Genomic DNA, 228,556 nt, shown 5'->3' with positions numbered 1-228,556 from the left:
GGACCTGCCGCCCGGCACCGTCGACGCGCTGCGCGAGTTCGTCGCCACCATGCGGAAGAACCTCGTCGAGTACGACAAGCTGTGCAGCGGCAGCCCGGTCTTCAAGGCCCGGTTGCAGGACATCGGCTACCTCGACCTCGCCGGCTGCCTGGCGCTGGGCGTCACCGGCCCGATCCTGCGCTCCGCCGGCCTGCCGCACGACCTGCGCAAGACCGATCCGTACTGCGGTTACGAGACCTACGACTTCGAGGTCCCGACCACCGACACCTGCGACTCCTACGGCCGCTTCCTGCTGCGCCTGGAGGAGATGCGGCAGTCGCTGCGGATCATCGAGCAGTGCGTCGAGCGGCTGGAGCCCGGCCCGGTGATGGTCGCGGACAAGAAGATCGCCTGGCCCGCGCAGTTGGCCGTGGGCCCCGACGGTCTGGGCAACTCCCTGGACCACATCCGCACCATCATGGGCACCTCCATGGAGGCCCTGATCCACCACTTCAAGCTGGTCACCGAGGGCTTCCGGGTTCCCGCCGGCCAGGTGTACACGGCCGTGGAGTCCCCCAAGGGCGAGCTGGGCGTGCACATGGTCAGCGACGGCGGCACCCGCCCCTACCGGGTCCACTTCCGGGACCCCTCCTTCACCAACCTCGAGGCAGTGGCGGCGATGTGCGAAGGCGGCCAGGTCGCCGACGTCATCGTCGCGGTGGCCTCCATCGACCCCGTGATGGGAGGCGTCGACCGATGACCGATGCGACACGGGCCGCGGAGTCCGGCGGGACCCCGGTGGCACTGGGCATGCCCCAACTGCCCGCCCCCGACTTCCCCGCGGAGGTCCGCGAACGCCTGGCGACCGACGCCCGGGAGATCATCTCCCGCTACCCCGACAGCCGCTCCGCGCTGCTGCCGATGCTGCACCTGGTGCAGGCCGAGGAGGGCTGGGTCTCCGCCACCGGTATGCGCTTCTGCGCCGAGATGCTGGACCTCACCCCCGCCGAGGTCACCGCGGTGGCCACCTTCTACACCATGTACCGGCGCAAGCCCTCAGGTGAGCACCAGGTGGGGGTCTGCACCAACACCCTGTGCGCGGTGCTCGGCGGCGACGCCATCTTCGCCGCGCTCCGCGAGCACCTCGGGGTGGACAACGCCGGCACCACCGAGGACGGCAAGGTCACGCTGGAGCACATCGAGTGCAACGCGGCCTGCGACTACGCCCCCGTGGTGATGGTCAACTGGGAGTTCTTCGACAACCAGACCATCGAGTCCGCGAAGCAGCTGGTGGACGACCTGCGGGCCGGCCGCGAGGTGATCCCCACCCGGGGCGCCCCGCTGACCGACTTCCGGGGCACCGCCCGCATCCTGGCCGGCTTCCCCGACGAGCGTCCCGACGCCGTCGCCGCCTCCGGCGCGGCCGGCCCCGCCACCCTGGCCGGGCTCGAACTCGCCCGCGAGGTCGGAGCCGGCGCCCCCGAGTCCCCCGCCGGGGACGACAGCCGGGAGGAGAAGCGCCGATGACCCCCGCGACCACCCCCGCGCCGCGCGACGGCAGCGGAAACGGCAACAACGGCAACAACGGCAACAACAACGCCGCCGGCGGGACCCCCGAGGGCACCCGCAAGCTCGCCGAGCAGATCCTCGCCCCCGTCCTCTCCGACGTCTGGGACCGCGAGGCCCCCTGGACCCTGGAGTCCTACCGCCGCGCCGGCGGTTACCAGGGCCTGCGCGCCGCCCTGGACATGGCGCCGGACGACGTCATCGCCCTGGTCAAGGACGCCGGCCTGCGCGGCCGTGGTGGCGCGGGCTTCCCCACCGGGATGAAGTGGCAGTTCATCCCGCAGGGCGACGACAAGCCGCACTACCTCGTCGTCAACGCCGACGAGTCCGAGCCGGGCACCTGCAAGGACATCCCGCTGCTGTTCGCCAACCCGCACTCCCTCATCGAGGGCATGGTGATCGCCTGCCACGCGATCCGCAGCGAGCACGCCTTCATCTACCTGCGCGGCGAGACCGTGCCGGTCCTGCGCCGGCTGCACCACGCCGTCGCCGAGGCGTACCGGGCCGGCTACCTCGGCAAGGACGCCCTGGGCCCGGGCAAAAACCTGGAACTCACCGTGCACGCCGGCGCCGGCGCGTACATCTGCGGCGAGGAGACCGCGCTGCTGGACTCCCTGGAGGGACGCCGCGGCCAGCCCCGACTGCGCCCGCCCTTCCCGGCGGTCGCCGGCCTCTACGCCTGCCCGACCGTCGTCAACAACGTGGAGTCCATCGCCTCGGTGCCGCCCATCCTGGCCCGCGGCAAGGAGTGGTTCCGCTCGATGGGCAGTGAGAAGTCGCCCGGCTTCACCCTCTACTCGCTGTCCGGGCACGTCGCCCGGCCCGGCCAGTACGAGGGCCCGCTCGGCATCACGCTGCGCCAACTGCTGGACCTCACCGGCGGGATGCGGCCCGGCCGCACCCTGAAGTTCTGGACCCCCGGTGGCTCCTCCACCCCGCTGCTGACCCCCGAGCACCTCGACGTGCCGCTGGACTACGAGGGTGTGGCCGGGGCCGGTTCGATGCTCGGCACCAAGGCCCTGCAGTGCTTCGACGACACCACCTGCGTGGTGCGCGCGGTCACCCGCTGGACCGAGTTCTACGCCCACGAGTCCTGCGGCAAGTGCACCCCCTGCCGGGAGGGCACCTTCTGGCTGGTGCAGCTGCTGCGCGACATCGAGGCAGGCAAGGGCTCGCTGGAGGACCTCGACAAGCTCAACGACATCGCCGACAACATCAACGGCAAGTCGTTCTGCGCCCTGGGCGACGGCGCCGCCAGCCCGATCTTCTCCTCCCTGAAGTACTTCCGCGAGGAGTACGAGCGGCACGTCACCGGCGGCGGCTGCCCCTTCGACCCGGCCCGCTCCACCGTCTGGGCCGACTCCACCGCCGATCCCGCCGGTCGGACCGACGGCTCCGCCCACCTGGAGGTGAACGCATGACTGTCACCACCGACGCCTCCGCCCGCGGCGGAGCCGGGATCCCGCCCGAGGACCTGGTGACCCTCACCATCGACGGCATCGAGATCTCCGTCCCCAAGGGGACCCTGGTGATCCGCGCCGCCGAACAACTCGGGGTCGAGATCCCCCGGTTCTGCGACCACCCCCTCCTCGACCCGGTCGGTGCCTGCCGGCAGTGCATCGTCGAGGTCGAGGGCCAGCGCAAGCCGATGGCCTCGTGCACCATCACCTGCACCGACGGCATGGTGGTGCGCACCCAGCTCACCTCGCCGGTCGCCGAGAAGGCCCAGAAGGGTGTGATGGAGCTGCTGCTCATCAACCACCCGCTGGACTGCCCCGTCTGCGACAAGGGCGGCGAGTGCCCGCTGCAGAACCAGGCGATGAGCCACGGCAACGCCGAGTCCCGCTTCGAGGGCGTCAAGCGCACCTTCCCCAAGCCGCTGCCGATCTCCGCCCAGGTGCTGCTGGACCGCGAGCGCTGCGTGCTGTGCGCGCGCTGCACCCGCTTCTCCAACCAGGTCGCCGGCGACCCGATGATCGAACTCCTGGAACGCGGTGCCCTCCAGCAGGTGGGCACCGGCGAGGACGAGCCGTTCGCCTCGTACTTCTCCGGCAACACCATCCAGATCTGCCCCGTCGGCGCGCTCACCTCGGCCGCCTACCGCTTCCGCTCCCGCCCCTTCGACCTGATCTCCTCGCCGAGCGTGTGCGAGCACTGCTCGAGCGGCTGCGCCACCCGCACCGACCACCGGCGCGGCAAGGTCATGCGCCGCCTGGCGGCCGAGGACCCCCGGGTCAACGAGGAGTGGATGTGCGACAAGGGCCGCTTCGGCTTCCGCTACGCGCAGCGACCCGACCGGCTCACCACCCCCCTGGTCCGCGACCCGGACACCGGTGAGCTGACCGCGGCGAGCTGGCCCGAGGCGCTGGACGCCGCCGCCCGCGGCCTGGCCGCCGCGGTGGCCGGCGCCGGGGTCGGCGCGCTGCCCGGCGGTCGGCTCACCGTCGAGGACGCCTACGCCTGGGCGAAGTTCACCCGACTCGCCCTGCGCAGCGCCGACATCGACTTCCGGGCCCGACCGCACGGTGCGGAGGAGGCCGCCTTCCTCGCCGCGCACGTCGCGGGCGGACGGCCGGGCGCCGACTCGGTCACCCACACCTCCCTGGAGCACGCCCCGGCGGTGCTGCTGGTCGGCTTCGAGTCCGAGGAGGAGGCCCCCGGCGTCTTCCTGCGGCTGCGCAAGGGGATGCGCAAGCACGGCCTGAAGGTGTACTCCCTCGCCACCCACGCCACCCGGGGCCTGACCAAGGCCGGCGGCACCCTGCTGCCCGCCGCCCCCGGCGCCGAGCCCGGATTGCTGGAGGCCATCGCCCGCGGGGAGGACGACCACGGCGTCGGCACGGCGCTGCGCGCCGACGGCGCGGTGATCGTGGTCGGCGAGCGGCTGGCGACCGTGCCCGGCGGGTACACCGCCGCCGTCGCGGCGGCCGGTGCCACCGGCGCCCACCTGGTGTGGATCCCCCGCCGGGCCGGCGAGCGCGGCGCGCTGGAGGTCGGCGCACTGCCCGGGCTGCTGCCCGGGGGCCGGCCCGAGGGCGACCCGCGCGCGCGCCTGGAGACGGCCGCCATCTGGGGCGTGGACCCCGCCGACCTGCCCTCCGGCCCCGGCCGCGACGTCTCCGGGATCCTGGAGGCCGCCGCCGCCGGACGCCTGGCGGCGCTGGTGGTCGGCGGTGTGGAGGTCGACGACCTGCCCGACCCGGCCCGCGCGCTCGCCGCCCTGGACCGGATGCGGGACGAGGGCTTCCTGATCAGTCTGGAACAGCGGCCCTCGGAGGTCACCGAGCGGGCCCACGTGGTGCTGCCGGTGGCGGCCGTGGTGGAGAAGGGCGGCTCCTTCCTCAACTGGGAGGGACGCCTGCGCCCCTTCGAGCCCGCCATCAAGCCCGACCAGATGACCCGCCGCCAGGTCCAGCCCGACCTGCGGGCCCTGCACATGCTGGCCGACGCGATGGACGTACCGCTGCGCCTGCCGGACGTCGCCGCCGCCCGCCGCGAGCTGGACCGGTTCGGCGAGTGGGACGGCGAGCTGCCGCTCGGGCCCACCGCCCGTGCCGCCGAGCCCGCCCGGCCGCGCGCCGGGGAGGCGGTCCTGGCCGGTCACCGGATGCTGCTGGACCGCGGCCGGCTCCAGGAGGGCGACGAGGCGCTGGCCGCCACCCGCCACGACGCGCCCGCCCGGGTCTCGCCCGCCACCGCCACCGACCGCGGACTGACCGACGGCGGCCGGATCGAGATCACCGGTCCGGCCGGCGCGACCCGGATGCCGCTGGCGGTCACGCCGGGGATGCCCGACGACGTGGTCTGGCTGCCGCTCAACTCCGTGGGGCGCGGGGTCCACCGCGACCTGGGGGCCGTGCCCGGCGACACCGTGCGCCTGGCTCCGGCCCCGGAGACGCCCGTCACCGCCTCCGTCGCCTCCGCCTCCACCACCGCTTCCGTCACCGAGAAGGGAGGGGACGCATGACGAGCGCCGACGCCGTGCTCGCGCAGGAGGCAGACCTGTCGATGTTCGGCACGGATCCGTTCTGGCTGATCCTGCTCAAGGCGGTCTGCGTCTTCGCGTTCCTGATGGGCACCGTGCTGATCTCCATCGTGATGGAGCGCAAGGTGGTCGCCTGGATGCAGCTGCGCATCGGCCCCAACCGTCACGGCCCCTGGGGGATGCTCCAGTCGCTGGCCGACGGCATCAAGCTGATGCTCAAAGAGGACATCATCGTCAAGGGGGCCGACAAGCCGGTCTACGTCCTGGCGCCGATCCTGGCCGTGGTCCCCGCCTTCATGGCCTTCGCGGTGATCCCCTTCGGGCCCGCCGACGACCCGGTGACGATCTTCGGCACCGAGACCGTCCTGCAGCTGACCGACCTGCCGGTGGCGCTGCTGTACGTGCTGGCCACCTCGGCGATCGCGGCCTACGGCACGGTGCTCGCCGGCTGGTCCTCCGGCTCGACCTACCCGCTGCTGGGCGGGGTGCGGGCCACCGCGCAGATCATCTCCTACGAGGTCGCGATGGGTCTGTCCTTCGCGGCCGTCTTCCTCTACTCCGGCACGATGTCCACCTCGGGCATCGTCGGGGCGCAGGCCGACCGTTGGTTCGTGGTCCTGCTGCCGGTCTCCTTCCTCATCTACCTGGTCTCGATGGTCGGCGAGGCGCACCGCGCGCCGTTCGACATGCCCGAGTCCGAGGGCGACCTGGTGGGCGGCTTCAACACCGAGTACTCCTCGATCAAGTTCGCGATGTTCATGCTCGCGGAGTACATCCACATGGTCACCGTCTCCGCCCTGATGGTGACGATCTTCCTGGGCGGCTGGCGGGCCCCGGCGCCGATCAGCACCGTGTGGGAGGGGGCCAACTCCGGTTGGTGGCCGATCCTGTGGTTCGTCGCCAAGCTGCTCGGCGTGCTCTTCGTCTTCGTCTGGCTGCGCGGCACCCTGCCCCGGGTGCGCTACGACCAGTTCATGGCGCTGGGCTGGAAGGTCCTCATCCCGATCGCGCTGGTCTGGCTGATGCTCGTCGCCACCGTGCGGGCGCTGCAGCTGGAGGGGCGCACCCTCGGCGACATCGTCTTCTGGGTGATCGGCGGCGTCCTGGTGCTGCTGATCCTCTCCTTCGTGGTGGACGTCTTCCGGGACCGCTCCGACCGCGCCCGGGAACGGGAGGAGGCCGGAAAGGGGAACGGCGACGAGGCCGGGTTCGACCCGATGGCCGGCGGCTACCCCGTTCCGCCGCTGCCCGGCCAGAGCCTGCCGCCGGTGCCGCGACGGCCCGCGCGCGGGCCGCACTCGGAGCGGGAGCGCGAGCCGGTCCCCGCCGGCAGCGCCGGTGCCGAGGGGGCCGGAGAGCGGACCGACCGTCCCACCGAGGGCCCCGCCGAGGACTCCACCGACAACAACGCCGAACGGAAGGAGGGGAACGATGCCTGAGTTCGAGAACCCGGTGGCCGGGTTCGGGGTGACCTTCAAGGCCATGTTCAAGCGGCGCCTCACCGAGCAGTACCCCGAGCAGAAGAAGCCCACCGCGCCCCGCTTCCACGGACGCCACCAGCTCAACCGGCACCCGGACGGGCTGGAGAAGTGCATCGGCTGCGAGCTGTGCGCCTGGGCCTGTCCGGCGGACGCCATCTACGTCGAGGGCGCGGACAACACCGAGGAGGAGCGCTACTCACCCGGTGAGCGGTACGGCCGCGTCTACCAGATCAACTACCTGCGCTGCATCCTGTGCGGGCTGTGCGTGGAGGCGTGCCCGACCCGCGCGCTGACCATGACCAACGAGTACGAACTGGCCGACCGCAGCCGCGAGTCGCTCATCTTCACCAAGGAGGAGCTGCTCGCCGGACTGACCGACGGGATGGTCGAGGCACCGCACGCCATGTACCCGGGCGCCGACGAGCAGTCGTACTACCGGGGCGAGGTCCGCGCGGCGGCCGAGGGCACCGAACGGCAGGTCGCCTTCTCCAAGGGGGAGACCGGTCCGGCCGACGCGCCCCCGGCGGGGACCGCGAGCGACGACTCCGGCACCGCGAACCCGATCGGCACGGCGGACGACGCGAGCGGCACGGAGGTGCGGTCGTGAGCACGCTGACCGCGCTCGCCGCGGAGACCACCACCTCCGGCGGCGAGGCAGCACAGTTCTGGATCCTGGCCCCGATCGCCGTCGCCGGCGGCCTGGGCACGGTGTTGATGCGCCGCGCGGTGCACTCGGCGCTGTGCCTGGCCGGGACGATGGTGATCCTGGCCCTGTTCTACCTGGCCAACGGCGCCTACTTCCTGGGCATCGTGCAGATCGTGGTCTACACCGGCGCGGTCATGATGCTCTTCCTGTTCGTGCTGATGCTGGTCGGCGTGAGCGCGGCGGACTCCCTGAAGGAGACGCTCAAGGGGCAACGGCTGCTGGCCGCCGGCTGCGGCCTGGGCCTGGGCATCCTGCTGATCGCGGGCATCGGCCAGGCGTCGGTCGGCTCCTTCACCGGACTGGCCGAGGCCAACGCGAACGGCAACGTGCAGGGCCTGGCGAGCCTGCTGTTCACCCGGTACGTGGTCGCCTTCGAGGTGACCGGCGTGCTGCTGACCATCGCGGCGGTGGGCGCCACCCTGCTGACCCACCGCGAGCGCATCGAGCGCAACAAGAGCCAGCGCGAGCAGTCCGAGGAGCGGGTGCGTTCCGGCGAGCAGTTGCCGCCGCTGCCCGTCCCCGGCGTCTACGCCCGGCACAACGCGGTGGACATCCCGGCGCTGCTGCCGGACGGTCGGCCCTCGGAACTGTCGGTCAGCGCCACGCTGCGGGAGCGCGGACAGGTCCGCGAGGTGCACGAGCAGGCCCTGGCCGACCTGGCGGCCATCGAGCGGCGGACCGCCGAGTACCAGGGGCGGGCCGTCACCATCACCCCGCCCCGGCGGGCCGTGGACGACGCCGGCGCCGGTGACGCCGGCGACAACGCGGACGACGCCGGTGACGGCAACGGCGACGCTCCCCGGGCCGGAAACGGCGAGGGGAACGGCGACGGCAGGGACAACGGTCCGGACGCGGCAGGCGAGGAGGCCCGTCGGTGAGCCCCGAGAACTATCTCCACCTGGCCGCGCTGCTGTTCACCATCGGCGCCTGCGGCGTCCTGGTGCGGCGCAACGCCATCGTGGTCTTCATGTGCGTGGAGCTGATGCTCAACGCCGGGAACCTGGCGCTGGTCGCCTTCTCCCGAATGCACGGCAACCTCGACGGCCAGATCATGGCGTTCTTCGTCATGGTCGTCGCCGCCGCCGAGGTCGTCGTCGGCCTGGCGATCATCGTCATGCTCTACCGCTCCCGGCACTCGGCCTCGGTCGACGACGCCAGTCTGATGAAGCTGTGAGGGGATTGGACCTGTGGAGTCACTGATCGGACTGCTCCTCGCGCCGCCCTTGCTCGGCGCCGCGGTGCTGTTGCTCGGCGGCCGACGCCTGGACCGCGTCGGCCACTGGGTCGGCACCGCACTGGCCGCGACCTCCTTCGCGGTCGCGGTCGTGCTCTTCGCCGACCTGCTGGGTCGGGACGCGGGCGATCGCACCCTCACCCAGCACCTGTACAGCTGGGTGCCGGTCGGCGGCTTCCAGGCGGACGTCGCCTTCCGGCTCGACCAGCTGTCGATGACCTTCGTGCTGCTGATCACGAGCGTCGGCACGCTCATCCACCTGTACTCGGTCGGGTACATGAAGGACGACGAGCGCCGCCGCCGCTTCTTCGGCTACCTGAACCTCTTCCTGGCGGCGATGCTGCTGCTGGTCCTCGCCGACAACTACCTCCTGCTGTACGTCGGCTGGGAGGGCGTGGGCCTGGCCTCGTTCCTGCTGATCGGCTTCTGGCAGCACAAGCCGAGCGCGGCCACGGCCGCGAAGAAGGCGTTCGTGGTCAACCGGGTCGGTGACATCGGCCTGGCCATCGCCATCATGGTCATGTTCACCACCTTCGGCACCTTCGCCTTCGGCGAGGTGCTGCCGGCCGCCGCCGAGGGCGGCGCGACCGAGACCACCATGACCCTCATCGGCCTGATGCTGCTGCTCGCCGCCTGCGGCAAGTCGGCCCAGGTGCCGCTGCAGTCCTGGCTGGGCGACGCGATGGAGGGCCCGACCCCGGTCTCCGCCCTCATCCACGCCGCCACCATGGTCACCGCCGGCGTCTACCTGATCGTCCGCTCCGGCGTGATCTTCGAGGCCGCCCCCGACGCGCAGACCGCCGTCATCGTGGTCGGCGCCGTCACCCTGCTCTTCGGGGCGATCGTCGGATGCGCCAAGGACGACATCAAGAAGGCGCTGGCCGGCTCGACCATGTCGCAGATCGGCTACATGATGCTGGCCGCCGGCCTCGGCCCGATCGGCTTCGTCTTCGCGATCATGCACCTGGTCACCCACGGCTTCTTCAAGGCCGGGCTGTTCCTCGGCGCCGGATCGGTCATGCACGGCATGAACGACGAGGTGGACATGCGCCGCTACGGCGGCCTGCGGCGGTACATGCCGGTCACCTTCGTCACCTTCGGCCTCGGGTACCTGGCCATCATCGGCTTCCCGTACCTGTCGGGCTTCTTCTCCAAGGACGAGATCATCTACGCCGCCTTCGGGCGCGGCGGCACCCAGGGCTGGATCCTGGGCGGGGTCACCCTGCTGGGCGCGGGCCTGACCGCGTACTACATGACCCGCATCATGATCCTCACCTTCTTCGGGGAGAAGCGCTGGCAGCCGGACGCCGCCGGCAACGAGCCGCACCCGCACGAGTCCCCGCGCACCATGACGATCCCGATGATCGTGCTGGCCATCGGCTCGGTCTGCGCCGGCTTCCTGTTCAACATCAACCACGCCTTCGTCGACTGGCTCTCGCCGGTCACCGGCATCGCGGAGGGCGACTCGCCCGTCGGTCACCTGACGGTCTCGATCGCCGCCACCACCGTGATGCTCATCGGCGTGGCCGCCGCCTGGCTGCAGTACGGCCGCCGGCCCGTCCCGGACAACGCCCCCACCGGCCGGTGGGTCACCCGGGCCGCCCGCCGCGACCTGCTGCAGGACGACTTCAACCACGCGGCGTTCGTCCTGCCGGGCAACTACCTCACCCGGGGCCTGGTCTACGTCGACCACAAACTGGTGGACGGCGTGGTCAACGGCACCGCCGCCGCGTTCGGCGGGCTGTCGGGTCGGCTGCGGCGGGTGCAGAACGGCTACGCCCGCTCCTACGCGGTCTCGATGTTCGGCGGTGCGGCGCTCCTGATCGCCGTGACCCTGCTGATGAGGGCGGTCTGAGATATGTCATTTCCCCTGTTGACGGCCACCGTCGTGCTGCCCGCGATCGGCGCGGTGGCCACCGCGGCGATGCCCGCGGCCCGCCGGGAGGCGGCCAAGTGGCTGGCGCTGCTGTTCTCCCTGGGCACCCTCGCCCTCGCGGCGGCGGTCCTGATCAACTTCCAGCCGGGTGGCGACCGCTACCAGCTGACCGAGTCCCACGCCTGGATCCCGGCCTTCGGGGTCCGCTACGAGCTGGGCGTGGACGGCATCGGCGTCGCGATGATCGCGCTCACCGCCGTCATCGTGCCCTTCCTGATCGGCGCCGGCTGGAACGACGCCGACCCGAAGGAGGGTGAGACGCCCGCCGACCGCCGGTGGCGCCCCACCCAGGGCTTCTTCGCCCTGATCCTCATGGTGCAGGCGATGGTCATGATGTCCTTCGCCGCCACCGACATCTTCCTCTTCTACATCTTCTTCGAGGCCATGCTCATCCCGATGTACTTCCTCATCGGGGGCTTCGGGGACCGTGCCGGCGAGCACGGCGAGGAACGACAGGCCACCCAGCGCACCTACGCCGCGGTGAAGTTCCTGCTCTACAACCTCGCCGGTGGCCTGGTCATGCTCGCCGCCGTGGTCGGCCTGTACGCCGCCACCGCCGGCCAGCTGGAGGGCGGCGGCACCTTCTCCCTCCAGGCGATCACCGAGGCCCGCGCCACCGGTGAGCTGACCTTCGCGCAGAACACCGAACGGCTGCTGTTCCTCGGTTTCTTCCTCGCCTTCGCGATCAAGGCGCCGCTGTGGCCGCTGCACACCTGGCTGCCCAACGCGATGGGGGAGTCCACCGCCCCGGTGGCCGTCCTGATCACCGCCGTGGTCGACAAGGTCGGCACCTTCGCGATGCTCCGCTTCTGCCTGGGACTCTTCCCCGAGGCGAGCGTCTGGGCCACCCCGGTGGTACTGGCGCTGGCCCTGGTGTCGATCATCTACGGCGCCCTGCTGGCCCTGGGCCAGCGGGACATGAAGCGCCTGATCGCCTACGCCTCGATAAGCCACTTCGGCTTCATCGTGCTCGGCATCTTCGCGATGACCGGACAGGGCCAGAGCGGCGCCACCCTCTACATGGTCAACCACGGCATCGCCACCGCCGCCCTGATGCTGGTCGCCGGCTTCCTCATCTCCCGGCGCGGCTCCCGACTCATCGCCGACTACGGCGGGGTGCAGAAGACCGCGCCGATCCTGGCCGGCACCTTCCTGGTGGGCGGTCTGGCGACGCTCTCCATGCCGGGCACCGGCCCGTTCGTCAGCGAGTTCCTCGTCCTGGTCGGCACCTACAGCCGCTACCCGGTCGCCGGGATCATCGCCTGCGCCGGCATCGTGCTGGCCGCGCTCTACGTACTGATCCTCTACCAGCGCACCATGACCGGCCCCACCCGCCCCGAACTGGAGCGGCTGCCCGACCTGCGGCCCCGTGAACTCGCCGTGGTCGGACCGCTGATCGCGCTGGTGCTCTTCCTGGGCGTCTTCCCCGGGCCCCTGACCGACATCGTCGATCCGGCGGTCGAGCACACCCTGTCGGACGTCGGGGTGGAGGACCCCGCCCCTGAAGTGGAGGCCCGCCCGTGATCCCGGTGATCCACCCCTACGCCGCCGCGCCCGGCCTGCTGACGCAGGCGCAGGAGCGGCTGGAGGCGCCGCAGATCGAGTGGGTGGCGCTCTCCCCGACCCTGATCCTCCTGGGCGCGGCCGTCCTCGGCATCCTGATCGAGGCGTTCGCCCCGCAGCGCGGCCGGTACGTCACGCAGTTGCTGCTCTCCGTCCTCGGCATCGCCGGAGCCTTCGCGGCCGTGGTGGGCCTGGCGGCGAGCGGGTACGCCACGACCCGGGCGGAGATCGCCGGGATGGGGTCGATCGCGGTCGACGGCCCCGCGCTGTTCCTGCAGGGCGTCCTGCTGCTGGTCGGTCTGGTCTCGCTGTTCCTGTTCGCCGAACGGCGCCTGGAACCCGCCGAACACGGCCGGGCGGTGGACTCCTTCACCGCGCAGGCCGCGGCCATCCCCGGCGGCCCGGCCGAGCGGGAGGCGGTGAAGGCCGGTCGCACCACCACCGAGATCTTCCCGCTGCTGCTCTTCGCCCTCGGCGGCATGCTGCTCTTCCCCGCCGCCAACGACCTGCTGCTGCTCTTCATCGCGCTCGAGGTCTTCTCGCTGCCGCTGTACCTGCTCTGCGCGCTGGCCCGTCGCCGGCGACTGCTGTCGCAGGAGGCCGCGGTGAAGTACTTCCTGCTGGGCGCCTTCGCCTCGGCGTTCCTGCTGTTCGGCATCGCCCTGCTGTACGGCTACGCCGGTACCCTCAACTACGCGGGCATCGCCGACGTCGTCGCCGGCGCGCCCGAGGCGGTGGACCCCGGTCTCGCCTCCACCATGGGCAACGACGTCTACCTGCTGATCGGTGGCGCGCTGCTGCTGATGGGCCTGCTCTTCAAGGTCGGCGCGGTGCCGTTCCACATGTGGACCCCGGACGTCTACCAGGGCGCCCCCACCCCGGTCACCGGCTTCATGGCCGCCGCCACCAAGGTCGCCGCCTTCGGAGCCCTGCTCCGCCTGCTGTACGTGGTGCTGCCGGGCATGAGGTGGGACTGGGAGCCGGTGCTGTGGGGTGTGGCCATCGCCTCGATGGTGGCCGGCGCGGTCATCGCGATCACGCAGACCGACGTCAAGCGCCTGCTGGCCTACTCCTCCATCGCCCACGCCGGGTTCATCCTCACCGGCGTGCTGGCGGTCAGCGAGGACGGCATCTCCTCGGTGCTGTTCTACCTGGCGGCCTACTCCTTCGTGACGTTGGGCGCCTTCGCCGTGGTCACGCTGGTGCGGGACGCGGGCGGGGAGGCCACCCACCTGTCGAAGTGGGCCGGTCTTGGGCGGCGCTCGCCGCTGCTGGCCGGGACGTTCGCGTTCTTCCTGCTGGCCTTCGCGGGCATCCCGCTGACCTCCGGGTTCACCGGCAAGTTCGCGGTCTTCCGGGCGGCGGCCGAGTCGGGGGCGATGGGGCTGGTCATCGTCGGTGTCCTGGCCTCGGCGGTGGCTGCGTTCTTCTACATCCGGGTGATCGTGCTGATGTTCTTCAGCGACCCGCGGGAGGACGGCCCCTCGGTGGTCATCCCGAGCCCGATGACCGGCTCGGTGGTCGGACTGGCGGCCGTGGTCACCCTGGTGCTGGGCATCGCGCCGCAGTACTTCCTGGACCTGGCGCAGCAGGCGGCGGTCTTCGCCTTCCGCTGAGTCGGTCCCCGTTCCCACCCACCGTCACGGCCCCCGGGGGCCGCCCCTCACGGGCGGCCCCCGGGGGCCGTTCCGGGTTCGGGGCCGGGGTCAGGAGAGGTCGGCGACGAAGGTCTCGGTGCCGCCGTCCTCCCATTCCAGCGCCAGTTCCCCGCCGTCGGGCCGGAGCAGGGCGGTGCGGTCGTGCGGCACGGGATCACCCTCGCCGGAGCCGTCCGCGCCCAGGCAGGAGAAGTCCACCGCCACGGCCCCGGCGGCGTCTCCCGGGCCCTCGTCCGGGCTGCGGGGCCGACCCCAGCAACTGAGGGGCGGGTCACCGGCGGAGTAGGTGACGGTGACGCCGCCCTCGGTGACGGTCAGGGTGCGGCCGTCCTCCCCGGGGGCGATCCACAGGCCGTCGGCGAGCGCCGGACCGGGAAGCGCCGGGGCCTGCCCGGTCTCCTCGTCATCGGCACCCCCCTCGGTGCCTTCCGTGCCGTCGCCGTCCCCGGCCGTCGGGGCCCCGGTTCCGTCCGGGGAGCCGCCCCCGGCCGAATCCCCGGCCCCGTCGTCCCCGGCCCCGCCGCAGGCGACGGACAGGGCCATCAGCAGGACGAGCACGGGTAGGGCCCGGGCGCCCCCGCCGATCCCTCCACTCCAGGCGCTCCTCCCGGCTTCGGTGGAACGGGTACCGCGTCGTGTGCCGGCCATCCGGGTCTCCTCGGGTCTCGTGTCCGTTCGCCGCCCCTTTGCCAACGCAACCGAACGGTAACGACCCCCGGCCGAACCGGCCAGGGGTCGTTCGAGGTCTCCCGCCGGTCCTCACCGGAGCCGGCCGGAACGTTCACGGGAACCCACGGGAACCCACGAGAGGGGGTGATCAGTTCCCGGACCCGAAGTCGAACTCCGCGCCGAGGTCACCGAGATCCAGGTCGCCGAGGTCGAGCTCCGGGTTCTCGAACATGCCCGGGTCCAGGGCCGTGCCGGAGAGGTCCAGGGTCTTGGCGTACCCCACGGTGTCGCCGTCCTCCCACCGCACGTCCAGGGCGTCGCCGTTCAGCGTGGCGAGGCCCCCGCGCTCGTCCTCCGGCACCCGGGTGTCCGGGTTCATGCACAGCAGCGCAAGCGCCACCCCGTCGCCCGCGGCACGCGCGGTGCCGGTGCAGAACAGCGCGCCGCCGTCACCGTCGAGCATGGCTTCGCCGTCCACGATGTAGAGGGTGTCCTCGCTGCCGTCGGAGGCCGTCCAGATCGCCTGGTACTCCGTGGGCACCTCTCCCTCGGAGCCCCCAACCGCGTCGTCCCCGGCCGGTTCGTCCGTCTCCCCGGCGTCCGCGGCGTCCGTGGCCTCCTCGGCGTCCGGCTGCGCGGTCTCCTCGCCGGAGCCGGTCTCCGCGGCGGCGTCACCGTTCCCGCCGTCGCCGCCACAGGCGCTCAGCAGGAGTGCGGCCACCGCCGCCGCGGCGGGTGCCGCGAGCCGTACCGACCTGTGCATGGGAGTCCTCTCGTCGATGTCACGGGATGTCGCGGGTGTCGCGGAAAGCTGTCCGGCGTCGCCGGACGCGCCCACGCTAGCGGCTCCCCGCTGCCCCGGTACCCCCGGTTACCGACTTCGCACACAACCGTGTGGATTCCATCGATTCGCGCGGGACCCCCGACCCGACCCTCCGGGGCGGATCCCCGGGCCGGGGCACGCCCCGGCCCGGGGGATGGCGTCAACGGGCCGGATCGATCCGGCCCACCACCTCGCCCAGTCCGATCCGGGTGCCGTCGGGGCCCGGCGCCCAGGCCGTCAGTGTCACCTCGTCGCCGTCCTCCAGGAAGGTCCGCTTCCCGAAGCCGCCCGCGATCGGCTCACGGCCGTTGCGGGTCAGCTCCAGCAGGCAGCCGAGCTGGTGCGGCTCCGGGCCGGAGACGGTCCCCGAGGCGTACAGGTCGCCGGTGCGCAGCGAGGCGCCGTTCACGGTCAGGTGGGCCAGCTGCTGGGCGGCGGTCCAGTACATGGCGGAGAACGGCGGCTCGGCGACGACCTCGCCGTTCAGCCGCACGGTGATCCGCAGGTCGTACCCGTCACCCGGGCCGTCCGCGTCCGCCGGGGCGGTGTCGTCGAGATAGGGGAGCAGGGGGTGCGTGCGCGCCGGCGGGGCCGTGCGGGCCTCCTCCAGTGCCTCCAGCGGGGTGATCCACGCCGAGACGGAGGTGGCGAAGGACTTGCCGAGGAAGGGACCCAGCGGCACGTACTCCCATGCCTGAACGTCCCGGGCCGACCAGTCGTTGAGCAGGCACAGGCCGAAGACGTGGTCCCGGAACCCGCCCATCGGCACCGGCTCGCCCAGTCGGGAGGGCGCGCCGACCACGAAGCCGACCTCCGCCTCGATGTCCAGGCGGGCGCTCGGCCCGAAGAGCGGCTCCTCCGCGCCCGGCGGGCGTCGCTGGCCGGTCGGGCGGACCACCGGGGTGCCGGAGACCACGACGGTGCCGGCGCGGCCGTGGTAGCCGATCGGCAGGTGCTTCCAGTTGGGGGTGAGCGGGTCGCCGTCGGGGCGGAAGAGCCGGCCGACATTGGTGGCGTGGTGTTCGCTGGAGTAGAAGTCCACATAGTCGGCGACGGTGAAGGGAAGGTGCATGGTCACCTCCTCCAGCGGGATCAGCAGACCGTCCTCCTCGATCCGGGCCCGGTGGGCGGGATCGGTCACCGCCGCGCGCAACGCGGCCCGCACCCGGCGCCACGCGGGGCGTCCGGCGGCGAGCAGCGGGTCGAGGGAGGAGGCGGCCAGCAGTCCGGCGTCCGGGGCCTCCAGCAGGTTCGGGAGGTCGGCGACGGCGCCCGCGTCCAGGACCCGATCGCCGAGGCGAACGCCGATTCGTGCTTTTTCGGGCGCATCCGGCGTGGTGTACACGCCGTAGGGAAGGTTGTCCGGACCGAAGAGATCGTCCGCGGTCGGCTCGGTCGTGCTCGCTTCAGACATGCAGGGCACAGTAGTCCCGGAGGGGCGCCCGTCGAAGAAGGGCGACAGGGGTACGCGCCGGTGGTGATCGTCTTCCGACCGGCTACGCTGCCGGGGACATTCGCAGCGCAGACAGGAGAGTGGCTCGTGACCGTCGTGGGGCCCTTCGGGGCGAGCGTGCGGGACAAGGCCCTTGAAGCCGATGTCCAGGCCGGCCTGGCAGCGGTCGAGGAGGGGTTGATCGAGGCCACCGAGAGCGATGTCCCGTTCATCACCAAGGCCGCCCAGCACCTCGTGCGGGCCGGCGGCAAGCGCTTCCGTCCGCTGCTGGTGGTACTCTCCGCACAATTCGCGAACGCGAACGCGCCGGGCGTGGTGCCCGCCGCCGTGGTGGTGGAGCTGACCCACCTGGCGACCCTCTACCACGACGATGTCATGGACGAGGCCGAGGTGCGGCGCGGCGTGCCCAGCGCCAACACCCGCTGGGACAACTCGGTGGCCGTCCTCACCGGTGACTTCCTCTTCTCCCGGGCCTCGGGGATCGTGGCCGGACTGGGCCCCGAAGCGGTCCGGATACAGGCCGAGGCATTCGAGCGCCTGGTCACCGGGCAGATCCAGGAGACCGCCGGCCCCCGGCCCGGCGAGGATCCGATCGACCACCACCTGCGGGTCATCGCGGGCAAGACCGGCTCGCTGATCGCCGTCTCCGGTCGCTTCGGCGCCCTGATGTCCGGGGCCGACCCCCGGATCGTCGCCGACCTCACCGAGTTCGGGGAGCGGGTCGGTGTCGCCTTCCAACTCGCCGACGACGTCCTGGACATCGCCGGGGAGGCCCGCGAGTCCGGCAAGACCCCCGGCACCGACCTGCGGGAGGGCATCCCCACGCTGCCGGTGCTGCGGCTGCGCGAGAGCGCCCTGGCCGGCGGCTCGGCGGAGGACCGCCGACTGCTCGAACTGGTCGAGGGCGACCTCACCGACGACGGCCGGCTCGCGGAGGCCCTGACCGGCCTGCGCGCCCACCCGGCGCTCGTCCGGGCCCGCGAGGACACCCGCCGGCAGGCGGAGCTGGCCCGCGAGAGCCTGGCGAACCTCCCGGACGTCCCGGCGCGGGGCGCCCTCGCCTCCCTCTGCGACGCCGTGGTCGACCGCACCTCCTGACGCCGGGGCGCCCGATCCCCCACCTCGCACCACCGCCGGTCCCGACGCCACCGCCGACACCCCGCCCGGGGGCCCGACCCCGGAGGCGCCGGGGTACGGCCCCTAGGGGCGGGTACGAGCCCCGGGGCTCGGGGTCATCCCGTCGGAGGACACCGGACGAGACCCGGGACCGATGCCCGCGACCCCTCTCCCGGGATGGAATGGGGTTATTCGGAGGACGACCGGGGGACGAGGTCGCCGAGAGAGGGAGTTGGGGAAATATGGCAGCGAAGACGGGTCTGCGTCGGGTGGGGATTCCGCTGGCGGTTGTCGTCGGGATCTCCGCGATCGGCGCGGGTGTGTACCCCGCGCTCGCGGGGGAGCGTGGGCCGGAGCTGCCGACGGTCGGCGTCGACGAGCTGATGGTGCGCATCCTCGAGTCCGAGACCGAGCAGCTCTCGGGCACGATCCGGGTGCGCAGCGGTTTCGACGTGCCGGGTGTCAGCGAGCTGGCCCGCTCCCTGGGTGGCCCGGCCGGTCACCTGGCGGGCCTCGCCACCGGCAACAACACCCTGCGGATCGCGGTGGACGGCCCCGAGCGGCAGCGCCTGGTCATCGCCGAGGGTGACGAGGAACTGAGCGTCTTCCACGTGGAGGGTGAGGTGTGGATGTACGACGGTTCGTCGAACACCGCCTACCACGCCGCCCTGCCCCGCGAGGAGTGGAACGAGACGCTGGAGGAGTACGAGCACCGGGAGCGGTCCGGTCCGCAGGAGGAACTGGGCGGCCTGACCCCGCAGGAGGCGGCCCAGCGGCTGCTGGAGGAGGCCGGCGAGCACGCCGAGATCACGGTGGACGGCACCGTCCGGGTGGCCGGTCGGGAGGCGTACGAGCTGCTGATCGTCCCGACCGGCGAGGAGGCGCGCGCCGCCGCCGGGGACACCCCGATGGGGACGGTGGAGTCGGTGCGGATCGCCGTCGACGCCGAGACCGGTGTGCCGCTGGCATTCACCCTCGAGGGCACCGACCGGCCGCTGCTGGACATCGCCTTCTCCCGGATCAGCTACGAGAAGCCGGCCGGTGGCAGCTTCGACTTCACGCCGCCGGAGAACGCCGAGATCGTGGAGCTGAACGAGCCGGGCGCCCTGGAGGGCTTCTCCCTTCCCGGCCTGCTCGGGGGCGGGATGTTCGCGGAGGACGACTTCGAGCACGAGTTCTCGGAGGGCTGACGCGCCCCACCGGAGAACCGGCCGGCCGGACGCGGGGCCTCCCCGCCGGCCCGGCCGGCGCACGGCTTTCGTACGGCGGGCCGGTCGGCGCCCCTCCGGGCCCCGGCGCGCTTCCGGCCGTCGGGACCCCGGGTCGCCTTCCGGCGCGGTGCCTCACAGCACGTCGTCGGGGAGCGGGCCGTGCGGCACGGTCAACACGCACTGTGGGCAGGCGTGGAGAACGAAGCCCGGACCGCTCACGGTCTGCACGTAGCGAACCGGGGTGGGTGCCGTGGTGCGGCGCTCGCAGTTGCAGCACACCACTCCGTCGGCCGGTGGTTCCGGGGTGAAGCCGTCGTCCCAGTCGTACCCGTCCTCGGGGTGGACGGCCCCGTCGGCTCCTTCCGCTCCCTCGGCTTCCGGATCTTCAGGACCTTCCGGCCACACGACACCCCCGGACCCGACGGCGGGCGTGAACGGATGGGGGACATCGGGCCCCCGGGGAGGGCGTGGAAGCACCGGGAACGGTCCATCGTCCGCCGGGCCCGCGCCGAACCCCGCCGCGCCGGGGGCGGGACGCGGTTCCACCTCGTCGCGCCCGAGCCGTTCCGGGACATCGGCTCCCCCGGCGGCGTCATCCGCCGAACCGGGACCACCGGCCGGGTGGTTCACGCCCCACCGTCGGCGAGCGGAAACGGACCGGGCGCCCGGCGGTCTCCCGTCGCCCCTGCCCGACCACTCGCCGGGGTCATCGCGAACTCCCGTTCCTCCAGGGGCGGGTGATGCGGCGATCGACGATGCGTTGGCGCAGGCAGCGGCGCCCCGCCGGGTCGGTGGACCGGATCCGACCGGCCGACCGACAACCCGGGCCGCGCCCGGTGTGCGCGGGGCGTGCGTAGCGGCAACGCGAGCAACCTCTCACAGGGCATCAGGATAGGACCCCGGACCCCGGCCGGTCTCCCCTTCGTCACGAGATCCCGCTCACCGGACAGGAGTCCGACCGTATTCGATGCGGGCCGGGCACGGCGGGCGCGGAAACCCGCGACACCCGCCCTCTCGAAGCGAGCGTCGTGGAGCGGAATCCCGCCGGCGGTGGTGGGCGGCGCGCGCCATTGCCCGGCTCATCCCTCGTGCGGCACCTTCGGGCGGGTGACCGGTACGACGGTGAGAAGGTCGTCCAGTCCTTTGAAGTCATCGGGGTTAGTGGTGAAGAGAGGAAGATCCTCCGCCACGGCGATGGCGGCGATCATCAGATCGGCTACCCGGCGGCGTGGCTGTCGGCCTGCTCCGATCACCGCGGCGCAGACGCGGCCGTAGACGCGGGCTGCTTCGGCGTCGAAGGGGATGGGGTCGAACTCGTGCTCGGCGCGCTGCAGGATGTCGAGTCTGCGGGCACGCTCGGCGTGCTCCTCGTAGTCGCCCTGTTCGTCGTTGCGACGAATCTGGTGTGGGCCGGCGGACAACTCGGCGAGGGTGACGGCGGTGATCGCCATGTCATCCGGTAGCTCCCCGGGATCCACCCATCGACGCAGGATCATGATGTTGGTGTCCAGGAGCCCCTGCCGGTACCCGGGGCGCTCAGCGGTCATAGGGGTCGTTCAAGTGGGTGTCGGCCATGGCGTCCTGATCGGAACGGAACGTGTCGGGGTCGAGGTCCGGTGCGGTTCGGGACATCGCGGCGAACTCCTGACGAGAGACGAATCGACGACGTCGCCGTAGCGGGACGAGTTGACCGATGGGGTGTCCGTCACGGGTGACGGTGAACGACTGGCCGCCCTGTATGGCGTCCATGATCTGGCGGGATCGGTTCCGTAGATCCCGCTGGGTGATTTCGGGCTGAACGCTCATATCGGCCACGGTAGCACCCGGTGCCACCTCGTGCCATGGGTGCGGAAGGCGGCGCTTCGGTGCCCCTTCGATCGTGGATGCGGCGAACCAGCGGGGTGGACCGGTGACATCCCGACCGTCGGATCGGCCTCGGGCGTGGTGTGTCGCAGGGCGCCCGGGCGGGCGGTCAGCCGGGGTGCCCACCGGTGCGCATCAGCAGTCGGCCCCGGCGGAACCGTTCGCCCTCGCACGGCTCCCGCAGCATCCGGCCGACCTCCACGAACCCGGCTTCCCCGGCCAGGCCCGCCAGGTCGTCGATCGGCCACCGGTGGGCCGTCGTCACCTTGTGGTCGAAGGCCGCGACCGGCCCGCCTCCCGACTCGAAGAAGGCGAGCAGGAGGTGGCCGCCGGGCGCGAGCACCCGCCGGAACCCGGCGAGGTACGAGGACACCTCCGGGGGCGGGAGGTGGATGAGCGAGTACCAGGACACGATGCCCCGCAACCGGCCGTCGGCGAGGCCCGGGGCGTGCATGGAACCCACCTCGAACCGCAGGTCGGGGTATGCCGCGCGGGCGAGATCGATCATCACCGGTGACAGATCGACACCGAAGGCTTCCAGCCCGAGGTCCCGCAGGTGAGCGGTCAGCCGGCCGGGTCCGCAGCCCATGTCGGCGACGAGCCCGCCACCGGCGGTCCGCACGAGTTCGGCGAACGCGGCGAGAACCGCGCGATCCAAGGGAAGAGCGTCGAGTGCGCCACGGGTGAGTTCGGCGTACCGGACGGCGACGGTGTCGTAGGCGTCCGCGATCGCGTCGAGGTGCGGGGAGGAGTCGGCCACGAACGAGCACGGTAGGACTTCCCTCGTCACGCCACCACCCGTTTTCCCGGACGGGGTCCCGGGCCGGCGGGCTTCCGGCCGGGGCACGATCGGGTCCCGCCACGTCTCCGACCGGAAGCGCGGCGGGGCCGTTGCCGTCGCGGCGGATCAGTGGTCAGACGTCGCCCGCTTTGACCTCCGTCACGAACGAGGTGAACGAGGCGGTGGGCAGTATGAGCGCCGGACCTTGGGGGTTCTTGGAGTCACGGATGGGGACCACGCCGAGGGAGCCGGCGAGGTTGCCCGCGACCTCGACGCAGGCGCCGCCGTTCTCGCTGTGGGAGGAAGTGAACCAACGCGGGGATTCGGTCGTCACGAGATGCCCTTTCGTAGCTGCTCGATCATGTCCACGGATGCCGCCTGCGAGAGAGCTTCGGCTTGTAGTTGATGGTAGGCAGTCAACAGCGCCACCACCGAAGCCGTTTCCCGTTCGAGCCGGCCACGTTGTGCGGATTCCGCATAGGAGAGAAGCGAACGATTCTCCATGGTCAGGATGTAGAGCGGCAGGCTGAGTGGTCGGCGATCACCCATGACGAACGGGGCGACCTGGAGGACGGTGTTCGGTAGCGCCGCGAAGTCGATCAGCCGCGCGAATTGGCCGTCCATGACGGTGGACCCTCCTACGGGTCTTCTGAGACAGCTCTCGTCCAACACGACGAAAAGCAGGGGTGGAGGGGTGCGTTGGAGGACCGCCTGGCGCTTGCCGATCAGAGCAAGACGTTCGTCGCCCTGATCGGGGGTGATCGCCCCTCGCTCGACCGCACGGGCGGTGAGCGCCGAGGCGTACTCGGGCGTCTGGAGGACCCCCGGAATGACACCCACCTCGTAAAGTCTGAGCTCCACGGCCCGCGCCTCGTGGGTGACGTACTCCGGGAACCCTTCCAGCAGGGCCGTCTGACGCAGGGCCATGCTCTGACGTTCCAGGCTGTCCCCTGTCCGGAACGCCCTGTCCGCACTTGCGGCGAAACGCTTGGTTGGAGGGCGACGACCGGTTTCCACGGCCGAGATGTGAGTGCCGGTGCACCCGATCCGCTCGGCCAGTTCCTCCTGTGTCCACCCCCGCTCGTCGCGCAGCCTGCGCAAACGCTCCCCGAAAGCGGCGCCGGGGGAGCTGTCCGGGTCGAGTTCCTTGCGGTTCACCATGGCGGATCCCATCTCTGCGAACGGAAAACGCAAGTTGAGGAAGCCTCCACGGTAGGCCACGCCGATCTCCCTTGGTAGTGCTTTCGCTACGGAGAGGAACTCTCGTGTGTGCCCACAACCCGCTCCCGGGGCTCCCCGAACCCCCACCCGCGTCGCCCGATGACGTGTCGGCGCGCGAGGAGAACGGCGCTTCGCCCGAACGGGGCGATGGGCCGGACGCTTCCGCGCCTCCGCTCGGTCCGACGCGGGTGGCGGAGGAGCTTCGCCTCGCCGATCCGTTGTCTCTCGCTGAACTCCGCAGGCAGCATGCCGTGTTGGCCGAGGCGATCGAGACCCACTTCCGTGAGTTGGGGGTGCGGTGAGCCGTTCCGTCCACCGCTTCCGGGAGTACACCATCGAGCCGGACACCGAACCGGACGCCGAGGTGATCACCTTCACCGTGCACTGCGCGGTGTGCGGGGAGGGCGGCCCGATCACGGAGACCACCGACGCGGCCGGCGAGTGGATCGTCACCCACCTCGGTGAACAACCCGAACACCTGTCGTACCGCGAGATCGTCACCCGCCCCTACCGGGTCGCTCCGGGGCGGTGGCTGTGAGGGGGAGTGGCGACCCCGTGTTCTCCCGGCCGCCTCCGACGCGGACCGACGGCGTCCACAACGGTGTGGACGGCCGATGACCGCGACCGTGCCTCTCTCCGGGACAAGGCGACGGGAGAGGGAGAGCGATTCACCGTGGAGCCCCGGCCGGGTGGGCCGGAGAGTCCGGGAACCGTCGCGGTGCCCGAGGTCGTCGAATAATCCCGTGCCGCGTCGGCGGTGGAGGTGAAGACTCGTCGCATGGCGGACATGAGGGCTTTCCGGGAGGCGGTCACCGTCCGCGTGGCGGGCGGCCCCGATGGGGCGGCGCGCGACCTGGCGGAAAGTTCGGGGGTGCGGGTCGCGGTGCTCGTGGAGGGAATGAGCGATCTCGCCGCCGTCGAGGCACTGGCCACGCGACATGGCCGGGACCTGGCGGCCGGGGGAGTGTGCGTCGTGCCGATGGGCGGGGCGATGAGCGTCGGCGGTTACGCCGCTCTTCTCGGGTCACCCGGCCTCGGTCTGCGCCTGGTGGGGCTGTGCGACGAGGCCGAGCAGGGCTTCTACGAACGCGGCCTCAGCCGGGCGGGGGCGCCCCTGCGGGACATCCACGTGTGCGGGGCGGATCTGGAGGACGAACTCATCCGCGCGCTCGGCATACCGGGAGTCGAGGAGATCTTCCGCACCGAGGGCGACTTCCGTTCCTGGCAGACCTTCCGGCGGCAACCCGCCCAGCACGAACGCTCCCCGCATCAGCAGGCGCGGCGCTTTCTCGGTACCAGGAAGGGCCGCAAGATCCGCTACGGCCGACTTCTGGTCGAGGCCCTCGTCCCGGACCGGACGCCCGCCCCGCTCGACGACCTTCTCGCGAGCCTGTGAGGTCGCGAACGGACCGCCCTTTCGACTCCGCGGACCCCGCTCCACCCCGGTCCCCGGGACGGTGGAAGACACAGCCGGGACGGATCTCGACTCGCACACTTCCTTCGCCACGAGCGTTCCACTTTTACCACCATGGGTAGCATGAGTGGTATGAGCGGTAGCAAGAAGTACTCGATCAGTCTTCCCGAGGAGCTCGCCGAAACCGTGCGTTCCCACGTGGGAGCGGGTGGTTTTTCCGCGTACGTGGCCGAGGCACTGGAGCAACGGGTGGCCATGGAGCGGCTTCGCGAGATCGTGGCCGACTTCGAAACGGACAACGATCCCTTGACCCGGGAAGAGGTGGAGGCGGCCCGTGCCCTGCTTCGCCACGATCGGAACGCTCCGGGGCAGGCCGCTGCCTGATGCCCGGAACGTTGATCCTCGATAGCGAGGGTCTCTCCAAGCTCTACCTCAAGGACCGCACCGTCGTGGCCTTCGTCCAGGCGGCGGAAAAGGAGGGGATTCGCGTCGCCACCACCGCGATGACCACCCTGGAGGCGGACTATGCGCGCGTCCACCCTGCCCGGATTCGATGGGTGCTTTCCCGGGTCGATGTCCTCGATGTCACCGGGAAGGTGGCGAAGGAGGCCGCTGTGTTGCTGCGTGAACAGTACCTTCACGGTCACAAGTACGCGATCGACGGGGCTCTCGCGGCCGTCGCACGGATGGCAGTCGGCCCCGTTACCGTCCTCACTTCCGACGTGGAGGACATCCGCCTGCTCTGCGGACCCCGCATCGAGGTCATCAAGGTGTGATCGCCCCCGGGGCCGCTCCATCGGGAGCGGTCCCGCCCTGGGCTGATCAACTCGCCCTCGGTGAGGGGCGTGTTCTCGTCCGACGAGGGGTGCCGTCCCTGGTCGGGATTCGGGCGACCGGTGTCAGCCGAGGTGGAGGAGCAGGGTCTCGCAGGCGTCCTCGCAGCGGCGGCAGGCCTCGGCGCAGTGCCGGCAGTGCTCGTGCGTCTCCGCGTGGCGTTCGCACTCGTCGGCGCAGGTGCGGCAGGCGGTCAGGCAGGCTTGGACGACGGCCCGGGTGAGGTGGGCGTCGTAGCCGGTGTGTCGGGAGAGCACGGAGGCCGTGGCGGTGCACACGTCGGCGCAGTCCATGTTGGTGCGGATGCACTTGGACAGTTCGGTGAGGTTCTCCTCGGACAGGCAGGCGTCCGCGCAGGCGGTGCACGCCTGGGCGCAGGCCACGCATTCCTCGATGCAGTGGGCCAGGGCCTCCCGGTCCACGTCGCCGAGGTCGGCGGGGTAGGTGTCGAGCATTTCTTTGACCACGGTGGTCATGGCGGTCCTCGCGATCCGGGCGGGACGGGCGCGACCGTGTGCCGCACCGGGTACGCCCCGCCGACACCGGGTCGGGTGACCGGCGGGAAGGAGGACAAACCACTCGAAGGGGAGGGAATCAGGTGTGTCTGTCGCCCGGGGGTCAGGTGGCGCAGAACTCGTTGCCCTCGGGGTCGGCCAACTGTCGTAGCCGCACCAAGTCCCGCCGCACTGCCCGGTTCGGCAGCGTCGCGGGGCGTACTGCGGACAAGGAGAAGCCCCACCATGCGCGGTGCACGATGGGGCAGCCTCTCATCCGGGTTCGCGGTCGGCTCGGCGGTCAGACGTTGCCCACCTCTCCGGCCTTGACGCCCGCCACGAACATGGAGAACGCAGCGGCGGGGACGTTCAGCACCGGACCAGCCGGGTTCTTGGAGTCACGGACGGGTACCACTCCGCCCGAGGGAACGAGGTTGGCGGCGGCCTCGATGCAGTTGCCGCCGTTGCCGCTGTAAGAGGACTTGAACCAGCGGGGGGATTCGGTCGTCACGGGGTGCCCTTTCGTAACTGGTTGATCGTGGCCACAGACGCCGCCTGGGACAGCGCCTCGCCCTGTAGTTGATGGTAGGCCGTCAGTATGGGCATGACTGTTGCGCTCTCCCTGTCAAGGTGCCCTTGCGTCTGCGACTCGGCGTAACAGATCACAGACCGGTCGGCAAGGGTGAGTAGGTTGACCGGGAGGTTGAACGCCCGCCGGGCGCCAAGGTCGGACGGCGCGACCTGGAGAATCCAGTTCGGACGGGCGGCAACTTCGACGAGGTGCTGTAGCTGCGCGCTCATGATGTCCGGGCCTCCAACGGTGTGACGGAGGCAGCTCTCATCCATGACGACGAACACCATTGGTGGTCTGGGCCGCACCAACGCCGCTTGGCGCTCCGCCAAGAACGAAACGCGCTCAGCGGCTTGTTCAGGCGTGATGGAGCCGCGCTCCACGTGACCGTCTTCCTGAGCCCGCGCGTACTCCGGCGTTTGCAACAGTCCGGGCATGATCCCGACCTCAAACAGCCGAATCTCAACCGCTCGTCCCTCATGCGCGACGTACTCCGGGAACCCCTGCAACAGAACGCCGTGTTCGATCTTTCCCCACTCGCGCTCGAAAGAGTCGGCCGTTCCTTCGATCCCCAACGCAACGTCAACGGCCGCCGAGAACCGACGGGTTGGCGGTTTACGTCCAGTTTCCACCCCCGAGACGTGCCGTCCGGAGTACCCGATTCGCGCGCCCAGATCATCTTGTAGCCATCCCCGAGACTCCCGCGCGCTGCGCAAACGTGCGCCGTACTCCGCTTCCGGGCCTGCCTCGGGGTTCAACTCCTTACGGTTTACCAATGTGTCCTCCGCCGTTGTTACGTTGAAGACTGCCCGACTCCAAGTCACTCTGTGGCTCCTTGGTAGTGGAAGCACTACGGAGAGGAGCGGCGATGCCCGGCGAGAGCGTACCCGTCAACCGGCACGAACCCCCACGCTTCCCGAGCCCTGGTGGACCGGCGACAGCCGGCACCAGGGAGCCGGGCATACGAGGTGACCGGGGCGCAGAGCGCACGGCAGCGCGCGAACTCATGCGGCTGGTCGAGCTTGGCAGCGTCCCCCCAACGGTTGTGCAGCTTGGTGCCGTAGTCCCCGAGGGGGGCACGGACCGGTGATGACCGATAACCCCCCACGTTCCGAGGACCCCCCGCCCTCCGAGAGCCCGTCGCCCGGGGACGCGTCGCCGACACCGGCACGACCGACCCTTGACGAACTCCGCAAACAAACCGAGGCGTTGGGCGACGTGATCACGGCGCACTTCAAGAAGTTGGAGGGCCGGTGACCCGTGAGACATACGGCTTCCGACGCTTCGCAGCGGTCCCGGACACCGAGCCGGACGCCGAAGCCCCGGCGTACCGCATTGAGTGCGTGGTGTGCGGGCACAACGGCCCACTTGCCGAAGCTGACAAGGAACAGTCCGCCGAAGCCCAGGACAAGGCATCGCGCAAGGCGCAGCAAGAGGCCACTTTGTGGGTTGCGCAGCACCGGAAGGACGAGCCCGAGCACTTCACCTACCGCATGTGGTCAAGCGCTCCGGTCCGCTTGGAACCCGGAGCCTGGCAATGACCAACGTAGACGGTTACTGGTGCGAAAACATCGTAAGAAGTCCCGACGCGGAAGCGGAATGGTCGGATTTATCGGCCGGTCAACTCAACGAGCCCCCGCCCCCTGCCGGGGAAGACCAGTTCACAGGCTCCCCAGCCAACCCCCCGGCAGGGGCGCGGGTGCCAACCGGTGACGCACCCGACCGGACCAGCCTTGCGAGAGGGGCAGTCGTGCCCCGCCCGGACTGACGGGTCCGGCTCCCGCCCCGGTCCGCCCCTTCGCCGGGGTGCCGGGTACCCCCGTGCAATGCGCGGTGAGTGCGTCATCAGCCCCACCCGTGCACCGGTTGAGGAGTGGCGGGCACGGGTGGGGCATTCCCGGATACGCCAACGGAAGAGCGAGCGCCCTTAAAAGGCGCTGAGCTGTCGGTTCGAATCCGACTCCGGGAACTCCTGCATAGCGCAGGATTGTGTCAGCACACCTTCTCTGGAGGTCAAGTGAACACACCAACCATCCCGTTCGCCGCGCGCTCTGCGGCACCGCCGTGCCTGGTCACCACGTCCGTTGCCGGCGTGGTGTGGGACGCGAACGACCAGCTCAACCGCCAGGCGGACGGTACGCCGTGGCACACGGCCGACCACGCCGCATCGACCACTGACACCAACCTTGATGGTCAGGGTGACGACGTGTCCGATCCCTACTTCGCTCCCGCTTCGTGACCGCCGCCGCCCGACCCGTGCTTGTTGTCGCGGAGCAGCTCGACGCGGCGGCGGACATGGTCGTTGACCAGCTCAATCAACGCGGGGTCCCGGTGGTGCGGTTCGACGCGGCCGACTTTCCACAGTCGGTCACGCTCACCGGGCAACTGGGCACGTCGGGAGATTGGGATGGGGCACTGACTGATGGGCATAGGTCGGTGCGGCTGTCGGACGTCCGGGCCGTCTACTACAGGCGGCCCGGGCGGCCCGTCATCGCTGACACCGTGCCGGAGTCCTACAAGCAGTGGGCACAGAACCAGGCGGATTGCGCGCTGTTGAACCTGCTTTCCGCACTGCCGGTGCGCTGGATCAACAATCCTCACTTCGACCGATTGGCTGCTCATAAGCCGCAACAGCTGGTTGCCGCCGTCAAGGCTGGTCTACGCGTACCGCGAAGCATCATCACGAACAACCCCGAAACGGCCCGTGCGTTCGCTGAGGAAATAGAGGGGCCGCTGATCTGTAAGCCCGTGCTCGGCGGACGGTTGGACATGGGCGACGAACGGCAACTCATGGTTGCCACGCATGCGGTAGACCCTGCCGAGTTCGACGACTCCATTCGGCTAACCGCGCACTACTTCCAAGAGCGCATTCCCAAGAAATACGAAGTGCGCTTGGTTGCTGTCTCCGAGAAGCTGTTCGCCGGAACCCTCCGGGGGCTCTCGGGGAAAGCCGTAACCGACTGGCGTACCGATTACGAAGCCATCGAGTACGGCACAACAACCGTGCCGGAACCGGTGGCTACGTCCGTTCGGCAGTTCCTCGACTCGTACGGAATCGTCTTCGGTTCGTTCGACTTCGCCGTTACGCCGGATGATGAATGGGTGTTCTTCGAGAACAACCCGGCCGGAACGTGGTCATGGGTGGAGAACCGTACGGGGCTTCCTATCGCCGCGGCACACGCAGAATACCTACAAGGAAAATGACCGTGACTGATTCAGAGAGCACCCGCATCCGGGAGTTCGCCGCACGTCTGACCGGTGCGGATTCCAGCGCATGGGCAGCGACGTTCGCCCAAGTGCCCCGCCATCACTTCGTACCGTCCTTCTACACCATGACCGGCGACGGATGGAAAGAGGTCAAGAACGGTGATCCCGAATACCTCGATGGCGTCTACGCGGATACCGCACTCACCACGCAGACCGATGACAAGGGAATCCCGAACTCGTCATCGAGTGAACCGTCGCTTATGCTCGCCATGCTCGACGCCTTGAACGTGCAGCCCGGGAACTCCGTCTTCGAACTCGGCACCGGCACCGGCTACAACGCGGCGCTTCTCTGCGCGCGTCTCGGTGACGAAAATGTGGTCAGTGTCGATGTGGACGATGAACTTGTCGGAGCTGCGCGTGACCGACTCGCCCGTCTCGGATACTCCCCGACTCTGGCAGCCGGGGACGGGGCAGCCGGTTACCCGGGCAAGGCGCCGTACGACCGTCTGATTGCCACAGCGAGACTCCGATTCATCCCCCGCGCGTTCCTCGAACAGTCGGCGGACGGCGCGGTCATGGTGGTGCCGCTCGGCTTCGGCGTCGCCCGACTCACTGTGACGGGCACCACGGAGGCACACGGCCACTTCATGCCGCTACCAGCGCACTTCATGCCACGTCGAGTAGAGAGCATGGCACCGCGCTTCGCTGAACTGGAGACGCAGGAAGCCCGCCCGACTACGGTCAACGTCGCTGACGTACTGGAACGGCTGAGCTTCCCCATGTCGCTCGCCATGCCGGACTACACATCGTGTACATGGGTGGACGACGACGGCACGCCGAGCGCGCTCGGACTATGGACCGGCGACGGGTCCACAGCCACAGCCACCATGACCGGGAAGGTTCGTCAGATCGGACCTCGCCGACTGTGGGACGAGTTGGAACAGCTCGCCATCACGTTCCAAGACGCCGACGGCGTGTCGCGTGAGGACTTCGGAGTCACTGTCACCCCGAACGGTCAGCGCGTCTGGTACGGCGCTGAGAACGGCCCTTCCTGGGCACTGCCCGCAGAGTGACACCAGGGACGTCCGTCCGCGCACTGCGCTACAGCGGCGGGCGGGCTTCCCGCATTGATTCCTACGGAGAGCGCGTCACGTACGCGCATGTACGGGGCGTGTGGGGCGTTGGGCTCGGGTGGGCTCCCGGGCATGGGCGAAGCGTGGACAGCCGACGAGAACTCGCGCGACTTGGACAAGCTGGACAGGTGGATGAGTCAGGCGAGTCAGGTCTACCGTTTCAGTGCACGGAAAACGCCCCGGTAGACCGCTTGGGACCGGTCCGCCGGTGCTCCACCGAACAGCTGTGTAGGAACTGAGCGATTTCCCGCCGCATCACCTCCACCCGTCGGGATGAATCCCGGGCGGTCACGCACCACCGGCGACGGGATGAGCAGTTGGGTGAGCCCCGGGGCCGCTCCATCGGGAGCGGTCCCGCCCTGGGCTGATCAACTCGCCCTCGGTGAGGGGCGTGTTCTCGTCCGACGAGGGGTGCCGTCCCTGGTCGGGATTCGGGCGACCGGTGTCAGCCGAGGTGGAGGAGCAGGGTCTCGCAGGCGTCCTCGCAGCGGCGGCAGGCCTCGGCGCAGTGCCGGCAGTGCTCGTGCGTCTCCGCGTGGCGTTCGCACTCGTCGGCGCAGGTGCGGCAGGCGGTCAGGCAGGCTTGGACGACGGCCCGGGTGAGGTGGGCGTCGTAGCCGGTGTGTCGGGAGAGCACGGAGGCCGTGGCGGTGCACACGTCGGCGCAGTCCATGTTGGTGCGGATGCACTTGGACAGTTCGGTGAGGTTCTCCTCCGAGAGGCAGGCGTCCGCGCAGGCGGTGCACGCCTGGGCGCAGGCCACGCATTCCTCGATGCAGTGGGCCAGGGCCTCCCGGTCCACGTCGCCGAGGTCGGCGGGGTAGGTGTCGAGCATTTCTTTGACCACGGTGGTCATGGCGGTCCTCGCGATCCGGGCGGGACGGGCGCGACCGTGTGCCGCACCGGGTACGCCCCGCCGACACCGGGTCGGGTGACCGGCGGGAAGGGGAACAAACACCGATGAAGAGGGTGTTTTTCGGTCACCCCCCGGGCTCAGGTGGCGCAGAACTCGTTGCCCTCGGGGTCGGCCATGATCACCCAGCGGCCGGCGGGCCCCTGATCGACGTCTCGCAGCGCCCGGGCGCCGAGCCCCTCCAGCCTGCTCACCAGGGCCGCGAGGCGTTCGGGGTCGCCGTGCGCCTCCTGGACGTCGATGTGCAGGCGGTTCTTGACCGTCTTGGGTTCCGGGACGTGCTGGAAGAGCAGGCGGCGGCCCAGGCCGATCCCGGTGCGGGGATCGACGGGGTCCTCGGGGTGGCGGATACCGGCGTAGTCGCGCCAGGTGCGGCGTCCGTCGTGTTCCACGAGTTCGTCACCGTTGATGTGGCCGGCGGTGAGCAGGTTCTCGATGAGCGGCGACACGTCCTCCACCTCGTATCCGAGCGCACCGGCCCAGAAGTCCGCGAGGCGGTTGGCGTCGTCGGCGTCGAAGACGACTTTCCACGTGATGTCCATGTAACCCTTTATAGTGGTTACATGATGGAGGTCGCAACGGGAATGTCGATGCGCACCGCGAGCGGCGCGCCCTACCGCTTCGATGCCGGGGCCCTGTGCCTGGAGTTGCTGACCACCGGCGGGCCAGGGCCCTACAGCCGGTACGAGAGCCTGCACGGCCCGGAGGACGTGCGGCAGTGGGTCGCCGAGTGCCGGCTCGACCCCCGCCCGGAGATCACCGTCGGACCGGAGGACCCGGCCGTCCTGCGGCGGTTGCGGGACGCCCTGTGGCGGCTCGCCTCGGCGCGGGCCGGGGCCGTCGATCCGCCCATCGGTCCGCCGACGGACGGCGACCGGGTAGTGCTCAACGAGGCCGCCGCCGGCCCGCCGTTGGTCACCCTCCTGGGACCGGGGAACGAGCGGGTCGCCGCGCCGGGCGCGGACGTTACCCGCTTGATGACCGAGATCGCCCGGGACGCCGTGGACCTGCTCGGCGGACCGCGCGGGGACCGACTGCGGGAGTGCGCGGGGGAACGGTGCCGGCTGCTGTACGCGGACCTGTCGCGGCCGGGCCGGCGCCGCTGGTGCTCGATGGGGAACTGCGGCAACCGGCACAAGGTGCGCGCCCACCGTGCCCGGGGCACGGCCGGGGGCGGGTGACGGTGTCGGGGCCGACCGTGCCCGTCACCCTCCGCGGCCCGCCGGCCGGGCTCTAGAACGTGGCGGTGCCCGCTCCCCGCCGCGATGTCGTGGACGGGAACGGGCACCGATGGGAGGGCCGGCCGTCGGGCCGGGGCCGGTCAGTCCTTGTTGCGCTGGGTGAAGCGGAGCATGTTGCCGGCCGGGTCGCGGAAGGCGCAGTCCCGGACCCCGTACGGCTGGTCCATCGGCTCCTGCATCACCTCACCACCGGCGGCCCTGACGCGCTCGAAGGTGGCGTCGCAATCCCCGGTCGAGAAGATCACCGCCCGCAGCATCCCCTTGGCCAGCAGCTCCGCCATGGTCCGCCGGTCCTCCTCCGAGGCGTTCGGGTCGGCGAGCGGCGGCTCCAGCACGATCTCCACGTCGGGCTGCGAGGGCGAGCCGAGGGTCACCCACCGCATCCCCTCGAACCCGACATCGTTGCGCACCTCCAGCCCGAGCGTGTCCCGGTAGAAGGTGAGCGCCTTGTCGTGGTCGTCGACGGCGATGAAGCACTGCGAAAGTTTGATGTCCATGCCGATCAGGCTACGGCCGGACGGATCCACCGGGCTTCTCCATTCCTGACCGGTCGGGTGAAGACCTTGGCCACGCAGGGCGGAACGGCCGCGCCCTCGGTGTGGTCGCGGGCCCGATAGGCGCTCGGGCTCTCGCCGACCAGCTCGGTGAACCGCGAGCTGAACGAACCGAGCGAGGTACACCCGACCGCCATGCAGACCTCCGTCACCGAGAGGTCCCCGCGACGCAGCAGGGCCTTGGCCCGCTCGATCCGGCGAGTCATGAGGTAGTTGTACGGGGTCTCGCCGTAGGCGGCGCGGAAGCTCCGGGAGAAGTGGCCGGGCGACATGTGGGCGACCCGCGCCAGCGCCGGAACATCGAGCGGCTCCGCGTAGTCGCGGTCCATCAGGTCGCGGGTTCGGCGCAGCCGCACCAGGTCCGACAAGAGCATGCGCACAGCATCCCACCCCCCACCGACACCGCTGCGGGACACGCGGAGGCGGAGCGGAACGCGTGGCGGCAGGCGATCGACCAGCGTTGCCACCCCTCTCAGCGGTGATGAGGACCGCCGGAACCGGGGCCCGCGCCGGGACCGGCCGGGCAGTTGCTACCCCTCTCAGGGGTGATGAGGACCCGACAACGCCGTGGTGGCTGGCGATGCCCGGGTGGCGTTGCTACCCCTCTCAGGGGTGATGAGGACGACCACCGGCCTCCCCAACATCTGGACCGTCACCTAGTTGCTACCCCTCTCAGGGGTGATGAGGACACGTCCCCGCCCGCGTCTACCGCGCCCCGCACTTCTCGTTGCTACCCCTCTCAGGGGTGATGAGGACGACCAGGACCAGGCGGTCGAGGCACTGACGGCTGCCGGGTTGCTACCCCTCTCAGGGGTGATGAGGACCCCATTGTGAAGGTCCAGGTGGGGTGGGGTCGAGAGGGCGGGTTCGGGGCCGGTTTTTCAGCGAACCTCCGGTCGTGCACGAAACCCCGGTGAGTCGCTGAAATCCGGACCGCTCCCGCGCCCCACCCCGCTGCACCTCAGCCGCGTCGGGTCGCCGAGCCGGCGTCGGTTCCGTTTCCGGCGCCCCCCGGACCGCCCGCATCGGCCCCCGCCGGGATGCCGCCGGTCATGGCCGTCGCCTCCGGTGGGCCGGTCGGGGCGCTCTCGGCCAGCCGCTGCCCCGCCGCCCTCCCGGCGGCCCGCAGCGCCGCCCGTGAGCGGCCGGCCTGCCGCAGTACGTCCCAGGTCAGGATGGTCAGCGCGGTCCACACCATCACGAAGCCGATCCACCGCTCCGGCGGCATCTCCTCGCCGAAGACCAGCACACCGAGCAGGAACATGGTGGAGGGCGCGATGTACTGCATCAGGCCCACCGTGGAGAGCGGGACGCGGACCGCCGCCGCGCCGAAGAAGATCAGCGGCAGCGCGGTGGCCAGGCCGCTGCCGATCAGCAGCAGGGTGTGCCCGGCGCCCTCGGCGACGAAGCTCGACTCCCCGCGCGCGGTCAGCAGGATCACGAAGCCCAGGGCGGGCAGGAACTGGAGGGCGGCGTCGGCGCTGAAGCCCTCCAGGCCGTCGAGGTCGGTGCGCTTCTTCACCAGTCCGTAGAGGGCGAAGGTCACGCTGAGCACCAGTGACAGCCACGGCACCCGGCCGTAGGCCACGCCCATCACCACGACCGCCAGCAGGCCGATGCCCACCGCCGCCCACTGCGCCGTCCGCAGTCGCTCGCGCAGCAGCAGGACGCCGAGCGCGATGGTGATCAGCGGGTTGATGAAGTAGCCGAGGGATGCCTCGATGACGCGGTCGTTGGCGACCGCCCAGATGAACAGGTACCAGTTGACGCTGATGAGCGCGGCGGAGACGGCGACCAGTCCCAGGCGCTTCGGCTGCCGGAGCAGCCCGGGTATCCACGCCCACCGGCCGACCACGGCGAGGATCAGCAGCGAGGTGGGCAGCGACCACAGCATCCGGTGCGCCATCACCTCGGCCGGACCGGTGCTCGCCAGCAGTGCCCAATAAAGGGGCAGGAGTCCCCACATGCCGAAGGCGGTCAGGCCGTAGGCCATCCCCGCGCGATGTGCCGCTGAGGCCGTCGAGGTGCCCACAGTTGTCCAACCTCCCGCAGAAGTCGCGGATCCGGGGGAACCCGGAAACCCGTCCAGAAGGAGAGCCCGGCGCCGCGCACGGCACCGTGCCACCCCTCGAAGGTAAGTCTGTTCGAGGGGGGTGTCATTCCCGTTCCACATTATGGTCCTGTACGCGGTGGCCGGGGCACCGGGGGCGGGGGAGGTCCGCGAACGCCGGTGAAACGTTCGCGGGGACGTCCCCCGGGGTTCACCGGCGACGGAGGGCGGCTCCGAGATCGACGTCCACGGGGAAGGGCACGTCCACCTTCAACCGTTCGTGGTGGACGCCGGTGGGCACGTACGAGCTGGTCGCGGGATCCAGCGCGTGGACGTACGCCACCACCCGGTCATCCTCCTGTTCGACCCGCCAGAAGTGACGGATGCCCGCCTCCGCGTACTTGCGCGGCTTGATGCCCCGATCCCGAGCCTGCGAGTCGGGCGAGACCACCTCGACGGCCAGAAGTACGTCCCCGGGAGTGAAGAACGTGATGTCGGAGCCTTCCGACACCTCTGTCCGAACCACCAGCACATCGGGCTCCGGCCGATCCCTCGGCCCGAGGCGAACCGTCATCTCCCGCAGAACATCCCACTCCGGGGGAGCAGCCTCCAGAAGGGAGTTCTCCAGCGCACGGATGGCCCGGGCGTGGAAGGTGGTCTGCGGACTCGTGAAAACGAGACTTCCGTCGATCAGCTCCGTGTGGGGAGGCAGATCCGACAGACGGTCCAGGTCCTCGGCCCGCCAACCACCGACCGGAGGGCGGGGCCAGGCGCGGCCGGGTTCGACACTCATCAGCACTCCCATGAGCCGTATCTTGGTGGCCGAAATCGGCCTAGACCTCTGATCGGGGAGTTTTCCGCCCGAACGTGCGAAAGAGGCCCTGCAAGGCTGACGCCCACCCCCACCCATCCCACCAACGCACCGGCCCCCGCCGCGCGGGGCGCGGCGGGGGCCGGGGTGGAACGGTGGTGCCGGTGCGGGCGTCAGCCGACGACGGTCCAGGTGTCGTTGCCCGCGAGCAGTGCGCCCAGGTCGCCCTTGCCACTGCGCTCCACGGCCGTGTCCAACTGGTCGGCCATCAGGTCCTCGTACACCGGTCGGCGCACGCTGCGCAGCACGCCGATCGGGGTGCGGTGCAGCGTGTCGGCGTCGGCGAGGCGGGAGAGCGCGAAGGCGGTCGCCGGGGAGGCGGCGTGCGCGTCGTGCGTCAGCACCCGGTCGGTGCCCTCGACGGTGACGTCCACGGCGTCCAGGTCGCCGGTGGCGGGGTCGCGGACCACGCCCAGGCGGCCCAGGCCGTCGCCGCCCTCGTCCTCGGCCCAGGGGGTGCCGAAGCGGATCTGCCGCCCGTGCTCGAGGCGGACGACCGCCTCCTGCGCGCGCTGCTTGTCCTTCAGGGCGTCGAAGGCGCCGTCGTTGAAGATGTTGCAGTTCTGGTAGATCTCCACCAGCGCCGTACCCGGGTGCTGCGCGGCTGCGCGCAGCACCTCGGTCAGGTGCCGCCGGTCGCTGTCGATGGTCCGGGCGACGAAGGTCGCCTCGGCGCCGAGTGCCAGCGAGACGGGGTTGAACGGCGCGTCCAGCGAGCCCATCGGGGTGGACTTGGTGATCTTCCCCGCCTCGGAGGTGGGGGAGTACTGGCCCTTGGTCAGGCCGTAGATCCGGTTGTTGAACAGCAGGATCTTGAGGTTGACGTTCCGCCGCAGCGCGTGGATGAGGTGGTTGCCGCCGATGGACAGCGCGTCGCCGTCACCGGTGACCACCCACACCGACAGGTCGCGGCGGGCGGCGGCCAGGCCGGTGGCGATGGCCGGGGCGCGCCCGTGGATGGAGTGCATCCCGTAGGTGTTCATGTAGTACGGGAAGCGGCTGGAGCACCCGATGCCGGAGACGAAGGTGATGTTCTCCCGGGCCAGGCCCAGCTCCGGCAGGAAGCCCTGCACGGCCGCCAGCACGGCGTAGTCACCGCAGCCGGGGCACCAGCGGACCTCCTGATCGGACTTGAAGTCCTTCATGGACTGCTTCGCCTCGGACTTCGGCACCAGGGAGAGGGCCTCAGTGGGCATCGACTGCCTCCTTGAGCGCGGACGCGAGCTGCTCGGCCTTGAACGGCAGGCCGGTGACCTGCGTGACGGACGCGATGTCGACGAGGTACTTGGCACGCAGCAGGGCGGAGAGCTGTCCCAGGTTCATCTCCGGGATCACCACCTTGTCGTACCGGCGCAGGACCTCACCGAGGTTGGCGGGGAAGGGGTTGAGGTGGCGCAGGTGGGCGCGGGCGATCCGGTCGCCGGCCCGGCGCAGCCGGCGGGTGGCCGCGGTGATCGGGCCGTGCGTGGAGCCCCAGCCGAGCACCAGCACCCGGGCCTCGCCACCCGGGTCGTCGACCTCCAGCTCCGGGACCTCGATGCCGTCGATCTTGGCCTGCCGGGTGCGGACCATGAAGTCGTGGTTGGCCGGGTCGTAGGAGATGTTGCCGGTGCCGTCCTGCTTCTCGATGCCGCCGATGCGGTGTTCGAGGCCGGGGGTGCCGGGGACGGCCCACGGGCGGGCCAGGGTCTCCGGGTCCCGCTTGAAGGGGTGGAAGACCTCGGTGCCGTCCTCCAGGGTGTGGTTCGGTCCGGTGGCGAACCGCACCCGCAGGTCGGGCAGTTCCTCGAGGTCGGGGATCCGCCAGGGCTCGGAACCGTTGGCCAGGTAGCCGTCGGAGAGCAGGAAGACCGGCGTGCGGTAGACCAGCGCGATCCGGGCGGCCTCGATCGCGGCGTCGAAGCAGTCGGCCGGGGTGGCCGGGGCCACGATCGGCACCGGCGCCTCGCCGTTGCGGCCGTACATGGCCTGCATCAGGTCGGCCTGCTCGGTCTTGGTGGGCAGACCCGTGGAGGGGCCGCCGCGCTGGATGTCCACGATCAGCAGCGGCAGTTCCAGGGAGACCGCCAGGCCGATGGCCTCGGACTTCAGCGCCACGCCGGGGCCGGAGGTGGTGGTCACGCCCAGGCTGCCGCCGAAGGAGGCGCCCAGTGCCGCGCCTATGCCGGCGATCTCGTCCTCGGCCTGGAAGGTCCGCACACCGAAGTTCTTGTGCTTGGACAACTCGTGCAGGATGTCCGAGGCCGGGGTGATCGGGTACGAGCCCAGGAACAGCGGTAGGTCCGCCTGGTGGGACGCGGCGATCAGTCCGTGGGACAGCGCCAGGTTCCCGGAGATGTTGCGGTAGGTGCCGGGCGGGAACGCCGAGGTCGCCGGGGCCACCTCGTAGGAGACGGCGAAGTCCTCGGTGGTCTCGCCGAAGTTCCAGCCGGCCCGGAAGGCGGCCAGGTTGGCCTCGGCGATGTGCGGCTTGTTCGCGAACTTGGTCCGCAGGAAGTTCTCGGTGCCCTCGGTCGGCCGGTGGTACATCCACGACAGCAGGCCGAGCGCGAACATGTTCTTGGACCGCCCCGCCTCCTTGCGGGTGAGGTCGAAGCCCTTGAGCGCCTCCACCGTCAGCGTGGTCAGCGGCACCGGGTGGATGCTGTAGCCCTCCAGCGAGCCGTCCTCCAGCGGGCTGGCGGCGTAGCCGACCTTGGCCATGGCGCGGGTGGTGAACTCATCGGTGTTGACGATGATCTCCGCACCGCGCGGCACGTCCGCGATGTTCGCCTTCAGTGCCGCCGGGTTCATCGCCACCAGCACGTTCGGCGCGTCGCCGGGCGTGAGGATGTCGTGGTCGGCGAAGTGCACCTGGAAGGAGGAGACACCGGGCAGGGTGCCGGCGGGGGCGCGGATCTCGGCAGGGAAGTTCGGCAGGGTCGAGAGGTCGTTGCCGAACGAGGCGGTCTCGGAGGTGAAGCGGTCGCCGGTGAGCTGCATGCCGTCGCCGGAGTCGCCCGCGAACCGGATGATCACCCGGTCCAGGCGCCTGACCTCTTTGCCCGTCGTACCCGCCTCGGTGGTGGTGGACGGCTGTGCGGCCCCGGCCGCGCCCGTCGCCGTGTCGGCGGCCGGGTCGGTGGGGGTGTCGGCGTCCCGGGTGTCCGGGCCGGCCTGGCTGGTCACTTCTCTGGCCCTCCTTCGAGGCGGCTCCTGACGGCCATCGTACGGGGGTAAGGATGCCCTTCCCGGGGGCTCTCACATCGTGGACCCGAAAATGAGACGGGAATTCGTCCCTTTTGGAGGGGATTCGCGACTCATCCCCCGGACCGACCCCCACCCCGACCTTCGACCCGGGACCCGCCACCCGTCGGGCCGCCGTCGGGTCCCGGAACACACCGTCGCGCCGGTCGGCACCCGGGCCGGCCGGGCGGCCATCACCCCTGCCCGGGGGCCGGGTTCGGGGTGCGTCCGGGCCTCCGGCGCCCTCGCGCGCACCTCCGTGCGGCGTCGCGCGCCCCACTCGCCCGGACCCCCGGCGGGCGCCCCGACCGGCCGGCCCGGAGGTCCGAGCGGCGGACCATCGGCGTCGGGTCAGGAATTGAGGTAGGTCAGCACCGCCAGCACCCGGCGGTGATCGGTATCACTCTGCGCCAGCCCCAGTTTCAGGAAGATGTTGCTCACGTGCTTCTCCACCGCGCCGTGGCTCACCACCAGCCGCGCCGCGACGGCGGCGTTGGTGCGGCCCTCGGCCATCAACCCCAGCACCTCCCGCTCGCGCGGTGTCAACGCCGCCAGCACGTCCTGCCGCCGGCTGCGCCCGAGCAACTGGGTGACCACCTCCGGGTCCAGCGCCGTGCCGCCCTCCGCGACCCGCCGCACCGCGTCGGTGAACTCCCGCACCTCCGCCACCCGGTCCTTCAACAGGTAGCCCACCCCCCGGCTGGAACCGGCCAGCAGCTCGGTGGCGTACTGCTCCTCCACGTACTGGGAGAGCACCAGCACCCCCAGGCCCGGATACCGCTGCCGCAGCCGCACCGCCGCCCGCAACCCCTCGTCGGTGTGGGTGGGCGGCATGCGCACGTCCACCACCGCCACGTCCGGCACCCCGTCGCCCGCCGCCAGCTCGTCCACCACGCGCACCAGCGCCTCGCCGTCCCCGACGCCCGCGACCACCTCCAGGCCCCGGTCGGTCAACAACCGGGTCAACCCCTCGCGCAGCAGCACCGAATCCTCGGCGATCACCGCCCGCACCGTCACCCGCAACCCCCTCGCGGTTCCCGCCCGCCGCCGTCGGCGGGGCCCGCCCAGCATCTCACCCGTCGATCCCCGTCGATCCCCGTCGTCCGGGCACCGGGACGCCGGTGCCGGGGGAGCGGACGTGCACGGGGGAGCCGGGGCGGGACCGGGATCAGGCGCGGCCCCGCCAGGGCAGCGCGGCGGTCACCGTGGTCGGCCCGCCCTCCGGCGAGGAGAGCATCAACCGCCCGTCCACCGCCTCCAGCCGGTCCGCCAACCCCGCCAGCCCCGTGCCGCCCTCCGCCCGGGCCCCGCCCCGACCGTCGTCGGCCACCTGCACCATCAGCCACTCCCCTGCCCGCCAGATGTCCACCATCGCCGAGCTCCCGCCGCTGTGCTTGCTCACGTTCTGCAACAGCTCCGAGACGGTGAAGTAGACGATGCCCTCGATCGCCTCCGCCGGCCGCTGAGGCAGATCCACGTCCACCCCCACCGGCACCGTGCAGCGCGACGCCACCGCCGACAGCGACGGCCCCAGACCCCGGTCGGTGAGGATCGCCGGCCGGATGCCCCGGGCCAGGTCCCGCAGCTCCTGGAGCGCCATCTTCACCTCGCCGTGCGCCTCGTCCACCATCCGCGCCGCCGTCTCCGGGTCCTCCTCCAGCTTCTCCTTGGCCATGCCGAGACTCATCGCCAACGCCACCAGCCGCGCCTGCGCCCCGTCGTGCAGATCCCGCTCGATCCGCTGGAGGTCGGCGGAGGAGGCGTCCACCACCACCGAACGGTTCGTCTCCAACTCCTCGATCCGCGACTGCTCGGCCGACGGTCCCAACAGACCCGCCACCAGCATCCGGTCCACGTGCGCCAGGCCCCGGATCATCCCGCCCGCGAGCAGCAGCAGCACACAGCCCACGATCACGGCCAGCGCGTACTCCGCCGGACCGTCCCAGACCCAGCCCCCGCCCTGCCCGTCCACGTTGAAACCGGGACGGTGGTGCTCCTCCAGCGTCCACACCCACAGCGGCAGCGACACCAGACCCAGCGCGGCCGACCACAGCGCCACCACCGTGCAGAAGGTGAAGACCGCCCACGGGAAGTGCACGAGCGCGTAGACCGTGGCCCGCCAGCACTCCCCGCTGCGCAACACCGCCCCGGCCCACGCCAGGGCTCCCCGGCGCCCGGCGCGCGGACGCAGCGGACGCGGCTGGGGCACGTCCAGCCGCAGCAGCGCCCGGGCCCGGGTCCGCTCCAGGAAGCCCGCCCCGCGCACCGCCACCAGCACCAGACACAACAGCGGCAGCCCCACGAACAGCACCAGGAGGCCGGCCCCCACCGACAGGCCGGTGACCGCGAAGACGAACAGCGCCGTCGAGATCGGGAAGTTCAGCAGCAGGTAGACGCCCTCCCGCAGGGTGCGGGGGCCGAGGGCCAGGCGTGCCACCGCGCGGAACCAGGAGCCGGCCCCGGCGTGTGCCGGATGGTCGGGAGGCCGGGCGGCGTCCTCCGTGGCCGGGGGCCCCTCGTCCCGGTCACGGTGCCCGCCGTGGCCCCGGGAAGCCCCGTGCCGCTCCCGGAAGGCGGTCGAGCGCTCCCCGTCGGTCGACGCGCCCGCGTCCCGCTTCCCTCCGCCGCCCGTCGCGGCCCCCTGACTGCTCATGGGCCCAGCCTGCCGCTCGGGGCCGACCCCGCGCCATGGGGTCCCCGGTCGATCCCGGGGTGGGGATATCCCCACCCCGGGATCGACCGGGGACGGCGACGCGCCGGTCACAACCGCCCGCCCACCCCCTAGACTCCCGTCCGTACGACGGACCGCCACCCGTGCGCGCCCCCGGGCACGCCGCCGCCGGCGAACCGCCGAACGCCGCGACCCCGCGCCCCGTACCGCGCCGTCGCGACCCCCGACCACGGCGGACGGCCGCCCCGCCCGCCGGAGTCGGACCCACAGCACGGGCCCGCGCCGCGGGTCCGCACATCCCGCGTCGCGCGTCACGGAGGGGCAAGCCGGGTGTCGGACTACTTCCACGGCTACACGGTCGTCGGACTGGTGGCCGTCGTCGGCGTGCTGTTCGTCGTCGTCGCCTTCACCGCCGGTCGACTGCTGAGGCCGGATCTGCCGACCCGCGAGAAGCTGCTGCCCTACGAGTGCGGCGTGGACCCGGTGGGCGAGGGCTGGGCGCACACGCAGGTCCGCTACTACCTGTACGCCTTCCTCTACGTCATCTTCGCGGTGGACGCGATCTTCCTCTTCCCCTGGGCCGCGATCTTCGCCGACCCGGGTTTCGGCGCGGTGACGCTGGTGGAGATGTTCCTCTTCCTCGGGCTGCTCGGCCTGGGACTGCTCTATGCCTGGCGGAAGGGCGTGCTCACATGGACCTGACGCCCATCGGAGGCGGTGAGGGCGCCGCACGCGGGAACCGCCCGCTGCTCGGCCCCCTCGCCCGGCTCGCCCCCGAGCCGATGAAGGTGATCCTCAACTGGGGCCGTCGCTACAGCCTGTGGGTCTTCAACTTCGGACTCGCCTGCTGCGCCATCGAGTTCATCGCCGCCTCGATGTCGCGACACGACTTCATCCGACTGGGCGTCATCCCCTTCGCGCCCGGCCCCCGCCAGGCCGACCTGATGGTCGTCTCCGGCACCGTCACCGACAAGATGGCGCCCGCCGTGCGCCGACTGTACGAGCAGATGCCGGAACCCAAGTACGTCATCTCCTTCGGCGCCTGCTCCAACTGCGGCGGCCCCTACTGGGACTCCTACGCGGTGACCAAGGGCGTGGACCAGATCATCCCCGTGGACGTGTACGTGCCCGGCTGCCCGCCCCGACCCGAGGCGCTGCTCCAGGGCATCCTCAAGCTCCAGGAACGGATCGCCGAGGAGTCCACCGCCGACCGGTACGCCCCGCGCCGGACCCCGCCCACCGCGCTGAACGCGCCCCCGGTGGCCGCGCCCGCCGGCCCGTCCGACGCCGCCCCCGCGTCCCCGGGCGCGCCCGCCGGTGAGCGGGAGGCGGAGCGGTGAGCGGCCCCGGATGGCTCCCCGAGCCCGTGGAGGAACTCTTCGGCGCCGGGTCCCGGGTCGTGGAGGCCTACGACACGCTGACCGTGGACGTACCCGCCGGGGAGTGGATCACCGCCCTTCGCACCGCCCGCGACCGACTCGGCTGCACCTTCTTCGACTGGCTCAGCGCCGTGGACGAGAGCGGCGGCCCCGCCGGGCCCGACCCGGACGGACGCCTGCTGGTCTGCGCCCACGTGGTGGCCCTCGGCCCTCCCGGCGGGGCACCGCGCCGGCTGCTGCTGCGCACCGCCCTGCCCCCGGAGGCCCTCGCCCTGCCCACCGCGACCGGCCTGTGGGCCGGCGCGGCCTGGCACGAGCGGGAGACCCGGGAGATGTTCGGCATCGAATTCACCGACCACCCGGCGCCGGCCCCGCTACTGCTGCCCGACGGCTTCGAGGGGCACCCGCTGCGCAAGGGCTTCGTCCTCGCCGCGCGGGTGGCCAAGGCGTGGCCCGGCGCGAAGGAGCCGGGCGAGCCGGGGCACGGCGGGCCGAAGCGGCGCCAGATGCTGCCGCCGGGCGTGCCGGACCCGAACGAGTGGGGTCCGCTGAAGGGGACCCTGCCCGCCGCCCCGACCCGGGGCCGGGCCGCCGCGCGACCGATCGCCGGCCGGCGCGCCGCCGGGGGCGCGGACGCCCCCGTGCCGCGCCGCGCGCGGTCCGCGAGCGCCGGGTCGGCGAGCCAACGCCCCGCCGACCCGGCGACGGAGACCGGCGACGCCACCGGCACCGGTACGCCCCCGCCATCCGCCCGTCGCGCCCGCTCGGCGGGCGAGGGCTCGGCGAGCCAACGCCCCTCCGCGCCCACGGGCGCGGAGGAGGCGGGCGGCACGACTCCGGCGGACGGACGCCCCCGTCGCGCCCGCTCGGCGGGCGAGGGCGGCGAGGGCTCGGCGGGCCAACGGGCGGCCGGCACCGACACGGGGGCGGGGACGCCCCCGCCGGCCGGCCGGCGCACCCGTTCCGCGAGCGGCGGCTCGGCGAGCCAACGCGCCGCCGGGGCGGCCGGGGGAGACACGTCCGCCACGGCACCCGGGGTCGCCGGCGAACGGACCCCGTCGCGCCCGCGTCGAAGCACCGGCCCGGCGCACGGAGACGCCGCGCGCAGCGCCGACGCGCCCTGGCACGACCCGCGCCCCGCCCGGCAGGACCCCCAGCCCCCGCGTGGCGACACCGCCCGACCCGGGGAGGTCCCGACCGGGGAGCGGGAGTCCGGCGAGGACGGGAAGGGCGGTGCCGCCGCGCCGGCGCCGGCCGGCCACCGCCGGGCCTCCGACGCGGCTTCCGACACCGGTCCGGCGACATCCTCCGCTCCCGGCGTCACCGACACCGGCACCCCTCGCGCGGCGGGGGACCGGACCTCCGCCGCGCCCGGTCCGTCGGATCCCGCGTCCGGCGCCGACCCCGCCGCCGGTGCCGATGACACCGCCGCTCGCACGGACGGCCCCCGCTCCGCCGGGGTCGGCGAGCCCCGCGACGAGCCCACCGGGACCGACCGGGCCGCCGGCGCGGAGCCCGTCGGTACCGGTTCGGCCGGCGACACCGAAACCGACACCACCGGTACCGGGGCGGGGAGCCCCGCCGGCCCCGACGCCGACCCGGCCGGCGACACCGGGGTGGACACCGAACCGACCACCGACGACCGGCCCGGGGAGGGGACGCGCTGATGGATGCCACCGCCCCCGCCGTCCTGCCGGTGCTGCTGGCCGAGGCCGCCGACGCCGCCGGTTCGACCGCCCTCGGCGCCGGCGATGTCGCGTTGCGCCTGGGCGCCGTCCTCCTCGCCTTCCTCACCCTGCCCCTGCTGGTGGGGCAGGCCGAACACAAGGTGATGGCCCACATGCAGGGCCGGGTCGGCCCGATGCACGCCGGCGGTTTCCATGGTTGGGCCCAACTGGTGGCCGACGGCGTGAAGTTCGCGCAGAAGGAGGACACCGTCCCGGCCGGCGCGGACCGGACCGTCTTCCGACTGGCGCCGGCCGTCGCGCTGTTGCCGTACCTCGTCGTCCTGGTCGCCATCCCGCTGGGGCCCGGCACCCTGGTCGGCCAGGTCATCGACGCCGGGGTGTTCTTCGTCCTCGCCGTCCTCGGCCTCGGGGTGCTGGGGCAGTTGATGGGGGGTTGGGCCTCCGCCAACAAGTACTCGCTGCTGGGCGGGATGCGCACCGCCGCCCAACTGATGGCCTACGAGTTGCCGTTGCTGCTGGCCGCCGCGTCCGTCGTGATGGCCGCCGGCACACTGAGCCTGACCGGCATCCTGGACGCCTTCCAGTGGTGGTGGGTGCCCTGGCAGATCATCGGCGGGATCGTCTTCTTCGTGGCGGGCATCGCCGAGTTGCACCGCCCGCCGTTCGACGCGCCGTTGGCGCCGGAGGAGATCATCTTCGGGGCCTTCACCGAATATTCCGGCCTGCGGTTCGCGTTGTTCCTGCTCGCCGAGTACGCCGGGATCGTGGTGGTCTCGGCGCTGACCGCGGTGCTCTTCCTCGGTGGCTGGCACGGCCCGTTCGCCGACCAACTCGGCTGGCTGTGGATGCTGTTGAAGACGGCCGCCCTGTGCTTCCTGGTGATCTGGGCCCGGGTGGCCTGGCCCCGGCTGCGGGTGGACCAGATCCAGCGGCTGGCCTGGACCGTGCTCGTCCCGCTGGCCCTGGCGCAGATCGCGCTGACCGGTGTCGTCAAGGTGGTGATTTCGTGAGTCCCGTATCGGGCCTGGCCAAGGGCCTGGCCGTGACCTTCCGGGCGATGACCCGCCGCGCGGTGACCCGGCAGTACCCGGAGACGCTGCCGGAGCTGGCACCGCGCAGCCGGGGGGTGATCGCGCTGTTCGAGGAGAACTGCACGGTCTGCATGTTGTGCGCGCGGGAGTGTCCCGACTGGTGCGTCTACATCGACTCCCACAAGGAGACGGTGCCGCCGGCCGCGCCCGGTGGACGGGAACGCAGCCGCAACGTCCTGGACCGCTTCGCGATCGACTTCGCGCTGTGCATGTACTGCGGGATCTGTATCGAGGTCTGCCCGTTCGACGCCCTCTTCTGGTCACCGGAGTTCGAGTACGCCGAGACCGACATCCGGGAGCTGACCCACGAGCGGGACCGGCTGCGCGAGTGGATGTGGACGGTCCCCGAGCCGCCGCCGCTCGACCCGGCCGCCGAGGAACCCAAGGAGGTCGTGGCCGCGCGCCGCGCCGCCGACCGCCCGGCCGCCGGGGGCGCCACGTGATCCCCGGCCCGCCCGCAGCCCTCCCGATGGCGGCCGACGGCTCGCCCGGCTTCCTCTCGCCGAGCGGTGTGGAGGTCGTCTTCGTCCTGGTGGGCGTGGTCGTGCTGGGCGCCGCCGTGCTCTGCGTGACCACCACCCGGTTGGTGCGCGCGGCCCTGTACCTGGTGGTGGCCCTGGGCGGACTGGCGGTGCAGTACCTGCTGCTGACCGCCGAGTTCATCGCCTGGGTGCAGGTCCTCATCTACCTCGGCTCGGTGGTCGTGCTCCTGCTCTTCGGGTTGATGCTGACCAAGGCGCCCACCGGCCCGTCCCCGGACGCGAACTCCGCCGCCCGCCCGGTCGCCCTGGTGGTGGCCGGGTCGGCGGCCGTGCTGCTGGTGGTGCTGGTGGTGGACGCCTTCCGCGCCACGTGGATCGACCTGGAGACCCCGCACGGCCCGACCGCCGACCTCGGCACCTCGATGTTCCGGCACTGGGTGCTGCCCTTCGAGGCGCTCTCCCTGCTGCTGCTCGCGGCACTGATCGGCGCCATCGCGGTCTCCCGTCGCCACGCCGACGGCGCGGCGACCGACCGCCGGGCCCGGACGGAGGGGAGGAGCTGATGCACCTGGTGTACCCGGTGGTCCTCGCCGTGCTGCTGTTCTGCGTCGGCCTGTACGGCGTGCTGGCCCGCCGCAATGTCGTCCTGGTCCTCATGTCCGTGGAGTTGATGCTGGCCGGCGCCATGCTCAACCTCGTCGCCTTCGACGTGTGGCTGCGCGACGCCCTGCACTCGGGCCAGGTGTTCACGCTCTTCCTGATCGCGGTGGCCGCCGCCGAGGTCGGTATCGGCCTGGCGATCGTGCTGCTGGTGTACCGGGGGCGGGGCACCTCCGCGGTGGACCGGCTGCGGGCGCTGCGCGACACCCCCGCCCCGCCGCCCCCCGGCGCCGACACCGGCGCCCCCGACCCCGACCCCGCCGGCGCCGACACCACCTCGCCCGCCGCCCCGAACCGCCCGACGCCCCTCCCCGGGAGGCCCGCCCCGTGAACCCCACCACCGCGGCGGCCCTCGTCCCCCTGCTGCCCGCGGGCGGAGCGGCGCTCATCCCGCTCGTCGCGCGCCGCGCCCCCGGCTTCGTGCGCCCCCTGGCGGTGCTGCCGATCCTGGCCTCGGCGCTCCTCGCGCTGTGGATCGCCGCCGACCTGCCCTCCGGCGCGACCGTCACCGCCGCCACGCCCCTGGCCCCCACCGGCGACCCCGTGCTCCCGATCGAGCTCGCGCTGCGCCTGGACGGCTTCTCCGTCCTGGCCGCCGTGCTGGTCACCGCCGTCTCCCTGGTCGTCCAGCTGTACTCCACCGGCTACCTGCGCGAGGACCCCCGCTACCCCTCGTACGCCGCGCTGATCTCCCTGTTCACCGCCGCCATGCTGCTGCTGGTGTACGCCGACGACCTGGTGGTCCTGCTGGTCGGCTGGGAGGTGATGGGTGCCTGCTCCTACTTCCTGATCGGCCACCACTGGGAGACCCCCGCCGCCCGCGCCGCCTCCCTCAAGGCGTTCCTCGTCACCAAACTCGGCGACGTCCCCTTCCTCATCGGCATCATCGCCCTGGCCACCGAGGCCGGGACCTTCCGGATCAGTTGGCTGGTCAACCGCCTCACCGGCCTGGACCCGTTCCAGATGGCCCACCCCACCGTCATCGCACTGCTCCTGCTGGCGGGCGTCGCGGGCAAGTCCGCGCAGTTCCCGCTGCACCTGTGGCTGCCCGACGCGATGGCCGGCCCCACCCCCGTCTCCGCCCTCATCCACGCCGCCACCATGGTCGCCGCCGGCGTGTACGTGCTGGTGGTGCTGCTGCCGGTGCTCCTCGCCTCCACCATCGCACTGGTGACGCTCGCCCTGATCGTCGCCGTCACCGTCATCGGCTCCGGCCTGGCCGCCCTGGCCCGCGACGACATCAAGGGTGTGCTGGCCTGGTCCACCATCGGCCAACTCGGTGTGATGCTCGGCGCGATCGCCGTCGCCGACCGCGAGGCCGCCTTCTTCCACCTGCTCACCCACGGCGCCTTCAAGGCCCTGCTCTTCCTCGCCGCCGGCGTCCTCGTGATCGCCGCCGGCACCGGCTCGCTCGCCGCCGTCTCCCGCATGGGCGGCCTCAAGCGGAGCGTCCCGGACGCCTGGTGGACGATGACCATCGGCCTGCTGGCCCTCGCCGCGCTGCCGCCGTTCGCCGGTTTCTTCTCCAAGGACGCCGTCGTGCACGCCGCGCAGCGTGCCACCGGGGAGGCCGGGGCCGCCGGCGTCGCCGCCTGGATCGTGCTCGTCGCCGTCCTCGCCGGCGCCGTCCTCACCGCCGCCTACGCCACCCGGCTGTGGCTGGTCCTCTTCCACGACCCCGTCGGCGTACGTCCCGTCACCGTGCCCGCCGCCCCGGCCGTCGGGCCGGCCATGACCCTCGCCCTGTGGCTGCTCGCCATCCCCTCGCTCGCCCTGGGGTTGGCATGGGACGCCCTCGGGACACGCCTGGGCGGCGGCGACCTCGGACCCCACCTCACCACCTCGGTGGTCTCCGTCGGTGCCGCGCTGCTCGGCGTCCTGGTCACCTGGGCCGCCTGGCGCCGCCGCTACGAGGAGGACTTCGGCGGCGGGACCGACCCCCGCGACCCGATCGCCGACCCCGGCCCCGCCCTGCTGGGTCGGCTGCGCCGCCCGGCCGCCACCGGCTTCGGCATGGACGCCGCCGCGGCGGCCCTCGCCGTGCGACCGGTCCGCGCCGCCGGCCGGCTCGCCCGCTTCCTGGACCGCGAGGTCGTCGACACCTACGTGCGGGCCGCCGCCGGCGCCCCCGGCCTCCTGGGTGCCCTCGCCCGCCGCCTGCAGACCGGCAACGTCCAGCTCTACCTCGCCGTGACGGCCGTGGCCGCCCTCGCCCTGGCCGTCGTCGCCGTCACCACCACCGGAGGCTGAGCCCCGTGATCACGCTCGACGACTCCGTGACGCGATTGCTGCTGCTCGTCGTCGTGGCGCTCCCACTGGTGGGCGCGGCCACGGCGCTGCTGCCCGCGCCGCCCGGCCTGAAGGGACGCTCCCCGGAACAGGCCGTGCTGCGGCACGGCGTGGTCGTCACCGGTGTCGTGCTGGCCGCCGCCCTGCTGCTGGCCGCCTCCTTCGACCGTGACGACCCCGCCCGGATGCGGGCCACCACCGACCTGGAGTGGATCCCCGCCCTGGGCGTGCGCCTGCACCTGGGCGTGGACGGGATCTCCCTGCCGCTGGTCGTCCTCACCGCCCTGCTCGGCTTCCTGTGCGCCCTGCACGCCTACCGCCGCCCGCCCGCCGGCCCGAACCCGGCCGCCCTGGTCGCGCTGCTGCTGGTGCTGCTCGGCGGGGCCCTGGCCACCTTCGCCGCCCTGGACCTGATCCTGTTCTTCCTGGCCTTCGAGATGGTCCTCATCCCGATGTACTTCCTCATCGCCCGCTGGGGCGGGGGAGGCAGCGGACCCGCCGCCCGCCGGTTCGTCGTCTACACCCTGGTCGGTTCGGTACTCATGCTGCTGGGCTTCCTGCTGCTCGGCGGCCGGGCCGGCACCTTCGACATGACCGAACTCGCCGCCGCGCAGGGCGAAGGGCTGGAACGCGGGGTCCAGATCCTCGTCGTCCTCGCCGTGGGCCTCGGCTTCGCCGTGAAGACCCCGATGTGGCCGTTGCACGGCTGGCTGCCCCCCGCCCACACCGCCGCGCCCACCATCGGCTCGGTGCTGCTCGCCGGCGTGCTGCTGAAGACCGGCACCTACGGCCTGGTCCGCATCCTGCTGCCGGCCGCTCCCGAGGGCACCGCCGCGCTCGCCCCCTGGCTGGGCGCGTTCGCCGTCACCGGCATCGTGTACGCCTCCCTGGTCTGTCTGGACCTGGTGCGCCGCGGCGCCGACCTCAAGCTGCTGGTGGCCTGGTCCTCCGTCGGCCACATGGGCTTCGTCCTGCTGGGCATCGCCGGTCTGACCCCCACCGGGATCAACGGCGCGCTGTTCGCCAACATCGCCCACGGCCTGATCACCGGCCTGCTCTTCTTCCTGGTCGGCGCGATCCGGGAACGCACCGGAACCACCCGTCTGGACGAGCTGACCGCGCGCGGCGCCGGGGCCCGCCTGTACGGGCGCGCCCCCCGGCTGGGCGCCCTGTTCGCCTTCACCGCCATGGCCTCCCTCGGCCTGCCGGGTCTGGCCGGCTTCTGGGGCGAGTTCCTCGCGATGCTCGCCGCCTACGACCCCGCCCCGGGCCTCCCGCGCCCCGCCTACCTGGTCTTCCTCGCCCTCGCCGGCCTCGGCACCCTGCTCACCGCCGCCTACCTGCTGATGGCCGTGCGCAGGGTCTGCGCGGGCGATCCGCCGCCCGGGGCCCCGGCCGCCACAGAGCCCGCCGGGGTGATCGCCGCCGCCCCCGCCGCCCTGCCCCGAACCCCCGCCGGACCCGCCGCCCCCGAACCCACCACCGCCGACCTGGCCGCCGCCGAGGCCCCCGGCGCCGCACCGGTCGCCGACCCCGACCGCCTGCCGGAGCTGCGGGGCGTCGAACTCTCCGTGTACGCCCCCCTCGCGGCCCTCACCCTCCTCCTCGGCCTGTGGCCCGCGCTGCTGCTCGGCCTCACCGACCCGGCCGTGCAGGCCCTGCTGCCCGGAGTCGCCCGATGAACCTCATCCAGAGCGTCGAATGGGCGGTCATCGCGCCGGTCGTCGCCGTCGCGGTCGGCTCCCTGACCGCGCTCCTCGTCGATCTGTTGCTGCCGCCCGCCTCCCGCGCCTTCCCGGCCGCCCGGCGCGGCGCCGTGCTCGGCGGCCTCGCCGTCGCCGCCCCCGCCCTGGCGCTCGCCCTGTTGCTCCCGCTGCGCGCCGGCGACCGGGCGACCTTCTGCCTCACCGTGGACCCGGCGCCCTGCTCCTACGTCGCCGATCGCTTCGCGCTCACCGTGCAGGCGCTGGTGCTGCTGGGGGCGCTGCTCGCCGCCCTCATCTCGCTGCCTGCCCTGACGCGGCCCGACGACCGGCCCGGAGCCGTGCCCGCCGGCGAGTACGTCTTCCTGCTGCTCGCCTCCGCGACCGGTGCCGCCCTGCTGCCGGCCGCCCGCGACCTGGCGACCCTGATCCTCGCCCTGGAGGTCGCCACCCTCCCCGTCTACGCGCTGGTCGCGCTGCGCCGGGCGGACCGGCTCGCCCCCGAGGCGGCCCTGAAGTTCCTGCTCTCCTCGGTCACCGCCACCGCCGTCACCCTGCTGGGCGTCGGCTTCCTGTACGCCGCCGCCGGTGGCCTGCACCTGACCGTCCTCGCCGACGCCCTGCCCGACGCCGACCCCGCCCTCTCCGGCCTGGTGACCGTCGGCGCGGCCCTCGCGCTGGTCGGCTTCGCGCTGAAGGTCGGCGCGGTGCCCTTCCACTTCTGGATCCCCGACACCTACGGTGGCGCGCCTCCGGCGATCGCCGGCTACCTGGCCGTGGTCGGCAAGACCGCCGGACTCGCCGGCCTGGTGCTGCTGACCACCGTCGCCCTGCCGGGCGAGCACGCCGTGTGGGGACCCGCGCTGGCCCTGCTCGCCGGACTCACCATGACCCTCGGCAACGTCGCCGCCCTGCGGGTGGACCCCGCCGCGCCCGGCAGCGCGGTGCGCCTGCTGGCCTGGTCCTCCGTCGGCCAGGCCGGCTGGCTGCTGGTGCCCCTCGCGGCGGCCGGGCGGGAGATCGGCGCCGGTGACACCGGGTATGCCGGGGCTGTCTCGGCGGCGGTCGGCGCGACCCTCTCGTACGCCCTGATGTACGCCGTCGTCACCCTCGGCGCCTTCGCGGTGGTGCTGTCGGTGCGCGGCGGGCGGATCGCCGACCACCGGGGCATGGCCGCCCGGCGCCGGCCGACCGCCCTGGCGATGGCCTTCTTCCTGATCTGTCTGGCGGGGCTGCCGCCGGGGCTGATCGGGCTGTTCACCAAGGTCGCGGTGATCCGGTCGGCGGTCGACGCCGACCTGGCGGTTCTCGCGGTCGTCGCGGCGGTCAACGTGGTGATCGCCCTGGTGTACTACCTGCGCTGGATCGCGGTGCTCTTCCGACCGGTCGGGGAGGAGTCGGCGGCCGGCGTGCCGGTCGCCGGGGCGCCGGCGACCGTCGCCGAGCCGACCCCGGTGGGCGGCGGGGCGGTGCGGCCCGCGGGTGCGGCCGACGTCCCGGCGACGGGGGCACCCGGTGAGGGCGTCGGGCCCGAGGACGCGCCGTCCGACGACACGTCCGGAGTCCTTCCCGCCGCCGCCCGACCCGTCGGCGCGCTGCCCCTCTCCGTCGCGGTGGGCCTGGCCGCCGGCATCGCGCTGGTCCTCTCCGGCTGGCCGCAGATCATCCTCCGCCTGGCCTCCGGCACCTTCCTCTGAGAGTACGGTGGTAACCCCGGGCCGTGGAGTGTGCCGCCGGGTCGGGCCGGCCGGCGTCGAGCCGCACCGTGCCGCCGTCGCACCGGGTTGCGCCGCGCCCACCGGTGCCGCGCTCCGCCGTGCCGGTCCTGCCTTTCGTGCCGTGCCCCGTGGACCGGGGGTGCGCTCTGCCGCCCCGGGCGTCGGGCCGGGCCGGCGCCCGGGGCGTGTCGCCCCGTGCCGCGCTCTCTCCCCCGGCCCTTTCCCCGGGCCTCCCCGAACCGGGACGCGTTCTGTCGTGCCGTGCCCCGGGCCTCCTCGAACCGGGCCGGGCCGTTTCGATCCATGCCACCCCGTGCGACCGGCTCCGCTCCGCGCCATCCGGGCCGGGTCACCCGGCTCCGGGTCGCACCGGTCGAGGCCGTCGGCAGGGCCGGTCCGACCGGGACGTGATGTGCGTCGCGCCCCGTGATCGACCGGGAACCGCCGGTCGGACTGTCGCGTTGTGCACTTCGGGGGGATCCGCCATCGGTGGACGAAGCCCCGCGACCCGGACCGAAGGAGTCCCCCGAACGGCACCATCCCGGAGGGAACACCGTGCACCGCCGGCACAACGGACTGAAGACGGCCGCCCTGCTCGGCGGTATGTCGGCGTTGATCCTGCTGGTCGGCGCCCTCTTCGGCCGCACCGGGCTGATCATCGCCCTGGTGGTCGCTCTGACCACCAACGGATACGCCTACTGGAACAGCGACAAGCTCGCCCTGCGCTCCATGCGGGCCCGCCCGGTGAGCGAGTTCGAGGCCCCCGAGCTGTACCGCATCGTCCGCGAGTTGGCGGGCCGGGCCCGCCGGCCCATGCCCCGGCTCTACATATCCCCGACCGACGCCCCCAACGCTTTCGCGACCGGCCGCAACCCGCGCAACGCCGCCGTCTGCTGCACCGACGGCATCCTGCGGATTCTTAACGAGCGGGAGCTGCGCGGGGTGATCGGTCATGAGCTGAGTCACGTCTACAACCGCGACATCCTCATCTCCTCGGTCGCCGGGGCGATGGCCTCGGTGATCATGTTCCTGGTGCAGTTCGCCTGGCTGCTGCCCGGTCGCTCCGATCGAGGCCCGGGCATCCTCGGGGTGTTGCTGATCGGCCTGCTCGGGCCCTTCGCCGCCACTCTGATCCGGTTGGCGGTCGGTCGGTCGCGGGAGTACGAGGCCGATGCCTCGGGAGCCGAGTTGACCGGCGACCCGCAGGCCCTGGCGAGCGCGCTGCGCAAGTTGGAGGCCGGTACGCGGGCGCTGCCGCTGCCCCCCGAGCCCAAGCTCGAGGCGGCGAGCCACATGATGATCGCCAACCCCTTCCGGCAGGGGGACGGCATGTCGAAGCTCTTCGCCACCCACCCGCCGATGGCCGAACGGATCGCCCGTCTGGAGCGGATGGCCGACGGTTGGGGTGGCCCCGGTGGGGGCGCGTACGGTGGTGGGGGCAGTTGGAACACCCCGCCCGGCCCCGACGGGCGCCCCGGACACTGAGGTACTCACCCGATCGACCCGATCGACCCGCCGGGTCGGCGAGCGGGTCCCGCCTCCGTCCCCGGGGTGACGAGTCCCCCGGGGATGACCCCGAACCGACCCGGATTCCCCGCCCGGCGGTGACTGGGCGGCCATCCGGCGGGGAACGTGCCGACGCACGGGGCAGGCGCCGGAGGTCGGCCCGCCCACCGTTCACCCACCCCCTCGGAAGGGAACCCCCACCGTGATCAGGCTCGTGCTCAACATTCTCTGGTTGATCTTCTCGGGGGTGTGGATGGCGCTCGGCTACCTGGTCGCCGGCGTGATCTGCTGCGTCCTGATCGTCACCATCCCGTGGGGGATCGCCTGCTTCCGGCTGGCCGTCTACGCGCTGTGGCCCTTCGGGTACACCGCCCGGCAGCGATCGGACGCCGGGGTGGCCTCCGGCGTCGGCAACATCATCTGGCTGATCGTGGCCGGTATCTGGATCACCATCGGCCACGTGGTGGCGGCGGTCGGCTTCTTCGTGACGATCATCGGCATCCCGTTCGGGATCGCGCACCTGAAGATGATCCCGATCTCGCTGATGCCGCTGGGACGGGAGATCGTCCCCACGGACGGGGTCATGGCGGTCGGTGCCCGCTGACCCGCCCGCCGACCGACGCGGCCGGTGGACGTGCCGGGTCGTCGCGGAACCGCCTTCGGCGGCGCCCCGGGCCGGTTGGGCGGAGGGCGGCACGAACCGAGCCCCGGTGTCCTCACGATCGAGGTCGATCGTCGGTCGGGCCTCCAACCGGGCGGGGCGGGATCGACGCGGCCCTCCGCGAAGGCGTTCCACGAGGCGTGATGGCTCGGGCCCGGTGGCCCTCCGCCCCGGCCGCCGGGGGCCTGCCCGCCGCTCACGCCACGGCGTGGAGGTCCCGGTCCTCGACACGTATGTACCAGCCGTCGCACCCCAGCAGGCGGTCGATGTCCTCCACCGCGTGCCAGACGGACAGCTCCTCGGTGGTGAGGCTGTAGGTGAAGGCGCGGGCGCGCAACTCCTCGTAGCCCATGCCGATGTCGGCGAGCAGCCGCCGGCGGCGCTCCATCAGCGCCCGGGGCGTCGTGCGGATCATCGTCGACATGACGGGCCTCCCACTTCCTCGCGACCCCGGGGTCCCCGGCGCCTCCGATCTTCCCGACACCTCCATTTCAGCACCCACCACCGACAATTCCGGTGATCCGGGAACGGCGCGCGAACCGGACACGCGACGCGCCCGGGACCGCCGGCGGGAGCCGGCCGTCCCGGGCGCGTCGGGGCCCGAGCGGGATGGGGCGGGGTGTCAGCGGATGACGCCGGCCTCGCGGGCGGCGGTCAGCCACTCCGGGAACTCCGCCATCAGCTGCTTGTACAGCCGGTTGTCGGTCATCGCCATCGGGTCGTCCCCGGCGTGGAAGAAGCCGGCGTTGTCCACCACCCGCGTCCTGGGCACCGCCAGGGTGTCCAGCTTGCGCAGGAAGTCGAACTGGTTGCTGTCCGCGCTGCCGCCGAAGCCCACGAACTGCCAGAACAGCGGGAGCTTCGCCGCCGCGCACAGTGCCTGCTTGGCGGCCGTGCGGGAGGTCGGGGCGCCGTCGGTCTGGAAGATCACGAACGCCGGGTCGGTCGCGCCGGACTCGGTGTAGTGGTCGACCACCGCCTGCATCGCCAGGTGGTAGTTGGTGCGCCCCATGTGACCGCAGGCGTTGTGCAGCTCCTCGATCCGACCCTTGTGGTTGTCGAGGGAGATCTCCGCGACACCGTCCACATCGGTGGAGAAGAAGACCACCGGCACGACGCCGTCGTCGTCGAGGTTGGCGGAGAGCGCCAGGGCCTGCTCCGCGAGGTGCTGCACCGTGCCGTCCTTGTAGTACGGACGCATCGAGCCCGAACGATCCAGTACCAGGTAGACGGCGGCCCGCCGACCGGCCAGGCCCGCCTTCTCCAGGGAGACGCCGGCCGACTTGTACATCTTGACCAGACCGGGACCGCCGGCGGCCTTCACCTTCTCCAGGGAGATGGCCGCGCCGGGCTCCTCCGTCGTCGTGCCGGCGGACGCCGGGGTGACGACCGGCTCGGCGACCGGCTCGGCGACCGGCTCGGGCTCGGGCTCGGGCTCGGTGACGGGCTCGGGGTCGGTGGTCGGGGCCGGGGCGGTCTGCTCGACGGGGGCGATGGGCGCGGCGGGTTCGGTCTCCGGCATCACCTCCACCACCGGCTCGCGCTCGGCGACCGGCTCGGAAACGGGTTCGACGGTGGACTCGGGCTCCGCGACCGGCTCGGTGACGGGCTCGGTGACGGGCTCGGGGTCGGTGGTCGGGGCCGGGGCGGTCTGCTCGACGGGGGCGATGGGCGCGGCGGGTTCGGTCTCCGGCATCACCTCCACCACCGGTTCGGGCCCCACCACCGCTTCCGGTGTGTCCCGCCTCGGCTCGGGCACCGTCACCGGCTCGGCCGTGACCGCCGTCGAAGCGGCGCTCTCCGTCGGCTCGACGGCGGTCGCCGTGGCGAGACCGCCCCCGGCGTCGATCGGGTCCGTCGACGACGCGGCCTCTGCCCCGGTCGTCTCGGCCCGGTTGCCGGCCGCCGCCTCGGCCGCCGCGGCCTTCGCCGCCCGCCGCCTGCGGAAGAAACCGAACACCATGGCCCCCTCACTTTCTGCCGGGGACGCGCTGCGCTCCTCCGGCCCTCGGGCGGGTGTGCGATCGCCGCCCCCGGAATGGATGCGGGCCAGTCTTCCCCACGATTTCCCACCGGGGCAATCCGCGTCCCCATTCGTTACCCGCCGACCCCCATCCGGCTCAGTGGTTCCGCGCCTCCACGTACTCGCGCAGGTGACGGGCGGTGTGTCCGCCACCCCCGGCGATCAACTTCGCCGGGGTGCCGGTGAACACGATCTCGCCGCCGTCGTGTCCGCCCTCCGGACCGAGGTCGACGATCCGATCGGCCCGGGCCATCACGGCCGGGTGGTGCTCGATCACCACCACCGTGTTGCCGTCGTCCACGAGACGGTCCAGCAACCCCAACAGCCGGTCCACGTCGGCCGGATGGAGGCCGGTGGTGGGCTCGTCCAGGATGTACAGCGCGGACTTCTCGGCCATGTGCACGGCCAGCTTCACCCGCTGGCGCTCACCACCGGAAAGGGTGTTGAGGGGTTGGCCCAAACGCAGGTACCCCAGGCCCACGTCGGCCAGCCGGTCCAGGATCAGCCGCGCCTGACCCTTCTCGAAGAACTCCCGGGCCTCGGCGATCGACATCTCCAACACCTCGGCGATGTTCTTCCCCCGCAGGGTGTGCGCCAGCACCTCGGGCGTGAACCGTTTGCCCTCGCACTGCTCGCAGACCGTTGAGACCCCGGCCGTCATCGCCAGGTCCGTCCAGATCAGCCCGATGCCCTTGCACTGCGGGCAGGCGCCCTCGGAGTTGGCGCTGAACAGTGCCGCCCGCACGCCGTTGGCCTTGGCGAAGGCGGTGCGGATCGGGCTCAACAGGCCGGTGTAGGTCGCGGGGTTGCTGCGCCGCGAGCCCCGGATGGGGGATTGGTCGGCGACCACGACCCCGTCCCGCTTCGCCAGATAGCCGTGGATCAGGGAACTCTTCCCCGAGCCCGCGACACCGGTGACCACGGTGAGCACACCCAGCGGGATGTCCACCGAGACGTTCTTCAGGTTGTGCAGGTCGGCGTCGGTGATGGAGACGTGCCCCAGCGGCTCGCGCACGGGTTCGCGCAGCGGCGCGCGGTGGTCCAGGTGCCGGCCGGTGAGGGTGTCCGAGGAGCGCAGCCCGGCCACGTCCCCGGTGTACCGGATCTCCCCGCCCTCCGTGCCGGCGCCGGGACCGAGGTCGACCACATGGTCGGCGATCGCGATGACATCGGGCTTGTGCTCGACCACCAGCACCGTGTTGCCCTTGTCCCGCAGACGCAGCAGCAGGTCGTTCATCCGCCGGATGTCGTGCGGGTGCAGGCCGGCGGTCGGCTCGTCGAAGATGTAGGTGACATCGGTCAGGCTGGATCCCAGATGGCGGACCATCTTCACCCGTTGGGCCTCGCCACCGGACAGGCTCGCGGAGGTGCGGTCCAGGCTCAGGTACCCCAGGCCGATCTCGACCAGCGACTCCAACACCTGTCGCAGCCCGGCGATCAGCGGCGCCACCGACGGTTCGTCGATGGACCGGACGAACTCGGCGAGGTCGGTGATCTGCATCGCCGAGCACCGCGCGATGTTCACCCCCCGGATCGTGGAGGACAGGGCGGCGGCGTTCAACCGGGCACCGTCGCAGTCCGGACAGGTGGTGAAGACCACGGCCCGGTCCACGAAGGCCCTGATGTGGGACTGCATCGACTCGCGGTCCTTGGACAGGTACGACCGCCGGATCCTGGTGACCAGGCCCTCGTAGGTCATGGAGTTGGAGCCGACCTTTACCTTCACCGCCGGCTTGTGCAGGAACGCCTCCCACTCCTCGGGGGTGAAGTCCCGCACCGGCTTCGCCGGGTCGAAGAACCCCGAGGCGACCATGATCTGCCAGTACCAGGTGTCCACCGCGAAGCCGGGGACGGTGATGGCGCCGTCGTTGACGGACAGGTCGCGGTCGACGATCGCGTCCACGTCGACGGTGGACACCCGGCCCAGCCCCTCACAGCCCGGACACATGCCCTCCGGGAGGTTGAAGCTGAACGCCCCGGAGGTCCCGACGTGCGGGGTGCCCAGCCGGCTGAAGACGATCCGCAGCATGGCGTGGGCGTCGGTGACCGTGCCGACGGTGGAGCGGGAGTTGGTGCCCATCCGCTCCTGGTCCACGACGATCGCGGCGCTGAGGTTGCGCAGTTCGTCCACGTCCGGGCGGGACGGGGTGGCCATGAAGGACTGCAGGAACGCCGTGTAGGTCTCGTTGATCATTCGCTGCGACTCGGCGGCGATGGTCCCGAAGACGAGGGAGGACTTCCCGGAGCCGGAGACGCCGGTGAAGACGGTCAGGCGGCGCTTGGGGATGTCGAGCGAGATGTCGCGGAGGTTGTTCTCACGGGCACCGCGTACCCGGATGACGTCATGGGTGTCGGCGGGGTGCGGCGCGGTGGCATCGGATACCGGAGCGGACTCGTGCGGTGCGGCGGACATGCCTGTCTCCTCGGAGCCGGGTCGGGGAAGGGGGTGATGCTATCCGCCGTCACCGACAATCCACAGTCGGTTTCCCCAGGGGGCGGGTGACCTCGGGGTTCCCCAGCCGACACCCTTTTCGCGCGGCGGGCCGCTCACCCGCGCCGCAGGAACCGTTCCAGGGCCCGGGCGACGTGACGGGCGTCGCGCCCCACACCCCGCAGCGTGTTGGAGGACAGGGACCGCTGCCACTCCAGGCCGAGGTGGGCCAGGCCCGGCCGGACGGTGGAGAGGCCACCCCGGTGACGGGGCGCGCCCCGTCCGTCGAGGACACCCAGCGGGGCGAGATAACCGAGGTCGGGACGGTAGCCGGTGGCCAGGAGGATCGTGTCCACCTCCTCGACGGTGCCGCCCGGCCAGGTGACCCGGGTCCCCTCCACGGCGGTGAACACCGGCCGCGCGTCCACCCCGCCGGCCCGCAGCGCGGCCCGGTACCGCCCGTCGTCGATGACGGGCTGCCGGGGCGGGGTGCGCAGCAGGCGGCCGACGGGGGCGGAGTCCAGACCGGTGACGGTCAACCAGTGGTGGAGGTCCCGACCCAGCGGGCGTTGCGGGGTCCAACGGATCCGTCCCCGGCCGGCGAGGGTGACCCGGGCGACGCCGGCGAGTTCGGCCGCGATCTGCACGGCCGAGTTGCCGAGGCCGAGGATCACCACGCGCCGTCCGGCGAACGGGGAGGGTTCCCGGTACTCCGCCGCGTGCAGGAGGGTGCCGGTGAAGGGACCGGGGCCGGGGAGTGCGGGGCGGTGGGGGTTGCCGAACGAACCGGAGGCGGTGACGACGGCCCGGGCCGTCAACCGTCCGCCCTCGGCGGTGATCACCTCGAAGCCGCCGCCCCGGGAGCGGATTTCCCGCACCCGGGTGCGGAGGCGGATGCCGGCGTCCAGGAGTTCGGCGCCGCGCAGCAGGTGGGCGACGACCTCGTCGCGGCCGGGGTACCGGTCGGGGTTCCCGTCGAAGGGCAGCTCGGCGGGGGCGCTGTGGCGGGCGGGGGAGAAGAGGGTCAGGCCGTCGTGGTAGCGGGGCCAGGAGCCCGCCGGGCGGTCGGACGCCTCCAGCACCACCGGCGTGAGCCCCCGGGCGCGCAACGCCCGGGCCGCCGCCTGCCCGGACTGCCCGCCACCCACCACGGCGATCTCGATGTGCTCCATCGGTTTCCTTTGATTAGGTGTCTGTCTATGTTGATGTGCATCGAATCAGCTGTCATGATGATCCGCAATACTTCGACGGACATCGATAAGCCCAGCGGGATCCGGTCGGGAAACGGACCGGCCGGAACGCGGGGCAGGACGGACGGACCCCGTGACCGCACCGCACACCGGGCGGCCCGCCCCGGTCGCCCGGGCCGAACCGGCCCTCCCCGCCACCACCCCGACCGCGCACGGGGCCCCGACCGCGCCCGCCGTCGTCCCGGGTGCCGGAGCCGCGGCCGGGGCCGCCGTCCCGGCCCGCACCCCGCCGCGCGGCGTCCTGCCCGCCCTGTGCGCGACCCAGATCGCCGGCTGGGGCGTCCTCCACTACGCCTTCCCGGTGCTCCTCCCGCACATCACCGCCGACACCGGTTGGTCACCGGCCGCCACGACCGGGGCGTTCTCGGCCGGTCTGCTCGTCTCCGCCGCGGTGGGCGTGCCCGTCGGCCGGATCATCGACCGGCGCGGGCCCCGGGCCGTGATGACCACCGGCTCGGTACTCGGCACGGCCTCCGTGGTGCTCCTCGCCCTCGCCCCGAACCTCCGGGTCTTCGCCGCCGCCTGGCTGCTCGCGGGCATCGCCATGGCGGCCACCTTCTACCAGCCCGCCTTCGCCGCCCTCACCCGCTGGTGGGGGCCGGCACGGGTGCGCGCCCTCACCGTCCTCACCCTCGCCGGCGGACTGGCCTCGACGCTCTTCGCCCCGCTCACCGCAGTGCTCGCAGAAGGCCACGACTGGCGCGTCGCCTACCTGGTGCTCGCCGCGATCCTGGCCCTCGTCACCATCCCGGCGCACGCCCTCGCCCTGCGCGCCCCCTGGCCACCCGTCGAGCACGCGGACGGTTCGGCCCCGGCGTCCCCCGCGCGGGTGCTCCGCAGTCGCCCCTTCCTCATGCTCGCGGCGGCCTTCACCCTGAAGGGCTTCACCGTCTTCGCCGTGGTGATCACCCTCGTGCCCCTCCTCGTGGAACGCGGCGCGTCCGCGACCCTCGCGGCGTGGGCGCTGGGCCTGAGCGGGATCGGCCAGGTGCTGGGCCGACTCCTGTACGCGCCACTGGCCCGCCGGCTGCGGGTCGGGCCCCGAACGGTTCTGCTGCTGGGGCTCGGAGCGGCCGGCACCCTCGCCCTCGGGGTGGTCCCCGGACCCCTCCCGCTGCTGGTGGCACTCGCCGTGCTGGTGGGGGTCATCCGGGGCAACCACACCCTTCTACAGGCCACCGCCATCGCCGACCGCTGGGGAACCGCCCACTACGGCCGGCAATCGGCCGTCCTCGCCGCCCCGGTCACCGTGGCCGCCGCACTCGCACCGGTGGCGGCCACCGCCCTGGCGGGAGCGGTGGGCGGGTACGCCCACCTCCACCTGATCCTCGCCGCCGTCGCCGGGGTCGCGACCCTCCTCGCCCTCGGCGGCACACCGGGCGCGGCGTGCCGCCGAGGGCGAGGAGGGCGAAAGGGGGCCGGCTCGGCCGGGGTGATGCCCAACCCGACCGCCGGGCGCGGTGGCGGAGCCGGGGAGACGAACGCGCGGTGACGGGCGCGGGGCGACGAACGCGGGGCGACGCCGGGAAAACGGGTCCCGAAAAGCCCAACGGGGGCCGTGGAGTACCCACGTGCCCCCGTGGCGAATCGCCGCTCGGATCGCCGATCGGGCCTGTTGGCCCGTCGGCGTGCCGGTCGATGCGACCGGCCGACCGGCTCAGCGGTAGTTGACGAACTGGACCGCGAAGTCGAAGTCCTTCTCGCGGACCAACCGCTGGACCTCCTGCAGGGCGTCCCGGCTCTTGGCGCTGACCCGCAGTTCGTCGCCCTGCACCTGGGCCTTGACGCCCTTGGGTCCCTCGTCGCGGATCAGCTTGGCGACCTTCTTCGCGTCCTCGGTGGAGATGCCCTCCTTGACCGTGCAGAAGAGCTTGTACTCCTTGCCCGAGGCCTGCGGCTCGCCCGCCTCCAGGGCCTTGAGGGAGATGCCGCGCTTGATCAGCTTCGACTGGAAGATGTCCAGTACGGCCTTGGTGCGCTCCTCGGCGTTGGCCCGGATCTCGACCTTCTCGCCGGACCAGTCGATGGAGGCACCGACACCCTTGAAGTCGTAGCGCTGCGCGATCTCCTTGGCGGCCTGGTTCAGGGCGTTGTCCACTTCCTGCCGATCGACCTTCGAGACGATGTCGAAACTGGAGTCGGCCATGGTCTGGCTCCTCGTGCGTGACTCGGGGGAACGGATATCCGGGCGCCCAGCCTAGTGCGACGCCCCGGTGATCATCCCGAGGCGAACCGAGTGGCGGACCACCCCCGCCCATCGGGTATGGTTTACCCCGTCGCCGAGGCGCCCCAGCGCGCCGCAGGATGACATCCCGAGGCGGTGTGCCCGAGTGGCCAAAGGGAGCAGACTGTAAATCTGCCGGCTCAGCCTTCCCAGGTTCGAATCCTGGCGCCGCCACCGGAACGAAGAACCCCCTCCGACCTTGCGAAACCGCAGGTCGGAGGGGGTTTCATCGTGTTCGGGTACCGACGGACGACCGCGCGGGGTGTCTCACCCCGTACCGCCCGTATCCCGGCTTGGATCAGTCCGTCTTCCCCAGGTGTTCCCCGGATCCGAACCACTCGCCCAGCGCGCTCTCGATCTGAGTGTTGGCGCGCTCCCGGGTGTGCGACACCACCTTCGCGTAGACCCGGAGCAGTACCGCGATCGAGTGACCGGCACGACGCGCGCACTCGGCGGGATCGACTCCGGAGCTGAGCCAGAACGACACCCCGGCATGGCGTAGGTCATACGGGCGCCGGGCGAGCATCGAGGCCGCCTCCGCCTCGGAGAGCACGGCGGCGCGGGCCGCCGCCCAGACCTCTCCGTAGCCGGTCTCCTGCAACGGACCGTTTCGGTTCGTCCGGAACAGTCGACCGTCGGGCGCGGTGCCGTACGTCGTGAGGTGACGCCGTAGCAGGGCGACGAAGTGCGGAGGGATGGGAACCGGCCGCGAGTCCTTCTCCGCCCGGGCCTTCAGTTGCCGGGTCTCGTGAGCCCTCCCGTCATTCGTCCAGGCCCGGCCCGCGCGCACGGTCCCCTGCCTCAGGGTCAACGTCCCCCACCCTCTCTCCGGCAGGTGGCACTGGTCCGCTCGCAACGCCGTCGCCTCCGCCGGCCGCATCGCCGCGAAGTACAGACACCCGAAGAACGCTTCGAGGTGGGCGCCCCGCGCTCCTTGCTCGCGAACGCCGCGCAGCAACTCCCGGACCTGCCGCGGGTTCGCCACGCTTCCGGGGTCCACCTCCTCGACCGACTTGGGCGCGGACCACTTGACGGTCCTCAGGGGATTGATGGCCGATGAGAAGTACTGCTCTTCGACAGCGAGCCCCAGTACCTCACTGAGACAGGCACGCTTGCGCTGAGCCGTCTTCGGGGCCGCCGGGGTCCCGTCCAACTTCAGGGCGAGCGCGTCCAGGGCGAGCCGCACGTTCCTCGCGTCCTCCAGCGCGGAAACGGGCAGGGAGTGTGTGGCGATCCAGCGCAGTGCCTCGGCCACTTCGCCCGGCGGTTCCTGCTCCCAGCGCAGGAGGTTGTACGCCCAGCCGTACAGGGCACGACGCAACACCTTCGGTTCCGGACGCCCAACCGTGGTGGTGACGAGTGCGGGAGTGATGGTGGCCAGGGCATCTGCGTAGTTCTTGCGGGACTTGGCCGGAGCCGCGGGCCATTTGCGCTCGATGTAGAACCGCGTGTGCTCGTACCAGGTGATTGCTCCCCGGAGCGCCCGGACCTCGGAGGCCGGCAGACCGGTCTCGGTGTCGAACTGTTCTCCCCGCCGAACCGCCGACATCAGCTCGGACCTGCGGCCATCGGCCTGGGCCCGCAGGGCGTAGCTCTTGGAGTACTTGCGTTCACCGACGAACCAGTGCAGACGGAACGCCTTGCGTCGGTCCTTCCGTGTTTCGATCGCGTAGATCCTCACGTCGTACGTGAGCGGCATCAGGTCTCCTCATGGATGAGGGGCCCGTCGGTACGGACGGGCCCCTCGGTGGTGCGGTGTGGTCAGGCGGCTGCGGTCTGTTCGTGGCTTTCCAACCACTGCTCCAGGTCGTGCCGGCGACAGCGGAGCTGACCGTTGGGGAGCTTGATGAGCTTGGGGGCCTTCCCTCGAGCCCTCATGCGGTAGAAGGCGGCGCGGCTCATGCCGATTTCGGCGAGCACATCCGGGAGCTTGAGCATCTCGGTGCGGGCCACGGTGGGGCACTCCTTCGGCCGGAGAAGTCGGTTACATCGGTTGTTTCGGTTACACCGCAGGTGGGAGGGGGTTTCCGGCGTAACCGGAGGGTGGATGTAACCGATACGGCTCGGATTACGGGGCATCGACTGTGACCGGTGCGTATCGGTTACCGGCCCCGGGTCCGGTTACCTCGTCACCGCAGGTGGGGAGCGGTGTGGGGGTGGTTGTAACCGGTGTTACCGATGTTTCGGGGGGTGGGGGGCAGTAGCGGTTCCAGGCGTCGGTGAGGTCATCGCGGTGGTAGCCCTTGACGACCTGGCCGCCGATGCGCAGCGGGCGCGGCGCGATGGGCTTCCCCGCGGCGGTCACGTACTCGCGCAGCATCTTCGACAGGGCCCGCGGGGTGAGAGCCCGGCCGTCGAGGTCGCCCCAGGGGGCCTCTTCCATCGCGTTGAGCAGGTGAAGGATCTCGACGCTGGAGACGGCCGTCTCCCCGGGGAAGATGACGTCCCGCAGATCGGTGAGTAGCCGCACGCCCAGGGAGGCCCGGTCGTCGTCCGCCACGGCGTTGACCAGCTCGACGCACGCGGCCCGGGCGCGTTCGGGCCAGGCGCCCCCGGCCGCGTCCGCGACGGCGAGCAGCGGCTCCCACACATCGGCGGGGCGGTCGGTGATGCCCTCGGGCATCTCGGGGAACACCCCGTCGACCCGCTCACGGACCTGATCGGCCCAGAGCGCGAGCCGATCACGCAGCGCGTGACCCTGCGGTTCGTGGATGCGGTGACGGTAGGGCTCCACGCGCTCGTTGCGGGCCCGGCGCCGCATCCGGATGACGATGGAGCGGGCCATGATGGTGTCCGGCAGGCCACCGAGCCCGGCCAGCGCCACCGCGGAGTACGCCGGGAAGGCCACCACGGTTTGGGTGTTGCCGTCGCCCACGCACCGGTAGGAGACCCCGGAGCGGCGGTGCCCGGCGTTGAGCAGCCCCCGCAGGTCCTCGTTGTCCTTGGCCGTCTTCGGCCCGAAGACGGTGTCGATCTCGTCGAAGAGGACGACCGGCCGTCCGGCGGTGTCGGCCACGGCCCGGAACAGGGCGGCGGGGGAGGCGTTCACCGCGTGCATGGGACGGCGAACCAGAGTGCTGCACACCTCCAGGGCCCGGGTCTTCCCCGACCCCGGTTCGGGGGAGAGGAACGCCAGGCGGGGGGTGGAGTCGAAGCAGTCGAGGAGGTGGGTGTGGGCGTCCCACAGGGCCACTGCGACGTAGGCGGCCTCGGTGGGGAAGGCGTTGAAGCGGCGGTGGAAGGCTTCCACCTCGTCCAGCAGGGTCGCGCCGTCGATCGGTTCGGTGCTCATGCGGCCGACCTCCTCTCGTTCGTCGTGGTGGTGCGCAGCGGGCAGAACTCCCGGTGCGTCCGGTGGGTGTCGATCAGGACGAGCACCCGGGCCCGGCCGACCGCGCGGGCCCGGTGCCCGCACTCGCACCAGCTGCTCGCGGTCGGGGTGGTGCCGCGTCCGGGGGCGACGATGTGCAGCCACGCCACGGGGAACCGTCCGGTGGGCGGGTGCGGGTTCGAGCCTTCTTCGGGCGCCCTTCGGGCGACGACCTGTCGGCCGCCCACCGGCACCGGGGGCCGATGCTCTCGGGCGTGGTCGGGCCGCTCGGTGGGTGCGGAGGGGCTGTTAAGGGAGCGGGGGGCGGGGACGGTCATGCGGCCCGCCCGGGGGTGTTGTGGGTGATCGACCAGTTCAGCGCGCTGGTGATCACCGGGGTGCACTCGCTCTCGCGCAGTCCCGCCGCCATCCCCGCTGCCTTAAGAGCCTCCTCGACCACCGATCGGGTCAGCTCGCCGGTGGCGACCAGCCGACCCAATGCCCGGGCGGCCCGCAGCAACGCCCGGTTACGGGTGCCTTCCGGGGCGGCGGCCACGCCGGTGGTCTCGTTGCGCAGCGCGGCGGCCACGTACGCCGCCCGCCGACCACTTCCCGGCCCGGGGAGGGCCACCGGCACGGCCGGGGCCCAGGAGGACGTGCGGGGGGTGTTCAGAGCCTCGTGCAGCCATCGGGGCAGTGGAGCGACCGGGGCGGGGTCGATGACCTCGTAGGCGCCGGTGGGCAGGGCGCTGCCGGGCGCCACCACGTAGCCCCCGTGGGCGCGGGTGTCGATCCCGGGCCCCAGGCGTCGGGCGGTGTTGCCCAACCGGGCTCCCTCGGGGGCGGTGAAGTACAGGTGCTCCCCACCATTCGCGGTCCGGATGCGGCGGGTGGCCGGGACGGGCTGTCCGGCGCGCTCGCAGAGCGCCCGAAAGGTCGTCACGCCGCAAGGCGTGTCCGATCCGTTCTTCGGCCGGTCCAGGTCGATGACGACCAGTCCGGCCGGGCCGGTGGCGATGCCGACGTTGAACGGGCGGATCGACCAGGCGGCGCGGATGCGCTCGGGGTCGGTGGTGGCGCGCTGTTCCCACTTCAGGTGCCCGGCCGCACAGGGGCCGGTTGCGGGGCAGCGGTCCTCCCGGTGCAGGGCCGGGCGCTTGGTGCCCGGCCGCAGCGGGAAGACCGGCCAGCCACGTTCGGCCGCCTCCACAGCGGCGCACAGCAGCGCGGAACGGGGGTCATGGGTCATGCTGGAGAGACCTCCTTGGGTCTGTTGGTGACTGGGGAGTGAGGGCGGCCCCGGTTCTTTGGCGAGAGGGGGCCGCCCTCGTGTGTGGTGCGGGTCAGAGAGCGCCGTTGCGGTGGTGGAGGTCGAGGGCTTCGGCGTGGGTGATGACGCCCATCTCGACGTCGGCCTCGATGGCGTCGTACTCGTCCTGGTGGCATTCCTCGCAGGCGCCGCAGCCGTAGGGGGTGCCGTCGATGAACTCGGGCTCGCAGATCTCGGTCATGGGTGGTTTCTCTTTCCGGGTCAGCGGGTGGGTCGGTGGGTGTCGGGCAGCAGCTCGGTGACGGTGCCGCCCATGGCCGCGAGGCGTCGTTCGATGGCGGCCCAGGAGTCGGGGTCGATGCTCATGAGGGCGGCGACGGCGGCGGCCTGGTCGCCGTTGCGGTGGGCGGTCAGGGCGTCGCGGAGTTCTCCGGCGGCCATGAGGCTGATGCGTTCGGAAGCGGGCACGGGGGGCTCCTGCTTGTCGCGTGTCTTGTCGTCCTGCTTGTCGTGCGCCTTGTCGCCTGTCTTGTCTTGTCGCTTGTCGCGTGCCTGGTCACAGGCGGTTTCCGGGGGTGTACGGGGCCTGTGGGGGTGGGTCGCGGGGGAGGGGTGACAGGCGACAAGGTGCGGGTGGGTCAGGGTTCTTCGGGGGTGTGGACGCGGTGGACGTAGCGCGTCTTGGTGCCGCTTCCGACCCGTACGGCGGTGCCGTCCTCGGCCCATTCCTTGAGCCAGCCGACGATGGTCTGTCGGCTGGTGCCGAACCGCGGCTTCAACTCCCGTTCCATGGCGGAGGCGCCGGTGCCCCGGGGGCCGGCGGCGTGCAGGAGGTCCAAGGCGGCCCGGCGCGCGTCGGGCTCGGGGGAGGGCCCGGTCTCCTCGTTCCGCTCCCGCTTGTAGGAGAGGTTCAGCCCGGGGCCGGGTGCGGCCGGTGCGGGCCGGGTGGGTTCGGTGGTGGTGCCGAATTCCCGGTCGATCTGTTCCATCAGCCGGGCCGCCATGGCGTCCGCGTCGATGTTCTCGGCCGGGGCCTCACGGCGCTTGTAGGACAGGTTCAACCCCGGCACCCCGGGCCGCCCGGCGTCCGGCCGGGCGCCTGGCGGGGCCGGTGCGGTGGCCGGGCGGTCGGGACCGGAGGTGTTCCACAGCCATCCGGCGCGCGCCTCCGACCAACGCTCGGAGTAGGCGGCCCCGGCCGCTTCGGCGGACACCCGGTCGAGGGCGGGCCGGGTGTGGTTGGTGGCCAGGATGACGGCGCGGACCATGGCCGGGCCGGTCTTCCAGCCCTTGAAGGGAGTGGGGGCGAAGCCCTCGGCCCCGGCGTCACCGATGACCCCGGCCCCCTTGGCGGTGAGCTGGGCGGTGTCGATGCGGGTGCGGGGGAAGAGCTTGCCGAGGTTGTTGCCCACCGATTCGCCGGAGGTCAGCGCGACGCCGACGGGGGAGAACTTGCGGACCTGGGTGTCGCCGATCGCGGAGACGTTGCCGTCCACTGCGGTCAGCACGCACCGCGCCCCCATGGCGCGGGTGGTGCGCATGACCTGCCGCAGCTTGTCCCCGACCGCCTTGCGGGCGGGGTCCTTGTGAGTGGCGGTCAGGGCCTCGGCACCCTCGTCCACGATCAGCATGATCTGCGGGAGGTCGGGGCCGATGGGCAGCAACGTGGTGTCGTGCTCGGCCATCAACCGTTGGTACGCCTGTTGGCGGGCGGCGTTGACCGCCAGCAGCGCGTCCAGCATCAGCACGGCCTCGGCCGGAGTGGAGGCCAGCCAGTCGATGCCCGGTCGGGTGCCCTTCGGGGCCGGCTCGGTGCCCGGCAGCGGATCGACGCGGCCTTCTGCTTCGAGCCAGGGGCGGGTCCAAGGGATGCCGACCGCTCCGGCCTTCAGGTCGATGACCCAGGTCAGTACGTCGACGCAGCGGTCGAATCCGGCGATCACGGCGTCCATGAAGGTGGACTTCCCCGAGCCGGGCGGACCCAGGATCAACGCGCACGCCTCGCGCAGGAACACCTCGATCGGCTCGCCGGTGGGCCGCACGCCCCACGGGATCCCGGTGAGGATCGACAGGGGGGTGTGGTCGCGGGGGTAGTCGATGGTCTCGCGCATGACGTTGCGGGTCGCCACGTCCAGCACGACGCGGCCTTGCAGGTCGCCCTCCTCGACGCCGACGGTGCAGCCCAGGGGAAGGCGGGCGTCGGTGGCCAGGGCGCGGGCGGAACGGGCGATCTGGTCCCAGGTCGCGCCGCCGCCGGGCAGCTCGGCCGCGATGGAGTACCCGGCGCCCGAAGCCCAGTGCTCGACGGCGAAGACCCGCACCGGGATGCGGCACACCCGGGAGATGCGCTCCTCCCACTCGGTGGCGATGGACCGGCGTTCGGCGGACAGTTCGGCGGCGGCCCGGCGGGCGTCGGCGGTCAGCCGCTCGGCCTCGGCGGCCTCCTCGAAGACGGCAGCGTTGGAGGCCGCGGCGGCCACCCCGACCCCGAGCACGGTCAGGGACCCGGCCGCCGCCCAGGACAGCGGGCCGGTGGCCATCGCCCAGGCGGTCCAGCCCCCGGCCAGCAGCCAGGACGCGGTGCGGGTGGCCAGGGTGCGGGCGGTCAGTCGCCGGAACAGCGAGTGCCCGATGCCGTGGCCGATTGCCCCGGCCGCGCCGACGGCCAGCGGCAGCACCGGCGGGGCGCCGACGGCCGCCCCCAGCAGGGCGGCGGCCCCGGCCCCGGTGGTCACCGACAACGCCCCGGAGACCGGGCCATGCGGCGCGGCCCAGTCGATCGGCGGTGCCTGCGGGGAGCGGCGGCCACCGCCACGGCGCTTCTTGTCGGTGGGCTCGTCGGGAAGGTTGGTCAGGTTGAGTCGGTGGTGCTCGCTCATCACGGCTCCAGAACCGGGGAAAGAGGGCGGGAGGAAACGGGCGAGGGGCGGTTCCGAAGGCTTCGGAACCGCCCCTCACCCGTGGGTGGGTGGCGTTTGGTCAGGGCTGGTTGTTGGTGGTGTCCCACTTGTGCTCGGCGTTGTTGCGGGGGTCCTCGTGGCGACGGATGTCCTGCTCGTGGACAGTGCGGAAGGTGGTGGCAACCTCCCCGGCCGCGCTGACCGCGAGCATCAGGTGGGTGTAGACCTCCGTCAGCGCCTCCCCGACCTCCTTCTCCAGGGGGAACTCGGAGTCGGCGCGCTCGGCGAGGATCTGGAAGGTGTTGGCCACCGACTGCAAGGCGGTGGGCATGGCCTCACAGGTCGCCAGGACGTGCATCATCCCGTCGGGCTCGTACGCCTGGGCGGCGCTCTCCATGGCGCTCGCCGACTCGTCGAACAGGAACCCCGGCCCGCTGTTCTCGGTGCTCTCCGACACGTCTGCTCCCTTGATCGAGGTGGTGTGGTGACGCGGGGCGCGCGGCACCCGGTCGGCGATCTCTTCGGCGTTCGGACCGGTGCTCGCGCGGGACTCGTTCACGGCCCGCTCGCGCACCGCGAGGGCACGTTGCAGGTGGGCGTCATGGGCACCGGTGGTCAGCCGCCGGTACAGACGGCGTCCCGGGTACTGCAACCAGACCCAGCCCAGACGACGGCCCAGCGGCGTTGTGACCAGGCCCAGCACCCCGAAGGGCAGGGCCAGACCAGCGGCGGCCAGGGTGCGGGCCCGGTAGCGCAGCCAGGAAGCCACCAGCCGCTTGCGCATCCGGCGTCGGGCCGCCGCACAGCGCACCAGCTGCCGGGCGGCGGCCACCCGCGCGTCGGCGCGACGGTCCCGACGCTCGCGCCCGGACAACCGCGCCGCCTGCAACGCCCGGGCCGCCCTGCCCGCCGCGCCGCCGTGGTGGACGGCCTTGCCCAGCCGCACCGAGCGGGCCCGGTGCCGGGCGGCCTTGAGCGCCCGGCGGTCATCGGCCACCCGACGGCGCTGCGCGGCGAGCTGCTGCCGGGCACCGGCCCGGTCGACTCCGGCCCGCTCCCGCCGCAACCGCCGCACCTGCGACAACGGCCCCGATGCCGCGCGGTGCCCACCGCCACCGGACCGGGAGCCACCACCCCCGGCACGGGCGGTCGAGCCGGGGGAGACCGAGGGACCGCGCCGGGAGGCCGGCACCGACACACCGGCCGCTCCCGACCGCCCGCCGCGTCCGCCGCCGGGCCGCACGGCCCGGCCGGATGCGGCCGGGGACGCGGCCCCGAGCGTGCTGCGGGAACCGTCGCCCCGGCCGCCCCGCAGGGAACCGCGGGCACGGCCCGCTCCGGCCCGACCGCCACCGGAGGACCCGGAGCCTCGGGACCCGGAGCGCAGCCGATTCGAGGTGGCGCCCGGCGCCCGATGCCCCGCGCCTCCCCGGCCGCCACCGAGACGATCGGCACCGGCCTTGTTGGTGCGGCCCCGGCGAGTCCGGCGGACCAGGGCGGCACCCCCGGCGGTCGCCAACGCCCCGGCGGCGGACGCTGCCACCAGGCCCGGCCCCACCGCCAACACCGCCGCCGACAGGCCGCCGATCACGGTGTTCGCGGCGTTGACCGCCACCGGCACCGCTGGAAGGCCTCCGGGGGTGTGCCGCACCCCCGGCTTCGCGGCAGCGGCCGGACTGGTGGTGTCGGATGTCGTGGTGGAGGTCTCGGGTGCCGGAGCTGTTTCCGGCGGGGCCTGGGGGACTTCTGTCGCGCTCTTGGTCATGACCGGCCCTCCTTCGGAATGGGAGCGGGGTGGTGGAGGTGGCGGTGTTCGACCAGGCAGCCGATCCCATAAGCGCGCAGGTGGGCGGCGATCTCATCGGCCAGGGCGACGGAGCGGCGGTGTCCGTGGTCGCCAACCACGTGCACATCGACCCGCATCACCTCGTTGCCGGCCCAGGTGGGGAGGGCGGCCAGTAGCAGTCGGGCCTTCTCGGCGGTGTGGCGCGCCAGGCGCCGGGCGCCGGGGGTGCTCATCACCTGGCGGCGGACCGTGGCGTTGCGGCCGGTGGTATCGGGGCCCCACCGGTCCACCGGCAGGGAAACCACCGGGCGGGGGAGGGTGCGGGCGTCGGCGAGCAGGGCGGAGCCGGTGGGCGCGTCGTGGTGGTCCGCGCCGTAGGAGGTGATGATCGAGCGCACGTGCCCGTCGTGGTAGAGGCCGGCCAGGTCATCGGGAATGTGGTCGTCGTCGTGCACGTCGTTCTCCCGGTTCAAAGGGGTCTGGATGGGAAGGGGCCGGTGCCCGGCCGCCGGGAAGGGGCGGCCGGGCACCGGGGGTGGGTGTCAGGCGGGGACGGCTTCACGGAGTTCGCCGTAGCGGGCGGTGACCCAGCCGACCGACCAGCCGCACAGGTCGGCGGCCTGTCGGATCGACAAGCCCGCTTGGTGGGCGTCGGCCACGGTCTGCCGGGCCACCTCCTCGGGCTGCTTGTCCGTCGCGGGGCCGGCGGCCAGCAGCTCGGCACGGCGCCGCTCGGCAGCCTCGAGGCGCTCGCGCTCCCGGCGGGCGGCCTCGGCCCGCTCGGCCTCCACACGACGCCGCCGCTCCTCGGCCTCGGCCTCTTCCAGACGACGCCGTTCGGCCTCGGCAGCTCTCCGGCGTTCGGCCTCACGGCGCTCGCGCTCGACGCGTTCGGCCTCCGCGCGGCGGGCGGCCTCCCGCTCGGCTTGCTCGCGCTGTTCACGCTCGACCCGCAGCCGTTCGCGTTCGGCGCTGTCCTGTTCACGGATGCGCTGCTCGTGTTCAAGCCGCAGCCGCTCGCGTTCACGTTCGGCTGCAGCCTGTTCACGGGCCAGCGCGGCGGCGTGCTCGCGCTCCTCACGGGCCAGCCGCGCGGCGTGCTCGCGCTCCTCACGCTCTTTGCGTTCGGCCCGGTCGCGGGCGGCTTCGTGTTCGGCGCGCTCACGCTGTTCACGCTCGGCCCGGGCCTGTTCACGGGCCGCCTTCTGCGCCGTCTCCTCGGCGCGTTTGGCGGCGACGGCGGCGGCCAGGGCGCGGCGATAGGCCAACCCGGCCTCGGAGGCGACGATCAGCAGCAGCGGCGCCACCGAGTGCACCGCCACCCCCACCCAGTCACCTTTCAAAGCGGAGGCGCCGGTGTTCAGGGCCAGGGTCATCAGACCGGTCATCCAGCGCAGCAGCACCGGCCAACCCCCCGCCCGACCCCCCACCCGCGCCAGCGCGGCATCCAGGCGCACGACGATGACCACGGCCGCGTCGACCACGATGGGCAGCAGCGGAGCGGTCCACTTCCACCCCTCCGGGGTGACCCGGGCGACCAGCGGGGTGACGGTGAGCACCGAGAAGACGACCGCGCCGAAGACGATCAGCCAGGTACCGACCGACAACACCCGCTCGGCCTCCCGCAGGGTGCGCTCATCCATCCCGACCACTCCCCACCGGATCGCCGTGAACACCGGCGGTCGGGCCGTGAACACCGGACGGGGTGTCGTGAACACCGGGGTCGGGGCGCTGAACGGTGATCCGCCGCAGACACCAACCGTTCTCCACAGGGTTCTCGGACAGCGGCTTCCACCCCGTCCAGCCGCCCGGGTCGGCGGGGGCTACGGGGTCGCTCTCGGCTGTCCGCAGGGCGTCCTCCTCGCGGGCGTGAACACTGTGCAGCCGCCCGCGGTGCAGCAACACGATCACCACCACCGGGCCCCGCAGCACCGCCGCCAGTTCCTCGCGTAGCCGGGTGGCCTCGACGCGGGTCCCCTCCAGGGCGGCCCGGACCGAGGCGGCTTCCCGGACTGCGGTGGCGGCGCGTCGCTCGGCCGCCTCGGCCCGCTCGAACGCGGCGGCCAGGTCGGTGTCGGCCCTGGCCGTGATCTCCTCGGCGAGGTTCTCGGCCTTCCGGGCCCGGAACCGGGCCCCGGTCAATCGGCCGTCGTTCTCCCGCAGGCGGCGGGTGGTCACGATCCGGATCACCGCTCCTCCTCGTCCCGGTAGCCGATGTGGGCCAGGTCGTTGTGCGCGTCCGACAGGGCGCGGGCCAGCATGCTGGCCATGGTGGTGGCCTGTTCGGTAGCGGCGTGGAGGTTGTGGACATCAGTGTCCAGGCGGGCCGGGTCCCCGGAGTCGTGCCGCAGCCGCCCGGTGCCGTGCAACGCCTCCAGCAACTCGCCCGCCTGGCGAAGGGTCTGGGGCAGGCGCCCGACCAGGTAGGCCAGGGCGCCGATCACGGAGTAGACGTCCCCCGGCATCTCCCACTCGGCCTCGGCGTCGGGGCGGAAGGTCAGGTGATTGAGCGTGCGGATGGCCTCGGCGGCGGCCCGGGCGGTCCCGGCCGCCGTGGTGGTCGGCTGGTTCATCGCACACCCCCAACCGGGGCCGGGAGGGCGGCCAGCGGGCCGGGGCGGTGGGCGATGGCCTCGGTGATGACCGCGACCACGGCCGGGGCCAGGTCGGGGTCATCGGCCAGGATGTCCAACCCGGCGTCCAGCCGGGCCGCCCGCTCGCTCGCGCTCTCGCCCTCCACGCCCAACCACAGGTCGGGGTCGGTGCCAAGCGAGAGTTCGAGGTAATCGTGGTGGTCGCGCACCTCGTGCCGACCGATGAAGCTCTTCACAACGGGGTCTCTCCTTATCGGACACACCACACGGCGCCCCACCCCGAAACCGGGGTGGGGCGCCACGGGTGGGCTGGATGGTCGGACGGGGTTAGCGGCGGTTGCCCTTGAGCTGGGCGTCGCGGCGGGACTGGGCGTTGCGCTCGGCGACCTTGCGCCGCAACTCCTCGCGCCGCTGCTCCTCGCGCTCCTTGTCGGTCAGCGCGGTGGTGGCGAGTGCGATGATGAAGACGTTCACAGGGGGTCCTTCCAGATCGTTCCTGTGGCGCGCGCCCCCGAAGTAGCCGCTTCGGGGGCGCACCTGGTGGTGACCGATCGTTCGAGCGGTCACGACCGCCCGGCAGGCCCGGAGCCACGGGCGTCGCGGTTCGGAGGGCTGCCGGGGATCGAGTGCGCTCGACGCACTGGGCCTCTCGCCACCGGCTATCCCGGCTTCACGGCGAGGGGCGGGACGCGCGGGGCAGGGGGTGCGGCGCCGGTCCGGCACGCCGCACCCGCCCCGGGTCTTCGTCTGATCACGGGCCTTCCTCTCCTCGTTCGGGCAGGGATCTCGCACTGCAAGGGGGACTCGTGGTCCCCACACTCCGGCCGTTGCTCGCGGTCACCGGGCCACCTCGCCAGTCGGGCCGAAGCCCTGTTCACCTGGCCTTTGGCGGGATTGCAGCGTCCCCGCCCTCAGCACCCGGAAGGCAGCCCAAAGAAGGCCCATCCGGGCCCCACCTCGCTCTCGCTCGGTGCGGCGTGATGAACCTAGCCAACCTTCCTAGGAAGGTCAACCAGGCTAGGAATCCTGTGCTTCCTGGGGTTGCTGGGGAGGTGGCCTACGATGAAGGAATGAGCCTTGACCCCGATGACACGCGACCGGCTTTCCAGCAGGTCAGCAGCGCCTTGCGTGCCGAGATCCTCACGGGCAAGTACGCGGCCGGTGACCAGCTGCCGTCCGGCCCCGAGCTGATGCGGCGCTACCAGGTCGCGAAGGCGACCGTGGCGAGGGCTCTCGACGTCCTGCGGGACGACGGGCTGATCGTGACCAAGAAGGGCAAGGGAAGCTTCGTCCGGCAGCGGACGGAACGGCCGGTGGGTCTCCGACCGCACCTTGAATCCGCCTTCGAAGAGGACACGGTGAGAATCGATTTCACCGGTTTCTCCAGCGAAACCCTGCACAACGCCATGCAAGAACCGCTGGACAAGGTGCGTTCGGGACGGCTCACCCCTCAGTCCATCTCGGTCCGGCTACTCCTGCCGGACACGAGCGTGAACATGGCGGTCCCGGTGCTCGCCGATGGCTTGAAGGATGATCCGGCGCTCCGTCACAGGGCCGGTCAGCTCGCGGTCAACTACGCCGGGGGGATCAAGCACGGAGTGGAGATGCTGGCCGAACTGGGCCTTGTCCAGTCGGCGAAGGTGGAGATCCGTTTCTTCCGGGCCTCGGCCCTGTTCAAGCTGTATCTCCTCAACGGAACCGAAGCTTTCTTCGGCTACTACCCGTTGCGTCAGCGGAAGATGGTGGTGGATGGGGAAGAGAGAGACTTCTTCGACATCACCGGAAAAGACACGACACTCTTCCACCACTCCACCGGACCGGACGACTCCTCACTTGGATCACAGTACGTGCAGCAGTCGCAGCGATGGTTCGACAGCACGTGGGACAGCATCGCCTTCCGGCGGGAGGACGCATGAAGCCCCAGCAGGAACTTTCCAAGCTTCTGAGTGGAGTCCGGACCCTGCTGGTGGACTTCGACGGACCGTTCTGCTCGGTGTTCGCCGGCTTGAACGCCGATGAAGTGGCGGAACGGATGCGCCGGCAGCTCGCCGATGCCGAGCATGACGTTCGGCCCGACTGGAAGGCGGAGAACGATCCGCTCGCGCTGTTGCGACGGATCGCCCATGAAGCGCCGGGTAGTGTCCCCGACGCAGACCGGATTCTGGCCGATCTGGAGACCGAGGCAGCACGGCTCGCACGTCCCAACCCCCAGATGAGTGCCGTTCTCGATGCCGCGGTTCACTCCGGCCGGGACGTCATCGTGGTCAGTAACAACGCAGGCAGTGCCATCCGGTGCTACTTGGAGAACCACAGGCTCACGCATCGGGTGAACAAGGTGGTCGGCCGGAGGCCGGGCGAACCGGAGAGCATGAAGCCGAGCCCGTGCCTGCTGCTGGACGCCATGGAGCCCGGCCGGGATGCCTCGGGGTACATCTTCATCGGCGATGCAGTACGTGACGTCGAGGCGGGTCATGCCGCTGATGTGCTCACTATCGGCTACGCCAACAAAGAGCGGAAAGAGCGTTTCCTCATCAATGCGGGAGCTGCTGTCGTGGTGACTTCCCTGCTGCCGCTAGCAGAAGCTCTGGTCGTTTCCGCCAGAACTACTTGACCTCTTGCCAATAAACAGAAGATCGAAGAATCTTCATTCTTCTCGGCTTTTATTTTATGTTTGAGTGGCGGAGCGGATCCTAAATTAGAGGAGCCGCTCCGCCATTGGTTTGAGGTTTTTGAGCATGGCGTCGCTACCGATGCAAGAGGTGATATTGGCTGCAATTGGCCAGGAGGAAATTCATCCCCCACGGTATAGCGATGTGAATGTACAGATTGCTGCGCTGCAAGTCCTCGAACAGGAAATTGCATTCCGAGACTAAACCGCACGGAGGGTTACGGTCTTCGATTCTCCAAGTAGGTCGGCCAGCTCATTAATCTTGCGCTGTAGCTCTGTAACGGTTGTACGTACAGAGTCGTCTGCAAAGTTTGCCAAGACTTCTGGGTCAATGGATTGAATGCTTTTCGCTGTGGCAGTCAGAGCCTTGGTCACTCTCGATCGATGCTCCAAAGCTTGCATCTCGGGGTCTGATTCAATAGCTTCCGTAATCAAATCTCGAACTGCTTCGTACGCGACGGAAACAGCCTCTGCGTCGGCTTCGGAGTCCTCGACGACGGCCAACTGATCACTGATCCTCGCTTTAAAATTTTCTGGCAGTTCTACCGTCTGACCAGTAGGACTTTTAGCTCTTCCTTCTTCTGCGATATTTCGAATGAATTGACTGCGCTCGTGCTTGCGGGCCTCACTTGTTAGGTGCTTCTTAATTTGAGGATCACTCGCTACGCTACGAACTAGGCTGACACGCAGTTCGTCATCTTTCTCCATTCTGGCGAATAGCGCCTCCCGGGCATTTTCGGCAGTTTTCACATCTCCGAGAATGGCTGTTCGCAGAGCTGATGGATTTTCTGCTACCTTTACAGCTAGGTTGTAGCTGGTTCCAGCGATTTCTGCTTGCTGGGCGATATTTTCGCGGCGTTCTGTACTTTTCTCGTAATTGGAAAAATAATTCGCCCACAGGTCTGCATCAGGCAGCTCAATGCTCTGCCCAGGATGCAACTCACGAGCAGATGGAACCAGCCCGGATTCCGCTGCTCGTTCCCATGCTCGGTAGAAGCGGGTGACCCGGGCCGCACTCGTATCAGCCATCAAGGCAAATTGTCTCGCTGAAACTTTCTTGAAGCGCTCCAAAGTTTCATTGGGTTTTCCCGACCCTGGAATTACGTCACCTTTATTGGTTTTTGTTTTGGCGTTCTCTGGGGTGACGTTTCGAGCAACCAGCAGGCCAAACATCCATCCGCCTACCTTCGCGTAGGAGCCGAACGCTTGGGCATCCTCGGTGATCGGGTTCAGAATATTTTGAAGGCCCTCAGTATTTCTGAGTTCTTCGACAGAGAATCCCAGCTCCTTTGCAAGTAGAGCCAAGGTTGTCTCGTCGTCAGAAACGACCTGAACGAGTTCTTCGACTGTTCGACCAAGTCCCTTAGTTGGGGCGGTGGTGACAAATTGCTCAAAGGTCTCGTATGTGACCGTCTCGCCACGAGGGGTTGTGAAGGTGCGCCAAGACCCCTCTTCCAAAACTTGACGCAAAAGCCCTGGAGCCGTTTCCATCCCGTTAAGCGTTGAACGCAGTGATGACGTAAGAACGTTTACCAGGATGGCGTTGCCGTCGGAATCGCTCATTACTATACCTCCGATAGCCATTTATCCAAAACTGAGAGCCTCTTGTTCAACTGCTCCAAAGTCTCGCTGTCCACCTTGCTGCCTAGGGTGGTGTTGAGGTCGTTGTTCAAGTGGGAATGAGGAACTTTCTTGATGGCGGCAAGCTTACTCACTTTCTTTTGGATGAGTCGGCGAGTTTCTTTTTTCTGGTCATCAAGGAGAGGTGCTTTAGGTTGCGGCTTTCGCGGCCTAGGGGCAGGGTGGGTTACGTTGCCAATTTTGAGAATTAGCGCTACTGACTCTGGTGTAATACTACGGGGGATAGCTCCCCTGGCGGCATCTAGAACGGCTTGTCCGAGCTCTCGCTCTTCTGTCGTGATGGCCTCACCATTAGCGATAGTCGCATGGTGAAGCGCCTCGGAAGATCCGACTGTTTCAAAGGCAGGGAGAAGAGAGAGTTCTCCGTCAAGGTTGCCTTCATTGGCATCCTTCTGGATTTCTCGGATGCGTTTCTCTTCGTCCGCGAGGACGGCATCGACAGTTTTCTCAATATCGCGAGCGAAGCCGAGGAGCGGCTCAATGGAAGGAATGAACAGGCGTGCCGTGGTCTCATCTTCTTCGTCACGCATTCGGACAAAGCGTCCGGTCACCTGAATAAAGAACATTTGCGTACGGATGTTGGAGGCATAGACGCCAACCGTCAACCGTGGAATGTCCACTCCTTCTGCGATCATCTGGACTGCAACAATCCACCGGCTATCATCATCGGCAAAGCTCTCAATGACTTTCGTAGCCGTGGGCTCATCGGATACTGCGATAGCGGGTCGCTCACCTGTGATTTTTTCCAGGATATCGCAGTATGCGTAAGCCTCCTGCTGACGCGCTGCGACCACTAGACCGCCTGCGTTCGGGGCATCGACTCGGGCTACTGTCAACGCTTCATTCGCCTCCCGCAACACGGAGGGAATCCAGAGACCTGTAGGATCCAAGGCCGCGCGGAGGGCGGGGGGAGTGGTCTTTTTGTCTGTGTCGGTCAACATGACCGATGTAGTTTCCACTGCTCCAGCGCGACGCCATTTGGATTCACCATCCATGGCGGGGAATACGACTGGCCGCACAACGCCACCGTCAGCCAGTGCTTTACCGTAATCATAGTTGTAGTCAGGAGTGGCACGCCCATCGTCGTAGCGAACAAATGGAATTGGGTTCCCATCGCTACGAAAAGGAGTGCCGGACAGCAGGAGCCGTCTTTCCGCTCCATCGAATGCTGCTTTGAGTGCCGAACCCCATGTCAACTTTTCGCCGTCGCCGGCGTGATGGATTTCATCGAAGACAATTAGGGTTCGCTGCATGGTGCAAAGCCTGCGCCAGAGATGAGGTGCTGAACCCACTGCCTGGTAGGTAATCACGGCCCCGTCGTAATCCGCCGCCAGCCCGCCACCGTTTTCGTACGTATAGTTCAGCTTGATGCCCGAAGGAGCGCAAGCCTGGGCCCACTGCTTTCGTAGATGTGCGGTAGGTACGACAACGACGACTTTATCAACTTCTCGGCGGGTGATGAGATCCGCAATCAGAGTTCGAGCGAGTCGCGTTTTTCCTGCTCCGGGAGTGGCGACAACCAGAAAGTTGCCATCCTTGCCTCCCTTCCGGAGGTGATACAGCTCACGTGTCTCCTGCTGCCAGCTGCGTAGCTCGTCCATCTCTTCCATCCTCCGGCTCCCCTTCCGCAGGTTGCAGTCCGGACAAAGCGCTTGTCCGTTGATCACGTCAGTGGCTCCACCCTGGGACCACGGCTTCACGTGGTCTCCGTGCCAACCTGTGGGTAACTCGATGCCGCAGGCGCTGCATCGACCATCAGCCGCCACGAAGAGCGCGATGCGCTCCCTCCTGTTGAACGAGCGTCGCCGGTCACGAGGCGTGCCCTTGGAGTCTGCTGACATGCTCGGGAGGGTACCGGTCAGGACTGACAACCCGGTGCCGTAAGCGCAAACTGACGCACAATCTGGTGACGTCCCACGTCCCACGTCCCACGTCCCACGTCCCACGTCGCTTCGTACACGGTCGGCCTTCTAGGCAGGTGACCCTCTCACCGGGTGGTGATGAGAGTGCTGAGGGAAGGCAGGAGCTGAGCCCAAACGTCCGATATGCATCTCGTGTTCCCGCCAGCTGCTGGCAGGAGCTCTTCGATCATGAGGAGCCGTGGAGCGGCTACCTTCCCCCAGGTGTTCCCCAACTACGTTGGAATCTGACGAAACCGCAGATAGCGGGGGGTGAAAGGAGCCCGCTGTAAATCTGCCGGCTCAGCCTTCCCAGGTTCGAATCCTGGCGCCGCCACCGGAACGAGGAACCCCCTCCGACCTTGCGAAACCGCAGGTCGGAAGGGGTTTCATCGTGTTCGGGTGTTGACGGCCGACCGCGCGGAGCGTCTCACCCGGTACCGCCCGTATCCCGGCTCGGATCAGCCCGTCTCCCCCGGGTGTTCCCCGGCCCGTGTTCCCCGTCCCGGACCCCGCCACCGTGGGGCATCGAGACGGGCTCCCGGTCCGCTCCGGGGCACCGGCCCCCTTCCGGTGGTCCATGGTCACCGACCGGCAGGACGATAACCGGCGTGAGGGCTTCGGCAGGGGTGAGCGGAGGGAATCCCCACCCCGGCCCACACCACCCCGAGCGGGATTCAGGCCGGTGGGGTGTCGGTGCGGGTGACGGGAATCCAGATCTCGGCGTCGGCCCGGGCGCCGTCCTCCGACAGCTCCACCCGCAGGAGTTCGGGTCCCGGCACGCTGCGGTACGGGTTGGAGGGGAACCACCGGGTGAAGACGTCCCGCCAGGTGTACTGCAAGGTCGAGGGGAACGGCCCCGAGCTCTCGAAGACCGCCCACGTCCCGGCCGCCACCGGAAGGACGTCCATGTCCGCCGGTGGCTCGGCCCCGGTCGCCGCCGCCTGGTAGTAGTCCAACTCCGTACCCTCCGAACGGTCCTCGGAGAACAGGACGGAGCCCGAGATCACGCCGTGCGGCTCCCGGTCCGACAGCGCCTCGACCCGACGGTGGGTCTCCTCCCCGATGCCGCGCACGAATTCCGCGATCGCCGGGTTCACCCCCTCGTGCACCAGCGGCACCCGGGCCTTCCGCCCGACCAGTGAGAACGCCGGCTTCTCCACGACGCGGTAACGCATCTCCCCACTCCCTTCGACGACGAGGTGGAAGGACATCCGGGACTGGAAGCGCAGGGACGCCCCCGTACGCCGGGCCTCGGCGGGACCGACACCGTGCATCGCGCGGAACGCCCGGGCGAACGCCTCGCCGGAGCCGTAGCCGTGACGCACCGCGATCTCCAGCAGTGTCCGCCCACCGGCCATCACCTCCGCCGCGGCCAGGGTGAGGCGTCGCCGACGGACGTACTCCGACAGCGGCATCCCGGCGAGAGCGGAGAACAGACGTCGGAAGTGGTACTCCGAGGTCATCGCGATGCGAGCGGGCTCCGTGACGTCGATCCGGGTGTCGGGCCGGACGACCAGCCGTTCCTCGATGTGGTCCATGGCCCGGTTGAGGTGCTCGAGCACCGGATCCCCTTCCCTTGACGCCTCCAGGTTCGGCCCCGGGCGGGGGCCGGGGCCCGACAATCCGTGCCCGCTCCGGTCGGGTGTGCCCGGTCCGGGGCGTCGGCGTGATCCCCCGGACCGTCGCCCGAGCCCGAGAACGGGACGGAAACGGTGACCGGGCCGGTGCCGGGCGTCGTGGGGGGCAAGCGGGAGGGGGCCGGGACGGATGTCCCGCCCCCCTCCCCCCGGCTCAGGAGGCGCTGGTACCGGTCAGGTCGCGGATGGCCTCGGTCACGGGCACGTCCCCATTGACCAACTCCAGGGTCAATCCGGCCGCGCGGGGCTCGTCCAGCAGACCGAGCAGCACGGCGGCGACGTCGTCGCGGGTGACCGCCGACCGGCCGGTGTGTTCGGCCAGGCGCACCCGGCCGGTGCCGGGGTCGTCGGTCAGCGCGCCGGGGCGCAGGATCGTCCAGTCCAGGCCGGCCCGGGAACGGATCTCGGCGTCGGCGGCGGCCTTGGCCCGCAGATAACCGGCGAAGACCGGTTCGGTGTCGGCGGGAGGCTCGCGGTCGGTGCCCATGGCGGAGACGACGATCATCCGACGAACCCCGGCGAGTTCCGCGGCGTCGGCGAAGAGGATGGCGGCGGCCCGGTCCACCGTCTCCTTGCGCTCGGCGCCGCTGCCCGGTCCGGCGCCGGCGGCGAAGACGGCCGCCGCGGCGCCGCGCAGATGGTCTGCGACCTCGGTGGGATCGGCCCGCTCCAGGTCGCAGACGACCGGTTCGGCGCCGATCTCCTCGAGGTCGGCGGTGTGGTCGGGGTTGCGGATGAGCCCCACGGGTCGGTCGCCGCGTTCGGCGAGCAGGCGTTCCAGTCGGCGGGCGATCTGTCCGTGGCCTCCGGCGATGACGATGCGCATGGTGTCGACGGTACGCCGGGAGGTCCGGCGGGAGGGGTTGGCCGCGCCGGCCGGCGCGCGCTTCCCGCCGACCGGGCGATGCCTCAACCGGTGGACTGGCGGGGTAGTTCGGTCGCCGCGCCGTCCCCGATGTCGCAGTACTCGCGCACGGCGCTGGTCCGCGAGACGATCCGTCCCCGGTGGACGACCAGCCTGCTGTAGGCGAGGGAGAGCACGTCCGGCAGGCAGTCACCGCGCACGGCCAGCAGTTCGGCGGGGAATCCCGCCTCGATCCGCACCGCCGGGAGTCCCAGCGCGGCTCGTGCCAGGTCGGAGACGGCCGAGTACGCCCGGCCGGGGTCCTCCCCGCCCCGGGAGACGAGCTGGCAGGCGGCCTCCAGCGGATCGCCGCGTCCCACCGGGTTGGCGGCGTCGCGCAGCGCGCCACTGCCGGCGATCACCCGGACCCCGGCCGTGCGCAGGAGGCGGGCCAGGGGAGCGGTGTCCGGTGGGACGCGGCGCGGGTGGTCGGCGGAGCGCCCCCCGCCGGACCCGCCGGAAGCCTCGGCCCCTCCGGCTCCGGACCGCAGGGGCGCGCACGGCCCCTGCGGCAGCAGGGCGACGGTCACGCCGGCGGCGGCCAGTCGGTCGGCGGCGCGGGAGAGCGCTCCGGGATCGAGCCGGGCGAGCCCCGCGCACGGGCCGATGACGACGCCCGGCCGGTGCCCGGCGACGGCCGTCGCGAGCCGGTCGAGGAGGGCGGGGTCCCCGGCGTCGGTGTGCAGGTCGAGCGGGAGGTCGTGGTCGGCGGCGGCGGCGACCAGGAGGTCGAGACAGCCGGCCGGGTCGGGGTCCGCGTCGGGCAGGCCGCCGAGCGCGTCCACCCCCATCGCGGCGGCCTCCCGGAAGAGGGCGCGCCCGTCGGCGGCGGCACGGCCGGTGAGCGGTCCGGCGTCGGCGGTCAGCCGCAGGTCGGTGAGGCCGACCAGGGATCGGGCGGCGCGCAGCGCGGCGTCGAGGGCGTGCGCTCCGTCGGCGCCCCCGATCGGGACGTGGGCGCGTTGGGCGGTGGCGCCGTGGGCGAGGTGGTGCAGGGCGGCCTCGGTGACCCGCCGGAGTACCGACCCCCCGTCCCGGGCGGCCGAGGGCGGGGGGCCGTCGGCGAGGGCCGCGGGGTCGGCCGGTGGACCGGGCGCGGTGAGCGCGGTGGTGTGATGGCCGTGGGGTTCGACGGGGGCGGGGAGCAGGAGCCAGCCGGTGAGATCGACCACACGGCCGCCGCCGGGGTCGTGGCGTCGGGAGATGGGGCGGGGTGCGAGGCTGCCGGGGGTGCCCACGGTCCGGATCCGACCGCCGGAGAGGCCGACATCCACGGTTCGGCCGTCCACGAGTCGGGGGCCGCCGAGGACCAGGGTGGTGTCGATGGGCTCGGCAGGCATGGTGCTCCCCGCGGATCGGCTGGTGGGCCGGCCCGGACCGGTGGGTCGGCCGGTGGGGCCGAGCGTAAGGGGCGAGGAGGGGCTCGGCGGGGAGGGCGGAAATAGTCGTACCGCCGTGGTCCGGGGTCGGTCCGAGTGGGCCAGGGAACGGCGTGTCGGGCGAGGTCGGAGCGGGGTCGGGCGTCCCGGGGGCCTTCCGGGGGACGAGGGCGACCGGGTGCGGGGACCCGCGTACGGGTCCGTCCGCGACGGGGCGCCGACGAGAGGTAACGGATTTCGCGTTACGGGCGGGAGCGTGTAATCTCTTCATCGCTCGCCCCAATAGCTCAGTCGGCAGAGCGTCTCCATGGTAAGGAGAAGGTCAACGGTTCGATTCCGTTTTGGGGCTCTGTGGTGTGGGACACCCGCCGCCTCGGTGGGTTCCGCATCCTGGCGGCGTAGCTCAGTCGGTAGAGCAAACGGCTCATAATCGTTGTGTCACCGGTTCAAGTCCGGTCGCCGCTACTCACCGAAGTAGCCGATGGCGGATCTCGGTCCCCGATCGGCTACTCTCTCTGTGTTGGAACTGTCCGTTCGTCAAGGAGCACTCACGTGGCTGCCACAGACGTCCGCCCGAAGATCACGCTGGCCTGCGTGGAGTGCAAGGAGCGGAACTACATCACTCGTAAGAACCGGCGGAACCACCCGGACCGCCTGGAAATGAAGAAGCACTGCCCGCGCTGCAACTCGCACACCGCGCACCGCGAGACCCGCTGACACGTGCAATCGTGCGCCGAGGCCGCTCCCTACCGGGGGGCGGCCTCGCGCGTGTACCCGGAGGTGTTCGCGCCCATGGCGCTGGATCAGTCATTCGTGGGCCGGAGCTACCCGCCCACCGAGCCGTACGAGGTCGGCCGGGAGAAAATCCGTGAGTTCGCGGACGCGATAGGCGACGACAGCCCCGCGTACCGGGACCCGGAGGTGGCTCGCGCGTTGGGATATCCCGACGTGATCGCCCCGCCCACTTTCGTGTTCTCCATCACCTACCGGGCCGCGGGCGCGGTGATCGGTGATCCCGCCCTCGGTTTGGACTACACCCGGGTCGTCCACGGTGATCAGCGGTTCGCCTATCGGCGGCCGGTGCGGGCGGGGGACCGGTTGACGGTCTCCTCGACCATCGAGTCGATCAAGTCCCTGGCGGGCAACGACGTCCTGGACATCCGGGGTGAGGTGCTGGACGCCGCCGGGGAACACGTGGTGACGGCCTGGACCAAGCTGGTCGCCCGGGCGGCCGAGCCGCCGGCGGCCCGGGACGGGAACGCGGAGGACGCGCGGGGCCGGGCGGCGACGGTCGGCGCGGGGGAGAGGGTGTGAGCGACGTGACGACGCCTCGGACGCAGGACGGGACCCGGGAGGGGGACGCCTCGGCGGACCGCCCGGCGTACACCGCCGTGGAGGTGGGGGCGACGCTGCCGGCGCAGCGCTTCCCGGTCAACCGCGAGATGCTGGTGCGTTACGCGGGTGCCTCCGGTGACTTCAACCCGATTCACTGGAACGAGCGATTCGCCCGGGACGTGGGGCTGCCCGACGTCATCGCGCACGGCATGTTCACCATGGCGGAGGCGGTGCGAGTGGTCACCGACTGGACCGGCGACCCGGGCTCGGTGGTCGAGTACGGGGTGCGCTTCACCAAGCCCGTGGTGGTCCCCGACGACGGAGTGGGCGCCGTGGTCGAGGTCTCCGGCAGGGTCGCGGCCAAGGACGACGAGGAGCGGACCGTAAGGGTGGACCTGACCGCGGTCTGCGACGGTCGGAAGGTGTTGGGGATGGCCCGCGCGGTGGTCCGGCTTCCCTGACCCCGGTCGGGCCGGGCCCGGGCACGGGGATCCGTGTCCGGGGGCTCCGGCGATTGACAAAGTTAGTGATTGGCCAATAACTTCGAATCATGGCTGGAGCGGACATGCGGATGAGCGCGGAGGAGCGGCGCGAGAGCGTCGTGCGGGCCGCGATCGTCGAGTTCGCCCGGGGTGGGTACGCGGGGACCTCCACGGCCGCCATCGCGCGTCGGGTGGGGGTCTCCCAGCCCTACCTCTTCCGACTCTTCCCCGACAAGCGGGCGATCTTCCTGACCGCCGCGCGGCGCTGCACGGACGAGATCCGGGAGCGCTTCGCCGAGGTGAGCGAGGGGATGGATCCCGAGGAGGCGACGGACGCCATGGGGCACGTCTATCCGGATCTGGTCGTCGACCGCGACCGATTGCTGTTCCAGATGCAGATGTACGTGGCGGCGGCCGTGGCCGACGCCACCGGGGATCCGGAGTTCGCGGCCGAACTCCGGGGGGTGTGGGGTGACCTGTGGGATCTGGTGCACATCCGGCTCGGGGCCGACTCCGGACGGACCGACGAGTTCATGGCGATGGGCATGTTGATCAACGTCCAGCTCGCCCTCGGCTTTCCGCCGGACCATCGGGTGTGGGCCGGGTGTCTGGAGCGGAATCCGGACTTCCTGTCGGGGATGGGGGAGGGAGTGGGGGAGGCCCCGGTCGGGCCCGACGAGGGGGAGTGACCCGCTCCGGGTGGCCGCCCGTGGGCGGCCGTTTTTTCGGTCCCTGAAAGTTATTGATCGATCACTACTTGGGTGATGGGCGGGAGTCCGCCACCCGGAGGGAGAACACGATGAGCGACACCGCGGCCCCCGCGCCGACCGGGTCGGAGGCCGGACCACCCGACCACCGCCCCCCGGCCCGCCTCGGCTGGGTCCTCGGCATCACCGGCACGGCCACCTTCATGGCCGCCCTGGACAACCTCGTGGTCACCACCGCGCTGCCGGTCATCCGCGAGGACCTGGACGGCAGCCTCGCCGCTCTGGAATGGATCGTCAACGGCTACACCCTGCCGTTCGCCTGCCTGCTGCTGTTCGCCGCCGGGCTCGGCGACCGCTTCGGCCGCCGCCGCGTCTTCACCGGCGGCGTGATCGTCTTCACCCTGGCCTCCGCCCTCGCCGCGCTGGCCGGCTCCACCGGGGAACTCATCGCCGCCCGCGCCCTCCAGGGCGTCGGCGCCGCCGTCCTCCTCCCGCTGAGCCTCACCCTCATCACCGCGAGCGTTCCCGCCCAACGGCGCGGCACCGCCTTCGGCATCTGGGGCGCGATCAACGGCCTCGCGGTCGCCGGCGGCCCGCTCGTCGGCGGCGCCGTCACCGAGCACCTGAGTTGGCACTGGATCTTCTGGCTGAACGTCCCCGTGGGGCTGCTTCTGCTGCCGCTGATCCGGTTGCGCCTGCCGGAGAGCCGGGGCACGGACACCCGCCTCGACGTCCTCGGCGCCCTCCTGGCCTCCGCCGGTCTCCTCGGTGTCGTCCTCGGCATCGTCCGCGGCCACGAGCACGGCTGGACGGCGGCCTCCACGCTCGGCCCGCTGGGCGCCGGCGTCGCGGTGCTGGCGCTCTTCGTGCGGTGGGAGCGTCGGGCGCCGGCCCCGCTGCTGCCCCTCGAACTCTTCCGCTCCCGCACCTTCGCGCTGATCAACGCCGCCAGCCTGCTGATGTTCCTGGGTATGTTCGGCTCGATCTTCCTGCTCACCCAATTCCTCCAGATCATCCAGGGGCACGGCCCGCAGTCGGCCGGCCTGCGGATGCTGCCGTGGACCGCGGTGCCACTGCTGATCGCCCCGCTCGCCGGGGTCCTCACCGATCGGATCGGCGGACGGCCCGTGGTCACCACCGGGCTGGCCGTGATGGCCGCCGGGCTGGCCTGGTTCGCGCTGGTCGCCGACCCGGAGGTGGGCTACGCCGCGCAGGTGCCCGCGTTCGTGCTCTGCGGGCTCGGCATGGCGATGTTCTTCGCACCGGCCGGCGCGATGGTGATGGGCGCGGTACCCGCCGGCCGCCAGGGAGTGGCCTCCGGTGTCAACAACTCCCTGCGCGAGGTCGGCGGGGCGCTCGGCATCGCGCTGCTGGCCTCGGTCTTCGCCGCCCGGGGTGATTACGCGCCGCCGACGGCCTTCGTGGACGGGTTGGTTCCGGCGCTGTGGCTGGGAGCGGCGGTGATGGCGGTCGCGGCCCTCCTGGTGTTCGCCGTTCCCCGGCCCGGCACATCGTCGGGGGACGGGAGTCCCTCCGCGCCGGTCGATCGCGCCGACGGCTCGGCGGCGCAGGAGGGGTCCGCCGGCGCGGCCCCGGCCGTGGTCACCCCGGGTGGGAGCCCGCCGGCGCCCCCGGTCGGTGTGGAGCCCGACGGCCGGTGAGTCCGGAGGCCCCGGCCCCCGACCGCCGCCCGCCGGTCGGGGCCGGAGCCGCCGGATACCCTGAGCGGGTGCAGGAACGACGCGATGCCCCCCTCGCCCCGCTGACCACCCTCCGCCTCGGCGGCCCGGCCCGCCGGCTCGTCACCGCCGAAACCGACGAGGAGGTCGTCCGGGCCGTCCGCGAGGCGGACGCCACGGGCACCCCGCTGCTGGTGTTGGGCGGCGGCAGCAACCTCGTCGTCTCCGACGACGGCTTCGACGGCACCGTGGTGCGGGTCGCCTCCACCGGTGTCCGGTTCGACGGCACCCGGGTGGAGGTCGCCGCCGGGGAGAACTGGTCGGCGCTGGTCGACCGGGTCGTGGCCGGGGCATTCGCCGGCATCGAGTGCCTGGCCGGCATTCCCGGCTCCGTCGGCGCCACCCCGGTCCAGAACGTCGGCGCCTACGGCCAGGAGGTCGCCGACGTGCTCACCGAGGTCGTGGCCCTGGACCGCGGCACGGGCGAGGTCGTCACCCTGCCCGCCGCCGAGTGCGGCTTCGCCTACCGTCACAGCCGGTTCAAGGCCGAGCCGAACCGCTGGGTGGTGCTGCGCGTGCGCATGGGGTTGGAGGACGCCGACGGGCTGTCGGCACCCCTGAAGTACGCCGAGACCGCCCGTCTGCTCGGTGTCTCCCCCGGCGACCGGGTGCCGATCGGCGACGCCCGCGACGGGGTGCTGCGGCTGCGTGCCGGCAAGGGCATGGTGCTCGACCCCGATGACCACGACACCTGGTCGGCCGGCTCCTTCTTCACCAACCCGATCCTCGACGAGGGGGCCCTGGCGGCCTTTCGTCGGCGGGTGACCGAACGGCTTGGCCCGGAGATCACCCCACCGTTGTACCCGGCGGGGGAGGGGCTGACCAAGACCTCCGCCGCCTGGCTCATCGAGCGCGCCGGCTTCGCCAAGGGGCACGGGGACGGCCCGGCCCGGATCTCGGGCAAGCACACCCTCGCCCTGACCAACCGGGGAGGAGCGCGCACCGCCGATCTGCTGGCGCTCGCCCGTGAGGTGCGCGCCGGGGTGCGCGAGGCGTTCGGCGTGACCCTGGTGAACGAGCCGGTGACGGTCGGCGTGGAGCTCTGAGCGACCCCGACCCCGACCCCGACCCCGACCCCGACCCGGCCGGGGACCGGGTACCCGATCCCGGCCCTCTCGTCAGGAGGCCAGCCAGGCGTCGATGTCGATCAGCAGCTTCTCCCGCATCTCCGCCGGCGCGGTCGAGCCACGCACCGACTGCCGCGCCAACTCGGCCAACTCCTCGTCGGTGAAGCCGTGGTACCGGCGGGCGATCTCGTACTGATCGGCCAGCCGGGCGCCGAACAACAACGGATCGTCGGCTCCCAGCGCCATCGGCACGCCCGCCTCGAAGAGCCGTCGCAGCGGCACGTCCTCCTGGCGCTCGTACACGCCCAGCGCCACGTTGGACGCCGGACACACCTCGCAGGTCACGCCGGAGGCCGCCAGCCGCTTCAACAGCCGGGGGTCCTCCGCCGCCCGCACGCCGTGGCCCACCCGCCCGGCGCCCAGGTCGTCCAGACAGTCCCGCACGCTCTCCGGGCCCGCCAACTCCCCGCCGTGCGGGGCGGCCAGCAGGCCGCCCTCACGGGCGATGGCGAACGCCCGGTCGAAGTCGCGGGCGAAGCCGCGGCGTTCGTCGTTGGACAGCCCGAAGCCGACGATGCCCCGGTGGGCGTTGCGCACGGCCAACCGGGCCAGGGTGCGGGCGTCCAGGGGGTGCTTCATGCGGTTGGCGGCGACCAGCACCCGGATCTCCAGGCCGGTGTCGCGGCGCGCGGCGTCCACCGCGTCGAGGATGGTCTCCAGCGCGGGGATCAGGCCGCCCAGCCGGGGGGCGTAGGAAGTGGGGTCGACCTGGATCTCCAGCCACCGGGACCCGTCGCGCAGGTCCTCCTCGGCGGTCTCCCGCACCAGCCGGTGGATGTCCTCCCCGGAGCGCAGGCAGGAGCGTGCCATGTCGTACAGGCGCTGGAAGCGGAACCAGCCGCGCTCGTCGGTCGCCCGCAACTCGGGCGGTTCACCGCCGCTCAACGCCTCCGGAAGGTGCACCCCGTACTTGTCCGCCAGCTCCAGCAGGGTCGGTGACCGCATGGAGCCGGTGAAGTGCAGGTGCAGATGGGCCTTCGGCAGCAGCCGGACGTCACGAACGCTCTCCATCATCGGATATTGCCGCATGGGGGCGCGCGGAGGAAAGTCGCGGCTCCCGAACGGGCGCCGCCCCGAACGCGGGAGCGGGGAACGCTTCCGCGCCCGGGGCGGGCGGGTGGGCCGTCGGGCACCGGCCGGGGGGCTCGCGATGCGGTCAGTCCCGTGCCTCGGCGAGCAGCTTCTGCATCCGGGAGACGCCCTCCACCAGGTCCTCGTCACCCAGCGCGTAGGACAGCCGCAGGTAGCCGGGGGTGCCGAAGGCCTCGCCCGGCACGACCGCCACCTCGACCTCCTCGAGGATCAGTTCGGCCAGCTCCACGCTGCTCGCCGGACGCTTCCCCCGGATCTCCCGGCCCAGCAGACCCTTGACCGACGGGTAGGCGTAGAACGCGCCCTCCGGCTCGGGGCACTCCACGCCCTCGATCTCGTTGAGCATCCGCACCATCGTCCGGCGCCGCCGGTCGAACGCCTCGCGCATCGCGGCCACCGCCTCCAGGTCACCGGAGACGGCCGCCAGCGCGGCGGCCTGCGCCACGTTGGAGACGTTGGAGGTGGCGTGCGACTGCAGGTTGGCGGCTGCCTTGACCACGTCCTGCGGACCGATCATCCAGCCCACCCGCCAGCCGGTCATCGCGTAGGTCTTGGCGACCCCGTTGACCACCAGGCAGCGGTCCCGCAGCTCGGGGACCAGCACCGGCAGCGAGGTGAACTCCGCGTCCCCGTAGACCAGGTGCTCGTAGATCTCATCGGTCAGCACCCACAGGCCGTGCTCCACGGCCCAGCGCCCGATGGCCTCCACCTGCTCGCGCGGGTACACCGCGCCGGTCGGGTTGGAGGGCGAGACGAACAGCACCACCTTGGTGCGCTCGGTGCGGGCCGCCTCCAGTTGCTCGACGGTCACCCGGTAGCCGGTGGTCTCGTCGGCGGTCACCACCACCGGCTCACCGCCGGCCAGCCGGATCGACTCCGGGTAGGTGGTCCAGTAGGGGGCCGGGACGATGACCTCGTCGCCCGGGTCCAGGATCGCGGCGAACGCCTCGTAGATGGCCTGCTTGCCGCCGTTGGTGATCAGCACCTGAGCGGGGTCCACCTCGTAACCGGAGTCCCGCAGGGTCTTCTCCGCGACCGCCCGCTTCAGCTCCGGGAGACCACCGGCCGGGGTGTAGCGGTGGAAACGCGGCTCACGGCAGGCCGCCACGGCGGCCTCGACGATGTAGTCCGGGGTCGGGAAGTCCGGCTCACCGGCGCCGAAGCCGATCACCGGGCGCCCGGCGGCCTTCAGGGCCTTCGCCTTGGCGTCCACGGCGAGGGTGGCGGACTCGGAGATCGCGCCGACCCGGGCGGAGACCCGGCGCCCGGTCGACGAAGCGGCTGACTGTCCGTTGGCAGATTCGGCACTCATAACGGCATCGTCCCGGGTTCGGGCCACCGGGGCGCACCGGGGTCCGGGGGGCGGGCGCGCGGCGGACGGCGCGGGGGGCCCGACCTCGGGTTCCGCCGGTTCCGGCGGGTGGTCGCGGGCGACGCGCCGGGGAACCGACCGGCCCCCGGGAAGGGGTTCGCGCGGGTTCGCGGGGGCCGCGCCGGGGCCCGTGACGCGGGGTCGCCCGGGGGCGGTGTGGCGGTTGGGGCGCGACCGGTGTTCGCCCTCCCCGGGGTCCGGCGGGGAGATTTTCGCGCCCAAGGCGTTCGACGCGACGGCTTCCACCACGTACACTCGTTGATCGTCGGCCCCAACCGGGAGTCACTGTCGCGGGTATCGGATGATCCCCGCCGATGGGGTAGGTTGTGCCGTACAAAGGGTCGTAGCTCAATTGGTAGAGCACTGGTCTCCAAAACCAGCGGTTGGGGGTTCAAGTCCCTCCGGCCCTGCTTTCACGACGTACAGGCCGCCCGGCCCGTCCGGGCGGCCACGACCATGACCGGGATCGGGTGAGGACGAGTGGCTGGGATCACGGACTCCGTCGAGGCGCCGGAGCCCCACGGCGAAGGCGTCGATGGCGGGCGTCGCGGCCGTCGTGCCAAGCGCGGCCCGCTGGGCCGTCTCGCCCTGTTCTACCGCCAGGTCGTGGCGGAGCTGCGGAAGGTCGTCTGGCCCACCCGCCACCAGCTGACGACGTACACCGTGGCGGTGATCGCCTTCGTTCTGGTGATGATCGGGATCCTGACTGTGCTTGACTGGGGATTCGGCCGGGTCATCGAGTACGTCTTCGGCTGAGCCGTCCGGCCCCGGGGTCGGGACACCGTCGTTCCGGGAGATTTCCGGCCACGCCGGAGCCCGCGCGGGTCGGTCGTTCCCACCCACGTGACGCCAGGAAGAAGCAGCTACCGTGTCTGACCTGAACCCCAACGAGGCCGCCGCGACCGCCGGGGGCGACGAGACCGCGCGCGACATCGCTGGCGCGGTGGACACTCCCGAGCGGATCGACCTCCCCACCGGCGACGGAACCGCCGAGGAGCCGGGCGCCGACGCCCTCGACAGCGAGAGCGCCGAGGAGCCCGCCGGGGAGACGGTCGACACGCCGGAGGCGTCGGTCGACGGGGTCGCGTCGACCGAGGGCGCGGAGGATGCCGAGGACACCGGGGACGCCGCCGTCGAGGTCGGGGAGAGGCCGGACCCGGTGGCGGTCCTGCGCGAGGAACTGCGCCTGCTCCCCGGCGACTGGTACGTCGTGCACACCTACGCCGGTTACGAGAACCGGGTGAAGACCAACCTCGAGCAGCGTGCCGTCTCGCTCAATGTCGAGGACTACATCTTCCAGGTCGAGGTGCCGCAGGAGGAGGTCGTCCAGATCAAGAACGGCGACCGCCGCACCGTGCGTCAGAACAAACTCCCCAGCTACGTGCTGGTCCGCATGGAACTGACCAACGAGTCCTGGGGCGTGGTGCGCAACACGCCGGGCGTGACCGGCTTCGTCGGCAACGCCTACGACCCCTACCCGCTCACCCTCGACGAGATCGTCAAGATGCTCGCCCCCGAGGCCGAGCAGAAGGCCGCCGCCGAGGCGGCGGCGGCGGGCGAGCCGGTTCGCGGCCGCAAGGTCGAGGTGCAGGTCCTGGACTTCGAGGTCGGCGACTCCGTCACCGTCACCGACGGCCCCTTCGCCACGCTCCAGGCGACCATCAACGAGATCAACGCCGACTCCAAGAAGGTCAAGGGCCTGGTGGAGATCTTCGGCCGCGAGACCCCGGTCGAGCTGAGCTTCGACCAGATTCAGAAGAATTGACGCGTCGGAAGAACTGACGCGTCCTCGGGAGGGGCCCGTCACGCGGTCCGTTCCTCCCGTGAGACCATCCGCCCCGGGCGGGGTCCGGCAGCAGCCGGGCCCCGCCCGGCTGCGTTGACGCCCATCCCGAAGGGAGTCGGGGGAGTACGGGGAGCGACGTGCGCGTCCCGTGCGCCCCGGACGCTCCCCGGTCGGGGCCCGACCGCCCGGCGCCGGAGATTTCGCGCCCCGGGCCGTACCCGCTATCGTTGTGCGGTATGCCTCCGTGCGGGCGTTTTCCGCCGGCCGGGGGTTTCGACACTCCCACTAGGACCCGGAGACGAGCATGCCTCCCAAGAAGAAGAAGGTCGCGGGGCTGATCAAGCTCCAGATCAAGGCCGGTGCCGCCAACCCGGCCCCGCCGGTCGGCCCCGCGCTGGGTCAGCACGGCGTCAACATCATGGAGTTCTGCAAGGCCTACAACGCCGCGACCGAGTCGCAGCGCGGTTGGGTCGTGCCGGTGGAGATCACGGTCTACGAGGACCGCTCCTTCACCTTCATCACCAAGACCCCGCCGGCCGCGCGGATGATCCTCAAGGCCGCGGGCGTGGAGAAGGGCTCCGGCGAGCCGCACAAGACCAAGGTCGCGAAGATCACCCGCGAGCAGGTCCGTGAGATCGCCACCACCAAGATGGAAGACCTCAACGCCAACGACCTGGACGCCGCGGAGAAGATCATCGCCGGCACCGCCCGTTCCATGGGCGTGACCGTCGAGGGCTGATCCCCCGGCACCCCCCGTGGGAGGGCTCGCGCGGCCCGTACCACGACTCCCCATCAGCAACCGGACCGGCGGCGGCACGACACCGACACCCGACCGCCGGAACACAGAGGAGAGACAGTGAAGCGCAGCAAGGCCCGTCGCGGCGCCGAGGAAAAGATCGACCGTACGCGGCTCTACGCGCCGCTGGAGGCCGTCCGGCTCGCGAAGGAGACCGCCTCCACCAAGTTCGACACCACCGTCGAGGTGGCCATGCGGCTGGGCGTCGACCCCCGCAAGGCCGACCAGATGGTGCGCGGCACCGTGAACCTCCCGCACGGCACCGGCAAGACCGCCCGGGTCCTGGTCTTCGCCACCGGTGACCGTGCCGAGGCCGCGCGTGCCGCGGGCGCCGACATCGTCGGCGCCGACGAGCTCATCGACGAGGTGGCCGGCGGTCGTCTCGACTTCGACGCGGTCGTCGCCACCCCGGACCTCATGGGCAAGGTCGGCCGCCTGGGCCGGGTGCTCGGTCCGCGTGGTCTGATGCCGAACCCGAAGACCGGCACCGTCACCCCCGACGTGGTCAAGGCCGTCACCGAGATCAAGGGCGGCAAGATCGAGTTCCGCGTCGACAAGCACTCGAACCTCCACTTCATCATCGGCAAGACCTCCTTCGACGAGACGCAGCTGGTGGAGAACTACGCCGCCGCGCTGGAGGAGATCAACCGACTGAAGCCGTCGGCCGCCAAGGGGCGGTACATCCGCAAGGCGACCCTGACCACCACCATGGGCCCCGGTATCCCGCTGGACGGCAACCGGACCCGCAACCTCCTCTCCGAGGAGCCGGTCGGGGTCTGATCCCGCCCGGGGTGTTCCCCGCGCCGGTCCCGACCGTCCCTCGATGAGGGGACGCTGCGGCGCCGGCACGTTTTCGCCACGTCCGTCCCCGTTCTGCCACAGAACGGGGACGGACGTTTTTTCGTGCCGCACCCCCGGGATACCGTCGTTGAACCCACCGATTCCGGGGCGGGGTGGCGATATCACCCCGGCGGGACCGGTGGGGCATCCGGGCCCGGAGACACCGCGCCCGACCGACAGACCCCCGGGGGAGCTTCGATCATGCGCATCGTTCGCAAGGCGGCCCTGTGCGCCGCGACCGTCGGCCTGGTGGCCGTCACCGCGGCCTGCGGCGGCGATGAGGGAAACGACGCCGCGGACCGCGCGGACAACACGGCGACGGAGGGCACCGACGAGGGCTCGGACGACTCCGCCCGGGGGGCCCGGTCGGCGATCTTCGAGGCCCTGCAGGCCTCCGCCCAGCGGGCCTCCGACGCGGAGACGGTGGCCTTCGAGACCACCATGACCATGTCGGACGGCGCCGAGGAATTCGTCATGGCGCTGTCCGGCGTCATGGGCTGGAACCCGGTGTCCATGGACGTGACCATGGACATGGGTGAGCTGGGCGCCCTCATGGGTCAGGAGGAGGGCGCCACCATGAACATGCGGTGGTTGGACAACATCCTCTACATGGGCGGCCCGCTCTTCGAGTCCGAGCTGGACGGCGCCTCCTGGATCAAGATGGACCTGGAGGCCGCGGCGGCCGAGGGCAACGACGCGGAGCTGGAGCAGATGCTCGCCCAGCTGGACCAGGCCGAGCGGATGGCGCAGAGCCCGGCCGACCAGATGGGGCTGCTGCTCCAGTCGCCGTCCCTGGAGCACCGGGGCACCGAGCGGATCGAGGGCGTCACGGCCGAGCTGTACACCGGCACCCTGACGATGGAGGAGCTGCTGGAGGCCGACCCCTCCACCGGTGTCCTCACCGAGGAGGAGCTGGAGGAGATGCGGGCCACCCTGGCCGCCGCCGGCACCGACACGGTCGACCTCGGCATCTGGGTGGACGAGAACGACTACCCGGTCCGGATCGACATGGAGATGATCGCGGAGGGCATGAACGTCGTGAACTCCACGGTCTACAAGGACTACGGCGTGGCACTGGACTTCGACCACCCGGCCGACGCCGAGGTCGTGGACATGGCCGAGATGTCCGGCGGCTACTGAGCCGGTCCGACCCCACCGCACCACCACCGCCCCGGGGGCGGGGGACGACCGTCCCCCGCCCCCGGGGCGCGTGCGCGGAGGCGCGCGCACGCGCCGCCGGGAGAGCCGCGCCGGGTCCGATTTGCCGTGACGCTCCCGGCTCCCGTACGCTTCCCCCGAAGCCAGAGACCGCTGGTTGCCGCCGGGCCCGTCCCGTCGGCGAAGGATCCGCTCACGCGGACGACCCGCGCAGGTGACCGAGGACGGCATGCGGCCGCGCCCCCGTACGGGAGGCGAACGGCCCGCCCGAGCCCCGTGCGCCCGCGCCGGGGCTCTTTTCGCGTGACGCGCCGATCTCCTTCCGTGCGGTCCCGACAACCCGGAAGGAGGGCAGAGGTTCATGGCAAGCCCCGACAAGATCGCGGCCGTCGCGGAGATCAAGGAGAAGTTCGAGAACTCCAACGGCGCCGTCGTGACCGCGTACACCGGACTCTCCGTGGCGCAGCTCCAGAACCTGCGCCGGGCGCTCGGCGACAACGCCCAGTACCGCGTCGCGAAGAACACGCTGACCAAGATCGCCGCGAATCAGGCCGGCATCGGTCAGCTCGACGAGTTCCTCAAGGGCTCGACCGCGGTGGCCTTCCTCACCGGTGACCCGGTGGAGGCCGCCAAGGGCCTGCGCAACTTCGCCAAGGAGAACGACGCCCTCGTCATCAAGGGTGGCGTCCTCGACGGCAAGGCGCTCAGCGCCGAGGAGATCAACAAGCTTGCGGACCTCGAGTCCCGCGAGGTGCTGCTGGCCAAGCTCGCCGGTGGCATGAAGGCGTCCATGGCCAAGGCCGCGGCGACCTTCCAGGCCCCGCTGTCGAAGTTCGTCCGCACCGCGGACGCGCTGCGCGGCAAGGTCGAGCAGGGCGGTGCCGGTACGCCGGCTCCCGCCGAGGCCGAGTGACACCCGCCACCGGCGGGAGCTGAATCGGCCCGGCGGGCGCAGACCCGCCGACACACCCACTCGGTGCCGTCGAATCCCTTCGGGGAGCCCGGCACCGGCCCATCGATTGGAAGGAGCGCCATCATGGCGAAGCTGTCCCAGGACGAGCTGCTCGAGCAGTTCGGCGAGATGACCCTCATCGAGCTCTCCGAGTTCGTGAAGGCCTTCGAGGAGAAGTTCGACGTCGAGGCCGCCGCCCCGGTCGCCGTCGCCGCCGGTGGTGCCGTCGCAGGTGCCCCGGCCGAGGCCGAGGCCGAGCAGGACGAGTTCGACGTCGTCCTCACCGGCGCGGGCGCCAAGAAGATCCAGGTCATCAAGGTCGTGCGCGAGCTGACCTCGCTGGGTCTGAAGGAGGCCAAGGAGCTGGTCGACGGCGCGCCGAAGCCGGTCCTGGAGAAGGTCGACAAGGCCGCCGCGGACAAGGCGAAGGAGTCCCTCGAGGGCGCCGGCGCCTCCGTCGAGGTCAAGTGATCGCGGCGGACCACCGGTCCGCTGTTCCCACTCGCGAACGGTCGGTCGCGGGTCGCCCATCGGGCGTCCCGGGCCGGCCGTTCGGCGTTTCCCGGCCCCCGTTCCCAGGCCATCCGGCACCCCGGCACCCCGGCACCCGATTCCCGGGCATTCCGGTGTTTCCGGGCGGGCGTCCGGGGGCTCGGCCGGTCATCGGATGGGTGAGTTGCCCCCACTCCGATCCCGGCCCTCGGTAAGGGCTTTCCAACGATCCCAGTGGGCCCGGACCGATGTGCGACGGGTGCGGTGGGGTGATGTGGCCCCGAGGGCCCCGGAGGGGCTTCCGTCGACTTCCGGGCCGCTTCCCGCCCGACCTTCGCCCCGTCGCGGCCCCTCACTCCCCGCCGGGGTCGGGCCGACACCCATCCGGGCGAAATCGCCCCGGTCTCCCCGCCCGCCCGTCCCGGCGCGCCCGGCCCGGCCCTCCGAACCACCGACCGGAGCCGTCGCCGGCCTCGCCGGCCGGGTGAACTCCGGTGCCGTGCGCGTCGATCGGGTGAACGCCGATCGGGCGCGCGGCGGGCACGGGGCCGTGGGAAAACCCGCCGGTCCGGTGCCCGGTCACCCCCGGCCGGTTTCCCGACACCCCACCGGTGCGGTCGTCCGCCTCCCCCGGGGGAGACCGGTAGGGTGATCTTGCGCGTCGCCCGGTCGTGTCCGATCCCGCACGTGCCGCCACGGTTCGTCTCCACCGTGTCCCGTCGGGCCCGCCCGACCGGGCCCGCGACGGACCGGCCCTTGACGAACGGCGGGGGGCACGGGATTCTCGGGACGCGGATCGCGCCGGGCGGCCGGGGCGGTCCGACCGGCGAATCGGTTTCCCGTCGGATGCATGAATCGCGCCCGAAGCGGGAAACCATGCCGCAGGCAGGATCGAGGCGGCCCCCGGGGACGGGCGCCGCGGTGACGGAAGTGACGGCTTCCGCTCCGACGACCGAGGCGGTCGGGGTGGATGAGGCGGTCGGGCACCGGGTCGGTTCGGACCCCGGTTCCGGGTCGTGGCGGTGTGTGGTGCGTAGGGTGGACCCCCGGGTTCACAGGACTTGTCGGGGCCCGGGTTTCCCGGGTGGGTGCGGCGGCTCCCGTGTCGAGGGCGTGAGCGGGCCGCGGCTGCCGATCGGGGGGTCTCCCCTCCCGGCGGGGATCCGTACCGACGGGGTCCGGGAGGGCCGACCGGAGGGATGTCCGGGGTCGGTCCGGGCATTCCCGTGACGCGGTGTGGACATCGGCGTGTCCCGGGGCTACACTGTCTCTTTGCGCTGCCTATTCACTGCTCCCTGTCCGTCACCAGGGAACCGGCACGCGCGCAGAGAGTCCGAGCCCTCGGAAGGACCCCCTCTTGGCCGCCTCGCGCACCGCCTCGACCGAACACCCGAACAACGGCGCCGGCACCGCTCCGCTGCGCGTCTCCTTCGCGAAGATCCGTGAGCCCCTCGAGGTTCCGAATCTCCTCGCGCTGCAAACCGAGAGCTTCGACTGGCTGCTCGGTAACGATGCCTGGAAGGCCCGAGTCGAGGCCGCGCTGGAGAGCGGACACGACGTTCCCAGGAAGTCCGGCCTGGAGGAGATCTTCGAGGAGATCTCCCCGATCGAGGACTTCTCCGGCTCCATGTCGCTGACCTTCCGCGACCACCGCTTCGAGCCGTCGAAGAACTCCATCGACGAGTGCAAGGAGCGCGACTTCACCTACGCCGCCCCGCTCTTCGTCACCGCCGAGTTCACCAACAACGAGACCGGCGAGATCAAGTCCCAGACGGTCTTCATGGGCGACTTCCCGCTCATGACCGACAAGGGCACCTTCGTCATCAACGGCACCGAGCGCGTCGTGGTGTCGCAGCTGGTCCGTTCGCCGGGTGTCTACTTCGACAGTTCCGTCGACAAGACCTCCGACAAGGACCTGTTCTCGTCCAAGATCATCCCCTCCCGCGGCGCGTGGCTGGAGATGGAGATCGACAAGCGCGACATGGTCGGCGTGCGCGTGGACCGCAAGCGCAAGCAGTCGGTCACCGTGCTGCTCAAGGCGCTGGGCTGGACCTCCGAGCAGATCCTGGAGGAGTTCGGCGAGTACGAGTCGATGCGCGCCACCCTGGAGAAGGACCACACCCAGGGGCAGGACGACGCGCTGCTCGACATCTACCGCAAGCTTCGTCCGGGCGAGCCGCCGACCCGTGAGGCCGCCCAGACCCTGCTGGAGAACCTCTACTTCAACCCCAAGCGCTACGACCTGGCCAAGGTCGGCCGCTACAAGATCAACCGCAAGCTCGGCGGGAACGAGCCGCTGGACTCCGGCGTGCTCACCATCGAGGACATCGTCGCCACCATCAAGTACCTGGTGCGGCTCCACGCCGGCGAGACCGAGGCCGTCACCTCCGAGGGGCAGACGATCGTCGTCGAGACCGACGACATCGACCACTTCGGCAACCGCCGTCTGCGCAATGTCGGCGAGCTGATCCAGAACCAGGTCCGCACCGGTCTGGCCCGCATGGAGCGGGTCGTCCGCGAGCGCATGACCACCCAGGACGTCGAGGCGATCACGCCGCAGACCCTGATCAACATCCGGCCGGTCGTCGCCTCCATCAAGGAGTTCTTCGGCACCAGCCAGCTGTCGCAGTTCATGGACCAGACCAACCCGCTCTCCGGGCTGACCCACAAGCGCCGCCTGTCGGCGCTGGGCCCCGGCGGTCTCAGCCGTGAGCGGGCCGGCCTCGAGGTCCGTGACGTGCACCCCTCGCACTACGGCCGGATGTGCCCGATCGAGACCCCCGAGGGTCCGAACATCGGTCTGATCGGCTCGCTCGCCGCCTTCGGCCGGGTCAACGCCTTCGGTTTCGTGGAGACCCCCTACCGCCGGGTCGTCGACGGTGTGGTCACCGACGAGGTGCACTACCTGACCGCCGACGAGGAGGACCGCTTCGTCATCGCGCAGGCCAACGCCAAGCTCGGCGAGGACCTGCGGTTCACGGAGAACCGCGTGCTGGTGCGCCGGCGCGGTGGCGAGATCGACTACGTCACCGGCGAGGACGTCGACTACATGGACGTCTCCCCGCGCCAGATGGTGTCGGTGGCCACCGCCATGATCCCGTTCCTCGAGCACGACGACGCCAACCGCGCGCTCATGGGCTCGAACATGATGCGCCAGGCGGTGCCGCTGCTGAAGGCGGAGTCCCCGCTGGTCGGCACCGGCATGGAGTACCGCGCCGCGACCGACGCCGGTGACGTCATCAAGGCCGAGCAGGACGGTGTGGTCACCGAGGTCTCGGCCGACTACGTCTCCCTGCGCTACGCCGACGGCAGCGACGTCACGCACCGGCTGTCGAAGTTCCACCGCTCCAACCAGGGCACCTCCTTCAACCAGAAGGTGCGCGTCAACGAGGACGACGAGGTGGTGGCCGGTCAGGTCATCGCCGACGGTCCCTCGACCGAGCGCGGCGAGCTGGCGCTGGGCAAGAACCTCCTGGTGGCCTTCATGTCGTGGGAGGGCTACAACTACGAGGACGCGATCATCCTCTCGCAGCGGCTGGTGCAGGACGACGTCCTGTCCTCCATCCACATCGACGAGCACGAGGTCGACGCCCGCGACACCAAGCTGGGCCCCGAGGAGATCACCCGGGACATCCCGAACGTCTCCGAGGAGGTGCTGGCCGACCTCGACGATCGCGGCATCGTCCGCATCGGTGCCGAGGTGACCGCCGGCGACATCCTGGTCGGCAAGGTCACGCCCAAGGGCGAGACCGAGCTGACCCCGGAGGAGCGGCTGCTGCGCGCGATCTTCGGTGAGAAGGCGCGCGAGGTCCGCGACACGTCGCTGAAGGTCCCGCACGGCGAGTCCGGCACCGTCATCGGTGTCCGGGTCTTCGACCGCGAGGAGGGCGACGAGCTGCCGCCGGGCGTGAACCAGCTGGTTCGCGTCTACGTGGCGAAGAAGCGCAAGATCACCGACGGTGACAAGCTCGCGGGCCGCCACGGCAACAAGGGCGTCATCTCCAAGATCCTGCCCGTGGAGGACATGCCGTTCCTGGAGGACGGCACCCCCGTGGACGTCATCCTCAACCCGCTGGGCGTCCCCTCCCGGATGAACCCCGGTCAGGTTCTGGAGATCCACCTCGGGTGGCTCGCCTCCCAGGGCTGGAAGGTCGAGGGCGACACCGAGGAGTGGCAGCGCCGACTCGCGGCGATCGGGGCCGACGACGTCGCGCCGCGCACCAACGTCGCCACCCCGGTGTTCGACGGCGCCCGCGAGGACGAGCTGATCGGCCTCTTCGAGAGCGCCCTGCCGAACCGGGACGGCGACCGGATGGTCATGCCCAGCGGCAAGGCCAATCTGTTCGACGGCCGCTCCGGCGAGCCGTTCCCCGCGCCGATCTCCATCGGCTACATGTACATCCTCAAGCTCCACCACCTCGTGGACGACAAGCTGCACGCCCGGTCCACCGGCCCGTACTCGATGATCACCCAGCAGCCGCTGGGTGGTAAGGCGCAGTTCGGTGGGCAGCGGTTCGGCGAGATGGAGGTGTGGGCGCTGGAGGCGTACGGCGCCGCCTACGCCCTCCAGGAGCTGCTGACCATCAAGTCCGACGACGTGACCGGCCGCGTGAAGGTCTACGAGGCCATCGTCAAGGGCGAGAACATCCCCGAGCCGGGCATCCCCGAGTCCTTCAAGGTGCTCATCAAGGAGATGCAGTCGCTCTGCCTCAACGTGGAGGTGCTGTCCAGTGACGGCATGTCCATCGAGATGCGCGACACCGACGAGGACGTCTTCCGCGCGGCGGAGGAACTCGGTATCGACCTGTCCCGGCGCGAGCCGAGCAGCGTCGAAGAGGTCTGACGGGCCGGGCCGGGACGCGCGCCGAACGGGTGCGCGTCCCGGCCGTCCCCGGACCCCTCATCAGACCACTTGACCGACACATCAACCCTGAGAGGGATTGACGAGAGTGCTCGACGTCAACTTCTTCGACGAACTCCGCATCGGCCTGGCCACCGCCGACGACATCCGCCAGTGGTCCCATGGCGAGGTCAAGAAGCCGGAGACGATCAACTACCGCACCCTGAAGCCGGAAAAGGACGGGCTCTTCTGCGAGAAGATCTTCGGCCCCACCCGGGACTGGGAGTGCTACTGCGGCAAGTACAAGCGCGTCCGCTTCAAGGGCATCATCTGTGAGCGCTGCGGCGTCGAGGTGACCCGCGCCAAGGTGCGCCGTGAGCGGATGGGCCACATCGAACTGGCCGCCCCGGTCACCCACATCTGGTACTTCAAGGGCGTGCCGTCCCGGCTGGGCTACCTGCTGGACCTGGCGCCGAAGGACCTGGAGAAGGTCATCTACTTCGCCGCGTACATGATCACGTACGTGGACGAGGAGCGCCGCACCCGTGACCTGCCCTCCCTGGAGGCGCACGTCTCCGTGGAGCGCCAGCAGATCGAGCAGCGCCGCGACTCCGACCTGGAGAACCGCGCGAAGAAGCTCGAGAACGACCTCGCCGAGCTGGAGGCGGAGGGCGCCAAGTCCGATGTCCGACGCAAGGTCCGCGAGGGTGCCGAGCGGGAGATGAAGCAGCTGCGCGACCGCGCGCAGCGCGAGATCGACCGCCTCGACGAGGTGTGGAACCGCTTCAAGAACCTCAAGGTCCAGGACCTCGAGGGCGACGAGATGCTCTACCGCGAGCTGCGTGACCGGTTCGGCACCTACTTCGACGGCTCGATGGGCGCCGCCGCGCTGCAGAAGCGGCTGGAGACCTTCGACCTCGACGAGGAGGCCGAGCGACTGCGGGAGATCATCCGCACCGGCAAGGGCCAGAAGAAGACCCGCGCCCTCAAGCGCCTCAAGGTCGTCTCCGCGTTCCTGCAGACCTCCAACAGCCCCAAGGGCATGGTCCTGGACTGCGTTCCGGTCATCCCGCCGGACCTGCGTCCGATGGTGCAGCTGGACGGTGGCCGCTTCGCGACCTCCGACCTGAACGACCTGTACCGCCGGGTCATCAACCGCAACAACCGCCTGAAGCGACTGCTGGACCTCGGCGCCCCCGAGATCATCGTGAACAACGAGAAGCGGATGCTCCAGGAGGCCGTCGACGCGTTGTTCGACAACGGCCGTCGCGGTCGGCCGGTGACCGGCCCGGGCAACCGCCCGCTGAAGTCGCTCTCCGACATGCTCAAGGGCAAGCAGGGCCGCTTCCGGCAGAACCTGCTGGGCAAGCGGGTGGACTACTCCGCCCGTTCGGTGATCGTCGTCGGTCCGCAGCTGCGGCTGCACCAGTGCGGTCTGCCCAAGGCGATGGCGCTGGAGCTGTTCAAGCCCTTCGTCATGAAGCGGCTGGTGGACCTCAACCACGCGCAGAACATCAAGTCCGCCAAGCGGATGGTCGAGCGTGGCCGCACGGTCGTGTACGACGTGCTGGAAGAGGTCATCGCCGAGCACCCCGTGCTGCTCAACCGGGCGCCCACCCTGCACCGCCTGGGCATCCAGGCCTTCGAGCCGCAGTTGGTCGAGGGCAAGGCGATCCAGATCCACCCGCTGGTCTGCACCGCCTTCAACGCCGACTTCGACGGCGACCAGATGGCCGTGCACCTGCCGCTGTCGGCGGAGGCCCAGGCCGAGGCCCGCATCCTGATGCTGTCCTCGAACAACATCCTCAAGCCGGCGGACGGTCGTCCGGTGACCATGCCCACCCAGGACATGGTGCTCGGGTTGTTCTTCCTGACCACCGACTCCGAGGGGCGTGAGGTCAAGGGCGCGGAGCGGTCCTTCTCCTCCACCGCCGAGGCCGTCATGGCCTTCGACGCGGGGAGTCTCTCCCTCCAGGCGGAGGTGGACATCCGCTTCCCGATCGGAACCGTGCCGCCGCGCGGCTGGACCCCGCCGGCCCCGGCCGAGGGCGAGGAGCAGGAGTGGCAGCCCGGTGACCCGTTCCGGCTGCGCACCACCCTGGGCCGCGCGCTCTTCAACGAGCTGCTCCCGGAGGACTACCCCTTCGTCGACCGCCCGGTCGGCAAGAAGCAGATCTCCGAGATCGTCAACGACCTGGCCGAGCGCTACCCGAAGATCGTGGTCGCGGCGACGCTGGACAACCTCAAGGCGGCCGGCTACCACTGGTCCACCCGTTCCGGGGTGACCGTGGCGGTCTCCGACATCGTCGTGCCCGAGGCGAAGAAGGGCCTCATCGCCTCCTACGAGGCGCAGGACGAGAAGGTCCAGAAGCAGTACGAGCGCGGTCTGATCACCAAGGACGAGCGCACCCAGGAGCTCATCGGCATCTGGACCAAGGCGACCAACGAGGTCGCGGAGGTCATGAGCGAGAACTTCCCGAAGACCAACTCCATCTTCATGATGGTGGACTCCGGGGCCCGCGGAAACATGATGCAGATGCGGCAGATCGCCGGTATGCGCGGTCTGGTGTCGAACGCCAAGAACGAGACCATCCCGCGTCCGATCAAGGCGTCCTTCCGCGAGGGTCTGTCCGTGCTGGAGTACTTCATCTCCACGCACGGCGCCCGGAAGGGTCTGGCGGACACCGCCCTGCGGACCGCCGACTCGGGTTACCTCACCCGGCGTCTGGTGGACGTCTCCCAGGACGTCATCATCCGCGAGGAGGACTGTGGCACCGAGCGCGGTCTGAAGCTGCCGATCGCCTCCCGGAGCGGCGACGGCGTGCTGCGCAAGGAGGAGAACGTCGAGTCCAGCGTCTACGCCCGATGCCTCGCCGAGGACGTCGTGGTGGACGGCAAGGTGCTGGCCGGTGCCGGCACCGACCTGGGCGACGTGCTCATCGACGAGCTGGTCCGGCACGGCGTGGAGACGGTCAAGACCCGCTCCGTGCTGACCTGCGAGTCCGCCGTGGGCACCTGCGCCATGTGCTACGGCCGTTCGCTGGCCACCGGCAAGCTGGTGGACATCGGCGAGGCGGTCGGGATCATCGCCGCCCAGTCGATCGGTGAGCCCGGTACCCAGCTGACGATGCGTACCTTCCACACCGGTGGTGTGGCCGGTGACGACATCACCCAGGGTCTGCCGCGTGTGGTCGAGCTCTTCGAGGCCCGGCAGCCCAAGGGTGTCGCGCCGATCTCCGAGGCCGCCGGTCGGGTGCGCATCGAGGAGACCGAGAAGACCAAGAAGCTCGTCGTCACGCCGGACGACGGCACCGACGAGCAGCCGTACCCGGTCTCCAAGCGGGCCCGTCTGACCGTCGGCGAGGGCGACCGCGTCGAGGTGGGCCAGCCGCTCACCGTGGGTGCCACCAACCCGCACGACGTGCTGCGCATCCTCGGTCAGCGGGCCGTCCAGGTCTACCTGGTCAACGAGGTGCAGAAGGTCTACAACTCGCAGGGTGTGGCCATCCACGACAAGCACATCGAGATCATCGTGCGGCAGATGCTGCGCCGCGTGACGATCATCGAGTCCGGCGACGCGGAGCTGCTGCCGGGCGAGCTGGTGGAGCGCTCGAAGTTCGAGTCGGAGAACCGTCGTGTGGTCGCCGAGGGCGGGCACCCCGCCTCCGGCCGTCCGCAGCTGATGGGGATCACCAAGGCGTCGCTGGCCACCGAGTCGTGGCTGTCGGCGGCGTCCTTCCAGGAGACGACCCGGGTGCTCACCGACGCGGCGATCAACGCCAAGTCGGACTCCCTGATCGGGCTCAAGGAGAACGTGATCATCGGTAAGCTCATCCCGGCCGGCACGGGTCTGTCCCGGTACCGGAACATCCGGGTGGAGCCGACCGAGGAGGCGAAGGCCGCGATGTACTCGGCCGTCGGTTACGACGACATCGACTACTCGCCCTTCGGCTCCGGCTCCGGCCAGGCGGTGCCGCTGGAGGACTACGACTACGGTCCCTACCAGGGCTGAGGCGCACGGCGCGGGTCGAACACGATCGTGTTCGACCGGCCGACCGCGAGGGCGGTGCTCCCGGGAACGGGGGTGCCGCCCTCGCGGCGTTCCCGCCTCCCCGTGCCGGGTGGATCACCCGGGGTTCCTCGGGCCACCGGGGCCCGGGGGACGGGCGGTCGTTCCTCCGCCCTCGCCGGGGCCAGGGCTCTATTGCGGGGTCACGGGTGTCCGCCCGTTCGTCTCCACCGGTACCCGCGGGGCCGGTTGGTTTTGGAGCACCGGGTTCCGCCCGTCCGGGCCCCGGGCCGGGGCGGTCGTTCCGGTTCCCCGGGGAACCGCGGGCGGGAATCGGGGGTGGGGGAGCCGGGACCGGGTCCCCGGACGGACCGCCCGGCCGGGACGGCGGACCCCGGGACCGGGGGTGCCCGCGGGGTTCCGGAGTCCCGGGAGACCGGAGGTGCGGGCGATCCGCCTCCCCCTCCGGGCCCCGGCCCGGCGGCGGAGGCGTGAGGGCTTCGCCCCCGGGGTAGTGTCACGTGGAGCCCGTGCGGGGCCCTCTCCGATCGACCGGGGAGACATCCGACCGGGGGTCGGCCGACCCGGAAGCCGGCCGGTCCCGGTCGAGGATCGTCGCCGTTCCCGACCCCGCGCCGCGCCCCGGTGCCGACCGGGGATTTCGGGGTTCCCCTTCCGCGTGCCCGGTGGTTTTGACCCGGGCCGTTGCGCTCGGTAGGCTCTGTCCTTGTGCCCGGGGTGTCCCCTGCGCGCGCCCGATCACCGGTCGATGGTTCGTCCGATGAGGCGGTGCGGCCCGCGGAGGTCTCCGGAGCTGCTTGTCGCCCCCACGGGGGGATCCGCAGTCTTCGACACGCCCGACCGCGTGGGTCGGACGCGTGGTCCGGGTTAGTTCCACCAGACGGCACACAGAAACCGGAGAAACCGTGCCAACGATCCAGCAGTTGGTCCGCAAGGGCCGGCAGGACAAGGCCGAGAAGAACAAGACGCTGGCGCTCGACGGTTCGCCGCAGCGCCGCGGCACCTGCACGCGCGTCTTCACGACCACCCCCAAGAAGCCGAACTCGGCCCTGCGCAAGGTGGCGCGTGTCCGCCTGACCAGCGGGATCGAGGTCACGGCCTACATTCCGGGCGAGGGCCACAACCTGCAGGAGCACTCCATCGTGCTCGTGCGCGGCGGCCGTGTCCGGGACCTCCCGGGTGTTCGCTACAAGATCATCCGCGGTTCCCTGGACACCCAGGGCGTCCGCAACCGCAAGCAGGCTCGCAGCCGCTACGGCGCCAAGAAGGAGAAGTAAGCCATGCCACGCAAGGGCCCCGCCCCGAAGCGTCCGGTGCACATCGACCCGGTCTACGGCTCTCCTCTGGTGACCTCGCTCATCAACAAGGTGCTGCTGCACGGCAAGCGTTCCACCGCCGAGCGCATCGTCTACGGTGCGCTGGAGGGCGTGCGGGAGAAGACCGGCAACGACCCGGTCGTCACCCTCAAGCGCGCGCTGGACAACGTCAAGCCGACCCTCGAGGTCCGCTCCCGTCGTGTCGGTGGTGCCACCTACCAGGTGCCGGTCGAGGTTCGTCCCGGTCGTTCCTCCACCCTCGCGCTGCGCTGGTTGGTCGGTTACTCCCGCGCCCGTCGCGAGAAGACCATGACCGAGCGCCTGATGAACGAGCTGATGGACGCCTCCAACGGCCTCGGCGCCTCGGTCAAGAAGCGTGAGGACACTCACAAGATGGCCGAGTCCAACAAGGCCTTCGCGCACTACCGCTGGTAGTCGCCGGCCCTATCGAGACCGAGAGAAGACTGAAGCCTCATGGCTACCACTTCGCTTGACCTGGCCAAGGTCCGCAACATCGGGATCATGGCCCACATCGACGCGGGCAAGACGACCACCACCGAGCGGATCCTGTACTACACGGGTGTCAGCTACAAGATCGGTGAGGTCCACGACGGCGCGGCGACGATGGACTGGATGGCGCAGGAGCAGGAGCGCGGCATCACCATCACCTCCGCGGCGACGACCTGTCACTGGCCGCTCGAGGATGTCGACCACACCATCAACATCATCGACACCCCGGGTCACGTCGACTTCACCGTCGAGGTGGAGCGCTCCCTGCGCGTGCTCGACGGTGCCGTGACGGTGTTCGACGGTGTGGCGGGTGTCGAGCCGCAGTCCGAGACCGTCTGGCGCCAGGCGGACCGGTACGGCGTGCCGCGCATCTGCTTCGTCAACAAGCTCGACCGCACCGGCGCGGACTTCCTGCGTTGCGTGGACATGATCGTGGACCGGCTCAACGCCACCCCGTTGGTCATGCAGCTCCCGATCGGTGCCGAGGGCGGCTTCAAGGGCATCATCGACCTGGTTCGGATGAAGGCCCTGGTCTGGTCCGAGGAGACCAAGCTCGGCGAGATGTACGACATCGTCGACATCCCCGCCGACCTGCAGGACCAGGCCGACGAGTACCGCGCCAAGCTGGTCGAGTCCATCTCCGAGAACGACGACGAGATGATGGAGCTCTTCCTGGAGGGCGAGGAGCCCACCGAGGAGCAGCTCTACGCCGCCGTGCGGCGCATCACCCTCGGGTCCACCGGAGCCGATGGCGCGACCATCACCCCGGTGTTCTGCGGTACCGCGTTCAAGAACAAGGGCGTGCAGCCCCTGCTCGACGCGGTCGTGCGCTACCTGCCCGCTCCGCTCGACGTCGAGGCCATCGAGGGCCAGGACGTCAAGGACAGCGAGAAGGTCATCGCCCGCAAGCCGTCCGAGGACGAGCCGATGTCGGCGCTCGCCTTCAAGATCATGAGCGACCCCCACCTGGGCAAGCTCACCTTCATCCGGATCTACTCCGGTGTGCTGGAGTCCGGCACCCAGGTGCTGAACTCGGTGAAGGGCAAGAAGGAGCGCATCGGCAAGATCTACCGGATGCACGCCAACAAGCGTGAGGAGATCAGCCGCGCGGGTGCCGGCGACATCGTCGCCGTCATGGGTCTGAAGCAGACCACCACCGGCGAGACCCTCAGCGACTCGGCGAGCCCGGTGATCCTCGAGTCGATGGAGTTCCCGAACCCCGTCATCGAGGTCGCGATCGAGCCGAAGTCCAAGGGCGACCAGGAGAAGTTGGGCGTCGCGATCCAGCGGCTGGCCGAGGAGGACCCGTCCTTCCAGGTCAAGACCGACGAGGAGACCGGCCAGACCATCATCTCCGGCATGGGTGAGCTCCACCTCGATGTCCTGGTCGACCGCATGAAGCGGGAGTTCAAGGTCGAGGCGAACGTCGGCAAGCCGCAGGTCGCCTACCGCGAGACCCTGCGTCGGGCCGTCGAGAAGATCGACTACACCCACAAGAAGCAGACCGGTGGTTCCGGTCAGTTCGCGAAGGTGCAGATCGCTCTGGAGCCCCTCGAGGGCGGCGGTTACGAGTTCGAGAACAAGGTCACCGGTGGCCGCATCCCCAGGGAGTACATCCCCTCGGTGGACGCCGGTTGCCAGGAGGCGATGGAGTTCGGCGTGCTCGCCGGCTACCCGCTGACCGGTGTGAAGGTGACCCTGCTCGACGGCGCGTACCACGACGTCGACTCATCCGAGATGGCGTTCAAGATCGCCGGCTCCATGGTCTTCAAGGAGGCCGCCCGCAAGGCCAGCCCGGCCCTGCTGGAGCCGCTGATGGCGGTCGAGGTCACCACGCCCGAGGACTACATGGGCGATGTGATCGGCGACATCAACTCCCGCCGGGGCCAGGTCCAGGCGATGGAGGACCGTAGTGGCGCCAAGGTCGTCAAGGCCCTGGTCCCGCTGTCGGAGATGTTCGGCTACGTGGGAGACCTGCGCAGCAAGACCTCCGGTCGCGCGAGCTACAGCATGCAGTTCGACTCCTACGGCGAGGTTCCCAAGAACGTCGCCGAGGAAATCATCGCGAAGGCCAAGGGCGAGTAATTCCGGATCATCCGGAGTCACTCACCCATTAAGCTGGAGCAAAACGGCAAACGGGGGCGTTCCGCCCCGGGTGCCGGCCCTCGCGAGAGGGCCGGCACCCGGGGGCCCGCCGCCCCCCACCGGCCGACCCGAAGCGAAACGGTCCAGGGTGTCCCCCGCGGGGTCCCGGCCGGTTCGGTACGACCACCTGCAACCCGCTCCGCGCCGTGCGGAGGGGCGTACAGCACCAGTCCACAGGAGGACCCCAGTGGCGAAGGCGAAGTTCGAGCGGACTAAGCCGCACGTCAACATCGGCACCATCGGTCACATCGACCACGGTAAGACCACCCTTACCGCGGCGATCACCAAGGTGCTGCACGACGCGTACCCCGACCTGAACGAGGCCTCGGCCTTCGACCAGATCGACAAGGCTCCCGAGGAGCGCCAGCGCGGTATCACCATCTCCATCGCGCACGTCGAGTACCAGACGGAGAGCCGTCACTACGCCCACGTCGACTGCCCGGGTCACGCGGACTACATCAAGAACATGATCACCGGTGCCGCCCAGATGGACGGCGCCATCCTCGTGGTCGCCGCCACCGACGGTCCGATGCCGCAGACCAAGGAGCACGTGCTCCTGGCCCGTCAGGTCGGCGTCCCCTACATCGTCGTCGCCCTGAACAAGGCCGACATGGTGGACGACGAGGAGATCATGGAGCTCGTCGAGCTCGAGGTCCGTGAGCTGCTCTCCGAGTACGAGTTCCCGGGCGACGACGTGCCGGTCGTCAAGGTCTCCGCGCTCAAGGCCCTCGAGGGCGACCAGGAGTGGGGCAAGAGCGTCCTCGAGCTGATGAAGGCCGTGGACGAGTCCATCCCGCAGCCCGAGCGCGACGTGGACAAGCCGTTCCTGATGCCGATCGAGGACGTCTTCACCATCACCGGTCGCGGTACGGTCGTCACCGGCCGTATCGAGCGCGGTGTCCTGAAGGTCAACGAGACCGTGGACATCATCGGTATCAAGGAAGACAAGACCACCACCACGGTGACCGGTATCGAGATGTTCCGGAAGCTGCTGGACGAGGGTCAGGCCGGTGAGAACGTCGGTCTGCTGCTTCGTGGCATCAAGCGCGAGGACGTCGAGCGCGGCCAGGTCGTCATCAAGCCGGGTTCGGTCACGCCGCACCTGGAGTTCGAGGCCCAGGCCTACATCCTGTCGAAGGACGAGGGTGGTCGCCACACCCCGTTCTTCAACAACTACCGTCCGCAGTTCTACTTCCGGACCACCGACGTGACCGGCGTGGTGCACCTCCCCGAGGGCACCGAGATGGTCATGCCGGGCGACAACACCGAGATGCGCGTTGAGCTGATCCAGCCCATCGCCATGGAGGAGGGCCTGAAGTTCGCCATCCGTGAGGGTGGCCGGACCGTGGGCGCCGGCCAGGTCACCAAGATCCTCAAGTGATCCTCGGCTGACCGGCCGCTCCTCATCGGAGCGCCGCGCGAGCCCTCCGCACCGCCGATTCCGGCGGTGCGGAGGGCTCCTCGTGTTTTCCGGGGATCTCTCCGGCCGGTGGGGCCGGTGATCGGAACGCCCTCCGGACCCGTGGCCGGGACCCGTGGGCGGGACGCGTGGGCGGGACGGGCCGGGGATGCCCCGGGCGGCGTCACCCGCGGTCGCCCCCGATCGCCGGCGTGCCCGCGGACGCGCGCGGGTCGCCCGGGGACGGCCACGCGTGTCGGAGGACGGCCGGGAGGGGTCGTGTGGGCTCCGGGACCGGCCCGATGCCCCCGGGGCCCGCCACAGGGGGCCGGCCCGCGTCGTCGGACCGGTGCGCGGGGCCGGCATCGGGCGGCCCCGGCATCGTGCGGGGCCGGCATCGGGCGGCCCCGGGGCGCGAGGGCCGACCGGTCGGGCCGACGGTTTCCGGCCGGCCGGAAACCGTCGGCGCGGGTCGTCCCCGCCGCCGTTCGCCGTCCGTTCGGCGCTCCGTCCGTCCGTTCGGCGCGGGCCCGACAACCGTTCGGCGCATCCGTCCGACGCTGGGCGATCGGGCCGGTGGGGACGGTGCGGCGGGGGAGTGACCTTCCTTACATTCCCCGCACGCCCCGGGCGTTCACCCGGCGGAAACACAACGCACCCCTGGAGCCGGCCATGACGACGACGCATACCGCCCCCGAGGCCACCGACCCTCCACCGGGCGGCGACCTGAGGTCCCGTTCGGTCGCCATGCACGAGGACCCCCGCTTCATCGACCTGCGGCGCCGGCTGGTGCGGTTCGTCGCCCCGATGAGCATCGCCTTCATGGCCTGGTACCTGCTGTACGTGATCATGTCCGCCTTCGCGCGCGACGTGCTCGCCGTGATCGTGGTGGGGAACGTCAACCTCGCCCTGGTCTTCGGGGTGCTGCAGTTCGTCACGACCTTCGGCATCGCCGTGTGGTACGCCCGTTACGCCGGCCGCCGCCTCGACCCGCTCGCCGACGAACTGCGCGGTGAACTGGAAGCCGGACCGGCCGGAGCCGTCGACGCCGCCGAGCGCACCGCCGACACCGCCCCCTCCGCCGGCACCGCCGGGCGTTCCACCGACTCCGGGGAGGCCCGCTCGTGAACGGCGTCCAGATCGCGCAGGCCGGCGAGGGCCGGCTGATCACCGTCCTGCTCTTCACCGTCATGATCGCCCTGACCCTGGGCATCACGCTGTGGGCCAGTCGGCAGGTCAAGTCCGCCACCGACTTCCACTCCGGCGGTCGCGGCTTCTCCGGTATGCAGAACGGCTTCGCCATCGGCAGCGACTACATGTCGGCCGCCTCCTTCCTCGGCATCGCCGGCATGATCGCCCTCTTCGGCTACGACGGGTTCCTGTACTCCATCGGCTTCCTCGTCGCCTGGCTGGTGGCGCTCCTGCTCGTCGCCGAGCTGCTGCGCAACTCCGGCCGCTACACCATGGCGGACGTGCTCTCCTACCGGATGCGCCAGCGCCCGGTGCGGACCGCCGCCTCGGTCTCCACCCTCACCGTCTCGATCTTCTACCTGCTGGCGCAGATGGTCGGCGCGGGCGCCCTGATCGCCCTGCTGCTCGGCATCCAGCCCGGTGAGACCTACCTCGGCATGAGCGCCGAGGCCGCCAAGATCGCGGGCATCGTGGTCGTCGGCATCCTGATGATCGTCTACGTGACCTTCGGTGGCATGAAGGGCACCACCTGGGTGCAGATCGTCAAGGCGGTCATGCTCATGGGGGGCGCCGCCCTGCTGACCGTGATGGTCCTGGCGGTCTACGGCTTCAACTTCGGTGCCCTGATGAACGACGCGGCACAGGCCAGCGGCGTCGGCAGCTCGTTCCTGGAGCCCGGTCAGCGGTACGGCGTGGAGGTCGCCGGCGACGCCTGGCAGACCCTGGTCAACAAGCTGGACCTGATCAGCCTCGGCCTCGCGCTGGTACTGGGCACCGCCGGTCTGCCGCACATCCTGATCCGCTTCTACACCGTCCCGGACTCCAAGGCGGCCCGGAAGTCGGTCAACTGGGGCATCGGCCTCATCGGCTCCTTCTACCTGATGACCCTGGTGCTGGGCTTCGGCGCCGCCGCCCTGGTCGGTCGGGACGCCATCGTGGCGCAGAACGCGGCCGGCAACACCGCCGCCCCGCAGCTGGCCGAGGAGGTCGGCGTGCACTTCGGCGGCGACCTGCTGGGCGCGATCATGCTGGCGCTCATCGCGGCCGTCGCCTTCGCCGCGATCCTGTCCACCGTCGCCGGTCTGACGATCGCCTCCTCGTCCTCCCTCGCCCACGACTTCTACAACAACGTGATCCGGCGCGGGAAGGCGAGCGAGAAGGAGGAGATCAAGGTCGCGCGGCTGGCCGCCTTCGGTGTCGGCGTGGTCGCGATCGTCCTGGCGATCTTCGCGCAGAACCTCAACGTGGCCTTCCTGGTGGCACTGGCCTTCGCCATCGCCGCCTCGGCCAACCTGCCGACGGTGCTGCTGAGCCTGTTCTGGAAGCGGTTCAACACCACCGGAGCCCTGGCCGGCATCTACGGTGGTCTGGCGAGCGCCCTGATCCTGGTGTTCTTCTCGCCGGTGGTCTCCGGCAAGGTGAACGCCGATGGTGACAGCCTCTCGCTCTTCCCCGCCGGCGTGGACTTCGCCTGGTTCCCGCTGGAGAACCCCGGCCTGGTCTCCATCCCCCTCGGCCTGCTGTGCGCGGTGGTCGGCACCCTCCTGTCCAAGGAGACCGACCCCGAGCGCTTCGCCGAGCTCCAGGTCCGCGCCCTCACCGGCGCCGGCGCGGAGGGGGCGAACAACCACTGACGATCCTCCTCCCCGGATCGCGCGGGTCCCGTCGGGCCCGCACGATCCCGCGGCGGGGGACCGGTGCCCGGATCGGCGAAGCCCCCTCGCCGTCCGCTCCCCTCCCCGGTTCCCCGTCGCCCGCCCCGGCGGACCGCCCCCGAATCCGGCCGGTGGGCGGCCCACCGAAGGCGACACCCGGCCCCGGGTCCCGCGCGGACCCGGGGCCGGGGCGTGCCCGTGGACCCGCGGGGACCCGCAACCGCCAGGTCACGGGGCACGTGGGAGATTCGCCACGGGGTTCGGCACCGGCCGGTACCGGTCGGGGATCCCCTCGGCCCGGCCGGCGGGACACGCTTCGATGACACCGGGGTGCCCCGTTCGTCCCAACCCTGTGGTCCGGGGTCCGCCCGGGTTACCGTTCCGCTCATGTTGGACCGGATGCGCCGCCGCTCCCTCCCCGCGGAGCACACCGCCGCCGTGCTCGCCGCGGCCGCGGAGGTCGACGAGGCGCTCGGGGACGGCCTGCGCGGACGCGGCGCCGGGCTCGCCGCCCGTCGGCTGCGCCGCCTGTTGGACGCCGACGCGGTGCTGCTCGCCGGCCTCGACGGACCGCCCACCGTCGCCGGTCCCGCGCCGGCCCCGGAGCTGCGTGCCGAGTTGGTCGGCCGCCCCCACGAGCACGGCACCGTCGTGCGGATCGGGGACTGGGCCGCCGCCCCGCTGCTGGTCGCCGGGGAACCCGCCGGGGTGCTCGCCGCCGCCGGGGCCGACGAGGCGGCCCTGACGGCCGCGGCCACCCTGGTCGCCCGCAGCCTGGACCACGCCGACCTGCGGCGGGCCAGGGCCCGCATCGCCCGCGCCGACCTGCGCACACTGCGCGCCCAGATCTCCCCGCACTTCCTGCACAACGCCCTGGCGGTGATCGCCGCCCGCATCCGCACCGACCCCGACCGGGCCCGCGGGCTGCTCACCGACTTCGCCGACTACCTGCGCTACAGCTTCTCCTCGCGCGGTGACTACGCCACCGTCGCCGACGAGCTCCAGGCCGTGCAGACCTACCTGGAGCTGCAACGTGCCCGCTTCGACGACCGCATGGAACTGACCGTGCGGATGGCCCCGGAGATCCTGCCGGTGGCCATCCCCTTCCTGATCATCCAGCCGCTGGTGGAGAACGCCGTGCGGCACGGACTGGAACCGAAACCCGGCCCCGGTTCGATCACCGTCTCCGGCTACGGCGAGGGCCCGCTGTGCGTCATCGAGGTCGAGGACGACGGGGTGGGGATGGATCCCGACCTGGCCCGCGCGATCCTCGCCGGTTCCGGCCCGCCGGCCAAACGGGTCGGCGTGGCCAACGTCGACCAGCGCCTGCGGGCGGTCTACGGACCCGAGCACGGTCTGGTCATCGAGACCGCGCCCGGCAGCGGCACCAGGGTCATCGTCCGCGTCCCCCGATTCCGGCGAGGAGTGTCCGCCGCATGACCGCCCCACCGTCCGCCACCGGTCCGGGAGCCCTGCGGCTCCTGGTGGTGGAGGACGAGAACTTCACCCGCGCCGAACTCGCGGACCTGCTCGCCGACCTGCCCGGCGTCGGTGACGTCCAGGAGGCCGACAGCGGCGAGGCCGCCGTGCGCCGGATCGGCACCGAGAGCTTCGACGCCGTCTTCCTGGACATCTCCATGCCCGGACTGGACGGCATGGAGGTCGCCCGGGTGCTCAGCGCGCTCTCCGAACCGCCCGCCATCGTCTTCGTCACCGCCTCGGAACGGCACGCCGTGGAGGCGTTCGGCATCGGTGCCGCCGACTACCTGCTCAAACCGGTCCGGCCGGAGCGGCTCGCCGAGGCGGTGGGCCGCGTCCGGGCGCTGCGCCGCCCACCGGCCGGGAACCCGCGGCCCCCGGCGGACGAGCTGTCGGTGGTGCAGATCGAGACCGGGCGGCACACCGTCTTCGTGCGCCGCGACGACGTGCAGTTCGCCGAGGCGCACGGCGACTACGTGCGACTGCACACCGAGGGCGACACCCACCTGATCCGGCTCTCGCTGTCCTACCTGGAGGAGGTGTGGGGGCCGGCCGGGTTCGTCCGCGCCCACCGCGGCTACCTGGTGGCGGTCCGCTGGATCCGCGACCTGCGCGTCACCGGCTCCGCCGGACTGCTGGCCTGCACCCCGGCGGGTGACGTGCCGGTCAGCCGGCGGCACGCCCGGGCGCTGAAGGAGCGGCTGCTGGCGGCGGTCCGCGACGACCCGGGGACCGGCGGGCGATGAGCCCGGAGCGCCGGCGGGTCCGGGTGACCAGCCCGCAGACCCGGCTCGCCCTGGCCCGCGGCCATCGCCCGCCGCACGGCCTGCTCGTCCCCGGCTCGCCCGGTGCCCCGGACGACGGCATCGGGGACCCGGCCGAACGGGCCCTCGCGGAGGAGGTCTTCCGGCGGCAGCGACGGCTCGCGGTGCGGACCATGGTGCTGCTCGGCACGTTGCTGTTCGGCCTCAGCGGGCTGCTGGCCCTGTGGCCGGCGCCGGACCCGACCCGGATAGCGGGGATCCCCGCCTCCTGGCTGCTGCTGATGACGGCCAGCTATCCACTGCTGTTGCTCAGCGCGGTGATCCATGTGCGGCGGGCCGAGCGCATCGAACGGGTGGGGAGCCCGGGGAGCCCGCGGCCGGGACCCGGCCCCGGGGAACCCGGCGACACCCGGGAGTCCTCCGGGCCGCCCGGGTCCCGGGTCCCGGGGCCCGGGGCGGTGCCGGGCGGGAGGTCCGACCCACGGCCGCGCCCGGCGTCCGATCCCTCGTCCGATACCTTGTCCGACCCGGTGCCGGGTGGGGGTGAGCGACCGTGACCGGGATGCTCGCCATCGGCCTGCTGCTGGTCACCAGCGTCCTGATCGGTGTGTACGGGGTGCGCGCGGCCCGCAGCGCTCCCGACTTCCTCATCGCCTCCCACCAGGTGCGCCCCGGCTGGAACGCCATGGCCATCGCGGGGGAGTACGTCTCCGCCGCCTCGGTGCTCGGCCTCGCGGGCCTGATGCTCAAGGAGGGCGTGGGCACGCTCTGGTACGCGGTCGGCTTCACCGCCGGCTACGTCGCGGTGGCCGCCCTGGTCGCGGGTCCCATGCGACGCTCGGGCGCCTACACCGTGCCGGACTTCGCCGAGTACCGGCTCGGCTCGCCGACCATCCGCCGCCTGTGCGCGCTCATCGTGTTGGTGATCATGTGGCTGTACCTGGTGCCGCAGTTCAAGGGCGCCGGAGTGGTCCTGCACCTGGTCAGCGGCACTCCCTACTGGGTGGGGGTGGTGTTGGCGGGACTGGTGGTCTCGGTCTCCATCGCGGTGGGCGGGATGCGCTCGGCGACCTACGTGCAGGGGTTCCACTACCTGGTGAAGCTGCTGTTCATCGCGGTGCCGGCGATCGTGCTGGTGGTCGGGGCGGGGGAGGGCGCCCGGGCGGAGGCGCTGCGGGTGGACACCACCGAGTGGAGCCGTCCGCTGCTGGACGTCGGCGGATCGGGGCAGCCGCTGCTGGCGACCTGGTCGGTGCTGCTGGCCACGACCCTGGGCGCGGTGGGCCTGCCGCACGTGATCATGCGCTTCCACACCAGCCCGACGGCGCGGATAGCCCGCCGGGTCGCGGTCGGCGTGATCGTGCTGCTCGGGGTCTTCTACCTGTTCCCCGCGGTGTACGGGCTGCTGGGGCGGGTCTTCACCCCGGAGCTGGCGACCACCGGCGACACCGACACGGTGACCGTGGTGCTGCCCGCGCAGATCGTGCCCGGCACCTGGGGGGCGGTGCTGACGGCGGTGGTCGCGGCCGGCGCCTTCGCGGCCTTCCTGTCCACCTCCTCCGGCCTGCTGCTGGCACTCGCCGGCGGGCTCTCCCACGACCTGGCGCGGGACGGCGCGCGCGGTCTGCCACGCCTGCGGTTGGCGGTGGCGGGCGGCACGCTGGTGGCGGTGCTGCTCTCGCTCCCCGCCGCCCGGGTGGACATCAACGTCCTGGTGGGGTGGGCCTTCGCGGTGGCGGCCTCGACGTTCTGCCCGCTGCTGGTGCTGGGCATCTGGTGGCGGGGCCTGACCGCGACGGGCGCGGCGGCGGGCCTGGCCACCGGGGTGTGCGCCGCCACCGGGGCCGCCCTGACCTCGGCGATGACGGAGACCGGGCCGGGGGCGGTGACCGTGCTGCTCGCACAGCCGGCGGCGTGGACGGTGCCGTTGGCGTTCGCCGTGATGATCGGAGTCTCCCGGGTGCGACGCTGGGGGGTTCCACCCTCGTGGGCCGGGCACGCGGTGCTGCGGCTGCACGCGCCGACCCCGCGCGACGGCTGATCGTCGATCCCTCTTTCCCCGCCCGCTCAGCGGGGGAGGAGGGTGTCCACGTCGATCTCGATCTTGGCGCCGATGCCCTCGGGCAGGACGAGGGTCTCGCCGGGACGGTGGACGCCGCGGGTGCGGTACCCGTCCTCCCGGGGGTCGGTGAGCAGGACGACTTCCCCTTCCCGACGGTTGCCGATGAGGTATACCGGGATGCCGGCCCGGGCGTAGAGGAGGGGCTTGGTGACGGTGTCGTTGACGTGGTTGCCCGAGGTGATCTCCACGACCATGCGAAAGACCCGCGGGTCGAGGCAGTTGTAGGCGACGACGTGTTCGAGGGCGTCGGCGTCGACCACCGCGAGGTCGGGGATGACGTAGTCCTCGTCACCGGTGGGCAGCCACAACCCGATTCCCCGCAGGACCTTGGTCTCCCCCCGGTGCAACTCGGCCAGGGCCAGGGTGAGGCCGGTGAGCGAGTCGGCGTGATGGCCGTCGGGTGGTGGGTTCACGATGAGTCGTCCCTCGAGGATCTCCGGTCGGTGGCCGGGTAGCTCGCGGAAGACCACCTCGGCCAGGTCGATGAGGCCCGTCACCGATCGCGCCGCGGGCGGGCTCGGCCGGTCCTCCGTCCTCTCCGGGGCGGGGGCCTGTTCCGGGGTGATGGTCATGTCGGTGCTCCTGTCCGCGTCGCGTGCCACGGGACCCCACCTCCGAGCGTAGGGGGGTGATCACCGTCCGGTGACCACGGGGATGATTCTCGCCGGTGGTGCGGACGCGCGCCGGGGGTGCGCGGAACGTGTCGCGCGCCGAAATCGGGAAAACCGGAAAACCGATCATTGAGCTGACCGTCGGTCGGTGCCGGGTCCGCGAACACTCGCCGGTGTGAGGGTCGTCACGGTCCGGCCGGGGTGTTCGGCCCGATTGGCGGGCGCTGTGTCCGGTATGGCACACTGGGCGGGTTGCTCGGTTGAGTGCCGATGCCGCGCGCCTCCCGCCGGGAGGACCGGAAGCGAGTCCCAATGTATTCGTCACCCCTGATCAGGGGTGGAAGTACCGGGATCTTCCGGGAAGCGTCGGTGGGGTGCCGACCAGGCACCTGGTGGACACCATCCCCCCGCCGCCCGCCGGAGAAACCCTCCGGAGGGTTTTCCATTGCGGTGAAATCCGTTCGGAAAGCGCGACACGCCCGACCGCGTGGGTCGAGCGAAGCGCAAGGCGAGGGGTCGGGGAGACCCGAATCCACCGGGTTCCGGAGCGTTGACCCAGAGAACAGGACTACGAACCAGCCATGGCGGGACAGAAGATCCGCATCCGGCTCAAGGCCTACGACCACGAGGTCATCGACAACTCGGCGAAGAAGATCGTCGAGACGGTGACCCGTACCGGTGCGTCGGTCGCGGGCCCGGTGCCGCTGCCCACAGAGAAGAACGTGTACTGCGTCATCAAGTCGCCGCACAAGTACAAGGACTCGCGCGAGCACTTCGAGATGCGCACCCACAAGCGTCTGATCGACATCCTCGACCCGACTCCCAAGACCGTTGACTCGCTGATGCGCCTGGACCTTCCGGCCGGCGTCGACATCGAGATCAAGCTCTGAGGGGTGCGCTGAAGATGACCAAGCAGATCAAGGGCGTCCTGGGCGAGAAGCTCGGCATGACCCAGGTCTGGGACGAGAACAACCGTGTCGTCCCGGTAACCGTGGTCAAGGCCGGCCCCTGTGTCGTGACCCAGGTCCGCACCGCGGACCGCGACGGCTACAACGCCGTCCAGATCGCCTTCGGCGAGATCGACCCCCGCAAGGTGAACAAGCCCCTCAAGGGCCACTTCGCCAAAGCGGGCGTCACCCCCCGTCGTCACCTGGTGGAGATCCGCACCGCGGACGCCTCCGAGTACACCACCGGCCAGGAAGTCACGGCCGAGGTGTTCGAGTCCGGCCTCAGGGTGGACGTGACCGGGAAGTCCAAGGGCAAGGGCACCGCCGGTGTCATGAAGCGCCACGGCTTCCGCGGTGGCAAGGCGTCCCACGGTGCCCACCGCGTGCACCGCAAGCCCGGATCGATCGGTGGCTGCGCCACCCCCGGCCGCGTGTTCAAGGGCATGCGGATGGCGGGTCGCACCGGTAACGAGCGGGTGACCACCCAGAACCTGACCGTCCACGCCGTTGACGCGGAGAAGGGACTGCTGCTCATCAAGGGCGCGGTTCCCGGTCCGAACGGCGGCCTCGTCCTGGTCCGCACCGCGGCCAAGGGGGCCTGAGGTTAAACGATGACCACCAACATTGACATCCTCTCGCCGGCCGGCGACAAGACCGGTTCCGTCGAACTCCCCTCGGAGATCTTCGACGCGCAGGTCAGCATTCCGCTGATCCACCAGGTCGTCGTCGCCCAGCTGGCCGCTGCCCGCCAGGGCACGCACAAGACCAAGACCCGCGGCGAGGTTCGCGGCGGTGGCCGCAAGCCGTACCGCCAGAAGGGCACCGGCCGCGCGCGCCAGGGTTCGACCCGCGCCCCGCAGTTCGCCGGTGGTGGCGTGGTCCACGGCCCCGTGCCGCGTGACTACTCCCAGCGGACCCCCAAGAAGATGAAGGCCGCCGCCCTGCGCGGTGCCCTCTCCGACCGGGCCCGCCACCAGCGCGTGCACGTCGTCTCCGGCGTCGTGGACGGCGAGGTCTCGACCAGGGCCGCCAAGACCCTCTTCGGGAAGATCAGCGAGCGCAAGAACCTGCTCCTGATCGCCGAGAAGGGCGAGCGCGACGCCTGGCTGTCGGCCCGCAACCTGCCGCAGGTCCACATCCTGGAGCCGACGCAGCTGAACACGTACGACGTGCTCGTCTCGGACGACGTGGTCTTCACCAAGGCCGCCTTCGACAGCTTCGTCGCCGGCCCGACCAAGTCCGAAGGGAGCGAGGCCTGATGAGCGAGGCGACCACCGTCACCGCCGAGGGCGTGACCAGCAAGACCTTCACGGACCCCCGTGATGTCCTGCTCCGCCCCGTGGTCTCGGAGAAGAGCTACGCGCTGCTGGACGAGAACAAGTACACGTTCGTCGTCGACACGCGCGCCAACAAGACCCAGATCAAGCAGGCCGTCGAGGCGGTCTTCTCGGTCAAGGTCGCCGGGGTCAACACCATCAACCGGCAGGGCAAGCGCAAGCGCACCCGCACCGGTTTCGGGAAGCGCGCGGACACCAAGCGCGCCATCGTGACCCTCGCCGAGGGCGAAACCATCGACATCTTCGGCGGCCCGGTCTCCTGACGGAGGTCCGAGCCGTCCGATACCGGACGAGGACATAAGAATGGGAATCCGCAAGTACAAGCCGACGACTCCGGGCCGTCGTGGCGCCAGTGTCGCCGACTTCGTCGAGATCACGCGGTCCACGCCGGAGAAGTCGCTGGTCCGCCCGCTGCACAGCAAGGGTGGTCGGGACAACTCCGGCCGGGTGGCCGTCCGTCACCAGGGTGGTGGCCACAAGCGGGCCTACCGCCTGATCGACTTCCGTCGGCACGACAAGGACGGTGTGCCGGCCAAGGTCGCGCACATCGAGTACGACCCGAACCGCACCGCGCGCATCGCGCTGCTGCACTACGCCGACGGTGAGAAGCGCTACATCATCGCGCCTGCCGGCCTGAAGCAGGGCGACCGCGTCGAGAACGGTCCGGGCTCCGACATCAAGCCCGGCAACAACCTGCCGCTGCGTCACATCCCGGTCGGTACGGTCATCCACGCCATCGAGCTGCGGCCCGGCGGCGGCGCCAAGTTCGCCCGTTCCGCGGGCGCCTCGGTGCAGCTGCTGGCGCGCGAGGGGCGCATGGCGCACCTCCGCATGCCCTCCGGTGAGATCCGCCTGGTCGACGTCCGCTGCCGCGCCACCGTTGGCGAGGTCGGCAACGCCGAGCAGTCGAACATCAACTGGGGCAAGGCCGGCCGGATGCGCTGGAAGGGCGTCCGCCCGAGCGTTCGCGGTGTGGTCATGAACCCCGTGGACCACCCGCACGGCGGTGGTGAGGGCAAGACCTCCGGTGGTCGTCACCCGGTCTCGCCCTGGGGCAAGAAGGAAGGACGTACTCGCTCGCCGAAGAAGGCCAGCAACAAGTACATCGTCCGCCGCCGCAAGACGAACAAGAAGCGCTAGGAGCAGGCCACGATGCCGCGCAGTCTGAAGAAGGGGCCCTTCGTCGACGACCACCTCAGCAAGAAGGTGGATGTTCAGAACGAAGCAGGCACCAAGAACGTCATCAAGACCTGGTCCCGCCGCTCCATGATCGTCCCGGCGATGCTCGGGCACACGATCGCGGTGCACGACGGTCGCAAGCACGTCCCGGTGTTCGTCACCGAGTCGATGGTCGGCCACAAGCTCGGCGAGTTCGCGCCGACCCGCACCTTCCGCGGCCACGTGAAGGACGACCGCAAGTCGCGTCGTCGCTGACCGACGGGTTGCGAGACAAGATGATTGACACCGAAGGGACAACCATGGAAGCCAGGGCCCAGGCGCGGTACATCCGCGTCACGCCCATGAAGGCCCGCCGTGTGGTGGACCTCATCCGTGGCATGGACGCCACGGAGGCCCGGGCGGTCCTGCGTTTCGCCCCGCAGGCCGCGAGTGAGCCGGTCGGCAAGGTGCTGGACAGCGCCATCGCCAACGCCGCGCACAACTACGACCACACCGATGTCGACACGCTCTTCATCAAGGAGGCGTACGTCGACGAGGGCCCGACCCTCAAGCGGTTCCGTCCGCGCGCGCAGGGTCGCGCCTACCGGATCCGGAAGCGGACCAGCCACATCACCGTGGTCCTCGGCAACAAGGAAGGGACCCGGTAATGGGACAGAAGGTCAATCCGCACGGGTTCCGGCTCGGCATCACCACCGACTTCAAGTCGCGTTGGTACGCCGACAAGCTGTACAAGGACTACGTCAAGGAAGACGTCGCGATCCGTCGCATGCTCACCAGTGGCATGGAGCGGGCCGGCATCTCCAAGGTGGAGATCGAGCGCACCCGTGACCGGGTTCGCGTCGACGTCCACACCGCCCGGCCGGGCATCGTCATCGGCCGTCGCGGTGCCGAGGCCGACCGTCTCCGGGGCAACCTGGAGAAGCTGACCGGCAAGCAGATCCAGTTCAACATCCTCGAGGTGAAGAACCCGGAGCTGGACGCCCAGCTGGTGGCCCAGGCCGTCGCCGAGCAGCTCGCCTCCCGGGTCTCCTTCAGGCGGGCCATGCGCAAGAGCATGCAGTCCACCCTGAAGGCCGGCGCCAAGGGCATCAAGGTCATGTGCAGCGGTCGGCTCGGCGGCGCGGAGATGTCGCGCTCCGAGTTCTACCGCGAGGGCCGCGTGCCCCTGCACACCCTGCGCGCCAACGTGGACTACGGCTTCTTCGAGGCCCGTACCTCCTTCGGCCGCATCGGCGTGAAGGTGTGGATCTACAAGGGCGATGTGAAGAACATCTCCGAGGTCCGCGCCGAGAACGCCGCCGCCCGCGCCGGTAACCGTCCCTCCCGTGGCGGCGGCGGCGGTTCCGACCGTCCGGCGCGCGGTGGTCGCGGTGAGCGCGGTGGCCGTGGTCGCAAGCCGCAGCAGAACGCTCCGGCCGAGGCCGCACGGGCCGAGACCGGCGCCGCCGCGGCGTCGCCCGACAGCTCCGGAAAGGAGGGCTGACCCCATGCTGATCCCGCGCAGGGTCAAGCACCGCAAGCAGCACCACCCCAAGCGCAAGGGCATGGCCAAGGGCGGCACCGAGGTGGCGTTCGGCGAGTGGGGCATCCAGGCGGTCACCGCCGCTTATGTGACGAACCGGCAGATCGAGGCCGCACGTATCTCGATGACCCGGCACATCAAGCGTGGCGGCAAGGTGTGGATCAACATCTACCCCGACCGTCCGCTGACCAAGAAGCCCGCCGAGACCCGCATGGGTTCCGGTAAGGGTTCGCCGGAGTGGTGGGTCGCGAACGTCAAGCCCGGTCGGGTGATGTTCGAGCTTTCCTACCCGAACGAGAAGATCGCCCGTGAGGCGCTGATCCGCGCCTCGCACAAGCTTCCGATGAAGTGCCGGATCGTGCGGCGCGAGACCGGGGAGGCGTGATGGCTGCCGGTACCAAGACGGCCGAGCTGCGCGAGCTGAACAACGAGGAACTCGTCGTGAAGCTGCGCGAGGCCAAGGAGGAGCTGTTCCGCCTCCGCTTCCAGGCGGCGACCGGGCAGCTGGAGAACAACAGCCGGCTCAAGGCCGTCCGCAAGGACATCGCCAGGATCTACACCCTGATGCGTGAGCGCGAGCTGGGCATCGAGACGGTGGAGAGTGCCTGATGAGTGAGAAGAATGTGACTGCCGAGAACGCCGGCGAGCGTGGTCGCCGCAAGACCCGTGAGGGTCTGGTCGTCAGCGACAAGATGGACAAGACCGTCGTCGTCGCCGTCGAGCACCACGTCAAGCACGCCCTGTACGGCAAGATCATCCGCCGTACCAACAAGCTCAAGGTGCACGACGAGCAGAACGCCGCGGGCATCGGCGACCGGGTCCTGTTGATGGAGACCCGTCCGCTGTCCGCGACCAAGCGCTGGCGCATCGTCGAGATCCTCGAGAAGGCCAAGTAACCCCCTGAGTTTTCTCAGGACCGGTTCCGCCAGGCTCGGCGGGGGCCCTCGCGGTCATCCGTGACGGCCCCCGCCGGGAACCGGCAGACAATCAGGAGAGAGACGTGATCCAGCAGGAGTCGCGACTTCGGGTCGCCGACAACACCGGTGCGAAGGAAATCCTTTGCATCCGTGTGCTCGGTGGCTCGGGTCGGCGCTACGCGGGCATCGGCGACGTCATCGTCGCCACCGTCAAGGACGCGATCCCCGGCGGCAACGTGAAGAAGGGTGACGTCGTCAAGGCCGTCATCGTTCGCGCCGTCAAGGAGCGTCGTCGTCCGGACGGCTCGTACATCCGCTTCGACGAGAACGCCGCCGTGATCCTCAAGAACGACGGCGACCCCCGCGGTACCCGTATCTTCGGCCCCGTCGGCCGCGAGCTGCGCGAGAAGAAGTTCATGAAGATCATCTCGCTGGCGCCGGAGGTGCTGTAACCGATGAAGATCAAGAAGGGCGACCTGGTTCAGGTCATCACCGGTAAGGACAAGGGCAAGCAGGGCAAGGTCATCGTGGCCTACCCCCGCGAGGACCGCGTCCTGGTCGAGGGTGTCAACCGGGTCAAGAAGCACACCAAGGCCGGGCAGACCGCCCGCGGGTCGAAGACCGGCGGCATCGTGACCACCGAGGCCCCCGTCCACGTGAGCAACGTCGCGCTGGTCGTGGAGCAGGACGGCAAGAAGGTCACCACCCGCGTGGGTTACCGCTTCGACGACGAGGGCAACAAGATCCGCGTTGCCAAGCGGACCGGTGAGGACATCTGATGACTGCCACCACCTACGCACCGCGGCTGAAGCAGCGGTACCGCGAGGAGATCCAGGGCAAGCTGCGCGAGGAGTTCTCCTACGAGAACGTCATGCAGATCCCCGGGCTGACCAAGATCGTGGTCAACATGGGTGTGGGCGACGCCGCCCGCGACTCCAAGCTGATCGAGGGCGCCGTGCGCGACCTCACCACGATCACCGGCCAGAAGCCGGCCGTGACCAAGGCCCGCAAGTCCATCGCGCAGTTCAAGCTGCGCGAGGGTCAGCCGATCGGCGCGCACGTCACGCTGCGCGGCGACCGCATGTGGGAGTTCCTGGACCGGCTGCTGTCGCTGGCGCTGCCGCGCATCCGTGACTTCCGGGGTCTGTCGCCCAAGCAGTTCGACGGTCGCGGCAACTACACCTTCGGTCTCACCGAGCAGGTCATGTTCCACGAGATCGACCAGGACAAGATCGACCGGGTCCGGGGCATGGACATCACCGTGGTCACCACGGCGACCAACGACGACGAGGGCCGCGCCCTGCTGCGTCACCTCGGATTCCCGTTCAAGGAGGCGTGAGCCATGGCGAAGAAGGCCCTGATTGCCAAGGCGGCCCGCAAGCCCAAGTTCGCCGTGCGTGCCTACACGCGCTGCCAGCGTTGCGGCCGGCCGCACTCCGTGTACCGCAAGTTCGGCCTGTGCCGTGTGTGCCTGCGTGAGATGGCGCACCGCGGCGAGCTGCCGGGCGTGACGAAGAGTTCCTGGTAACCGCCGTTCCCGGCGGTCATCGGAACTCTCTCGGCAAGTAACTCGGACGGCGGGGCGGCCCGATTTTCTCCACCAACGGTTCGGTGAACTAAGGTGGAAGGGTTGGGCGCCCGCCGCCCCGAATCGACTTACTACGCCGTAGGTCCCCGCTCCACACCCGTCCCGCCCCGAGCGGGGAGAGGGACGGAGCAGACAGGAAACCACGGCGAGAGAGGCCCAAGGCCATCACATGACCATGACTGATCCGATCGCAGACATGCTGACGCGTCTGCGGAACGCCAACTCGGCTTACCACGACTCCGTGGCGATGCCGCACAGCAAGATCAAGTCGCACATCGCGGAGATCCTCCAGCAGGAGGGTTACATCACCGGTTGGAAGACCGAGGACGCCCGGGTCGGGCGGAGCCTGGTCCTGGAGCTGAAGTACGGCCCCAACCGTGAGCGCTCGATCGCCGGCCTGAAGCGGATCTCCAAGCCGGGCCTTCGGGTCTACGCCAAGTCCACCGCGCTGCCGCGGGTGCTCGGCGGCCTCGGCGTGGCGATCATCTCCACGTCGCACGGTCTGCTCACCGACAAGCAGGCGCAGAAGAAGGGCGTGGGCGGGGAAGTCCTCGCCTACGTCTGGTAACGGAAGGGAACGGAGGAAAAGCAATGTCGCGTATCGGCAAGCTCCCCATCCAGGTTCCCGCCGGTGTGGACGTCACCATCGACGGCCGGACGGTCGGAGTGAAGGGTCCCAAGGGGAACCTTTCGCACACCATCGTCGAGCCCATCGAGGTCGCGCGGGCCGAGGACGGCGCCATCGTCGTCACCCGCCCCAACGACGAGAACCGGAACAGGGCCCTGCACGGCCTGTCCCGCACGCTGGTGGCGAACATGATCACTGGCGTGACCGATGGCTACAGCAAGCGCCTGGAGATCAGCGGTGTGGGTTACCGCGTCCAGGCCAAGGGTTCGAACCTCGAGTTCTCCCTGGGCTACAGCCACCCGATTCTGGTCGAGGCGCCCGAGGGGATCACCTTCGCGGTGGAGACCCCGACCCGGCTGACCGTCCAGGGCATCGACAAGCAGAAGGTCGGCGAGGTCGCGGCGAAGATCCGCAAGCTTCGCAAGCCCGACCCGTACAAGGCCAAGGGCGTCAAGTACGAGGGCGAAGTCATCCGCCGCAAGGTCGGAAAGGCTGGTAAGTAAGCCATGGCATACGGTGTGAAGATCGCCAAGGGTGACGCCCGGAAGCGTGCCGCGACAAAGCGTCGGCACATCCGCATCCGCAAGAAGATCTCGGGCACCCCGGAGCGTCCGCGCCTGGTCGTGACCCGTTCCAACCGCCACGTGGTGGCTCAGGTCATCGACGACATCGCGGGCCACACTCTGGCCTCCGCCTCGTCCATGGACGCCTCCATCCGCGGCACCGACGGCGACAAGAGCGCGCAGGCCCAGCGGGTCGGCGCCCTGGTCGCCGAGCGGGCGAAGGCGGCCGGCGTCGAGGCCGTCGTCTTCGACCGGGGCGGCAGCAGGTACGCCGGGCGGGTCGCCGCCCTGGCGGACGCCGCCCGTGAGGCCGGTCTCAAGTTCTGAGCCGGTTCCGTTGCCAACAGCTGGCTGAGCGGACAAGACGAGAGAGGTAATTCCAATGGCTGGACCCCAGCGCCGCGGTGGCGGCGCCGGTGGCGGCGAGCGGCGGGACCGGAAGGGCCGGGACGGTGGCGCGGCCGCCGAGAAGACCGCGTACGTCGAGCGCGTCGTCGCGATCAATCGCGTCGCCAAGGTCGTGAAGGGTGGTCGTCGCTTCAGCTTCACCGCGCTGGTCGTGGTGGGCGACGGTGACGGCACCGTGGGCGTCGGTTACGGCAAGGCGAAGGAGGTGCCGGCCGCCATCGCCAAGGGTGTGGAGGAGGCCAAGAAGTCCTTCTTCAAGGTGCCCCGGATCCAGGGCACCATCCCGCACCCCATCCAGGGCGAGAAGGCCGCGGGCGTCGTCCTGCTGAAGCCCGCCTCCCCCGGTACCGGTGTGATCGCCGGTGGCCCGGTGCGCGCCGTTCTGGAGTGCGCCGGCATCCACGACGTGCTGAGCAAGTCGCTCGGCTCGTCCAACCCCATCAACATCGTGCACGCCACGGTGGCCGCTCTGCGGGGCCTGCAGCGCCCCGAGGAGATCGCCGCCCGTCGTGGTCTGCCGCTGGAGGATGTCGCCCCCGCCGCTCTGCTGCGGGCGCGGGCAGGGATTGGTGCGTGATGGCTCACCTGAAGATCACCCAGACCAAGTCCTACATCGGCAGTAAGCAGAACCACCGCGAGACGCTGCGCTCCCTCGGGCTGCGCCGCATCAACGACGTGGTGGTCAAGGAGGACCGTCCGGAGATCCGCGGCATGGCGAACACCGTGCGGCACCTCGTGACGGTCGAGGAGGTGGACTGACATGGCGGGCGAGAACGCCGACAAGCCGCTGAAGATCCACAACCTGCGGCCCGCCCCGGGGGCGAAGACCGCCAAGACCCGTGTGGGTCGTGGTGAGGCTTCCAAGGGCAAGACCGCCGGTCGCGGCACCAAGGGCACCAAGGCCCGTTACCAGGTGAAGGCCGGGTTCGAGGGTGGTCAGCTGCCGCTGCACATGCGGCTGCCGAAGCTCAAGGGCTTCAAGAACCCCGCCCACAAGCAGTTCCAGGTCGTCAACCTGGACCGTCTGGCCGTCCTCTACCCGGAGGGTGGCGAGGTGACCGTGCCGGACCTGGTGGCCAAGGGCGCGGTGCGCGACAACGAGCTGGTGAAGGTCCTCGGCAACGGTGAGATCTCCGTGGCGCTGCGGGTGACGGTCGACGCCGTCTCCGGCTCCGCCAAGGAGAAGATCACCGCCGCCGGCGGAACCGTCGACGAACTGCTCTGACGCTTCGCGCGGGACATGTGAAAAAGATGTGACCGGGGGCGCTTCGAACAGGCGTCCCCGGTCACGCGTATGCGGTGTCATTCCCGCATCGCGATACGGCCGGTAAGGTGGCCTGCGGTGCCGTGTCCCGAGCCCGCCGTGCCGTGGGTTCCGGGGCCTTCCCGGATCTTCGGGAAGCACCCCCGTAATTCCCTCAGTATCCGTGAACTACAAGACCGTCACCTCTCGCGAGGTCTTCGCGGGGGGCGCAGGAGGAACCGTGCTCACCGCGTTCGCCCGGGCGTTCCAGACGCCCGACCTGCGCAAGAAGCTGCTCTTCACGCTCGGCATCGTGGTGCTGTTCCGGTTCGGGGCCCACGTCCCCACGCCCGGCGTGAGCTATCAGAACGTCCAGTACTGCGTGGCACAGATCGAGGACAGCAACGCGGGTCTCTTCGGTCTGGTCAACATGTTCAGTGGTGGCGCCCTGATGCAGCTCACCATCTTCGCGCTGGGGATCATGCCGTACATCACGGCGAGCATCATTCTGCAGCTCCTGGTCGTGGTGATCCCGCGGCTGGAGGCCCTCAAGAAGGAGGGACAGGCCGGGCAGGCGAAGATCACGCAGTACACGCGATACCTGACGGTCGCCCTCGCGGTGCTGCAGGCCACCGGTCTGGTGGCCACCGCCCGCAGCGGTTCGCTGTTCGCCGGCTGTACCGAACCCATCCTGACCGACGACGGCATGTTCACCGTCCTGGTCATGATCATCACCCTCACCTCGGCCACCGCGCTCATCATGTGGCTGGGTGAGCTCATCACCGACCGCGGCATCGGCAACGGCATGTCGATGCTGATGTTCGTCTCCATCGCGGCGGGCTTCCCCGGCGCGCTGTGGTCGATCAAGAACGGTGGCACCCTGGCCGACGGTTGGATCGAGTTCGGCGTGGTCATCGCCTGCGGTCTGGCCATGGTGGGCCTGGTGGTCTTCGTCGAGCTGGCGCAGCGTCGCATCCCCGTGCAGTACGCCAAGCGCATGATCGGGCGCCGTTCCTACGGCGGTACCTCGACCTACATCCCGCTCAAGGTGAACCAGGCGGGCGTGATCCCCGTCATCTTCGCCTCGTCGCTGCTCTACATCCCGCTGCTGCTGGTGCAGTTCAGCGGATCCGATGGGGTGTGGGCCGACTGGATCCAGCGACACCTGGTCCAGATGGACAGCCCGATCTACCTGCTCAGCTACTTCACCCTCATCGTGTTCTTCGCCTTCTTCTACGTGGCCATCACCTTCAACCCCGAAGACGTGGCCGAAAACATGAAGAAGTATGGTGGGTTCATCCCCGGGATCCGGGCCGGACGACCCACGGTCGAATACCTGAGCTACGTGTTGAACCGCATCACGTGGCCCGGTTCGATCTACCTCGGTCTGATCGCCCTGGTGCCCGCTGTCGCCCTCATCGCGTTCAACGCGCAGGGGGAGTTCCCGTTCGGCGGTACCTCCATCCTCATCATCGTGGGTGTCGGTCTGGAGACGGTTCGGCAGATCGAGAGCCAGCTCCACCAGCGAAACTATGAAGGGTTCCTCCGCTGATGCGTATCGTCCTCGTTGGACCGCCCGGGGCGGGCAAGGGCACCCAGGCGGCCCTGCTCGCCGAGAACCTCGGTATCCCGCACATCTCGACCGGAGACCTCTTCCGGGCGAACATCCGGCAGGGGACCGAGCTCGGTCGTCGGGCGCAGGAGTACATGCGCGAGGGGCGACTGGTACCGGACGAGGTCACGATCGGGATGGCGGCGGACCGGATGGCCGCTCCCGACGCCGAGGGCGGTTTCCTGCTCGACGGCTTCCCCCGCAACCTGTTCCAGGCCGAGGCCCTGGACAAGCTGTTGGGGGAGACCGGCATCGCGCTGGACGCCGTTCTGGACCTCGAGGTCCCCGAGGACGAGGTGGTCCGGCGCATCGCCGGCCGCCGCATCTGCCGCGAGGACAGCGGCCACGTGTTCCACACCGAGTACAGCAGGCCGCGCGCCGAGGGCGTCTGCGACGTCTGCGGCGGTGAGCTGTACCAGCGCGAGGACGACCAGGAGGACACCGTCCGCAAGCGCCTGGAGGTCTACCACCGGGAGACCGAGCCGATCATCGGCCACTACCGACGGCAGGACCTCGTGGTGACCATCCCCGCCCTCGGAGCCGTTCCCGAGGTGACGCGGCGCGCGCTGGGCGCCCTGCCGCACCGCACCGTCTGACATCCCGCCGCGCGCCGTCGCGGCGACCACCCCGGGGCGCGACATCCCCTCGGCCGATCCCGGCCCCTTCGACCCGGCACGGAAGAGAACCCGATTCATGGTGGAGATCAAGACCCCCGAGCAGATCGCGAGCATGCGTGCGGCGGGGCTGGTGGTCGCCGAGATGCACCGCCGCTGCGCCGAGGCCGCCGTGCCCGGGACCACCACGGCCGAGTTGGACCGGATCGCCGCCGCCGTGATCGCCGAGCACGGTGCCAAGCCCAACTTCCTCGGCTACGGCGGTTTCCCCGGCAACATCTGCACCTCGGTGAACGACGTGGTGGTGCACGGCATCCCCTCCGAGGACACCGTCCTGGCCTCCGGCGACATCATCTCCATCGACGCCGGTGCCATCATCGACGGTTGGCACGCGGACGCGGCACTGACCGTCTTCGTCGGCGACGGTCACCCGCCCGAGGTCCACGAGCTGAGCCGGGTCACCGAGCACTCGCTGTGGGCCGGCATCGCCGCCATGCGGGTCGGCGGCCGACTGGTGGACATCTCCCGGGCGGTCGAGCGGGACATCCGCAAGCAGCCCCCGCCGCCCTCGGGACGCTGGGGCATCGTCGAGGAGTACGGCGGGCACGGCATCGGCAGCGCCATGCACATGGAGCCGCACGTGCTGAACTACGTCGAGCGGCGCCGGGGCAAGGGGCCCCGCCTGGTGGCGGGGATGTGTCTGGCCATCGAGCCGATGGTCACCCTCGGTGACCCGGCCACCCATGTGCTCTCCGACGACTGGACGGTCAAGAGCGAGGACGGCGGCTGGTCGGCGCACTGGGAGCACTCGATCGCGCTGACCGAGCGCGGCCCGCTGGTGCTCACCGCCCCCGACGGCGGCCGGGCGCGGCTGGCGGAGCTGGGCGTCGAGGCGGCACCGGACCCGCTGGGCTGATCCGCCCGGCCGGAGGGGAACGGACCCGGCGGGACCGGGGGCCGGGGGAGACCCGGGGACCCACCGGCATCCGCGTGCCCCGGTGGCGCCGCCGGCGGGAACCGGGCACACCGGGGTCCCACGCCGGGGACCGGGTCCGCCGGGAGGACCGGGACGCGGGCCGCCGGGGGAGACCCGGGCGGCTCCGGAAAGGTGCGCGACCCCCGGGACCGGGGCGTGGGGCCCGGGTTCCGGCGCCCGGGTGGATTCGGTGGAAAAGCACGGGAACCCGGGGAAAACCCCCTCGTTTCCGATCGGCGCCCCGCCGCTTAATGATCTTGATGCCGGGGAAGCCTACCTGATTCGTTTTTTCCCCGGTGCTCACGTAGACTGGTGCGTCGGTCCCGGTACACCCGTGTATCAGGGCTGTCCAGGTAGCCGATCCCGGAAGGTGAAACGCTCAAGTATGGCCAAAAAACAAGGGGCCATCGAGATCGAGGGCACCGTCGTCGAGTCTCTGCCGAACGCGATGTTCAAGGTTGAGCTGGAGAACGGGCACCAAGTTCTCGCGCATATCAGCGGCAAGATGCGGATGCACTACATCCGTATCCTGCCCGACGACCGGGTCGTGGTGGAGCTCTCGCCCTACGACCTGACGCGCGGGCGGATCGTCTACCGCTACAAGTAGATCGAGACCCGGAGAACCTCAATCCCATGAAGGTCAAGCCGAGCGTCAAGAAGATCTGTGACAAGTGCAAGGTGATCCGCCGTCACGGTCGGGTCATGGTCATCTGCGACAACCTGCGCCACAAGCAGCGCCAGGGCTGATCGCGGACACGCCGCACCGAACACTTCGAGCAGACTTCACGCGCCCGGGCGGTGACCGGCCACTCGTGCCCGGATCGTCGCCCCACACGTCAATACCGCACTGTCCCGTCCCCGCTCCGCGCGGAGGGCGACACCCCCGGTCGGAGGCCGGGGCCCGGTAGCCATGCCGGGATCGGCACTGCGGCAGACCTCCGATACGAATCAGGAGCCCACGCATGGCACGCCTATCCGGCGTTGACCTGCCGCGCGACAAGCGCGTCGAGGTCGCCCTCACCTACGTCTTCGGCATCGGTCGCACCCTGTCGCAGACCGCTCTCGGCGAGACGGGTATCAACCCCGACACCCGCGTTCGCGACCTCTCCGAGGAAGAGCTGGTCCGCCTCCGCGAGTACGTCGAGGCCAACATTCGCACCGAGGGTGACCTTCGACGCGAGGTCCAGGCCGACATCCGCCGCAAGGTCGAGATCGGCAGCTACGAGGGTCTGCGCCACCGTCGCGGCCTCCCGGTTCGCGGACAGCGCACCAAGACCAACGCGCGTACCCGCAAGGGCCCGCGCCGCGCCATCGCCGGCAAGAAGAAGCCGGGCAAGAAGTAGTCCGCTCCGGACGCCGTTTCGCGGTCCGCGCAGCGGGACCGACCACCTCCACGGGAGATAGCGCTTTATGCCTCCGAAGGGCCGACAGGCCGGCGCCAAGAAGGTGCGCCGCAAGGAGAAGAAGAACGTCGCTCATGGGCACGCCCACATCAAGAGCACGTTCAACAACACCATCGTTTCGATCACCGATCCGTCCGGGAACGTGATCTCCTGGGCCTCCGCCGGCCACGTCGGCTTCAAGGGGTCCCGCAAGTCCACCCCGTTCGCCGCGCAGATGGCGGCGGAGAGCGCCGCCCGTCGTGCGCAGGAGCACGGCATGCGCAAGGTGGACGTCTTCGTGAAGGGCCCCGGTTCCGGTCGTGAGACCGCGATCCGTTCCCTCCAGGCCACCGGCCTGGAGGTCGGGTCCATCCAGGACGTGACCCCCACCCCGCACAACGGCTGCCGTCCGCCCAAGCGTCGGCGCGTCTGACCACCGGCCGTTCCCGTCCCGGTGCCCCGGCATCCGGACGGGAACGGCCAATCGTCGGGTCGGATCCCCCGGGACCCGACCCGACGGCGGGTCCCCGCCCCCGCGAAGGGCGATCGGCCCGCGGCCCCGCACCACCCCGCAGCACCCACCGGCGGCGCACGACACGCCGCCGGCCGGGCCCGGCGACACCCCGGTGTCGTCGTCCCGGGGAGCGGCGTCCGCCGCACTCCCCGTCGTCCGCCTCGGCATCAAATAGCGGGTGCCGAAGACTGGAGTCATCACCCATGCTGATCGCACAGCGTCCCTCCCTGACCGAAGAGGTCGTCGACGAGTTCCGCTCCCGGTTCGTGATCGAGCCGCTGGAGCCGGGCTTCGGCTACACCCTGGGGAACTCCCTGCGTCGCACCCTGCTCTCCTCCATCCCGGGTGCCGCCGTCACCAGCATCCGCGTCGACGGTGTGCTGCACGAGTTCTCCACCGTGCCCGGCGTCAAGGAGGACCTCACCGACCTGATCCTCAACATCAAGCAGCTGGTCGTCTCCTCCGAGCACGACGAGCCGGTCGTGATGTACCTGCGCAAGCAGGGCCCCGGCCCGGTCACCGCCGCCGACATCGCCCCGCCCGCCGGCGTCGAGGTGCACAACCCCGACCTGGTGCTGGCCGGCCTCAACGCCAAGGGCAAGCTGGAGATGGAGCTGACCGTCGAGCGCGGTCGCGGCTACGTCTCCGCCGTGCAGAACAAGCAGGCGGGCCAGGAGATCGGCCGCATCCCGGTCGACTCCATCTACAGCCCCGTGCTCAAGGTCACCTACAAGGTCGAGGCGACCCGTGTCGAGCAGCGCACCGACTTCGACAAGCTGATCGTCGACGTCGAGACCAAGGAGTCGATGCGTCCGCGCGACGCCATGGCCTCCGCCGGCAAGACCCTGGTCGAGCTGTTCGGCCTGGCCCGCGAGCTCAACGTCGACGCCGAGGGCATCGACATGGGCCCGTCCCCGACCGACGCCGCGCTCGCCGCCGACCTGGCGCTGCCGATCGAGGAGCTGGAGCTGACCGTCCGCTCCTACAACTGCCTCAAGCGCGAGGGCATCCACTCCGTCGGCGAGCTGGTCGCCCGCTCCGAGGCCGACCTGCTGGACATCCGCAACTTCGGCGCGAAGTCCATCGACGAGGTCAAGGCGAAGCTGGCCGGCATGGGCCTGGCCCTGAAGGACAGCCCGCCCGGATTCGACCCGACCTCCGCCGCCGACGCCTTCGGCGCCGACGACGACGGCGACCCCGGCTTCGCCGAGACCGAGCAGTACTGAGCCCGCACCCGCGCCCCGGTCCCGACACCGTCGGCCGGGGCGCGGGACCGCGCACGGCCGACCGCGCGACACCCGATCATCCCGGGCCGCACGGTCGGCCCGGTAACGTTCCGGGGGGCCACGGCCCCCCGGGCACCCCGCCCCGGCACCGGCCCGGGCGGGCCCTGACACCGGTACCTGACACGGCCGGTGCAGTCACGAAGGAGAAACCCGATGCCCAAGCCCACCAAGGGTCGTCGTCTCGGCGGCGGTCCCTCCCACGAGCGGCTGATGCTGGCGGGTCTCGCCACCGCGCTGTTCGAGCACGGGCGCATCAAGACCACCGAGGCCAAGGCCCGTCGCCTGCGCCCGGTGGCCGAGCGGCTGATCACCAAGGCGAAGAAGGGCGACCTGCACAACCGTCGCCAGGTGATGCGCACCATCACCGACAAGAGTGTCGTGCACTCCCTCTTCACCGAGATCGGCCCGCAGTTCGCCAACCGTCCCGGTGGCTACACCCGCATCACCAAGATCGGTCCCCGTCGCGGCGACAACGCCCCGATGGCGGTCATCGAACTGGTGGAGGCCCTGACCGTGCAGCAGGAGGCCGTCGGCGAGGCCGAGGCCGCCAACCGGCGCGCGGTGAAGGAGTCGGAGGAGGCCAAGGGCGGCACCGACCTCTCCAAGGACGGCGACGTGGCGGAGACCTCCGCCACCGAGCAGAACGACGCCGAGGGCGGCAAGGACACCGAGGAGAAGAAGGACGCCTGATCCGGCGCCCCTTCCCGGTCTCCCCGGGTCCCGCCCGGCCCCGGCCGGGTGGTTCCGACGGGCCCGGTCCCCGCACAACGCGGGGGCCGGGCCCGTTCCCGTTGCCGGGGTGCCGTCGCCCCTGGAGGGGTGTGTCCGGGGGAACCGGGGCGGGACTCCCGCCCCGGTGGTCGACGCCCGGCCCCGCTCCGCCGCTCCTGGAGACGTCCCACGGGGTCGGGGGCGGCCCCATGGCCGGTCGTGGTCCCCCACCCGCCGGGCGGCGTGGGAGGCCCGGAGAAGGGCGGGAGCGCCGTCGCCGGCTCCGACCCCGGCCGTCGCGGCGCGGGCACCGGCGTTCCGACCGGCCCCGGCGGCGGGGGTCCGCGCGGATCCGGGAGAATGCGGCCTCGTGACCGACAGCGCCGCCCGTCCCGAGCACACCCCGCCCACCGACGCCCCGCCCGGCGACACCCGCCCCACCGAGGCGGCCCCCGAACCCCCGGCCGACCGTTTCGCCCCACCCCCCGGCACCGTTCGGGTCCGCCTGGACATCTCGTACGCCGGTACCGACTTCTCCGGCTGGGCCCGGCAACCGGGCGGGCGCCGCACCGTCCAGCAGGAGATCGAGGACGCGCTGGGAGTCGTCACCCGCACCGGCCGGACCTTCGAGTTGACCGTCGCCGGCCGCACCGACGCGGGCGTGCACGCCCGCGGACAGGTCGCCCACGCGGACCTGCCGCACGAGCTGTGGGCCGAACACGGTGAGCACATGGTGCGCCGACTGGCCGGACGCCTGCCGAAGGACGTGCGGGTGTGGCGGGCGCGGCCCGCGCCCCCGCACTTCGACGCCCGTTTCTCCGCCACCCACCGCCGGTACGCCTACCGGGTCACCGACCGCCCCGGCGGTGTGGACCCGCTGCTGCGCGACCACGTGCTGTGGCACAACCACCCGTTGGACGAGGCGGCGATGAACGAGGCGGCCGGGCCACTGCTGGGCGAGCACGACTTCGCCGCCTACTGCCGGCGCCGGGAGGGCGCCACCACCATCCGCACGCTGCGCGAGCTGCGCTGGGAGCGCCGCCCGGACGGTGTCCTGGAGGCCGCGGTGGTGGCGGACGCCTTCTGCCACAACATGGTCCGCTCGCTGGTCGGCGCGATGCTCTTCGTCGGCGACGGTCACCGGCCGTCGGACTGGCCCGGTCGGGTGCTGGCGGCCCGGGTTCGGGACTCGGCGGTGCACGTGGTGCGTCCCCACGGGCTGACCCTGGAGGAGGTCGGCTATCCGCCGGACGACCTGCTGGCCGCCCGCAACCGGGAGTCCCGCAACCGTCGGACCCTACCCGGCACCGGCCCGGTCGCCGGCTGCTGCTGAGCCCCGGGCGGGGTCCCGGGCGGGCGGCGCGTCGCACGGGTGACGTCCCGGTGGCCGTGGATCGGTGTCCACCGGCGGGGTCGTCGCGGGGCGACGGCCGGGCTCCCGACGGACCCCGCCGGGTCAGTCGCCGTCCGTGGCGCCCGGCTCCGGCTCGGTGTCCCGGTCCTCCGCACCGCCGGCCCCGCTCCGCCGCTCGGCGACGAGGGCCTCGGCGGAGGCCGACGCCTGGCTCTCGCCGCGCTGCACGATCCGGGTGTAGGCGTGTTCGTTGCCGTCCCGGGCGGCCTGCTGCGCGGGGGTCTCCTCGCCGGAGTCGGGGGTGTTGTCCAGGTTCCCGGCGATGGTGAAGTACACGTACCGGCCCAGCTGGCTGCGGGTGGTCCGGCAGCCGCCGCGCTGGCAGAACGCGGCGGCACCCTCGCCGATCAGCGGAGTGATGGGGCCCCCGGCGGCCTCCTTGGCGGCGGCGGCCTCCTCCTCGCCGGGGAACTGCGCCGCGCCGACGGTGACGGCCACCCCCTCGGCGGTGTAGGTGGCGCGGACCAGCGCGAGGCAGCCGTGAGCGGCGAGCGCTTCGGCGGGGCCGGGGCCGGCCGTCGCCGCGCACGCCTCGATGCCCTCGGCGGTGTCGGCGGCCACCCGGAGGTACTCGCGGTCCTCCACCCGCATCGTCTCGCCGGCGAAGAAGCCGTCCGAGGTGAAGGGCGCCAGGTCCTTCTCCGGGTCGGTGACGAACTCCCGGGGCTTGGGCGGGGGCGGCAGACTGGTCTCGGAGAAGGTCGGCGCGGGCTGGGCGTCGGGTGAGGACCCCTCCGCAGCGTCCAGGGCGTTGCCGCCCCGATCGGCGGGCGTGTCGGCCCCGCCGCCGTCCTGTCGCACGATGGCCAGCGCCACCACCGTGCCCACCAATACGGTCGCCAGGGCGCCGCCCCCGACCACCAGCCACCGGCGGCGTCGCCGGTCGCGTTCGGCGTCGGCGGCCAGCGCGCTCCAGTCCGGGGACGGCGCGCCGCCCCCGGTTCCCCACTGCGGGCCTCCGGTGGGCCCCCCCTGGACATGGCTCATGCCGGCATCCTAGGGAACAACCGCGCGAGCCCCCAACGCCCGTCCCGGTCGGAATTCCCGGTATCCCCCCGCGTCCGGCGGGCGATCGTCGACCGATCAGCCCCCGGAAGGCGCCGAGAAGGCGTCGAGGGAATGCCGCGGAGGTGTCGACGGGTCGGGTCGGGTCCGGAGGGCGGCGGACGGGTCGTTTTGACCCCTCCCCGTCCGGGCCGGTATCCTGCCTGGTCGATATGCGTAATGGCTTGCTCGATCTCACGTGAGGGGCCTTGCGCAGGACATGTGGGGTGCCATCTCCCGACCGTCGCGCGGTTTGCGTCACCGTGCCCCGGTCCGGCCGGGGTGAGGACCCCCGGTCCTTGTAAGGATCCACTCACCGAAAAAGCGAAGGCCACGACCGTGCGTACGTACAGCCCCAAGCCCGGCGATGTCCAGCGCCAGTGGCACGTCATCGACGCCCGGGACGTCGTCCTGGGTCGTCTGGCGTCCCAGGCCGCCATCCTGCTGCGCGGGAAGCACAAGCCCATCTACGCGCCCCACCTGGACACCGGTGACTTCGTCGTCATCGTCAACGCCGCCAAGGTGCACCTCTCGGGCAACAAGCGGACCCAGAAGCTCGCCTACCGCCACTCCGGCTACCCGGGTGGTCTGCGGTCCGTCCGTTACGACGAGCTGCTGGAGAAGAACCCCGAGAAGGCCGTCGAGAAGGCCGTTCGGGGCATGCTGCCCAAGAACACCCTCGGCCGGCAGATGCTGTCGAAGCTGAAGGTGTACGCGGGTTCGGAGCACCCGCACGCCGCGCAGCAGCCGCAGCCGTTCGAGATCACCCAGGTCGCGCAGTAGTCCCGGCCACCCAGCCCAGACAGAGAGTTTCGAGGAGCATCGTGGCCGAGAACACCACCGAGACCACCGAAGAGTTCGACACCGAGACCGAGACCACCGAGGTCGAGGCCGAGGTCGAGGTCCCCGAGAGTGGCGAGTACACCACCGAGAGCGCGCCGGTCGAGGAGTACGCCTCCGAGTCCCTCGCCTCCAACTTCGGTGACCCGCTGCCGGGTGCCGGCACCGGTCGCCGGAAGAACGCGATCGCCCGCGTTCGCATCGTGCCGGGCAGCGGCAGCTGGAAGATCAACGGCCGTACGCTGGAGGCCTACTTCCCGAACAAGGTCCACCAGCAGGAGGTCAACGAGCCCTTCAAGGTGCTCGAGCTGGACGACCGTTACGACGTCGTCGCCCGCATCTCCGGCGGCGGTGTCTCGGGTCAGGCCGGCGCCCTGCGCCTGGGCGTGGCCCGCGCGCTGAACGAGGCGGATGTCGAGAACAACCGCGCCACCCTGAAGAAGGCCGGCTTCCTGACCCGCGATGCCCGCATGGTCGAGCGGAAGAAGGCCGGTCTGAAGAAGGCGCGCAAGGGTACGCAGTACAGCAAGCGCTGACGCGGCGACAGCCGCTCCCCGTCCGGCCCGCGAGGGCCCGGGGAGCGGGTCGGCCGTCACCGACGCCCCGTCGGCGGTTCGCCGCCGACGGGGCGTTCGGCGTTCCGTTCCCCTTTGTGCCGATTGTCGGTCGAATGACATTCCGGGGATAGGGTTGGCGCAGTGGGGGCCGCCCGCAGCACGTTCGGAGGAAACAGTGGCACGACTCTTCGGTACCGACGGGGTTCGCGGTGTCGCGAACGTCGAGCTGACCGCCGAGCTGGCGCTGGGCCTGGCCGCCGCGGCGGCCGAGGTGCTCGGTGACCGCGATCGGCTTCCGGACGGGACGGACGGCGCGACCGGCCGTCCGGTGGCGGTGGTCGGCCGGGACCCGCGGGCGTCCGGGGAGTTCCTGGAGGCGGCCGTCGTGGCCGGTCTCGCGGGTCGGGGCGTGGACGTGATCCGTCCCGGCGTGCTGCCCACCCCCGCCGTGGCGCACCTCACCGACGCGCTCGACGCCGACTTCGGCGTCATGCTCTCCGCCAGCCACAACCCCATGCCGGACAACGGCATCAAGTTCTTCGCCCGCGGCGGTCGCAAACTGCCCGACGCGCTCGAGGACCGGATCGAGGAGCGGTACCGGGGTCTCACCGACGGCACCCACCGCGACCTGCCGGTCGGCGCCGGCGTCGGCCGGGTCGTGGAGCGGACCGAGGTCGCCGAGCGCTACCTCGACCACCTCGCCTCCGCGCTGCCCCACCGCCTGGATGGCCTGACCATCGTCCTGGACGCCGCGCACGGCGCCGCCTCCACCATCGCCCCGGCCGCCTTCGAGCGGGCCGGCGCCCGCGTCGTCACCATCGGCGCCGAGCCCGACGGCCTCAACATCAACGACGGCTGCGGCTCCACCCACCTCGCCCCGCTGTCCGCGGCGGTCCTTGAACACGACGCCGACCTGGGGATCGCGCTGGACGGCGACGCCGACCGCTGCCTGGCCGTGGACGCCGCCGGCGAGGAGGTGGACGGGGACCGCATCCTCGCCGTCCTCGCCGTGGCCATGCGTGAGGCCGGAACCCTGCGCGGGAACACCGTCGTGGCCACCGTGATGTCCAACCTCGGCTTCAAGTTGGCGATGGAGCGCGAGGGCATCGAGCTGCGGCAGACCGCCGTCGGTGACCGCTACGTGCTGGAGGAGATGACGGCCGGCGGCTTCACCCTCGGCGGCGAACAGTCCGGGCACGTCATCGCCCTGGACCACGCCACCACCGGCGACGGCACCCTCACCGGCCTGCTGCTCGCCGCCCGGGTCGCCGCCACCGGCCGCTCGCTGGCCGACCTGGCCGGGGTGATGACCCGACTGCCGCAGGTGCTGGTCAACGTGCGCGGCGTGGACAAGGCCCGGGTGGGCGAGAGCGCCGGTCTCGCGGCGGCCGTCGCGGCGGCCGAGCGCGAACTGGGATCCGACGGTCGGGTCCTGCTGCGATCCTCCGGCACCGAGCCGCTGGTGCGGGTCATGGTCGAGGCCCCCGACGCCGGGCAGGCCCGCCGACTGGCCGACGAACTGGCCGAGGTGGCGCGCGTCGAGCTGACGCCGGGCGCCGCGGCGCACGGTTCCGTGAACGGCTCCGTGCGCGCCGGCTGAGCCGGGCGACACCGGGCGGCGGGGCCCCGGGAGCCACGGCTCCCGGGGCACCGGTGCGTCGGGGGCCGGGATCGGCCCGGGCGGCCCGGGCGGCCCGGGCCATCGAATCCGACGTGACCGGTCCGGGTGGTCGGGGCGGCCGGGGCCGGTCCGTCCGGCCCGGGGACACCGGCCCGGGACGGGCACGGTCGGGGAAGCCGTGGCGGGGGCGCCTGCCGGTGATCCGCTGCCGGTGGTCCGGCGTCGGTGGACCGGCCCGGGGCACCCGGCCGACCGTGTGCCGGTCGGGCACGGGGAGACCCCCCCCCGGGGCCGGTGCCGGGACCGGTGCCGGCCGGTCGGGAGACGCCACCGGCGGGGCGCCGATTCAGATCTTGCGCAGTGACAGCCGACGCACCGTGTGGTCCGGCCCCTTGCGCAGGATCAGCGTCGCCCGCCCCCGGGTGGGCTCCACGTTCTGCGTCAGATTGGGGCCGTTGATGGTCGCCCAGACGTTCCGCGCGTAGGCCAGGGCCTCCTCCTCCGGCACCCGGGTCCAGCGGCGGAAATAGGAGTGCGGGTCGCGGAACGCCGTCTCGCGCAGTTTGCGGAAGCGCTCCAGGTACCACTCACGGATGTCGTCGGGACGCGCGTCCACGTACACCGAGAAGTCGAAGTAGTCGGCGAGCGCGACCCGGGTCCGCCCGTCCCGGCCCGGCAGCGCGGGCTGCAGGACGTTCAGACCCTCCACGATGAGGATGTCCGGGCGCCGCACCACCAGCCGCTCATCGGGCACGATGTCGTAGACCAGGTGCGAGTACACCGGGGCGGAGACCTCCTCCCGGCCCGCCTTCACGTCGGCGACGAACCGGGTCAGGGCACGCCGGTCGTAGGACTCGGGGAACCCCTTGCGCTCCATCAGGCCGCGCCGCCGCAGTTCGGCGTTGGGGTGGAGGAAACCGTCGGTGGTCACCAACTCCACCCGGGGGTTCTCCGGCCCGCGTCCCAACAGCACCTTGAGCAGCCGGGAGACGGTGGACTTGCCGACCGCCACGCTGCCGGCCACGCCGATCACGAACGGCGTGCCGCGACGCCGCTCCTCCCCGCCGTTGCCCAGGTCACCGAGGAAGGTGTTCAGGGCGCCGCGCAGACCCCGGCCGGCCTCCACGTAGAGGTTGAGCAGTCGGGCCAGCGGCAGGTAGACCTCCCGCACCTCGTCCAGGTCTATGACATCGCCCAGGCCGCGCAACTCCTCGACCTCCTCGGCGGAGAGCGTCAGCGGGGTCCGCTCGCGCAGGGTGCTCCACTCGGCACGGCTCAGATCCACGTACGGGCCGGTGGGGCCGCCGGCGCGCCGGGGCCGGGCGCCGTTGGTCGGCCGGGGGAAGGCGTCGTCGGTGGGCTGCGGACCGGCGGATCGCGGCTCGGCGGGAGCCGTTCCGGCCGGTCGGTACGAGGGCTGCTGCGGGGAGGGGACCACCCCACCATTGTCCGTGCCGCCGGCGCACCGCCCCGGGCGGGGCCCGACTGCGGCACCCGACCGGGACGTTCATGCCGGTGGGAGGGCCGGCGACGGCTGCGGGCGCGGCGTGGGGAAGACGTCGGGGGAGGCACGGGGAGGGCGCGCCGCTACGCTGCCCCATGGCAGGCGGCACCGGCCCGGCGGGGTGGCGCGGAACCGGGAACGGGACAGGGAGTCCGGCGTGATCATCGGAGTGGGCATCGACGTGGCCGGCATCGACCGCTTCGCCGAGTCGCTGCGTCGTACCCCCCGGTTGGCGGACCGGCTCTTCGTGGACGCCGAGATGTGGCTTCCCGACGGGGCGCGGCGCGGCACCGCCTCCCTGGCCGCCCGCTTCGCGGCCAAGGAGGCGCTGGCGAAGGCGTTGGGGGCTCCGCCCGGCCTGCGCTGGACCGACGCCGAGGTGAGCACCGACGACCTCGGTCGCCCCCGGCTGACGGTGCGCGGCACGGTGGCGGCACGTGCCGAGGCACTCGGGGTGCGGCACTGGCACGTGTCGCTCAGTCACGACGCCGGGGTGGCCTCGGCCGTGGTGATCGCCGAGGGGTGAGCGGCGGGCGCCCGCCCGCCCGCACGGGGGACCGGGCTTTCGTCCGCGACGCCCTCGTGTTCACCGCGACCGCGCGGACCACCTTTTCGTGATGTGCCCGCCTTTCCCCGGGCCGTCCCGCCCTTGTGCGCCCTTCCGGCGTCGGGGCGACCCGACCCGCCCAGGGTCGGGCTCCCCGCCCCGCCTCCACACGGCGGGCAGACTGGGCGGATGCGTACCGCGTATCGCGTCGAGACCGTTCGCGCCGCCGAGCGCGCCCTCATGGAACGCCTCCCCGACGGAACCCTGATGGGGCGGGCCGCCGCCGGGCTGGCCGCCGTCTGCGCGCGGCTGCTGCGACCGGGGCCGATCACCGGCGCCCGGGTGGTGCTGCTGGTCGGCACCGGCGACAACGGCGGTGACGCCCTGTGGGCCGGCGCCCGGCTCGCCGCGCGCGGGGTCGCCGTCACCGCCGTCCTCGTCGATCCCGACCGCGCGCACGCCGCCGGCCTGGCGGCGCTGCGCCGAAGCGGCGGGCGGATCCTCGCCGTCGACGACGCCCTCGCCGGGGGAGGGTCGCCGCGCGTGTGGGGTCGCCCCGGAGGGGGGCGGAACGGTCGGCCGGCTCTGATCGTGGACGGCCTGCTCGGCATCGGTGGACGCGGCGGACTCCGCCCCCCGGCCGCCGAGTTGGTGCGCCGGGCGGCCGGCACCGGCGCGCCGTTGGTGGCGGTGGACCTGCCCAGCGGCGTGGAGGCGGACACCGGCGAGGTGCGGGGCGAGGCCGTGAACGCCGATGTCACCGTCACCTTCGGCACCCACAAGCCGGGTCTGCTGGTGGCCCCGGCCCGGTACCGCGCCGGGGTGATCCACGTCGTGGACATCGGCCTGGGCCCGGAGCTGGCCCGACTCGGCGGGGAGGCCGGGCCCGAGGTGGTGGCGCCCGAACACGCGGACATCGCGGCCCTGTTGCCATCCCCCGGGCCGGAGAGCGACAAGTACCGCCGGGGGGTGGTCGGTATCGCCGCCGGCTCCGAGCGGTACCCCGGCGCGGCCGTCCTCGCCGTCTCGGCGGCGCTGCGCGGCGGAGCCGGCGCGGTGCGGTACCTGGGGCCGCCGGCCGGGGCGGTACTGGCCCGGCACCCCGAGGTGCTGGTGGGACACGGTCGGGTGCAGGCGTGGGTGGTCGGCCCCGGCCTCGACGACACCGCCGAGGGACGGGAGCGGCTGGCCACGGCGCTGGCCGACGACGTGCCGACGGTGGTGGACGCCGACGCCCTCACGCTCTTCCGCGACGCCCTCCCCGACGACCGCCGCGCCCCGCTGGTCCTCACCCCGCACGCCGGCGAGGCCGCCCGGCTGCTGGGGGTGGACCGTGAGGAGGTGGAGGCCCGCCGGCTGTGGGCGGTGCGCGAACTGGCCTCCCGGTTCGGGGCGACGACCCTGCTCAAGGGCTCCACGACCCTGGTGACCGTGCCCCCGACCGAGGGCCCCCCGCCACCGGTGATCGCGAACCCGACGGGCACACCGTGGCTGGCCACGGCCGGCACCGGGGACGTGCTCGCGGGGCTGATCGGTTCGCTGCTGGCCGCCGGCCTGGCCCCCGGGGAGGCGGCGATGGCGGGGGCGTACCTGCACGGGTTGGCGGCGCGGCTGTGTCCGGAGCCACCGGTGGCCTCGGACGTCGCGGAGGCTCTGCCGGCCGCCCGACGGCTGGTCGCGGAACCGGACCCGGTCACGCCGTCCGGCTGATCATCGACCCGGTGCGGGACGGCGCCCGGATGCCGACCGGGAAGGGGCGCCCCCGGCGGGCTCTGGAAGACTGGGGAAGATGAACGCGCACCACACCCCGGCTCCCGCCGTGGCCGCCCGGCCCGCCGGCCCGGGCGGAAGCCCCGTCGACGCCCCCGCGCCCTCCTCCCGGGTGCTTCCCCGGGTGCGCGCCGAGGTGGATCTCGCGGTGATCCGCGACAACGTGCGCGCCCTGCGCGCCACGGCACGCGGCGGCGCCGGCGTGATGGCGGTGGTGAAGGCCGACGCCTACGGCCACGGGGCGGTGCCCTGTGCCCGGGCCGCCCGCCGGGCGGGTGCCGACTGGCTGGCCACCGCCACCCCCGAGGAGGCCCTGGCGGTACGCGCGGCCGGCGACACCGGGCCGTTGCTGTGCTGGCTGTGGACGCCCGGTGGCCCGTGGGCCGAGACGATCGCGGCGGACATCGACGTCTCGGTCGGCGGCGCGTGGGCGCTGCGCGAGGTCACGGCGGCGGTGCGCGCGCTCGGTCGTCCCGCCCGGGTGCAGCTGAAGGCCGACACGGGTCTGGGGCGCGGTGGCTGCGCGCCGGCCGACTGGGCCGACCTGGTCGCCGCCGCGCGGGCGGCCGAGGCGGAGGGACTGCTGCGGGTGACCGGGGTGTGGTCCCATCTCGCCTGTGCCGACGAGCCGGGCCACCCGTCGATCCCGCCGCAACTCGAGGCGTTCCGTGCCGCGCTGGAGGAGGCCGAGCGCGCCGGGCTGCGCCCGGAGGTGCGGCACCTCGCCAACTCACCGGCCGCGCTGTCCCTGCCGGAGACCCACTACGACCTCATCCGGCCGGGTCTGGCGGTCTACGGCCTGTCCCCGGCGCCCGAGTTGGGCCTGCCGCGCGATCACGGGCTGCGGCCGGCGATGACGCTGCGCGCGGCCCTCGCCGGCGTCAAGCGGGTGCCGGGTGGTCACGGCGTGGGCTACGGCCATCACTACGTCACCCCCGGCGAGACCACCCTCGGCCTGGTGCCGGCGGGATACGCGGACGGGGTGCCCCGGCACGCGTCGGGCACCGGGCCCGTCCTGGTCGCGGGCAAGTGGCGGACGATCGCCGGCCGGGTGGCGATGGACCAGTTCGTGGTGGACCTCGGCGGTGACCCGGCCGAGCCGGGGGACGAGGCGGTGCTCTTCGGCCCCGGTGACCACGGGGAGCCGACCGCCGAGGACTGGGCGCGGGCCTGCGGCACGATCGGGTACGAGATCGTCACCCGGATCGGCGCCCGGGTGCCCCGGGTGTACCTCGACGCCGACTGAGCCCGGGCCGGTGGCCGCCGCGCGGTCGGGATCGATCCGGTCGCGGGGCGGACCGCGTCCGATCGGTCGCCCACCGGTCACGTCCTCTTTCGAGCCGTTCTCTTTCGTCGGAGCGTGATCGGCCGCCCGCCGATCCCGTAGCCCGGCTCCACCCGGTCCGGGAGCCGGCTGTCCGGCCGGGCCGAGGGGCGACGGAGGGGTGCCCGCCGGCGCGTACGATCCGAATCATGACCGATCCCATCGTTTCCGGCGTCCCCGTCTCCGCCGCCGCGACGCCCCCCGACCCCGCGGGAGCCGACCGACTGACCCTCACCGTTCCGGACCCGGCGGCGATGAACCGCCTCGGTCGCGCGCTGGGCGGCCTGCTGCGCGCGGGGGATCTGGTGGTGCTCGGCGGCGAGTTGGGAGCCGGTAAGACCACCCTGACCCGGGGCGTGGGAGAGGGCATGGGGGTACGCGGGGCGGTCACCTCCCCGACCTTCGTCATCGCCCGGGTGCACCCGTCCACGGGGGCCGGTCCGGCGCTGGTGCACGTGGACGCCTACCGGCTCTCCGGCGGACTGGAGGAGATGGAGGACCTGGACCTCGACGTCTCGCTGACCGACTCCGTGGTGATCGTGGAGTGGGGCGAGGGTCGGGTGGAGGAGTTGACGGAGGACCGGCTGCACGTGCGGATCGAGCGGGCGACCGGTGCGGAGGGGCCGGAGGGCGATGCCCGCCGGGTCGTGATCGAGGCCGTCGGCGGGCGCCGGGGGCTGCCGGATCCGGAGCCGCTGCGGCGAGCCGTCGCCGACCCGGCGCCCGGGGGCGGGGGACCGGCCGGGGCGGTGAACGGGACGGCCGGCGGGTGACTCCCGCCGGCCCACCGCCCGACAACGCATGCGATCACGTTCGACGGAACCGGAACGTTCAAGGAACGACCACGACCGGGAAACCGATGGTCGCGATCGACCACATGATCTCGCCGTCCGCGGCGGACTGGCGGATGCCGCCGGTCCGCTCGGTGCCGTCGGGGTCGGGGATCGAGCCGTCCTCGGCGGTACTGAACCCGATCACGGCGTCCCCGACGGAGGTGAAGACCACGACATCGGTGATCGCCACGCCGTCCGAGCCGGTGGTGGCCTCGGCCCGCCAGGTCACCTCGTACTCGCCGGGCCCGGGGCGTACCGGGCTGGGGTACACGGTGTGGCTGTGCACGACGGTCTCCCCGTCGGGGCCCGCGGCGTCCGTCGCCGTGTCGTCGGCCGTCTCGACCAGCCACACCCGCTGCTCGCCGAGGGAGTAGACCACCCGGGCGCCGGTCCCGGAGTCCGGGGGAAGCGGCGGGTGGGCGGAGTCCCCGGCGGCGCCCCCGTCGCCCCCCGCGCCGTCGTCACCGGTGTCGCCGCCGTCGGCCGGGTCGCCGATCGGGGCGTCGGCCGGGTCCCCGGTGCCGTCCGTCCCGTCCGCCTCCCCCGGGGTCGCGGTGTCGTTCCGGGGCTCCACCGCGCCGGCGGCCTGCCAGGCGAGGAACCCCACGATGGCCAGGGCCACGGCGGTCAGGGTCACCACGAAGATGGCCGAGGAACCGCCGGTACCGCCAGAAGCACGTGCCACGATGCGCTGCCGCCTTCACCGGAGAGAGGGGTGGTCGGGAGGGATGGGGAACCGGGAGGGATGGGAGTTCGGGGGAAGTCCGGGTTCGGATGGTTCGGATGGTTCGGACATCTCGCCGGTGGGAGGGCGCACCGGTCACGGGATGGGCCACGACTCGATCGGGAACGGTCGAAACCGACCGCGCGCGACCGGGTGCGATGGTCGGAAAACGACGTTAGCAGCCCGCCGGCCGCCCCCCGGCACGGTGCGCCCGGCGGGGCCGGGGCCGTCCCCCGCACGCCGTAGGCTGTGGGATGTGCTGCTGCTCTCCATGGACACCGCCACCCCCGCCGTCACCGTCGCCCTGCACGACGGTGGCCGGGTCCTCGCCGGATCCGTTCGGGTGGACGCCCGGCGCCACGGCGAGCTGCTGCTCCCCGGTATCCACCGCGTGCTCGCCGAGGCAGGGCGGAGCATGCCGGAGGTCACCGCGCTGATCGTGGGCACCGGCCCCGGCCCCTACACCGGGCTGCGGGTCGGTCTGGCCACCGCCGCGGCCATCGGCTCCGCCCTGGGGATCCCCGTGCACGGCGTGTGCACCACGGACGCCATCGCCTACGCCACCGGCCGCGAGGAGCCCTTCGTGGTCGCCACCGACGCCCGCCGCCGCGAGGTGTACTGGGCCCGGTACGACAACGCCCGCGCCCGGGTCGAGGGCCCGGCCGTGGACCGTCCCGCCGACCTCCCCGCGCACGTCACCGACCTGCCCGCCACCGGCGCCGGCACCGTCCTGTACCCCGACGCCTTCCCGCACCGCCTCGCCGACGGCCCCGAACACGCGGACGCCGGCGCCATGGCGGCCCTGGCCGCCGAACGGATCGCCGCCGGCCTGCCGCTCGACCCGCCGCGGCCGTTGTACCTGCGCCGCCCCGACGCCCGGGTGCCCGCCGGCTACAAGGTCGTCACCCCCACCGCGCCCGCTCCCTCGACCGGGGCCGGGGACCGGCGGTGACCGCCCCCACCGGGGCGCGGCTGCGCCCCATGCGCTGGTGGGACATCGAGCCGGTGCGGGTGCTGGAACACGAGCTGTTTCCGGAGGACGCCTGGACCGTCGCCATGTTCTGGTCCGAGCTGGCCGGCTGCGGCGGCCCGGCGCCGCTGCGCCGCTACACCGTCGCCGAGGCCCCGGACGGCTCGATCGCCGGCTGGACCGGCCTGGCGTTCGCCGGGGGAAGCGCCGACGTGCAGACCATCGCCGTCGCCCCCCACCGGCAGGCCGCCGGCCTGGGTACCGTCCTGTTGCGCGACCTGCTGACCGCCGCCGCCGACCTCGACTGCCGGGAGGTCTTCCTGGAGGTCCGCACCGACAACGACCGCGCCCGCCGGCTGTACGAGCGGCACGGCTTCGAGCCGATGGGCGTGCGACGCGGCTACTACCAGCCGGGCGGCCACGACGCCCTGGTGATGCGCCGCGACCACACCCGCCCGCTGCCGCCGGCGCCCCGCCCGCGCGCCCCCGGTGTCGACGGGACCCCGGACACCCCGGCGTCCGCCGACCGGCCGACGCCCCCCGCACCCACCGATCGGGAAGCATGACCGACCATGGCTGACGAACCACTCGTCCTCGGCATCGAGACCTCCTGCGACGAGACCGGCGTCGGCGTCGTGCGCGGGCACACGCTGCTCGCCGACGCCGTGGCCTCCAGCGTCGACGAGCACGCCCGCTTCGGCGGCGTCGTACCCGAGATCGCCGGCCGGGCGCACCTGGAGGCGATCGTCCCGACCATCGAGCGCGCCCTGGACCGGGCCGGCGTCGCCCCCGGCGACCTGGACGGCGTGGCGGTCACCGCCGGGCCCGGCCTGGCGGGCGCGCTGCTGGTCGGCGTCTCGGCGGCCAAGGCGTACGCCGCCGCGCTCGGCAAGCCGGTGTACGGCGTCAACCACCTGGCCTCGCACATCTGTGTCGACCAGTTGGAGCACGGCCCGCTGCCGGAGCCGACGATGGCGCTGCTGGTCTCCGGCGGGCACTCCTCGCTGCTGCTGGCCCCCGACATCACCACCGACGTGCGGCCGCTGGGGGCCACCATCGACGACGCGGCGGGCGAGGCGTTCGACAAGGTGGGCCGACTGCTGCACCTGGGCTTCCCCGGCGGGCCGGTCATCGACCGGCTGGCCCGTGAGGGCGACCCGGCCGCCATCGCCTTCCCGCGCGGCCTGACCGGGCCGAGGGACGCGCCCTACGACTTCTCCTTCTCGGGGCTGAAGACGGCCGTGGCCCGATGGGTGGAGGCCCGCCGGGCGGCGGGCGAGGAGGTGCCGATCGCCGATGTCGCCGCGTCCTTCCAGGAGGCGGTGACCGACGTGCTGACCCGCAAGGCGATCCGCGCCTGTCGGGACGAGGGCGTGGACCATCTGATGATCGGCGGCGGGGTGGCGGCCAACTCGCGGTTGCGGGCGATGGCCGAGGAGCGCTGCGCGGCGGCCGGGATCACCCTGCGGGTGCCGAGGCCGGGGCTGTGTACGGACAACGGCGCGATGGTGGCGGCGCTGGGCGCGGAGATGATGACGCGCGGGCGCGCGCCCTCCGGCTGGGACCTGCCGGCGGACTCCTCGCTGCCGATCACCGAACCGTCGATCCCCGCCGAAACCGGGGCCGAAGCCGGGGCCGGGATCGGGTCGGCCGGCCACCCGCACGGCCAGGGTCACGATCACGTGCACGAGACGAGCCGGCGCAACCTCTACGAGGAGACCGGGGGAGGAGCGGGATGACGACCGACGGGAGCACCGGGGAGACCGCCGGCGGGGAGCCGGACACGGCCCCGGTCGGCACACCGACCCTGATGTGGGAGGCGAGGGCGGTCCCCGGCCGGGCCGGGGACCTGCTCGCCTGGGCCCGGGCCCAACCGTTGGACCCGCCTCCGGCCCGGCGGGAGACCTTCGTCGCGCCGGGTGATCGGGTGCTCGTCATCACCTGGTGGGACGCGGTGCCGGGGGGCGGCCCGGCGGAGATCCCGGAGCTCCCTTCCCCCGACGGGGAGTTGCTGGCGCGTCCGGTGCACCGCTGGCGCTTCACACGAGTCGCCGGGGAGCCCACCGACTGACGGTCGGGCACCGCCGGGGTTCGTCCGATGCGCTGTCGTCCCCGGCGGGCCGCCGCCGTGAGCGCCCGGGTGTCGGCCGGCGTGAAGCCGGTTCGGTCCCGGCCGGGACGGGACCGGTGAGGGGTGGTTCTCCCGGGGCGTGTGGCGCCGACCGGTCTCCGGGCGCGGCGCGGTTCGGCCGTTCCCGGTGCGTTCCGGGTACGGCGTGGTTCTTCCCGGTCGTCGCGGTGCCGCCCCGACCGCCGGGACGGGGTGATCCCCCCCGTTCCGGGCGTGGCGTGGTTCTCCCGGGGCGTGTGGTGCCGACCGGTCTCCGGGCGCGGCGCGGTTCGGCCGTTCCCGGTGCGTTCCGGGTACGGCGTGGTTCTTCCCGGTCGCCGGCCCCCGGGGCGGGGTGGTCCGGTCGTTCGGGGCGTGGCCCGATTCCTCTCGGCCGGCGTGGCCCGGTCGCCGGGCCGTTCACCGACCCGTTCCGGCCGCCGTGCCCCCTGCTCCTCCGGGGGCACGGGAACCCGGCACCGCCGGTCACGTCCCCGGCGGTGTCCCGGGCGCTTCCCTCAGCGGCCGGGTCACCAGTACCAGCGGCCGTTCCCCCACCCGGGTCACCACCAGGGTGCAGGCGTTCGGGCCGCGCGGCGCCAGCCTCCGGCGCAGTTCCTCGGGGGTCATGGCGAAGCCGCGCTTCTTGATGGTGAGCGTGCCGACCCCGCGCTCCCGCAACAGCGCGCGCAGTCGCTTCAGGTTGAACGGCAGCACGTCGGTGACCTCCCAGCCGGCCGCCCACGGGGTGTGGACGGCGACATCCGAGGTCAGGTAGGCGATCCGGGGGTCGATCAGTCGGGCGCCGATGATCCGGGCGACCGCGCCGACCAGCCCGGCCCGGATGACCGCGCCGTCCGGCTCGTACAGATACCGGTCCACGGGGCCGTACTCGCCGTCCGCCTCGGGGTCGGGGGCGGGTGAGCCGTCCCCGGTGACGCTGTGGCCGCCGGGCAGGAGGGTGGCCCGGCGCGGCTGTGCCGCGCCGGTGCCGAACCACAGCACGGCCTCCTTGACCTCGCCGCCGTCGGAGACCCACTCGGTCTCGGCGTCCGGGGGCAGCGCCTCGTGCGGGATGCCCGGGGCGATCTTCACGGCGGCGAGCGGGGCCCGTCGGGCGGCGTCGAGCGCCCGGGACAGGGGCGGGGAGTACGCCTCGGGGTCGAAGGTGCGCCCCCGGCCGTCGCGCCGGGCGGGGTCGATGAAAAGGGCGGTGCCGGGGCCGGTGACGTCACCGACGGTGCCGGGGTCGGTGACGTCACCGGTCACCACCCGGATCCGGTCGGCGAGGCCCAGTTCCTCGGCGTTGGCCGCGACCACGGCGCAGGCCAGGGGGGAGCGGTCCACGGCGACCACCTCCAGGCCGGCCCGGGCCAGGGCCAGGGCGTCCCCGCCGTTGCCGCAGCACAGGTCCACGACCCGGGTCGCGCCGGCGCCGGCGAAGCGTTCGGCCCGTCGGGCGGCGACGCCGGCGCGGGTGGCCTGTTCGACGCCGTCGGCGGTGAACCACATGGTGTCCGCCTCGGCGCCGAACTTGGCGCGGGCCCGGACGCGCAGTCGGGCCCGGGTGAGGGCGGCGGCGACGAGTTCGGCGGGGTGGTCGCGGCGCAGCCGGGTGGCGAGGGCCAGTTCCTCGCCGGGGGCGTGGTCGCGGACGGCCTCCATGAGGCGGCGACCGGTGTCGGTGCGCAGGGCGTGCAGCAGGCGGACATCCCGTTCCTCGGGAGACTCCGCCCCGTCCCGGTCGCTCCCGTCGTCGTCGCGGTGCCCGTGGAGGGGGCCGGGGGCGGTCCCTCCGGCGCCGGGGGAGTCGGTCGGGGCGCCGCGCGGGGTGCGGTCGGGACGTGCGGGGGAGCGGGATGCGGCCACACGGGTCATTCTCCCGGGTCCGTGCGGAGGTGCTGCCGGGGGACGCGATGGGCCGATGGCACCATCCGTTTCCATGAATATCAGACAAGTAGTACAAAATGCTTTTAAGTCTGGTTCAGGCGGAGTGTCGGCCGACCGGCCCTCCCGGCGGGGTCGGTTCGGGCGGTTCCCCCGCCGCCCCCGCGCGGTCGCCGGGGAGCCGGTCGCCTCCACCACCTGCGCGGGACCCGCCGGTACCTCCTCCCGGGGAGCCGACCGGATCCGGCCGGTCCTGCGTCGCCTCCGCCCCCCGCTTCCGTCCGCCCTCCGGCGGCGTGCCCCCGATCGGCCGGTCGGGCGGAACGGGTCGGGGCCGGCCCGGGGCGTCTCCCCGCCCGCGGCCGCCGACCGGCCGCACGGCGCCCCGCCCCGGCCCGACGGGAGCGCCCTCCGCCTCCCGCTCCCCGGTGGCCGGGGCCGCCTCCGGCGGGGCGTCCGGGTTCCCCGGCGGCCGGGCTCCCGGGGCCTGCCGTGGCTGTGGCGGTCCCGCCGGGGCGGCCCCTTCAGCCCGGGGCCGGAGCGGCCCCGGGCGGGCATCCGGGGCCGCCCGCGCCGTCCCGGGCCGGTGGGCCTCACGGTCCTGGTCGTCCTGCTCTGCGCGCTGGCCGTCCCGCCGCTCCTCCTCGCCCGGGGCGACGGTGCCGGTGTCGGCGCCGCCGGCGCGGCACCCGATGGCACGGGGGGTGACGGGGGAGGGGAGGAGGGCCTGCCGGCCGCCCACGCGCCGGAGGCCCTGCGGGGCGAGCCGATGGTGGGGGCGCCGGGCCCCGCCGGGCTGCGGGCCGCCGGCGACGCCATGTTGGCCCGGGCCGAACGCATGGAGCGCATGGAGCGGCGTCGGATCGCCGCCGTCCGCACCTGGGGTGTGCGCATGCCGCCGTTGCGCCCGCCCGCCCCTCCGGAGAAGCGGACGTCCCTCGTCACCGAGCCCGGTCACATCTCCGGCGAGGGGCTGCCGCCGGTGATCACCCGGGTGCCCACCGAGGACCGGGTGGTCTTCCTGACCATCGACGACGGGGCGGAGAAGGACCCGAAGCTGCTGGAGATGACGCGGGAGTTGGAGATTCCCTACACGAGCTTCCTCTCCGACCACGTCGCCCGGAACGACTACGACTACTTCCGGCGGATGCGCGCGGACGGCAACGGTATCCACAACCACTCGATCAACCACCGGGAGATGCCGAAGCTGAGCCGGGCCGAGCAGAAGCGGGAGATCTGCCGGCAGCAGGACGTCCTGGAGAAGGAGATCGGCGAGCGGCCGACCATGTTCCGTCCGCCGTACGGGGCCTACGACCGCACCACGTTGGAGGTCGCCGCCGAGTGCGGCGTGGAGGTGGTGCCGCTGTGGGCGGAGGAGGCGTTCGCCGACCGGATGGAGTGGGGGCGCGGGGACCGGAAGTTCCACCCCGGCGACATCATCCTCACCCACTTCCGGGGGCCCGACGAGTGGAAGGGGACGATGCCCGACATGATCCGGCTGGTTCTCGACACCGCCACCGAACAGGGGTTCGCCCTGGCCCGATTGGAGGATTACATCTGAGGCGCGAATCGGGATGATCACCCGTTTCTCGGGCGCCGGGAGCGCTCCACCGGCGGATTCGGGCCCGTTCCGACACGTCGTGAATCGGCCGTCCACGGCGCGCGGCTGGCACTCTGGTTGACTGAGTGCTAACCACGTTCTAGGCTCAGGGCCGGCACTCTCCCACCGAGAGTGCCGGCGCAGCGCGACAGGTGGATCCGGCACCCGCGACGACGGGTCCCCCAGGTCGTGCCGCTTCCAGACATTGACCCCGTGAGATCTCCGAAGGGGGAGGTCGGATCGTGACGACCGCCAGCTCCAAGGTTGCCATCAAGCCGCTCGAGGACCGCATCGTGGTCCAGCCGCTCGACGCCGAGCAGACCACGGCCTCCGGCCTGGTCATCCCGGACACCGCGAAGGAGAAGCCCCAGGAGGGGACCGTCCTCGCCGTGGGCCCGGGTCGCTTCGAGGACGGCCAGCGCCTGCCGCTCGACGTCGGCGTCGGCGACATCGTGCTCTACAGCAAGTACGGCGGTACCGAGGTGAAGTACAACGGCGAGGAGTACCTCGTCCTCTCGGCCCGCGACGTGCTCGCGATCATCGAGAAGTAAGAAACGGGTCGGGACGCCACAACGCCCCGCGGGGCGTTGTGGCCGGGCGGTGACGCCCGGTCCACGACGTCCCGGGCCCGGTTCCGAGCGGTTCGCCGCCCGGTGCCGGGCCACCGTGTTCCCACCGCCGGCCGGGCGGGGGTGCGCGGGGACCGCGCGGGACCCGGGGAACGCCGGGCCCTCGGCCCGGTCCCCCTCACCGTCGGTCGGTCCGCCGTCAGCAGTCACGCAACGACAAGGGACATCCACCCCAATGGCGAAAACTCTGAAGTTCGACGAGGACGCCCGGCGCGCCCTCGAGCGCGGTGTCGACAAGCTCGCCGACACGGTGAAGGTGACCATCGGCCCCAAGGGCCGCAACGTGGTCATCGACAAGAAGTTCGGCGCCCCCACCATCACCAACGACGGCGTGACCATCGCCCGTGAGGTCGAGGTCGAGGACCCCTACGAGAACCTCGGCGTGCAGCTGGTCAAGGAGGTGGCGACCAAGACCAACGACATCGCGGGTGACGGCACCACCACCGCTACCGTGCTGGCCCAGGCCCTGGTCCGCGAGGGTCTGCGCAACGTCGCCGCCGGCGCCTCCCCGGCCGCCCTGAAGAAGGGCATCGACGCCGCCGTCAAGGCCGTCTCCGACGAGCTGCTCTCCGTCGCCCGGCCGATCGACTCCAAGGAGGACATCGCCGCCGTCGCCGCGCTGTCCGCCCAGGACGCGCAGGTCGGCGAGCTGATCGCCGAGGCCATGGACAAGGTCGGCAAGGACGGTGTCATCACCGTCGAGGAGTCCCAGACCTTCGGTCTGGAGCTGGACTTCACCGAGGGCATGGCCTTCGACAAGGGCTACCTGTCGCCCTACATGGTCACCGACCAGGAGCGCATGGAGGCCGTTCTCGACGACCCCTACATCCTCATCCACCAGGGCAAGATCGGCGCCATCGCCGACCTGCTGCCGCTGCTGGAGAAGATCATGCAGTCCGGCGGCTCCCGCCCGCTGCTGATCATCGCCGAGGACGTCGAGGGCGAGGCCCTGTCCACCCTGGTGGTCAACAAGATCCGCGGCACCTTCAACTCCGTCGCGGTCAAGGCCCCCGGCTTCGGTGACCGCCGCAAGGCGATGCTCGCCGACATGGCCTCCCTGACCGGTGCCACCGTCATCTCCGAGGAGGTCGGCCTCAAGCTCGACCAGGCCGGTCTCGACGTGCTGGGCTCCGCCCGCCGCGTGACCGTCACCAAGGACGACACCACCATCGTCGACGGTGCCGGTTCCGGTGAGGACGTGCAGGGCCGCATCGCCCAGATCAAGGCCGAGATCGAGACCACCGACTCGGACTGGGACCGCGAGAAGCTGCAGGAGCGCCTGGCCAAGCTGGCCGGTGGCGTGTGCGTCATCCGCGTCGGCGCCGCCACCGAGGTGGAGCTGAAGGAGAAGAAGCACCGCCTCGAGGACGCCATCTCCGCCACCCGCGCCGCGGTCGAGGAGGGCATCGTCTCCGGTGGCGGTTCCGCCCTGGTGCACGCCGCCAAGGTGCTCGCCGACGGCCTGGGCCGCACCGGCGACGAGGCCACCGGTGTCGGGGTGGTGCGCCGCGCCGTCGTCGAGCCGCTGCGCTGGATCGCCGAGAACGCCGGTCTGGAGGGCTACGTCATCACCTCCAAGGTGGCCGAACTGGACAAGGGCCAGGGCTTCAACGCCGCCACCGGTGAGTACGGCGACCTGGTGAAGGCCGGCGTCATCGACCCGGTCAAGGTCACCCGGTCCGCCCTGGAGAACGCCGCCTCCATCGCCTCCCTGCTGCTCACCACCGAGACCCTGGTGGTGGAGAAGAAGGAGGAGGAGTCGGAGACCGACGGTCACGGCCACGGTCACGGTCACTCCCACTGATCCGGCGCCGGTCCGGGGTTTCCCCCGGTACCGGTCCGATCGGCGGGAGTCCGCGCCGCACGCGTCCGGGGCCCCCGGCACCGACCCATCCGGTCGGCGTCGGGGGCCCCGGTGCGTTCACCGCCGCCACACCGCCCCGCGTCCCCGGCACGCGCGTCGTCCGCCGGGGACTCAGGAGTCCCGCCCCGGGCCGTACTTCCGCCCGGCCCGGGAGGAGACGCCGCCCAGCGCCCCGCGCGGGATCAGCTTCGCCGCGCCGACCAGTGCCTTGTAACGGGGGTCGGGGACCGAGAGCGACCGGCCGCGTGCCAGGTCCCGCAGCCCGGCGTCCACCACGCGGTCGGCGTCCAGCCACATCCAACCCGGGATGGACGAGGTCCCCATCCCGGCCCGCTGGTGGAACTCGGTGCGCACGAAGCCGGGGCACAACGCCATGATCCGCACCCCGCTGCCGGCCAGGTCCCGGGCCGCGCCCTGGGAGAACTGCACCACCCACGCCTTGGACGCCCCGTAGGTGCCGCGCGGCACGAACGCCGCCACCGAGGCGACGTTGACCACTCCGCCGCGTCCGCGCGAGCGCATCGGTTCCACCACGGCGGTGGTCAGCCGCAGCACGGCCTCGCAGTGCACGCGCAGCATCCGCAGTTCCTCGGCGATCGGCACGTCGGGGAAGCTCCCCTTGAGTCCGAAGCCGGCGTTGTTGACCAGTAGTTCCACCGGGTGGCGGCGATCGGCCAGCCGCTCCTCACAGGCGCCGATGCCCTCCTCGCCGGCCAGATCGGCGGTGAGCACGGCGACCTCCACCCCGTGGTGGTCGTGCAACTCGGCGGCCTGCCGTTCGAGTCGTTCGGTGTCGCGGGCGACCAGGACGAGGTTGTGGCCGTCGCGCGCCAGTCTGCGGGCGAACGCGGCGCCGATGCCGGCGGTGGCGCCGGTGATCAGTGCAGTCGTCATGAAAGGAAGGTAGCCCCTGTCCCCGTGCCGGCGGCAGGTGGGCGCGTGCCGGCCGGGGGAAGGTTTCATCGGGCGGTCACCCCGCGCCTCCGGGAGCGCCCGGGCGCTCCCGGTCGGGAACGGGCGGAACGGGCGGAGGAGGGGCGCCGCGGGACGACGGGCGTCGGGCTTCCGGGCATCCGGGCATCCGGGCATCCGGGGACGGTCGCCCGGCCGTCGGCACCCGGGTTCGGTCGGGACGCCGTGTCGGAGGAGCCGTGCGGCGGGAGCCCCGCCGGAACGGTTTCGCCGAACGAGCCGCGGGATCGGGCCCGGGGCTCAGTGGGGGTGGCCGCCGGCCATGCGGACCAGACCGCGTCGTGCGCGTCCGAGCAGTTCCTCGCGCTCGTCCTCGGTCAGGCCGCCCCAGACCCCGTAGGGCTCGCGGACGGTCAGGGCGTGAGCCGCGCACTCGGCGCGGACCGGGCAGCGCATGCAGACCTCCTTGGCGGAGGCCTCGCGAGCGGTGCGGGCGGCGCCGCGTTCCCCTTCCGGGTGGAAGAAGAGAGAGCTGTCCACACCGCGACAGGCGGCCAGCAGTTGCCAGTCCCAGAGATCCGCGTTGGGGCCCGGAAGGCGGGAGAAGTCTGCCATGAGTATCCCCTCGAGTACGTGCAGTGTGCCGCTGTGGTGGTGCCGGTCGGCCGTCGGTCCGGTGCGGGGGTGTGGGGCTGGGGAGGGTGGGGTCGGCGGATCGGTACCGGCGTCTTCCGCGAGGAAGGCGAATGTAAATATGACTACCAGCCGAATATAGACATATAAGCATTGGCCACCGCAAGCATCTCCAAATGGTGCAAAAACGAATGTTCGGCGTGTCGGCGACGATCACCCTGTCGCGTCACCGTGACGTCACGTAGGGTGGTGATCATTCGGTGGAGGATCCACCCGGAAAGCGGGGGTCGGGCGTTCCCGTCATCGCGCCTGCCCGGTCGACCGACCCCGACACCGTCGCGGGCCCAACCGCCCCAACCTTTTCGACTTCTTGACCCTTTCGTCCCTCGGGCACCCGGATCCCGGTGCTGCGCCGACCGGGCCCCGGGTCGGTCGGCGCCGCCGTACCGGCTCGTGGATCCGGTCGGTGTCGCACCCCGGGTGCCCGGTGCCGGGCACCTGTCCGGCCGATGAACGTCCCGTGAGAGACCCGTAACTCTTTCGGGTGACCGTCGTTGAGAGAGCGAGGCGGGTGGCACAGGCTTCGGGTTCGCGGACCCGGCCCCATCCGCACGGTGAGACCTGCACGACAGCCTGGAGGTTCCAAGGTGATGCGCATCAGCTGCGGAGGGCGGTCATGACTTCCGTCCTCGTCTGCGACGACTCCCCCCTGGCCAGGGAAGCGCTCCGCCGCGCCGTGGCCACCGTGCCCGGCGTGGAGCGGGTGACGACCGCGGCCAACGGCGAGGAGGTCCTCCGCCGATGGAGCGCCGATCGCTCCGATCTCATCCTGATGGATGTCCGGATGCCGGGCCTGGGGGGTGTGGAGACCGTTCGTCGACTGTTGTCGGCGGACCCCGGCGCGCGCATCATCATGCTGACCGTGGCCGAGGACCTGGACGGCGTGGCGCTCGCGGTGGCCGCCGGAGCCCGTGGCTACCTGCACAAGGACGCCTCCCGCGCCGAACTGCGGGCCACGGTCACCCAGGCCCTGGCCGACCCGACCTGGCGACTCGCCCCGCGTCGGCTGCGCTCCTCGGACATGGGAGCCGCCCCGACCCTCACGGCGCGCGAGATCCAGGTGCTCGAGGGGATGAGCCACGGTCGCTCCAACGCCGAGATCGGCCGCGAGTTGTTCCTCTCCGAGGACACCGTCAAGACCCACGCCCGACGGCTGTTCAAGAAGTTGGGCGCCTCGGACCGGGCACACGCCGTCGCGCTGGGCTTTCGTTGGGGTCTGGTGCGCTGACCCGGTGCCCCGGGGGGGTCGGCGGGCCCGATCCCGGACCCGCCCGGGGCCGAAACGTTCCCGCGTGCCGCATGCTGGAGGCATGACGCTTCCCGGTGACGAGACGGCCAGGCGTGAGGGGAGGGCCCGGGACATGACGGTCGACACCCGAGTGAAGCACGCCGTCCGCAGACGCCCCGGGGCGTCTGCGGACGGCGTGCCGGACTCCCCGACCGATACCGGCGGCGTCGCCGGTATCGGCGACGACCCCCTCGGCGGTCCGGCCGCCGGTTCCCCCGGGGCGGGGACGCACCTCGACCCCATCCCCCGTTCGGGGGATGGGTGCGACGGTCGCGGACCGGTGGAGACGGGGAACCGGAGCGGTAACAACTCGGTGCACAACTCCGCTCACGGTGACTCGAACACCGGAGCGGGGGTGCACCATGGGGGGATGCGCGAAGACGAGAGCCCGGCGATCGGCGCTCTCGTCCGGTGTGCGGCGCAGGGGGACCCCCGTGCCACCCACGACCTGCTGGCCCTGGTCCACCCCCTGGCGCTGCGCTACTGCCGCACCCGGTTGAACCGGTTGCCCGGCGACGCCCGGCACCTGGTGGACGACCTGGCGCAGGAGGTCTGCCTGGCCGTGCTCTGCGCACTGCCCCGCTACCGCGACACCGGTCGGCCCTTCGAGGCCTTCGTGGTGGCCATCGCCCAGCACAAGGTGGCGGATCTCCAGCGCGCCGCCCTGCGCCGGCCCGGCAGTACCGCGGTTCCCTCCGACGAGATGCCCGAGCGGCCGGACGACTCGCTCGGCCCCGAGGAGCGGGCCCTGCTCAGCAGCGACGCCGAGTGGGCCAAGAACCTGCTGGACGAACTCCCCGACCACCTCCGCCGACTGGTCGTGCTCCGGGTCGCGGTCGGTCTGACCGCCGAGGAGACCGGACGGCGACTGGGCATGTCGCCGGGGGCCGTCCGGGTGGCCCAGCACCGCGCGCTCAGCCGCTTGCGGGCCCTCGCCGACCGCTGAGGTTCCCGGCGGACACGCGGGCGACGGGCCCGGCCCGCCGGTCGCGCGCCCGACGGGGCGACCGCCCCTCCCGCCGCCGGCCCGGTGGATCGGGCGCAGGCACTACCATGGTGGTTCGGGTCGGGCAAGAGCTGTGGAAGGGTGTCATGACCAATAACGCCGACGGAGCAACCCGCGCGGTGGCGGAGGTTCCCGAGAAGTTCGCCCCCCTGGGGCTGACGTTCGACGACGTCCTGTTGCTGCCCGGTGCCGCGGACATGACGCCGGAGGACATCGACACCTCCTCCCGGATCTCCCGCAACGTGCGGGTCAACATCCCCCTGCTCTCCGCGGCCATGGACCGGGTGACCGAGGTCAGGATGGCCATCGCGATGGCCCGCCAGGGCGGTGCGGGCGTGCTCCACCGCAACCTCTCCATCGAGGACCAGGCCGCGAAGGTCGACGAGGTCAAGCGCTCCGAGTCCGGCATGGTGACCGACCCGATCACCATCCGCCCGGACGCCACCCTGGGCGACGCCGACGAGATCTGCGGCCGGTACCGCATCAGCGGCGTCCCGGTCACCGACGCCGCGGGCAAGCTGCTGGGCATCGTCACCAACCGCGACATGGCCTTCGAGACCGACCACACCCGGCAGGTCCGCGAGGTCATGACACCGATGCCGCTGGTCACCGGCAAGGTCGGCATCTCCGGCCCCGAGGCCATGGAACTGCTGCGCCGGCACAAGATCGAGAAGCTGCCCCTGGTGGACGGCGCCGGGATGCTGCGCGGTCTGATCACGGTCAAGGACTTCGTGAAGGCCGAGAAGTACCCGCGCGCCGCCAAGGACTCCGAGGGCCGGCTGATCGTCGGTGCGGCGGTCGGCGTGGCCGGCGACGCCTACGAGCGGGCCGAGGCGCTGATCGAGGCGGGCGTCGACTTCATCGTCGTGGACACCGCGCACGGCCACTCCAAGCTCGTGCCGGACATGACCGCCAAGATCAAGTCCAACTACTCCTCCGTGGACGTCGTGGCGGGCAACGTCGCCACCCGCGACGGCGCGCAGGCCCTGGTGGACGCCGGTGCCGACGCCGTCAAGGTGGGGGTGGGCCCGGGGTCCATCTGCACCACCCGGGTGGTGGCCGGCGTGGGCGTGCCGCAGATCACCGCCATCCACGACGCCGCGCTCGCGGCCCGGGCCGCCGGTGTGCCGGTGATCGGCGACGGCGGCCTGCAGTACAGCGGCGACATCGCCAAGGCCCTGGTCGCCGGCGCCGACACGGTGATGCTCGGCAGCCTGCTGGCGGGCTGCGAGGAGTCGCCGGGCGAGCTGCGCTTCATCAACGGCAAGCAGTTCAAGTCCTACCGGGGCATGGGGTCGCTCGGCGCCATGCGCAGCCGGGGGGAGACCCGGTCCTTCTCCAAGGACCGGTACTTCCAGGAGGGCGTCACCGACGACGAGAAGCTGGTGCCCGAGGGCGTCGAGGGCCAGGTGCCCTACCGGGGTCCGCTGGCATCGGTGGTACAGCAGCTCATCGGCGGTCTGAACCAGTCGATGTACTACCTCGGCTGCCGCACGGTGCCGGAACTGAAGTCCGAGGGCCGCTTCGTGCGGATCACCGCGGCCGGGCTCAAGGAGAGCCACCCGCACGACATTCAGATGACCACCGAGGCGCCGAACTACACCAGCCGCTGAGCGTGTGCGGGCCCGTGCGGCCGGCCGGTACCCGCCGACCGACCGCACGGGCCCCGTCACGTCACGGCACGGTGGGCGGGGCTCGTGGGAGGCGCGGCGTGCCCGGGACGGACATGCGCCCCCGCCGCCCGGCCGGGAATACCCCGGGCCGGGAATACTGGGGTCCGCCCGGGCACGGTGGCGAGGCGCCGACCGGGCCGGACATGGACGGCGGCGCACACCCGTGCGCGCCGGGGCACAGCAGGAAGGGTTCGAGCACGTGACTGAGATCGAGATCGGTCGGGGCAAGCGCGGCCGGCGGGCGTTCGCCTTCGACGACATCGCCGTGGTGCCCAGCCGCCGCACCCGCGACCCCAAGGAGGTCTCGATCGCCTGGCAGATCGACGCCTACCGCTTCGAGTTGCCCTTCCTCGCCGCGCCGATGGACTCCGTGGTCTCCCCGGCCACCGCCATCCGGATCGGCGAGATGGGCGGCCTGGGCGTCCTCAACCTCGAAGGGCTGTGGACCCGCCACGAGGACCCCGAGCCGCTGCTCGCCGAGATCGCCGAGCTGGAGGGGGTCGACGCCAACCGTCGGCTGCAGGAGATCTACGCCGCGCCCATCCGCGAGGAACTGATCGGCCGTCGCATCCGCGAGGTGCGGGAGGCCGGCGTGGTCACCGCCGCCGCCCTCTCCCCGCAGAACACCGCGCAGTTCTCCAAGGCCGTGGTGGACGCGGGTGTCGACCTGTTCGTGATCCGGGGCACCACCGTCTCCGCCGAACACGTCTCCTCGGCCGCCGAGCCGCTGAACCTCAAGCAGTTCATCTACGAGCTGGACGTACCGGTGATCGTGGGCGGCTGCGCCACCTACACCGCAGCCCTGCACCTGATGCGCACCGGCGCGGCGGGCGTGCTGGTGGGCTTCGGCGGCGGCGCCGCCCACACCACCCGCAACGTGCTGGGCATCCAGGTGCCGATGGCCACCGCGGTGGCCGACGTGGCCGCCGCCCGGCGGGACTACCTCGACGAGTCCGGCGGCCGGTACGTGCACGTGATCGCGGATGGCGGCGTGGGCTGGTCCGGCGACCTGCCCAAGGCCATCGCCTGCGGCGCCGACGCGGTGATGATGGGCTCCCCGCTGGCCCGGGCCAACGACGCGCCCGGCCGCGGCCACCACTGGGGCATGGAGGCCGCGCACGAGGAGCTGCCGCGCGGCAAGAAGGTGCACCTGGGCACGGTGGGCACCACCGAGGAGATCCTGCTCGGCCCCTCCCGCATCCCGGACGGCTCGATGAACTTCTTCGGGGCGCTGCGCCGGGCCATGGCGACCACCGGTTACTCCGAGCTGAAGGAGTTCCAGCGGGTCGAGGTGATGGTGGCGCGCTCGCGCTGACCCGCTTCCCTCCGGGCCCTCCGGGTCCGGGAACGCGTCGACGGCTCCGCCCCCGGTGTTCGCCGGGGACCGGAGCCGTCGTGGTGGGATCGTCGTGCCGGAGGCGGCGTGTCGTGGCCCGTCCCGGTGGGGTCCGGGCCCTCCGGGCGCGGATCAACCGGTGGGCGGCACGCCCGATCCGGCGTAGATCACCCGCCGGCAACTGCGACAGACCTTGTCGGTGCCCACCCGGGTCAGCTCCCGGTGCCGGCAGTGGGTGGGGCCGGTCGGCCCCGGTCGTCCGGTGCTCATGCGCGCCTCCGTCGGGTCGTTCTCCCCGCGCCGGGGTACCGGCCCCGGCGGTCGGTCGGCGCCGGCGGTCCTCCCGGTACGGATCGGGGCCGCGCACCTCGGATCACGGGGGGTGATCGATGGGCTTTCGTCACGCGGGGTGATCGATCGCGTGCCCCTCGGGAACGTTCTACCCCTTTTCGCACCGCACGTCACATGGAATGCCTCCCGGAGGGCGACGAACGGCGATCCGGTGGGCGTCGCCGCGCCGGCGGGACATCGCGCGAGGCGTCACAGACGGTGGGCCGAACCGGTGGGCGTGACGCCCCGGGTATCCAGCAACAGGGGCGCCTTGGCTGCCAGCCCCTGGAGGTCGTAGACCGAGTGCGCCTGGAGCAGCAGGGTCAGATCGGCGCCGGCGGCGGCCTCGTGGGGCGTGTCCGCGCGCGGCACCCGGCACCCGGCGGGGGCCCAGTGCGGGACGTGCGGATCGTGGTAGCTCAGGCGGGCGCCGCCCTCCAGCAGGCGGTGGGCGATCTCGTCGGCGGGGGAGCCGGTGCGGTCGGCGGTGTCGGCGCGGTGGGTGACGCCCAACAGCAGGATCCGGGCGTCGCGCACGGACTTGCCGTGGTCGTTGAGCAGCGCGCCCACCCGGTCGGTGACGTAGCCGGGCATCCGCTCGTTGACCGAATGCGCCAGTTCCACCATGCGCGGCGATCCGCCGGGGCCCCGGCGCACGCCGGGCAGTCGGCCGGGGTCGATGGCCGGCCGGGGCCCGCCGGGGCCGGGCCGGTGGGCGGATGGGCCGGAGGGGTGGGTCTCCGCGCACCGCAGCACGTCCCACACGTCCACCCCCAGGTCGTGGCAGGCCATGGCCAGCTCGTTGACCAGGGCGGTGTTGACCTGTCGGAGGTTGGTCTCCAGGATCGTGACGGTCTCCGCCTCCAGGGTGCCCCGGGCGCGGACGATCTTCGGCGTCGTCCCGGGTCGGCCGTTCCGTTCACCGCCCGCCAATCGGGTGTAGAAGGCGGCGGCGGCCTCGGTGCAGGCGGGGGTGTGGCCGCCGATGACCCGGGGTGGGGGGAGGGCGTGCGGCGGGCGGGCCTCCGGGTCGGTGCGCGCGGGGGAGTGGGCCAGATGGAACCCGCGCCCGGCGCGCAGGCCGGAGCCCTCCTCCAGCAGCGCGCGAATCGGGCCGGCGGTGGTGCCGGGGGCGACGGGCGAGGTGACGACCACCAGGGCGCCGGGACGCAGGCGGGGGGCGAGCAGGCGGGCGGCGGCGCACAGGGGGGCGGGGTCGGGCACGCCGTCCGGTCCGGGATCGGTGGGGGAGCAGAGCAGGGCGACGCGGACCCGATCGAGGTCGGCGGGGTCGGCGGTGCCGGTGAACCCGGCGGCGAGCATCCGGCGGACCTCGGCCGTGGTGAGCACGCCCTCGATCGGCGACCGGCCGGCGGTCAGGGTCGCGACGACGGCCGGGTCGGGGTCCCAGCCGAGGGTGGCGAGGCCCGCCGAGACGGCGGTGCGGACGGCGGGAAGTCCGAGATGTCCCAGGCCGAGGACGGTGAGATCTGCGGGCACGGAGGGGGCACCCCTTCCCGGATCGAGTACCACAAGGTGAGGTCAGCTTAAGCGGATATATGACAGATTCGGTGGATTGTCCCGTCGGGCGTCGCCACGCCACCGACCCCGTCCCGATGAACCCCGTCCCGGCGACCGCTCCCGACCGCATCCCGGCGGAACCCACCCCGACGGTCCGTTCCCCACTCCGTTCACGGGGTTCACGGGGCTCGCCGGCTCGTCTCCCCATCCCATCCCCCCCATCGAGTTCACCGGCCCGACCCACCGACTCGACCGGCACGACGGGACGACACCTCCCGAATGGGGCACCATCGACAAAGGGGCCCGTCCCGGGCGCCCCCGCGCGCACCACCCCGCGCGCCCCTTCCACCCGACACCCCGGGCATCTTCCACGCCATCACTTCTCTCCCCAAGGAGGCACCGGTGAAGACAGCGGTCATGGGACCGGCCGAACGCGGAGCGGCCCTCGCCGCCATGGCCGGCCGCGAACTGGACGTCCTGGTGATCGGTGGCGGGGTGGTGGGAGCCGGTACCGCCCTGGACGCCGCCACCCGCGGCCTGTCCACCGGCCTGCTCGAGGCCAGGGACTGGGCGTCCGGCACCTCCAGCCGTTCCAGCAAACTCGTCCACGGCGGCCTGCGCTACCTGGAGATGCTCGACTTCGCACTGGTCCGCGAAGCCCTCAAGGAACGCGGCCTGCTGCTCGAACGCCTCGCCCCCCACATCGTCAAGCCGGTGCCCTTCCTGTACCCCCTGCGGGGCCGCGGCTGGGAACGTCTCTACGCCGGATCGGGCGTCGCGCTCTACGACGGCATGTCGCTGTCCTCCGGCCACGGACGGGGCCTGCCCGTCCACCGCCACCTCTCCCGCCGTCGGGCCCTGCGGGTCGCCCCCTGTCTGCGCCGCGACTCCCTGGTCGGCGCCCTCCAGTACTACGACGCGCAGACCGACGACGCCCGGTTCGTGACCGCCCTGGTCCGCACCGCCGCCTCCTACGGCGCCCACTGCGCCAACCGCGCCCGGGTCACCGACTTCCTCCGGGAGGGCGAACGGGTGGTCGGGGTGCGCGTCCTGGACCTCGAGGACGGCACCGGGGAGGACCGCTTCCGCGCGTACGAGATCCGGGCCCGACAGGTCGTCAACGCGACCGGGGTGTGGACCGACGACACCCAGTCCCTGATCGCCGAGCGCGGGCAGTTCCACGTCCGGGCCTCCAAGGGCATCCACCTGGTGGTGCCCAAGGACCGCATCCACTCCTCCACCGGCCTGATCCTGCGCACCGAGAAGAGCGTCCTGTTCGTCATCCCCTGGGGCCGGCACTGGATCGTCGGCACCACCGACACTCCCTGGGACCTGGACAAGGCCCACCCGGCCGCCTCCGCCGCCGACATCGACTACCTGCTGGAACACGTCAACTCCGTGCTCTCCGTCCCCCTCGGCCGGGACGACGTCCAGGGCGTCTACGCGGGCCTGCGCCCGCTGCTCGCCGGGGAATCCGACGCCACCAGCACGCTCTCGCGCGAGCACACCGTGGCCCACCCCGTGCCCGGCCTGGTGGTCGTGGCGGGCGGCAAGTACACCACCTACCGGGTGATGGCCAGGGACGCCGTGGACGCCGCCGTGCACGGTCTGGACCACCGGGTCGCCCCGTCCTGCACGGAGGAGATCCCCCTCGCCGGCGCCGAGGGCTACCACGCGCTGTGGAACGCCCGGGCCCGCACCGCCGCCCGCACCGGGCTGCACGTCGCCCGGATCGAGCACCTGCTCAACCGATACGGCTCGCTCGCCGAGGAGGTGTTGGCGCTCGTCGCCGAACGGCCGGAGCTGGGCGAACCGCTCCCCGCCGCCGACGACTACCTCAAGGCCGAGGTGGTGTACGCCTGTTCGCACGAGGGGGCGCGACACCTGGAGGACGTGCTGACCCGCCGCACCCGGGCCTCCATCGAGACCTTCGACCGCGGCACCCGCAGCGCCCGCGAGTGCGCGGAGCTGATGGCCGGGGTGCTGGGCTGGGACCAGCGGCAGATCGATCTCGAGGTGGAGCACTACGAGAAGCGGGTGCAGGCCGAGCGCGAGTCCCAGCTCCAGCCGGACGACCGCACCGCCGACGCCGCGCGACTCGGCGCCCCCGACACCGTTCCGCTGTGACGCTGTGACGCTGTGACGCTGTGACGCTGTGACGCTGTGACACGGCGACACGGCGACGCTGTGACACGGTGGTCCGTCACGGTCGACCGGGGGGTGACGGGTGACGGAGCGTCACACGTCACCTCCCGGATCCCCCGGGTCGCCCTGCGTCCCGGGCCCCCCGTACGGCCGGTGAACGCGCCTCCGTACGGGGGGAATCCGCGCCGCCCCTGCCGCACCCACCCACCCGGGATGGGCGACAATGACTCCGGACGCCGGAGGGGACACAACGCATGGGTCAGCACAACGGGGAGAACGGGGCGCGCGATGGCGTGACCCCGACGCGACCCCCGAGCGAGAACGGATCGGCGGGGACATCGCCCCGGGAGTCGGGAAGCGCCGACCGGAACGAGGGCACCACGGGGCCGGGGACGGTGAACGACCATACGGGGGAAACGGGTTCCTCCGGTGCGGCGGTGCCGCCCGCCCGCAGGTCGGGCGCCCGGGACCGGGACGCCGTGCCCGCCCCGGACGAGGGGGGCGCCGTGCCCGCCCCGCGACCCGCCGGTGCGACCGGCGCCCGCACCGGGCTCCGCAAGGCGGGTGACTCCCCGGAGGGTGAGGGCGAACCGGCATCGGACGGTGCGGACGCTTCCGTCGACGCCGCCGCCCCCGCCGTGGACACTCCCCGCACCCCCGAGCTGCCCCCCGACGAGGGCTCGACCACCGCCGTCGTGTCCCCGCCCGCGGGGGCACGCCTGCTCAGCGGTCGCTACCGGCTCGGCGACGTCGTCGGCCGGGGCGGCATGGGCACCGTCTGGCACGCCACCGACGAGATCCTGGCCCGCGCCGTCGCGGTGAAGGAACTGCGCCTGCCGCCCGGCGTGGACGACGCCGAGCGCCGCCGGCTGGTCACCCGGACCCACCGGGAGGCCAAGGCGATCGCGGCGATCCGCAGCCGTGGTGTGGTCACCGTCTACGACGTGGTCGACGACGGCTCGCGGCCGTGGATCGTCATGGAGTTGATCGAGGGCCGCTCCCTGGCCGAGGTCATCCGCGAGGACGGCCCGATGTCCCCCACCCGGGCGGCGGAGATCGGTCTGGCCGTGCTGGACGTGTTGAGCGCCGCCCACGAGCGCGGCATCCTGCACCGCGACGTCAAGCCCTCCAACGTGCTCGTCTCCGAGCCCGACGGCCGGGTCGTGCTCACCGACTTCGGCATCGCGAAGGTGGAGGGCGACCCCTCCATCACCTCCACCGGCATGTTGGTCGGCGCCCCCTCCTACATCTCCCCCGAGCGGGCGCGTGGCGAGAACCCCGGCCCGGCCGCCGACCTGTGGTCGCTGGGCGCTCTGCTGTACTGCGCGGTCGAGGGGCGGCCCCCCTACGACCGTGGCGGCCCCATCGCCACCCTCTCGGCCGTGATGAACGATCCGTTGGACCCGCCGCGTTCGGCGGGCCCGCTGGAGGAGGTCATCGTCGGGCTGCTCACCAAGGACACCACCGACCGGTTGGACGAGGACGGGGCGCGGCGTGCCCTGCTGGCCGCCCGGAAGGCGGCGTCCGGTGAGGGCTCGGGCGGTTCCGAGACCATGACATTCGGTCGGGCCGGTACCGCCGCCGCCCACGCGACCGCCCACCCCGCCGGAAGCGACTCCGGCGGTACCCCGGCGTCCGCCGGGGACACCGCGAAGCCGCCGGTCGACGACCCCCGTGCCCCGGCCCGCCCTTCGACCGCTCCGTCGACCGGGCACGCGGGGTCGCCCTCGGCGAGCACCGGCCACGGGAACACCGGTACCGGCGACCGGACCTCGGCCCTCGCCGAGGGCGGCCCCGCCCGTCCCGACGACGCCGAGCGGCGTCGCCGCCTGATGCTCGGCGCCGCGATCCTGCTCCTCCTCGCCGTCCTGGCCGCGATCCTGATCATCGTCCTCCCCCGCGGTGACGACACCGACGGCGCCGCCGGGAGCGGCTCCCCCGACACCTCCGAGGAGGCCGACACCGCCCCCGGTGACGAGGGCGCCGACCCGGAGGGGAGAGCCGGGGAGGACGAGGAGGCGGACGCCGGCACGGACCCGGCCCCCGGCGACACCGACCCGGACACGGACGCCCCGGACACCACGGAATCCGACGGTCCGGCCGACTCCGACGAGGACGGCGGCGACGCGGGGGAGGCCCCCGCCACGTCCGACCCCGGCGGTGACGGTGCCGAGGGTGACGGTGCCGAGGGTGACGTGCCGGACGGTTTCACCGTGATCACCAACGAGCGCTACCGGTTCTCCCTGGCCCTGCCCGACGGTTGGGCGCAGACCGGCACCGCCGGCCGGGACTCCGGCGCCATCCACAGCGCCCCCGGCGGCGGACCGCCCAAGGTGCAGGTGGACTTCACCCCCACGCCGCAGGCGAACGCCGAATCCTCCTGGCGGGTCCTGGAGCCCGCCGTGCGGGGAAGCAGCCCGGGCTACGAGCACATCGACATCGGGTCGGTCGAGTGGCGGGGCTACCCGACCGTCGCGGACTGGCAGTTCGTCAGGAACGAGGGCGGGCAGCGGGTGCGGATCCTCAACCGGGGCTTCCGGGTGGACGACAACAGGGGTTACGCCATCATGATCACCTGTGCCGAGACCGGCTGGGACGACGAGGAGTGCCGCACCATTCGGGACACCGCCCTGGCCACATTCAGGCCATTGGACTGACCCGGAGTTGACACTTCGTGGGCGTGGTATGCCCATGGCACGTATCGTGTGCATCCGGTCTCCGTGGTCGCGCGACGCACGGGTCCGGCGGGACGATCGGGGCCGGACCCCCACTGCTCCGTCGGCGTCCCGTCCCGCTCCGGTCCGGCGCCCGGGGGATTCGCGCGGATCCCCCGGCCGCCGGTCGCGACGACGGACGCGCCGGACACATCGTGAACAACATCCATCGGAGCACCCGGAGCACCCGGAGCACCCGGAGCACCCGGGACATCGGTAACACCACGGACCACACCGGTGCCGGCGGTGTCGCCGGCGTCGCGGAACACCATCGGGCGATGCCCGGGCCCCGTCGACCGCGCGGCGCCGACCCGGCGCGTGGCCGGGGGAGTCCGGGGCCGGTACCGGGGGAACGACAGGGATGGGGGGAAGATCCGGTAGCGGACCGCCCCCGACGGGTAGGACGAGGAATCGACGGGTTCCGCGCCCCGGCGCGGAGCCCCCGGCACGCGCCGGGTCCGCGGGGCGGGCCGGGCGAACGGAAGTGACACCGCGAGGGCGGTGTCACGGGGTGACGAGGGGAGGGGCCGTGGACGGTTTCTCGGGACGGGTGCTGGCCGACCGTTATCAGCTGCCGCGCCTTCCCACCGACGAGTTCGAACTCGTCGAGTCGAGGGCCTTCGACACGGCCAGCGGCCAGGAGGTGCTGGTCCGACAGGTGCCGCTGCCCGAGGTCGTCGAGGCGGAGACGTTGGACGGCACCCGGGCCGGCGGTCCCGCCGGATCCCCGGGGCACGCCCGCGCCACCCGTACCCCCGACGACCCGGTGGTGCGGCGGGCCGTGGAGGCCGCCGCGGCCGCCGCCGGCCTCCCCGACCACGCCCGTCTGGACCAGGTGTTCGACGTCTTCGTGCAGGGCGACGGCCTGTGGATCGTCAGCGAACTGGTCCCGGCCCGCCCGCTGGCCGCCCTGCTCGCCGAGGCACCGCTGAACCCCTACCGGGCGGCCGAGGTCGCCGCCGACCTGCTGGCCGCCCTGCGCGTGGTCCACGCGCACGGCTGGGTGCACCGCAACCTCACCGCCCGCACCGTCCTGATCTGCGACGACGGCCGGGCCCTGCTCACCGGCCTGGCCTCCGGCGCGGCGGAGGAGGTGCTGTGCGGATACGATCCGTTCCCCGCCGCCCGCCCCCACGGAGGGGCCGACCGCCCGGCCCCCCGCCCGACCGTCGCCGGGCCGGAGGGCGGTGCCGACGGCCCCCGCGACGCGGCGCCGCGCCCGGTCGAACAGGCCGGCCCGCCCCGCGAGATGCCCGGTGGCACCGGGCATCCGGGACCGCCTCCCCCCGGGCAACACGGCCCCGATCCCGGCGACCGGGGCCCGGAGACGATGCGGCTGCGCACCACCGGCTCCACCGGCACTCCGCCGTACGACCCCGCCGCCGCCCCCCCCGGCGCGGCGTCCCCGCCCCGGCCGGGGGAGCCCGACCGCCCCGGTTCCCCGCCGCAGGGCCCCCCGCAGCACGGTCACACCGCCTACCGTGACCACGTGCCGGCCCCGCGTGGCGGCGGCCCCACGGGCCCGCCGCCACCCACCGGCCCGGTCGCCCCGGGGCGCGGGGCGACCGATGCCCGCACGGCGGATCCGTATGCCGCCCCGGAGGCCCCGCACGGGCGACACCCCGGGCACCCCGGGGAGGACCACCCGTATCCGTCCCGGGCGCCCCGGGCCCCGGCCGACCCGCCCCCGCGGTACGGCGCGCCCGCCGTCTCCGGCCCCGTCCCCCCGCCCGTGCCCGACGAGCCCGACGGGGAGGCCGACGCTCCCGCCTCGGCCGAGATCTGGGACCTGGAGGCCGAGCCGGAGCCCGGCGACCCCGGTGCCGAGGGGCTCGCCGCCCCGTACCCCGCCCGGACCGACGCCCCCGCCGACCCGTACGCCGACCCGCACGCGCGGAACCACCCGCACGCCCTGCCCGGTGTCCCCGGGCAGGGAGCCGGTCCCTTCCCCACCACCTGGGACTTCGAGGGCGGCGCCCCCGGCAACGGCCGGCCGCCGTACGGACACCCGCCCGGTCCACCGGACGGCACCGGCGGCCGCGCCGCCCTGGCCGCCGCCCGGGAGGAGAACCCGCAGCGGTACCGGGGTCCGCGCCACCTCAGCGACCGTCCGCAACCCCCGTTGCCGCCCGACCCCTCCCCGGCCGCCATCGAGCGCGCCCAGCGCAGCGGGGCCATCGCCGCCTACCGCGCGGGCACCCGGGCCGGGGCCGACGCGGTGCGCCGTCCCGGTGGGCCGCAGGGCCCGGGCACCGGTGAGGGATCCCGTGATCGGGGCGGTCGGGAGCAGGGCGCCCGCCCGCTGCCCGGCGGCCCGGTCGGCACCCCCGGCGGTCCGCACCGCCCGGGGGGACCGCATGCCCCCGAACCGACCGGCCCCGACGGTCCGACCCGGCCCCCGCATCACGGGGACCCGCATCACGGGGAGACGGCGGGGGAATCCCGTGGCTGGGAGTCCGCGGCGCCCTCCGGCCCGCTGCCCCGCCCGCGCCCCGACCGCGCCGGCGCCCCCTCGGCGGCCGACCCCTCCACCGGTGACGCCGGCCGGACGCCCGTCCCCGCGCCGCGCCCCGCCGGCACCGGCAACATCCCCACCACCGGGCGCCGTTACCGCGGCCCCGACAGCGCCCGCGCCGCCGAGCGCGCCCGCCAGGCCCGGATGGCCGTGGTCGGCCCGGTCACCGAGCGCTGGGCGCCCGAGCAGGCCGGACCGGTCTACGAGCACTGGCGACTCGCCCCGCCCGTCGGTCCCGCCGCCGACCTGTGGGCGCTGGGCGCGCTGCTCTTCCGCGCCGTGCAGGGCCACCCGCCCTACCCCGAGGACAACGTCCTGGAACTGGTGCAGGCGGTGGTCTCCGAGCAGCCCGCCTTCGCCGAGGAGTGCGGGGCGCTGCGCCCGGTCGTGGACTCCCTGCTGCGCCAGGACCCCACCGAGCGCCCCCACCCCGAGGTGGTCCGCGGCTGGCTGCGGTCGATCATCCGCTCCGCGCCCGAGCCGGACGTGGGCCGCCGCACCGTCACTGCGCCGCCGATGCTGGAGGCCGGGGCGCCCGCCGACCCCCGCCGACTGCCGGTGGTGCGCCGACGCGGGGAACTGGTCTCCCGCCGCAAGCGCTCCGAGTCCTCCCCGCGCCGCCTGGGCTGTCTGCTGCTGGCGTTGGTGCTGCTGCTGTGCGGATTGGCGGTGGCGGCCGCCGCGTTCCTGCTGCCGGACGCGAACGAGGACAGGGCCGGCACCGACCCGGCGCCGACCGAGCCGCCGGTCGACCCCACCGGCGTGGGCAGTCCCGGTCCGCAGGAACCGACCGATCCCGGTGAGACCGGCGAGGACGGGGAGGGGGACGCGACGGACGGCCCCGGCGACCCCGGTGACGAGCCGGACGCCCCCGACCCGACCCCCGGCACCGAACCCACCGCCGGCCCCGGCGCCCCCGGCGGCTACGCGCTGGCGCAGGATCCGGCCGGCTTCGCCATCGCCATCCCGGACGGCTGGCAGCGCCGGGAGGACGGCGGCGACGTGGTGCGCTACGTCGGCGACGGTCTGGAACTGGTGGTGGTCACCGGCCGGGACGGCACCGGCGAGTTCGGTGAGGACCCGATGGCCTACCAGTTGCAGTCCCAGCCCGAACTGCGCGAGTACCGCGACTCGGCGTGGAAGTCCTCCGGCAGCCTGCGCACCACCCGGGTGGGCAACATCCTGATGGCGGAGGGCGGCTTCACCTGGGACCGCTCGGGGATGCGGTACGCGCAGAACCGGGTGCTGCTGATCGAGGACCGGTACCACGTGGTGATGGTGCGCGGACCGGAGGGCTCCCGGGACGAGATCGCCGGGGTGCACGCCGGCGTCGCCGACACCTACGCGTACCGGGGCGACTGACCGGGGGCCCGCTTCCGTCCCCCGCTTCCGTCCCCCGGTCCCGGTCCCGGGTCCGGACCGGGCCCCGCGCCCGTTCCGGTGCCCGAGTGGCCGGTACCCGGTGCCCGGCCCCGTTCCACCGCTCTCGGTGCCCGGCCCCCGTGCCCGCCCCGGCTCCCGGCACCGGTGGCCCTCCGTCCGGTGCCCGCCCCGCCGAGCCGTCGCCCCGCGCCGGTCCCGCCGGTACGGCCGGCCCCGGGGTGCCGGCGATCGCCGGCACCCCGGGCGAAAAACGGTTACCACCGGGTAGGCACCGGTGCGCCGCCCGCCTACCCTCGCGTCATGACGACCGAATCGGTTCCGGCCCGCCCCCGCCCCACCGCGGCGGTCGATCCCGCTCTGGTGCGCCGGCTCACCGCCGACGTCATCGGCGGTGACACCACCTCCTGCCACGCCCCCTTCACCGGCGAACGCCTCGCCGACCTCCCCGCCGCGACCGTCGAGGAGGTCGGCGTCGCCCGGGACCGGGCCCGCGCCGCGCAGAGCGCCTGGGCCGCCCGCCCGCCCCGCGAGCGCGCCGCGGTCCTGCTGCGCTTCCACGACCTGCTCCTGGACCGCCAGGACGAGGTGCTCGACCTCGTCCAACTGGAGACCGGCAAGTCCCGACTGCACGCCCACGAGGAGGTCCAGTCGGTCGCCCTGGTCGCCCGCCACTACGGCCGGCGCGGTCCCGCCCACCTGCGGCCCCGCCGCCACACCGGTGCCGTGCCCGGCCTCACCACCGCCGTGGAGCACCGCCGTCCGCGCGGCCTCGTCGGCGTCATCGCCCCCTGGAACTACCCCCTCGAGCTCACCGTCGGCGACGCCCTGCCCGCCCTGGTCGCCGGCAACGCGGTATTGATGAAGCCCGACACCGAGACCGCCCTCACCGCCCTGTGGGCCCGTCGACTGCTGATCGAGGCCGGCCTGCCCCCGACGGTGTGGCAGATCGTCCTCGGCGACGGCCCGGTCGTCGGCCCGGCCGTCATCGCCGTCGTCGACCACCTCTCCTTCACCGGCTCCACCCGCACCGGCCGACAGGTCGCCCGGGCCGCCGGGGACCGCCTGATCGGCGTCGACCTCGAACTCGGCGGCAAGAACCCGATGATCGTCCTGGAGGACGCCGACCCCGACCGGGCGGCCGAGGGCGCCGTACGGGCCTGCTTCACCTCCGCCGGCCAGCTGTGCGTCTCCATCGAGCGCCTCCTGGTCCACGAGCGGATCGCCGACGCCTTCCTCGACCGCCTCCTCACCCGCACCGCCGCCCTGCGGATGGGCCCCGGCCTCGACTGGGACATCGACCTCGGTTCGCTCTCCTCCGGCGCCCAACTCGAGGTGGTCACCCGGCACGTCACCGAAGCCGTCGCAGGGGGAGCCCGGATCCTCGCCGGCGGCCGGCCCCGCCCGGACCTCGGGCCGTGGTTCCACGAACCCACCGTCCTGGAGGGCGTGACCCCCGACATGGCCGTTCACGCCGAGGAGACCTTCGGGCCGGTCGTCGCCGTCCACCGCTTCACCGACGACGAGGAGGCACTGCGCCTGGCCGACGCCGGCCGCTACGGCCTCAACGCCTCGGTATGGGGTCGCGACATCCGCCGCGCCCGCGCCCTCGCCGCCCGCCTGCGCACCGGCACCGTCAACATCAACGAGGGGTACGGCGCCGCCTACGGCAGCGTCCGCGCCCCCATGGGAGGCATGGGAGACTCCGGTGTCGGCCGCCGCCACGGCGCCGAGGGCATCCTGCGCTTCACCGAGGCCCAGACCATCGCCCGGCAGCGTCTGCTGCCGCTGGGGCCGTCCATGGGGATGGACAACCGTGCCCACGCCGCTCTGATGACCCGCGCGCTGCGCCTGATGAAGCGGGTCGGGATGGGCTGAGCCGCCGCCGGCGCCGCTCCCGGACCGGGGCACACCGCCACCGGGCCGGGGCGGCGACGACCGCCCCGGGCGCCGGCCCGCCGGCCGATACCGCGCCTCCGAGCCCCCTGCCGTCATCCTCGGGCCCGAACCCCGAACCCCGAACCCCGAACCCGATCCACTCCCGACCACGCCCGGCCGGCTCCGGACCGTTCCCGGGACCCCGGTGGCCCGCCCGCCGCTCGACCCGATCCGGTCCCGTGCCGCCACCCGCCCGCCGAGCACCGCACCGCAGAGGAGGACGCCCGTGTCCGAAGCCGCCGCAGACCGCCCCACCGGCCCCGGGGACGGTGTCCCCGGTGCCGGTGGGGCGGGGCCGATCGGCCACATCGAGGGTGCCGACCACACCGAACCCGGCGCTCACACCGAGAGCGCCGAGAGCGCCGGGGACGGGGGCGGGGAGTACGACCACGACGTCATCGTCGTCGGCTCCGGCTTCGGCGGCGCCGTCGCCGCCCTGCGCCTGAGCGAGAAGGGGTACCGGGTCGCCGTCCTGGAGGCCGGCCGCCGCTTCGACCGCGCCGACCTCCCCGCCACCTCCTGGAACCTGCGCGACTACCTGTGGGCCCCGGGTCTGGGCCTGTACGGCATCCAGCGCGTCCACCCGCTCGACAACGTCCTCGTCCTCGCGGGAGCCGGCGTGGGCGGCGGTTCCCTCAACTACGGCAACACCCTCTATGTCCCGCCGGACGCCTTCTTCACCGACCGCCAGTGGGCCGGGATCACCGACTGGCGGGCGGAGCTGACCCCCTGGTACGAGCAGGCGCGCCGGATGCTCGGCGTGCGGGTCAACCCCGACACCACCCCCGCCGACGAGCACCTGCGGGCCGCCGCCGAACGCATGGGCATCGGCCACACCTACCGCCCCACCCCCGTCGGCGTCTTCTTCGGCGACGGCCTGGACGGCGACGGCACCCGCACCGCCCGCCCCGGCGAGGAGGTTCCCGACCCCTACTTCGGCGGCGCCGGCCCCGAACGGCGGGCGTGCAGCCGCTGCGGGGAGTGCATGACCGGCTGCCGGCACGGCGCCAAGAACACCCTCAACGAGAACTACCTCCACCTCGCCGAACGGGCCGGCGCGGTGATCCACCCCCTGACCACCGTCACCGCGATCACCGAGTTCACCGACCGGGAGGGGAACACCGGCCACGCCGTCACCGTCGTGCCCACCGACATCCCGCCGCGCCGCCGCCGGCGTCACGCCAGGGTGCTGCGCGCCCCCCGGGTGGTGCTCGCCGCCGGTACCCACGGCACCCAGACCCTGCTGCACCGGATGCGCGACACCGGCACGCTGCCCCGCCTCTCCGACCGCCTCGGCACCCTCACCCGAACCAACTCCGAGGCCCTGGTCGGCGCGCAGACCACCCCCCGCCGTTACCGCCGTGCCCTGGCCGCCGCCGGACGCCCGCCCGTCGAACCCGACTTCACCCGGGGCGTGGCCATCACCTCCTCGATCCACCCCGACGAGCACACCCACATCGAGCCGGTCCGCTACGGCCGGGGCTCCAACGCCATGGGGTTGCTCTCCATCGCGCAGTTCCGCCGGGACGGACGACTGCCCCGCCCGCTCGCCTTCCTCGGCTCGGCCCTGCGGCACCCCGTGCGCTTCCTGCGCTCGCTCTCCAACCACCGCTGGTCCGAACGCACCATCATCGGGCTGGTCATGCAGACCCACGACAACTCGCTCACCACCCACCTGCGGCGACGCGGGCCCCTCCGGGGCCTGCTCACCGCCCGGCAGGGGCACGGAGCGCCCAACCCGGAGTGGATCCCCGAGGGCGCGGAGGCGGCCCGCCGGCTCGCCGAGGAGATCGGCGGCTTCGCGGGCACCAACGTGGGGGAGGTGTTCGGGATGCCGCTGACCGCCCATTTCCTCGGCGGCTGCCCCATCGGGGACGGGCCCGATACCGGCGTGGTGGATCCCTACCACCGGCTGTACGGACACCCGGGGATCAGCGTCGTGGACGGCGCGGCCGTCTCCGCCAACCTCGGCGTCAACCCCTCGCTGACCATCACCGCCCAGGCGGAACGCGCCATGTCCCTGTGGCCCAACCGGGGCGAGCCGGACCCGCGTCCCGAACAGGGCGCCGGGTACCGGCGCGTGGCACCGGTGCCACCGGCGCGGCCCGCCGTGCCGGCGGACGCCTTCGCCGCGCTGCGCCTGCCCCTGCTGCCCGTCCCCACCCTCCCGCCCCGGGGCGGGAGCGGCAGCACTGACGGGGCCGGCGACGACCCACCGCCCGGCGGTGGGGGGACGACCGGCGCACGCCGTCCGCCGGCGGCCGAACCGGGTACGGGGCCCTGACCCGATTTCCGACCGCCGGGCCCGGAGGGTCGGGCCGGGGGCGGCTCCGTCAGTGCTGCCCCCGGCGCGTGCCGGGGTGGCGCGAGTGAACGCCCGGCTGGTGGGTCGCGGTCCGACCGTGCGGAGGCGTGGCAAGGACCCATCGGTTTCCCGGGGGAAACCGGGCGTGGAAACGGCCCCGGGCCGGCTCCCGTGGGGGAACCGGCCCGGGTGTGAGGTGGGCGCGTCGACGGACGGCGCCCACCACACGGGTGTCGCGGGGTGTTGTCGGGAGGTGCCGATCAGACGGCGGCACCCGCGCCGCGACGACGCACCATGTAGACGGCGGCGGCGCCCATCGCGACGGCGGCGGCACCGGTCAGGGCGTAGACCGCCAGGCCCGAGCCGGCACCGGTCTGCGCGAGCTGCAGGTCCGGGCTGCGCTTGGCCGGGCCGGCGGGCTCGGCCTCCTTGTCGCTGCTGTTCCCACCGGGCGCGGTGATGGAGAAGGCGTAGTACCAACCGCCCTCCCAGCCGCACTCCTGGCCGTTGACCTCACCGATGTAGGCGCCACCGCTGACGGCGGCACCGTCCACGGTCGGGGCGTCCTTGTCGATGGAGATCCGGAAGTCGGTCACGACGGTGTCGCTACCGGCGGGCAGGACGTCCAGCTCGGCGTAGACGCCGGCCGCGAAGCCGTCGTCGTCCAGGGACTCCCAGCCGTTGTCGCCCCGGAACTCCAGGTTGACGTACTCGGACAGCCAGGAGTACTTGTCGAGGTTGTCGAAGTCCAGCTCGCCCTTCTCGAGGTCCTCGTAGAGCTTGAGGTTCTCGACCTCGGCCCAGAGGATCACGTCGCGAAGGTCCACGTCGCTGACGTTGGTGGCGTGCATGGCGAACTCGTGCCAGCCGCTGCCCGCGACGATGGTCTCGGACAGGCCCACGACCTCGGTCAGCAGACCGTCCTCGTAGTCGGCGTCGAGGTCGGTGCAGAAGGCGAACTCGTCCTCCGGCGCCTCGCCGGAGTCGCCGTCCTCGTCCTCGTCGGGGGTCTCGGACTCGTCGCCCTCGTCACCGCCGGGGATCTGGCCGCCGGGGACCTGACCGCCGGGGGCGTCGTCCTCCTCGGTCTCGTCCACGGTGTCGGGGGTGTCGGTGGACTGGTCCTCGCCCTCGTCGGCGGAGTGGTCGTCGCCCTCGTCGGCGGTCTCCTCCGTGAGCGGCTGGACCTTCTCCTCACCGACGGTCTCGTCGGTGGTCTTCTCCTCGACGGGCGCTCCGGTCTCGGAGCTGCCGGTCTCATCCTGCGGCGCCTCGGTGGCGTACGCGGGGGCCGCCGCCAGGAGGGCGGCGGGGGCAATCACGGCCGTGGCCGCTGCTGTCGCCATTGCGCGACGAAGCTTCATCAAGGTCCCTTTGTTCAAAGCGGGTTCAGGGACTCCCGCATCCGAAGTGACGCCAAGTGTGACCTGCCGAACACGCGATCGGTTGTAGGCGTTGTGATCACGGAAAGATCACGATCCTCGTGGGGTGCGTACGCTGCCCCCAGTGAGGGTAGGAGTTGTCATCGGCCCCGCCCGCCACTCCCGGGCTCGGCCGCGGGAGATCGGGGCGGCATCCGATCATCGGGCCGGGCTGTCCGGCTCGAATCGGCTCCCCGCGCGGCGTACTTGACGAGGGGCGCCCCGATCGGGGCGCGTCCGTGAACGAGAGAGGCCCCGACGCGCGTTCCGGGGGGAGAGCGACGCGCCGGGGCCCGACCGGCACCGGCGACAGGGCGGCACGGGTGCCGGTGGGGCGACGCCCGGGGGGTGGCGCCGCCGTCCGTGGTCGGACCATTGGCGGTCCGAGGGTGTCCCTGAATCCTCAGCCATCAGGGGCCCCCGGGCAAGTACCGGAACGGCCGCGTTCGGGAGAAAAACGGCCCCGGTCACGAATGGGCGTACTCCGGTTGTTCCATGATCGACTTTGGGTCGCCCTCGGGTGACCGGGTGTGACGCCGGGGCCGAAGCGGGTCGGCCGACAGGGCCGGGGTGGGTCATCGCCGGCGTTCGCCGCCCCGCGAGAGCGGGAACGGCCGACCCCCGGCGTCCCGGGGGTCGACCGCCCCTCGTGACCGGTCCGCTGTCCCCTGCTGTCCGGCCACCGTCCCGGGGCGAGGTCCCACGACGCGCCCCCCTCGCCACACCGGAAGGGACCGCGACCGTCTCAACGACCCGGAAGCACCCGGCCCAACGACCACCCGGGGCCTCCGGTCACGTGCCGTACGGGTGACACCCGTACGGACCCCGGCGCACCCGGACGACCCCGCCCGGTCGCACGAGCCGGGAGCCCGGGAGCGCCTCACGCGCCCCCGCGTCCCGACTCAGATCCGGCCCCGGCCCAGCTCCAACAGCGTCATGGCCAGGTCGGTGCCGGGACGACCGAAGGCGTCCCCGTAGTGCCGCAGCACCTCCATCTCGCGGGTCAGGTGGACCCGCCGACCGCCGGAGGCGATCCGTGCCCGCTGGATTCGCCCGGAGACCTCCATCCGTTCCCGGATCAATCCGATGATCCGTTCGTCGAGGTTGTCGATCACCCCGCGCGCGTCACCGATCTCCCCGGCCGCGGCCGGGGAGCGCGCCCCCGTCCACTCGGTCGTGGACCGTTCCGGCCCGGGGGCCGGGGAGTCGGCCGGAGGAGGGGACAACGGACCCGTGGCGGCCGGGGAGGCGGACGTCACGGGAGGCGTCGTGGCGGTCGCGGTGGTGCCGGTCATGGCGGTGTCGGTCGTGGTGGTCGTGACGGTCATGGGTGTGTACTCCTTCACCGGTCCGCACACCCCGCCACCGACCCCGCCCGGCTCCCCGCACACGACGGACGCCCCGGGCCTGATCGGCCCGGGGCGTCCGGAGAATCGCTGGTCGTTACCGCACGCAGCGTTTCGCCCGACAGCCGGCCGAGCCGGTGCCATAGGCGAAGAAAAAGAACGCGCGGTGGAACATGTCGCCGAGTATGCCGGCCCCGCGCCGGACCGTCCCCGCCCCGGTCGCATCGTGAGACGGCCGCGGACCGGCCGGTAGACTCGTGGGCAGAACCCCTCGACCGCCGGAAGGCAAGCTCCGTGGCATCCGTGGAATCCCTGGCGTCGGAAGCACCCGCCGCCCCCGACACCGTCCTGGTCGTCGACTTCGGCGCCCAGTACGCCCAGCTCATCGCCCGTCGGGTCCGGGAGGCCCGGGTCTACAGCGAGATCGTGCCCTCCACCATGCCGGTGGACGAGATGCTGGCCCGCCGTCCGAGCGCGATCATCCTCTCCGGCGGCCCCTCCTCCGTCTACGCCGAGGAGGCTCCCGGCATCGACCGCGCCATCTTCGAGGCGGGGGTCCCCGTCTTCGGCATGTGCTACGGCTTCCAGCTGATGGCCGAGACCCTCGGCGGCACCGTCGACAACAACGGCGCCCGCGAGTACGGCCGCACCCCGTTGACCGTCAGCAAGTCCGGCTCCACCCTCTTCGAGGGCACGCCGGACGACCAGACGGTGTGGATGTCCCACGGCGACGCCTGCTCCGCCGCCCCCGAGGGCTTCGCCGTCACCGCCTCCACCGACCTCGTGCCCGTCGCCGCCTTCGAGAACGACGAGCGCCGGCTGTACGGCGTGCAGTACCACCCCGAGGTCATGCACACCACCCACGGCCAGCAGGTCCTGGAGCACTTCCTGTACCGGGGCGCGGGCATCGCCCCGACCTGGACCACCGGCTCCATCGTCGAGGAGCAGGTCGCCGCGATCCGCGAGCGGGTCGGCACCAAGCGGGCGATCTGCGGACTCTCCGGCGGGGTGGACTCCGCGGTGGCCGCCGCCCTCGTCAACAAGGCCATCGGCGACCGCCTGACCTGTGTGTACGTCGACCACGGTCTCATGCGCAAGGGTGAGACCGAGCAGGTCGAGAAGGACTTCGTCGCCGCCACCGGGGCCCGGCTGAAGGTCGTCGACGCCTCCGAGCGTTTCCTGTCCGCCCTGGCCGGGGTCACCGACCCGGAGCGGAAGCGGAAGATCATCGGCCGCGAGTTCATCCGGGTCTTCGAGCAGGCCCAGGCCGAGATCGTCGCCGAGGCCGACGACGCCGGCGAGGACGTCGCCTTCCTCGTGCAGGGCACTCTCTACCCGGACGTCGTGGAGTCCGGTGGCGGCACCGGCACCGCCAACATCAAGTCCCACCACAACGTCGGCGGCCTCCCCGAGGACCTCGAGTTCGAGCTCATCGAGCCGCTGCGCAAGCTGTTCAAGGACGAGGTCCGGATGGTCGGCCAGGAACTCGGCCTGCCCGAGGAGATCGTCCAGCGGCAGCCGTTCCCCGGCCCCGGCCTGGGCATCCGCATCGTCGGCGAGGTCACCCGGGACCGCCTGGAGCTGCTGCGCGAGGCCGACGCCATCGCCCGCGAGGAGCTGACCGCCGCCGGCCTGGACCGCGACATCTGGCAGTGCCCGGTGGTCCTGCTGGCCGATGTGCGCAGCGTCGGCGTCCAGGGCGACGGCCGCACCTACGGCCACCCGATCGTGCTGCGGCCGGTCTCCTCCGAGGACGCCATGACCGCCGACTGGTCCCGGCTGCCCTACGAGGTGCTGGCCCGCATCTCCACCCGGATCACCAACGAGGTCCGCGACGTCAACCGCGTCGTCCTCGACGTCACCAGCAAGCCGCCGGGGACCATCGAGTGGGAGTGACCCCCGCCGGTCCCTCCCGGGGGTGACCCCGGCGTCACCCCTGTTCGCCGCCACTCGCACGTTCGGGTGGCGGCGAAGCCGTTTCGCGGTCGGGGCTCCGACCCCCGGGGGCATGATCCCGTTCATGGAGGTTCCGAGGAACGGTCCCGAGCCGCTGCCCGCATGGGCCGTCCCACCGCCGGGCGGATTCACCGCCGAGGCTCTCGACCGCATCCCCGATCTCCCGCCGCACACGGAGCTGATTGACGGGAGCCTCGTTTTCGCGGGCCCGCAGCGCAAGTACCACATGCACTTCATTCGTCTCCTGGAGTACGGCCTCCCGCGTTCCGTTCCTCCGGGCTTCGAGGTACTGCGCGAGTTCGACGTGATCCTCGCCCCGCGACAGCGGCCGGTGCCCGATCTGATGGTGGGCCGTTCCCCGGCCGGGGGTGAGGACGACGGGGACCGGACCGCCTGTCGGGCCGAGGACGTGGTCCTGGTGGTCGAGGTCGTGTCCCCGGAATCCGAGGACCGCGACCGGGAGACCAAACCGATGAAGTACGCCCGGGCCGGCATCCGCCACTTCTGGCGGGTGGAGCGGGGCGAGGACGGCAACCCGGTGGTGTACGTCTACGAACTGGACCGGGCGGGTGTGACCTACGCCATCAGCGGTATCCACCACGACCGGCTGAAGCTGTCCGTCCCCTTCGACATCGACATCGACATCGCGCTCACCGCCATCGACCGCCTTTGACGTGCTTCTTCGGCCGGTTCTCCCCGCCTCGGGGTCAGCGGACGACGGCTTGGACTTCCATGACCTCGATGTCCCGGGTGGTGTCGAAGACGGCGGCGGGCAGGGTGTCGCCGGCGCCCCCAGAGCCCTCCCAGGAGACCTCCCACGTGATGCTCGCGGTCAGCGGGTAGGAGTCGACATGGTGGGTGGCGCGTCGGTAGACGAGCCCGCAGGGCGGGTCGTCCCCGGAGCGGCCGGTGGCGTAGGGGGTGCCGATGGAGCCGTCCTCGTTGATCGGGCACCGGCCGGAGCCGGGGAAGAGGTCGGCGTCCGCGGTTCCCGGAGCGATGGTCAGGGCGACGGGACGGGCGGTGGTGGTGGCCCACATGCCCCAACCGTCCAGGCTCGCGGTGACCGCCACGGGTGAGAAGTCCCCGGCGTCCGCCCAGATCCAGGTGGGCAAGTTCACCACCTGTCGGTCCTCGCGCTCGGGGCTGAGGGTGATGGTCGTCTCGGGTACCCGGAGGCGTTCGTACGCCAACTCGGCCAGGATCAGCGGCGAGAGTGCCCGCTCCACGTCCGGCGTCTCGCCGGCCTCCACCCAGAACGGGATGTTGCTGCACGACATGCGTTCCAGGATGTCCGGCTCGCTGGGGTTTTCCACCGCTCCCCACCACATGCCGTTCCCGGCTTCCTCGCTGTTGAAGTCCTCGTAGGGATCCCCGCCGTCGTAGTGCCGCCACATCCACCCCAGGGCCGAGGCGGCGTGACCGGTGTGGCCGGAGGGATCCCACCTGTCCTCCGCGAGTTCCCGCAACTGCTCCGGGTTCCAGGTGGGCGCGTACCAGCACGGAGGCGGTGTCCAGTCGCGTGAGGCGGAACGCAGCGGCCCGGTCGAACTGCCTGACCCGTTCCGACTCTCGTCCCACGTGATCGCCTGTCCCCCGGCACCGGCGAAGAGACCACCTTCATCGATGCCACCGGAAGGCCCGTCGTTCTGGGCCGGAGGCCACTTTCCCACCGGACTGGCGGAAGCGACTCCTCCTCCTGCCACGAAGAGGGCACCTGCCGTCCCACTGATCAGCAGCCATCGCATGGGGGCGTTACGTGCTATCGGCACTGAGCCGCCTCCGTTTCCGCGTCGACGTTTTGTGCCTGCCAGAAGTTTTCCATTCCGGGAGCGCTGCGCATGACGTACTGGAATCGGTAGAGACCCTCGCCATCCGCTTGTTCGGTGGGTTCCAGGGGTTCGCCTGAATCAACATCTTTTCCGTGCATCCCGGTGGTGTCGATGCAGAACTGAAAACCCAGAACCTCATCCGAGTTGTCGGTTCGGGAAACTTCCAGTTCGTAGTATCGCTCCGTGCCGTGGAGAGTCCAACCTCCGTCCATCCATGCCTGGATCTGACCTCGGGCATAGGACTGGGCGCCATCCGAGGAGTAATTCCGGTAGATGGGATGTTCCGGATCCTGCTCCACTATGGCGAGGGCGGTGCCGCTCAGGAAGGTTTCCAGGGCTTTCAGCGCCGCTGCTTCGTCGGGGTCCTCGGGGGTGTCCCAGTCGAAGACGAGTTCCACGTCGTCGGGGAGTTCGATCTCCGGATGGTCGCTCTCGGCGTCCTCCGGTTCGTCCCCGGTGTCCGTCTCCTCGGGTTCGGGTGTGCTCTCGGTGCCCTGGTCGGCGCCGGCGATCGGGGCGTCGTCGCTCCCCTCGGTTCCGCCGCAGGCGGTGAGGAGAAGGGCGGTGGCGGTCGCGGCGGCCAGGGCCGCCGTCTTGGTGCGCGGTGTCACGGCCGAACGTCTCCCGGGGTGTCGTGGGCGGGACGGAGCGGGCCCAGGGGGGGGGCCGAACGGCAGGCTACCCGGCAGGGTTTCGGTCCCGCCGACCGTCCCGGGCGACTGTTGTGGGGCCCATGCATCGTTCGTGGGCCACTCGCGGGAGTGTCAGGCCCCGGGCTTCACCAGGCGCAGGGCGAGGAAGGTCGGGGCGGTGCTCAACCGCTCGTACCGCTCCCGGTCGATCTCGCGGAATCCCGGCACGGGACGGGGTTCCACCAACCTGTCCAGGGCGAAGCCCGCGCCGAGCAGTTCGCCGAGGAGGAGCTCCAGCGTCGCGCGCTGGTAGTGGATGGAGGCCCCACTTCCGCCCAGGTCGAGATCCACCCACTCCGAGGAGTGGTACGAGCCACCGAAGTGCCTCCAGTCGGCCGTCGGATGGGTGGTGGAGAGCAGCAGCCGCCCACTCGGCCGCAGTACCCGGAGCAGTTCGGACAGCAGCCCGCGCCGGTTGTCGATGTGGTGGATCATCAACGCGCACACCACGTCGTCGAACGAGGCGTCGGCGAGGAAGTCCAGGGGTTGTTCCAGGTCGTGCAGCCATAGTTCCACGCCGTCGCCCAGCCGCGCCCGCGCGTGCCGCAGCAGCGTGGCGCTGCCGTCCACGCCCACCACCTCGGCGCCGCGCGCCATGAACCCGGCGGCATGGTGGCCGGCCCCGCACCCCACGTCGAGGACTCTGCGCTCCTTCACGTCCCCCGCGAGATCGAGCAGGGCGGGACGGTCGATCCAGGCGTTGTACGGGCTGGTCTCGGCGTGCTCGGCGAAGAGGTCGCCGAGGTCGTCGTGGTAAGCGGTCTTCGGACGCATCCGGTCAGGATGGTCGGCCCACGCCGGGAGCGCAAACCCTTTGTCATCGCGTTGTCACTCAGGGGAGAGGGCTGGGGTGTGGGGTGAAGCCGATCAGGGGAACACCGGTTCACCGGCCTGCCGGGTGACGGAAAACCGGGCTCGGTCCACCGCGCAGACGGTGGACCGAGCCCGGCGAAGCTTCGGCTCAGCCGAGGGACTTGACGTTCCCCCAGCCGGTGGCGACGGTCTTCACCGGTGAGCCGGTGTTGGTGGTGCTCGGGTGGTAGATCCGCAGCGTGCCGTCCTCGCGGATGGCCCAGATGTCCGGGACGCCGTCGCCGTTGGTGTCGGGGGTGCCCACCAGCAGCGGCACGTTGGACGTCGTCCACGAGGTGCCGTACTGCACGTCACCGCTCCGCGATTCCGAGGCGAGGGTCAGGGAGGTGAGGTCCACGCTCCCCGCCACCGAACCGGGCTTGCCGTGGCGGATGTACATGATCCCGTTGGACGGGTTGCGCCACAGCAGGTCGGGGGTGCCGTCCTTGTCGATGTCGGCGACGTTGACGATCTCCCGGCCGTCCCAGGAACTGCCCCACATCGGGATGGCCTCCTGGAAGCTCGCGCCGGTGTACCCGGTCAGGACCCAGAAACCGGCGCCCGCCCGCAGGAAGAGGTCCGGTTTCTTGTCCCCGGTGACATCCCCGACGGCCTTGATCTGTCGCCAGGTGTTCGGGGCGGGGGCGTTGTCGGGCAGCAGGATCTTGATCCGCTTGTCGACATCGAAACTCCCGTAGCCATCTCCCGGGTACAGCCAGAAACCGCCGTCGGGGGTGCGGGCGAACAGGTCGGTGAGGCCGTCACCCGGGTAGTAGTCCGAGTGCTTGCTGATCAGGGCGTGCTCGCCGGTCCGCGGGTCGAAGAAGTGCCCCGGGGGGCTCTGGTTCCGCGCGGAGTCGTACGAGGCCTGGATCCCGGAGTACACCTCGCCACCGGCCTCGGCCGCGTAGCCGTGCAGCCGCCCGGCGCCGTTGATGTTGAGGAGGTCGGGGTGGCCGTCGCCGTTCAGGTCGCCGGGGCCGTCCTCCTCGGCGCGGGGCGGCAGGTAGAAGAACAGTTCGGCGCGGGCGCTGCGGTTGCCGGCCGCGTCGTAGGCGTAGACGTGGAAGGCGACGGGGCCGGCGTTGGGCGGCCGAAGCGACTGGGTCCACACACCGGAGCTGTTCGGCTGGACGGTCGTGTAGCCGACGTCGTTCCACGCCCACCGGTAGTGGGAGACGTCCGCGGCCCTGCCGCCGGGGCGAATGGTGAAACCGATCGTGTCGCCGAACCTCTTCTCCGGCGCCCACATGCCCGTATCCCGGGGGGTGTCCTCGACGCCGACGGCGCTCAGCACCGGAGCGACGGGAGCGCTGGAGTCGACGGTGAAGCGACAGGCCTCGGTGCCCGGCGGGAAATAGGTGGAGTAGCTGCCGCTGGTGACGGAGTCCTCGGAGCGGACATCCCACGAGTAGCCGCCGTCGCTCAGTTGTGAGGCCGGGACGGTGATCGAACCCTGGCCGTTGGAGGCGGGGGTGATGAGGCGGTCGACGAGCTTGTTGGCGCTGTCGCCGGTGCGCCACACGCGGAAGCGCAGCTTGGGAACGGTGCCGTCGGGGTCGGTGCCCCGGGCGCTGATGACGATGTCGGTCTTCGCGACGGTGACACCGGCTCCCGGTCCGGGGACACAGGCGCCGCCGGGGGCGGTCGTGCCGTTGACGGGCTCGTTCGGCGGGCGGTTGTAGACGACGTTGATCTCGGCGCTGGAGGCCGCGAACTTCCGCCAGGTGTAGGTGGAGGTCTCGGTACTGGCCCGCATTCCGAAAGTCACGGTGGCCCACTTGCTGTTCACGGCCTTCTGGGCCGCGTCCTTGACGTTGAAGGACACGAACCCGTCGGGGCAGCCGGAGGAGTAGCCGTGGGCGAAGGAACGGCGCTGCTGGAGGGTCAGCCAGTCGGGTTGCTTGTTCCAGGTGGTGGAGGAGGAGATCGCGGAGGTGTGCCAGAGCTGGAACTCGCGGGTCTCGCAGGACCAGGAGTGGGTGTTCTTCACCTTGAAGGTGGCGGAGGAGACGACGGCTCCGGAGAGCGAGTTGTCGAACCTCATCCGCCAGAAGGAGCGGCCCAGGCCGCCGGTCTGGGACTCGTAGCCCACCCGGGCCTCGGAGGTGCCGCCGCCGAAGTTGGTGCCGTTGAAGAAGCTGCTGTTGGGGTGCGGCTTGTAGGCGATGGTCCAGGAGTGCACGCCGCCGACCAGGGTCGGGTCCAGGAAGATCGGGTAGAGGGTGCCGGCGTCCTTCTCGAAGAGGGCGGTGGCGTCGGCGTTCAGGCGCAGCACGGCCCGGGAGGTGCCGTCCCCGTCGAGCAGGGTGGGGATCGGCGCGTGGGCGGCGCCGGGTTCGACGCCGGTCAGGCCGGTGAGGTCGAGCACGGCCGAGGTGGTCGAGGTGTCGGTGCGCGGCTCCGGCGGCTCGGGGGCCTCCGGGTCGGTGGGGTCGGTGGGTTCGCGGCCGGCTGAGTCCCAGGCGTAGGGCGTGGGCACGCTGGTGATCTCCTCGCCGCCCTCGCCGTCCAGCACCCGGACGCCGCCGGTGACGGGGTCGTGCTCGAAGACGGCGGTGGGGGAGGAGAGTCCGTAGCGGATGTCCTTGGTGTCCAGGGAGGCCACGGCGTCGCGGTTCTTGACGATGAGGAGCTGGGCGAAGCCGCCCTCCTCGCGGGCGACCACCAGCAGGTCCACGCCATCCACGACCTCGGGGTAGAGGGCACGGGGACCGTCGAGGACGGGCTCGGGCAGGGTGCCGGGCCAGGTGTAGGAGATGGTGTGGCCCTCGATGGTCAGTTCGGCGAGGACCGTGCCGTCGCCCGCCGGGCCGCCGGGACCCTCCTCGGTGAGGAGGTCCCGGCGGGGGGCGCGGGAGCCGCGGTCCCCGCCGCGGCTGCCGGGGGAGAACACCAGCGGGGTGACGGAGTTGACCGGGGAGATGCCCGCAGCGGTGTGCTCCAGGGTGGTGTCGATGTCGGCCCACTCGCCGTCGGCGTTCGGCGCCCGCTGCGGCAGGGCGTGGATCGTGGTCTCGTACTGCCCGTCGGGTAGTGCCCGGGTGATGGTGGTGGGGGTGGTCTCGGTCTCCACCACCACCTCCTCGCCGCTCTCCCGGGCCTCGGCCATGGCGACCGCGGCGTTCACGGGGCGGGAGTCGTCCGCCGGGGTGGCCTCGGTTCCGGAACCGGCCCGTCCCCCGGCGGGGGTGTCGCGCGGCAGCAGTGGCAACAGTCCGACCAGGAGAGCCGCCGTCACCAGTCCGAGGGTCAGGGCCAACCGGGCGCGGGTGCGCGTCAGGGGTTGGAGGAGGCGGGGCGCTTTCACGGCGGTCTACTCCCGTGGCGGAGGTCGGGGCCGGTGCGGGCAGCACGGCGGGCCCCGGGCCGGGGGCCTCGGGGCGAGGGACGGGACACGATCGCACGATCACCCGGAGTGGTGTCCACCCCCGAAATGAGACCTCTTCGCAATCTTTCCGTGATGCGAGCCGGGAACGATATCGCTTTTGCCCTGTTGTGAGTCATTCATATCCCCCGCATTTATGTTCATGTGGCAATACATCATCCCCTTCCACCCTTACGGTCCGCAGTGGATCAATGACCCACAAGAAGTCGATCATTCGGTGATCAAAACGTGACCCGGGCTCTCCGGGACCCTTTCAACCCCCTCGCGCCGGTCACGAACGTGATGGAAGAGTGCCGCCGCGTGCGTCCGCTGACCCGTACGCATTTCGTCTTTTCGTTCGACTCAGGGGATGGGTGCGGCTCGGATGCGTGCTGCTGACAGAGCACTGTGGTGGGACGGGGCCGCCCGGCTTTCCGCCGGCAACCCGTACGGACACGGTCGGCGCCGCCTGAACATGGCGCTCGTCCTCCTCCTGTGCATGGTCATGTCGGTGACCGTGCTCAGCGCGCAGGCGTGGGCCATCCCCGGCGACGGCATGAGCCGCGCGAAGGTCGAACTCCCCGATCTCCCGGAGAGCGAGGTCATCGAACCGGACCTCGGGGCGGAGACCGCGCTCACCACGGCCGACGAGATCCCGGCCGAGGAGTACGTCCCCACCGCCACCACGCCCTGGACGGGCGGCACCGCCGGCGTCGACCTGACCGGCGTCGCGCCCGGCGAGTCCGTCCCCGTCGGCACCCTCCCCATCGACCTCGGTGTGCCCGCCGACGCGACCGAGGCGGAGGCCGCGGGGCTCGCGGGCACCTGGACCGTGGAACTGGCCGGCCCCGACGTCTCCCACGAGGCGGGACTCGCCGGTCTCCTCATGGCCGTGACCCCGCCGGCGCAGGCGGACCCCGCCGCCGAGGTGGCCGTGGCCGTGGACGCCACCGACTTCGCCGACCTCTACGGCCCCGAGTCCGCCGACCGCTTCGGCCTCACCCTGCTGCCCTCCTGCGTCATGCGGTCCCCGACCGACCCCGACTGCGCGACCGACCCGGAGGAGGTCACCACCCTCTCCCGGGACCCGGAGGCCCTCAACGCCGTCGCCCCCGGCGGCACGGCCGAAGCGGCCGGCCCCGAGGCGGCCGGGGACGCCTTCTCCGCCGTCGCGCCGGCGACCGGCCCCGACGGCACCGGCACCGGCCCCGACGGGGTCCGCGCCGGTGTACGGGCCGCCCTGCTGCGGGTCGCCACGCTCTCCCCCTTCCACGATGTCACCCCCCTCGTCGAGCGGGCCTCCTACCGGGTGACCACCACCGTCCCCGTGCACGAACTGCGCGGTGAGGACGCCCCCGCCGTTCCCGACACTCCCGAAGGGGAGACCGGCACCGGCCCGGAGGGCGAGCCCGGGCCGGCCCCCGCCCCCGCCCCCGACCCCGACCCCGCCGACGGCACCGACGGGGAGCCCGCCGAGGACGAGGACGAGGACGAGACCGAGACCGACGACGAGGTCGAGCCCCACTCCGACACCGACCTCGCCGAACCCGACACCGCCGACGCGGGCGTCGTCAACGCCGCGTTCACCACCCCCACCACCGGCGGTGGCGCCAGGGTCCTGGCCGCCCACGACACCGGCACCTCCGGCCTCGCCGGCTCCGGCGACTTCACCGCCACCCCGCTGCTCTCCGCCGGTTCCTGGGCCGCCGGCTCCTCCTCCGGCGCCTTCACCTACGGCTACCAGCTGGAGGTCCCCGAAAGCCCCGGCGGCCTGACCCCCACCGTCTCCCTCGGCTACTCCTCGCAGACCGTGGACGGCCGCACCAGCGCCTCCAACAACCAGGCCTCCTGGCTCGGCGACGGCTGGGACTACAACCCCGGCTCCATCACCCGCACCTACACCTCCTGCCGGGAGGACGCCAAGAAGCAGGGCGCCAACAACGCCTCGCACAAGACCGGCGACATGTGCTGGGGCTCGCACAACGCCACCCTCAGCCTCGGCGGCTCCACCACCGAACTCGTCCTCGACGACGGCGTCCAGAACAAGAACGCCAACCGCGTCGTCTACACCACCGCCAACGGCGACGGCTCCCGCGTCGAGCTGATCAAGGACACCGCCACCGCCAACGGCGACGCCGACGGCGAACACTGGATCGTCACCACCACCGACGGCACGAAGTACCACTTCGGCCGCAACCGCCTCCCCGGCTGGACCACCGGACAGCCGGAGACCAACTCCGTGCTCACCGTCCCCGTCGCCGGCAACCACGCGGGCGAACCCTGCCACAAGGCGGGCGACTTCGCCGGATCCTTCTGCGACCAGGCCTGGCGCTGGTCCCTGGATCACGTCGAGGACGTCCACGGCAACGCCATGACCCTGTGGTGGGTGCGCGAGACCAACCACTACGCGCGGAACCTCAACTTCAAGACCCCCGTCGCCTACCACCGCGGCGGCTACCTCCAGCGCATCGACTACGGCCTGCGCGCCGACGCACTCTTCCCCGCCGCCCCGGTCGGCCGGGTCACCTTCAAGGTCGCCGAGCGCTGCTTCACCGAGGGCACCGCCACCTGCACCGAGGAGGCCTTCGCCTCGCAGGACCCGGGCCGCTACCGCATCTGGTACGACACCCCCGCCAGCCTGCACTGCCGCGTCGGCAAGACCTGCTGGAACGCCTCACCGGCCTTCTTCACCCGCAAGCGCCTGGAGAGCGTCACCACCCTCGCCCAGCGCACCCAGGGCTCCACCGCCCTGCGGGCCGTCGACGAGTACCGGTTCAAGCACGAGTTCCCGCACACCCGCCTGGGCGCGAACACCTCCCTGTGGCTGATGTCGATCACCCGCCTCGGCCACGCCGTGGACGGGCGGGTCGAGCCCCTCAATCCGGTGCGCTTCGAGCCCAACGAGGACGCGATGCCCAACCGCGTCTACAAGGGCGGCAGCTCCGGCACCGACCCGCGCCCCGGCTTCGACCGCCTGCGCGTCGGCCGCGTCATCAACGAGTACGGCGGCGAGACCGTCATCGACTACGCCGAGCCGAAGGGCGCCTGCGCCACCGGCCGGAACCTGCCCGAGCCGGCCGCCAACACCCTGCTCTGCTACCCCGTTTACTGGCACCCGGACCCGGAGGCCGAGGAGATCGACTGGTTCCACAAGTACGTCGTGGAGCGCGTCGAGGAACTCCCCGCGCTGGACGGCACCGAGTCGATGACCACGGAGTACGTCTACGGCACCCCGGCCTGGAAGCTCACCCAGCAGGAGTTCACCAAGAAGTCCCGCCGCACCCACTCCGACTTCGCCGGCTTCGACACCACCACCGTCCTGACCGGCATCGACGACAACGCCACCGCCGCCAAGCGGACCAAGACCGTCACCCGCTACTTCCGGGGACGCGGCGACTCCCACACCGTCCGTGACGTCACCGGCGCCGTGATCGCCCCCGACCGCGAGCCCTTCGCCGGGCTCGTCGCCGAGGAACTCACCTACGCCTCCGCCACGGACAACACCACGACCGGCTGGCTCACCCGCACCGTCTCCGTGCCGCAGGCGACCCAACTCGCCCTCCGCACCCGCGACGACGGCCTCACCCCGCTGCGCGCCTGGCGGGTCGCCGATGCCGAACAGACCAGTTACACCCGCTCCTCCGGCACCGGCACCGACAAGCGCACCGAACGTGTCGTCGCCACCTCCACCCGGTACGAGTCCACGTACGGCCTGCCCACCCACATCGAGTTCGCGGGCGACACCGGCACCGACGAGGACGACACCTGCACCCGGCTGGACTACCTGCACAACACCTCGGCGCACATCATCGGCCTCACCAAGGAGGTCCGCACCGCCGCCGGCACCTGTGGCGTCGCCGACTTCGGCGCCACGACCAACCTGCTGTCGGCCGCCCGCACGGCCTACGACGGCCAGGCGTACGGCGCCGCGCCCGTCCGCGGCCTGCCCACCGCCTCCTGGTCCCTGAAGGCCGACGGCTCCGGCTACCAGCCCGACGGCACCGCCGTCTTCGACTCCCTCGCCCGCGTGGTCCGCACCACCGACCCCGACGGCAACAGCGGCACCATCACCTACACCCCGGCCACCGGCCAGGTGTACGAGATCACCGAGACCAACTCCCTCGGCCACCGGGAGATCACCACCGTCGAGCCCGGACGCGGCGCCGGCCTGCGCGTCACCGACGCCAACGGCCACGTCTCCACCGCCGTCTACGACCCGCTCGGCCGCCTCGTCGAGGGCTGGGCCCCCGGCCGCACGCCCGGCTCCGGCGCCGTCCCCGACGTGCGCATCTCCTACACCATCGACGCCAACGACGACGACGGCGAACGCGAACCCCCCTACATCACCACCCGCCACCGGGGCCACGACGGCACCGTGCACACCGCCGTCACCGTCTACGACGGCCTGGGCCGCGAACGCCAGAGCCAGGAACCCGCCGTCGGCGGCGGCCGACTGATCACCGACACCATCTACAACGGCTCCGGCGAGGTCCGCGAGTCCCGCAACGCCTACTTCGCCGAGGGCACCCCCTCCGGCAAGCTCTTCACCCCCGACGCGCCGGTTCCCAACGCCACCCGCTACACCTACGACGGCCTCGGCCGGGTGCTGCGCGAGACCCCCGTCTTCAGCGGCCAGGAGGACCCCGCCCGCGCGGTCTCCTACAGCTACGCCGCCGACCACGCCACCGTCATCAACCCCGAGGGCGGCGCCTCCTACCGCGCCTACAGCGACGCCCTCGGCCGCACCACCCGGATCGACACCTTCACCGACCGCGCCCGCACGAAGTTCATCACCACCGACTTCGCCTACGACCGCACCGGCGCCCTGGTCCGGGGCCGCGACACCGAGCACAACACCTGGACCTGGGAGTACGACAGGCGCGGTCGCCTGGTCTCGGCCACCGACCCCGACACCGGCACCGCCACCACCACCTACGACCACCTCGACCGGCCGCTGACCTCCACCGACTCGCGCGGCGTCACCGTCCGCACCGAGTACGACGAACTGTCCCGGCCCGTCGCCGAGTACCTCGGCGCGACCGGCGGCCAGAAGACCGCCGCCTACACCTACGACACCGCGCCCGGCGGCCTCGGCCTGCCCGCCACCGCCACCCGGTACACCGACGGCCTCGCCTACACCATGTCGGTCGGCGGCTACACCAACGACTACCAGCCGACCTCCACCACCCTGGCCCTCCCCAAGGCCGTCGCCGACACCTGGGGCCTGCAGACCTCCTACACCTACCGGTACGCCTACACCGACACCGGTCTGCTGAAGTCCACCCAACTCCCCGCCATCGGCGCCCTGCCGAGCGAGAAGTTCCTCATCCGCTACACCGCCGACGGCCTGCCGCTGTCCACCTCCGGCACCGACTGGTACTCCTCCGAGACCGTCTACTCGCCGTACGGGCACGTCCTGCGCAGCACCCTCGGCAGCCGCCCCTACCGGGTGTGGGTCACCACCGACCACGACGAGGCCACCGGCGCCCTCCGGGAGCACCGCACCTACCGCGAACAGTCCGGCGACACCGAACTCGTCTCCGACTTCCTCGCCTCCTGGCGCTCCTACACCTACGACCCCGCCGGCAACGTCACCTCCATCCGGGAACGGGCCGGCCGGCTCGCCGAGCGCCAGTGCTTCACCCACGACGCGCTGGGCCGGATGACGCAGGCGTGGACCTCCGCCAACCAGGGGTCCTGCACCGCGACCGGCAAGAGCGCCCCCGCGCCCTCCTACGGCGACGGCACCCTCAACGTCGCCGCCGGCGCCGACAACTCCGGCTACTGGCAGAGCTACTCCTACGACGACCTCGGCAACCGCACCGGGCTGGTCCGCCACAACCTCGCCGGCGACAGCGCCAGGGACACCGTCGTCGAGTACTCCTACGGCGCGGCCGACGGCTCCCAGCCGCACACCCTCACCCGCGTCGACACCAACGTCACCAGCCCCGACGGCTCGGTGACCATCGACCTGGCCGCCCTGCGCACCTACGACGAGGCCGGCAACACCACCTCCGTCACCGAGCACGGCGACACCCAGACCCTGTCGTGGACCCACGACGGCCTGGTGGAGCGGGTCTCGAGCCCGGGCGCCAACGGGGCCGTCGCCCACATCGGGCCCGGCGGCAGGTGCCTGGACGTCGCCTCCGGCGTATCCACCCCCGGCCAGGCCGTCCAGCTCTACGCCTGCAACGCCACCCCGGCACAGAAGTTCACCTTCACCGCCGTCTCGGACGCCGACCCCGACACCGGCACCATCAAGGTCCTGGAACGGTGTCTGCAACCCGTCTCCGGCGCGGCGAACGCGGCCGTCCGCATCCAGAAGTGCGACGGAGGCACGGCCCAGCTCTGGCAGCGCACCGCCGCCGGCCAGTTCCGCCACGTCGACTCCGGGCTGTGCGCCGCCACCTCCGGCGGCCAGACCGCCAACAGCACCCCCGTGGTGCTGACGGCCTGCAACGCCTCCTCCACGGCACAGCTGTGGGAGGCGCAGGGCGAGACCCGGTACGTCTACGGTCCGGGTGGTACGCGTCTGCTGACCATCCAGGAGCGGCAGGCGACCCTGCACCTGGACGAGTCGGAGGTGACCGTCCACCGGGGCGGGGCGTTGATCAACACCCAGCGCACCTACGCCGGTACCGGCGGGGCGGTCCTGCGCTCCGCGAACGGCACCGGCGCCTCCAGCCTGATGGCGCTGACCTCGGACCATCAGGGCAGCCCGTACGCCGAGATCTCCATGACGGCCGGGATGCAGGTGCGGGTGCGCAAGCAGGACCCCTTCGGGGCGGTGCGCGCGCAGGCGGAGACCTCGGCGAGGTTGCAGAGCCACAGCGGGTTCCTGGGCGCCACCCGGGATGATTCCACCGGCTACATCCAGCTCGGGGCCCGGCTCTACGATCCGGCGGTCGGGCGGTTCATGTCCGCCGACCCGATCCTGGACCTGAGCGACCCGTTGCAGTCCAACGGGTACGCCTACGCGCACAACAACCCGGTCACCCACTCCGACCCCACGGGCCTGAGCATCAGCCTGTCCCGGGCGGAGAAGACGGCGGCGTGGGCGGCGGCCGGATTGAGCGCGGCACAGATCTCCAAAGCGGAGGCCGACTCCAGGAGGAGCCTGCGGGACGTCATCCTGGCGGCGTCCTGGGGCATCCTGTCGGAGTTCCTGGGCATCAACGACGCGATCCGCTGCTTCGGCGGTGACCTGTGGGCCTGCGGTGAGCTGATCCTGGGGGCGATCCCCTGGACCAAGGTCCTCAAGCTGGGCAAGGTCGCCACGGCGGTGAACAAGGCCATCTCGGCGGTGCGGGCCTGGCGTCGGGCCAAGCAGGCGGCGAGCGCCATCCTCTCCCGCGCCCGGGCTGCGGAACGCTCCGCGCTCGCGGCCAAGCGGAGAGCCGTCGCGGCGGCGAAGAGAGCCGCGCAGGCGAAGAAGGCCAAGGCCAGCGCCAAGGCCAACACGACCAGCAACAAGGCCGTGACCGTCACGAAGAAGACCGGTAATCCGGTTCAGAAACAGGCGGCGGCCAGGGCCAACCCCAAATCCTCCACGACTTCTGTCAGCGGCGGAAGCCGCGGCGGGGGAGGGGGCGGTGGCAACCGCAGTAGCGGCGGAGGAGGGGGCAGCAAGCCCGCTGCCTCCTCCAAGCCCGGCGGCAGCACCGGCGCAAGTTCCCGCAGCAACGGCGGCTCCAGCGGCGGTTCATCGGGCAACAAGGCGAATGAGACTGCTGATCCGGGCTGTAACAAGAACAGTTTCGTGCCGGGCACCTTGGTGCTGATGGCGGATGGGTCGGCCAAGCCGATCGAGGAGGTGCGGAACGGCGATCGGGTTCTGGCGACGGATCCGGAGACCGGGGAGACCCGGGCCGAGACGGTCACCGCCGAGATCACGGGCGAGGGCGAGAAGCAACTCGTGACCGTGACGGTGGACACCGACGGGGACGAGGGTTCGGAGACCTTCAACATCGTGGCCACCGACGGCCACCCGTTCTGGGTCGAGGACCTGCGGGAGTGGGTCGACGCCACCGATCTGCGGGCCGGTCAGTGGCTGCGCACCAGCGCCGGCACCTACGTCCAGATCACCGCCGTCCAGCGCTGGACGGCCGGCGCCACCGTCCACAACCTCACCACCACCAACCTCCACACCTACCATGTCCTCGCGGGGGTCACCCCCGTCCTGGTTCACAATTGTTCGGCATCGGTGCAAGAACTGCACATGGCGACGCCAGCGCATGGCACAGATGAGTCGCGTCTAGCGCCGCTTCGCAATCTTTCCGATGATGATTTCCTTAACGCGATCAATAATCCGCGTGACGGGGAGTACATAACCCTCAATGATCGAAACACGGTGGTTCAGGGGAACCATCGAGTAGCTGAACTTGCGCGGCGAGCAGACGACCCGAATAGCTCAATCCGATGGGGTACGCGAGTTAAAGTTCAGCGCTATCGGAGAGATATGAGTATGTTTGACGACTTTGATGGCAGCGGTGGAGGCGGCAAGAGCATGGATGACCTGTGGAACAGTCTGGAATGGTGAAGAGGCATGCCTGCCAAGGTCAGTCCAGGTGAGTATGGAGTGATGGTTGCTTCATACGCGGAACTTCTCGAAATTCGAGATGATCCGAAGAGTGCTTTCCTGAACGCCCGGTTGGATCATTTGATCTCTGCTGGCCGTGTGGATAGGGGCGGGCTTCATCTCTTCGTGCCTATGCTGGAGAACGGATATCGTGGGGCTCTAGGGGAAAGATCGCTCAGATGCTATCTCTGGTTTCTTGAATCAGGGAAGAATGCGCGTTCCTGTGTGCTGATTGACGTTCCTGAGAGTGGCCTTTCGGCTCTCAGGCGCCTCGGCCAGAGTGCGCTGGAGAAGGTAGTTCTAAATCTTCTCGGAGAATTGCCGATAGAGACGCTCTAGCGAAGCCCAGGAGCCCCGCCGGGTAGTTTCTCCGGCGGGGCTCCTCGGGTGTTTGACGGCAATGGTGACGGCAACGTCAGCGGACGACTGCCGCAGTGGGTGGGTCGCCGGGGCCGTCATCGGTCAAAGCGAAGGGTCGTCGCGGCGGCGAAGAGAGCCGCGCAGGCGAAGAGGGCCAAGGCCAGCGCCAAGGCCAACACGACCAGCAACAAGGCCGTGACCGTTACGAAGAAGACCGGTAATCCGGTTCAGAAACAGGCGGCGGCCAGGGCCAACCCCAAATCCTCCACGACCTCCGTCGGCGGCGGAAGCCGCGGCGGGGGAGGGGGCGGTGGCAACCGCAGTAGCGGCGGAGGAGGGGGCAGCAAGCCCGCTGCCTCCTCCAAGCCCGGCGGCAGCACCGGCGCAAGTTCCCGCAGCAACGGCGGCTCCAGCGGCGGTTCATCGGGCAACAAGGCGAATGAGACCTCCGGTTCGGGCTGCCCGACAGACGTCAACAGCTTTGTGCCCGGCACTCTGGTGCTGATGGCTGATGGGTCGACCAAGCCGATCGAGGAGGTGCGGAACGGCGATCGGGTCCTGGCCACGGATCCGGAGACCGGCGAGACCCGGGTCGAGACGGTCACCGCCGAGATCACCGGCGAGGGTATGAAGGAACTCGTCACCGTGACGGTGGACATCGACGGCGAGGAGGGTTCGGGGACCTTCGACATCGTCGCCACCGACGGCCACCCGTTCTGGGTCGAGGACCTGCGGGAATGGGTCGACGCCACCGACCTGCGGGCCGGTCAGTGGCTGCGCACCAGCGCCGGCACCTACGTTCAGATCACGGCTGTCGAACGCCGGATGGCTGGCGCCACCGTCCACAACCTCACCAACATCCACACTTACTATGTGCTGGCGGGGGTCACCCGGTCCTGGTTCACAATTCAGGTGGCACCTGTCCGCTCTACCGAAGCGACACTCGCGGCCCGGACGAGATATTTGAGCCGAGAGGTGGCAATATGGATCTCCTGGAGCACGCATCCGGATACTCAAGGGACTCTGGGTATATTTCCACCACCACTTCAGAGTCTGTGGCGATCAGGCGCGGCGGAAATGTCTACGAGATTCGGGGCGTTGGTGGAGTGGACGTAAACAAAGAATTTCCTGGGAATCCGTATGCGCATGAAAGGGAGATTGCAATTCCGGGGCGAGTCGATACGAGTTGCATCGTTGCTTGCAGACTTCGAGACGGAACTAGAGTTCCGAACCCCAAATATGGCGGGGGGTAATTGTGGAGGAGTTGGCTCGGACTGCAACCAGGGCAAACGGGGAGAAGGTGAACGTTTTGCTCCAGGTTTCTACACCGCCTTCGACTCTTCGGGTGAGATTGACCGATGAAGAGTTTGAGCGATTCTATGAAGAGGTCGATTTACTGGAATGCCTCAAATCAGCCCGCCGTGATCTCGAAGCTATTGGTCTGCTCCTGTGCTGTCAGGGTGCGAGATTGAATGTCTTCCCGTCGGGGATGACCAGACAGATGACGGAAGGTCGATTGGCCTACTTGTCGCAAGCCGGAAAAGAGCTCTCTGATGACGATCTCGTGGATATCTTCGCTCCAGCAGACTGTTCCGAAGTCACATCTCTAGAAGGTCAACTAGCGGCAATGCGGGAACTGTTTCGCATGAAACGAAATTGATTCACCTTGGGTGAATCTGGTGGCCCCCCGGAATAATCCGGTGGGGCCACCAGTGCGGTTTGACGGCAACGCTGACGACAACGTCAGCGGATGGCTGCTGTGGCCGACGGGTCTTCAGAAGCGTTATTGGTCGCGCCGAGCGCATCGTTGAGGGTGTCAATGCTCTGGAGCTGGAGGCGGAGGCGTACGCCGGCGGTGACGCCAATGTGGGCGTGGCCCAACAGCTCCTTGATGACGACAAGTTCGACGCCTTGTTCCAGAAGCAGGGTGGCGGAGGTCGTGGAGGCGGATGCGGCGGAGGCCAGCCGTGCGGAGGAGCGTGGTGAAAGGGCGGGTGAGGTTGGTCGGGTCGATCAATCCGACCTGCGCCATGGTGCACACCTACCCGCTGTGCGGTAGTAGCGAGCTCTCGCAGTAACGACGCTTCCAGCAGCGGCCGCCCGGCAACAAGGCGAACGAGACGGCCGCACCCTCCTGCACCAGCAATAGCTTCGTTCCCGGCGCCTTGGTGCTGATGGCGGATGGGTCGGCCAAGCCGATCGAGGAGGTGCGGAACGGCGATCGGGTTCTGGCGACGGATCCGGAGACCGGGGAGACCCGGGCCGAGACGGTCACCGCCGAGATCACGGGCGAGGGCGAGAAGCAACTCGTGACCGTGACGGTGGACACCGACGGGGACGAGGGTTCGGAGACCTTCAACATCGTGGCCACCGACGGCCACCCGTTCTGGGTCGAGGACCTGCGGGAGTGGGTCGACGCCACCGATCTGCGGGCCGGTCAGTGGCTGCGCACCAGCGCCGGCACCTACGTCCAGATCACCGCCGTCCAGCGCTGGACGGCCGGCGCCACCGTCCACAACCTCACCACCACCAACCTCCACACCTACCATGTCCTCGCGGGGGTCACCCCCGTCCTCGTCCACAACTGCAACGAAACTTTCTATCGGGCGATGAGCGAGAAAGAATTTGCTCAACTGGGCCCCAATGGTGAGATCACAGTCAAGGGCACCGAGAATTTCGTTACGCAGGACAGTGGGTATCTCGAAGGTCTGCGGCGTCAGACCCACCGCAAGGGAGGCAGAAATGCCGAGAAATACACAGTTCTGGTTCGCTTCGAGATGTCCCCTGGCACCCGCGATGCATTGATCGCGGCCGGTAAAAATCCGAATGAAATCGGTCAGGATATAAATGCCGTCCACCTGAAGTCGGAGCGCGGCTTCGACACCTACGGCCTCAGGCCCGGATCGGTCGGAGTGTTCAATTCGAGAATCGCCGGATTCGGAAGAGTGGAGGGCTGGTGACGTCCCGTGGAGAAGGAAAATCGCAGGCTGATCTGGTTGAAGCACTCGCCGACGGCACGGGGCGAGATGCTAGGTCCATCGCGGCCGGGCATCCCGAGGTCCCTCAACTCATCGCATCCTGGATTCGGGAAGCAGCTCAGGTGGGAAACTGGACAAGGGTCGACAAGTTCGCCAACCTGGCCGCCCCCTTGCGGGCGCCGGGCCTAGGCGGGGCTCTTCTGGAGATCCTTGATTCGGATGCCGCGGGATTCAATAAAGAGGATCTCGTGGAGATCCTTGGGGAGATCCGTGAAAGGGACGCGGTCCCCTGCCTGTTCAGGGTGGCGGAAGGTTCTGTGGACAAGGACGCTCCGGCGTACTGGCTTTGCCAGAAGGTCATCTCCTCCCTCGGGGAGATCGGCACGCCGGAGGCCCTTGAATGTCTGCGCCGGATGACGTCCCCCTCGTGGCCCGACGTTGTCCGATGGCATACGGCTGTCGAACTCGGTATCGAGGACGAGTTTGGGTTTGATGAAGATCAAATTCTGGGGTAGCCGGAGCCTCGGGCGCTGTTGGGATCCATTCAGTTCCCATAGCGTTAGCAAAAAGGAAGCCCCGCCATATACGTTCTGGCGGGCTTCTGCGTGGAGTGACGGCATTAGTTGATGGCAAGGTCAGTGGACGACTGCCTCGGTGGGTGGGTCGCCGGGGTCGTCATCGGTCAAGCCGAGGGCGTCGCTCAGGGTGTCGATGGTTTGGCTTGGAGGCGGATCAACACTCTTGAAAGAAGTGGGAAGTCGTTAGGTTTCATCAAGCGCTTCAGCCTTGTGAGGAACTACATGAATTGGCCTGATGAAAGCCTGACAGCTCGTCTCATTTGGCTTGTTGAGGGTACGCTGCGGTCGTGTCGATCGTGGAGCGGATGGTGCCGGATGAGTTGTGGGAGTTGTTCCAGCAGGTGGTTCCACCTGCACCGACGCGCCCACAGGGGGGTGGGAGGCGACGGTACGGGGATCGTGAGGTCTTGGCGGCGATCGTGTTCGTGGCCACCTCGGGATGCACCTGGCAGCAGCTGCCGCCCGGCTTCGGTCCCTCCGGGCCCACGGCACACCGTCGGTTCACCGAGTGGACGAAAGCCGGGGTATGGGCCAAGTTGCACCGCCTGGTCCTTGATGAGATCGGGTCCCGGGGCGGGGTGGACTGGTCGCGGTGCGCGGTCGACTCGGTGAACATGCGGGCCCCGAAAAGGGGGCACTGACGGGTCCGAATCCTGTGGATCGGGGCACGTACGGCTCGAAGATCCACCTGATCACCGACCGGGCCGGTCTGCCCCTGTCCGTCGGGGTCTCCGGCGCCAACCCCCATGACAGCCAGGCCCTGATGCCCCTGGTCACCGGGATGCCGTCGATCCGCTTGAGCCGTGGCCCGCGCCGACGGCGGCCGGCGAAACTCCACGCCGACAAGGGCTACGACTACGACCACCTGCGTCGGTGGCTGCGCTCGCGCGGCATCACACCACGCATCGCCCGCCGGGGCACCGATTCCTCCGCCCGGTTGGGTCGACACCGGTGGACCGTCGAGCGCACCATCGCCTGGTTCGGCCGCTACCGACGTCTGCACCGCCGCTACGAGCGCAAGGCGGAACGCTTTCTCGCCTTCACCGCCATCGCCTGCACCCTCATCTGCTACAACCGCCTCACCAAATGAGACGAGTTGTAAGGATGGCGACTTTTCGAAGGAGTTGGATCTTCAGGTGGCTTTGTGTGGTGGAATGGGCTATGTGAAACCGGGGCGCATTGAGGAAGTAAACAGCCCGTTGAAGTGGAAGCTTTTGGTTGGATTCGTATGTGACAAGGAGGAATTCAGCGGTGTCGACTCCGATCACGCACTGGGATGGAAGCATGGAAGAAGGATTTGAAGTCGGCATTCCATCACTTCTTGCAGAACTTGATGGGTCAACTGATGACGAGAACCCGGATGTCTCTGTCACCGATGATGAGTCCTCCTGGACCGTTTCGGCTTTCCAAGATGGAAGCCTGGTCCTTGAGAACCTCGACGATGGAAGCATCGAACCTTGTCATCTGCGAGTGCCTTCCCGTTCGGACATGATCCGGGTGATGGCCCTTGTGGTTCGAGGTGACATGGTCGCTCTTCATCGACTGGATTGGCTTCCCGGTTACGGATGATTGCTGAAGTGGGTCCGTGGCAAGGTGACTTTGATCCGGATTCTTCGAAGTGTGAAGCAAAAAATTACCGCTTCAATGATTGTTCGCACGGGGGCCGTGTGCAGAAAGGTCTGTGTCACGTGTGTGAGGGTGAGGTCCGCGTGAATGAGGGCGTAGGGTCGAATGAGTACATCTTTGGTATGCCCCTTCCGGCCTGCCTGATCGAGTCGATCAAGGATCTTAGATGGGTGGGACTGGCCGATTCGCCTGAGCTTGGGATGGTGTTCAAGGAGACCCCTGTTCGCCCCGCATTTCATTCGATCCTCGGCATGATGGGCGTGACGAAGTGGTGGCGTGAAGAACTCGATGAAGAAACCCTGAGATGCTACTTCGGCACATCCGATGAATATGTAGAGTCCGGTTACATGTCGCGTTTGAAGACCGTATTCATCGGGACCCTGGGCCCCGACCTTCCCTTCGTACTGGATTACAGAGCTTCTCCTGTTGCTCCAAGCGTGGCCTTCCTGGGAGAAGAGGGCCCCTGGCGAAAGATTTCCGAGAGCGTGTGCGATCTTCTTCTTGCGTTGCGTCCCGTAAATCGCTGATTCCTGGCCCGGTGAAGGTCGGAAAGGCGAACGAAGGGGAGTGTCGCGGTGAAGCAGGTTCAGGGGGTTGAGGGTCCGACTCTTTCGCCGGTCGGGTTTCCGTCCAGCACGCCGGGGCGGGAGGCGAGGTAGGAGAAGAGGCAGCCCACGAGCATGGAGACGGCTCCCGCCGTGGAGGCTGCGAAAACCGCCTCGTACGAGAGATTGAGGAGGCGTGGGATGGCGTTGAGGGCGCCGGCGCCGAAGACGCATAGCAGCGCCACGCCGAGGTATCTCGGTCGTTTCCGCCGGAAGACGCCGGAGGTCGGCGGGCGGAGGACGAGGAGCACGCCGGGGAGAAGGAACAGCGCGGCGAAGATGCCGAGCGCTACCGCGTGGGGGTTGGGGTTCACGGGCTTCGTTCAGGGTCGGGTGAGGTGGTGGAGGAAGGCCGTCCACGCCTCGGTGGGGACGCGGGTGCGGGGGCCGGTGGGGTGCTTGGAGTCCCGCAGGCCCACGTGATCGGTCCCGCGTCGTATCTCGACGCACTCGCCGTTGGCGCCGCTGTGGCTGCTCCTGGTCCAGCTACTGCCCTGCGCGAGCATGCGATGACCTTTCTCGGGAGGCGGTCGGTTCGTCTCTGACCCGCAGGATCATGGCTTCCGAGTCCAGAGGGCTGAGCGCGCAGGCCCGAAGGTGATCGAACGCGGCCCGCAGGGGCTCGGTGTCCTCTCGTGCCTCCAGGTAGGTGTGCCCCGTGAAGTTCTCCAGGAGAGCGACTTCGAGGTCGATCGGGGAGGGGAACGAGTAGAGCAGGAACGGGTACGGGCCACTCGGCACGGCACTCGACGTGAAGGGTAGTACCTGCACGGTGACGTTCGGAAGCCGTGCCATCTCGATCAAGTGGCTCAGTTGACGGCGCAACACCTCTTCTCCGCCCAGTTGTTGGCGCAGGGCGGCTTCACCGAGGATCATCCAGACGTCCAGCGGCGCGGGACGGTCCCGGGTGAGGGCCTTCTGCCGTTCCAGGCGTAGGTGAAGTTTGTCCTGCTGTACCGGGTTCAGCACACCGGTCCTGCCCTCGCGGATCACGGCCGCCGCGTACTCCTCGGTCTGGAAGAGACCGGGCACGATGCCGGGTTGGAAGCCCCGACACATGGTGATCTCGTCCTCCAGGCCCGCCAGGTCGACGAACTCCTGTGGCAGACGGTTCTCCAGGACGCGCCACCACCGTTGTTCACGGCTCTCCCTGGCGAGGGCGAGCCAGCCGGCGCGTTCCTCCGGGTCGGTCACCCCGTACAGGTCGAGCAGGACCCGCAGGTCGAGTTGACGAACGCCACTGCGACCGGCCTCGATACGGCTGATCTTGGCGGAATGGCAGCTCAACTCGCGGGCGGCGTCCTCCAGCGTCATGCCCAGCCGCTCACGGAGGCGGCGCAGGTTGGTGCCGACCACTCGCCGTCGCACCGTCGTTCTGAGTTCTCCCGGCACGGGACCTCCTCACCCTCGCTTCTCGCATGGTGTCACGAACCCGCTACACACGGATAAGGAACATGCGTTCATGCGGTTTGTCCACCTTGCATCTGGTCCACCATGCGCTCATGCTCTGTGTAGTCATTCGAGCACGAAAAGTTGTGGGCGGTCTCCGGGTCGCCTCGAAGGGACATCGCATGGTGCCGTCGCTTCCCCTCCCGTCCCCGATGTCGTCGCCGCCGGTTGAGCGGGAGAGCCGTCGGGAGTACGAGCCGTTGCTCGGGAACGTGGGTGCCGCCCGGCGGTGGGCGGCGCGGCTGGCCATCGAGTGGGGGCACCCGGACCCGGCGCCGACGGTGGCGCTGGTGGCGGGGGAGTTGGCGGCCAACGCGGTACTGCACGGGTGTTTCCGGCAGCGGCCGTTCGGGGTGCGCGTGGTGCTGCACGGCGCGGCCCTGCGGGTGGAGGTGTCCGACGGCCGGGCCGACCGGCTGCCGTTCCGCAGGTCGGCGGGGCCGCAGGAGACGTTCGGCCGTGGACTGCTCCTGGTGGAGGCCGTCGCCGACCGGTGGGGCGTGACGGTGGACGCCGGTGGCAAGACGGTGTGGGCCGAGGTGGACGTGCCGCCGGAGGGATCGGCCGGCCGGGCGGGGGAGTGGGCGGGCGCGGCGGCGCGGGGGTGAGAGCCCGTGCGGGCGTGGGAGAGGGCGCCGGTTACGGCTTGCGGGCCACGGCTCCCGCCGCGTTCATCTCGTCCCGCTCCTCCGGCTCGGCGATCTCAGGCCGCCACCGGGGCAGGGAGACCAGGCCGGGCTCGACGAGCTCCAGGCCGTCGAAGAACCGCGCGAGGCGTTCCCGGCTGCGCAGGATGTACGGCACCGCGCCGCCCTCGTTGTAGTCGTCCTGGGCGGCGTGCGCGGCCTCGCCGACATCCGTGCCGTCGTACAGCGTCAGGTGGCTACCCGACGGCAGGGCGGCCATCAGGCGCCGCACGATGGCGAGGGCCTCCTCGTCGTCGGGGATGTGCCCCATGACGCCCATCAGCATCACGCCGACCGGCCGGGAGAGGTCGAGCGTGCCGGCCGCAGCCTTGAGGATGTGGTCCGGGTCGCGCAGGTCGGCGTCCACGTAGTCGGTGGCGCCCTCCGGGGTGCCGACCAGCAGGGCGCGGGCGTGGGCGAGGACCAGCGGGTCGTTGTCCACGTACACCACCCGGGTCTCCGGGGCGAGGCGCTGCGCGAGCTGGTGGGTGGTCTCGACGGCCGGCAGCCCGGTCCCGATGTCGAGGAACTGCCGGATGCCCGCGTCCTCGACCAGGTACCGCATGGCGCGGCCGAGGAAGACCCGGGAGTAGCGGGCGATCTCCACGATCTCCGGGTATAAGGCGCGGAACGCCTCGCCGGCCTCCCGGTCGACCGGATAGTTGTCCTTGCCGCCCAGCCAGTAATTCCAGATGCGGGCGGAGTGCGGCACCCGGGTGTCGATGCCGGGCGGGGCGTCGGACGCCGCCGGCGCGTCGGCGTGCCCGGGGGTGCGCGGGGTCTCGCTCATGGTTCTCCCGTTCGGTCGGATGAGGCGCCCACCCTAGGCGCACACCGTCCCGGGAGAGGAGCGAAGAGGCGTGGAATTCACGGGTAGGGCAAGGGAGTTGGCGCGTTCTTCGCGATGCCGGCCGTACCCCGTGCCCCGGGCGGTCCGTCCCGGCCCCCGCCGTCGGCCGTCCACCCGGACGGGGCGCCGCCCGGCCCGTGCCGAATCACAGCCGGGGACCCGCTCGTGCGCCGGCCCGTATCCCCCCTCCCGAGCCCCGGGTGCCCCCACGGGCCGCGCTCCGTGCCGGGCCCGGACGGGATCGCGGGCCGAGCCGCCCGTAACCCGGCCCGGCCCGGTCCCGCGCCCCGACTCAGATCAGGCGGCGGGCGGTGGCCCAGCGGGTCAGCTCGTGCCGGTTGGACAGCTGCAACTTGCGCAGCACCGCCGAGACGTGCGACTCGACCGTCTTCACCGAGATGAACAGCTCCTTGCCGACCTCCTTGTACGCGTAGCCGCGCGCGATCAGCCGCAGCACCTCGCGCTCGCGCTGGGTCAGCCGGTCCAGGTCCTCGTCCACGGGGGTGGCGTCGCTGGAGGCGAAGGCGTCCAGCACGAAGCCGGCCAGGCGCGGGGAGAACACGGCGTCCCCGTCGGCGACCTGGAAGATCGCCGCGACCAGGTCGTCGCCGGTGATGGTCTTGGTGACGTAGCCCCGGGCGCCGCCCCGGATGACGCCGATGACGTCCTCGGCCGCGTCCGACACCGACAGCGCCAGGAACCGCACCGGCCGGTCGGCCGCCGCCATCAGGGACGCCGAGCGCCGCAGCACCTCCACGCCGCCGCCGCCGGGCAGGTGCACGTCCAGCAGCACCACGTCGGGCCGGGTGGCCTTGATGACGGTGATCGCCTGGTCCACGTCCCCGGCCTCGCCGACGACCTCCACCCCGGTCTCGTCGGTGCGGCCGATCTCGGCCTGCACGCCGGCCCGGAACATCCGGTGGTCGTCCACCAGCACCACCCGGACCCGCCCGGCCGGCCCCCCGCCGTCGCCGTTCCCTCCGGAACCGCCGTTCCCGCCGTTGCCGGTGGTTCCCTGCCCGCTGTTCACCGTCGTGCCTCCGCTTCCCGCCTCATTCGGCCCGCTGCCCCTGGTCCTGCCCGTCGCGCTCCATCGTCAGCACCACCTCGGTGCCCTCGCCGGGCGCGGTGCGCACCCGGGCGCTGCCGCCGTGGCGCTGCATCCGGCCGATGATGGACTCCCGCACCCCCATGCGGTCCCCGGGGACCGCGTCGAGGTCGAAGCCGGGGCCCCGGTCGCGCACCGATACGAAGACGGTACGCCCCTCGACCTCCGCGAACACCTGCACGGGACCGCCCTCGCCACCGTACTTGGCGGCGTTGACCATCGCCTCGCGGGCCGCCTGGAGTTGCGCCGAGAGTCCCTCGTCCACGGGACAGTCGCCGACGCACACCACCTCGATGGGCACGCCGTGGTCGTCCTCCACCTCGGCGACGGTGGCGCGCACCGCCTCGGCGAAGGTGCTCGGCGCGGCCTCCGCCTCGCCCGCGTCGGCCTTGTCGCCGGCCGCGCCGGAGGCGGCCCGTTCGGAGGACTTGTACAGCCAGGCCCGCAGGTCGCGTTCCTGGGCGCGGGCCAGGCGGGCGACCTCGCGGGGGTTCTCCGCGTTGCGCTGGATGAGGGTCAGGGTGTGCAGGACGGAGTCGTGGATGTGGGCGGCGACCTCGGCGCGTTCCTGGGCGCGGATGCGCATGGTGCGTTCCTCGGAGAGGTCCTGCACCACCCGCACCAGGAACGGTCCGGCGAGCAGCGCGATGCCGACGAGCACGGCCAGCGCCGCCTGCAGGATGCGGCTGAGGTCCTCGCTGGCGCCCTGCACCACCACGAACAGCAGCACGCCGACGACCACCAGCAGCACGCCGGCCGCGCTGCGGGCCACCGGCAGCCATCCGCTGCGACGGGTGACCTCGGCCCAGTGGGCGCGGCGGCTGTTGTCGGCCTGCCGCCACACCACGGCGGCGCCGATGCCGATCAGGAACAGCGGCCAGACGTGGCCGATGCCGACCTGGTGCTCCAGGCTGTTCCACAGCGCGACGAGGCCGATGCCGAGCACCACCAGGGCCAGGCCCCGGTTGCGGCGGGCGGCGCCGCGCCGGCCCTCGCGCTCGGTGTCCGGGCCGGCGCCGGGCGGGGCCCAGGGATTGCGCGCCTCGGCCGGTCGGGCGGGCCGCACGGAGGAGGTGCCCAGCGGTACGACGAACCAGAAGACTCCGTAGACCAGCATTCCCAGGCCGCTGGCCAGGAACATCGCCAGGAACGCGCCGCGCACCCAGGAGACCGGCAGTGCCAGGTGCCCGGCGAGTCCCTGGGCGACGCCGCCCACCCAGCGGCCCTCCGCGCTGCGGTAGAGCTTGCGCAGCGGCGCCTCGTCGGTGTCGGGGCCCGTTCCGGCGGCGGGCGCGGCGGTGGTCATGACCCGATCGTCACATGTCGTTGTCCCCGGGGGCATCAGGGACGTTCCCCGATCCGGGGATGGGGGACGCCCGGGGGCGGTCCCGGATGGTGGGGAGGGGTGGGGCCCGGGCACGATGGACCGCATGAGTCAGCCGAACGGTCCGCGGGGACCGGAGACGTCGGAGTCGGGCGCGGCGACCGGGGGCGGCGGGTCCGCCGACCCGGCGGACGCGCCGGGCGGCCCCGGCACCGCCCCGGACGGCGCGGCGGGTGCCGGAGCGGGGACCGGGACCGGGGGCGGTCTGTTCGACCTCGGCGACCGGGCCGGCGGGGCTCGCGGCCGGCGGATGTTCCGCAGCCGTCGGCACAAGGTGGTGGCCGGGGTGTGCGGGGGGCTGGGCCGTCACTTCGACGTGGACCCGGTGGTCTTCCGGGTGCCGCTGGCGGTGCTCTCCCTGATCGGCGGTGTCGGGTTCGTCGCGTACGGCATCGCCTGGCTGGTGCTGCCGTACGAGGAGGAAGAGGAGAACGAGGCGCGTCGGCTGCTGACCGGCCGGGTGGAGGGGGCGGGGCTGACCGCCCTGCTGTTCGTGCTGGTGGGCCTGGGGCTGCTGCTGGCGTCGATGTCCACGCGACTGCAGTTCTTCTCCGTGCTGGTGCTGGGGTCGATGGTGGCCGCCGCGCACTGGTCGCAGGAGCGCGGGCGCAACCGGGCCGCCGGGGACGGCGCGCCGGTGGACCCGGTCACCGCGCAGACGGTGGCGACGGCCCCGCCGGAGGCCCAGCCGCCGCCCGCGCCGGCGGGACCGTCGTGGTGGCGGAGCCCTACCGGGCCGTGCGCGCCGTGGTCGTCCGGTGGTGGGGAGTACCTGTGGGGGCCGAAGGGCGCCGCCCCCGCGACGGCCGGCGCCGGGTCGGGCGGCGGTCGGGTGAACATGCGCAAGCCGACCGACCCACCGGCGTCGGCCCCGGCCGGGCCCCCGGCGCGGGAGCCGGTCGCGGCCCCCGCCGGATACGGGTCGGCCCCCGCCGGATACGGGGCGGCCCCCGCCTGGTCGGCGGGCGGTGGGTCCGGGTGGTCGCCGTACACGGGGACGCCGGTGAGCGGGGCCTACGGCGGGGAAGGGACCCCGCTCGCACCGACACCCGGCGCGGGGTGCGGCCCCGGCCGCTCCCGGGGGTTCTGGCTCGGCGGGCCGGTGCTGCTCGCGGCGATCACCGCCGCCGTGCTGGTCACGGGCGCGGTCTGGCAGACGGTGGCGCTGGGGCCGGCCCTGACGTACGGGTTCGCCGCCGCGCTGGCGGTCTTCGGGATCGGCATGGTGGTGGGCGCCTTCGTCGGGCGATTGGGGGCGGGCACCGTCATCGCGGCGACCATGACGGCCGTGCTGCTGCTGGGGGCCTCGGTGCTGCCGCGCGGGATCGAGACCGAGTGGCGGGACGAGTCCTGGTCGCCGGTCGCGGCGGCGCAACTGGCGCCCTCGTACGAAGCGGGCACCGGGCGGGCGACCCTGGACCTGTCGGGGCTCGACCTCGCGGAGGGCCGGGAGGTGGCCACCTCCGCCTCGTTGGGGGCCGGGCGGCTGCTGGTGATCGTGCCGCACGACGCGGTGGTGCGGCTCTCCGCGCGGATCGGGGCGGGGGGTTACCACTACACGGAGAGCAGGGGGTCGGTACCCGGCGGTGCTTCGGCTCCCCCGATGGTCGCGACCGGTGGTCTGCGGCTGGTCCTGGACGAGACGCTGCGGCCGGCGGACGGGGTGACGCCGGTGGGCACCATCGACCTGACGCTGGACACGAGTGTGGGGCTCGTGGCGGTGGAGCGGCAGGCGGTGCCCGACGGGGACACCGACGGGGCCGGTGGGGTCGACGAGGACACGGAGGGGGCCGGCGGCGCAGGGGAGGACACCCCGGGGAACGACGAACCGGCCGAGGCCGCCGGGGTCGCGGCGCGGGGTACCGGCACCGCGAGGAACGAGGACGCCGGGGACGACGCCGGGGACGACGCCGGCCCGGTGTTCGTGGCGGCGGGAGCCCCGGGGCGCGTGGAGGTGAACGGATGAGCACGTCGTGGAACGGCGCCGACGGCGACGCCTTCGCGCCCCCCGTACCGGAACGGCGCGGGGACCGGGAGCCGGACCGCCGGTCGTCGGGGCGGCGGTTCGAGCCCTCCCGGCTGCTCTTCGGCCTCGGGCTGTTGGCGCTGGCCGCCGGGGTGGCCGGCCGGGTGGCGGGCCGCTCGCCGGTGCCGCTGTCGATGCTGTTCGTCGCGCTGCCCGCGTTGTTGCTGCTCACCGGCGTGGTCGCGGCCACCACCCACCGGGTGCGTTCGCGAAGGCCCCGGTCGTCCCGTCCGCCCGGCTGAGGGAGCGGGAACGCCGGGCCCCTCCACCGCCCCGGTGGGCGCGGTGGAGGGGCCCGGGGCCGGGGTCAGACGGTCGTGGCGAGCCAGCCGATCGTCTCGGTCACGTGTTGGCCGTCGCTGCGGACGTTCGGGTTGACGTTGACCTCGTTGAGGCGGATGAGGAAGCCCTCCCGGTTCACGCCGTGGACGCGGATGCCGGGGGTCTCGGGGCCGTTGAAGGTTTGGGTCAGCGGCAGCACCACAACCTCCGCGTTCTCGGGGAAGGGGGTGGGGAAGGTGACCCGGGTGAAGGTGGAGGTGTTGCCGCCACGGGTTTCCAGCGGCTGGTTGGAGGAGAGTTCCACCCTGCCGGTTTGGATCATGGCCATGGTGTCCGTCCTTTTCACGCGTTCCCGGTACGCCCGACGCGTCGGTTCGCCGTGAGGGCCGGGGACGTCGGCCCGGCGTGTCGGTCCGGGGGATCGGTACGGCCGGTCGACCGTGCCGATCGATGGTTGTCCGCCGACCGGACGGCCCATGCGGCTCTCCCCCGGAGGGGTGAAGGGCGACCGCGGTGAGGTCCGGTCGTCCCGCCCCGGCGCACGCCCCGGTGCGGGGTGGGGCCCCGGCGGGGTACGGGTCGGTACGGGCGGAACGGAGGGAAATCCTCCGGAACGCTCCCCGGGGCGTGCCCCGCGCGTTACGCTCCCGACGGAACGTCAGGCACGGGGGTGGGCCCATGAGCACGACGGAACACGACGATCGGCGACGGAGCCGGGCGGGTCCCGGGCCGGGCCCCGGCGCGCGTCGCCCGGGTCCCCGCACGGCGGGTGCGCCGCGTCACGCGGAACCCCCGGGTTGGCCGTCGCGCAGCCTGCTGGGGCGGCTCCCGCCGCGGGTCGGCGCGGAGCTGCGGGAGATGGGGACGCGCGTGTCCTTCCCGCCGAACACGCTGCTGATGGTCGAGGGCGCCGGGGACACCCGGGTGATCCTGCTGCTCTCCGGGTTCGTGACGGTGCGCAGGAGTCTGGCGGAGGGTGGCGAGGCGCTGTTGGCGGTGCGCGGACCCGGCGACGTGCTGGGGGAGTTGGCCGCGCTGGACGGCGAACCGCGTTCGGCGACCGTGCGATCGGCCGGGAAGGCCGTCGGACGGATGATTCGGGCGGACACCTTCCGCGGCTTCCTGCGCGAGCGACCCGAGGTCGCGGAGACGCTGCAACGGGTGGTCACCGGCAGGCTCAGGGACGCCGTGCGCGACCGGGTGGAGACCGGGGTCGGTCCGGCCCGACTGCGGCTGGCCCGCACCCTGCACTCCCTGATCCTGGCCCACGGGGTGCGGGACGCGCGCGGCGGCCTGCGCCTGGCGTTCCCCCTCGCCCAGCGGGACATGGCGGCCCTCGCCGGGATCTCCGACGCGGGGTTGCAACGCGCCGTGCGGGTGCTCCGGGAGGAGGGTGTGGTGTCCACCGGCTACCGGGAATGGGTGGTCCACGACCCGGAGCGGTTGCGGGCGGCGGCCGACCCGGCCTCCCACCGGTGCCGACCACCGTCCGCGACCGCCCGCCCCCCGGGGGCCCCGCGGTCGCGTTGACCCCGGGACCCCGTGGTCCCGGGCCGGCAGCCACCGGCGGGGACCGCTCACCGCCCTTTCCCTCCCCCCGGGCGGGTCCGGCCCCCGGAACCCGGATCGTGCCGATCCGGCCGGGCGCCGTCGACCCCCGACCCGGTCGCGTCCGAGCGGGGTCGATCCGGGGCGACGGAGCCCCGATCACCACTCGGACGGCCGTTCCACCGGGTCGGGACGGCCGTTCGGAACAGCAGCGTAGGGGCGGGTGGGGTCCGCGAACCTCCTCACCCGGGGAAGTTCGGACGGAAAACCCCGGGTGCCGGGTGCCGGGAGCCGGGCGGCGAAGGGCCGGGGCGCGGGCTCGCGCGGCCGACGGAGCGGGCGGGGACCCGGGACGGCGGGCCCCGGTCGGTCCCGGAACCCGGTCGGGAAGGCCGCCGGGTCGTCCGGTGCCCCCGGGGGCGCCGCCGCGCGGTCGGACGACCCCCGGGCGGGGCGGCCCGGGTGGTGTCGCGCGCGGCTCAGCCGTACAGCTTGCTGCCGGTGCGGCGGTGGCGCGCGGTGCGGCGCGCGTCCACGGAGTGCGCCCCGGCCCCGGCCAGCACCAGGGTGAGGAACCCGAACAGGTACGGCAGGTCCGGCCCGAAGTAGTAGGGGTCGGTGGACCAGCTCACGGTCAGCCAGAAGGAGAGCGACAGCAGCGCGCCGCCCAGCGCCGCGAGGCGGGTCAGCACGCCCAGCAGCACGCCGGCGCCGACGGCGATCTCGGCGACGGCGACGGCGTGGCCGAACGGCCCCGGGTTGGCCAGCACCAGGTCCACCATCCACGGGAGGGCGGCCCGGTCACGGCCGAACTCCAGCATCGTCTCGATGGCCCGCTGGTCCATGGCCGCGCTGAAGGGGCCCCATGAGGTGTACTTGTCGATCCCCGCGTACAGGAAGGTCAGGCCGAGGAAGAGCCGCAGCGGCAGCAGGGCCCAGCGGGAGACCGGTGGCGGGGAGCCGTCCGGGTCGCCGCCACCGGGTTGGGTGATCGTCCGTCCGGTCGCCGCCATGACACGCTCCTCGGGCCGGGTCGGGATTCGACAACGGGTGGCCGGGGCGGGACGGCCGGTGGGGGCCGGTCCCACCGGCGGTCGGGCGGTCAGTGTGCCACGGGCGGGGGCGCGGACGGCGGGTACGCGGGCCCCCGATCGGCGTTCTTCGTATGGATCCGATCAACCGGCGAACCGGCGACGGCGCGCCGGGGGCCGGGGCGACGGACAGTGGCGGCGGATGGGGTGACGGCCGGGCCGGTGGCCGGCGTCGGCCCGGCGCTCACTCGGCGGCGGCGAGCAGCGGGTCGATGGTGTCGCGGAAGGTCTCCACCGGCTGGGCCCCGACGACGGCGTGCCCGTTGATCAGGAAGGACGGCGGCACCGTGACCCCCAGCATGGTGGCCTCGTCGGCGTCCCGGGCCACGGCCTCCACGATCTCCTCGCGGTCCAGGTCGGCGACGAACCGGTCGAGGTCCGGCACGCCGGCCTCCCGGGCCAGTTCCACCACGCCCTCCTCGGTGAACCGGCCGCTGTCGCGGTGGGCGTCCACCGCGTACACGGCCTCGTAGAACTCGCGGAAGCGGTCCTGCTCGCCGGCGGCCCGGGCACCACGCGCGGCGAGGTCGGACTCGGGGCCGTGGATCGGGAAGTTGCGGAACTCGATGCGCAGGTCACCGGCGTCCACGTATTCCCCGATCAGCGTCGGTTCGACCTCCCGCGTCCAGCGCCCGCACACCGCGCACTGGAAATCGGCGTACATCAGCATCACGATCGGGGCGTCCGGGTCGCCGATCGCCATCGGATCGTCGGCGTCGCGCCGGGCGAGCGTGTGCACGGGATGGTCCTCGGGGAGGGGCGCCACGGCACCCTCCCCGGCACCGTTCGTCCCCTCGGCCGCGTCGGTCGGCACGGTCGGCTCGGAGGAGCCGCCGGCGCCGGCGAAGAGGCCGGCCATGCCGCTGATCACCATCGCCCCGACCACGAGGGTCGCCAGCACGATGACGACGAGGGATTGGTTCCTGCGGGAGTTCCTGCCGGTGAACATCACGCCATCCAGTGTGCGGGACCGCGCCGTGTACCCCCGAACGGGGGACGGATACCCTCCCGGCATGGACTTTCTCCGGGACATCCTGCTCGCCCTGCACATCATCGGCATCGCCGCGCTGCTGGGCGGTTTCCTCTTCCAGATGAAGGCGATGGGCGCCGGCACGGCACGGATGCTGCCGGGCATGTGGCACGGCGCGCTGACGATGCTGGTCACCGGCGTGGCGCTGGTGGGTCTGCTGGAGGCGGGCGACGGCACGGTCAACCACATCAAGATCGGCATCAAGCTGCTGATCCTGATCGTGGTGGCCGCCCTGGTCTATCTGCGCCGGGACGACGAGGCGGTGCCCACCCCGGTCTTCGGCACGGTCGGTCTGCTGACCATCGCGAACATCTTCATCGCCGTCCTGTGGTGACCGTGCCGGCCGGGCGGTGACCACGCCCCGCAGGCCCCGGGGTCCCGCGCCCTCGCGCCCTCGCGCCCTCCCCTCCGCCCCTCGGCGGACCGGGAGGGCGCCGTCGTGTCGGGGGCTTCCCGGCACGCGGGTCGGGGCCCGGGGGACGGCACGGGGGTGGCCCGGGTGGGAGGGGTTTCGCGGACGGGCCTTCCCGGCCCGGGGGACTCCGGGGCCGGGCGCACCGCGGGCGGGCCGGTGGCCCGCACGGGGTAGGGCGTACGGGGTTCCGCCGGGCGCGGTGTGCCGGATGGGCGCCGGCGGCGGTCCCGTCCCGGCCCCGGGGCCCCGACCGGGTGCCCGGCGGAACCCCGGCGGGCGTCAGCCGGGGCGGACGGCGCTGTGGAAGGGCATCACCGAGATGGACTCCACCCGCACGTTCGTGCCCGGGCGCGGGGCGTGGATCATCTGCCCGTCGCCGATGTACAGCCCGACGTGGCTGATGTCGGCGTAGAAGAAGACCAGGTCGCCGGGGCGCAGGTCGGATTGGGCGACCCGGGTGCCGGTGTTGACCTGGTCCCAGGTGACCCGGGGCAGTTCCACGCCCGCCGCCCGCCAGGCGGCCTGCGTGAGCCCGGAGCAGTCGTAGGAGCCGGGGCCGGTGGCGCCCCACACGTACGGCTTGCCGATCTGGGCGCGGGCGTGCGCGATCGCCTGCTCGGCTCGGGTGGAGACGCCGGTCCCGCTCCCGGAGCCCGAGCCGGAGCCGGAGGAACCGGCGTCCGTGGAGCCCGACCCGGTCGACCCGGTCGACCCGGTCGACCCGGTTGTTTCGGACGAGCCCGAGCCGCCGGCCCCGGAGGAGGTGGTCTCCCCGGCCGGGGCGGCCGCCGCGGCCTCGGCCCGTGCCGCCTCCTCGGCGGCGGCCTCGCGTTCGGCCGCCTCCCGGCCGGCGCGCTCGGCGGCCTCCCGCTCGCGGCGCTCGGCCTCCTCGCGCTGCCGCTCCTCCTCCGCCAGCCGCTCGGCCTCGGCGGTCTCCAGCCGTTCCAGCTCGGCGAGTTCCTCCGACTCCTCCTCGGTGAGGCCGGCGAGCAGTTCCCGGGCGGTGGCCAGCTTTCCCTGGACCTCCTCCTTCTGCTCACGCACCTCCCGCTGGCGCTCCTCGAGGTCCTCCAGCGCGCCGGCGGCCTCGACCCGCTTGAGTTCGGCCTCGCCCCGGCGCTCGACGTAGTCGTCCAGGGCGAGTTGCTGCCGGTCGCCGGCGCGGCCCAGGACCCGGGTGGTGTCGAACCACCGCTGGGGGTCGTTCATCAGCAGCAGGGTGGCGGTCTCCGAGACGCGGCCGTGCCGGTACTGGGCGGTGGCGTACCGGCCGAGGTCGCGGCGGGCCTCGTTGACCCGGTCGGCGGCCTCGGCGGCGGCGTCCAGCAACTCGTCGGCGGTGCGCTGCTGTTCCTCGGTGCTCTCCTTGGCGGCGTTGTACCGCTGAGTGGCGGTGCCCGCCTCGCGGAACAGCTCGTCGACCTGCTCCTTGACCTCGGCCGCGCGGGTGCCGGCGGCCTCGGCGCGTTCCCGGGCCTCCTCGATGGCGGCCGCGGAGTCGGCGGCGGGGTCGCCCGTGCCGCCCGGCTCGTCGGCCCGGGCGGTCTGGGAGAGCAGGGTCGCCGAGAGGGCGGCGGCTCCCAGGCCCACCGCGCCCCTTCGGGCGGTGGGGGAGTCCAACAGTCCGGCACGCGGCTTGCGGTGAACGCCCAAGGCCGGTCTCTCCTTCCATCGTCACCGTCCGGTGTGACACCGGACCGGTCCGCGGCCCGGGGCCGGCGCCCGATGGGCGCCGGCCCGGCCGCTGCCGGTCCCGTCCCCTGCCGGGGACGGGTACGGCGGGGGCGACCCGTGTCGCCGATGACGGCGAGCGGGGAGGCGGGTCACCCGGCGCTGCACGCTAGCCGGCGGGAACGCCCCGGGGGAAGTCGAATGCTCGAAATGAGCGAAATCTTTTTGTGATCCTTTCGTGAGGCGGTCGGAATGTGGTCACCGGTTTGACGCAGGGTGATCCACTTATCGGGATCGAAGGGCTGAAAGGGGCGTGCCGGAATTTCCCGACTCCACCTCCGACTCCGACTCCACCTCCGACCCCGACTCCGCCGCCCCGGGCCCGTGAACCGACCGACCCGGGCCCTCCGTCGCCGGCCCCGGCCCTCCTCCGCCGACCCTCAGTCGCGCCCCGACTCCTCCTTGCGCAGCCGACGCCGCTCCCACCTGTTCGCCCGTCGCACCGTCACCCCGCCCATCTCGCCACGACCGCTCACCCGCACCACGGGGGCGTCGTGCAGCGGCGGTTCGGTCGCCTTGTTGTTGAAGCCGCCCATACCGGTGCTGACCTCGCCCAACATCACCGTCCACCCGTCGGGCACCACCAGGGTGACCCCGCCCATGTCGCCGTGCAGGGTGAAGTCGGTCACCGGCTGGTGCACCCGGGCGCGGGTCAGGTCCAGCTTCACGCCGCCCACCCCGCCGTGCGCCACCACCACGGGCGGCACATCCCAGTGCCCCGTCCGGCTCGCACCGGCGAACCCGCCCATGACAACCAGCGCCGGCTGCGGCACCGCCGGACCACCCGGGGGCGGAACCGGCACCGGCGCGCGCCCCGGAGCCCGCCCCGGCCCGGAACCGGGCACGGGCGGCAGGTCGGCGGTCAGCGGCTCCAACTCCCGGTACGTTTTCGCGCCGAAGGTCCGCTCCAGGCGCTCGTCCAGCTCCGTCAGGTCGATGCGGCCCTCCGCCGCGGCCTCCCGCAGTCGCTCCGCCACCGCCTCGCGGTCGGTGTCGGAGGCGCGCATCTCGTGGTTCGGGGACCGGTCGGGACTTGTCATGAACGGCAGTCTAGGCGGCGGTCCCGCCCACCGGTACGGCCCGCGGGCACCCTGTCGCCGGCCCCGCCGCGGGGGCGGTCGGCTCCCCGTCCGGTGGACACCCGCGGGGCCCGGGTCCGGTCCGGGACGGAGGTCGCCCCGTGTCACCCCCGGCGTTCCCGCGCCATGCGCCCGGCCGCCCCGGCGACCCCGCCACTCCCCGTCCGGCGGACACCCGCAGGGCCTAGACTCGGTCCGCGATGAGCACTCTTTTCGACGACGCCGCCGACGGGCTGCCGTTCGGCACCGGACCGGCCGAGCCCGCGCCCGCCCCCGCCGCCGGCACCACCCCCACCCCGGGGTCCGACGGCTCCCCGTCCGACGGTGCCCTGTGGGGTGACGACTGGGAGAGCGAGCCCCATCCCGCCGACCCGGCCGCCGGCGCGGGGCCCGCCGCCGACGACTTCCCCGACGGCCTGTTCCCCGACACCTTCGGCGCCCCCGAGGCCGAGCCCGTCACCGGCGGTGGCTGGTACCGCGACGGTGCCCCCATGCCCGTCATCGACGCCGAGGCGCTGCTCACCGGCCTCAACGAGAACCAGCGCGCCGCCGTGGTGCACTCCGGCACCCCACTGCTCATCGTCGCCGGCGCCGGCTCCGGCAAGACCCGGGTGCTCACCCACCGCATCGCCCACCTGCTGGCCGCGCGCGGCGCGCAGCCCGGCCAGATCCTCGCCATCACCTTCACCAACAAGGCCGCCGGTGAGATGAAGGAGCGGGTGGAGGACCTGGTCGGCCCCCGCGCCCGGGCGATGTGGGTGATGACCTTCCACAGCGCCTGCGTGCGCATCCTGCGCCGCGAGAGCAAGCACCTCGGTCTGACCTCGTCGTTCTCCATCTACGACGCCGCCGACGCCCGCCGCCTGATGGCGCTGGTCTGCCGTGACCTGGACCTGGACCCCAAGCGGTTCCCGCCCAAGTCCTTCAGCGCGAAGGTCTCCAACCTCAAGAACGAGCTGATCGACCCCGAGGACTTCGCCGCCGCCGCCAACGACGGCTTCGAGAAGACCCTCGCCGAGGCGTACGCGCTCTACCAGTCGCGGCTGCGCGAGGCCAACGCGCTGGACTTCGACGACCTGATCATGACCACCGTCCACCTGTTGCAGGCCTTCCCGGACGTCGCCGAGTACTACCGGCGCCGCTTCCGGCACGTGATGGTGGACGAGTACCAGGACACCAACCACGCCCAGTACCGGCTGATCCGTGAACTGGTGGGCACCCCGCCGGCCCCCGGCGCGCCCGCCGATCCCGGTGCGGTCGAGCCCGCCGAACTGTGCGTGGTGGGCGACGCCGACCAGTCGATCTACGCCTTCCGGGGTGCCAACATCCGCAACATCCTCCAGTTCGAGGAGGACTACCCGCAGGCCCGCACCCTGCTGCTGGAGCAGAACTACCGCTCCACGCAGACCATCCTCTCGGCCGCCAACGCCGTCATCGAGCGCAACGAGAACCGGCGCCCGAAGAACCTGTGGACGAAGGCCGGGGACGGCGACCGCATCGTCGGTTGGGTCGCGGACAGCGAGCACGAGGAGGCGCAGTTCGTCGCGGAGGAGATCGACCGCCTCACCGACGCGGGGAAGGCCCGCCCCGGCGACGTGGCGGTCTTCTACCGCACCAACGCCCAGTCCCGGGTGTTCGAGGAGGTCTTCATCCGGGTCGGCCTGCCCTACCGGGTGGTCGGCGGCGTCCGCTTCTACGAGCGCCGCGAGGTTCGCGACGTGCTGGCCTACCTGCGGGTGCTGGCCAACCCGGAGGACACCGTCCCGCTGCGCCGCGTCCTCAACGTGCCCAAGCGCGGCATCGGCGACCGCGCCGAGGCGATGATCGAGGCGCTGGCGCTGCGCGAGCGGATCTCCTTCGCGCAGGCGCTGCGCCGGGTGGACGAGGCGTACGGGATGGCCGCCCGCTCGACCAACGCCGTGCGCCGCTTCAACCAACTGCTGGAGGAGCTGCGCACGATCGCCGAGTCCGGCGCCGGACCGGCCACGGTCCTGGAGGCGGTCCTCGAACGCACCGGCTACCTCGCCGAGTTGCAGGCATCCACCGACCCGCAGGATGAGACCCGGGTGGAGAACCTCCAGGAACTCGCCGCCGTGGCGCTGGAGTTCGAGGAGAACCGGGCGGAGGACGACCCCGGGACCCTCGCCGACTTCCTCGAGCAGGTGGCGCTGGTCGCCGACTCCGACCAGATCCCCGACGGCCCCGACGGGGAGAACGACCCGGAGGGCGACGGCGCCCCCGAGGGCGGCGTCATCACCCTGATGACCCTGCACACGGCCAAGGGTCTGGAGTTCCCCGTGGTCTTCCTCACCGGCATGGAGGACGGCGTCTTCCCGCACCAGCGCTCGCTGGGGAAGACCAAGGAGTTGGAGGAGGAGCGCCGACTGGCGTACGTCGGCATCACCCGCGCCCGCGAACGCCTCTACGTCACCCGCTCGGTGCTGCGCGGCGTCTGGGGCCAGCCGCAGTACAACCCGCCCTCCCGCTTCCTGGAGGAGATCCCGGAGAGCCACCTGGAGTGGCGCCGCTCCGGCGCCTCCGGCCCGCCCGCCCCCTCCGCGTCGGCGACCGGCGGACGCTCCGCCGCCGGCCGCGCGGCCGGTCGCGGCGGCGGTGTCACCCGGGGCTTCGCCACCGGTCGGATGGCCGACCGGCCGGTGGTGGCCCTGGCGCCGGGCGACCGGGTCACCCACGACAGCTTCGGGCTGGGCACGGTGGTCTCCGTGCAGGGCGCCGGTGACCGCGCCGAGGCGACCATCGACTTCGGCGGCGACAAGCCGAAACGGCTGCTGCTGCGCTACGCCCCGGTCGAGAAGCTCTGACCCCGCCCCCGGGCCGCCCGTTCACCGTGGCGGCCCGGGGGCGGGGTCAGAGCTCCGGCGGACGGCGGGGGCGCGGAAAACGGCGCGGGCGCGACCGGGGGTGTCCGGTCGCGCCCGTGAGGCGGGGGCGCCTCTCCCCCCGAGGGGACGCGCGCGGATCGGTCAGGAGGGCTCGAGGCCCTTGCTGCGCAGCCAGGCGCTCGGGTCGATGGCGGAACCGCCGCCGGGGCGCACCTCGAAGTGCAGGTGCGGTCCCATGGAGTTGCCCGAGTTGCCGGAGTGGGCGACGACGGTGCCGGCCTGCACGTAGCCGGACTGGTAGACGTAGCTGCCCAGGTGGGCGTACCAGGTCTCGGTGCCGTCCGGCGCCGTGATGATCATGAGGTTGCCGTAGGAGACGTGGTACTGGGTGCGGATGGTGCCGTCGGTGGCGGCCCGCACGGGGGTGCCGTAACGCACGGGGAAGTCGATGCCGGTGTGCAGGTTCGCCCAGTTGAGACCGGACTGACCGTAGACGGCGCTCAGACCGCGACGCTCCACCGGGAGGAAGAACTTGGGCCGCAGCTCCTCGAGCCGCTTGGCCTCCTCCTCCTTGCGCTTGACCTCCTCCTCGGCCAGGCGCTTCTCCTCGGCCTTGCGCTCCTCGAGGTCGATGCGGCCCTGGGTGCGGCTGACGCGCTCGGAGTAGTCGTCGGCGGCGGCGGTCAGACCCTGGAGTTGGGTGTCGAACTGCTTGTTGGCGACCGCGTGCGCGGCGCGGACGGCCTCCGCGGCCTCGTCGTCGGTGTCCTCACCGCCGAGGGCGATGTCCTCGCCGGATTCGCCGGGGGCGTCGTTGCCGGTGACCGAGGCGGTGGCGACGGCGGTGACGCCGAGCACGCACAGGGAGGGGGCGGCGACCGTCAACAGGGCCGAGCGGCGGGGCTTGGGGGAGCGGCGGCGACCGCGGCGGGGGGCGACGGGGCCCTCGGGGTCGTCGTCCCCGAACCCGGGGCGGCGATCCGCGTCGACGGAGGAGGGGTCGTGGTGGTCCTCGGAGCCCGAGGGCTCGAACCGGCCGGTGCGGGCCCCGGGGTCGGTGTCCTCCGCGGCCAGGTGGTGGGTGATGGCGCGGAACGCCATGGTGTCGGGGCCGGGGGCGTCGTTCGGCTCGTCGCCGGGGAGGCGCTCGGGGTACTCGGCGTATCCGGTGACGGTTTCGGTCCCGGCGTAAGTCGTCTCGCTCCCGGTCGTCCCGTCGCCGTCCCAGCGGTCCCGGTTGGTCTCCCGGTGCTCCCCGGCGGGGGTCGCGGTGACGCCGTAGGGGTCGTCGTAACCGGACTCGTGGCCGGTGGGGTCGTACCCGCCGGTTTCCCGGGGGGCCTCGGCCCGCGCGTCCCATCCGCCGCCGGTGTCCCAGCCCTCGGGGTCGGAGCCGCGGGCGTCCCACTCACCGGGGGTGGGCTGCACGGCGGTGGCCTCGGCCGTGCCGCTCCAGCCGTTCTCCCAACCACCCCCGTGGTCCGCGGAGTCGGTCCCGGCGTATCCGCCGCCGGAGTAACCGTCCCAGCCGTTGCCGTAGCCGTTCCCGTGGGAGGCGCTCGTGGTGGAGGCGTCCCCGCCCCAACCGTCGGAGCCGGTCGCGCCGGTGTCGTATCCGGCCGTGGTGCCCGACCCGTCGGACCAGGCGGTGTCCTGCCCGGCGTCGTGGCCGGTGTCGGACCGCTCGGCGAAGTCCTGGAAGCGGGGCATGCCGTGGGCGGGTGTGTTGTCCCAACCGGTGGCGGTGTGGTGGCCGTGGTCGTAGGCCGTGGCCTGCCCGTACGGGTCCGATCCGTAGCCGGGGGCTCCGCCGCCGGCCTCCTCCGCGGTTCCGCCGCCGTGATGATGCGTGTAATCCGTCTCCTGTGGGTACCCGTACCCGTAGGGGGATCGCGCTGCGTCGTCCGTGCTTCCGGCCGGCGTGTATCCGGCGGGGGCTTGACGATCGTTCACCGAGGCTGCCTTTCGGCTCGACTAACAGGAGCGGGGAAGGACCCCGGCGGCTGCGGTGCCGCGACTGTACCCGGCTGTGCAGCGCACGGACAATCCTTCGCGGGTTTCGACGAGTTGGAATCGGGCATTCGAGCGTCTTTCGGGTCGCAATGCCGAATCACTTCACGTCGTTTTCGATTCTCGTTCGAATTTCTTCGGTCTGTGTCGCACGTCTGTCGGTGGTCGTCGGCGGGGCGCCGGCGAGGGGGAACCCGGACCTCACCGCCGGCCGAGTGCCCGGAACGCGTCCCGATCGGTGCCGGATCGTTGCGGACGGGGCCGACGCGCGTGTGATTTCGCACTCCCTTGTCGCGCGCCGACCGCCGGGTGAGCGATCCTGTGGCCAACGTCCGTTCACTCCGGCATCGTGGCCGGGGCGACCTGGGAGGCAGAGCAATGGGTGTGTCCGGTCCGATTCGCGTCGTCGTCGCCAAGCCGGGACTCGACGGACACGATCGCGGTGCCAAGGTGATCGCCAGGGCCCTGCGGGACGCCGGTATGGAGGTCATCTACACCGGTCTGCACCAGACGCCGGAACAGATCGTGGACACCGCCATTCAGGAGGATGCCGACGCCATCGGCATGTCCGTCCTCTCCGGTGCGCACAACACCCTCTTCGCGCGGGTGATCGAACTCCTCCGGGAGCGCGACGCGGAGGACATCACCGTCTTCGGCGGTGGCATCATCCCCGAGGCCGACATCCCGCCGCTGAAGGCGCAGGGCGTGGCCGAGATCTTCACCCCCGGCGCGCCCACGGGCGAGGTCGTCGAGTGGGTGCGCTCGCACGTGCGGGCCGCCTGAGCGTCCGACTTCCCGTCGGGGACGACCGCGCCCCGGTTCGGCCCGGGGTCGGGGGTCGTCGGTGACCGGGGCGCCCGGCCACGTCGCTCCGCGCCCGACCCGGGACGGGGGTGCCCGACCCGGTCATCCCGCGCCCGGAGGTCCGGAGCCCCGGGCGCCGCGGATCCCGGG

Annotated in this window: 210 protein-coding genes, 5 tRNA genes, 5 pseudogenes and 1 CRISPR repeat array (1 of these 221 running past the window's edge); of the genes and pseudogenes, 141 read left to right on the top strand and 79 right to left on the bottom strand. The window is 71.7% G+C overall.

The window, feature by feature from the left end; translation table 11 throughout:
* The 11 genes in view from LZF96_RS01585 to nuoN are tightly spaced (at most 50 nt apart) and all read left to right on the top strand, a layout consistent with a single transcriptional unit that may run on beyond the window.
* A protein-coding gene (locus tag LZF96_RS01585) for an NADH-quinone oxidoreductase subunit D (RefSeq protein WP_233864862.1) crosses the window boundary here: on the top strand, positions 1-739 show its 3' portion. It extends 626 nt beyond the left edge of the window; the window shows 739 of its 1,365 coding nt (coding positions 627-1,365); the start codon falls outside the window, past its left edge; the stop codon is at positions 737-739.
* A gap of 50 nt (positions 740-789) precedes the next feature.
* Positions 790-1,506 (top strand): NADH-quinone oxidoreductase subunit NuoE, encoded by a 717-nt coding sequence (gene nuoE / locus LZF96_RS01580; RefSeq protein ID WP_374203057.1) that lies wholly within the window; start codon positions 790-792, stop codon positions 1,504-1,506.
* Positions 1,503-2,966 (top strand): NADH-quinone oxidoreductase subunit NuoF, encoded by a 1,464-nt coding sequence (nuoF, locus tag LZF96_RS01575; RefSeq protein ID WP_233864858.1) that lies wholly within the window; start codon positions 1,503-1,505, stop codon positions 2,964-2,966. The genes nuoE and nuoF overlap by 4 nt, the downstream gene beginning before the upstream one ends.
* A complete protein-coding gene (locus tag LZF96_RS01570; RefSeq protein WP_233864856.1) occupies positions 2,963-5,512 on the top strand; it encodes an NADH-quinone oxidoreductase subunit G in 2,550 nt (849 codons plus the stop codon). The genes nuoF and LZF96_RS01570 overlap by 4 nt, the downstream gene beginning before the upstream one ends.
* Complete coding sequence (gene nuoH / locus LZF96_RS01565; protein ID WP_233864854.1) at positions 5,509-6,969, top strand: NADH-quinone oxidoreductase subunit NuoH; 1,461 nt, start codon at positions 5,509-5,511, stop codon at positions 6,967-6,969. The genes LZF96_RS01570 and nuoH overlap by 4 nt, the downstream gene beginning before the upstream one ends.
* A complete protein-coding gene (nuoI, locus tag LZF96_RS01560; RefSeq protein WP_233864852.1) occupies positions 6,962-7,618 on the top strand; it encodes an NADH-quinone oxidoreductase subunit NuoI in 657 nt (218 codons plus the stop codon). Before nuoH ends, nuoI begins: the two co-directional genes overlap by 8 nt.
* Before the next feature lie 5 nt (positions 7,619-7,623).
* Positions 7,624-8,595, top strand: coding sequence for an NADH-quinone oxidoreductase subunit J (locus LZF96_RS01555; protein ID WP_233864969.1), 972 nt, complete (start codon positions 7,624-7,626; stop codon positions 8,593-8,595).
* Positions 8,592-8,891 carry an NADH-quinone oxidoreductase subunit NuoK gene (gene nuoK, locus LZF96_RS01550; protein WP_143616608.1) on the top strand — a complete coding sequence of 100 codons (300 nt, stop codon included), beginning with the start codon at positions 8,592-8,594 and terminating at the stop codon, positions 8,889-8,891. The genes LZF96_RS01555 and nuoK (LZF96_RS01550) overlap by 4 nt, the downstream gene beginning before the upstream one ends.
* Positions 8,892-8,904: 13 nt before the next feature.
* Positions 8,905-10,806, top strand: coding sequence for an NADH-quinone oxidoreductase subunit L (nuoL, locus tag LZF96_RS01545; RefSeq protein WP_233864850.1), 1,902 nt, complete (start codon positions 8,905-8,907; stop codon positions 10,804-10,806).
* Between the two features lie 3 nt (positions 10,807-10,809).
* Positions 10,810-12,411 carry an NADH-quinone oxidoreductase subunit M gene (locus tag LZF96_RS01540; protein ID WP_233864848.1) on the top strand — a complete coding sequence of 534 codons (1,602 nt, stop codon included), beginning with the start codon at positions 10,810-10,812 and terminating at the stop codon, positions 12,409-12,411.
* Positions 12,412-12,416: 5 nt separating this feature from the next.
* Positions 12,417-14,066, top strand: a complete 1,650-nt coding sequence (gene nuoN, locus LZF96_RS01535; protein WP_233864967.1) for an NADH-quinone oxidoreductase subunit NuoN — start codon at positions 12,417-12,419, stop codon at positions 14,064-14,066.
* 90 nt (positions 14,067-14,156) lie between these two features.
* On the opposite strand, the gene LZF96_RS01530 is transcribed toward nuoN, so the two are convergent.
* The 3 genes from LZF96_RS01530 to fahA all read right to left on the bottom strand — a co-directional run bounded on the left by LZF96_RS01530 (position 14,157) and on the right by fahA (position 17,014).
* The gene (locus LZF96_RS01530; protein WP_233864847.1) at positions 14,157-14,756 is read right to left on the bottom strand and encodes a hypothetical protein; all 600 of its coding nucleotides are present in this window, start codon (positions 14,754-14,756) and stop codon (positions 14,157-14,159) included.
* A 169-nt stretch (positions 14,757-14,925) separates the two neighbouring features.
* Entirely contained in the window at positions 14,926-15,540 is a 615-nt protein-coding gene (locus LZF96_RS01525; protein WP_233864846.1) for a hypothetical protein, read from the bottom strand.
* 220 nt (positions 15,541-15,760) lie between these two features.
* Positions 15,761-17,014 carry a fumarylacetoacetase gene (gene fahA, locus LZF96_RS01520; protein WP_233864845.1) on the bottom strand — a complete coding sequence of 418 codons (1,254 nt, stop codon included), beginning with the start codon at positions 17,012-17,014 and terminating at the stop codon, positions 15,761-15,763.
* Positions 17,015-17,140: 126 nt separating this feature from the next.
* On the opposite strand from fahA, the gene LZF96_RS01515 reads away from it, so the two are divergent.
* Both LZF96_RS01515 and LZF96_RS01510 read left to right on the top strand, forming a co-directional pair.
* Positions 17,141-18,151 carry a polyprenyl synthetase family protein gene (locus LZF96_RS01515; protein WP_233864844.1) on the top strand — a complete coding sequence of 337 codons (1,011 nt, stop codon included), beginning with the start codon at positions 17,141-17,143 and terminating at the stop codon, positions 18,149-18,151.
* 260 nt (positions 18,152-18,411) lie between these two features.
* Positions 18,412-19,359 carry a hypothetical protein gene (locus tag LZF96_RS01510; protein ID WP_233864843.1) on the top strand — a complete coding sequence of 316 codons (948 nt, stop codon included), beginning with the start codon at positions 18,412-18,414 and terminating at the stop codon, positions 19,357-19,359.
* A gap of 153 nt (positions 19,360-19,512) precedes the next feature.
* Here LZF96_RS01510 and LZF96_RS01505 read toward each other — a convergent pair whose 3' ends face one another.
* The 6 genes from LZF96_RS01505 to LZF96_RS01480 all read right to left on the bottom strand — a co-directional run bounded on the left by LZF96_RS01505 (position 19,513) and on the right by LZF96_RS01480 (position 23,185).
* A complete protein-coding gene (locus LZF96_RS01505) occupies positions 19,513-19,785 on the bottom strand; it encodes a hypothetical protein (protein WP_233864841.1) in 273 nt (90 codons plus the stop codon).
* Positions 19,786-20,459: 674 nt separating this feature from the next.
* Positions 20,460-20,927 carry a type II toxin-antitoxin system VapC family toxin gene (locus LZF96_RS01500; protein WP_233864839.1) on the bottom strand — a complete coding sequence of 156 codons (468 nt, stop codon included), beginning with the start codon at positions 20,925-20,927 and terminating at the stop codon, positions 20,460-20,462.
* Positions 20,917-21,186 (bottom strand): type II toxin-antitoxin system Phd/YefM family antitoxin, encoded by a 270-nt coding sequence (locus tag LZF96_RS01495; protein WP_233864837.1) that lies wholly within the window; start codon positions 21,184-21,186, stop codon positions 20,917-20,919. The genes LZF96_RS01500 and LZF96_RS01495 overlap by 11 nt, the downstream gene beginning before the upstream one ends.
* Positions 21,187-21,352: 166 nt before the next feature.
* Positions 21,353-22,003 carry a class I SAM-dependent methyltransferase gene (locus LZF96_RS01490; protein WP_233864836.1) on the bottom strand — a complete coding sequence of 217 codons (651 nt, stop codon included), beginning with the start codon at positions 22,001-22,003 and terminating at the stop codon, positions 21,353-21,355.
* Positions 22,004-22,157: 154 nt separating this feature from the next.
* Positions 22,158-22,358 carry a DUF397 domain-containing protein gene (locus LZF96_RS01485; protein ID WP_233864835.1) on the bottom strand — a complete coding sequence of 67 codons (201 nt, stop codon included), beginning with the start codon at positions 22,356-22,358 and terminating at the stop codon, positions 22,158-22,160.
* Positions 22,355-23,185, bottom strand: coding sequence for a helix-turn-helix transcriptional regulator (locus LZF96_RS01480; RefSeq protein ID WP_233864965.1), 831 nt, complete (start codon positions 23,183-23,185; stop codon positions 22,355-22,357). The genes LZF96_RS01485 and LZF96_RS01480 overlap by 4 nt, the downstream gene beginning before the upstream one ends.
* Before the next feature lie 358 nt (positions 23,186-23,543).
* Here LZF96_RS01480 and LZF96_RS01475 point away from each other — a divergent pair, with 358 nt between their 5' ends.
* From LZF96_RS01475 to LZF96_RS01460, 4 genes are all read left to right on the top strand, one after another.
* Positions 23,544-23,783 carry a hypothetical protein gene (locus LZF96_RS01475; RefSeq protein ID WP_233864834.1) on the top strand — a complete coding sequence of 80 codons (240 nt, stop codon included), beginning with the start codon at positions 23,544-23,546 and terminating at the stop codon, positions 23,781-23,783.
* A 240-nt stretch (positions 23,784-24,023) separates the two neighbouring features.
* Positions 24,024-24,641, top strand: coding sequence for a TOPRIM nucleotidyl transferase/hydrolase domain-containing protein (locus LZF96_RS01470; RefSeq protein WP_233864833.1), 618 nt, complete (start codon positions 24,024-24,026; stop codon positions 24,639-24,641).
* Positions 24,642-24,791: 150 nt separating this feature from the next.
* Entirely contained in the window at positions 24,792-25,043 is a 252-nt protein-coding gene (locus tag LZF96_RS01465; protein WP_233864832.1) for a hypothetical protein, read from the top strand.
* Positions 25,043-25,435: a DNA-binding protein gene (locus LZF96_RS01460; protein ID WP_233864831.1), complete on the top strand. Its 393-nt coding sequence runs from the start codon at positions 25,043-25,045 to the stop codon at positions 25,433-25,435. Before LZF96_RS01465 ends, LZF96_RS01460 begins: the two co-directional genes overlap by 1 nt.
* 123 nt (positions 25,436-25,558) lie before the next feature.
* Here the strand turns inward: LZF96_RS01460 and LZF96_RS01455 are convergent, their stop codons facing one another.
* The 3 genes from LZF96_RS01455 to LZF96_RS01445 form a co-directional block, all read right to left on the bottom strand.
* Positions 25,559-25,969 (bottom strand): four-helix bundle copper-binding protein, encoded by a 411-nt coding sequence (locus LZF96_RS01455; protein ID WP_233864821.1) that lies wholly within the window; start codon positions 25,967-25,969, stop codon positions 25,559-25,561.
* A gap of 319 nt (positions 25,970-26,288) precedes the next feature.
* Complete coding sequence (locus tag LZF96_RS01450) at positions 26,289-26,498, bottom strand: DUF397 domain-containing protein (protein WP_233864830.1); 210 nt, start codon at positions 26,496-26,498, stop codon at positions 26,289-26,291.
* Positions 26,495-27,334, bottom strand: coding sequence for a helix-turn-helix transcriptional regulator (locus LZF96_RS01445; protein ID WP_233864829.1), 840 nt, complete (start codon positions 27,332-27,334; stop codon positions 26,495-26,497). The genes LZF96_RS01450 and LZF96_RS01445 overlap by 4 nt, the downstream gene beginning before the upstream one ends.
* Positions 27,335-27,647: 313 nt before the next feature.
* Here LZF96_RS01445 and LZF96_RS01440 point away from each other — a divergent pair, with 313 nt between their 5' ends.
* From LZF96_RS01440 to LZF96_RS01415, 6 genes are all read left to right on the top strand, one after another.
* Positions 27,648-27,815 (top strand): hypothetical protein, encoded by a 168-nt coding sequence (locus tag LZF96_RS01440; protein WP_233864827.1) that lies wholly within the window; start codon positions 27,648-27,650, stop codon positions 27,813-27,815.
* Positions 27,812-28,099 carry a hypothetical protein gene (locus tag LZF96_RS01435; protein WP_233864825.1) on the top strand — a complete coding sequence of 96 codons (288 nt, stop codon included), beginning with the start codon at positions 27,812-27,814 and terminating at the stop codon, positions 28,097-28,099. The genes LZF96_RS01440 and LZF96_RS01435 overlap by 4 nt, the downstream gene beginning before the upstream one ends.
* Positions 28,100-28,453: 354 nt before the next feature.
* A tRNA-Leu gene (locus LZF96_RS01430) sits at positions 28,454-28,527 on the top strand.
* A 48-nt stretch (positions 28,528-28,575) separates the two neighbouring features.
* The gene (locus LZF96_RS01425; protein WP_233864824.1) at positions 28,576-28,797 is read left to right on the top strand and encodes a hypothetical protein; all 222 of its coding nucleotides are present in this window, start codon (positions 28,576-28,578) and stop codon (positions 28,795-28,797) included.
* Complete coding sequence (gene tgmB / locus LZF96_RS01420) at positions 28,794-29,762, top strand: ATP-grasp ribosomal peptide maturase (protein ID WP_233864823.1); 969 nt, start codon at positions 28,794-28,796, stop codon at positions 29,760-29,762. The genes LZF96_RS01425 and tgmB overlap by 4 nt, the downstream gene beginning before the upstream one ends.
* Positions 29,763-29,764: 2 nt before the next feature.
* A complete protein-coding gene (locus LZF96_RS01415; RefSeq protein ID WP_233864822.1) occupies positions 29,765-30,838 on the top strand; it encodes a methyltransferase domain-containing protein in 1,074 nt (357 codons plus the stop codon).
* A 505-nt stretch (positions 30,839-31,343) separates the two neighbouring features.
* Here LZF96_RS01415 and LZF96_RS01410 read toward each other — a convergent pair.
* Positions 31,344-31,754, bottom strand: coding sequence for a four-helix bundle copper-binding protein (locus tag LZF96_RS01410; RefSeq protein WP_233864821.1), 411 nt, complete (start codon positions 31,752-31,754; stop codon positions 31,344-31,346).
* Positions 31,755-31,891: 137 nt separating this feature from the next.
* Positions 31,892-32,353, bottom strand: a complete 462-nt coding sequence (locus LZF96_RS01405; RefSeq protein WP_233864813.1) for a VOC family protein — start codon at positions 32,351-32,353, stop codon at positions 31,892-31,894.
* Positions 32,354-32,374: 21 nt separating this feature from the next.
* Here LZF96_RS01405 and LZF96_RS01400 point away from each other — a divergent pair, with 21 nt between their 5' ends.
* On the top strand, positions 32,375-32,992 hold the full coding sequence (locus LZF96_RS01400; RefSeq protein WP_233864811.1) for an ABATE domain-containing protein: 618 nt from the start codon (positions 32,375-32,377) through the stop codon (positions 32,990-32,992).
* A gap of 140 nt (positions 32,993-33,132) precedes the next feature.
* Here the strand turns inward: LZF96_RS01400 and LZF96_RS01395 are convergent, their stop codons facing one another.
* The 8 genes from LZF96_RS01395 to LZF96_RS01360 form a co-directional block, all read right to left on the bottom strand.
* Complete coding sequence (locus LZF96_RS01395; protein ID WP_233864809.1) at positions 33,133-33,549, bottom strand: VOC family protein; 417 nt, start codon at positions 33,547-33,549, stop codon at positions 33,133-33,135.
* Positions 33,550-33,554: 5 nt separating this feature from the next.
* Positions 33,555-33,980, bottom strand: coding sequence for a helix-turn-helix transcriptional regulator (locus LZF96_RS01390; protein WP_233864807.1), 426 nt, complete (start codon positions 33,978-33,980; stop codon positions 33,555-33,557).
* A gap of 85 nt (positions 33,981-34,065) precedes the next feature.
* A CRISPR array of direct repeats spans positions 34,066-34,430; the repeat unit is 30 nt; unit sequence GTTGCTACCCCTCTCAGGGGTGATGAGGAC.
* Positions 34,431-34,567: 137 nt separating this feature from the next.
* Positions 34,568-35,599 carry an EamA family transporter RarD gene (gene rarD, locus LZF96_RS01385; protein ID WP_233864805.1) on the bottom strand — a complete coding sequence of 344 codons (1,032 nt, stop codon included), beginning with the start codon at positions 35,597-35,599 and terminating at the stop codon, positions 34,568-34,570.
* Between the two features lie 268 nt (positions 35,600-35,867).
* Entirely contained in the window at positions 35,868-36,449 is a 582-nt protein-coding gene (locus LZF96_RS01380) for a Uma2 family endonuclease (protein WP_233864803.1), read from the bottom strand.
* Positions 36,450-36,640: 191 nt separating this feature from the next.
* The gene (locus LZF96_RS01375; protein ID WP_233864801.1) at positions 36,641-37,723 is read right to left on the bottom strand and encodes a 2-oxoacid:ferredoxin oxidoreductase subunit beta; all 1,083 of its coding nucleotides are present in this window, start codon (positions 37,721-37,723) and stop codon (positions 36,641-36,643) included.
* A complete protein-coding gene (locus LZF96_RS01370) occupies positions 37,713-39,695 on the bottom strand; it encodes a 2-oxoacid:acceptor oxidoreductase subunit alpha (RefSeq protein WP_374203052.1) in 1,983 nt (660 codons plus the stop codon). The genes LZF96_RS01375 and LZF96_RS01370 overlap by 11 nt, the downstream gene beginning before the upstream one ends.
* 408 nt (positions 39,696-40,103) lie before the next feature.
* Positions 40,104-40,763 (bottom strand): response regulator transcription factor, encoded by a 660-nt coding sequence (locus LZF96_RS01365; RefSeq protein ID WP_308294124.1) that lies wholly within the window; start codon positions 40,761-40,763, stop codon positions 40,104-40,106.
* A gap of 157 nt (positions 40,764-40,920) precedes the next feature.
* Positions 40,921-42,405, bottom strand: coding sequence for a sensor histidine kinase (locus LZF96_RS01360; protein ID WP_233864799.1), 1,485 nt, complete (start codon positions 42,403-42,405; stop codon positions 40,921-40,923).
* A 348-nt stretch (positions 42,406-42,753) separates the two neighbouring features.
* On the opposite strand from LZF96_RS01360, the gene LZF96_RS01355 reads away from it, so the two are divergent.
* The 12 genes and pseudogenes from LZF96_RS01355 (at position 42,754) to LZF96_RS01300 (ending at position 55,543) form a co-directional block, all read left to right on the top strand.
* The gene (locus LZF96_RS01355; protein ID WP_233864797.1) at positions 42,754-43,125 is read left to right on the top strand and encodes an NADH-quinone oxidoreductase subunit A; all 372 of its coding nucleotides are present in this window, start codon (positions 42,754-42,756) and stop codon (positions 43,123-43,125) included.
* Entirely contained in the window at positions 43,116-43,763 is a 648-nt protein-coding gene (locus LZF96_RS01350; protein ID WP_233864795.1) for an NADH-quinone oxidoreductase subunit B, read from the top strand. The genes LZF96_RS01355 and LZF96_RS01350 overlap by 10 nt, the downstream gene beginning before the upstream one ends.
* Entirely contained in the window at positions 43,760-45,469 is a 1,710-nt protein-coding gene (locus LZF96_RS01345) for an NADH-quinone oxidoreductase subunit C (protein WP_233864793.1), read from the top strand. The genes LZF96_RS01350 and LZF96_RS01345 overlap by 4 nt, the downstream gene beginning before the upstream one ends.
* Positions 45,469-46,500, top strand: a complete 1,032-nt coding sequence (locus LZF96_RS01340) for a complex I subunit 1 family protein (RefSeq protein ID WP_233864791.1) — start codon at positions 45,469-45,471, stop codon at positions 46,498-46,500. The genes LZF96_RS01345 and LZF96_RS01340 overlap by 1 nt, the downstream gene beginning before the upstream one ends.
* Before the next feature lie 47 nt (positions 46,501-46,547).
* Positions 46,548-47,024 (top strand): 4Fe-4S binding protein, encoded by a 477-nt coding sequence (locus tag LZF96_RS01335; protein ID WP_267940313.1) that lies wholly within the window; start codon positions 46,548-46,550, stop codon positions 47,022-47,024.
* A 26-nt stretch (positions 47,025-47,050) separates the two neighbouring features.
* The gene (locus tag LZF96_RS01330; RefSeq protein WP_233864959.1) at positions 47,051-47,626 is read left to right on the top strand and encodes an NADH-quinone oxidoreductase subunit J; all 576 of its coding nucleotides are present in this window, start codon (positions 47,051-47,053) and stop codon (positions 47,624-47,626) included.
* Positions 47,626-48,054 (top strand): NADH-quinone oxidoreductase subunit NuoK, encoded by a 429-nt coding sequence (nuoK, locus tag LZF96_RS01325; RefSeq protein ID WP_233864788.1) that lies wholly within the window; start codon positions 47,626-47,628, stop codon positions 48,052-48,054. Before LZF96_RS01330 ends, nuoK (LZF96_RS01325) begins: the two co-directional genes overlap by 1 nt.
* A complete protein-coding gene (locus LZF96_RS01320) occupies positions 48,051-49,973 on the top strand; it encodes an NADH-quinone oxidoreductase subunit L (RefSeq protein WP_233864780.1) in 1,923 nt (640 codons plus the stop codon). The genes nuoK (LZF96_RS01325) and LZF96_RS01320 overlap by 4 nt, the downstream gene beginning before the upstream one ends.
* Before the next feature lie 5 nt (positions 49,974-49,978).
* Positions 49,979-51,694: a NuoM family protein gene (locus tag LZF96_RS01315; RefSeq protein WP_233864778.1), complete on the top strand. Its 1,716-nt coding sequence runs from the start codon at positions 49,979-49,981 to the stop codon at positions 51,692-51,694.
* Complete coding sequence (locus tag LZF96_RS01310; RefSeq protein WP_233864770.1) at positions 51,691-53,412, top strand: NADH-quinone oxidoreductase subunit N; 1,722 nt, start codon at positions 51,691-51,693, stop codon at positions 53,410-53,412. The genes LZF96_RS01315 and LZF96_RS01310 overlap by 4 nt, the downstream gene beginning before the upstream one ends.
* A gap of 576 nt (positions 53,413-53,988) precedes the next feature.
* Positions 53,989-54,828, top strand: a pseudogene (htpX, locus tag LZF96_RS01305) (zinc metalloprotease HtpX); the annotation flags it as partial.
* 316 nt (positions 54,829-55,144) lie between these two features.
* Positions 55,145-55,543: a YccF domain-containing protein gene (locus LZF96_RS01300; protein ID WP_233864958.1), complete on the top strand. Its 399-nt coding sequence runs from the start codon at positions 55,145-55,147 to the stop codon at positions 55,541-55,543.
* A 253-nt stretch (positions 55,544-55,796) separates the two neighbouring features.
* Here LZF96_RS01300 and LZF96_RS01295 read toward each other — a convergent pair whose 3' ends face one another.
* The 4 genes from LZF96_RS01295 to LZF96_RS01280 all read right to left on the bottom strand — a co-directional run bounded on the left by LZF96_RS01295 (position 55,797) and on the right by LZF96_RS01280 (position 61,226).
* Complete coding sequence (locus tag LZF96_RS01295; protein WP_233864768.1) at positions 55,797-56,024, bottom strand: hypothetical protein; 228 nt, start codon at positions 56,022-56,024, stop codon at positions 55,797-55,799.
* Positions 56,025-56,222: 198 nt separating this feature from the next.
* Positions 56,223-57,563, bottom strand: a complete 1,341-nt coding sequence (locus LZF96_RS26850; RefSeq protein WP_308294121.1) for a VWA domain-containing protein — start codon at positions 57,561-57,563, stop codon at positions 56,223-56,225.
* Positions 57,564-57,720: 157 nt separating this feature from the next.
* A complete protein-coding gene (locus LZF96_RS01285) occupies positions 57,721-60,036 on the bottom strand; it encodes an excinuclease ABC subunit UvrA (RefSeq protein WP_233864766.1) in 2,316 nt (771 codons plus the stop codon).
* Between the two features lie 134 nt (positions 60,037-60,170).
* Positions 60,171-61,226 carry an NAD(P)/FAD-dependent oxidoreductase gene (locus LZF96_RS01280; protein WP_233864764.1) on the bottom strand — a complete coding sequence of 352 codons (1,056 nt, stop codon included), beginning with the start codon at positions 61,224-61,226 and terminating at the stop codon, positions 60,171-60,173.
* A gap of 151 nt (positions 61,227-61,377) precedes the next feature.
* On the opposite strand from LZF96_RS01280, the gene LZF96_RS01275 reads away from it, so the two are divergent.
* Positions 61,378-62,796, top strand: a complete 1,419-nt coding sequence (locus LZF96_RS01275; RefSeq protein ID WP_233864762.1) for an MFS transporter — start codon at positions 61,378-61,380, stop codon at positions 62,794-62,796.
* 165 nt (positions 62,797-62,961) lie between these two features.
* On the opposite strand, the gene LZF96_RS01270 is transcribed toward LZF96_RS01275, so the two are convergent.
* Positions 62,962-63,450, bottom strand: a complete 489-nt coding sequence (locus LZF96_RS01270; RefSeq protein WP_233864761.1) for a YajQ family cyclic di-GMP-binding protein — start codon at positions 63,448-63,450, stop codon at positions 62,962-62,964.
* Between the two features lie 170 nt (positions 63,451-63,620).
* Between LZF96_RS01270 and LZF96_RS01265 the strand changes: the two genes are divergently transcribed.
* Positions 63,621-63,702 (top strand) — tRNA-Tyr (locus tag LZF96_RS01265).
* A gap of 124 nt (positions 63,703-63,826) precedes the next feature.
* On the opposite strand, the gene LZF96_RS01260 is transcribed toward LZF96_RS01265, so the two are convergent.
* The 15 genes from LZF96_RS01260 to LZF96_RS01190 form a co-directional block, all read right to left on the bottom strand.
* Positions 63,827-65,227, bottom strand: a complete 1,401-nt coding sequence (locus tag LZF96_RS01260; protein ID WP_233864759.1) for a tyrosine-type recombinase/integrase — start codon at positions 65,225-65,227, stop codon at positions 63,827-63,829.
* Between the two features lie 62 nt (positions 65,228-65,289).
* Positions 65,290-65,481, bottom strand: a complete 192-nt coding sequence (locus LZF96_RS01255) for a helix-turn-helix domain-containing protein (protein ID WP_233864757.1) — start codon at positions 65,479-65,481, stop codon at positions 65,290-65,292.
* 115 nt (positions 65,482-65,596) lie between these two features.
* A complete protein-coding gene (locus LZF96_RS01250) occupies positions 65,597-66,820 on the bottom strand; it encodes a DUF3631 domain-containing protein (RefSeq protein ID WP_233864755.1) in 1,224 nt (407 codons plus the stop codon).
* Positions 66,817-67,008, bottom strand: a complete 192-nt coding sequence (locus tag LZF96_RS01245) for a hypothetical protein (protein WP_233864753.1) — start codon at positions 67,006-67,008, stop codon at positions 66,817-66,819. Before LZF96_RS01245 ends, LZF96_RS01250 begins: the two co-directional genes overlap by 4 nt.
* A gap of 164 nt (positions 67,009-67,172) precedes the next feature.
* The gene (locus tag LZF96_RS01240; RefSeq protein WP_233864751.1) at positions 67,173-68,087 is read right to left on the bottom strand and encodes a bifunctional DNA primase/polymerase; all 915 of its coding nucleotides are present in this window, start codon (positions 68,085-68,087) and stop codon (positions 67,173-67,175) included.
* A 94-nt stretch (positions 68,088-68,181) separates the two neighbouring features.
* Complete coding sequence (locus LZF96_RS01235) at positions 68,182-68,349, bottom strand: hypothetical protein (RefSeq protein WP_233864749.1); 168 nt, start codon at positions 68,347-68,349, stop codon at positions 68,182-68,184.
* A 20-nt stretch (positions 68,350-68,369) separates the two neighbouring features.
* Positions 68,370-68,576, bottom strand: a complete 207-nt coding sequence (locus tag LZF96_RS01230) for a hypothetical protein (protein WP_233864747.1) — start codon at positions 68,574-68,576, stop codon at positions 68,370-68,372.
* Between the two features lie 170 nt (positions 68,577-68,746).
* The gene (locus LZF96_RS01225; RefSeq protein WP_233864744.1) at positions 68,747-70,987 is read right to left on the bottom strand and encodes a hypothetical protein; all 2,241 of its coding nucleotides are present in this window, start codon (positions 70,985-70,987) and stop codon (positions 68,747-68,749) included.
* 100 nt (positions 70,988-71,087) lie between these two features.
* Positions 71,088-72,773 carry a hypothetical protein gene (locus tag LZF96_RS01220; protein WP_233864742.1) on the bottom strand — a complete coding sequence of 562 codons (1,686 nt, stop codon included), beginning with the start codon at positions 72,771-72,773 and terminating at the stop codon, positions 71,088-71,090.
* Positions 72,770-73,249, bottom strand: coding sequence for an RNase adapter RapZ (locus LZF96_RS01215; RefSeq protein WP_233864740.1), 480 nt, complete (start codon positions 73,247-73,249; stop codon positions 72,770-72,772). The genes LZF96_RS01220 and LZF96_RS01215 overlap by 4 nt, the downstream gene beginning before the upstream one ends.
* An 87-nt stretch (positions 73,250-73,336) precedes the next feature.
* Entirely contained in the window at positions 73,337-74,437 is a 1,101-nt protein-coding gene (locus tag LZF96_RS01210; protein WP_233864738.1) for a DUF2637 domain-containing protein, read from the bottom strand.
* Positions 74,430-74,984, bottom strand: a complete 555-nt coding sequence (locus tag LZF96_RS01205) for a hypothetical protein (protein WP_233864736.1) — start codon at positions 74,982-74,984, stop codon at positions 74,430-74,432. The genes LZF96_RS01210 and LZF96_RS01205 overlap by 8 nt, the downstream gene beginning before the upstream one ends.
* Entirely contained in the window at positions 74,981-75,367 is a 387-nt protein-coding gene (locus LZF96_RS01200) for a hypothetical protein (protein WP_233864734.1), read from the bottom strand. Before LZF96_RS01200 ends, LZF96_RS01205 begins: the two co-directional genes overlap by 4 nt.
* Positions 75,364-75,624: a hypothetical protein gene (locus LZF96_RS01195; protein ID WP_233864732.1), complete on the bottom strand. Its 261-nt coding sequence runs from the start codon at positions 75,622-75,624 to the stop codon at positions 75,364-75,366. The genes LZF96_RS01200 and LZF96_RS01195 overlap by 4 nt, the downstream gene beginning before the upstream one ends.
* 91 nt (positions 75,625-75,715) lie before the next feature.
* Positions 75,716-75,862, bottom strand: coding sequence for a hypothetical protein (locus LZF96_RS01190; RefSeq protein ID WP_233864730.1), 147 nt, complete (start codon positions 75,860-75,862; stop codon positions 75,716-75,718).
* 596 nt (positions 75,863-76,458) lie between these two features.
* Between LZF96_RS01190 and LZF96_RS01185 the strand changes: the two genes are divergently transcribed.
* Both LZF96_RS01185 and LZF96_RS01180 read left to right on the top strand, forming a co-directional pair.
* Positions 76,459-77,304: a GntR family transcriptional regulator gene (locus LZF96_RS01185; protein ID WP_233864728.1), complete on the top strand. Its 846-nt coding sequence runs from the start codon at positions 76,459-76,461 to the stop codon at positions 77,302-77,304.
* Positions 77,301-77,999 (top strand): HAD family hydrolase, encoded by a 699-nt coding sequence (locus tag LZF96_RS01180; protein WP_233864712.1) that lies wholly within the window; start codon positions 77,301-77,303, stop codon positions 77,997-77,999. The genes LZF96_RS01185 and LZF96_RS01180 overlap by 4 nt, the downstream gene beginning before the upstream one ends.
* A gap of 258 nt (positions 78,000-78,257) precedes the next feature.
* Here the strand turns inward: LZF96_RS01180 and LZF96_RS01175 are convergent, their stop codons facing one another.
* The 6 genes and pseudogenes from LZF96_RS01175 to LZF96_RS01155 form a co-directional block, all read right to left on the bottom strand.
* Complete coding sequence (locus LZF96_RS01175) at positions 78,258-79,619, bottom strand: hypothetical protein (RefSeq protein WP_233864711.1); 1,362 nt, start codon at positions 79,617-79,619, stop codon at positions 78,258-78,260.
* A gap of 2 nt (positions 79,620-79,621) precedes the next feature.
* Positions 79,622-81,298 carry a DEAD/DEAH box helicase gene (locus tag LZF96_RS01170; protein ID WP_233864710.1) on the bottom strand — a complete coding sequence of 559 codons (1,677 nt, stop codon included), beginning with the start codon at positions 81,296-81,298 and terminating at the stop codon, positions 79,622-79,624.
* A gap of 24 nt (positions 81,299-81,322) precedes the next feature.
* Positions 81,323-81,538: pseudogene (locus LZF96_RS27245) on the bottom strand (HNH endonuclease); the annotation flags it as partial.
* 734 nt (positions 81,539-82,272) lie between these two features.
* Complete coding sequence (locus LZF96_RS01165; RefSeq protein ID WP_233864709.1) at positions 82,273-83,160, bottom strand: helix-turn-helix domain-containing protein; 888 nt, start codon at positions 83,158-83,160, stop codon at positions 82,273-82,275.
* A gap of 229 nt (positions 83,161-83,389) precedes the next feature.
* A complete protein-coding gene (locus LZF96_RS01160) occupies positions 83,390-84,061 on the bottom strand; it encodes an NAD(P)H-binding protein (RefSeq protein ID WP_233864708.1) in 672 nt (223 codons plus the stop codon).
* An 83-nt stretch (positions 84,062-84,144) separates the two neighbouring features.
* A complete protein-coding gene (locus LZF96_RS01155) occupies positions 84,145-85,479 on the bottom strand; it encodes a hydrolase (RefSeq protein ID WP_233864707.1) in 1,335 nt (444 codons plus the stop codon).
* 315 nt (positions 85,480-85,794) lie between these two features.
* On the opposite strand from LZF96_RS01155, the gene LZF96_RS01150 reads away from it, so the two are divergent.
* The 8 genes from LZF96_RS01150 (at position 85,795) to LZF96_RS01115 (ending at position 90,827) form a co-directional block, all read left to right on the top strand.
* A tRNA-Thr gene (locus tag LZF96_RS01150) sits at positions 85,795-85,867 on the top strand.
* Positions 85,868-85,910: 43 nt separating this feature from the next.
* Positions 85,911-85,983, top strand: a tRNA-Met gene (locus LZF96_RS01145).
* A gap of 87 nt (positions 85,984-86,070) precedes the next feature.
* The gene (gene rpmG / locus LZF96_RS01140; protein WP_233864705.1) at positions 86,071-86,235 is read left to right on the top strand and encodes a 50S ribosomal protein L33; all 165 of its coding nucleotides are present in this window, start codon (positions 86,071-86,073) and stop codon (positions 86,233-86,235) included.
* Between the two features lie 75 nt (positions 86,236-86,310).
* A complete protein-coding gene (locus tag LZF96_RS01135; protein ID WP_233864703.1) occupies positions 86,311-86,832 on the top strand; it encodes a MaoC family dehydratase N-terminal domain-containing protein in 522 nt (173 codons plus the stop codon).
* Positions 86,833-86,909: 77 nt separating this feature from the next.
* The gene (locus LZF96_RS01130) at positions 86,910-87,314 is read left to right on the top strand and encodes a MaoC family dehydratase (RefSeq protein WP_233864956.1); all 405 of its coding nucleotides are present in this window, start codon (positions 86,910-86,912) and stop codon (positions 87,312-87,314) included.
* 89 nt (positions 87,315-87,403) lie between these two features.
* Positions 87,404-88,024 (top strand): TetR/AcrR family transcriptional regulator, encoded by a 621-nt coding sequence (locus LZF96_RS01125; RefSeq protein ID WP_233864701.1) that lies wholly within the window; start codon positions 87,404-87,406, stop codon positions 88,022-88,024.
* A gap of 221 nt (positions 88,025-88,245) precedes the next feature.
* Positions 88,246-89,703 (top strand): MFS transporter, encoded by a 1,458-nt coding sequence (locus tag LZF96_RS01120; protein ID WP_233864955.1) that lies wholly within the window; start codon positions 88,246-88,248, stop codon positions 89,701-89,703.
* A gap of 68 nt (positions 89,704-89,771) precedes the next feature.
* Positions 89,772-90,827, top strand: coding sequence for a UDP-N-acetylmuramate dehydrogenase (locus LZF96_RS01115; RefSeq protein ID WP_233864699.1), 1,056 nt, complete (start codon positions 89,772-89,774; stop codon positions 90,825-90,827).
* 72 nt (positions 90,828-90,899) lie between these two features.
* On the opposite strand, the gene LZF96_RS01110 is transcribed toward LZF96_RS01115, so the two are convergent.
* Positions 90,900-91,919 carry an adenosine deaminase gene (locus tag LZF96_RS01110; RefSeq protein ID WP_233864697.1) on the bottom strand — a complete coding sequence of 340 codons (1,020 nt, stop codon included), beginning with the start codon at positions 91,917-91,919 and terminating at the stop codon, positions 90,900-90,902.
* Positions 91,920-92,064: 145 nt separating this feature from the next.
* Entirely contained in the window at positions 92,065-93,312 is a 1,248-nt protein-coding gene (locus LZF96_RS01105; RefSeq protein WP_233864695.1) for a pyridoxal phosphate-dependent aminotransferase, read from the bottom strand.
* Positions 93,313-93,709: 397 nt separating this feature from the next.
* Here LZF96_RS01105 and LZF96_RS01100 point away from each other — a divergent pair.
* The 20 genes from LZF96_RS01100 to LZF96_RS01000 all read left to right on the top strand — a co-directional run bounded on the left by LZF96_RS01100 (position 93,710) and on the right by LZF96_RS01000 (position 120,766).
* Positions 93,710-93,782: transfer RNA gene (locus LZF96_RS01100), tRNA-Trp, on the top strand.
* Between the two features lie 79 nt (positions 93,783-93,861).
* The gene (gene secE / locus LZF96_RS01095) at positions 93,862-94,128 is read left to right on the top strand and encodes a preprotein translocase subunit SecE (RefSeq protein ID WP_233864954.1); all 267 of its coding nucleotides are present in this window, start codon (positions 93,862-93,864) and stop codon (positions 94,126-94,128) included.
* A gap of 112 nt (positions 94,129-94,240) precedes the next feature.
* On the top strand, positions 94,241-95,137 hold the full coding sequence (gene nusG, locus LZF96_RS01090; protein WP_374203051.1) for a transcription termination/antitermination protein NusG: 897 nt from the start codon (positions 94,241-94,243) through the stop codon (positions 95,135-95,137).
* A 325-nt stretch (positions 95,138-95,462) separates the two neighbouring features.
* A complete protein-coding gene (gene rplK / locus LZF96_RS01085) occupies positions 95,463-95,897 on the top strand; it encodes a 50S ribosomal protein L11 (protein ID WP_233864693.1) in 435 nt (144 codons plus the stop codon).
* Positions 95,898-96,014: 117 nt separating this feature from the next.
* Positions 96,015-96,734, top strand: coding sequence for a 50S ribosomal protein L1 (gene rplA / locus LZF96_RS01080; RefSeq protein WP_233864691.1), 720 nt, complete (start codon positions 96,015-96,017; stop codon positions 96,732-96,734).
* Positions 96,735-96,995: 261 nt separating this feature from the next.
* Complete coding sequence (locus LZF96_RS01075) at positions 96,996-97,934, top strand: hypothetical protein (protein ID WP_233864690.1); 939 nt, start codon at positions 96,996-96,998, stop codon at positions 97,932-97,934.
* Between the two features lie 379 nt (positions 97,935-98,313).
* Complete coding sequence (gene rplJ / locus LZF96_RS01070) at positions 98,314-98,865, top strand: 50S ribosomal protein L10 (protein ID WP_233864688.1); 552 nt, start codon at positions 98,314-98,316, stop codon at positions 98,863-98,865.
* 123 nt (positions 98,866-98,988) lie between these two features.
* Positions 98,989-99,375: a 50S ribosomal protein L7/L12 gene (rplL, locus tag LZF96_RS01065; protein WP_233864687.1), complete on the top strand. Its 387-nt coding sequence runs from the start codon at positions 98,989-98,991 to the stop codon at positions 99,373-99,375.
* A 1,378-nt stretch (positions 99,376-100,753) separates the two neighbouring features.
* Complete coding sequence (rpoB, locus tag LZF96_RS01055; protein ID WP_233864685.1) at positions 100,754-104,239, top strand: DNA-directed RNA polymerase subunit beta; 3,486 nt, start codon at positions 100,754-100,756, stop codon at positions 104,237-104,239.
* Between the two features lie 106 nt (positions 104,240-104,345).
* Positions 104,346-108,248 (top strand): DNA-directed RNA polymerase subunit beta', encoded by a 3,903-nt coding sequence (locus LZF96_RS01050; RefSeq protein WP_233864952.1) that lies wholly within the window; start codon positions 104,346-104,348, stop codon positions 108,246-108,248.
* A 923-nt stretch (positions 108,249-109,171) separates the two neighbouring features.
* Positions 109,172-109,543, top strand: a complete 372-nt coding sequence (gene rpsL, locus LZF96_RS01045; RefSeq protein ID WP_143616571.1) for a 30S ribosomal protein S12 — start codon at positions 109,172-109,174, stop codon at positions 109,541-109,543.
* Positions 109,544-109,546: 3 nt separating this feature from the next.
* The gene (rpsG, locus tag LZF96_RS01040) at positions 109,547-110,017 is read left to right on the top strand and encodes a 30S ribosomal protein S7 (RefSeq protein WP_233864684.1); all 471 of its coding nucleotides are present in this window, start codon (positions 109,547-109,549) and stop codon (positions 110,015-110,017) included.
* Positions 110,018-110,056: 39 nt separating this feature from the next.
* Positions 110,057-112,177: an elongation factor G gene (fusA, locus tag LZF96_RS01035; protein ID WP_233864682.1), complete on the top strand. Its 2,121-nt coding sequence runs from the start codon at positions 110,057-110,059 to the stop codon at positions 112,175-112,177.
* Between the two features lie 247 nt (positions 112,178-112,424).
* Positions 112,425-113,618: an elongation factor Tu gene (tuf, locus tag LZF96_RS01030; RefSeq protein WP_233864681.1), complete on the top strand. Its 1,194-nt coding sequence runs from the start codon at positions 112,425-112,427 to the stop codon at positions 113,616-113,618.
* A 690-nt stretch (positions 113,619-114,308) separates the two neighbouring features.
* Positions 114,309-114,764 (top strand): DUF485 domain-containing protein, encoded by a 456-nt coding sequence (locus LZF96_RS01025; protein ID WP_233864680.1) that lies wholly within the window; start codon positions 114,309-114,311, stop codon positions 114,762-114,764.
* Positions 114,761-116,461 carry a cation acetate symporter gene (locus tag LZF96_RS01020; protein ID WP_374203050.1) on the top strand — a complete coding sequence of 567 codons (1,701 nt, stop codon included), beginning with the start codon at positions 114,761-114,763 and terminating at the stop codon, positions 116,459-116,461. Before LZF96_RS01025 ends, LZF96_RS01020 begins: the two co-directional genes overlap by 4 nt.
* Positions 116,462-116,869: 408 nt before the next feature.
* Positions 116,870-117,922 (top strand): sensor histidine kinase, encoded by a 1,053-nt coding sequence (locus tag LZF96_RS01015; protein WP_233864678.1) that lies wholly within the window; start codon positions 116,870-116,872, stop codon positions 117,920-117,922.
* Entirely contained in the window at positions 117,919-118,707 is a 789-nt protein-coding gene (locus LZF96_RS01010) for a LytTR family DNA-binding domain-containing protein (protein ID WP_233864677.1), read from the top strand. The genes LZF96_RS01015 and LZF96_RS01010 overlap by 4 nt, the downstream gene beginning before the upstream one ends.
* Positions 118,704-119,282 carry a hypothetical protein gene (locus tag LZF96_RS01005; protein WP_233864675.1) on the top strand — a complete coding sequence of 193 codons (579 nt, stop codon included), beginning with the start codon at positions 118,704-118,706 and terminating at the stop codon, positions 119,280-119,282. The genes LZF96_RS01010 and LZF96_RS01005 overlap by 4 nt, the downstream gene beginning before the upstream one ends.
* A 5-nt stretch (positions 119,283-119,287) precedes the next feature.
* Positions 119,288-120,766, top strand: a complete 1,479-nt coding sequence (locus LZF96_RS01000) for a cation acetate symporter (protein WP_233864948.1) — start codon at positions 119,288-119,290, stop codon at positions 120,764-120,766.
* Between the two features lie 26 nt (positions 120,767-120,792).
* Here LZF96_RS01000 and LZF96_RS00995 read toward each other — a convergent pair whose 3' ends face one another.
* Positions 120,793-121,449, bottom strand: coding sequence for a Uma2 family endonuclease (locus LZF96_RS00995; RefSeq protein ID WP_233864674.1), 657 nt, complete (start codon positions 121,447-121,449; stop codon positions 120,793-120,795).
* A 590-nt stretch (positions 121,450-122,039) separates the two neighbouring features.
* Between LZF96_RS00995 and rpsJ the strand changes: the two genes are divergently transcribed.
* From rpsJ to truA, 31 genes are all read left to right on the top strand, one after another.
* Positions 122,040-122,348 carry a 30S ribosomal protein S10 gene (rpsJ, locus tag LZF96_RS00990; protein WP_016473429.1) on the top strand — a complete coding sequence of 103 codons (309 nt, stop codon included), beginning with the start codon at positions 122,040-122,042 and terminating at the stop codon, positions 122,346-122,348.
* A 14-nt stretch (positions 122,349-122,362) separates the two neighbouring features.
* Positions 122,363-123,007, top strand: coding sequence for a 50S ribosomal protein L3 (rplC, locus tag LZF96_RS00985; protein ID WP_233864672.1), 645 nt, complete (start codon positions 122,363-122,365; stop codon positions 123,005-123,007).
* Positions 123,008-123,016: 9 nt separating this feature from the next.
* Positions 123,017-123,664 (top strand): 50S ribosomal protein L4, encoded by a 648-nt coding sequence (gene rplD, locus LZF96_RS00980; protein WP_233864670.1) that lies wholly within the window; start codon positions 123,017-123,019, stop codon positions 123,662-123,664.
* The gene (rplW, locus tag LZF96_RS00975) at positions 123,664-124,005 is read left to right on the top strand and encodes a 50S ribosomal protein L23 (RefSeq protein ID WP_233864668.1); all 342 of its coding nucleotides are present in this window, start codon (positions 123,664-123,666) and stop codon (positions 124,003-124,005) included. The genes rplD and rplW overlap by 1 nt, the downstream gene beginning before the upstream one ends.
* A gap of 40 nt (positions 124,006-124,045) precedes the next feature.
* On the top strand, positions 124,046-124,882 hold the full coding sequence (gene rplB / locus LZF96_RS00970; protein WP_233864666.1) for a 50S ribosomal protein L2: 837 nt from the start codon (positions 124,046-124,048) through the stop codon (positions 124,880-124,882).
* 12 nt (positions 124,883-124,894) lie between these two features.
* Positions 124,895-125,176 carry a 30S ribosomal protein S19 gene (gene rpsS, locus LZF96_RS00965; RefSeq protein WP_103501089.1) on the top strand — a complete coding sequence of 94 codons (282 nt, stop codon included), beginning with the start codon at positions 124,895-124,897 and terminating at the stop codon, positions 125,174-125,176.
* A gap of 44 nt (positions 125,177-125,220) precedes the next feature.
* The gene (gene rplV / locus LZF96_RS00960) at positions 125,221-125,568 is read left to right on the top strand and encodes a 50S ribosomal protein L22 (protein ID WP_233864664.1); all 348 of its coding nucleotides are present in this window, start codon (positions 125,221-125,223) and stop codon (positions 125,566-125,568) included.
* The gene (gene rpsC, locus LZF96_RS00955) at positions 125,568-126,404 is read left to right on the top strand and encodes a 30S ribosomal protein S3 (protein WP_233864662.1); all 837 of its coding nucleotides are present in this window, start codon (positions 125,568-125,570) and stop codon (positions 126,402-126,404) included. Before rplV ends, rpsC begins: the two co-directional genes overlap by 1 nt.
* Before the next feature lie 4 nt (positions 126,405-126,408).
* Positions 126,409-126,828, top strand: coding sequence for a 50S ribosomal protein L16 (rplP, locus tag LZF96_RS00950; protein ID WP_182604548.1), 420 nt, complete (start codon positions 126,409-126,411; stop codon positions 126,826-126,828).
* Positions 126,828-127,052: a 50S ribosomal protein L29 gene (gene rpmC, locus LZF96_RS00945; RefSeq protein ID WP_143616903.1), complete on the top strand. Its 225-nt coding sequence runs from the start codon at positions 126,828-126,830 to the stop codon at positions 127,050-127,052. The genes rplP and rpmC overlap by 1 nt, the downstream gene beginning before the upstream one ends.
* Positions 127,052-127,339, top strand: coding sequence for a 30S ribosomal protein S17 (gene rpsQ, locus LZF96_RS00940; RefSeq protein WP_233864660.1), 288 nt, complete (start codon positions 127,052-127,054; stop codon positions 127,337-127,339). Before rpmC ends, rpsQ begins: the two co-directional genes overlap by 1 nt.
* 104 nt (positions 127,340-127,443) lie before the next feature.
* On the top strand, positions 127,444-127,812 hold the full coding sequence (rplN, locus tag LZF96_RS00935; RefSeq protein WP_019433424.1) for a 50S ribosomal protein L14: 369 nt from the start codon (positions 127,444-127,446) through the stop codon (positions 127,810-127,812).
* Between the two features lie 3 nt (positions 127,813-127,815).
* Positions 127,816-128,139, top strand: coding sequence for a 50S ribosomal protein L24 (rplX, locus tag LZF96_RS00930; protein WP_182604549.1), 324 nt, complete (start codon positions 127,816-127,818; stop codon positions 128,137-128,139).
* Positions 128,139-128,699 carry a 50S ribosomal protein L5 gene (gene rplE / locus LZF96_RS00925; protein WP_143616908.1) on the top strand — a complete coding sequence of 187 codons (561 nt, stop codon included), beginning with the start codon at positions 128,139-128,141 and terminating at the stop codon, positions 128,697-128,699. Before rplX ends, rplE begins: the two co-directional genes overlap by 1 nt.
* A gap of 3 nt (positions 128,700-128,702) precedes the next feature.
* Entirely contained in the window at positions 128,703-128,888 is a 186-nt protein-coding gene (locus LZF96_RS00920) for a type Z 30S ribosomal protein S14 (protein ID WP_004571834.1), read from the top strand.
* Positions 128,889-129,117: 229 nt separating this feature from the next.
* Positions 129,118-129,516, top strand: coding sequence for a 30S ribosomal protein S8 (gene rpsH, locus LZF96_RS00915; RefSeq protein WP_233864658.1), 399 nt, complete (start codon positions 129,118-129,120; stop codon positions 129,514-129,516).
* A gap of 23 nt (positions 129,517-129,539) precedes the next feature.
* Complete coding sequence (gene rplF / locus LZF96_RS00910; protein ID WP_233864657.1) at positions 129,540-130,079, top strand: 50S ribosomal protein L6; 540 nt, start codon at positions 129,540-129,542, stop codon at positions 130,077-130,079.
* A 3-nt stretch (positions 130,080-130,082) separates the two neighbouring features.
* The gene (rplR, locus tag LZF96_RS00905) at positions 130,083-130,466 is read left to right on the top strand and encodes a 50S ribosomal protein L18 (protein WP_233864655.1); all 384 of its coding nucleotides are present in this window, start codon (positions 130,083-130,085) and stop codon (positions 130,464-130,466) included.
* A 55-nt stretch (positions 130,467-130,521) separates the two neighbouring features.
* The gene (gene rpsE / locus LZF96_RS00900; RefSeq protein WP_233864653.1) at positions 130,522-131,124 is read left to right on the top strand and encodes a 30S ribosomal protein S5; all 603 of its coding nucleotides are present in this window, start codon (positions 130,522-130,524) and stop codon (positions 131,122-131,124) included.
* The gene (gene rpmD / locus LZF96_RS00895; protein ID WP_233864637.1) at positions 131,124-131,306 is read left to right on the top strand and encodes a 50S ribosomal protein L30; all 183 of its coding nucleotides are present in this window, start codon (positions 131,124-131,126) and stop codon (positions 131,304-131,306) included. Before rpsE ends, rpmD begins: the two co-directional genes overlap by 1 nt.
* Before the next feature lies 1 nt (position 131,307).
* A complete protein-coding gene (gene rplO, locus LZF96_RS00890; RefSeq protein WP_233864635.1) occupies positions 131,308-131,772 on the top strand; it encodes a 50S ribosomal protein L15 in 465 nt (154 codons plus the stop codon).
* Positions 131,773-132,031: 259 nt separating this feature from the next.
* The gene (secY, locus tag LZF96_RS00885; RefSeq protein WP_233864946.1) at positions 132,032-133,342 is read left to right on the top strand and encodes a preprotein translocase subunit SecY; all 1,311 of its coding nucleotides are present in this window, start codon (positions 132,032-132,034) and stop codon (positions 133,340-133,342) included.
* Positions 133,342-133,998, top strand: coding sequence for an adenylate kinase (locus LZF96_RS00880; protein ID WP_233864633.1), 657 nt, complete (start codon positions 133,342-133,344; stop codon positions 133,996-133,998). Before secY ends, LZF96_RS00880 begins: the two co-directional genes overlap by 1 nt.
* A 97-nt stretch (positions 133,999-134,095) precedes the next feature.
* Complete coding sequence (gene map / locus LZF96_RS00875; RefSeq protein ID WP_233864631.1) at positions 134,096-134,932, top strand: type I methionyl aminopeptidase; 837 nt, start codon at positions 134,096-134,098, stop codon at positions 134,930-134,932.
* A 445-nt stretch (positions 134,933-135,377) separates the two neighbouring features.
* On the top strand, positions 135,378-135,599 hold the full coding sequence (gene infA / locus LZF96_RS00870) for a translation initiation factor IF-1 (protein ID WP_233864944.1): 222 nt from the start codon (positions 135,378-135,380) through the stop codon (positions 135,597-135,599).
* A 26-nt stretch (positions 135,600-135,625) separates the two neighbouring features.
* On the top strand, positions 135,626-135,739 hold the full coding sequence (rpmJ, locus tag LZF96_RS00865; protein WP_003956441.1) for a 50S ribosomal protein L36: 114 nt from the start codon (positions 135,626-135,628) through the stop codon (positions 135,737-135,739).
* A gap of 215 nt (positions 135,740-135,954) precedes the next feature.
* A complete protein-coding gene (gene rpsM, locus LZF96_RS00860) occupies positions 135,955-136,335 on the top strand; it encodes a 30S ribosomal protein S13 (protein WP_233864629.1) in 381 nt (126 codons plus the stop codon).
* 67 nt (positions 136,336-136,402) lie between these two features.
* Positions 136,403-136,807 (top strand): 30S ribosomal protein S11, encoded by a 405-nt coding sequence (gene rpsK / locus LZF96_RS00855; RefSeq protein ID WP_018558890.1) that lies wholly within the window; start codon positions 136,403-136,405, stop codon positions 136,805-136,807.
* 284 nt (positions 136,808-137,091) lie between these two features.
* Positions 137,092-138,114, top strand: a complete 1,023-nt coding sequence (locus tag LZF96_RS00850; protein ID WP_233864619.1) for a DNA-directed RNA polymerase subunit alpha — start codon at positions 137,092-137,094, stop codon at positions 138,112-138,114.
* Between the two features lie 213 nt (positions 138,115-138,327).
* Positions 138,328-138,864 (top strand): 50S ribosomal protein L17, encoded by a 537-nt coding sequence (gene rplQ / locus LZF96_RS00845; protein WP_233864617.1) that lies wholly within the window; start codon positions 138,328-138,330, stop codon positions 138,862-138,864.
* 526 nt (positions 138,865-139,390) lie between these two features.
* Complete coding sequence (gene truA / locus LZF96_RS00840; RefSeq protein WP_233864942.1) at positions 139,391-140,218, top strand: tRNA pseudouridine(38-40) synthase TruA; 828 nt, start codon at positions 139,391-139,393, stop codon at positions 140,216-140,218.
* 123 nt (positions 140,219-140,341) lie between these two features.
* On the opposite strand, the gene LZF96_RS00835 is transcribed toward truA, so the two are convergent.
* Positions 140,342-141,286, bottom strand: a complete 945-nt coding sequence (locus LZF96_RS00835) for a hypothetical protein (protein ID WP_233864613.1) — start codon at positions 141,284-141,286, stop codon at positions 140,342-140,344.
* Between the two features lie 396 nt (positions 141,287-141,682).
* Between LZF96_RS00835 and rplM the strand changes: the two genes are divergently transcribed.
* The 3 genes from rplM (at position 141,683) to glmM (ending at position 144,340) form a co-directional block, all read left to right on the top strand.
* Positions 141,683-142,126 carry a 50S ribosomal protein L13 gene (gene rplM / locus LZF96_RS00830; RefSeq protein ID WP_233864611.1) on the top strand — a complete coding sequence of 148 codons (444 nt, stop codon included), beginning with the start codon at positions 141,683-141,685 and terminating at the stop codon, positions 142,124-142,126.
* Between the two features lie 41 nt (positions 142,127-142,167).
* Positions 142,168-142,719 (top strand): 30S ribosomal protein S9, encoded by a 552-nt coding sequence (gene rpsI, locus LZF96_RS00825; protein WP_233864609.1) that lies wholly within the window; start codon positions 142,168-142,170, stop codon positions 142,717-142,719.
* A 196-nt stretch (positions 142,720-142,915) separates the two neighbouring features.
* Entirely contained in the window at positions 142,916-144,340 is a 1,425-nt protein-coding gene (gene glmM, locus LZF96_RS00820) for a phosphoglucosamine mutase (protein WP_233864607.1), read from the top strand.
* A gap of 367 nt (positions 144,341-144,707) precedes the next feature.
* Here glmM and coaA read toward each other — a convergent pair whose 3' ends face one another.
* Positions 144,708-145,646, bottom strand: coding sequence for a type I pantothenate kinase (gene coaA, locus LZF96_RS00815; protein ID WP_233864940.1), 939 nt, complete (start codon positions 145,644-145,646; stop codon positions 144,708-144,710).
* 376 nt (positions 145,647-146,022) lie between these two features.
* Here coaA and LZF96_RS00810 point away from each other — a divergent pair, with 376 nt between their 5' ends.
* From LZF96_RS00810 to tsaE, 4 genes are all read left to right on the top strand, one after another.
* Positions 146,023-146,391, top strand: coding sequence for a holo-ACP synthase (locus tag LZF96_RS00810; protein ID WP_233864602.1), 369 nt, complete (start codon positions 146,023-146,025; stop codon positions 146,389-146,391).
* A 210-nt stretch (positions 146,392-146,601) separates the two neighbouring features.
* The gene (locus LZF96_RS00805; RefSeq protein WP_233864600.1) at positions 146,602-148,122 is read left to right on the top strand and encodes an NAD(P)H-hydrate dehydratase; all 1,521 of its coding nucleotides are present in this window, start codon (positions 146,602-146,604) and stop codon (positions 148,120-148,122) included.
* A 79-nt stretch (positions 148,123-148,201) separates the two neighbouring features.
* Positions 148,202-149,428 carry an alanine racemase gene (alr, locus tag LZF96_RS00800; RefSeq protein WP_233864598.1) on the top strand — a complete coding sequence of 409 codons (1,227 nt, stop codon included), beginning with the start codon at positions 148,202-148,204 and terminating at the stop codon, positions 149,426-149,428.
* Positions 149,429-149,655: 227 nt separating this feature from the next.
* Positions 149,656-150,279 (top strand): tRNA (adenosine(37)-N6)-threonylcarbamoyltransferase complex ATPase subunit type 1 TsaE, encoded by a 624-nt coding sequence (gene tsaE / locus LZF96_RS00795; protein ID WP_267940265.1) that lies wholly within the window; start codon positions 149,656-149,658, stop codon positions 150,277-150,279.
* Positions 150,280-150,337: 58 nt separating this feature from the next.
* On the opposite strand, the gene LZF96_RS00790 is transcribed toward tsaE, so the two are convergent.
* Positions 150,338-151,024, bottom strand: a complete 687-nt coding sequence (locus tag LZF96_RS00790; RefSeq protein ID WP_233864596.1) for a hypothetical protein — start codon at positions 151,022-151,024, stop codon at positions 150,338-150,340.
* A gap of 295 nt (positions 151,025-151,319) precedes the next feature.
* Here LZF96_RS00790 and tsaB point away from each other — a divergent pair, with 295 nt between their 5' ends.
* From tsaB to LZF96_RS00770, 4 genes are all read left to right on the top strand, one after another.
* Positions 151,320-152,015, top strand: coding sequence for a tRNA (adenosine(37)-N6)-threonylcarbamoyltransferase complex dimerization subunit type 1 TsaB (gene tsaB / locus LZF96_RS00785; RefSeq protein WP_233864594.1), 696 nt, complete (start codon positions 151,320-151,322; stop codon positions 152,013-152,015).
* A gap of 29 nt (positions 152,016-152,044) precedes the next feature.
* Positions 152,045-152,599: a ribosomal protein S18-alanine N-acetyltransferase gene (rimI, locus tag LZF96_RS00780; protein WP_233864936.1), complete on the top strand. Its 555-nt coding sequence runs from the start codon at positions 152,045-152,047 to the stop codon at positions 152,597-152,599.
* A gap of 6 nt (positions 152,600-152,605) precedes the next feature.
* The gene (gene tsaD / locus LZF96_RS00775) at positions 152,606-153,772 is read left to right on the top strand and encodes a tRNA (adenosine(37)-N6)-threonylcarbamoyltransferase complex transferase subunit TsaD (protein ID WP_233864588.1); all 1,167 of its coding nucleotides are present in this window, start codon (positions 152,606-152,608) and stop codon (positions 153,770-153,772) included.
* Between the two features lie 71 nt (positions 153,773-153,843).
* Positions 153,844-154,104, top strand: coding sequence for a hypothetical protein (locus LZF96_RS00770; RefSeq protein WP_233864934.1), 261 nt, complete (start codon positions 153,844-153,846; stop codon positions 154,102-154,104).
* Positions 154,105-154,629: 525 nt separating this feature from the next.
* Here the strand turns inward: LZF96_RS00770 and LZF96_RS00765 are convergent.
* Positions 154,630-155,808, bottom strand: a complete 1,179-nt coding sequence (locus LZF96_RS00765; protein WP_233864932.1) for a methyltransferase domain-containing protein — start codon at positions 155,806-155,808, stop codon at positions 154,630-154,632.
* Positions 155,809-156,616: 808 nt separating this feature from the next.
* Here LZF96_RS00765 and LZF96_RS00760 point away from each other — a divergent pair.
* From LZF96_RS00760 to groL, 3 genes are all read left to right on the top strand, one after another.
* The gene (locus tag LZF96_RS00760; RefSeq protein ID WP_233864584.1) at positions 156,617-157,591 is read left to right on the top strand and encodes a polysaccharide deacetylase family protein; all 975 of its coding nucleotides are present in this window, start codon (positions 156,617-156,619) and stop codon (positions 157,589-157,591) included.
* A 281-nt stretch (positions 157,592-157,872) separates the two neighbouring features.
* Positions 157,873-158,181 carry a co-chaperone GroES gene (groES, locus tag LZF96_RS00755; RefSeq protein ID WP_233864582.1) on the top strand — a complete coding sequence of 103 codons (309 nt, stop codon included), beginning with the start codon at positions 157,873-157,875 and terminating at the stop codon, positions 158,179-158,181.
* 253 nt (positions 158,182-158,434) lie between these two features.
* A complete protein-coding gene (gene groL / locus LZF96_RS00750) occupies positions 158,435-160,063 on the top strand; it encodes a chaperonin GroEL (RefSeq protein ID WP_233864580.1) in 1,629 nt (542 codons plus the stop codon).
* A gap of 171 nt (positions 160,064-160,234) precedes the next feature.
* On the opposite strand, the gene LZF96_RS00745 is transcribed toward groL, so the two are convergent.
* Both LZF96_RS00745 and LZF96_RS00740 read right to left on the bottom strand, forming a co-directional pair.
* Positions 160,235-161,017 carry an SDR family oxidoreductase gene (locus tag LZF96_RS00745; protein ID WP_233864578.1) on the bottom strand — a complete coding sequence of 261 codons (783 nt, stop codon included), beginning with the start codon at positions 161,015-161,017 and terminating at the stop codon, positions 160,235-160,237.
* A 318-nt stretch (positions 161,018-161,335) separates the two neighbouring features.
* The gene (locus tag LZF96_RS00740; RefSeq protein ID WP_233864576.1) at positions 161,336-161,650 is read right to left on the bottom strand and encodes a WhiB family transcriptional regulator; all 315 of its coding nucleotides are present in this window, start codon (positions 161,648-161,650) and stop codon (positions 161,336-161,338) included.
* Between the two features lie 694 nt (positions 161,651-162,344).
* Between LZF96_RS00740 and LZF96_RS00735 the strand changes: the two genes are divergently transcribed.
* The 4 genes from LZF96_RS00735 to LZF96_RS00720 all read left to right on the top strand — a co-directional run bounded on the left by LZF96_RS00735 (position 162,345) and on the right by LZF96_RS00720 (position 167,010).
* On the top strand, positions 162,345-162,956 hold the full coding sequence (locus LZF96_RS00735) for a response regulator transcription factor (RefSeq protein ID WP_143617800.1): 612 nt from the start codon (positions 162,345-162,347) through the stop codon (positions 162,954-162,956).
* Between the two features lie 430 nt (positions 162,957-163,386).
* Entirely contained in the window at positions 163,387-163,962 is a 576-nt protein-coding gene (shbA, locus tag LZF96_RS00730) for an RNA polymerase sigma factor ShbA (RefSeq protein ID WP_267940264.1), read from the top strand.
* A 146-nt stretch (positions 163,963-164,108) separates the two neighbouring features.
* Positions 164,109-165,635 carry an IMP dehydrogenase gene (guaB, locus tag LZF96_RS00725; RefSeq protein WP_233864575.1) on the top strand — a complete coding sequence of 509 codons (1,527 nt, stop codon included), beginning with the start codon at positions 164,109-164,111 and terminating at the stop codon, positions 165,633-165,635.
* 259 nt (positions 165,636-165,894) lie between these two features.
* The gene (locus LZF96_RS00720; protein ID WP_233864574.1) at positions 165,895-167,010 is read left to right on the top strand and encodes a GuaB3 family IMP dehydrogenase-related protein; all 1,116 of its coding nucleotides are present in this window, start codon (positions 165,895-165,897) and stop codon (positions 167,008-167,010) included.
* A 153-nt stretch (positions 167,011-167,163) separates the two neighbouring features.
* On the opposite strand, the gene LZF96_RS00715 is transcribed toward LZF96_RS00720, so the two are convergent.
* Together LZF96_RS00715 and LZF96_RS00710 are read right to left on the bottom strand one after the other, a co-directional pair.
* Positions 167,164-167,301, bottom strand: a complete 138-nt coding sequence (locus LZF96_RS00715; RefSeq protein WP_233864573.1) for a hypothetical protein — start codon at positions 167,299-167,301, stop codon at positions 167,164-167,166.
* 270 nt (positions 167,302-167,571) lie between these two features.
* A complete protein-coding gene (locus LZF96_RS00710) occupies positions 167,572-168,861 on the bottom strand; it encodes a nucleotide sugar dehydrogenase (protein WP_233864567.1) in 1,290 nt (429 codons plus the stop codon).
* Positions 168,862-169,284: 423 nt separating this feature from the next.
* On the opposite strand from LZF96_RS00710, the gene LZF96_RS00705 reads away from it, so the two are divergent.
* The 5 genes from LZF96_RS00705 to LZF96_RS00685 all read left to right on the top strand — a co-directional run bounded on the left by LZF96_RS00705 (position 169,285) and on the right by LZF96_RS00685 (position 181,858).
* Entirely contained in the window at positions 169,285-171,009 is a 1,725-nt protein-coding gene (locus LZF96_RS00705) for a glycerol-3-phosphate dehydrogenase/oxidase (protein WP_233864565.1), read from the top strand.
* A 413-nt stretch (positions 171,010-171,422) separates the two neighbouring features.
* The gene (locus tag LZF96_RS00700) at positions 171,423-173,684 is read left to right on the top strand and encodes a protein kinase (protein WP_233864563.1); all 2,262 of its coding nucleotides are present in this window, start codon (positions 171,423-171,425) and stop codon (positions 173,682-173,684) included.
* A gap of 586 nt (positions 173,685-174,270) precedes the next feature.
* Positions 174,271-177,618 (top strand): hypothetical protein, encoded by a 3,348-nt coding sequence (locus LZF96_RS00695; protein ID WP_233864978.1) that lies wholly within the window; start codon positions 174,271-174,273, stop codon positions 177,616-177,618.
* A gap of 321 nt (positions 177,619-177,939) precedes the next feature.
* Entirely contained in the window at positions 177,940-179,514 is a 1,575-nt protein-coding gene (locus tag LZF96_RS00690) for a succinic semialdehyde dehydrogenase (protein ID WP_233864561.1), read from the top strand.
* 286 nt (positions 179,515-179,800) lie between these two features.
* A complete protein-coding gene (locus tag LZF96_RS00685) occupies positions 179,801-181,858 on the top strand; it encodes a GMC family oxidoreductase N-terminal domain-containing protein (protein WP_374203049.1) in 2,058 nt (685 codons plus the stop codon).
* Positions 181,859-182,139: 281 nt separating this feature from the next.
* On the opposite strand, the gene LZF96_RS00680 is transcribed toward LZF96_RS00685, so the two are convergent.
* Both LZF96_RS00680 and LZF96_RS00675 read right to left on the bottom strand, forming a co-directional pair.
* Positions 182,140-183,225 carry a hypothetical protein gene (locus tag LZF96_RS00680; RefSeq protein WP_233864559.1) on the bottom strand — a complete coding sequence of 362 codons (1,086 nt, stop codon included), beginning with the start codon at positions 183,223-183,225 and terminating at the stop codon, positions 182,140-182,142.
* A 977-nt stretch (positions 183,226-184,202) separates the two neighbouring features.
* Positions 184,203-184,628: a chorismate mutase gene (locus LZF96_RS00675; RefSeq protein WP_233864557.1), complete on the bottom strand. Its 426-nt coding sequence runs from the start codon at positions 184,626-184,628 to the stop codon at positions 184,203-184,205.
* Positions 184,629-184,958: 330 nt separating this feature from the next.
* On the opposite strand from LZF96_RS00675, the gene guaA reads away from it, so the two are divergent.
* On the top strand, positions 184,959-186,542 hold the full coding sequence (gene guaA, locus LZF96_RS00670; RefSeq protein WP_233864926.1) for a glutamine-hydrolyzing GMP synthase: 1,584 nt from the start codon (positions 184,959-184,961) through the stop codon (positions 186,540-186,542).
* A gap of 124 nt (positions 186,543-186,666) precedes the next feature.
* Positions 186,667-187,275 (top strand): Uma2 family endonuclease, encoded by a 609-nt coding sequence (locus LZF96_RS00665; protein WP_233864555.1) that lies wholly within the window; start codon positions 186,667-186,669, stop codon positions 187,273-187,275.
* A gap of 34 nt (positions 187,276-187,309) precedes the next feature.
* On the opposite strand, the gene LZF96_RS00660 is transcribed toward LZF96_RS00665, so the two are convergent.
* The 4 genes from LZF96_RS00660 to LZF96_RS00645 all read right to left on the bottom strand — a co-directional run bounded on the left by LZF96_RS00660 (position 187,310) and on the right by LZF96_RS00645 (position 193,288).
* A complete protein-coding gene (locus LZF96_RS00660; protein ID WP_233864553.1) occupies positions 187,310-188,374 on the bottom strand; it encodes a hypothetical protein in 1,065 nt (354 codons plus the stop codon).
* Positions 188,365-189,045: a hypothetical protein gene (locus LZF96_RS00655; RefSeq protein WP_233864551.1), complete on the bottom strand. Its 681-nt coding sequence runs from the start codon at positions 189,043-189,045 to the stop codon at positions 188,365-188,367. Before LZF96_RS00655 ends, LZF96_RS00660 begins: the two co-directional genes overlap by 10 nt.
* A 153-nt stretch (positions 189,046-189,198) precedes the next feature.
* The gene (locus LZF96_RS00650; protein ID WP_233864549.1) at positions 189,199-189,900 is read right to left on the bottom strand and encodes a class I SAM-dependent methyltransferase; all 702 of its coding nucleotides are present in this window, start codon (positions 189,898-189,900) and stop codon (positions 189,199-189,201) included.
* A gap of 187 nt (positions 189,901-190,087) precedes the next feature.
* The gene (locus LZF96_RS00645; RefSeq protein WP_233864547.1) at positions 190,088-193,288 is read right to left on the bottom strand and encodes an FG-GAP-like repeat-containing protein; all 3,201 of its coding nucleotides are present in this window, start codon (positions 193,286-193,288) and stop codon (positions 190,088-190,090) included.
* Positions 193,289-193,730: 442 nt separating this feature from the next.
* Here LZF96_RS00645 and LZF96_RS00635 point away from each other — a divergent pair, with 442 nt between their 5' ends.
* A complete protein-coding gene (locus LZF96_RS00635) occupies positions 193,731-201,884 on the top strand; it encodes a ricin-type beta-trefoil lectin domain protein (protein WP_267940263.1) in 8,154 nt (2,717 codons plus the stop codon).
* Between the two features lie 6 nt (positions 201,885-201,890).
* Complete coding sequence (locus tag LZF96_RS00630; protein WP_233864545.1) at positions 201,891-202,262, top strand: hypothetical protein; 372 nt, start codon at positions 201,891-201,893, stop codon at positions 202,260-202,262.
* A gap of 248 nt (positions 202,263-202,510) precedes the next feature.
* On the opposite strand, the gene LZF96_RS00625 is transcribed toward LZF96_RS00630, so the two are convergent.
* Complete coding sequence (locus LZF96_RS00625; protein WP_233864976.1) at positions 202,511-202,717, bottom strand: hypothetical protein; 207 nt, start codon at positions 202,715-202,717, stop codon at positions 202,511-202,513.
* 70 nt (positions 202,718-202,787) lie between these two features.
* Between LZF96_RS00625 and LZF96_RS27240 the strand changes: the two are divergent.
* From LZF96_RS27240 to LZF96_RS00615, 3 genes and pseudogenes are all read left to right on the top strand, one after another.
* Positions 202,788-203,102, top strand: a pseudogene (locus LZF96_RS27240) (polymorphic toxin-type HINT domain-containing protein); the annotation flags it as partial.
* Complete coding sequence (locus LZF96_RS27235) at positions 203,021-203,536, top strand: hypothetical protein (RefSeq protein ID WP_374203056.1); 516 nt, start codon at positions 203,021-203,023, stop codon at positions 203,534-203,536. The pseudogene LZF96_RS27240 and the gene LZF96_RS27235, both read left to right, overlap by 82 nt.
* A 92-nt stretch (positions 203,537-203,628) precedes the next feature.
* The gene (locus LZF96_RS00615; RefSeq protein WP_143618662.1) at positions 203,629-203,943 is read left to right on the top strand and encodes a hypothetical protein; all 315 of its coding nucleotides are present in this window, start codon (positions 203,629-203,631) and stop codon (positions 203,941-203,943) included.
* 83 nt (positions 203,944-204,026) lie between these two features.
* Here LZF96_RS00615 and LZF96_RS00610 read toward each other — a convergent pair.
* Positions 204,027-204,297, bottom strand: a pseudogene (locus LZF96_RS00610) (site-specific integrase); the annotation flags it as partial.
* Between the two features lie 118 nt (positions 204,298-204,415).
* On the opposite strand from LZF96_RS00610, the pseudogene LZF96_RS27230 reads away from it, so the two are divergent.
* From LZF96_RS27230 to LZF96_RS00585, 5 genes and pseudogenes are all read left to right on the top strand, one after another.
* A pseudogene (locus tag LZF96_RS27230) lies at positions 204,416-204,874 on the top strand (polymorphic toxin-type HINT domain-containing protein); the annotation flags it as partial.
* Positions 204,875-205,239: 365 nt separating this feature from the next.
* Positions 205,240-205,776 carry a HEAT repeat domain-containing protein gene (locus LZF96_RS26845; RefSeq protein ID WP_233864543.1) on the top strand — a complete coding sequence of 179 codons (537 nt, stop codon included), beginning with the start codon at positions 205,240-205,242 and terminating at the stop codon, positions 205,774-205,776.
* A 368-nt stretch (positions 205,777-206,144) separates the two neighbouring features.
* Positions 206,145-206,929, top strand: a protein-coding gene (locus LZF96_RS00595) for an IS5 family transposase (RefSeq protein WP_233864920.1) whose coding sequence is annotated in 2 segments (ribosomal slippage) — positions 206,145-206,462 and positions 206,465-206,929 — 783 coding nt in all. Because the reading frame shifts where the segments join, the coding sequence is not laid out codon by codon here.
* 161 nt (positions 206,930-207,090) lie between these two features.
* Positions 207,091-207,408 (top strand): hypothetical protein, encoded by a 318-nt coding sequence (locus LZF96_RS00590; RefSeq protein ID WP_233864542.1) that lies wholly within the window; start codon positions 207,091-207,093, stop codon positions 207,406-207,408.
* Positions 207,409-207,548: 140 nt separating this feature from the next.
* The gene (locus tag LZF96_RS00585) at positions 207,549-207,992 is read left to right on the top strand and encodes a hypothetical protein (protein WP_233864541.1); all 444 of its coding nucleotides are present in this window, start codon (positions 207,549-207,551) and stop codon (positions 207,990-207,992) included.
* A 59-nt stretch (positions 207,993-208,051) separates the two neighbouring features.
* Here the strand turns inward: LZF96_RS00585 and LZF96_RS00580 are convergent, their stop codons facing one another.
* Genes LZF96_RS00580 through LZF96_RS00570 form a run of 3 tightly spaced genes read right to left on the bottom strand, consistent with a single transcriptional unit; the run spans position 208,052 to position 209,438 of the window.
* Entirely contained in the window at positions 208,052-208,384 is a 333-nt protein-coding gene (locus tag LZF96_RS00580; protein ID WP_233864540.1) for a hypothetical protein, read from the bottom strand.
* 9 nt (positions 208,385-208,393) lie between these two features.
* Positions 208,394-208,576, bottom strand: coding sequence for a DUF397 domain-containing protein (locus tag LZF96_RS00575; RefSeq protein ID WP_233864538.1), 183 nt, complete (start codon positions 208,574-208,576; stop codon positions 208,394-208,396).
* Positions 208,557-209,438: a helix-turn-helix transcriptional regulator gene (locus tag LZF96_RS00570; RefSeq protein WP_233864536.1), complete on the bottom strand. Its 882-nt coding sequence runs from the start codon at positions 209,436-209,438 to the stop codon at positions 208,557-208,559. The genes LZF96_RS00575 and LZF96_RS00570 overlap by 20 nt, the downstream gene beginning before the upstream one ends.
* 203 nt (positions 209,439-209,641) lie before the next feature.
* On the opposite strand from LZF96_RS00570, the gene LZF96_RS00565 reads away from it, so the two are divergent.
* Positions 209,642-210,127 carry an ATP-binding protein gene (locus LZF96_RS00565; RefSeq protein WP_233864534.1) on the top strand — a complete coding sequence of 162 codons (486 nt, stop codon included), beginning with the start codon at positions 209,642-209,644 and terminating at the stop codon, positions 210,125-210,127.
* 31 nt (positions 210,128-210,158) lie between these two features.
* Here LZF96_RS00565 and LZF96_RS00560 read toward each other — a convergent pair whose 3' ends face one another.
* From LZF96_RS00560 to LZF96_RS00550, 3 genes are all read right to left on the bottom strand, one after another.
* A complete protein-coding gene (locus tag LZF96_RS00560; protein ID WP_233864532.1) occupies positions 210,159-210,995 on the bottom strand; it encodes an SAM-dependent methyltransferase in 837 nt (278 codons plus the stop codon).
* Positions 210,996-211,347: 352 nt separating this feature from the next.
* Entirely contained in the window at positions 211,348-212,085 is a 738-nt protein-coding gene (locus LZF96_RS00555) for a LuxR C-terminal-related transcriptional regulator (RefSeq protein ID WP_374203047.1), read from the bottom strand.
* 22 nt (positions 212,086-212,107) lie between these two features.
* A complete protein-coding gene (locus LZF96_RS00550; protein ID WP_233864531.1) occupies positions 212,108-213,469 on the bottom strand; it encodes an ATP-binding protein in 1,362 nt (453 codons plus the stop codon).
* A 124-nt stretch (positions 213,470-213,593) separates the two neighbouring features.
* On the opposite strand from LZF96_RS00550, the gene LZF96_RS00545 reads away from it, so the two are divergent.
* Positions 213,594-215,513 carry a PspC domain-containing protein gene (locus LZF96_RS00545; protein WP_233864530.1) on the top strand — a complete coding sequence of 640 codons (1,920 nt, stop codon included), beginning with the start codon at positions 213,594-213,596 and terminating at the stop codon, positions 215,511-215,513.
* On the top strand, positions 215,510-215,815 hold the full coding sequence (locus LZF96_RS00540) for a hypothetical protein (protein WP_233864529.1): 306 nt from the start codon (positions 215,510-215,512) through the stop codon (positions 215,813-215,815). The genes LZF96_RS00545 and LZF96_RS00540 overlap by 4 nt, the downstream gene beginning before the upstream one ends.
* Positions 215,816-215,880: 65 nt before the next feature.
* On the opposite strand, the gene LZF96_RS00535 is transcribed toward LZF96_RS00540, so the two are convergent.
* The gene (locus LZF96_RS00535) at positions 215,881-216,183 is read right to left on the bottom strand and encodes a hypothetical protein (protein ID WP_233864528.1); all 303 of its coding nucleotides are present in this window, start codon (positions 216,181-216,183) and stop codon (positions 215,881-215,883) included.
* 530 nt (positions 216,184-216,713) lie between these two features.
* Here LZF96_RS00535 and LZF96_RS00530 point away from each other — a divergent pair.
* On the top strand, positions 216,714-217,385 hold the full coding sequence (locus LZF96_RS00530; RefSeq protein WP_267940262.1) for a Crp/Fnr family transcriptional regulator: 672 nt from the start codon (positions 216,714-216,716) through the stop codon (positions 217,383-217,385).
* A 497-nt stretch (positions 217,386-217,882) separates the two neighbouring features.
* Here the strand turns inward: LZF96_RS00530 and LZF96_RS00525 are convergent, their stop codons facing one another.
* Both LZF96_RS00525 and LZF96_RS00520 read right to left on the bottom strand, forming a co-directional pair.
* Positions 217,883-218,416, bottom strand: a complete 534-nt coding sequence (locus LZF96_RS00525; protein ID WP_233864527.1) for a DoxX family protein — start codon at positions 218,414-218,416, stop codon at positions 217,883-217,885.
* 262 nt (positions 218,417-218,678) lie between these two features.
* Positions 218,679-219,443: a thioredoxin domain-containing protein gene (locus LZF96_RS00520; protein ID WP_233864526.1), complete on the bottom strand. Its 765-nt coding sequence runs from the start codon at positions 219,441-219,443 to the stop codon at positions 218,679-218,681.
* 64 nt (positions 219,444-219,507) lie between these two features.
* Here LZF96_RS00520 and LZF96_RS00515 point away from each other — a divergent pair, with 64 nt between their 5' ends.
* Positions 219,508-219,858, top strand: coding sequence for a hypothetical protein (locus tag LZF96_RS00515; RefSeq protein WP_233864524.1), 351 nt, complete (start codon positions 219,508-219,510; stop codon positions 219,856-219,858).
* Between the two features lie 360 nt (positions 219,859-220,218).
* Here the strand turns inward: LZF96_RS00515 and LZF96_RS00510 are convergent, their stop codons facing one another.
* Together LZF96_RS00510 and LZF96_RS00505 are read right to left on the bottom strand one after the other, a co-directional pair.
* Complete coding sequence (locus LZF96_RS00510) at positions 220,219-221,592, bottom strand: NlpC/P60 family protein (protein ID WP_233864522.1); 1,374 nt, start codon at positions 221,590-221,592, stop codon at positions 220,219-220,221.
* A gap of 458 nt (positions 221,593-222,050) precedes the next feature.
* Complete coding sequence (locus LZF96_RS00505) at positions 222,051-222,710, bottom strand: DUF1707 domain-containing protein (RefSeq protein WP_233864520.1); 660 nt, start codon at positions 222,708-222,710, stop codon at positions 222,051-222,053.
* Between the two features lie 239 nt (positions 222,711-222,949).
* Between LZF96_RS00505 and pcrA the strand changes: the two genes are divergently transcribed.
* Entirely contained in the window at positions 222,950-225,571 is a 2,622-nt protein-coding gene (pcrA, locus tag LZF96_RS00500; RefSeq protein ID WP_233864518.1) for a DNA helicase PcrA, read from the top strand.
* 162 nt (positions 225,572-225,733) lie between these two features.
* Here the strand turns inward: pcrA and LZF96_RS26840 are convergent, their stop codons facing one another.
* Positions 225,734-227,545 carry a peptidoglycan DD-metalloendopeptidase family protein gene (locus LZF96_RS26840; RefSeq protein WP_233864516.1) on the bottom strand — a complete coding sequence of 604 codons (1,812 nt, stop codon included), beginning with the start codon at positions 227,543-227,545 and terminating at the stop codon, positions 225,734-225,736.
* 435 nt (positions 227,546-227,980) lie between these two features.
* On the opposite strand from LZF96_RS26840, the gene LZF96_RS00490 reads away from it, so the two are divergent.
* On the top strand, positions 227,981-228,385 hold the full coding sequence (locus LZF96_RS00490; protein WP_233864514.1) for a cobalamin B12-binding domain-containing protein: 405 nt from the start codon (positions 227,981-227,983) through the stop codon (positions 228,383-228,385).
* Positions 228,386-228,556: the final 171 nt, after the last annotated feature.

Origin of the sequence: Streptomyces sp. ST2-7A (assembly GCF_021390475.1) — a bacterium.
In the GTDB taxonomy this organism is placed as follows: Bacteria; Actinomycetota; Actinomycetes; order Streptomycetales; family Streptomycetaceae; genus Streptomyces.
The sequence above is the reverse complement of the archived record's forward strand: the minus strand, read 5'-3'. Positions and strand labels throughout refer to the sequence as shown.

Bases quoted from the DNA above. Each gene is read 5' to 3' on its own strand.
- nuoE (WP_374203057.1), top strand. From the start codon at position 790: ATGCCCCAACTGCCCGCCCCCGACTTCCCCGCGGAGGTCCGCGAACGC.
- nuoF (WP_233864858.1), top strand. From the start codon at position 1,503: ATGACCCCCGCGACCACCCCCGCGCCGCGCGACGGCAGCGGAAACGGC.
- LZF96_RS01570 (WP_233864856.1), top strand. From the start codon at position 2,963: ATGACTGTCACCACCGACGCCTCCGCCCGCGGCGGAGCCGGGATCCCG.
- nuoH (WP_233864854.1), top strand. From the start codon at position 5,509: ATGACGAGCGCCGACGCCGTGCTCGCGCAGGAGGCAGACCTGTCGATG.
- nuoI (WP_233864852.1), top strand. From the start codon at position 6,962: ATGCCTGAGTTCGAGAACCCGGTGGCCGGGTTCGGGGTGACCTTCAAG.
- LZF96_RS01540 (WP_233864848.1), top strand. From the start codon at position 10,810: ATGTCATTTCCCCTGTTGACGGCCACCGTCGTGCTGCCCGCGATCGGC.
- LZF96_RS01530 (WP_233864847.1), bottom strand. From the start codon at position 14,756: ATGGCCGGCACACGACGCGGTACCCGTTCCACCGAAGCCGGGAGGAGC.
- LZF96_RS01525 (WP_233864846.1), bottom strand. From the start codon at position 15,540: ATGCACAGGTCGGTACGGCTCGCGGCACCCGCCGCGGCGGCGGTGGCC.
- fahA (WP_233864845.1), bottom strand. From the start codon at position 17,014: ATGTCTGAAGCGAGCACGACCGAGCCGACCGCGGACGATCTCTTCGGT.
- LZF96_RS01510 (WP_233864843.1), top strand. From the start codon at position 18,412: ATGGCAGCGAAGACGGGTCTGCGTCGGGTGGGGATTCCGCTGGCGGTT.
- LZF96_RS01500 (WP_233864839.1), bottom strand. From the start codon at position 20,927: ATGACCGCTGAGCGCCCCGGGTACCGGCAGGGGCTCCTGGACACCAAC.
- LZF96_RS01495 (WP_233864837.1), bottom strand. From the start codon at position 21,186: ATGAGCGTTCAGCCCGAAATCACCCAGCGGGATCTACGGAACCGATCC.
- LZF96_RS01480 (WP_233864965.1), bottom strand. From the start codon at position 23,185: ATGGTGAACCGCAAGGAACTCGACCCGGACAGCTCCCCCGGCGCCGCT.
- LZF96_RS01470 (WP_233864833.1), top strand. From the start codon at position 24,024: ATGGCGGACATGAGGGCTTTCCGGGAGGCGGTCACCGTCCGCGTGGCG.
- LZF96_RS01465 (WP_233864832.1), top strand. From the start codon at position 24,792: ATGAGCGGTAGCAAGAAGTACTCGATCAGTCTTCCCGAGGAGCTCGCC.
- LZF96_RS01460 (WP_233864831.1), top strand. From the start codon at position 25,043: ATGCCCGGAACGTTGATCCTCGATAGCGAGGGTCTCTCCAAGCTCTAC.
- LZF96_RS01455 (WP_233864821.1), bottom strand. From the start codon at position 25,969: ATGACCACCGTGGTCAAAGAAATGCTCGACACCTACCCCGCCGACCTC.
- LZF96_RS01440 (WP_233864827.1), top strand. From the start codon at position 27,648: ATGACCGATAACCCCCCACGTTCCGAGGACCCCCCGCCCTCCGAGAGC.
- LZF96_RS01410 (WP_233864821.1), bottom strand. From the start codon at position 31,754: ATGACCACCGTGGTCAAAGAAATGCTCGACACCTACCCCGCCGACCTC.
- LZF96_RS01405 (WP_233864813.1), bottom strand. From the start codon at position 32,353: ATGGACATCACGTGGAAAGTCGTCTTCGACGCCGACGACGCCAACCGC.
- LZF96_RS01400 (WP_233864811.1), top strand. From the start codon at position 32,375: ATGATGGAGGTCGCAACGGGAATGTCGATGCGCACCGCGAGCGGCGCG.
- LZF96_RS01395 (WP_233864809.1), bottom strand. From the start codon at position 33,549: ATGGACATCAAACTTTCGCAGTGCTTCATCGCCGTCGACGACCACGAC.
- LZF96_RS01390 (WP_233864807.1), bottom strand. From the start codon at position 33,980: ATGCTCTTGTCGGACCTGGTGCGGCTGCGCCGAACCCGCGACCTGATG.
- rarD (WP_233864805.1), bottom strand. From the start codon at position 35,599: ATGGCCTACGGCCTGACCGCCTTCGGCATGTGGGGACTCCTGCCCCTT.
- LZF96_RS01380 (WP_233864803.1), bottom strand. From the start codon at position 36,449: ATGAGTGTCGAACCCGGCCGCGCCTGGCCCCGCCCTCCGGTCGGTGGT.
- LZF96_RS01375 (WP_233864801.1), bottom strand. From the start codon at position 37,723: ATGCCCACTGAGGCCCTCTCCCTGGTGCCGAAGTCCGAGGCGAAGCAG.
- LZF96_RS01360 (WP_233864799.1), bottom strand. From the start codon at position 42,405: ATGAGCAGTCAGGGGGCCGCGACGGGCGGCGGAGGGAAGCGGGACGCG.
- LZF96_RS01350 (WP_233864795.1), top strand. From the start codon at position 43,116: ATGGACCTGACGCCCATCGGAGGCGGTGAGGGCGCCGCACGCGGGAAC.
- LZF96_RS01340 (WP_233864791.1), top strand. From the start codon at position 45,469: ATGGATGCCACCGCCCCCGCCGTCCTGCCGGTGCTGCTGGCCGAGGCC.
- LZF96_RS01335 (WP_267940313.1), top strand. From the start codon at position 46,548: ATGACCCGCCGCGCGGTGACCCGGCAGTACCCGGAGACGCTGCCGGAG.
- LZF96_RS01330 (WP_233864959.1), top strand. From the start codon at position 47,051: ATGGCGGCCGACGGCTCGCCCGGCTTCCTCTCGCCGAGCGGTGTGGAG.
- nuoK (WP_233864788.1), top strand. From the start codon at position 47,626: ATGCACCTGGTGTACCCGGTGGTCCTCGCCGTGCTGCTGTTCTGCGTC.
- LZF96_RS01310 (WP_233864770.1), top strand. From the start codon at position 51,691: ATGAACCTCATCCAGAGCGTCGAATGGGCGGTCATCGCGCCGGTCGTC.
- LZF96_RS01295 (WP_233864768.1), bottom strand. From the start codon at position 56,024: ATGTCGACGATGATCCGCACGACGCCCCGGGCGCTGATGGAGCGCCGC.
- LZF96_RS26850 (WP_308294121.1), bottom strand. From the start codon at position 57,563: ATGGTGTTCGGTTTCTTCCGCAGGCGGCGGGCGGCGAAGGCCGCGGCG.
- LZF96_RS01285 (WP_233864766.1), bottom strand. From the start codon at position 60,036: ATGTCCGCCGCACCGCACGAGTCCGCTCCGGTATCCGATGCCACCGCG.
- LZF96_RS01280 (WP_233864764.1), bottom strand. From the start codon at position 61,226: ATGGAGCACATCGAGATCGCCGTGGTGGGTGGCGGGCAGTCCGGGCAG.
- LZF96_RS01270 (WP_233864761.1), bottom strand. From the start codon at position 63,450: ATGGCCGACTCCAGTTTCGACATCGTCTCGAAGGTCGATCGGCAGGAA.
- LZF96_RS01260 (WP_233864759.1), bottom strand. From the start codon at position 65,227: ATGCCGCTCACGTACGACGTGAGGATCTACGCGATCGAAACACGGAAG.
- LZF96_RS01250 (WP_233864755.1), bottom strand. From the start codon at position 66,820: ATGAGCACCGAACCGATCGACGGCGCGACCCTGCTGGACGAGGTGGAA.
- LZF96_RS01240 (WP_233864751.1), bottom strand. From the start codon at position 68,087: ATGACCCATGACCCCCGTTCCGCGCTGCTGTGCGCCGCTGTGGAGGCG.
- LZF96_RS01235 (WP_233864749.1), bottom strand. From the start codon at position 68,349: ATGACCGAGATCTGCGAGCCCGAGTTCATCGACGGCACCCCCTACGGC.
- LZF96_RS01225 (WP_233864744.1), bottom strand. From the start codon at position 70,987: ATGAGCGAGCACCACCGACTCAACCTGACCAACCTTCCCGACGAGCCC.
- LZF96_RS01220 (WP_233864742.1), bottom strand. From the start codon at position 72,773: ATGACCAAGAGCGCGACAGAAGTCCCCCAGGCCCCGCCGGAAACAGCT.
- LZF96_RS01210 (WP_233864738.1), bottom strand. From the start codon at position 74,437: ATGGATGAGCGCACCCTGCGGGAGGCCGAGCGGGTGTTGTCGGTCGGT.
- LZF96_RS01200 (WP_233864734.1), bottom strand. From the start codon at position 75,367: ATGAACCAGCCGACCACCACGGCGGCCGGGACCGCCCGGGCCGCCGCC.
- LZF96_RS01185 (WP_233864728.1), top strand. From the start codon at position 76,459: ATGAGCCTTGACCCCGATGACACGCGACCGGCTTTCCAGCAGGTCAGC.
- LZF96_RS01180 (WP_233864712.1), top strand. From the start codon at position 77,301: ATGAAGCCCCAGCAGGAACTTTCCAAGCTTCTGAGTGGAGTCCGGACC.
- LZF96_RS01175 (WP_233864711.1), bottom strand. From the start codon at position 79,619: ATGAGCGATTCCGACGGCAACGCCATCCTGGTAAACGTTCTTACGTCA.
- LZF96_RS01170 (WP_233864710.1), bottom strand. From the start codon at position 81,298: ATGGACGAGCTACGCAGCTGGCAGCAGGAGACACGTGAGCTGTATCAC.
- LZF96_RS01160 (WP_233864708.1), bottom strand. From the start codon at position 84,061: ATGCGCATCGTCATCGCCGGAGGCCACGGACAGATCGCCCGCCGACTG.
- LZF96_RS01155 (WP_233864707.1), bottom strand. From the start codon at position 85,479: ATGCCTGCCGAGCCCATCGACACCACCCTGGTCCTCGGCGGCCCCCGA.
- LZF96_RS01135 (WP_233864703.1), top strand. From the start codon at position 86,311: ATGGCGCTGGATCAGTCATTCGTGGGCCGGAGCTACCCGCCCACCGAG.
- LZF96_RS01125 (WP_233864701.1), top strand. From the start codon at position 87,404: ATGGCTGGAGCGGACATGCGGATGAGCGCGGAGGAGCGGCGCGAGAGC.
- LZF96_RS01120 (WP_233864955.1), top strand. From the start codon at position 88,246: ATGGCCGCCCTGGACAACCTCGTGGTCACCACCGCGCTGCCGGTCATC.
- LZF96_RS01110 (WP_233864697.1), bottom strand. From the start codon at position 91,919: ATGGAGAGCGTTCGTGACGTCCGGCTGCTGCCGAAGGCCCATCTGCAC.
- LZF96_RS01105 (WP_233864695.1), bottom strand. From the start codon at position 93,312: ATGAGTGCCGAATCTGCCAACGGACAGTCAGCCGCTTCGTCGACCGGG.
- rplK (WP_233864693.1), top strand. From the start codon at position 95,463: ATGCCTCCCAAGAAGAAGAAGGTCGCGGGGCTGATCAAGCTCCAGATC.
- LZF96_RS01075 (WP_233864690.1), top strand. From the start codon at position 96,996: ATGCGCATCGTTCGCAAGGCGGCCCTGTGCGCCGCGACCGTCGGCCTG.
- rplJ (WP_233864688.1), top strand. From the start codon at position 98,314: ATGGCAAGCCCCGACAAGATCGCGGCCGTCGCGGAGATCAAGGAGAAG.
- rplL (WP_233864687.1), top strand. From the start codon at position 98,989: ATGGCGAAGCTGTCCCAGGACGAGCTGCTCGAGCAGTTCGGCGAGATG.
- rpsG (WP_233864684.1), top strand. From the start codon at position 109,547: ATGCCACGCAAGGGCCCCGCCCCGAAGCGTCCGGTGCACATCGACCCG.
- fusA (WP_233864682.1), top strand. From the start codon at position 110,057: ATGGCTACCACTTCGCTTGACCTGGCCAAGGTCCGCAACATCGGGATC.
- LZF96_RS01025 (WP_233864680.1), top strand. From the start codon at position 114,309: ATGACGACGACGCATACCGCCCCCGAGGCCACCGACCCTCCACCGGGC.
- LZF96_RS01015 (WP_233864678.1), top strand. From the start codon at position 116,870: ATGTTGGACCGGATGCGCCGCCGCTCCCTCCCCGCGGAGCACACCGCC.
- LZF96_RS01010 (WP_233864677.1), top strand. From the start codon at position 117,919: ATGACCGCCCCACCGTCCGCCACCGGTCCGGGAGCCCTGCGGCTCCTG.
- LZF96_RS01005 (WP_233864675.1), top strand. From the start codon at position 118,704: ATGAGCCCGGAGCGCCGGCGGGTCCGGGTGACCAGCCCGCAGACCCGG.
- LZF96_RS01000 (WP_233864948.1), top strand. From the start codon at position 119,288: ATGCTCGCCATCGGCCTGCTGCTGGTCACCAGCGTCCTGATCGGTGTG.
- rpsJ (WP_016473429.1), top strand. From the start codon at position 122,040: ATGGCGGGACAGAAGATCCGCATCCGGCTCAAGGCCTACGACCACGAG.
- rplC (WP_233864672.1), top strand. From the start codon at position 122,363: ATGACCAAGCAGATCAAGGGCGTCCTGGGCGAGAAGCTCGGCATGACC.
- rplD (WP_233864670.1), top strand. From the start codon at position 123,017: ATGACCACCAACATTGACATCCTCTCGCCGGCCGGCGACAAGACCGGT.
- rplW (WP_233864668.1), top strand. From the start codon at position 123,664: ATGAGCGAGGCGACCACCGTCACCGCCGAGGGCGTGACCAGCAAGACC.
- rplB (WP_233864666.1), top strand. From the start codon at position 124,046: ATGGGAATCCGCAAGTACAAGCCGACGACTCCGGGCCGTCGTGGCGCC.
- rpsS (WP_103501089.1), top strand. From the start codon at position 124,895: ATGCCGCGCAGTCTGAAGAAGGGGCCCTTCGTCGACGACCACCTCAGC.
- rplV (WP_233864664.1), top strand. From the start codon at position 125,221: ATGGAAGCCAGGGCCCAGGCGCGGTACATCCGCGTCACGCCCATGAAG.
- rpsC (WP_233864662.1), top strand. From the start codon at position 125,568: ATGGGACAGAAGGTCAATCCGCACGGGTTCCGGCTCGGCATCACCACC.
- rplP (WP_182604548.1), top strand. From the start codon at position 126,409: ATGCTGATCCCGCGCAGGGTCAAGCACCGCAAGCAGCACCACCCCAAG.
- rpmC (WP_143616903.1), top strand. From the start codon at position 126,828: ATGGCTGCCGGTACCAAGACGGCCGAGCTGCGCGAGCTGAACAACGAG.
- rpsQ (WP_233864660.1), top strand. From the start codon at position 127,052: ATGAGTGAGAAGAATGTGACTGCCGAGAACGCCGGCGAGCGTGGTCGC.
- rplX (WP_182604549.1), top strand. From the start codon at position 127,816: ATGAAGATCAAGAAGGGCGACCTGGTTCAGGTCATCACCGGTAAGGAC.
- rplE (WP_143616908.1), top strand. From the start codon at position 128,139: ATGACTGCCACCACCTACGCACCGCGGCTGAAGCAGCGGTACCGCGAG.
- LZF96_RS00920 (WP_004571834.1), top strand. From the start codon at position 128,703: ATGGCGAAGAAGGCCCTGATTGCCAAGGCGGCCCGCAAGCCCAAGTTC.
- rpsH (WP_233864658.1), top strand. From the start codon at position 129,118: ATGACCATGACTGATCCGATCGCAGACATGCTGACGCGTCTGCGGAAC.
- rplF (WP_233864657.1), top strand. From the start codon at position 129,540: ATGTCGCGTATCGGCAAGCTCCCCATCCAGGTTCCCGCCGGTGTGGAC.
- rplR (WP_233864655.1), top strand. From the start codon at position 130,083: ATGGCATACGGTGTGAAGATCGCCAAGGGTGACGCCCGGAAGCGTGCC.
- rpsE (WP_233864653.1), top strand. From the start codon at position 130,522: ATGGCTGGACCCCAGCGCCGCGGTGGCGGCGCCGGTGGCGGCGAGCGG.
- rpmD (WP_233864637.1), top strand. From the start codon at position 131,124: ATGGCTCACCTGAAGATCACCCAGACCAAGTCCTACATCGGCAGTAAG.
- rplO (WP_233864635.1), top strand. From the start codon at position 131,308: ATGGCGGGCGAGAACGCCGACAAGCCGCTGAAGATCCACAACCTGCGG.
- LZF96_RS00880 (WP_233864633.1), top strand. From the start codon at position 133,342: ATGCGTATCGTCCTCGTTGGACCGCCCGGGGCGGGCAAGGGCACCCAG.
- map (WP_233864631.1), top strand. From the start codon at position 134,096: ATGGTGGAGATCAAGACCCCCGAGCAGATCGCGAGCATGCGTGCGGCG.
- infA (WP_233864944.1), top strand. From the start codon at position 135,378: ATGGCCAAAAAACAAGGGGCCATCGAGATCGAGGGCACCGTCGTCGAG.
- rpmJ (WP_003956441.1), top strand. From the start codon at position 135,626: ATGAAGGTCAAGCCGAGCGTCAAGAAGATCTGTGACAAGTGCAAGGTG.
- rpsM (WP_233864629.1), top strand. From the start codon at position 135,955: ATGGCACGCCTATCCGGCGTTGACCTGCCGCGCGACAAGCGCGTCGAG.
- rpsK (WP_018558890.1), top strand. From the start codon at position 136,403: ATGCCTCCGAAGGGCCGACAGGCCGGCGCCAAGAAGGTGCGCCGCAAG.
- LZF96_RS00850 (WP_233864619.1), top strand. From the start codon at position 137,092: ATGCTGATCGCACAGCGTCCCTCCCTGACCGAAGAGGTCGTCGACGAG.
- rplQ (WP_233864617.1), top strand. From the start codon at position 138,328: ATGCCCAAGCCCACCAAGGGTCGTCGTCTCGGCGGCGGTCCCTCCCAC.
- LZF96_RS00835 (WP_233864613.1), bottom strand. From the start codon at position 141,286: ATGAGCCATGTCCAGGGGGGGCCCACCGGAGGCCCGCAGTGGGGAACC.
- LZF96_RS00805 (WP_233864600.1), top strand. From the start codon at position 146,602: ATGCGTACCGCGTATCGCGTCGAGACCGTTCGCGCCGCCGAGCGCGCC.
- alr (WP_233864598.1), top strand. From the start codon at position 148,202: ATGAACGCGCACCACACCCCGGCTCCCGCCGTGGCCGCCCGGCCCGCC.
- tsaE (WP_267940265.1), top strand. From the start codon at position 149,656: ATGACCGATCCCATCGTTTCCGGCGTCCCCGTCTCCGCCGCCGCGACG.
- rimI (WP_233864936.1), top strand. From the start codon at position 152,045: ATGCGCTGGTGGGACATCGAGCCGGTGCGGGTGCTGGAACACGAGCTG.
- tsaD (WP_233864588.1), top strand. From the start codon at position 152,606: ATGGCTGACGAACCACTCGTCCTCGGCATCGAGACCTCCTGCGACGAG.
- LZF96_RS00770 (WP_233864934.1), top strand. From the start codon at position 153,844: ATGTGGGAGGCGAGGGCGGTCCCCGGCCGGGCCGGGGACCTGCTCGCC.
- LZF96_RS00765 (WP_233864932.1), bottom strand. From the start codon at position 155,808: ATGGAGGCCGTCCGCGACCACGCCCCCGGCGAGGAACTGGCCCTCGCC.
- groL (WP_233864580.1), top strand. From the start codon at position 158,435: ATGGCGAAAACTCTGAAGTTCGACGAGGACGCCCGGCGCGCCCTCGAG.
- LZF96_RS00745 (WP_233864578.1), bottom strand. From the start codon at position 161,017: ATGACGACTGCACTGATCACCGGCGCCACCGCCGGCATCGGCGCCGCG.
- LZF96_RS00740 (WP_233864576.1), bottom strand. From the start codon at position 161,650: ATGGCAGACTTCTCCCGCCTTCCGGGCCCCAACGCGGATCTCTGGGAC.
- LZF96_RS00735 (WP_143617800.1), top strand. From the start codon at position 162,345: ATGACTTCCGTCCTCGTCTGCGACGACTCCCCCCTGGCCAGGGAAGCG.
- shbA (WP_267940264.1), top strand. From the start codon at position 163,387: ATGCGCGAAGACGAGAGCCCGGCGATCGGCGCTCTCGTCCGGTGTGCG.
- guaB (WP_233864575.1), top strand. From the start codon at position 164,109: ATGACCAATAACGCCGACGGAGCAACCCGCGCGGTGGCGGAGGTTCCC.
- LZF96_RS00715 (WP_233864573.1), bottom strand. From the start codon at position 167,301: ATGAGCACCGGACGACCGGGGCCGACCGGCCCCACCCACTGCCGGCAC.
- LZF96_RS00690 (WP_233864561.1), top strand. From the start codon at position 177,940: ATGACGACCGAATCGGTTCCGGCCCGCCCCCGCCCCACCGCGGCGGTC.
- LZF96_RS00680 (WP_233864559.1), bottom strand. From the start codon at position 183,225: ATGGCGACAGCAGCGGCCACGGCCGTGATTGCCCCCGCCGCCCTCCTG.
- LZF96_RS00675 (WP_233864557.1), bottom strand. From the start codon at position 184,628: ATGACCGTCACGACCACCACGACCGACACCGCCATGACCGGCACCACC.
- LZF96_RS00665 (WP_233864555.1), top strand. From the start codon at position 186,667: ATGGAGGTTCCGAGGAACGGTCCCGAGCCGCTGCCCGCATGGGCCGTC.
- LZF96_RS00650 (WP_233864549.1), bottom strand. From the start codon at position 189,900: ATGCGTCCGAAGACCGCTTACCACGACGACCTCGGCGACCTCTTCGCC.
- LZF96_RS00635 (WP_267940263.1), top strand. From the start codon at position 193,731: ATGCGTGCTGCTGACAGAGCACTGTGGTGGGACGGGGCCGCCCGGCTT.
- LZF96_RS00630 (WP_233864545.1), top strand. From the start codon at position 201,891: ATGCCTGCCAAGGTCAGTCCAGGTGAGTATGGAGTGATGGTTGCTTCA.
- LZF96_RS27235 (WP_374203056.1), top strand. From the start codon at position 203,021: ATGGGTCGACGCCACCGACCTGCGGGCCGGTCAGTGGCTGCGCACCAG.
- LZF96_RS00575 (WP_233864538.1), bottom strand. From the start codon at position 208,576: ATGCTCGCGCAGGGCAGTAGCTGGACCAGGAGCAGCCACAGCGGCGCC.
- LZF96_RS00565 (WP_233864534.1), top strand. From the start codon at position 209,642: ATGGTGCCGTCGCTTCCCCTCCCGTCCCCGATGTCGTCGCCGCCGGTT.
- LZF96_RS00560 (WP_233864532.1), bottom strand. From the start codon at position 210,995: ATGAGCGAGACCCCGCGCACCCCCGGGCACGCCGACGCGCCGGCGGCG.
- LZF96_RS00550 (WP_233864531.1), bottom strand. From the start codon at position 213,469: ATGACCACCGCCGCGCCCGCCGCCGGAACGGGCCCCGACACCGACGAG.
- LZF96_RS00545 (WP_233864530.1), top strand. From the start codon at position 213,594: ATGAGTCAGCCGAACGGTCCGCGGGGACCGGAGACGTCGGAGTCGGGC.
- LZF96_RS00540 (WP_233864529.1), top strand. From the start codon at position 215,510: ATGAGCACGTCGTGGAACGGCGCCGACGGCGACGCCTTCGCGCCCCCC.
- LZF96_RS00535 (WP_233864528.1), bottom strand. From the start codon at position 216,183: ATGGCCATGATCCAAACCGGCAGGGTGGAACTCTCCTCCAACCAGCCG.
- LZF96_RS00530 (WP_267940262.1), top strand. From the start codon at position 216,714: ATGGGGACGCGCGTGTCCTTCCCGCCGAACACGCTGCTGATGGTCGAG.
- LZF96_RS00525 (WP_233864527.1), bottom strand. From the start codon at position 218,416: ATGGCGGCGACCGGACGGACGATCACCCAACCCGGTGGCGGCGACCCG.
- LZF96_RS00520 (WP_233864526.1), bottom strand. From the start codon at position 219,443: ATGTTCACCGGCAGGAACTCCCGCAGGAACCAATCCCTCGTCGTCATC.
- LZF96_RS00515 (WP_233864524.1), top strand. From the start codon at position 219,508: ATGGACTTTCTCCGGGACATCCTGCTCGCCCTGCACATCATCGGCATC.
- LZF96_RS00505 (WP_233864520.1), bottom strand. From the start codon at position 222,710: ATGACAAGTCCCGACCGGTCCCCGAACCACGAGATGCGCGCCTCCGAC.
- pcrA (WP_233864518.1), top strand. From the start codon at position 222,950: ATGAGCACTCTTTTCGACGACGCCGCCGACGGGCTGCCGTTCGGCACC.
- LZF96_RS00490 (WP_233864514.1), top strand. From the start codon at position 227,981: ATGGGTGTGTCCGGTCCGATTCGCGTCGTCGTCGCCAAGCCGGGACTC.